Annotated in this window: 223 protein-coding genes, 6 tRNA genes and 1 pseudogene (1 of these 230 running past the window's edge); 113 read left to right on the top strand and 117 right to left on the bottom strand. The window is 57.3% G+C overall.

Annotated elements, in window-relative coordinates:
* From mazG to metH, 7 genes are all read left to right on the top strand, one after another.
* Positions 1-383 carry the final stretch of a nucleoside triphosphate pyrophosphohydrolase gene (gene mazG, locus VN577_02255; protein HWR13624.1) on the top strand. 511 nt of this gene lie to the left of the window's left edge, so only the last 383 of its 894 coding nucleotides appear in the window; its start codon lies beyond the left edge, outside the window; the stop codon is at positions 381-383.
* The gene (locus VN577_02260) at positions 356-1,147 is read left to right on the top strand and encodes a GNAT family N-acetyltransferase (GenBank protein ID HWR13625.1); all 792 of its coding nucleotides are present in this window, start codon (positions 356-358) and stop codon (positions 1,145-1,147) included. Before mazG ends, VN577_02260 begins: the two co-directional genes overlap by 28 nt.
* 12 nt (positions 1,148-1,159) lie before the next feature.
* Positions 1,160-1,522 (top strand): gamma-glutamylcyclotransferase family protein, encoded by a 363-nt coding sequence (locus tag VN577_02265; protein ID HWR13626.1) that lies wholly within the window; start codon positions 1,160-1,162, stop codon positions 1,520-1,522.
* Positions 1,523-1,544: 22 nt separating this feature from the next.
* Entirely contained in the window at positions 1,545-2,669 is a 1,125-nt protein-coding gene (menC, locus tag VN577_02270; GenBank protein ID HWR13627.1) for an o-succinylbenzoate synthase, read from the top strand.
* A 365-nt stretch (positions 2,670-3,034) separates the two neighbouring features.
* On the top strand, positions 3,035-3,538 hold the full coding sequence (locus tag VN577_02275; GenBank protein ID HWR13628.1) for a nitroreductase family protein: 504 nt from the start codon (positions 3,035-3,037) through the stop codon (positions 3,536-3,538).
* A 35-nt stretch (positions 3,539-3,573) separates the two neighbouring features.
* Positions 3,574-4,095 carry an NADH-quinone oxidoreductase subunit NuoI gene (gene nuoI, locus VN577_02280; protein ID HWR13629.1) on the top strand — a complete coding sequence of 174 codons (522 nt, stop codon included), beginning with the start codon at positions 3,574-3,576 and terminating at the stop codon, positions 4,093-4,095.
* Between the two features lie 319 nt (positions 4,096-4,414).
* A complete protein-coding gene (metH, locus tag VN577_02285) occupies positions 4,415-7,897 on the top strand; it encodes a methionine synthase (protein HWR13630.1) in 3,483 nt (1,160 codons plus the stop codon).
* Between the two features lie 5 nt (positions 7,898-7,902).
* Here the strand turns inward: metH and VN577_02290 are convergent, their stop codons facing one another.
* The 3 genes from VN577_02290 to tadA form a co-directional block, all read right to left on the bottom strand.
* Positions 7,903-8,262, bottom strand: a complete 360-nt coding sequence (locus VN577_02290; protein ID HWR13631.1) for a PilZ domain-containing protein — start codon at positions 8,260-8,262, stop codon at positions 7,903-7,905.
* Positions 8,263-8,374: 112 nt separating this feature from the next.
* Positions 8,375-8,464 (bottom strand) — tRNA-Ser (locus VN577_02295).
* Between the two features lie 102 nt (positions 8,465-8,566).
* A complete protein-coding gene (tadA, locus tag VN577_02300; GenBank protein HWR13632.1) occupies positions 8,567-9,034 on the bottom strand; it encodes a tRNA adenosine(34) deaminase TadA in 468 nt (155 codons plus the stop codon).
* Positions 9,035-9,158: 124 nt separating this feature from the next.
* Here tadA and VN577_02305 point away from each other — a divergent pair, with 124 nt between their 5' ends.
* Both VN577_02305 and VN577_02310 read left to right on the top strand, forming a co-directional pair.
* Positions 9,159-10,451, top strand: coding sequence for a hypothetical protein (locus VN577_02305; GenBank protein HWR13633.1), 1,293 nt, complete (start codon positions 9,159-9,161; stop codon positions 10,449-10,451).
* 39 nt (positions 10,452-10,490) lie between these two features.
* Entirely contained in the window at positions 10,491-10,952 is a 462-nt protein-coding gene (locus tag VN577_02310) for an NADH-quinone oxidoreductase subunit I (GenBank protein HWR13634.1), read from the top strand.
* A 2-nt stretch (positions 10,953-10,954) separates the two neighbouring features.
* Here VN577_02310 and VN577_02315 read toward each other — a convergent pair whose 3' ends face one another.
* From VN577_02315 to VN577_02330, 4 genes are all read right to left on the bottom strand, one after another.
* The gene (locus tag VN577_02315; GenBank protein HWR13635.1) at positions 10,955-12,748 is read right to left on the bottom strand and encodes a mechanosensitive ion channel domain-containing protein; all 1,794 of its coding nucleotides are present in this window, start codon (positions 12,746-12,748) and stop codon (positions 10,955-10,957) included.
* A gap of 69 nt (positions 12,749-12,817) precedes the next feature.
* Positions 12,818-13,225, bottom strand: coding sequence for a response regulator (locus VN577_02320; protein HWR13636.1), 408 nt, complete (start codon positions 13,223-13,225; stop codon positions 12,818-12,820).
* Positions 13,225-13,665, bottom strand: coding sequence for a hypothetical protein (locus VN577_02325; GenBank protein HWR13637.1), 441 nt, complete (start codon positions 13,663-13,665; stop codon positions 13,225-13,227). Before VN577_02325 ends, VN577_02320 begins: the two co-directional genes overlap by 1 nt.
* Before the next feature lie 228 nt (positions 13,666-13,893).
* Positions 13,894-14,940 carry a fibronectin type III domain-containing protein gene (locus tag VN577_02330; protein HWR13638.1) on the bottom strand — a complete coding sequence of 349 codons (1,047 nt, stop codon included), beginning with the start codon at positions 14,938-14,940 and terminating at the stop codon, positions 13,894-13,896.
* 134 nt (positions 14,941-15,074) lie between these two features.
* Between VN577_02330 and VN577_02335 the strand changes: the two genes are divergently transcribed.
* Complete coding sequence (locus tag VN577_02335) at positions 15,075-17,123, top strand: carbon starvation CstA family protein (GenBank protein HWR13639.1); 2,049 nt, start codon at positions 15,075-15,077, stop codon at positions 17,121-17,123.
* Complete coding sequence (locus VN577_02340) at positions 17,120-17,287, top strand: hypothetical protein (GenBank protein HWR13640.1); 168 nt, start codon at positions 17,120-17,122, stop codon at positions 17,285-17,287. Before VN577_02335 ends, VN577_02340 begins: the two co-directional genes overlap by 4 nt.
* Before the next feature lie 28 nt (positions 17,288-17,315).
* Here VN577_02340 and VN577_02345 read toward each other — a convergent pair whose 3' ends face one another.
* From VN577_02345 to VN577_02355, 3 genes are all read right to left on the bottom strand, one after another.
* Positions 17,316-17,495: a hypothetical protein gene (locus VN577_02345; protein ID HWR13641.1), complete on the bottom strand. Its 180-nt coding sequence runs from the start codon at positions 17,493-17,495 to the stop codon at positions 17,316-17,318.
* A gap of 86 nt (positions 17,496-17,581) precedes the next feature.
* Positions 17,582-18,262, bottom strand: a complete 681-nt coding sequence (locus VN577_02350) for a response regulator transcription factor (protein ID HWR13642.1) — start codon at positions 18,260-18,262, stop codon at positions 17,582-17,584.
* Positions 18,263-18,276: 14 nt separating this feature from the next.
* On the bottom strand, positions 18,277-19,392 hold the full coding sequence (locus tag VN577_02355; GenBank protein HWR13643.1) for a DUF4118 domain-containing protein: 1,116 nt from the start codon (positions 19,390-19,392) through the stop codon (positions 18,277-18,279).
* A 412-nt stretch (positions 19,393-19,804) separates the two neighbouring features.
* Between VN577_02355 and VN577_02360 the strand changes: the two genes are divergently transcribed.
* From VN577_02360 to VN577_02375, 4 genes are all read left to right on the top strand, one after another.
* Positions 19,805-20,572, top strand: coding sequence for a hypothetical protein (locus VN577_02360; protein HWR13644.1), 768 nt, complete (start codon positions 19,805-19,807; stop codon positions 20,570-20,572).
* 402 nt (positions 20,573-20,974) lie between these two features.
* Positions 20,975-21,622 carry a hypothetical protein gene (locus tag VN577_02365; protein ID HWR13645.1) on the top strand — a complete coding sequence of 216 codons (648 nt, stop codon included), beginning with the start codon at positions 20,975-20,977 and terminating at the stop codon, positions 21,620-21,622.
* 9 nt (positions 21,623-21,631) lie between these two features.
* Positions 21,632-22,135: a crossover junction endodeoxyribonuclease RuvC gene (gene ruvC, locus VN577_02370; GenBank protein HWR13646.1), complete on the top strand. Its 504-nt coding sequence runs from the start codon at positions 21,632-21,634 to the stop codon at positions 22,133-22,135.
* 7 nt (positions 22,136-22,142) lie between these two features.
* Entirely contained in the window at positions 22,143-22,835 is a 693-nt protein-coding gene (locus tag VN577_02375) for a hypothetical protein (protein ID HWR13647.1), read from the top strand.
* A 78-nt stretch (positions 22,836-22,913) separates the two neighbouring features.
* Here the strand turns inward: VN577_02375 and VN577_02380 are convergent, their stop codons facing one another.
* Complete coding sequence (locus VN577_02380; GenBank protein ID HWR13648.1) at positions 22,914-23,258, bottom strand: STAS domain-containing protein; 345 nt, start codon at positions 23,256-23,258, stop codon at positions 22,914-22,916.
* On the bottom strand, positions 23,255-23,701 hold the full coding sequence (locus VN577_02385; protein ID HWR13649.1) for an ATP-binding protein: 447 nt from the start codon (positions 23,699-23,701) through the stop codon (positions 23,255-23,257). Before VN577_02385 ends, VN577_02380 begins: the two co-directional genes overlap by 4 nt.
* 167 nt (positions 23,702-23,868) lie before the next feature.
* Here VN577_02385 and VN577_02390 point away from each other — a divergent pair, with 167 nt between their 5' ends.
* From VN577_02390 to VN577_02445, 12 genes are all read left to right on the top strand, one after another.
* Positions 23,869-25,134 carry a CBS domain-containing protein gene (locus tag VN577_02390; protein HWR13650.1) on the top strand — a complete coding sequence of 422 codons (1,266 nt, stop codon included), beginning with the start codon at positions 23,869-23,871 and terminating at the stop codon, positions 25,132-25,134.
* 52 nt (positions 25,135-25,186) lie between these two features.
* Positions 25,187-25,963 (top strand): hypothetical protein, encoded by a 777-nt coding sequence (locus tag VN577_02395; GenBank protein HWR13651.1) that lies wholly within the window; start codon positions 25,187-25,189, stop codon positions 25,961-25,963.
* A gap of 147 nt (positions 25,964-26,110) precedes the next feature.
* Positions 26,111-26,803: a TetR/AcrR family transcriptional regulator gene (locus VN577_02400; protein ID HWR13652.1), complete on the top strand. Its 693-nt coding sequence runs from the start codon at positions 26,111-26,113 to the stop codon at positions 26,801-26,803.
* 25 nt (positions 26,804-26,828) lie between these two features.
* Positions 26,829-27,635 carry an enoyl-CoA hydratase/isomerase family protein gene (locus tag VN577_02405; GenBank protein ID HWR13653.1) on the top strand — a complete coding sequence of 269 codons (807 nt, stop codon included), beginning with the start codon at positions 26,829-26,831 and terminating at the stop codon, positions 27,633-27,635.
* A gap of 61 nt (positions 27,636-27,696) precedes the next feature.
* Positions 27,697-29,166 carry a betaine-aldehyde dehydrogenase gene (gene betB, locus VN577_02410; GenBank protein HWR13654.1) on the top strand — a complete coding sequence of 490 codons (1,470 nt, stop codon included), beginning with the start codon at positions 27,697-27,699 and terminating at the stop codon, positions 29,164-29,166.
* A gap of 90 nt (positions 29,167-29,256) precedes the next feature.
* Positions 29,257-30,432 (top strand): Phenylacetic acid catabolic protein, encoded by a 1,176-nt coding sequence (locus VN577_02415; GenBank protein ID HWR13655.1) that lies wholly within the window; start codon positions 29,257-29,259, stop codon positions 30,430-30,432.
* Between the two features lie 88 nt (positions 30,433-30,520).
* Positions 30,521-31,297: an enoyl-CoA hydratase/isomerase family protein gene (locus tag VN577_02420; protein HWR13656.1), complete on the top strand. Its 777-nt coding sequence runs from the start codon at positions 30,521-30,523 to the stop codon at positions 31,295-31,297.
* On the top strand, positions 31,282-31,755 hold the full coding sequence (locus VN577_02425) for a hypothetical protein (protein HWR13657.1): 474 nt from the start codon (positions 31,282-31,284) through the stop codon (positions 31,753-31,755). The genes VN577_02420 and VN577_02425 overlap by 16 nt, the downstream gene beginning before the upstream one ends.
* Positions 31,755-32,342, top strand: coding sequence for a hypothetical protein (locus VN577_02430; protein HWR13658.1), 588 nt, complete (start codon positions 31,755-31,757; stop codon positions 32,340-32,342). The genes VN577_02425 and VN577_02430 overlap by 1 nt, the downstream gene beginning before the upstream one ends.
* Positions 32,342-32,791, top strand: coding sequence for a nuclear transport factor 2 family protein (locus VN577_02435; protein HWR13659.1), 450 nt, complete (start codon positions 32,342-32,344; stop codon positions 32,789-32,791). Before VN577_02430 ends, VN577_02435 begins: the two co-directional genes overlap by 1 nt.
* Positions 32,791-33,114 (top strand): rhodanese-like domain-containing protein, encoded by a 324-nt coding sequence (locus VN577_02440; protein HWR13660.1) that lies wholly within the window; start codon positions 32,791-32,793, stop codon positions 33,112-33,114. Before VN577_02435 ends, VN577_02440 begins: the two co-directional genes overlap by 1 nt.
* 6 nt (positions 33,115-33,120) lie before the next feature.
* On the top strand, positions 33,121-33,966 hold the full coding sequence (locus tag VN577_02445) for an amidohydrolase family protein (GenBank protein ID HWR13661.1): 846 nt from the start codon (positions 33,121-33,123) through the stop codon (positions 33,964-33,966).
* A gap of 27 nt (positions 33,967-33,993) precedes the next feature.
* Here the strand turns inward: VN577_02445 and VN577_02450 are convergent, their stop codons facing one another.
* Positions 33,994-34,785, bottom strand: a complete 792-nt coding sequence (locus tag VN577_02450) for a L,D-transpeptidase family protein (GenBank protein ID HWR13662.1) — start codon at positions 34,783-34,785, stop codon at positions 33,994-33,996.
* A 114-nt stretch (positions 34,786-34,899) separates the two neighbouring features.
* A complete protein-coding gene (locus VN577_02455) occupies positions 34,900-37,008 on the bottom strand; it encodes a S46 family peptidase (protein ID HWR13663.1) in 2,109 nt (702 codons plus the stop codon).
* Between the two features lie 319 nt (positions 37,009-37,327).
* Here VN577_02455 and VN577_02460 point away from each other — a divergent pair, with 319 nt between their 5' ends.
* From VN577_02460 to VN577_02475, 4 genes are all read left to right on the top strand, one after another.
* Positions 37,328-38,467: a citrate synthase gene (locus tag VN577_02460; GenBank protein ID HWR13664.1), complete on the top strand. Its 1,140-nt coding sequence runs from the start codon at positions 37,328-37,330 to the stop codon at positions 38,465-38,467.
* Positions 38,468-38,576: 109 nt separating this feature from the next.
* Complete coding sequence (locus tag VN577_02465) at positions 38,577-39,746, top strand: cysteine desulfurase family protein (protein ID HWR13665.1); 1,170 nt, start codon at positions 38,577-38,579, stop codon at positions 39,744-39,746.
* 63 nt (positions 39,747-39,809) lie between these two features.
* A complete protein-coding gene (mnmA, locus tag VN577_02470) occupies positions 39,810-40,919 on the top strand; it encodes a tRNA 2-thiouridine(34) synthase MnmA (protein ID HWR13666.1) in 1,110 nt (369 codons plus the stop codon).
* A 140-nt stretch (positions 40,920-41,059) separates the two neighbouring features.
* On the top strand, positions 41,060-41,881 hold the full coding sequence (locus VN577_02475; protein HWR13667.1) for an alkaline phosphatase family protein: 822 nt from the start codon (positions 41,060-41,062) through the stop codon (positions 41,879-41,881).
* Between the two features lie 57 nt (positions 41,882-41,938).
* On the opposite strand, the gene VN577_02480 is transcribed toward VN577_02475, so the two are convergent.
* The 3 genes from VN577_02480 to VN577_02490 all read right to left on the bottom strand — a co-directional run bounded on the left by VN577_02480 (position 41,939) and on the right by VN577_02490 (position 43,006).
* On the bottom strand, positions 41,939-42,448 hold the full coding sequence (locus VN577_02480) for a hypothetical protein (protein HWR13668.1): 510 nt from the start codon (positions 42,446-42,448) through the stop codon (positions 41,939-41,941).
* 38 nt (positions 42,449-42,486) lie between these two features.
* Complete coding sequence (locus VN577_02485) at positions 42,487-42,795, bottom strand: YtxH domain-containing protein (protein HWR13669.1); 309 nt, start codon at positions 42,793-42,795, stop codon at positions 42,487-42,489.
* Positions 42,796-42,930: 135 nt separating this feature from the next.
* Positions 42,931-43,006 (bottom strand) — tRNA-Lys (locus VN577_02490).
* Between the two features lie 925 nt (positions 43,007-43,931).
* On the opposite strand from VN577_02490, the gene VN577_02495 reads away from it, so the two are divergent.
* Positions 43,932-44,381, top strand: coding sequence for a CBS domain-containing protein (locus VN577_02495; protein ID HWR13670.1), 450 nt, complete (start codon positions 43,932-43,934; stop codon positions 44,379-44,381).
* A 200-nt stretch (positions 44,382-44,581) separates the two neighbouring features.
* Entirely contained in the window at positions 44,582-45,010 is a 429-nt protein-coding gene (locus tag VN577_02500; protein ID HWR13671.1) for a hypothetical protein, read from the top strand.
* A gap of 1 nt (position 45,011) precedes the next feature.
* On the opposite strand, the gene VN577_02505 is transcribed toward VN577_02500, so the two are convergent.
* The 10 genes from VN577_02505 to VN577_02550 all read right to left on the bottom strand — a co-directional run bounded on the left by VN577_02505 (position 45,012) and on the right by VN577_02550 (position 55,017).
* Positions 45,012-45,707, bottom strand: coding sequence for a CPBP family intramembrane glutamic endopeptidase (locus VN577_02505; protein ID HWR13672.1), 696 nt, complete (start codon positions 45,705-45,707; stop codon positions 45,012-45,014).
* A gap of 38 nt (positions 45,708-45,745) precedes the next feature.
* Positions 45,746-46,564: a polysaccharide deacetylase family protein gene (locus VN577_02510; protein ID HWR13673.1), complete on the bottom strand. Its 819-nt coding sequence runs from the start codon at positions 46,562-46,564 to the stop codon at positions 45,746-45,748.
* Between the two features lie 99 nt (positions 46,565-46,663).
* A complete protein-coding gene (gene secG, locus VN577_02515; protein ID HWR13674.1) occupies positions 46,664-47,008 on the bottom strand; it encodes a preprotein translocase subunit SecG in 345 nt (114 codons plus the stop codon).
* 68 nt (positions 47,009-47,076) lie between these two features.
* A tRNA-Leu gene (locus tag VN577_02520) sits at positions 47,077-47,162 on the bottom strand.
* A 96-nt stretch (positions 47,163-47,258) separates the two neighbouring features.
* Positions 47,259-48,203: a M56 family metallopeptidase gene (locus tag VN577_02525; protein HWR13675.1), complete on the bottom strand. Its 945-nt coding sequence runs from the start codon at positions 48,201-48,203 to the stop codon at positions 47,259-47,261.
* Positions 48,200-48,625: a BlaI/MecI/CopY family transcriptional regulator gene (locus VN577_02530; protein ID HWR13676.1), complete on the bottom strand. Its 426-nt coding sequence runs from the start codon at positions 48,623-48,625 to the stop codon at positions 48,200-48,202. The genes VN577_02525 and VN577_02530 overlap by 4 nt, the downstream gene beginning before the upstream one ends.
* Positions 48,626-48,680: 55 nt before the next feature.
* Positions 48,681-51,608 (bottom strand): TonB-dependent receptor, encoded by a 2,928-nt coding sequence (locus VN577_02535; GenBank protein ID HWR13677.1) that lies wholly within the window; start codon positions 51,606-51,608, stop codon positions 48,681-48,683.
* Positions 51,609-51,711: 103 nt separating this feature from the next.
* Complete coding sequence (locus tag VN577_02540; protein HWR13678.1) at positions 51,712-54,099, bottom strand: alkaline phosphatase family protein; 2,388 nt, start codon at positions 54,097-54,099, stop codon at positions 51,712-51,714.
* Between the two features lie 105 nt (positions 54,100-54,204).
* Positions 54,205-54,280 (bottom strand) — tRNA-Ile (locus VN577_02545).
* Positions 54,281-54,309: 29 nt separating this feature from the next.
* Positions 54,310-55,017 (bottom strand): TetR/AcrR family transcriptional regulator, encoded by a 708-nt coding sequence (locus VN577_02550; GenBank protein HWR13679.1) that lies wholly within the window; start codon positions 55,015-55,017, stop codon positions 54,310-54,312.
* Between the two features lie 92 nt (positions 55,018-55,109).
* Between VN577_02550 and VN577_02555 the strand changes: the two genes are divergently transcribed.
* The 5 genes from VN577_02555 (at position 55,110) to VN577_02575 (ending at position 59,529) form a co-directional block, all read left to right on the top strand.
* Positions 55,110-55,508, top strand: coding sequence for a carboxymuconolactone decarboxylase family protein (locus VN577_02555; GenBank protein ID HWR13680.1), 399 nt, complete (start codon positions 55,110-55,112; stop codon positions 55,506-55,508).
* Positions 55,509-55,511: 3 nt separating this feature from the next.
* A complete protein-coding gene (locus tag VN577_02560) occupies positions 55,512-56,369 on the top strand; it encodes an alpha/beta hydrolase (GenBank protein HWR13681.1) in 858 nt (285 codons plus the stop codon).
* 60 nt (positions 56,370-56,429) lie between these two features.
* A complete protein-coding gene (locus tag VN577_02565; protein HWR13682.1) occupies positions 56,430-57,002 on the top strand; it encodes an NADH-quinone oxidoreductase subunit B family protein in 573 nt (190 codons plus the stop codon).
* Positions 57,003-57,115: 113 nt separating this feature from the next.
* Positions 57,116-58,117: a hypothetical protein gene (locus VN577_02570; protein ID HWR13683.1), complete on the top strand. Its 1,002-nt coding sequence runs from the start codon at positions 57,116-57,118 to the stop codon at positions 58,115-58,117.
* 146 nt (positions 58,118-58,263) lie between these two features.
* Positions 58,264-59,529: a pyridoxal-dependent decarboxylase gene (locus tag VN577_02575; GenBank protein ID HWR13684.1), complete on the top strand. Its 1,266-nt coding sequence runs from the start codon at positions 58,264-58,266 to the stop codon at positions 59,527-59,529.
* 7 nt (positions 59,530-59,536) lie between these two features.
* Here the strand turns inward: VN577_02575 and dinB are convergent, their stop codons facing one another.
* Genes dinB through VN577_02590 form a run of 3 tightly spaced genes read right to left on the bottom strand, consistent with a single transcriptional unit; the run spans position 59,537 to position 62,690 of the window.
* Positions 59,537-60,769, bottom strand: a complete 1,233-nt coding sequence (gene dinB / locus VN577_02580) for a DNA polymerase IV (GenBank protein HWR13685.1) — start codon at positions 60,767-60,769, stop codon at positions 59,537-59,539.
* Positions 60,770-60,808: 39 nt separating this feature from the next.
* On the bottom strand, positions 60,809-62,050 hold the full coding sequence (locus VN577_02585; GenBank protein ID HWR13686.1) for a dipeptidase: 1,242 nt from the start codon (positions 62,048-62,050) through the stop codon (positions 60,809-60,811).
* Positions 62,037-62,690, bottom strand: a complete 654-nt coding sequence (locus VN577_02590) for a DUF5715 family protein (protein ID HWR13687.1) — start codon at positions 62,688-62,690, stop codon at positions 62,037-62,039. Before VN577_02590 ends, VN577_02585 begins: the two co-directional genes overlap by 14 nt.
* Before the next feature lie 441 nt (positions 62,691-63,131).
* Between VN577_02590 and VN577_02595 the strand changes: the two genes are divergently transcribed.
* Positions 63,132-64,670 carry a tetratricopeptide repeat protein gene (locus VN577_02595; GenBank protein ID HWR13688.1) on the top strand — a complete coding sequence of 513 codons (1,539 nt, stop codon included), beginning with the start codon at positions 63,132-63,134 and terminating at the stop codon, positions 64,668-64,670.
* Between the two features lie 53 nt (positions 64,671-64,723).
* Here the strand turns inward: VN577_02595 and VN577_02600 are convergent, their stop codons facing one another.
* The 7 genes from VN577_02600 to VN577_02630 all read right to left on the bottom strand — a co-directional run bounded on the left by VN577_02600 (position 64,724) and on the right by VN577_02630 (position 72,105).
* On the bottom strand, positions 64,724-65,497 hold the full coding sequence (locus VN577_02600) for a succinate dehydrogenase/fumarate reductase iron-sulfur subunit (GenBank protein ID HWR13689.1): 774 nt from the start codon (positions 65,495-65,497) through the stop codon (positions 64,724-64,726).
* 2 nt (positions 65,498-65,499) lie between these two features.
* Positions 65,500-67,413, bottom strand: coding sequence for a fumarate reductase/succinate dehydrogenase flavoprotein subunit (locus VN577_02605; protein ID HWR13690.1), 1,914 nt, complete (start codon positions 67,411-67,413; stop codon positions 65,500-65,502).
* A gap of 23 nt (positions 67,414-67,436) precedes the next feature.
* Positions 67,437-68,123, bottom strand: a complete 687-nt coding sequence (locus tag VN577_02610; protein ID HWR13691.1) for a succinate dehydrogenase cytochrome b subunit — start codon at positions 68,121-68,123, stop codon at positions 67,437-67,439.
* 327 nt (positions 68,124-68,450) lie between these two features.
* Positions 68,451-69,068: an RdgB/HAM1 family non-canonical purine NTP pyrophosphatase gene (rdgB, locus tag VN577_02615; protein ID HWR13692.1), complete on the bottom strand. Its 618-nt coding sequence runs from the start codon at positions 69,066-69,068 to the stop codon at positions 68,451-68,453.
* Between the two features lie 28 nt (positions 69,069-69,096).
* On the bottom strand, positions 69,097-69,990 hold the full coding sequence (locus tag VN577_02620; GenBank protein ID HWR13693.1) for a mechanosensitive ion channel family protein: 894 nt from the start codon (positions 69,988-69,990) through the stop codon (positions 69,097-69,099).
* 47 nt (positions 69,991-70,037) lie between these two features.
* On the bottom strand, positions 70,038-70,958 hold the full coding sequence (locus tag VN577_02625; GenBank protein HWR13694.1) for a carbohydrate kinase: 921 nt from the start codon (positions 70,956-70,958) through the stop codon (positions 70,038-70,040).
* Positions 70,945-72,105, bottom strand: a complete 1,161-nt coding sequence (locus tag VN577_02630; protein ID HWR13695.1) for a PP2C family protein-serine/threonine phosphatase — start codon at positions 72,103-72,105, stop codon at positions 70,945-70,947. Before VN577_02630 ends, VN577_02625 begins: the two co-directional genes overlap by 14 nt.
* Before the next feature lie 125 nt (positions 72,106-72,230).
* Here VN577_02630 and VN577_02635 point away from each other — a divergent pair, with 125 nt between their 5' ends.
* Entirely contained in the window at positions 72,231-72,584 is a 354-nt protein-coding gene (locus tag VN577_02635; protein ID HWR13696.1) for a hypothetical protein, read from the top strand.
* Between the two features lie 54 nt (positions 72,585-72,638).
* Here the strand turns inward: VN577_02635 and VN577_02640 are convergent, their stop codons facing one another.
* The 3 genes from VN577_02640 to VN577_02650 all read right to left on the bottom strand — a co-directional run bounded on the left by VN577_02640 (position 72,639) and on the right by VN577_02650 (position 74,860).
* Complete coding sequence (locus VN577_02640) at positions 72,639-74,054, bottom strand: DUF4382 domain-containing protein (GenBank protein ID HWR13697.1); 1,416 nt, start codon at positions 74,052-74,054, stop codon at positions 72,639-72,641.
* 221 nt (positions 74,055-74,275) lie between these two features.
* Positions 74,276-74,352: transfer RNA gene (locus VN577_02645), tRNA-Arg, on the bottom strand.
* Positions 74,353-74,632: 280 nt separating this feature from the next.
* Entirely contained in the window at positions 74,633-74,860 is a 228-nt protein-coding gene (locus VN577_02650) for a hypothetical protein (protein HWR13698.1), read from the bottom strand.
* 134 nt (positions 74,861-74,994) lie between these two features.
* Here VN577_02650 and VN577_02655 point away from each other — a divergent pair, with 134 nt between their 5' ends.
* Entirely contained in the window at positions 74,995-77,622 is a 2,628-nt protein-coding gene (locus tag VN577_02655) for a heavy metal translocating P-type ATPase (protein HWR13699.1), read from the top strand.
* Between the two features lie 40 nt (positions 77,623-77,662).
* Here VN577_02655 and VN577_02660 read toward each other — a convergent pair whose 3' ends face one another.
* Positions 77,663-78,148 (bottom strand): TlpA disulfide reductase family protein, encoded by a 486-nt coding sequence (locus tag VN577_02660; protein ID HWR13700.1) that lies wholly within the window; start codon positions 78,146-78,148, stop codon positions 77,663-77,665.
* 12 nt (positions 78,149-78,160) lie between these two features.
* Here VN577_02660 and VN577_02665 point away from each other — a divergent pair, with 12 nt between their 5' ends.
* From VN577_02665 to VN577_02685, 5 genes are all read left to right on the top strand, one after another.
* Positions 78,161-79,252, top strand: a complete 1,092-nt coding sequence (locus VN577_02665; protein HWR13701.1) for a glycosyltransferase family 2 protein — start codon at positions 78,161-78,163, stop codon at positions 79,250-79,252.
* Entirely contained in the window at positions 79,249-79,674 is a 426-nt protein-coding gene (locus tag VN577_02670; protein ID HWR13702.1) for a 6-carboxytetrahydropterin synthase, read from the top strand. The genes VN577_02665 and VN577_02670 overlap by 4 nt, the downstream gene beginning before the upstream one ends.
* An 8-nt stretch (positions 79,675-79,682) precedes the next feature.
* Positions 79,683-80,093, top strand: a complete 411-nt coding sequence (locus VN577_02675) for a 6-carboxytetrahydropterin synthase (GenBank protein HWR13703.1) — start codon at positions 79,683-79,685, stop codon at positions 80,091-80,093.
* Between the two features lie 14 nt (positions 80,094-80,107).
* Positions 80,108-80,713, top strand: a complete 606-nt coding sequence (folE, locus tag VN577_02680) for a GTP cyclohydrolase I FolE (protein HWR13704.1) — start codon at positions 80,108-80,110, stop codon at positions 80,711-80,713.
* A gap of 70 nt (positions 80,714-80,783) precedes the next feature.
* Entirely contained in the window at positions 80,784-81,491 is a 708-nt protein-coding gene (locus VN577_02685) for an SDR family NAD(P)-dependent oxidoreductase (protein HWR13705.1), read from the top strand.
* On the opposite strand, the gene VN577_02690 is transcribed toward VN577_02685, so the two are convergent.
* Entirely contained in the window at positions 81,488-82,186 is a 699-nt protein-coding gene (locus VN577_02690; protein HWR13706.1) for a rhomboid family intramembrane serine protease, read from the bottom strand. The two genes, VN577_02685 and VN577_02690, sit on opposite strands and share 4 nt — an antisense overlap.
* Positions 82,187-82,267: 81 nt before the next feature.
* Here VN577_02690 and truB point away from each other — a divergent pair, with 81 nt between their 5' ends.
* Positions 82,268-83,176: a tRNA pseudouridine(55) synthase TruB gene (truB, locus tag VN577_02695; protein HWR13707.1), complete on the top strand. Its 909-nt coding sequence runs from the start codon at positions 82,268-82,270 to the stop codon at positions 83,174-83,176.
* 269 nt (positions 83,177-83,445) lie between these two features.
* On the top strand, positions 83,446-84,612 hold the full coding sequence (locus VN577_02700) for an aspartyl protease family protein (protein HWR13708.1): 1,167 nt from the start codon (positions 83,446-83,448) through the stop codon (positions 84,610-84,612).
* Between the two features lie 7 nt (positions 84,613-84,619).
* On the opposite strand, the gene VN577_02705 is transcribed toward VN577_02700, so the two are convergent.
* The 3 genes from VN577_02705 to VN577_02715 form a co-directional block, all read right to left on the bottom strand.
* Entirely contained in the window at positions 84,620-86,656 is a 2,037-nt protein-coding gene (locus VN577_02705) for a glycosyltransferase family 39 protein (GenBank protein HWR13709.1), read from the bottom strand.
* A 73-nt stretch (positions 86,657-86,729) separates the two neighbouring features.
* The gene (locus tag VN577_02710; protein ID HWR13710.1) at positions 86,730-87,209 is read right to left on the bottom strand and encodes a DUF6010 family protein; all 480 of its coding nucleotides are present in this window, start codon (positions 87,207-87,209) and stop codon (positions 86,730-86,732) included.
* A 43-nt stretch (positions 87,210-87,252) separates the two neighbouring features.
* Entirely contained in the window at positions 87,253-87,729 is a 477-nt protein-coding gene (locus tag VN577_02715; GenBank protein HWR13711.1) for a VOC family protein, read from the bottom strand.
* Between the two features lie 347 nt (positions 87,730-88,076).
* Here VN577_02715 and VN577_02720 point away from each other — a divergent pair, with 347 nt between their 5' ends.
* Both VN577_02720 and VN577_02725 read left to right on the top strand, forming a co-directional pair.
* Positions 88,077-88,571 carry a hypothetical protein gene (locus VN577_02720; GenBank protein HWR13712.1) on the top strand — a complete coding sequence of 165 codons (495 nt, stop codon included), beginning with the start codon at positions 88,077-88,079 and terminating at the stop codon, positions 88,569-88,571.
* Positions 88,572-89,109: 538 nt separating this feature from the next.
* Positions 89,110-89,604, top strand: a complete 495-nt coding sequence (locus tag VN577_02725) for a PEP-CTERM sorting domain-containing protein (protein ID HWR13713.1) — start codon at positions 89,110-89,112, stop codon at positions 89,602-89,604.
* Positions 89,605-89,706: 102 nt separating this feature from the next.
* Here the strand turns inward: VN577_02725 and VN577_02730 are convergent, their stop codons facing one another.
* The 3 genes from VN577_02730 to VN577_02740 form a co-directional block, all read right to left on the bottom strand.
* Positions 89,707-90,186, bottom strand: coding sequence for a nuclear transport factor 2 family protein (locus VN577_02730; protein HWR13714.1), 480 nt, complete (start codon positions 90,184-90,186; stop codon positions 89,707-89,709).
* Between the two features lie 44 nt (positions 90,187-90,230).
* Positions 90,231-90,431 (bottom strand): DUF3079 domain-containing protein, encoded by a 201-nt coding sequence (locus tag VN577_02735; protein HWR13715.1) that lies wholly within the window; start codon positions 90,429-90,431, stop codon positions 90,231-90,233.
* Between the two features lie 120 nt (positions 90,432-90,551).
* A complete protein-coding gene (locus VN577_02740; GenBank protein HWR13716.1) occupies positions 90,552-91,283 on the bottom strand; it encodes an SIMPL domain-containing protein in 732 nt (243 codons plus the stop codon).
* Positions 91,284-91,422: 139 nt separating this feature from the next.
* Between VN577_02740 and VN577_02745 the strand changes: the two genes are divergently transcribed.
* Genes VN577_02745 through VN577_02755 form a run of 3 tightly spaced genes read left to right on the top strand, consistent with a single transcriptional unit; the run spans position 91,423 to position 92,537 of the window.
* Positions 91,423-91,797 carry a rhodanese-like domain-containing protein gene (locus tag VN577_02745; GenBank protein HWR13717.1) on the top strand — a complete coding sequence of 125 codons (375 nt, stop codon included), beginning with the start codon at positions 91,423-91,425 and terminating at the stop codon, positions 91,795-91,797.
* Positions 91,798-91,833: 36 nt separating this feature from the next.
* Positions 91,834-92,064, top strand: a complete 231-nt coding sequence (locus tag VN577_02750) for a type II toxin-antitoxin system prevent-host-death family antitoxin (protein ID HWR13718.1) — start codon at positions 91,834-91,836, stop codon at positions 92,062-92,064.
* Complete coding sequence (locus VN577_02755) at positions 92,061-92,537, top strand: type II toxin-antitoxin system VapC family toxin (protein HWR13719.1); 477 nt, start codon at positions 92,061-92,063, stop codon at positions 92,535-92,537. Before VN577_02750 ends, VN577_02755 begins: the two co-directional genes overlap by 4 nt.
* 5 nt (positions 92,538-92,542) lie before the next feature.
* Here the strand turns inward: VN577_02755 and VN577_02760 are convergent, their stop codons facing one another.
* Positions 92,543-92,965, bottom strand: a complete 423-nt coding sequence (locus tag VN577_02760; GenBank protein ID HWR13720.1) for a PaaI family thioesterase — start codon at positions 92,963-92,965, stop codon at positions 92,543-92,545.
* 226 nt (positions 92,966-93,191) lie between these two features.
* Here VN577_02760 and VN577_02765 point away from each other — a divergent pair, with 226 nt between their 5' ends.
* From VN577_02765 to VN577_02785, 5 genes are all read left to right on the top strand, one after another.
* A complete protein-coding gene (locus tag VN577_02765) occupies positions 93,192-95,090 on the top strand; it encodes a S8 family peptidase (GenBank protein HWR13721.1) in 1,899 nt (632 codons plus the stop codon).
* A 32-nt stretch (positions 95,091-95,122) separates the two neighbouring features.
* Positions 95,123-95,851: a hypothetical protein gene (locus VN577_02770; protein HWR13722.1), complete on the top strand. Its 729-nt coding sequence runs from the start codon at positions 95,123-95,125 to the stop codon at positions 95,849-95,851.
* A 170-nt stretch (positions 95,852-96,021) separates the two neighbouring features.
* On the top strand, positions 96,022-97,437 hold the full coding sequence (locus VN577_02775) for a M48 family metallopeptidase (protein HWR13723.1): 1,416 nt from the start codon (positions 96,022-96,024) through the stop codon (positions 97,435-97,437).
* A 9-nt stretch (positions 97,438-97,446) separates the two neighbouring features.
* The gene (locus tag VN577_02780) at positions 97,447-97,935 is read left to right on the top strand and encodes an RNase A-like domain-containing protein (protein HWR13724.1); all 489 of its coding nucleotides are present in this window, start codon (positions 97,447-97,449) and stop codon (positions 97,933-97,935) included.
* Positions 97,932-98,225 carry a hypothetical protein gene (locus VN577_02785; protein HWR13725.1) on the top strand — a complete coding sequence of 98 codons (294 nt, stop codon included), beginning with the start codon at positions 97,932-97,934 and terminating at the stop codon, positions 98,223-98,225. The genes VN577_02780 and VN577_02785 overlap by 4 nt, the downstream gene beginning before the upstream one ends.
* 249 nt (positions 98,226-98,474) lie before the next feature.
* On the opposite strand, the gene nhaR is transcribed toward VN577_02785, so the two are convergent.
* A complete protein-coding gene (gene nhaR, locus VN577_02790) occupies positions 98,475-99,386 on the bottom strand; it encodes a transcriptional activator NhaR (GenBank protein HWR13726.1) in 912 nt (303 codons plus the stop codon).
* 95 nt (positions 99,387-99,481) lie between these two features.
* Between nhaR and VN577_02795 the strand changes: the two genes are divergently transcribed.
* A complete protein-coding gene (locus tag VN577_02795) occupies positions 99,482-100,417 on the top strand; it encodes a TerC family protein (protein ID HWR13727.1) in 936 nt (311 codons plus the stop codon).
* A gap of 7 nt (positions 100,418-100,424) precedes the next feature.
* Here the strand turns inward: VN577_02795 and VN577_02800 are convergent, their stop codons facing one another.
* From VN577_02800 to VN577_02880, 17 genes are all read right to left on the bottom strand, one after another.
* Complete coding sequence (locus tag VN577_02800) at positions 100,425-102,086, bottom strand: SpoIIE family protein phosphatase (GenBank protein ID HWR13728.1); 1,662 nt, start codon at positions 102,084-102,086, stop codon at positions 100,425-100,427.
* 93 nt (positions 102,087-102,179) lie between these two features.
* Positions 102,180-103,379 carry a bifunctional glutamate N-acetyltransferase/amino-acid acetyltransferase ArgJ gene (gene argJ / locus VN577_02805; protein HWR13729.1) on the bottom strand — a complete coding sequence of 400 codons (1,200 nt, stop codon included), beginning with the start codon at positions 103,377-103,379 and terminating at the stop codon, positions 102,180-102,182.
* A gap of 2 nt (positions 103,380-103,381) precedes the next feature.
* Positions 103,382-103,891, bottom strand: coding sequence for an N-acetyltransferase (locus VN577_02810; GenBank protein HWR13730.1), 510 nt, complete (start codon positions 103,889-103,891; stop codon positions 103,382-103,384).
* Positions 103,878-105,275 carry an argininosuccinate lyase gene (argH, locus tag VN577_02815; GenBank protein ID HWR13731.1) on the bottom strand — a complete coding sequence of 466 codons (1,398 nt, stop codon included), beginning with the start codon at positions 105,273-105,275 and terminating at the stop codon, positions 103,878-103,880. The genes VN577_02810 and argH overlap by 14 nt, the downstream gene beginning before the upstream one ends.
* A gap of 2 nt (positions 105,276-105,277) precedes the next feature.
* Positions 105,278-106,519 (bottom strand): argininosuccinate synthase, encoded by a 1,242-nt coding sequence (locus VN577_02820; protein ID HWR13732.1) that lies wholly within the window; start codon positions 106,517-106,519, stop codon positions 105,278-105,280.
* Positions 106,512-107,519, bottom strand: a complete 1,008-nt coding sequence (gene argF / locus VN577_02825) for an ornithine carbamoyltransferase (GenBank protein HWR13733.1) — start codon at positions 107,517-107,519, stop codon at positions 106,512-106,514. Before argF ends, VN577_02820 begins: the two co-directional genes overlap by 8 nt.
* 21 nt (positions 107,520-107,540) lie before the next feature.
* On the bottom strand, positions 107,541-108,323 hold the full coding sequence (argB, locus tag VN577_02830; GenBank protein ID HWR13734.1) for an acetylglutamate kinase: 783 nt from the start codon (positions 108,321-108,323) through the stop codon (positions 107,541-107,543).
* Positions 108,320-109,360 carry an N-acetyl-gamma-glutamyl-phosphate reductase gene (gene argC / locus VN577_02835; protein ID HWR13735.1) on the bottom strand — a complete coding sequence of 347 codons (1,041 nt, stop codon included), beginning with the start codon at positions 109,358-109,360 and terminating at the stop codon, positions 108,320-108,322. The genes argB and argC overlap by 4 nt, the downstream gene beginning before the upstream one ends.
* Before the next feature lie 2 nt (positions 109,361-109,362).
* The gene (gene argR, locus VN577_02840; protein HWR13736.1) at positions 109,363-109,806 is read right to left on the bottom strand and encodes an arginine repressor; all 444 of its coding nucleotides are present in this window, start codon (positions 109,804-109,806) and stop codon (positions 109,363-109,365) included.
* A 98-nt stretch (positions 109,807-109,904) separates the two neighbouring features.
* Complete coding sequence (locus tag VN577_02845; GenBank protein ID HWR13737.1) at positions 109,905-110,300, bottom strand: hypothetical protein; 396 nt, start codon at positions 110,298-110,300, stop codon at positions 109,905-109,907.
* Positions 110,290-110,634: a hypothetical protein gene (locus VN577_02850; GenBank protein ID HWR13738.1), complete on the bottom strand. Its 345-nt coding sequence runs from the start codon at positions 110,632-110,634 to the stop codon at positions 110,290-110,292. Before VN577_02850 ends, VN577_02845 begins: the two co-directional genes overlap by 11 nt.
* Positions 110,635-110,780: 146 nt before the next feature.
* Positions 110,781-111,716: a hypothetical protein gene (locus VN577_02855; protein ID HWR13739.1), complete on the bottom strand. Its 936-nt coding sequence runs from the start codon at positions 111,714-111,716 to the stop codon at positions 110,781-110,783.
* 162 nt (positions 111,717-111,878) lie between these two features.
* Complete coding sequence (gene ftcD / locus VN577_02860) at positions 111,879-113,348, bottom strand: glutamate formimidoyltransferase (GenBank protein ID HWR13740.1); 1,470 nt, start codon at positions 113,346-113,348, stop codon at positions 111,879-111,881.
* An 80-nt stretch (positions 113,349-113,428) separates the two neighbouring features.
* Complete coding sequence (locus VN577_02865; protein ID HWR13741.1) at positions 113,429-114,031, bottom strand: acyloxyacyl hydrolase; 603 nt, start codon at positions 114,029-114,031, stop codon at positions 113,429-113,431.
* A 98-nt stretch (positions 114,032-114,129) separates the two neighbouring features.
* Complete coding sequence (locus tag VN577_02870; GenBank protein HWR13742.1) at positions 114,130-115,014, bottom strand: MBL fold metallo-hydrolase; 885 nt, start codon at positions 115,012-115,014, stop codon at positions 114,130-114,132.
* A 176-nt stretch (positions 115,015-115,190) separates the two neighbouring features.
* Positions 115,191-115,577 (bottom strand): YidB family protein, encoded by a 387-nt coding sequence (locus VN577_02875; GenBank protein HWR13743.1) that lies wholly within the window; start codon positions 115,575-115,577, stop codon positions 115,191-115,193.
* A gap of 126 nt (positions 115,578-115,703) precedes the next feature.
* Complete coding sequence (locus VN577_02880; GenBank protein HWR13744.1) at positions 115,704-116,453, bottom strand: YebC/PmpR family DNA-binding transcriptional regulator; 750 nt, start codon at positions 116,451-116,453, stop codon at positions 115,704-115,706.
* Between the two features lie 252 nt (positions 116,454-116,705).
* Here VN577_02880 and VN577_02885 point away from each other — a divergent pair, with 252 nt between their 5' ends.
* Entirely contained in the window at positions 116,706-117,152 is a 447-nt protein-coding gene (locus VN577_02885; GenBank protein ID HWR13745.1) for a pyridoxamine 5'-phosphate oxidase family protein, read from the top strand.
* 51 nt (positions 117,153-117,203) lie between these two features.
* Here VN577_02885 and VN577_02890 read toward each other — a convergent pair whose 3' ends face one another.
* The 3 genes from VN577_02890 to VN577_02900 form a co-directional block, all read right to left on the bottom strand.
* A complete protein-coding gene (locus VN577_02890; protein ID HWR13746.1) occupies positions 117,204-117,608 on the bottom strand; it encodes a putative toxin-antitoxin system toxin component, PIN family in 405 nt (134 codons plus the stop codon).
* Positions 117,605-117,892, bottom strand: a complete 288-nt coding sequence (locus VN577_02895) for a hypothetical protein (protein ID HWR13747.1) — start codon at positions 117,890-117,892, stop codon at positions 117,605-117,607. The genes VN577_02890 and VN577_02895 overlap by 4 nt, the downstream gene beginning before the upstream one ends.
* A gap of 881 nt (positions 117,893-118,773) precedes the next feature.
* Positions 118,774-119,265, bottom strand: coding sequence for an AI-2E family transporter (locus VN577_02900; GenBank protein ID HWR13748.1), 492 nt, complete (start codon positions 119,263-119,265; stop codon positions 118,774-118,776).
* An 89-nt stretch (positions 119,266-119,354) separates the two neighbouring features.
* Here VN577_02900 and VN577_02905 point away from each other — a divergent pair, with 89 nt between their 5' ends.
* The 4 genes from VN577_02905 to purQ all read left to right on the top strand — a co-directional run bounded on the left by VN577_02905 (position 119,355) and on the right by purQ (position 121,840).
* The gene (locus tag VN577_02905; protein HWR13749.1) at positions 119,355-119,963 is read left to right on the top strand and encodes a sigma-70 family RNA polymerase sigma factor; all 609 of its coding nucleotides are present in this window, start codon (positions 119,355-119,357) and stop codon (positions 119,961-119,963) included.
* Positions 119,950-120,381, top strand: coding sequence for a hypothetical protein (locus tag VN577_02910; GenBank protein ID HWR13750.1), 432 nt, complete (start codon positions 119,950-119,952; stop codon positions 120,379-120,381). The genes VN577_02905 and VN577_02910 overlap by 14 nt, the downstream gene beginning before the upstream one ends.
* Positions 120,371-121,048: a periplasmic heavy metal sensor gene (locus VN577_02915; GenBank protein ID HWR13751.1), complete on the top strand. Its 678-nt coding sequence runs from the start codon at positions 120,371-120,373 to the stop codon at positions 121,046-121,048. The genes VN577_02910 and VN577_02915 overlap by 11 nt, the downstream gene beginning before the upstream one ends.
* 108 nt (positions 121,049-121,156) lie before the next feature.
* The gene (gene purQ / locus VN577_02920; protein ID HWR13752.1) at positions 121,157-121,840 is read left to right on the top strand and encodes a phosphoribosylformylglycinamidine synthase subunit PurQ; all 684 of its coding nucleotides are present in this window, start codon (positions 121,157-121,159) and stop codon (positions 121,838-121,840) included.
* Here purQ and VN577_02925 read toward each other — a convergent pair whose 3' ends face one another.
* Positions 121,841-122,350, bottom strand: coding sequence for a hypothetical protein (locus VN577_02925; protein ID HWR13753.1), 510 nt, complete (start codon positions 122,348-122,350; stop codon positions 121,841-121,843).
* Between the two features lie 74 nt (positions 122,351-122,424).
* Here VN577_02925 and VN577_02930 point away from each other — a divergent pair, with 74 nt between their 5' ends.
* Entirely contained in the window at positions 122,425-122,739 is a 315-nt protein-coding gene (locus tag VN577_02930; protein ID HWR13754.1) for a PilZ domain-containing protein, read from the top strand.
* A gap of 7 nt (positions 122,740-122,746) precedes the next feature.
* On the opposite strand, the gene VN577_02935 is transcribed toward VN577_02930, so the two are convergent.
* On the bottom strand, positions 122,747-123,865 hold the full coding sequence (locus tag VN577_02935) for a D-glycerate dehydrogenase (protein HWR13755.1): 1,119 nt from the start codon (positions 123,863-123,865) through the stop codon (positions 122,747-122,749).
* Positions 123,866-123,915: 50 nt separating this feature from the next.
* Positions 123,916-124,383 (bottom strand): peptide-methionine (S)-S-oxide reductase MsrA, encoded by a 468-nt coding sequence (gene msrA, locus VN577_02940; GenBank protein HWR13756.1) that lies wholly within the window; start codon positions 124,381-124,383, stop codon positions 123,916-123,918.
* 203 nt (positions 124,384-124,586) lie between these two features.
* On the opposite strand from msrA, the gene VN577_02945 reads away from it, so the two are divergent.
* The gene (locus VN577_02945; protein ID HWR13757.1) at positions 124,587-124,841 is read left to right on the top strand and encodes a hypothetical protein; all 255 of its coding nucleotides are present in this window, start codon (positions 124,587-124,589) and stop codon (positions 124,839-124,841) included.
* 167 nt (positions 124,842-125,008) lie between these two features.
* Entirely contained in the window at positions 125,009-125,320 is a 312-nt protein-coding gene (locus tag VN577_02950; protein HWR13758.1) for a hypothetical protein, read from the top strand.
* A 1-nt stretch (position 125,321) separates the two neighbouring features.
* On the opposite strand, the gene lpdA is transcribed toward VN577_02950, so the two are convergent.
* From lpdA to aceE, 3 genes are read right to left on the bottom strand one after another with little or no spacing between them, the layout of a single operon-like run.
* Positions 125,322-126,731 (bottom strand): dihydrolipoyl dehydrogenase, encoded by a 1,410-nt coding sequence (lpdA, locus tag VN577_02955; GenBank protein ID HWR13759.1) that lies wholly within the window; start codon positions 126,729-126,731, stop codon positions 125,322-125,324.
* A 29-nt stretch (positions 126,732-126,760) separates the two neighbouring features.
* Positions 126,761-128,563 carry a 2-oxo acid dehydrogenase subunit E2 gene (locus VN577_02960; protein ID HWR13760.1) on the bottom strand — a complete coding sequence of 601 codons (1,803 nt, stop codon included), beginning with the start codon at positions 128,561-128,563 and terminating at the stop codon, positions 126,761-126,763.
* A 33-nt stretch (positions 128,564-128,596) separates the two neighbouring features.
* Positions 128,597-131,266 (bottom strand): pyruvate dehydrogenase (acetyl-transferring), homodimeric type, encoded by a 2,670-nt coding sequence (aceE, locus tag VN577_02965; GenBank protein ID HWR13761.1) that lies wholly within the window; start codon positions 131,264-131,266, stop codon positions 128,597-128,599.
* 272 nt (positions 131,267-131,538) lie between these two features.
* Between aceE and VN577_02970 the strand changes: the two genes are divergently transcribed.
* Positions 131,539-132,441 carry a VWA domain-containing protein gene (locus tag VN577_02970; GenBank protein HWR13762.1) on the top strand — a complete coding sequence of 301 codons (903 nt, stop codon included), beginning with the start codon at positions 131,539-131,541 and terminating at the stop codon, positions 132,439-132,441.
* Here VN577_02970 and VN577_02975 read toward each other — a convergent pair.
* Positions 132,438-133,784 carry an MFS transporter gene (locus VN577_02975; protein ID HWR13763.1) on the bottom strand — a complete coding sequence of 449 codons (1,347 nt, stop codon included), beginning with the start codon at positions 133,782-133,784 and terminating at the stop codon, positions 132,438-132,440. The genes VN577_02970 and VN577_02975 overlap by 4 nt on opposite strands.
* A 41-nt stretch (positions 133,785-133,825) precedes the next feature.
* Entirely contained in the window at positions 133,826-135,430 is a 1,605-nt protein-coding gene (gene bshC, locus VN577_02980) for a bacillithiol biosynthesis cysteine-adding enzyme BshC (GenBank protein HWR13764.1), read from the bottom strand.
* A gap of 334 nt (positions 135,431-135,764) precedes the next feature.
* Here bshC and VN577_02985 point away from each other — a divergent pair, with 334 nt between their 5' ends.
* The 5 genes from VN577_02985 (at position 135,765) to VN577_03005 (ending at position 142,031) form a co-directional block, all read left to right on the top strand.
* Positions 135,765-136,142: an ATP-binding protein gene (locus VN577_02985; GenBank protein HWR13765.1), complete on the top strand. Its 378-nt coding sequence runs from the start codon at positions 135,765-135,767 to the stop codon at positions 136,140-136,142.
* Between the two features lie 70 nt (positions 136,143-136,212).
* Entirely contained in the window at positions 136,213-138,534 is a 2,322-nt protein-coding gene (locus tag VN577_02990; GenBank protein HWR13766.1) for an LptF/LptG family permease, read from the top strand.
* 54 nt (positions 138,535-138,588) lie between these two features.
* Positions 138,589-140,337: an ABC transporter ATP-binding protein gene (locus VN577_02995; protein ID HWR13767.1), complete on the top strand. Its 1,749-nt coding sequence runs from the start codon at positions 138,589-138,591 to the stop codon at positions 140,335-140,337.
* Between the two features lie 6 nt (positions 140,338-140,343).
* The gene (locus VN577_03000; GenBank protein HWR13768.1) at positions 140,344-141,009 is read left to right on the top strand and encodes a methyltransferase domain-containing protein; all 666 of its coding nucleotides are present in this window, start codon (positions 140,344-140,346) and stop codon (positions 141,007-141,009) included.
* On the top strand, positions 141,000-142,031 hold the full coding sequence (locus tag VN577_03005; protein ID HWR13769.1) for an FAD-dependent oxidoreductase: 1,032 nt from the start codon (positions 141,000-141,002) through the stop codon (positions 142,029-142,031). The genes VN577_03000 and VN577_03005 overlap by 10 nt, the downstream gene beginning before the upstream one ends.
* Here VN577_03005 and VN577_03010 read toward each other — a convergent pair.
* Both VN577_03010 and VN577_03015 read right to left on the bottom strand, forming a co-directional pair.
* Complete coding sequence (locus VN577_03010) at positions 142,028-142,717, bottom strand: hypothetical protein (protein ID HWR13770.1); 690 nt, start codon at positions 142,715-142,717, stop codon at positions 142,028-142,030. The two genes, VN577_03005 and VN577_03010, sit on opposite strands and share 4 nt — an antisense overlap.
* Before the next feature lie 29 nt (positions 142,718-142,746).
* Positions 142,747-143,277: a polymer-forming cytoskeletal protein gene (locus VN577_03015; GenBank protein ID HWR13771.1), complete on the bottom strand. Its 531-nt coding sequence runs from the start codon at positions 143,275-143,277 to the stop codon at positions 142,747-142,749.
* 582 nt (positions 143,278-143,859) lie between these two features.
* On the opposite strand from VN577_03015, the gene VN577_03020 reads away from it, so the two are divergent.
* The 4 genes and pseudogenes from VN577_03020 to VN577_03035 all read left to right on the top strand — a co-directional run bounded on the left by VN577_03020 (position 143,860) and on the right by VN577_03035 (position 148,135).
* Positions 143,860-144,753, top strand: coding sequence for a hypothetical protein (locus VN577_03020; GenBank protein HWR13772.1), 894 nt, complete (start codon positions 143,860-143,862; stop codon positions 144,751-144,753).
* Between the two features lie 78 nt (positions 144,754-144,831).
* Positions 144,832-146,427, top strand: coding sequence for an ATP-binding protein (locus tag VN577_03025; GenBank protein HWR13773.1), 1,596 nt, complete (start codon positions 144,832-144,834; stop codon positions 146,425-146,427).
* A 151-nt stretch (positions 146,428-146,578) separates the two neighbouring features.
* Positions 146,579-148,003 carry a cation:proton antiporter gene (locus tag VN577_03030; protein HWR13774.1) on the top strand — a complete coding sequence of 475 codons (1,425 nt, stop codon included), beginning with the start codon at positions 146,579-146,581 and terminating at the stop codon, positions 148,001-148,003.
* Positions 147,992-148,135: pseudogene (locus VN577_03035) on the top strand (rhodanese-like sulfurtransferase). The gene VN577_03030 and the pseudogene VN577_03035 overlap by 12 nt, the downstream one beginning before the upstream one ends.
* Positions 148,136-148,155: 20 nt before the next feature.
* Here the strand turns inward: VN577_03035 and VN577_03040 are convergent.
* On the bottom strand, positions 148,156-148,668 hold the full coding sequence (locus VN577_03040) for a hypothetical protein (GenBank protein HWR13775.1): 513 nt from the start codon (positions 148,666-148,668) through the stop codon (positions 148,156-148,158).
* A gap of 162 nt (positions 148,669-148,830) precedes the next feature.
* Complete coding sequence (locus tag VN577_03045) at positions 148,831-150,378, bottom strand: UbiD family decarboxylase (GenBank protein HWR13776.1); 1,548 nt, start codon at positions 150,376-150,378, stop codon at positions 148,831-148,833.
* Positions 150,379-150,494: 116 nt separating this feature from the next.
* Between VN577_03045 and VN577_03050 the strand changes: the two genes are divergently transcribed.
* From VN577_03050 to VN577_03065, 4 genes are all read left to right on the top strand, one after another.
* A complete protein-coding gene (locus VN577_03050; GenBank protein ID HWR13777.1) occupies positions 150,495-151,571 on the top strand; it encodes a nucleotidyltransferase family protein in 1,077 nt (358 codons plus the stop codon).
* A gap of 315 nt (positions 151,572-151,886) precedes the next feature.
* Positions 151,887-155,273 carry a TonB-dependent receptor gene (locus VN577_03055; GenBank protein HWR13778.1) on the top strand — a complete coding sequence of 1,129 codons (3,387 nt, stop codon included), beginning with the start codon at positions 151,887-151,889 and terminating at the stop codon, positions 155,271-155,273.
* 65 nt (positions 155,274-155,338) lie between these two features.
* Positions 155,339-156,664, top strand: coding sequence for a glucoamylase family protein (locus VN577_03060; GenBank protein ID HWR13779.1), 1,326 nt, complete (start codon positions 155,339-155,341; stop codon positions 156,662-156,664).
* Between the two features lie 355 nt (positions 156,665-157,019).
* Positions 157,020-157,685, top strand: coding sequence for a hypothetical protein (locus VN577_03065; GenBank protein HWR13780.1), 666 nt, complete (start codon positions 157,020-157,022; stop codon positions 157,683-157,685).
* A gap of 548 nt (positions 157,686-158,233) precedes the next feature.
* On the opposite strand, the gene VN577_03070 is transcribed toward VN577_03065, so the two are convergent.
* Positions 158,234-158,308: transfer RNA gene (locus VN577_03070), tRNA-Gly, on the bottom strand.
* Between the two features lie 143 nt (positions 158,309-158,451).
* Here VN577_03070 and VN577_03075 point away from each other — a divergent pair.
* From VN577_03075 to VN577_03085, 3 genes are all read left to right on the top strand, one after another.
* The gene (locus VN577_03075; GenBank protein ID HWR13781.1) at positions 158,452-159,642 is read left to right on the top strand and encodes a hypothetical protein; all 1,191 of its coding nucleotides are present in this window, start codon (positions 158,452-158,454) and stop codon (positions 159,640-159,642) included.
* Positions 159,643-159,724: 82 nt separating this feature from the next.
* Entirely contained in the window at positions 159,725-160,873 is a 1,149-nt protein-coding gene (locus VN577_03080; GenBank protein ID HWR13782.1) for a tetratricopeptide repeat protein, read from the top strand.
* A gap of 50 nt (positions 160,874-160,923) precedes the next feature.
* Positions 160,924-162,285 carry an L-serine ammonia-lyase gene (locus VN577_03085; GenBank protein ID HWR13783.1) on the top strand — a complete coding sequence of 454 codons (1,362 nt, stop codon included), beginning with the start codon at positions 160,924-160,926 and terminating at the stop codon, positions 162,283-162,285.
* 50 nt (positions 162,286-162,335) lie between these two features.
* On the opposite strand, the gene VN577_03090 is transcribed toward VN577_03085, so the two are convergent.
* A complete protein-coding gene (locus VN577_03090) occupies positions 162,336-163,403 on the bottom strand; it encodes a deoxyhypusine synthase family protein (protein ID HWR13784.1) in 1,068 nt (355 codons plus the stop codon).
* 138 nt (positions 163,404-163,541) lie between these two features.
* On the opposite strand from VN577_03090, the gene VN577_03095 reads away from it, so the two are divergent.
* The 3 genes from VN577_03095 to VN577_03105 are packed head-to-tail and all read left to right on the top strand — an operon-like array spanning position 163,542 to position 166,344.
* Entirely contained in the window at positions 163,542-164,261 is a 720-nt protein-coding gene (locus VN577_03095; protein HWR13785.1) for a hypothetical protein, read from the top strand.
* 50 nt (positions 164,262-164,311) lie between these two features.
* Positions 164,312-165,214, top strand: coding sequence for a carbon-nitrogen hydrolase (locus VN577_03100; GenBank protein HWR13786.1), 903 nt, complete (start codon positions 164,312-164,314; stop codon positions 165,212-165,214).
* Between the two features lie 8 nt (positions 165,215-165,222).
* Positions 165,223-166,344 (top strand): agmatine deiminase family protein, encoded by a 1,122-nt coding sequence (locus VN577_03105; GenBank protein ID HWR13787.1) that lies wholly within the window; start codon positions 165,223-165,225, stop codon positions 166,342-166,344.
* Here the strand turns inward: VN577_03105 and VN577_03110 are convergent.
* Complete coding sequence (locus VN577_03110; GenBank protein HWR13788.1) at positions 166,341-166,694, bottom strand: DUF962 domain-containing protein; 354 nt, start codon at positions 166,692-166,694, stop codon at positions 166,341-166,343. The genes VN577_03105 and VN577_03110 overlap by 4 nt on opposite strands.
* Before the next feature lie 106 nt (positions 166,695-166,800).
* Complete coding sequence (locus VN577_03115; protein HWR13789.1) at positions 166,801-167,670, bottom strand: hypothetical protein; 870 nt, start codon at positions 167,668-167,670, stop codon at positions 166,801-166,803.
* 319 nt (positions 167,671-167,989) lie between these two features.
* On the opposite strand from VN577_03115, the gene hoxE reads away from it, so the two are divergent.
* From hoxE to VN577_03160, 9 genes are all read left to right on the top strand, one after another.
* Positions 167,990-168,496 (top strand): bidirectional hydrogenase complex protein HoxE, encoded by a 507-nt coding sequence (gene hoxE / locus VN577_03120; GenBank protein ID HWR13790.1) that lies wholly within the window; start codon positions 167,990-167,992, stop codon positions 168,494-168,496.
* The gene (locus VN577_03125; GenBank protein ID HWR13791.1) at positions 168,486-170,186 is read left to right on the top strand and encodes a NuoF family protein; all 1,701 of its coding nucleotides are present in this window, start codon (positions 168,486-168,488) and stop codon (positions 170,184-170,186) included. The genes hoxE and VN577_03125 overlap by 11 nt, the downstream gene beginning before the upstream one ends.
* The gene (gene hoxU / locus VN577_03130) at positions 170,183-170,905 is read left to right on the top strand and encodes a bidirectional hydrogenase complex protein HoxU (protein HWR13792.1); all 723 of its coding nucleotides are present in this window, start codon (positions 170,183-170,185) and stop codon (positions 170,903-170,905) included. The genes VN577_03125 and hoxU overlap by 4 nt, the downstream gene beginning before the upstream one ends.
* Positions 170,902-171,435 carry a hypothetical protein gene (locus VN577_03135; GenBank protein HWR13793.1) on the top strand — a complete coding sequence of 178 codons (534 nt, stop codon included), beginning with the start codon at positions 170,902-170,904 and terminating at the stop codon, positions 171,433-171,435. Before hoxU ends, VN577_03135 begins: the two co-directional genes overlap by 4 nt.
* 11 nt (positions 171,436-171,446) lie before the next feature.
* Positions 171,447-172,862 carry a Ni/Fe hydrogenase subunit alpha gene (locus VN577_03140; GenBank protein ID HWR13794.1) on the top strand — a complete coding sequence of 472 codons (1,416 nt, stop codon included), beginning with the start codon at positions 171,447-171,449 and terminating at the stop codon, positions 172,860-172,862.
* Positions 172,863-172,865: 3 nt separating this feature from the next.
* Positions 172,866-173,333 carry a hydrogenase maturation protease gene (locus VN577_03145; GenBank protein HWR13795.1) on the top strand — a complete coding sequence of 156 codons (468 nt, stop codon included), beginning with the start codon at positions 172,866-172,868 and terminating at the stop codon, positions 173,331-173,333.
* Positions 173,334-173,410: 77 nt separating this feature from the next.
* The gene (locus VN577_03150; protein ID HWR13796.1) at positions 173,411-174,241 is read left to right on the top strand and encodes a methyltransferase domain-containing protein; all 831 of its coding nucleotides are present in this window, start codon (positions 173,411-173,413) and stop codon (positions 174,239-174,241) included.
* A gap of 69 nt (positions 174,242-174,310) precedes the next feature.
* Positions 174,311-174,979, top strand: a complete 669-nt coding sequence (locus VN577_03155; protein ID HWR13797.1) for a peptidylprolyl isomerase — start codon at positions 174,311-174,313, stop codon at positions 174,977-174,979.
* A gap of 89 nt (positions 174,980-175,068) precedes the next feature.
* Complete coding sequence (locus VN577_03160; GenBank protein HWR13798.1) at positions 175,069-175,596, top strand: peptidylprolyl isomerase; 528 nt, start codon at positions 175,069-175,071, stop codon at positions 175,594-175,596.
* A gap of 66 nt (positions 175,597-175,662) precedes the next feature.
* Here VN577_03160 and mdh read toward each other — a convergent pair whose 3' ends face one another.
* The 3 genes from mdh to VN577_03175 all read right to left on the bottom strand — a co-directional run bounded on the left by mdh (position 175,663) and on the right by VN577_03175 (position 181,290).
* On the bottom strand, positions 175,663-176,589 hold the full coding sequence (mdh, locus tag VN577_03165) for a malate dehydrogenase (protein HWR13799.1): 927 nt from the start codon (positions 176,587-176,589) through the stop codon (positions 175,663-175,665).
* A 178-nt stretch (positions 176,590-176,767) separates the two neighbouring features.
* Positions 176,768-178,189, bottom strand: a complete 1,422-nt coding sequence (locus VN577_03170; GenBank protein HWR13800.1) for an NADP-dependent isocitrate dehydrogenase — start codon at positions 178,187-178,189, stop codon at positions 176,768-176,770.
* 191 nt (positions 178,190-178,380) lie between these two features.
* On the bottom strand, positions 178,381-181,290 hold the full coding sequence (locus tag VN577_03175; protein ID HWR13801.1) for a hypothetical protein: 2,910 nt from the start codon (positions 181,288-181,290) through the stop codon (positions 178,381-178,383).
* An 89-nt stretch (positions 181,291-181,379) separates the two neighbouring features.
* Here VN577_03175 and VN577_03180 point away from each other — a divergent pair, with 89 nt between their 5' ends.
* Genes VN577_03180 through VN577_03190 form a run of 3 tightly spaced genes read left to right on the top strand, consistent with a single transcriptional unit; the run spans position 181,380 to position 184,748 of the window.
* Positions 181,380-182,171, top strand: a complete 792-nt coding sequence (locus VN577_03180; protein ID HWR13802.1) for a TIGR00282 family metallophosphoesterase — start codon at positions 181,380-181,382, stop codon at positions 182,169-182,171.
* Between the two features lie 5 nt (positions 182,172-182,176).
* Positions 182,177-182,866 (top strand): HAD hydrolase-like protein, encoded by a 690-nt coding sequence (locus tag VN577_03185; protein HWR13803.1) that lies wholly within the window; start codon positions 182,177-182,179, stop codon positions 182,864-182,866.
* Between the two features lie 34 nt (positions 182,867-182,900).
* The gene (locus tag VN577_03190) at positions 182,901-184,748 is read left to right on the top strand and encodes a type II and III secretion system protein (protein HWR13804.1); all 1,848 of its coding nucleotides are present in this window, start codon (positions 182,901-182,903) and stop codon (positions 184,746-184,748) included.
* A 12-nt stretch (positions 184,749-184,760) separates the two neighbouring features.
* On the opposite strand, the gene VN577_03195 is transcribed toward VN577_03190, so the two are convergent.
* The 6 genes from VN577_03195 to VN577_03220 form a co-directional block, all read right to left on the bottom strand.
* Positions 184,761-185,729: a thioredoxin domain-containing protein gene (locus VN577_03195; protein ID HWR13805.1), complete on the bottom strand. Its 969-nt coding sequence runs from the start codon at positions 185,727-185,729 to the stop codon at positions 184,761-184,763.
* A gap of 10 nt (positions 185,730-185,739) precedes the next feature.
* Positions 185,740-187,380 carry an NAD+ synthase gene (locus VN577_03200; GenBank protein ID HWR13806.1) on the bottom strand — a complete coding sequence of 547 codons (1,641 nt, stop codon included), beginning with the start codon at positions 187,378-187,380 and terminating at the stop codon, positions 185,740-185,742.
* Positions 187,381-187,451: 71 nt separating this feature from the next.
* Complete coding sequence (locus VN577_03205; GenBank protein HWR13807.1) at positions 187,452-188,567, bottom strand: hypothetical protein; 1,116 nt, start codon at positions 188,565-188,567, stop codon at positions 187,452-187,454.
* A gap of 25 nt (positions 188,568-188,592) precedes the next feature.
* Positions 188,593-189,570 (bottom strand): type II CAAX endopeptidase family protein, encoded by a 978-nt coding sequence (locus VN577_03210; protein HWR13808.1) that lies wholly within the window; start codon positions 189,568-189,570, stop codon positions 188,593-188,595.
* Positions 189,567-190,616, bottom strand: coding sequence for a hypothetical protein (locus VN577_03215; GenBank protein HWR13809.1), 1,050 nt, complete (start codon positions 190,614-190,616; stop codon positions 189,567-189,569). The genes VN577_03210 and VN577_03215 overlap by 4 nt, the downstream gene beginning before the upstream one ends.
* Positions 190,617-190,673: 57 nt before the next feature.
* Positions 190,674-191,513, bottom strand: coding sequence for a sterol desaturase family protein (locus VN577_03220; GenBank protein ID HWR13810.1), 840 nt, complete (start codon positions 191,511-191,513; stop codon positions 190,674-190,676).
* Between the two features lie 123 nt (positions 191,514-191,636).
* On the opposite strand from VN577_03220, the gene VN577_03225 reads away from it, so the two are divergent.
* Positions 191,637-192,770 (top strand): DUF2891 domain-containing protein, encoded by a 1,134-nt coding sequence (locus tag VN577_03225; GenBank protein HWR13811.1) that lies wholly within the window; start codon positions 191,637-191,639, stop codon positions 192,768-192,770.
* Here VN577_03225 and glnD read toward each other — a convergent pair.
* Genes glnD through VN577_03240 form a run of 3 tightly spaced genes read right to left on the bottom strand, consistent with a single transcriptional unit; the run spans position 192,747 to position 197,039 of the window.
* Complete coding sequence (gene glnD, locus VN577_03230; protein HWR13812.1) at positions 192,747-195,278, bottom strand: [protein-PII] uridylyltransferase; 2,532 nt, start codon at positions 195,276-195,278, stop codon at positions 192,747-192,749. The two genes, VN577_03225 and glnD, sit on opposite strands and share 24 nt — an antisense overlap.
* A gap of 2 nt (positions 195,279-195,280) precedes the next feature.
* Positions 195,281-195,619 carry a P-II family nitrogen regulator gene (locus VN577_03235; GenBank protein ID HWR13813.1) on the bottom strand — a complete coding sequence of 113 codons (339 nt, stop codon included), beginning with the start codon at positions 195,617-195,619 and terminating at the stop codon, positions 195,281-195,283.
* 19 nt (positions 195,620-195,638) lie between these two features.
* Entirely contained in the window at positions 195,639-197,039 is a 1,401-nt protein-coding gene (locus VN577_03240; protein ID HWR13814.1) for an ammonium transporter, read from the bottom strand.
* Positions 197,040-197,443: 404 nt separating this feature from the next.
* Between VN577_03240 and VN577_03245 the strand changes: the two genes are divergently transcribed.
* Together VN577_03245 and VN577_03250 are read left to right on the top strand one after the other, a co-directional pair.
* On the top strand, positions 197,444-197,965 hold the full coding sequence (locus VN577_03245; protein ID HWR13815.1) for a DUF2911 domain-containing protein: 522 nt from the start codon (positions 197,444-197,446) through the stop codon (positions 197,963-197,965).
* Between the two features lie 63 nt (positions 197,966-198,028).
* Positions 198,029-198,550: a DUF2911 domain-containing protein gene (locus VN577_03250; GenBank protein ID HWR13816.1), complete on the top strand. Its 522-nt coding sequence runs from the start codon at positions 198,029-198,031 to the stop codon at positions 198,548-198,550.
* On the opposite strand, the gene VN577_03255 is transcribed toward VN577_03250, so the two are convergent.
* The 3 genes from VN577_03255 to miaB all read right to left on the bottom strand — a co-directional run bounded on the left by VN577_03255 (position 198,547) and on the right by miaB (position 200,856).
* Positions 198,547-198,858, bottom strand: a complete 312-nt coding sequence (locus tag VN577_03255) for a hypothetical protein (GenBank protein HWR13817.1) — start codon at positions 198,856-198,858, stop codon at positions 198,547-198,549. The two genes, VN577_03250 and VN577_03255, sit on opposite strands and share 4 nt — an antisense overlap.
* A 65-nt stretch (positions 198,859-198,923) precedes the next feature.
* Positions 198,924-199,409, bottom strand: a complete 486-nt coding sequence (locus VN577_03260; GenBank protein ID HWR13818.1) for a bifunctional nuclease family protein — start codon at positions 199,407-199,409, stop codon at positions 198,924-198,926.
* Between the two features lie 16 nt (positions 199,410-199,425).
* Positions 199,426-200,856, bottom strand: a complete 1,431-nt coding sequence (gene miaB, locus VN577_03265) for a tRNA (N6-isopentenyl adenosine(37)-C2)-methylthiotransferase MiaB (protein ID HWR13819.1) — start codon at positions 200,854-200,856, stop codon at positions 199,426-199,428.
* A gap of 215 nt (positions 200,857-201,071) precedes the next feature.
* Here miaB and VN577_03270 point away from each other — a divergent pair, with 215 nt between their 5' ends.
* Positions 201,072-202,133: a methyltransferase gene (locus VN577_03270; protein HWR13820.1), complete on the top strand. Its 1,062-nt coding sequence runs from the start codon at positions 201,072-201,074 to the stop codon at positions 202,131-202,133.
* Between the two features lie 116 nt (positions 202,134-202,249).
* Here VN577_03270 and pdxT read toward each other — a convergent pair whose 3' ends face one another.
* On the bottom strand, positions 202,250-202,828 hold the full coding sequence (gene pdxT / locus VN577_03275) for a pyridoxal 5'-phosphate synthase glutaminase subunit PdxT (GenBank protein HWR13821.1): 579 nt from the start codon (positions 202,826-202,828) through the stop codon (positions 202,250-202,252).
* Between the two features lie 94 nt (positions 202,829-202,922).
* Between pdxT and VN577_03280 the strand changes: the two genes are divergently transcribed.
* Entirely contained in the window at positions 202,923-203,873 is a 951-nt protein-coding gene (locus tag VN577_03280; GenBank protein ID HWR13822.1) for an alpha/beta hydrolase, read from the top strand.
* Between the two features lie 76 nt (positions 203,874-203,949).
* Here VN577_03280 and VN577_03285 read toward each other — a convergent pair whose 3' ends face one another.
* The 8 genes from VN577_03285 to VN577_03320 all read right to left on the bottom strand — a co-directional run bounded on the left by VN577_03285 (position 203,950) and on the right by VN577_03320 (position 214,440).
* Positions 203,950-204,312 (bottom strand): hypothetical protein, encoded by a 363-nt coding sequence (locus tag VN577_03285; protein HWR13823.1) that lies wholly within the window; start codon positions 204,310-204,312, stop codon positions 203,950-203,952.
* A 236-nt stretch (positions 204,313-204,548) separates the two neighbouring features.
* Positions 204,549-205,523, bottom strand: a complete 975-nt coding sequence (locus VN577_03290; protein ID HWR13824.1) for an NmrA/HSCARG family protein — start codon at positions 205,521-205,523, stop codon at positions 204,549-204,551.
* 527 nt (positions 205,524-206,050) lie between these two features.
* Entirely contained in the window at positions 206,051-206,215 is a 165-nt protein-coding gene (locus VN577_03295) for a hypothetical protein (GenBank protein ID HWR13825.1), read from the bottom strand.
* 109 nt (positions 206,216-206,324) lie between these two features.
* On the bottom strand, positions 206,325-208,262 hold the full coding sequence (locus VN577_03300; protein ID HWR13826.1) for an ABC-F family ATP-binding cassette domain-containing protein: 1,938 nt from the start codon (positions 208,260-208,262) through the stop codon (positions 206,325-206,327).
* Between the two features lie 11 nt (positions 208,263-208,273).
* On the bottom strand, positions 208,274-209,311 hold the full coding sequence (locus VN577_03305; GenBank protein ID HWR13827.1) for an SDR family oxidoreductase: 1,038 nt from the start codon (positions 209,309-209,311) through the stop codon (positions 208,274-208,276).
* A gap of 49 nt (positions 209,312-209,360) precedes the next feature.
* Positions 209,361-211,880 (bottom strand): ABC transporter permease, encoded by a 2,520-nt coding sequence (locus tag VN577_03310; protein ID HWR13828.1) that lies wholly within the window; start codon positions 211,878-211,880, stop codon positions 209,361-209,363.
* 193 nt (positions 211,881-212,073) lie between these two features.
* Entirely contained in the window at positions 212,074-213,270 is a 1,197-nt protein-coding gene (locus tag VN577_03315) for a pyridoxal phosphate-dependent aminotransferase (protein ID HWR13829.1), read from the bottom strand.
* Between the two features lie 165 nt (positions 213,271-213,435).
* The gene (locus VN577_03320) at positions 213,436-214,440 is read right to left on the bottom strand and encodes a glycosyltransferase family 2 protein (GenBank protein ID HWR13830.1); all 1,005 of its coding nucleotides are present in this window, start codon (positions 214,438-214,440) and stop codon (positions 213,436-213,438) included.
* Positions 214,441-214,673: 233 nt separating this feature from the next.
* On the opposite strand from VN577_03320, the gene VN577_03325 reads away from it, so the two are divergent.
* Positions 214,674-215,108, top strand: a complete 435-nt coding sequence (locus VN577_03325; protein ID HWR13831.1) for a FecR family protein — start codon at positions 214,674-214,676, stop codon at positions 215,106-215,108.
* A 36-nt stretch (positions 215,109-215,144) separates the two neighbouring features.
* Here VN577_03325 and VN577_03330 read toward each other — a convergent pair whose 3' ends face one another.
* Positions 215,145-216,410, bottom strand: a complete 1,266-nt coding sequence (locus VN577_03330; protein ID HWR13832.1) for a hypothetical protein — start codon at positions 216,408-216,410, stop codon at positions 215,145-215,147.
* A 242-nt stretch (positions 216,411-216,652) separates the two neighbouring features.
* Here VN577_03330 and VN577_03335 point away from each other — a divergent pair, with 242 nt between their 5' ends.
* A complete protein-coding gene (locus tag VN577_03335) occupies positions 216,653-218,389 on the top strand; it encodes an OmpA family protein (GenBank protein HWR13833.1) in 1,737 nt (578 codons plus the stop codon).
* A 149-nt stretch (positions 218,390-218,538) separates the two neighbouring features.
* Complete coding sequence (locus VN577_03340) at positions 218,539-219,729, top strand: hypothetical protein (protein ID HWR13834.1); 1,191 nt, start codon at positions 218,539-218,541, stop codon at positions 219,727-219,729.
* Between the two features lie 51 nt (positions 219,730-219,780).
* On the opposite strand, the gene VN577_03345 is transcribed toward VN577_03340, so the two are convergent.
* Both VN577_03345 and VN577_03350 read right to left on the bottom strand, forming a co-directional pair.
* On the bottom strand, positions 219,781-220,644 hold the full coding sequence (locus VN577_03345; GenBank protein HWR13835.1) for a hypothetical protein: 864 nt from the start codon (positions 220,642-220,644) through the stop codon (positions 219,781-219,783).
* A 194-nt stretch (positions 220,645-220,838) separates the two neighbouring features.
* A complete protein-coding gene (locus VN577_03350; GenBank protein ID HWR13836.1) occupies positions 220,839-221,378 on the bottom strand; it encodes a GAF domain-containing protein in 540 nt (179 codons plus the stop codon).
* Positions 221,379-221,556: 178 nt separating this feature from the next.
* Between VN577_03350 and bfr the strand changes: the two genes are divergently transcribed.
* Positions 221,557-222,036, top strand: a complete 480-nt coding sequence (bfr, locus tag VN577_03355; GenBank protein ID HWR13837.1) for a bacterioferritin — start codon at positions 221,557-221,559, stop codon at positions 222,034-222,036.
* Here bfr and VN577_03360 read toward each other — a convergent pair.
* Positions 222,033-222,884 (bottom strand): neutral zinc metallopeptidase, encoded by an 852-nt coding sequence (locus VN577_03360; GenBank protein ID HWR13838.1) that lies wholly within the window; start codon positions 222,882-222,884, stop codon positions 222,033-222,035. The two genes, bfr and VN577_03360, sit on opposite strands and share 4 nt — an antisense overlap.
* Positions 222,885-223,619: 735 nt before the next feature.
* Here VN577_03360 and VN577_03365 point away from each other — a divergent pair.
* Positions 223,620-224,279, top strand: coding sequence for a hypothetical protein (locus VN577_03365; GenBank protein ID HWR13839.1), 660 nt, complete (start codon positions 223,620-223,622; stop codon positions 224,277-224,279).
* Positions 224,276-225,103 (top strand): hypothetical protein, encoded by an 828-nt coding sequence (locus VN577_03370; protein ID HWR13840.1) that lies wholly within the window; start codon positions 224,276-224,278, stop codon positions 225,101-225,103. The genes VN577_03365 and VN577_03370 overlap by 4 nt, the downstream gene beginning before the upstream one ends.
* 213 nt (positions 225,104-225,316) lie before the next feature.
* Here VN577_03370 and glnA read toward each other — a convergent pair whose 3' ends face one another.
* Together glnA and VN577_03380 are read right to left on the bottom strand one after the other, a co-directional pair.
* The gene (gene glnA, locus VN577_03375) at positions 225,317-226,729 is read right to left on the bottom strand and encodes a type I glutamate--ammonia ligase (protein ID HWR13841.1); all 1,413 of its coding nucleotides are present in this window, start codon (positions 226,727-226,729) and stop codon (positions 225,317-225,319) included.
* 97 nt (positions 226,730-226,826) lie between these two features.
* Positions 226,827-227,531 carry an RNA polymerase sigma factor gene (locus VN577_03380; GenBank protein ID HWR13842.1) on the bottom strand — a complete coding sequence of 235 codons (705 nt, stop codon included), beginning with the start codon at positions 227,529-227,531 and terminating at the stop codon, positions 226,827-226,829.
* Positions 227,532-227,635: 104 nt separating this feature from the next.
* Between VN577_03380 and VN577_03385 the strand changes: the two genes are divergently transcribed.
* Positions 227,636-228,076, top strand: a complete 441-nt coding sequence (locus tag VN577_03385) for a hypothetical protein (GenBank protein ID HWR13843.1) — start codon at positions 227,636-227,638, stop codon at positions 228,074-228,076.
* Between the two features lie 15 nt (positions 228,077-228,091).
* A complete protein-coding gene (locus VN577_03390; protein HWR13844.1) occupies positions 228,092-228,424 on the top strand; it encodes a hypothetical protein in 333 nt (110 codons plus the stop codon).
* A gap of 36 nt (positions 228,425-228,460) precedes the next feature.
* Here VN577_03390 and VN577_03395 read toward each other — a convergent pair whose 3' ends face one another.
* The gene (locus tag VN577_03395) at positions 228,461-228,979 is read right to left on the bottom strand and encodes a GNAT family N-acetyltransferase (protein HWR13845.1); all 519 of its coding nucleotides are present in this window, start codon (positions 228,977-228,979) and stop codon (positions 228,461-228,463) included.
* Between the two features lie 231 nt (positions 228,980-229,210).
* Here VN577_03395 and VN577_03400 point away from each other — a divergent pair.
* A partial coding sequence (locus VN577_03400) for a serine/threonine-protein kinase (GenBank protein ID HWR13846.1) occupies positions 229,211-230,405 on the top strand: 1,195 nt, incomplete at its 3' end.

The following is a 230,405-nucleotide window of genomic DNA, read 5'->3' on the forward strand; positions in this document are numbered from 1 at the left end:
TCGGTTTTGAATGGCCGGAAATCAGCGGCCTTTTCGAGAAGCTTCAGGAAGAAACCCGCGAACTCCAGGACGAACTGCGCAAGCTTCCCGATCCGAACCTCAAGCCGCCGCAGCGTGGCGTTGCCAGTTCGGGCAAGCAGCAGATTCCGGATGACCTCCGGGAACGTCTCGAAGACGAAGTGGGCGACCTCTTCTTCGTGATGGTAAACATAGCGCGATATCTGTCGCTCGATCCAGAATCGGCCTTGCGCAAGACAAATCGCAAGTTTCGCAAACGTTTCCAGTGGCTGGAGTCGCGACTGCAAGAGCAGGGCAAACAGACATCAGAGGCTACATTAGACGAGATGGAGGCACTGTGGCAGCAGGCGAAGTCGCTGGAGTAAAAACGGACGGCATCCTGATTCGCGTCTGCGACGACGTGCGCGAGTTCGAAACCTGCGTCGAGATTCAGCGCGAGGTGTGGCAGTTTAACGACGAAGAACTCGTGCCTTCCCGCCTGTTTGTGGTCGCGCGCAAAGTCGGCGGCCAGGTGATCGGGGCATTCGATGGTGATCGAATGGTCGCGTTCGCACTGGGAATTCCGGGCAATCGCAACGGACATCCTTACATGCACTCGCACATGCTGGCCGTTCGTGCGGGATACAGGAACGGCGGACTCGGCCGTCGCGTGAAGCTGTTCCAGCGTGAAGACGCGCTCGCAAAAGGCATCGAGTTAATCGAGTGGACATTCGATCCGCTCGAGATCAAGAACGCCTATCTGAACATCGAGAGGCTTGGCGCGATCACGCGTCGCTACACCATCAATCAATATGGAAGCGTTTCGTCGCCGTTGCAGGGTGGCCTTCCCACTGACCGTCTCACCGCCGAGTGGTGGCTGAAGTCGAAGCGTGTCGAGACCTTGCTGAAGACTCACAAGACCCCGGCGGTTAAGCCTGAGAAGAGCGTCGAGGTTCCGGCTGAAATCTATGAATGGAAGAAGGACCCTGCCCATCGCGAGCAGGCGCTCGCCATCCAGAAACGCAACCGGGAAGCGCTGATGAAGTACTTCGACGCCGGCCTCGCAGTTCTTGGTTACGAGCGTGACGAATCGGGGAATGGGAAGTTCCTGCTCGGCCATTGGGATGAGAAGTGGTCGTATGGCAAATAGGCGCCGCTGAACATGTCAGATCAGAAGTTTGAGGATAGCGACAAGCGACTGGCGGTGTATGGTTCGTTGGCGCCGGGCAAAGAAAACCACTGGGTGCTGGCGTCTATGAATGGATGCTGGGCCCGGGGCGTGGTGCGCGGCCAGTTACATCCGGAAGGATGGGGAGCAACCAGTGGGTTCCCCGCGCTGGTTTTTGACGAGGACGGTCCCGAGGTTCCGGTGTTCGTGTTCGAGTCCGACGAGTTGCCGCAGAACTGGGCGCGACTCGATGAGTTCGAAGGTAAGGACTACCGAAGAACCGTTGTTCCGGTGAAGCTGGACAGCGGTGGCTTTGTGCGATGTTGCGTATATGAGTTGAATCGGCAGGCGAAGTAGTTTCACCGATGGATATTGAAATATGAAGATAGAAGCAATCACACTACGCGAAATTCAGATGCCGCTTGTCCACTTTTTCGAGACAAGCTTTGGCCGCACTACGGGACGCCGGATCATTCTTGTCACCGTTCATGGGGAAGGAGTGGAAGGCTGGGGCGAATGCGTCGCCGGCGAACATCCACATTACAGTGACGAATCCGTCGACACCGCCTGGTACACCTTGGTGAAGTATTTCGCGCCCGCGTTGGTGGGGAAGTCGATTGCGAGCGGCAGGGAAGCGCCTAAGTATTTTTCGCGCATCCGTGGTCATCGCATGGCGAAGGGCGCACTGGAGAACGCCATCTGGGACGCCGAGGCGATTGCGAAAAATATCCCTCTTTGGAAGTTGCTTAGGGGCGTGCAGACGGAACTGAATTGCGGCGTGTCGATTGGGATACAGGACTCGCCCGACAAACTTGTCGAGAAAGTGCGCACCGAACTTAACGCCGGATACCAGCGCATCAAGTTGAAGGTGAAACCCGGCTGGGATGTTGCGATTCTGGAACGCATCCGCCGCGAGTGGCCGGATATTCTCCTCAGCGTGGATGCGAACTCCGCCTATACGACGGACGATTTCGATCACCTTAAGGAGTTCGATCGTTTCAATCTGCTCATGATCGAGCAGCCCTTGTGGAACGACGACTTCTACTTCCACCACAAGCTGCAAAAGCAGATCAAGACAGCCATCTGCCTCGACGAAGTTATCCGCAGCGCACGCGATGCTCAGGCTGCCGCGGAGCTTGGGGCGTGTCGGATTGTGAATGTGAAAGTTGGTCGCGTCGGCGGGTTTACTGAGGCCATCAAGGTTCACGACGTCTGCCGTCAGCACAACATCGCGAACTGGTGCGGAGGCATGCTGGAGGCGGGCATTGGACGCTCGCACAACATTGCGCTGTCCACGCTGCCGAACTTCACGCTTCCAGGAGATGTGTCGGCTTCGAAACGGTATTGGAAGGAAGACATCATTGAGCCGGAAGTGACCGTATCGCCGAAAGGGACAATCACGGTGACCGACAAGCCGGGCCGCGGGTACGACTTGAAGCCCGATCTGATCGAGAAGCTGACGGTGAGGAAGGAAGTTGTGAAGGGAAGTACGGTGGGAGCGTGAACATAAAAGCATTGACCCCCGAAGACCCAAAGGTCGCGTCATGCGACAAGTGCGCTCGTTGTGGGGGTGAGCGTTCCTGTTTTGAGCGGTGTTGATGAAGCACAACTTAGAAAGTGGGCTGATGAGGGCGGTGGTGCGCACGTCCGCACGCAACTGCATGAAGTCAGGGGATTCAATTATGAAGCGAGCAAGATAGTCGTTCATCATCTGCTTTATTGTGTGCCGCCTCCGACAGCAACTTGTCCCTACTGCAATAGAGTTCTGAGAACGAATACAGCCAAGCAATGCCGCTTCTGCCACGCGGATTGGCATTAAGGTGTCCCGCATCACAGACGCAAGCTCATCCCTCCCGCCACACTCATCTCATGGACTTTTTCGAACTCATACAGAAGCGCCAATCCATCCGTAAGTGGCAGTCGCGTCCGGTCGAGCGCGAGAAGTTGCAGTGCATCCTGGAAGCGATCAACCGCGCACCTTCGGCAGGGAACTTCCAGGCATTTGAGGTCTATCGCGTCGGGTCAGCAGAAAAACGCACAGCCATCGCGAACGCCACATGGGATCAGGCGTACATCGGCTCCGCGCCTGAAATGCTCGTGTTTTGCTCCAACCCTGGGCGCTGCCAGTACGGTGGAGAAACCTATCCGCTGGAAGACACTACGATCGCCTGCACCTTCGCCATGCTGGCGGTTACGGCCGTGGGATTGGGAGGAGTGTGGATCGGCGCATTCGATCCCAAGAAGATTGCCGAAACCATGCAACTGCCTTCCGGGCTCATTCCTATTGCGATCTTTCCGTTTGGCTACGAGGACGAAGTGCCGGAACGTACCTCCCGGCGCGAGCTTTCCGACGTTATCCACGAGCTTCGGTAGTCAACGGTGAAGGCGATTTTATATACTGAAGGGTCATGCCGATTCTCAAAGACATAGCGGCAATTGCCAAGGGGATGAGCGTCACGTTCGGCGAGATGTTCAAGCCCACCCAGGTTGAGAACTACCCAGACGGTCCCGGCCCCCTGCGGGGCGCGGTTTTCCAGGAGCGCTACCGTGGCGTTCACGTTTTGCAGCGCGACGAGAACGGACTGGAGAAATGCGTTGCGTGCTTCCTGTGCGCGGCGGCGTGTCCTTCGAATTGCATCTACATCGAAGCCGCCGAGAACACATCCGAGAACCGCATCAGTGGCGCTGAGCGTTACGCGAAGGTCTATAACATCGACTACAACCGCTGCATTTTCTGCGGATACTGTGTCGAGGCCTGCCCCACCGATGCCATCACCCACGGGCACGGGTTCGAGATCGCTACCTTCAACGCGAGCAATCTCGTGTACCGGAAAGAAGCTCTGCTGGCTCCCGTCAACGCGCACCTCGGATCGAACTCGATGTTCAACACCGCGGAACTCGAACAGCAGGGGAAACGCGCCAAGAGTTAACAGTTTCTGAAACGAAGAGTGCCGGTCATCACGACCGGCATTTTTGCATATGGGGGCAAGACTTCGCGTGCGAGGATTCTTAGCAGTCGCTTCTGTATAACCGCTTGCATCAGACACTTTTGAGTCTTCCTGCTTACCGTGCAATCCAAGGTAATGCGCCAGGCATCTGCATTTGTTGGTAATCTATTGGAAACGCGGAGGTTTCGGGGATTGAGTCCGAAACAGTCTGGAATGAGGCGAGTGCCTCGCTTTTCTTTCACAGTAGCTGCATTCTGAGCTTGCATCTGTAACGGGGTCGAAGATAGGGACAATCGGGAAAATGAGCGACTTTTTAAAGGCCGTACAAGAGCGCGTCGTCATTTACGACGGCGCCATGGGGACCTGCATCCAGCAGTTCAATCCCACGCTGGATGATTTCTGGGGCAAAGAGAACTGTAGTGAGATCCTGTGCCTGAGCAGGCCTGATATCGTCCGCGAGATTCATTCCTCGTATTTCGCTGCCGGTGCGGACGTCGTCGAAACGAACACGTTTGGCGGATCGCGAATTGTCCTCCAGGAATTTCAGTTAGAAGACAAGGTCGCCGAAATCAATCACGCCGCGGTCAAGCTTGCGCGTGAAGTCGCGGATGGCTTTTCCACCAGCGGTCGTAAGCGTTACGTCGCCGGATCGGTCGGTCCCACTACCAAGCTCCCATCGCTCGGCCACATCAAGTTCGACGACATGGTTGCCGCTTACGTCGAACAGGCAGTCGCCCTGATCGAAGCAGGAGTTGATGTCCTGCTCGTCGAAACCTGCCAGGACCTGCTGCAAGCAAAGTGCGCCGTCGTTGGCATGCTCGACGCGATGAAGAAGGTGGGCAGGCGAGTTCCGCTTCAGGTTCAAGTCACGCTTGAAGCAACCGGAACCATGTTGCTCGGAACGGAAATCGGCGCGGCGCTCACAGCACTCGAACTTTACGACGTCGACATCATCGGCATGAACTGCGCGACCGGGCCGGTCGAGATGAACGATGCAGTCCGCTATCTCGGCATGAATTCGCCGAAAGAGATCTCGGTTCTACCGAATGCCGGACTCCCCTTCAACGAAGGCGGACGCGCCGTTTACAAGCTGCAACCGCAGGAACTGGCGGATTATCACAAGCACTTCATTGTGGACTACGGCGTTCGCGTCGTCGGCGGATGCTGCGGAACCAATCCTTCGCACATTAAAGCCGTGGTTGAAACTTGCGCGAACCTCACTCCGGCGAAGAGGGAAGTGAAACTCGTTGGCGCGGCTTCGAGCGCCTACAGCATGGTGCCGCTCGACCTCGAACCGAAGCCGCTCATCGTCGCCGAGGAAATGAATACCACCACGCGGAAGGCCGAATTCCGCGACTTCGTTAAGAGCGCCAACTACGACGAGATTCTCGCCATGGCCAAGCGCCTGGTGAACGAAGGCTCGCACATGCTCGACGTGTGCTGCGCCATCGTCGGCGAAGACGAGAACGCATACATGGACGCCGTCATGGAGCGAGTCGCGACCCGCGTTCCTGCGCCGATCCTTGTCGACTCCACCGAAGCACCCGTCATCGAGACGGCGCTGAAGCGTATCCCGGGCAAGGCCGTCATCAACTCCATCAACCTGGAGGATGGCGAGAAGCGCACGTCCAAGGTTCTGCCGATGGCCAAGCGCTACGGTGCCGCAGTCATTGCGCTCACCATCGACGAAGACGGCATGGCGCTCACCGCCGACAAGAAAGTCGCCGTCGCCAAGCGCATCTTCCAATTGGCAACCGAGAAGTACGGCATCCGTCCGGTCGACATTATTTTCGATGCGCTGACTTTGCCGATCTCGACCGGCCAGGAAGATTACCGGACTGCTGGCATCGAAACCCTGAACGCCGTCCGCCGCATCAAGGAAGAACTACCCGAAGTGCGCACGCTTTTGGGCGTCTCGAACATCTCATTCGGGCTTGCCACCTATCCGCGACGTGTTCTGAACTCCGTCTTCATGAACGAAGCGGTCAACAATGGCCTCGATATGGCCATTGTTAACTACAGTAAAATCTATCCGCTATACAAAATTCCTGATGTAGAAGTTGAGCTCGCCAAGAAGCTGATCTACCACGACACCTCCAATGGCGATCCGCTCCAGAACTACATGCAGCACTTCGCCGGACAGGAAAAGAAGACCGACGAAGTCGCCACCGACGTCGAGTCGCTTTCGGTCGAAGACAAGCTGAAGTACCTGATCGTGAACGGCGAAAAGGCGATCGGAGCAGGAGACAAGCGTAAGCCCCTTGAAGCAGTACTTGAAGACGCCCTCGTCAACTACTCGCCGCTCGACCTCATCAATAACGTGCTGCTCGACGGCATGAAGACCGTCGGGGAGCTCTTCGGCGCACGCAAAATGCAGCTTCCTTCCGTACTCGACGCCGCTGGTGTAATGAAGGCTGCCGTCGCCTATCTCGAGCCCAAGATGGAGAAGAAGGAAGGCGCGCAGAAGGGCACGATCGTGCTTGCCACGGTGAAGGGCGACGTTCACGACATCGGCAAGAACCTGGTGGACATCATCCTGAGCAACAACGGCTATAAAGTCGTGAACCTCGGCATTAAGCAGCCGGCGGACACGATCATCCATTCCGCGAAGGAGCACAAGGCCCACGCCATCGGACTCAGCGGCCTGCTCGTGAAATCCACGCTGGAGATGAAGTACGTCATCCAGGACCTCCAACTCCAGCAGCTTGAGTTCCCGGTCATTTGTGGCGGAGCAGCCCTTACTCGCAAGTACGTGGAAGACGACCTGCGTCGCGAGTACTCGAATGCCGTCTTCTACGCCAACGACGCCTTCGACGGCCTGCACGTGATGGACGACCTCACTTCCGAGAACGGCACCCGCGACGCACGCCTGGCGGAAGGGAAGAAGATCGTCGAGAACGCCAAGGCCGCCGCTGCGGCCGCAGCACGTGCGGAAGCGGCTTCCATGCCGGTTTCCACCGAGCGCAGCAGCGCGGTCGGCGCGCCTCCGAACATTCCGAAACCTCCCTTCTACGGCGTTCGGGTTCGGAAAGACTACGACCTGCGCGAAGTCTTCGAATACATCAACGAGACTGCTCTGTTCAAAAATCAATGGCAGTTGAAGACTGCGAAGCAGGATGAGTACATCCGCCTGGTGGATGAGAAGTTCCGTGGCGTTCTCGAAGACCTTCAGGAAGAGATCATCACGAAGGGCTGGTACAAGCCGCAGGCCGTCTATGGATATTTCCCCTGTGTCAGCGAAGGCAACGACGTGATCCTCTACGATCCGGCGGACCTGAAAAAGGAAGCCCTTCGCTTTACCTTCCCGCGTCAGCGTGAAGGGCGCAAACTCTCCATCGCCGACTACTTCCTTCCCAAGTCATCCGGCCAGATGGACGTAATCGGCATGTCGCTGGTGACGATTGGCCCCCGCGCTACGGAAGAGAGCCAGAAGCTGTTCCAATCGGGTGAGTACACGCGCTACCTCTATCATCACGGGCACAGCGTGGAAAGCGCGGAAGCGCTGGCGGAACTCGTCCACAAGCAGATACGCGAAGAGCTCGGCATCGCCGGGGAGGATTCAAAGCGGATTGGCGACCTGTTCCACCAGAAGTACCGCGGATCGCGGTATTCGTTCGGCTACCCCGCGTGTCCGAACCTGGAGGACCAGACGAAGCTGTTCCAGTTGCTGAAACCGGAGGAGAACGTAGGCGTGAAGCTGACGACGGGCTTCCTGCTCGAGCCTGAGCAGAGCACATCAGCGATCGTGGTGCATCATCCGGACGCGAAATATTTCGTCGTATAGAGTCGCTATTCTTCCAGCGACTTCAGCACGTGCAGCACTTCGAACATGCGTTCGACGAGTTTTTTCTGATTTTCGGTAACGTTTCGGAACTCGGCACCATAGCTGTATTCGCCCATTTGCTGCCGGACGACGCCATCCAGTTTCAGCACTTCGGGCATATTCGGGGGCATGAACTCGAGTTCCAGGCGCTCTCCGCAATTAAAGCGCAGGGGCACCGTCAGGAGCATGCCTCCAAAGCTCATGTCCTGCGCTCTCCCGAAAATTACATTCCGTTTTCCGTCGCGCGTATAGAAAATCTTTACCCGGCAATCGATCTCATATCTTGCCCAGCGACGCGAGTTACTGTCAGAACCTGACGAATCCATATATTGTTCCAGTTATTACCCCGAACGGTATCAGAGCAACCGCAGGCTTTCCATTGCACGAATTGGTTCCCGGGCTGCCGGCTATCTTGAATTCAAACTGGGGGAATTTCAATGGCGGAGAGAGAGGGATTCGAACCCCCGATAGAGTTTCCCCTATACACGCTTTCGAGGCGCGCGCCTTCAACCACTCGGCCATCTCTCCGCGCCACGGATTCGCTGGAGTGGCTGCCAGCTATCCGCAACAAAATTTCGCTTACACACAAACGGCGCTGCGAGAGCAGCACCGAATCTCTATGATATCAAATCACTCTGTGGACTTCCGTCGTTCGCGGAAGAATGCCTGCATCAATTCCATGGAACGGCCCGCCAGCACGCCTGAAGTCACCTCTACCGTGTGATTCGATTTCGTGTGATTCAGCACGGAAAGGCCTGACCGCACCGCTCCTGCTTTCGGGTCATCGGCCCCGTAGACGAGCCTTCTGATGCGCGCGTGCGTGATCGCCCCGGCACACATGGCACAGGGCTCAATGGTGACAAAAAGATCGCATTCGCCGAGCCGATAATTGCCGATGTTCTTTCCTGCATCGCGAAGTGCGAGCACTTCGGCGTGAGCGGTTGGATCGGAATCACTGATCGGCCGATTGCATCCACGGCCTACAATTTTGCCGTCGCACACCACCACTGCTCCCACAGGCACTTCACCCAGGGCAGCCGCGCGTTGGGCTTCGCGAAGCGCCTCCTCCATCCAGAGTTCATCAGCCGGCAAATTCATCGTTGGTGAAACCACTCAAGGAAATGCTGCCGCATCGAACGGTGTTAAGGCTTCCGCCGCATACAGGGCATTCAGCAGGAAGTCTAAATCACTGACCCAATTCAGTGTCACTCATGGGGTTTCAATGAAACATCTGCCGAACTTAGTAATCGTATTTGCACTGGCCGTACCGGTAGCTTTCGCCCAACAGGCGACGCCCGGCGCAGCTAACCAGAATTCCAGCGCGCAACAGCCAGGCATGCAGCAGCAGGGCACGTCGTCCACTGCACAGCCCGGCGCCACCGGCCAAACTGGCAACGGCACCAGCGGGACCATGCCGCAGACGGGCGCTTCCGCCGCACCTTCAGCTCAGAACAACGTTTCCGGCTGCCTGCAGCGCGGATTCGCCAGCTATCGCGTCTCCGACCCGGCCACCGGCAAGGTGTACGAGCTTCGCGGTAACGGCGCAAATCTCAGTAACTCCGAAAACCACGTTGTCCAGATTCAAGGTCTTCCGGATCCTTCAGCCAGCCAGGGCAACGCCACCATTCTTTACGTAGAAAAGCTTCAGGACACCGGCCAAGTTTGCGGCGCGTCTGGGCAGCAGGCGGCCGGGAATCAGCCCGTCACCGGTGAGACCGGCAACAAAGGCACGCAGCAGAACGTAACCACCACCGCCACGTCTGGTGTCACACCTGGTGCCGAGACGCCAGCCGGGATGGGGCAGTCCGTAGGGGTCCAAGCAGGACAGGCCGCAACCCCGGGCGCGACGAGCTCTACTTCCAGCGCCAGTAGCAACTCCGGAACGGCACAGGCAGGATCGCAGGCGTCACAGCCGGGTGCGCCTCCTAGTATGCAGAGCCCAGGACAGTCTCCGGCAGAAGCGTCGAACAACGCCGCCGCAGCCAGCCAGACAGAAGTGGGCGCCCCCTCAGGTACGCTGGGCGTAGGGAACAACCAGCCGGCGAACACGCAGCAGGGCGGAACGTCGGGCGCGGCAACCGGTTCCACCACGGCTCAGCCTTCCGGCGGAATGGAAAACAAAGGTACGCCTCAGGCAGGTACGCCAAGCACTCCGGATACGTCTTCCGCGGGAAGTTCAGCGGCAGGATCCTCGACGGGGTCCCAATCTGGATCCATGTCCGGCATGCAAACGGATACCTCGCAGCAGTCCGGTTCACAAACGTCTACATCACAGGGAACCTCAAGCCAGTCCAGTTCGGCCAGCTCTCAGCCTGTCACGCAGATTATGATCGGCTGCGTTGGTGAGGACGCAACTTCCTTTGTGAGCCTGGGGAAGACCTACACGTTGACGGGAAAAACCGACAAGCTTTCGTCGATGAAAAACCATCGTGCGGAAGTGACGGCGGAACAGGAAGGCAACACGTTGAACGTTCAGTCGGCCCGTGACCTTGGTACGAGCTGTAGCGCGAAGTAACCCTTCGCGCTACACTATCCCCAAGTTCGAGTGGGGAACATGCGTATCAAACAGGCAATCAACCGTGTGTTGATGGTGGACCTGCTTAAGGGACTCTTGGTCACGTTCCGGTATCAGGATCCAAAAGAGATTTACACCGAACAGTATCCTCTGGAGAGGCCGCAGGTAGCCGAGCGCTACCGCGGCGCTCCACGCCTGAATGTGAACCCCGATAACCTGGAAACCCTCTGCATCGCGTGTGACCTGTGTGCGGTGGCCTGCCCGGAAAACCTCATCGTGGTCAGCTCCGTGCGCAATGAAAAGACGCGCCGGAAAGAGCTCACCAACTTCACCTACGACACGAGCCGTTGCATGTACTGCGGTCTGTGCGAAGATGCGTGTCCCACGGACGCGCTGGAGCTCACGCAGGACTTTGAGCTGGCGAACTATTCGCGCGAAGGCGCCATCCTGGACCGTAAAGCTCTGGAAGAAGGACCGGACCCCAACCGGTATTCGCGATAGCGCTAGTTGTTCATGGCGGACGCGCGCTGCCTCTGTTGCAAAAGCTCGACGATGCTCTGGTACAGCCGGCTGCGAAGGTCATAACGCTGGTTTGCGCGAGTGATGTATCGCACGTTCAGGATCACGCCCTGGGCGGTGGGTCGCATGTCGATGTTCGGCTCCGCGGAGAACGGCTGTACACCGTAACGATGCGTGACTCGCTGCCACTCGTTCTCTGCCTGACGGGTGCTTTCCGCGGTGGCTTCGATCACGATATTGCGAATCGAGTCCACCACTTCCTGCGGGTCCTGCCCGTTGGGCACCAGCACTTCCAGTGTGTCCCACAGCCACTGGCCAACGGTCGAGAAGTTGAAGAAATGACGCTCGATCGCGAAGCTATTTACGAACGTTACGCGGCGTCCGGTTGGGTGGCCAGGATCGGCGAAGTTACCCGTCTCGAGTAAGACCGTTCGGAACAGTCCGATCTCCGCCACCTCGCCGCTGATCCCGTTGATCTCCACCCAATCACCCACTCGGATGCCGTTGCGGCCCATGATCACGAACCAGCCGAGGAAGGCAATAATGAAGTCCTTAAGCGCGACGGTAAGGCCTGCGGTGGCGAGTCCGATGATCGTCGTGAGTTCTTTGGGTGATCCGAAGATTGCCAGCAGGATCGCCAGAAAACAAACAAACCGCACCGCGAAGCGTGACAGCATCCGCATCGTCACGACTTTGCGCCGGTCCGCTTTCGAACGGCTCAGGTAACGGTCGATGCCGATCTCAGCCAGCACCATCAGGATGACCAGTACCAACAGGTATAAAACGGATTTCAGAATGCCATGCCAAACCGCGACTTGCCGCGCCGACAGAAGATTGATCCAGCTTCCGTATGTCTGCGAGAGCTGCTGCTGGGCGTTCTCACGGCGGTCATAATCCGCAATCAGCGTGCGCTGTTCGGAAATGCGGGCCAGTTCGGCCAGTCTCGCGGCGACCTGTGCCTTGTCTTTAGGATCTGCGCTCCCGAGCTGACCAGGCGCCTGAATTTTCTTGGCTACGTCCTCGCGTCTGGCTTGTAGCGTCTTCGCGGTTGTCGCTGCTGTTTGCTGCGCCGCCTCCAATTGCGACCGCTTACTTCGCAGCGACTTCAGAAGGCGCGTCTGTTCTACAAGGTTTGAGGGCACCGAGAACATCGGAAGACGTCCAGCAGTAACCGGCTGCTCCGCAGCAGCCGTGTGGTAGGAAGCTTTATGCGCTTCCAGCAGACGGCGTACTCGCGTCTCCGGGTCGTCGGAAGCGCGAGCCAAGTCTCGCTTCGCATCCTCGAGTTCTTCAGCGTGAAGCGTCAGTTGGGCGCCCACCAGGTCCATCTCTCGCTGGGTCGCTTCAATGTCTTTGGATTTTCCTGAATTGATATCGGCGCTTAGCTCAATGACGCGCAGGTTTCCTGCTTTAACGTCATCTTCGAGTTGGCGAATGCGCGCGCGAAGTTCCTTGCTTTGCTCGGAAGGAGGTGCCGGGTTGAGTTGCGCTTCACGCAGGGCAGTCGTGTACGCGAGGTCAAGTTCGTCATCGGCGCCCTGGAGGGCTTCGCGCGCCAGGCGTTCTTCGTCGCGCGTCTCTGCCAATCGAGCGAGTTGGCGGGCCGCCTCAAATGATCGCTGACTGGCCCATACCTGCTGTATGGCGGGATTCCTGCTTCGCTGCCATGCAAGAGTCGTGTTCTGGTCCGACTTGGATGTGTACCAAATGCCGGCCGTGACCGCGCCTGCCACGATCAACAGGCCAACCAGAACGAATGTGCGAACTCGACTGTGCATTCGATGCTCCGCCTTAGCGGACTGTGCAAAGCTCATGCTAGCACGCTGAAGGGCAAGGTAATTTGAGGATTACTTGCTCGGCTGGCGGTGTTCCGGCGGTTTCGTGGGATGAGGATGCCGCTGAAGTAGGAGAGCCTTCAAGCGCTCTGCCAGTCGCAGGGATTCGCCGCCCTTCGTGATCAGCGCATCAGCCCCGCTTCGCCGCCATTCAACCGGCGGCACAGGAAAAGCGGTCAGAATTACCCGAAGCGGAATATGCTCGCACCGCCCGGCCGCGCGCACCACTTCGTATCCCGCAAGAGGAGTTTCCATTCGCAGGTCGGTAACGACGACGTCGAACAATTCCTGCCGCAGAACCTTAATCGCTTCCGATGCCGAACTGGCAACACTTACCGAAAAGTCGGCCATTTCCAGCACTGTTTTCAGGAGCCGGAGGATAGGTTCTTCGTCGTCCACCAATAGCACTTGGTACTTCATCAAGCCCCTGTCGTGACCGCTTCGCTCCGGTCAAGACTGTAATCCGTCCTGCCGGAAAGAGCGTCTGCCGTTGCGTCTTTGAGTGCAATGTTGATGCGTTCCACTGCGTCGTTCGCCGTCTTGATTGCTTCAAGATCGCCGACTTTTTGAACTGCAAGGCAAACCGGAAACACGGCATTCCTTACGTGATGATTCAATTCGGCCACAATCGCCGCGCGTTCCATGGCGGTGCGGTAGTGAACTTCTTCCTGCCGGAGTTGGATGGCAAGGCAAACGATGATTGTCGTCAATCCCGCGATCATGTCGCCGATGCCGATATGCAGCAACTGCGCGTTGTCGCGGGGAAGTGTGGCAAGGTGTACAGCTATCGTGATTAGGGAAACAATGAAGCCGCAGGAGACAGCCAGCCGGATTTTGGCGCTATTTCGTGTCTTCGCCATGTAAGGTCACCGCAGGTAACAGGTTACGGGCCAACGTGCAAACGCTCAATGAGAGCTTTCACTTAGCCCATCAAGCCAAGGCTTGCAGTTCCTAAAAAATAAGACATGATACGCGCCGAAGCACGTTACTCAGTGGCGTGCCGTAATCCTATGCGTTTGATCTTCGGGAAGCAACCAAGGTGAGAAAGAAAAGACCGCCGGTATTAACTGCCGGCGGTCGATTTACAACTACCGCTGATCCGCGCTGGCCTGCTGCCCCTGAGCGGCGGTGGTGAAGGGAACTGTCTGCGATTCGGCCTTCTGCCCTGGAGCATTCTTGCCCTGTGCCGACTGGACCTGCACATAGTACTGGGTGCTGGGCTTCAGGTTCTTCAATTCCACGCGATGCGTCGTCGCGCCCCACGGTTCTTGCGCAGTCTGGCTGAGGTTATTCGGATCCGTTCCATACTTCACGATCGTGCTGGACGGACGGTCCGTCGAGAACGCTACAACGGCGCTCGTATCGGCAACGTGCTCAATCACCGGCCCGTTGGTGATGCGGAAGTTCTTGTTACCCGCCGATGCCGACTGATTCCCCCCACGCGTCGTGAACGACTGCGTCTGCGTTTCAGCGCGCTGACCCGGTGCGTTCAGGCCCTGCGCCGACTGGACCTCGAAGTAGTACTGCGTACCCGGCTCCAGGTTGTTCAGCTTCACGCGGTGCGTCGTCGCGCCCCAAGGTTCCTGCGCCGTCTTGTCGAGATTGTTGGCGTCCTTGCCGTACTTCACGATCGAACTGGAAGGACGGTCGGTGGACCATGCAATCATCGCCGAGTGTTCACTCACGCCTTCGATATTCGGACCATTGGTGATCTTGAACTGGTTCTTGTCCTGGTTGGAGGCGTTATTCGAACCGGAATTGCTATTGCTCGCCGATTGGTTCTGAGTGTTGAACTGGCTGATTGCACTCAGCGCACCTGTTCCGGTGCCCGCGCCTTGGCCCGAGGTGACCTGGTAGTAATAGGTCTTGTTCGGTTCCAGGTTCTTCAGCGTGACGCGATGCGTCAATCCGCCCCATGGCGCTTGCGCAGTTTTATCGAGATTGTTACGGTCCGTTCCATACTTCACAACCGTGCTTGCGGAAACGTTAGTGGACCACGCAACGATGGCACTGTCCCCCGACGTGCTTTCCACCGTCGGTCCCTTTGTGATCTTCACGTCCTGGCTCTGGGCCAGGGCGAATGTTGCCATCAGTAGCAGCGTTCCCAACACGATCACTATCTGTCGAGTTTTCATGTTCGGCTCCTTCATGCAAATGCGAAATTCAGATTCCCTCTCGGACTAAGGGCGCGTTTTTCAGATAGATGCGGCTATTTCAGGGCGAGTGGTCGCGAGGGGAATGGTTACAATACGTGACTCAGGTGACGTTCATGGGTCAGAGCCGGATTCTGAAGCTAGTTCTTTGGACGGGAATTGCTTCCCTGGGCGCTTTTGCCTTGGCGACCATCGCGTTACGCCGGGGCGAGCACATCAGTGGCATGTGGTTGGTGGTAGCTGCCCTGTGCAGCTACGCGATCGGGTACCGCTTCTACAGCCGCTTCATTGCCCTCAAGGTGTTGCTGCTCGATCCCCGTCGAGCCACTCCGGCCGAGCGCCTCGAAGACGGCCGCGATTTCGTTCCCACCAACAAGTGGGTAGTTTTCGGACATCATTTCGCCGCCATCGCCGGCCCCGGCCCGCTGCTCGGACCCGTTCTCGCCGCCCAGCTCGGATACCTTCCCGGCACCATCTGGATCCTTGCCGGTGCCGTCCTCGGCGGATGCGTTCAGGATTTCGTCATCCTCGCCTTTTCCGTTCGTCGTGACGGCAAGTCTCTCGGGCAGATGGCGCGGGAAGAGATCGGCACCCTCGGCGGAACTGTCGCCTTCCTTGCTGTGATCAGCATCATCGTCATCCTGTTGGCGGCGTGCGCGCTTGTCGTAGTGAATGCCCTCAAATCCAGCCCGTGGGGATTCTTCACCATCGCGATGACCATGCCCATCGCCATCCTGATGGGCTTCTATCTCCGCCGGATCCGTCCCGGCAAAGTCCTCGAATGTTCGCTGCTCGGCTTCGTCCTGCTGCTGATTTCGATCTGGGCCGGCCAGTGGATTAGCCACTCACCCGTTTGGGGACCGATCTTCACCTTCGGTGGCCCGGCGCTTGCCCTGATGATCATCGCCTACGGCTTCGCCGCTTCGGCGCTTCCTGTATGGCTGCTTCTTGCTCCGCGTGATTACCTCAGCACCTTCGTGAAGCTTGGCACCATCGCTATCCTCGCCATCGGCATCGTCGTCACCCGCCCCACGCTCCAGATGCCCGCACTCACGCGCTTCATCGACGGCACCGGTCCCGTCTTCGCCGGCAGTGTATTCCCGTTCGCGTTTATCACCATTGCCTGCGGCGCGGTCAGCGGATTTCACGCGCTCATCTCCAGCGGAACCACGCCCAAGCTCATCTCCCGCGAAACCGAAACGCGTATGGTCGGATACGGCGGCATGATGGCCGAATCCTTCGTCGCCATTATGGCGATGATCGCCGCGTGCTCACTCCAGCCCGGAACCTATTTCGCCATCAACAGCCCGGCCGGCATCGTTGGTTCGTCCGCCATCGATGCCGCCGCCAAAATCAGCTCCTGGGGATTCCCAGTCACCGCCACCGAACTTGAAGGCCTCGCCAAATCCGTCGGCGAGCAGACGCTCCTCAACCGCACCGGTGGCGCACCGGCATTCGCCGTCGGCATGGCACACATCTTCGCCCGCTCGCTTGGTGGCGACGCCGTCATGGCCCTTTGGTATCACTTCGCGCTGATGTTCGAAGGACTATTCATCCTCACCGTCATCGACGCCGGCACGCGCGTCGGTCGCTTCCTCCTTCAGGACGCCCTCGGTCACGTCTGGAAACCGCTCGGCAAGACCAGCTCCTATCCGAGCATCATCTTCACCAGCGCGCTCGTGGTCGCCATGTGGGGATGGTTCCTCTGGCAGGGAATTCACGACCCGCTCGGCGGTATCAATTCGCTCTGGCCTCTCTTCGGAATCGCCAACCAGTTGCTCGCCACCGTCGCACTCTGTGTCGCCACTACCATCCTCATCAAGAGTGGACGCCTGAAGTACGTCTTCGTCACGTTCGTTCCCATGATCTGGCTGGTCTTGGTTACCTTCACGGCAGGGTTACAGAAGATCTTCCACCCGAATCCGCGTATCGGCTTCCTCTCGCACGCCGAACAATTAAGCTCGCAGCACTTGCCGAACGCGGCGCAACTCATCTTCAATGATCGTCTCGACGCCGCCGTCACCGGTGTCCTGCTCGTGCTCGTCGGACTCATGCTCGCCCAGTCGCTCGTCGAATGGGGGCGCGTCCTCTCCGGACGCAAGCAGGCCGTCACCCGCGAGACGCCGTTTGTCTCCAGTCGCTACGCGGCCGAGGAGGCCCTATGACCACCACGCTCCGATTGTTCTGGGCTGCCTTGCGCGAAATCTTCGACGAAGCCGCCTACGAGCGCTTTCTCCAGCGCACCGGCGAACCGCGCTCGCGCGAATCTTTCGCGGCATTTTTGGAAGCGTCAAAAGCAGGCAGGGAAAGAAAAGTGCGTTGTTGCTGACCCCGCGGCGGGAGGAACACCACGCGCGTTACGCGAAGTGTTCCTTCACCTGCTGAGGCGAGCGGGGGATATCGGACTCAGGTTTACGCTCCGGAAGCAAAACCTTCGCGTCGTCCACGGCCGCCAGGATCACCACTAGCGCAGAGCCGATTATGCCGAAGAGAAACAAGCCCTCCAGCACGTACGCGAATATTTTGATGAGCATCATGCCGCGCCTACCTGAAATCAGCCTAATTGCTTTCGGCCGGCGCAGCGTAAGAGGTTTATAAGGAAACCGTTAAATCATCGTAAAATTCAGAGTTCCGGATTGAACCGGTATCCCACCCACGGTTCCGTCTTGATATATCGCGGATGCGACGGATCCACCTCGATCTTCTTTCGCAACTGTCCCACGAACACTCGCAGATACTCCGGCTGCTCCTGGCTGTTTTCGCCCCACACGGCGCGCAGGATCGACCGGTGCGTGTTCACCTTGCCGCGATTCGCAAGGAAGAAAATAATCAGCTCATACTCCTTCGGAGTCAGTCGAATCTCCTGCCCGCGAACCAGCACCTGCCGCTGGTCCGGATTCACCTCGAAGTCTCCCACCTTGATCGGCTCTCCACTGGGTTCTTCCTCATGCGTGCGCCGCGACAGCGCCCGTATGCGCGCCAGCAGTTCGTCCATCCCAAACGGCTTCGTCACGTAATCGTCGGCGCCGGCGTCGAGCGCTTCCACCTTCGTGGCCTCTTCTCCCTTTACCGAGAGCACCAGGATCGGCAGCTTCGAGTTCTTCCGAACCTCCGTGCAGAGCTGCAATCCGTTCAGGTCCGGCATTCTCAAATCTGTGATCAGCAAGTCCACCTTTGTTGATTTCAGCGTGTCCAGCGCGGCGACGCCGTCCGATGCAGTCGCCACCTCATAGCCTTTATCTTCCAGTCCCCGCCGCAGCACGCGCAGGATCTGGGGCTCGTCATCCACAACCAGTATTTTCATGGGACGTTCCGCAATCATCTTTCAATCCTTACTGGCACCGTGAACCGCACCACGGTACCCCGGTTTTCAGGTGTGGCCTCCATCGTGATCCGGCCACCGTGTGCCTCCACGATTCCTCGCGCAATGGCCAGTCCTAATCCAAAACCCTTGTCTTTCTTCGAAGTTCCTGGGACGCGAAACAACTTCTCGAACACCCGTGTTCGCAGTTCTTCCGGGACCGGCATGCCGTCGTTTTCCACGGCAATCTCCACCGTCGCGTCGCGCTGCACTGCGGAAATCGCGATCCGGCGTGCTGGGCCGCAATACTTCGCCGCATTTTCCACGATCTCGTACAGCGCCTGCGAGATCGTCGCAGCGTCCACCTCCAGCATCGGCAGCGTATCCGGGACCGTGATTTGCACCTGCGCGCCTTGCAGACGTTTGTCTGCCCTCGCCACCGCGTTCGAAATCACCTCTTCCGCCGAAGTCGGTCTCGGATGCAGCAGCAGATGTCCGCCTTCGATCTGCGCCAGCGCCATCATCTCCTCGACGAAGTGATCCAGCCGGTCCGTCTCCTCGTTGATCACCTGCAAGTACTCGCGCTCCGAACTCGCCCCTTCCGCCTGCGTGCTGAGCAGCGACGTCACCGACGCCTTGATCGACGTCAGCGGCGTCTTTAAATCGTGTGTTACCGCGTCCAGCAACGCCGTCTTCAGCTTCTCGCTGCGACGCAACGTTTCCGCCTGGCTCGCCTGCTCGAACGCCTCTTGCAGCGCCTTGTAGAGTTGTTCGGCCTTGGCGCGGTGTCTCTCGGCTTCTTCCGCCCGCTCCCGCGCCGCTGACGAAAGCCATCCCACCGTGATCGCTGCAAAGAGGAAGGCGGCAAACGCAATCCAGTCTTGCGACTCATGGATACGTAGAGTATGTACCGGCGGGATAAAGAAGAAGTTGAACGAAACCAGTACCAGCAGGGAAGCGAGCAGTGCCGGGCCCCGTCCGGCCCACGTCGCGATGATGATCACCACCACCAGCAGCAGGCTCGCGACGGTAGTGAGATCGACGTGTGGGCGTAGCCCGATCAGCAGTGCCATCGACCCCGCACAGATGACAACCGTCAGAGCGTATTTCCAGGAGGGCAGCAGCTTGCCCATATGGGAGCTATTGTAAGCTTCGCGCCGATGAGGATGGGAGCAGGGCGAATCTGCATCACGCAACTGAGCAAAGCAACCAAATAGTATCTTGCTGGCGTTGACCGGACAAATTCTAACTCTACTCAGTTATTTGTTCCTCGCTTTCCCATGACGGTAAAGTGTCGTCGGGGTCTTCGCCTAGGTTTTCAGCTAATCCTCATCTAACGGCACATATAGTCCACATGCAAGCTTCGGTGTAGTATTAGCGCGCCTTAATTCATTCCACTTCTGTAGCAGGGAATATGAACGCCGTACGGGTGTAGCTATCTCCCTTACACGAGAAGAACAAGGTACACGTGTCATGTCTGGAAGGATAAAAAAGGGGAGCAAGTCGGGTGGGCGAAACGTAACGCCACCGATCGCTCTAAGCGGAGTGAAACCTAAATTCGATATTGCTTTGGTTGTGACCTTGGTGTGTTTAACCATAACCATAGTGTTGGGAATTGCAAACCACAAAACACCGCTTTTGTTTTTAGCTATGGTGGTTGCGGCTTATGTGACGACTTTCTATCCGGCGTCTTGGTTGAGCCATAGGTTAGGAGGCAATGGACGGATCTTTGCGCTTATTCTGGTTTTGATAGCTGGCGCTTTCGTGTTCTTTGCAGTTGACCAATGGCCCGCCCCTCCGCCACCACCCAAGATGGAAGTTCTGAACTTCGATTTAACTCTTGTCCCGCAACGCAGTGGCATATTCGTCAAGTATCGGTTCAAAAATATCGGGCAATCAAAAATAGTTGGCTATCGATATGGATCCGGATACTTGTTTAGTCCCAACGAGACGAAGCAAATGGTTGAGCATGGGATGAAGGGCGCATTTCATTACGCGGCCATAGAGCCCGAAAGTAAGACCGAGTTTGAGGCTGGTGTGGAGATGAACTCATCGCTTCCGAGGGCGGTCTTACCATCGTCAGGGTTCGACGATTTTAGAAGCGGCAGGATTCATCTTTACTTGTTTCTAGTGCTTCTCTATCGGGATTCGGAAACGGGAAAAGTGGGAGTTACAGAGCGCTGTGTCCGGTACTCGATGCTTGAACCGGGTTGGTATTCCTGCGAGAACGGACATAACCGAATCTACGAATTATCGGAAGAGATGAAGCAAGAGTATGTCGATAGCGGTGGCATCTACAAGACTGGGCAGTAGACTCGGGGTACCGGAACATTGACAGCGTATCCGCCATGGGGAGATTGGCACCGTGGTTCCATTCCGGGAAAAACGCTGTCAAGGGGGTCCAAGCCTCCGATTTCTCGTAAGTTCTTCATTTAACGGCAAATATAAGTTTCGGATTTGTGGCATGGTGCCCCCGCCAGTTTTGTTAATCTGAAATCAGGATAGAAAGAGGGCGATCGTTAACTCGGTCGCCCTTTTTCTTTGCCGGGTCTGCGCAGGCCGAGGCCGCTTTAACAATTCACTGTAAGTAACTGAAGAATAAATACATTACTCGCAACGCGTGCAGAATCACGAACTTACGCAAAAGTACCCACGTAAGTGGTTGATTCTTAAATACCCGCTGCGATTTTTTTGAGGAGATTCAGGAAGAAGGACATGGCAGCCATCATCAATCGCTGTGAATATATTCGCGACAACAACACTCAATGCGGCAGTCCCGCTCTTCGTGGACGCCACCTCTGTTACTACCACTCGCGCGTCCGTTATGTGCCACGCAGAAACGGCAAGCCCGTTATTCAGCTCACCTCGCTTGAAACTTCGCCTTCCATGCAGATTGCCGCCCTCCACGTCGCACAGGCTGTCCTCACCGGCGATCTCGATCCCGCGCGCGCCAATGCCGCTCTTCGCGCTGTCCAGATCGCCTTTCGCACCCTCAAATCCTATGACAGCAGCGTGTCAACCAAGGAGCACGACCTTCCCGAATCGATGCTGTCAATGATCGAAGACGTCCGTCAACCCGCACAGGCGCAGGCCAGCGCACAATCGGAAGACTCCACTTCGTCCAGCGGCCACGCACCTAACGACGAGTCCGAATACGTCGCCACCCTCAACGATTACCGCACCTATCTCAGGTACGTTTCGAATATGAAAGACGAACGCTCGAAGAAACAATATGCCGACTACTTCGGCATCACCCCCGAACTCGACGCAATCTACGCAGCGCAACTCGCTCAGGACCCCGAACCACCCGTCTCATCCCCACTAGGCGATTCAGCTAAGAGCAATGAGCCGCAGGTGAGCTAAACTGCTTTCGTGCGCGTACTGGGCATCGATTGCGGGACAGAGTTTACCGGCTATGCGGTGGTGGAGCAGCCGCACGACTGCGACCTTGCCTACGTCACCTGCGGCACCATTAAGCTGTCGCCCCGGAAGCCAATGGCCGAGCGCCTGACCCAGGTCTTCGATACGCTGCGTAGCGTCATCGGCGAGTTCCATCCAGACATGGTGGCCATCGAAGAGGTCTTCTACGCAGTCAACGCCAAGTCTGCCCTGAAACTTGGGCAGGTACGCGGCGTCGCCATGCTCGCCGCGTCCTCCTGCGGATTGGCCGTGGCCGAGTACGCCCCGCTCTCCATCAAGTCGGCTGTTGTAGGATACGGAAAGGCGGAGAAGTCGCAGGTCCAGCACATGGTCACCACCTTGCTCAGGCTTTCGGCTCCTCCGGAGTCACCGGACGCGGCCGACGCGCTCGCAATTGCCATCTGTCATCTGCATACCTGGGGGACACTCCAGCGCCAGGCAGCAGCATCGAAATAGTAGGTTCATGCGAAAGTCACTGCTTATTCTCATCGTTGCCCTCTGTCAGGTGCTTGTCGCCCAAATGCCGGCGCCAGTGCCCGGAACCGACAATACCGATACCGCTCCGGAGATCACCTTCACCCTCAATTGGCCCCAGGCGATAACGCCCTACTACAGCATTTCCATCTCGAGTACTGGCAAGGCCTCGTATCAGTCGTCTTCCAAGCCGTCCGGTGAAGGCGACCCGTACATGCTCAAGTTTGTCGCTTCGGAACCAACCCGGACCAAGCTCTTCGACCTCGCCAAGCAGGTCAACTACTTCAAGGGCGACTTCAACTACAAGAAGGGCAAACTTGCCTTCACGGGCGACAAGACCCTCGCTTTCAAGGACAACCACCAGCGGCAGCAGACCTCTTACGTCTGGTCCAGCAACCTCCAGATACAGCAGATCACGTCGATCTTTCAGGGCATCTCCGAGACCATCGAGCGTGGCCGGAGCCTTGCCGAGAAGTATCGGTTCGACAAGTTGGGGGTGGACAGCGAATTGAAGAAGATGGAAGAAGCCGCCGGCGATGGCCGCCTGGAAGAGATCGGTGCTATTCAGCCCATCCTGTCCCGGATCGCCAAGGACACCAGCATGATGAACATCACCCGCCGCCGGGCTGAGGCATTGCTAGCCAAGATCCCCAAACCAAACCAGTCGGCCGGTCAGCCTTAAAAAATTAACCCGAAAAGACAAATGCCCCAGCCACGAGCGCTGGGGCTTTCGTTTTGGGCGCTGGGATTAGCGCCAGAACTACTTGAACGACTGGATCGCGTTCGCCTCGTCGTCCTTAATATCAAAGACGGTATAAAGCTTCGTGATCTGAAGGAGGTCGTGGACCTTCTTGGTCAGGTTCAGGAGCTTCAGCTCGCCGCCGCCATTGCGGACGGTGGTGAAAGCGCTGACCAGTTCTCCGATACCAGAGCTGTCAATGTAGGTGACGTCGCCCAGGTTCAGTAGGATCTTCTTGTTCCCCTTGGCGATTATGTCGCGGACAATGTCGCGTAGCATTGTGCTGCCTTCACCGAGCGTGATACGGCCGCTCAGGTCCACAATGGTCACGCCATCAACCTGCCGGGTGTTGGACTTCATCGTCATTCCGATTTCTCCTTGCCGTCTGCCCCAAGGCCACCGACGTGCTTGATAAGAGTAATTTCAGTTCCAGGTTGTAACTTACGAATACGAACTTCATCCATGAACGAACGGATCAGGAAGATGCCGCGGCCATGAGGCTTCAACAGGTTCTCCGGCGACAGCGGGTCCGGGATGTCATCCTCGGATAATCCTTTGCCTTCATCCGCCACGGTGATGATGATCGACTCGGGCGTACGCTCCAGGGCAAAGGTCATCTTCTTGTTGGGATCGTAGGCATTGCCGTGATAGACGGCATTGACTGCCGCTTCGCGGACAGCCATTTCGATGCGCTGGACCGCTTCCTCGTCCAGGCCCGACTGCGTCGCGAGTTGACTGGCTTTCTGCTCGACTTCGTTGACGCTATCGAGTGTGGAATCCAGCTTGTAGACGACCCGTTTTGCCGTCATGCTCAATGTTTGTCAGTCTCATTCGGCCCCGTGGCTTGCCGGCCGGATTCAGGTACTTTACCTACGAGAATGGCTAGTGTGCCTGTCCAAGTGCATTTGTGTCAATCAAGCAGATGCGTGAAAGAACCGAGAATGCGTGATAACGACGCTGGATTCCCGTCCTCCAAGTGAGTATTCTCGCACTGATGCCGGCCTCGAATCTCACCTTGAGCGAAGTGCTCGGTGCCCCGGTCCTGGACTCGACGGGCGCCGTGGCCGGTCGTGTACGTGAAGTCGCAATCTGTCCGCAGGAAGATCCCGCCCGCATCTCGCTGCTCCTGCTGAAGACGAAACTGGGCACGCGAGCCATCAAGCCATCCCAAATCCAGCAGATCAACAGCTATGTAAAAGCGAAGGTGCCTCTCGCGGATCTGCCGCCTTATTCGGGGCCCGAAGGCTACTTCCTGCTCGATCGCGACCTGTTGGATCAGCAGATCATCGACGTTAACGGCCGCAAGGTCGTTCGCGTCAATGATGTCGAAATCCATGCAGATGCCTCGGCTGACCAGTTGGCGCTCAAGATCGGCGCTGTCGACGTCGGCGTAAGAGGCTTCGTCCGTCGCATCCTTAAGGGGCTTGTGCCCGGCCCGGCACTGCGCGGTCTGACCCGTCAGATTCCGCCACGGCTGATCCCCTGGGAGTTCGTGGACCTCATCGAAACCGATCCGGCGCGGCGCGTGAAGCTCAAGATTTCTCACGACAAACTCGGTCAACTGCATCCGGCCGATATCGCCGACATCGTTGAAGACCTGTCACCGGCCGAACGCGAAGCCATCTTCGAGACGCTTGATGAAGAAGTGGCAGCCGAGGCGCTGGAAGAGGTCGAGCCCAAGTTGCAGCGGTCTATTGTCGAGTCGCTCGACGAGGATCGCGTCGCCGACATCGTTGAAGAGATGGACCCTGACGCCGCCGCCGACCTGCTGGGCGACCTGACGGAAGAGAAGTCCGACGCCATCCTGGAAGAGATGGAGCCCGAGCAGCGCGAAGAAGTGGAGGAACTGCTCGAGCACAAGGAGAACACCGCCGCAGGCCGAATGAACACCGAGTACGTGGCGCTGCATGAGGACGCGACCGCGCAGGATGCCATCGCTGCCTTGCGGATGTTTGAAGGCGATGTGTCGAGCGTGGTGACGGTGTACCTGGTCGACTTGGAATGGAAGCTGATGGGCGCGGTGCCGCTGCAAAACGTCGCACTCGCTGAAGCAGGCACCAAACTCGGAGACATCAAGGCCGAGCCACTGGTCTCGTGCAAGCTACATGCACGTGAAAGCGAGTTCACAGAGCTCTTCGATAAATACAATCTGATGTCGCTGCCGGTAGTAGATGACGATGGCGGACTGGCAGGCGTCATCACTGCCGACGACGTGATAGCCCTGCTGCGACAACAGCAGTAGCTCCTCTTTTGTTAGACTCATCTCCGGGATGGCAATTCGTACGATTTTCACCATGGCAGAAGACTGCGCCGCGGGCGAGAGGCTCGGGTGGCAGGAGTTCGTTCGCGACTACGGGCGCATGACCCGAACTTTGCTTGAGCACTACTTTCCGGTGCTGAAGCCCGAACTGGACCAGCACGTGGTTGGCGTGTTTCAGCGTGCCCGCGCTGACGAGAATGCGTGGTTCAAGGGCATCAAGTTCCAGAACGAGCGCGAGTTCATGATGGCGTTCCGTGAGCTTGTGTTTGCCTATGGCCGCATCGCTGCGCGCGTGCCCGTGCCCGAACTCTCACTCGACCAGTTCCGCGAGATCGTGAAGGACTTGAACGTGGTGGAGCGCGAGGTGATGTGGCTGTATGTGAAGGGCTACGACGCTCCGCAGATCGCGCCGATGATGATGAACGCGGAAGCGACCGCCAAAGCAGTGAAGGGAATTGCCGACCAGCGCCTGAAGGACCTGTTTCCGGCCATGACCGCGGACGCATTCAACGCGTCGGCCCGGTCGCTGATCGAAGCCGCTGAGAAGACTAAAGCCGACGATTGCCTTCCGCTGAAGACCTTCAACAATCTCGTGAATGGCCAGATCAGTTGGCGGGAACGGGACCTCGCGGAACAGCATATCCGTGACTGCTTCTACTGCGTCGATCACTTTACCGGATTCCAGGAAATGATCCGGATGCGAAAAGACACCACTCCGCTTGCCGATGATGAAACGGAGAAGGTTTTGGAGGAGTTGAAGTTGGCTGCGGCAAAGAAGCAGGGCGTACTAGCGAAGCTATTCGGGAAGTAGGGCGGGTTGCGCGGCTAAGGCAGTTGACTTAGAATTCTAACGAACGTTCGAATTGTTCACGAACGCGTGGGGCGTTCGTGATCTGGTCCGGGTCTGGGCTGGTGAGGGTCACAGACGGACGAACGCTCGTCCCAGTACCGTTCAAGTATGGCTACCAGTGTCTTACGTCCGAAAAGAAACGGCGAAGCCGCGCGTCGCGAGACGGAGCGGTTTGAGCAGCGCCTTGGGGAAATTCTCGACCACGCCACCGATGTCTTTTACGAGAAAGGCTACGACGCCGCGTCGATGCGCGACCTATCGCGCGCGACCGGAATGTCGCTGGCGGGGCTGTACTACTACTTCGAATCCAAAGAGCGACTGCTGTACCTGATTCAGAAGCACACGTTTGAAACGGTCGTCCGCAATCTTAAGCAGAAGCTGGAGCTGATCAACGACCCGGAGAAAAAGGTGGAGGTGTTCATTCATAACCACCTCGAATACTTCCTCGCGAACCGAAAGGCGATGACGGTGCTCTCGCATGAAGACGAGACGCTGAAGAACGAATTCGGCACAGAGATACAGGCCATCAAGCGGGAGTATTACCGGATCGGCACACAGATTGTGGAAGAGCTTCGCGCGGAGTATGGCGAGCGGTTTGGCGCAGTGAATACGCGCACGGCGGTGGTGACACTGTTCGGGATGATCAACTGGATTTACACCTGGCACAATCCGCGCGTGGATGGTGACGCAAACGCGCTGACGCAGCAAATGTCACAAATTTTTCTGCGGGGCGTGCTGAATCAAGGGACGCCGATGGGGAATTCGGAATCTAAACCAACCGGACGAAAGCGCCGGGATTAAAGAGCTACGAAAGAAGGAGTTTGTGATGGCCACCACGACTGTTGAAACCAGCAAACTGATTGACTATCGCACGGAAGCAGGCGTCGCCGTGATTACCATGACCGATCCACCGGCGAACACCTACACCTACGAGATGAATCGCCAACTGGATGACGCCATTCTGAAGGCGCGCATGGACAACGATGTCCACGTGATCGTGCTTACGGGCGCGGGCGATAAGTTCTTCTCCGCGGGCGCGAACATCAAAATGCTGGCCAGCGTGGATCCGACGTTCAAGTACTACTTCTGCCTGCACGCGAATGAGACGCTGTTGCGCCTGGAACATACGCCGAAGCTGGTGATCGCGGCCATCAACGGACATTGCGTGGGTGGCGGACTTGAAATCGCCATGGCGGCCGATCTGCGGATCGCACGCCAGGACGCGGGCAAAATCGGACTGCCGGAAGTGAACCTGGGCGTGCTGCCGGGGACCGGCGGAACGCAGCGGTTGTCGCGGTTGGTGGGAAAGTCGAAGGCGATTGAGTTGATGGTGACCGGCAACACCTACACGTTCGAGGAAGCGAAGGAGATGGGCATCGTCAACGACATCTTCGATCGCGACGGCTTCATGGAGAACGTGCTGGAGTATGCGCGCCAGTTCTGTCCGCCGAACAAAGCGGCAAAGGCCGTGGGACACATCAAGCGCTCGGTGCAGACCGGTTGGGAGTTGCCGATGGAAAGCGCCTTGGCGGTTGAGCGCGAACTTCAGGCGCTGCTGTTCAACTCACAGGACGCGAAGGAAGGCCTAAACGCGTACGTCGAGAAGAGGCCGGCGACGTTCACGGCGAAGTAGAGAACAGGGGATAGGGGTTAGGGGATGGAGGCCAGGAAAACCTCCCCACACTTGATCGATCATGCTAACTGCAAGTACGGCAAAAGTTGAACCGGGAAAACTGCTCATCAACGGCGAGTGGACGAACTCGTCGCATCACCAGACGTTTGACTCGATTAACCCGGCGACCGGTGAGGTGATCACGCAAATTGCTTCGGCTGGGCCGGAGGATGTCGATCGGGCGGTGAAGGCGGCGCGGGCTGTCTTTGACGATCCCAACTCAAAGTGGCGGCGGATGTCGGCGAGCGAGCGCGGCAAGGTGCTGTGGCGCATCGCCGAGTTGGTTGACCAGAACATCGAAGAGCTTGCCGAACTCGAAACGCTCGACAACGGCAAGCCGATTTTCGAATCGCGCTACGTGGATATGCCAATGGTGGCCGATGTGTTCCGTTACTACGCGGGGCTGGCGACCAAGATCCACGGCGAAACGGTGAACACCAATGAAAACGCGTTCACTTATACATTGCGAGAGCCCGTGGGAGTTGTGGGCGCAATCATTCCGTGGAATTTTCCGTTGCTGCTGGCGAGTTGGAAGCTGGGTCCGGCGCTGGCATGCGGGAACACGGTAGTCCTGAAACCGGCGGAGCAGACGCCGCTGACGGCGTTGCGCTTCGGACAGCTTGCGTTGGAAGCGGGGCTTCCGGCGGGAGTGCTGAACATCATCACGGGTGGCCCGGAAGCGGGCGCGGCGCTGGTGCGGCATCCGCAGGTGGACAAGATCGCGTTTACCGGATCGACGGCGGTCGGCAAGGAAATCATGAAGTCGGCCAGCGATACGCTAAAGCGGGTAACGCTGGAGTTGGGCGGCAAGTCGCCGAATATCGTGTTCGCCGATTCCGATATCGATAACGCCGTGAAGGGCGCCATCAACGGAATCTTTTACGGCAAAGGTGAAGTCTGCAATGCGGGGTCACGCCTGTTCGTGGAGCGAAGCCTGCACGATCAGTTCGTGGAAAAGCTGATTGAGCGCACAAAGAAGCTGCGGCCGGGGGATCCTTTCGATCCGAAGACGCGGCTGGGAGCGATCGTCAGCGAGAAGCAGATGCAGACGGTGATGAGCTACATCGAGGCTGGCAAGAAAGATGGAGCGCAGGTGCTGGCTGGCGGTAATCGTGTCAGCGTTGGTGACGCCAACGGCTACTTCATCGAGCCAACCATCTTTGGCGGCGTGAAGAACGACATGCGTATCGCACAGGAAGAGATATTCGGTCCGGTGCTGGCAACGCTGACCTTCGATGATGTCGATGAGGTTGCGGCGCTGGCGAACCAGAACGTGTATGGGCTGGCGGCGGCGATCTGGACGAAGGACATCAAACGGGCGCACGCGCTGAGCAAGCGTCTGCGGGCCGGGACGGTGTGGATCAATACCTACGGATTGATGGATGCCGCGCTGCCATTCGGCGGATACAAGCAGTCGGGCTTCGGGCGCGAGCTGGGTATCCATGCGGTGGAGCATTACACGGAATTGAAGACGGTGTGGTTATCGCTTTAAGTGTGTGGGCAAGGCGCCCACACGACAGCCGGCGAGTCGCCGGCGCTACAAGTTCGAGGCCGCGTGGGGCGGCCAAGAAGTGGGGTACATATGCCGGGAAAAGTGATGCGCATTGGCACGTTCAGTGACTGGGAAGGTCTGTTCGAAGAATGGCGTAAAGACATTGGCGTGAATCGGGACGAAATTGCCGGGTTCAAGTTCGACACGCTCTTCGGCCAAATCGAGACCGACGAAATCCAGTTCGGCCACTACAAAGGCAAAAAGAAGTGGGAGAACCTGCGCCAGATCCCGACCCAGCAGATGCGCGACGCGCTGCTGAACATGATCGTGTACCAGGGCGACACGGAATTTGCGAGCGTGGAGCAGCAGCGGTGGTTGTTCGAGACCGCGCCGACGGACTGGGATCGCAAGGCGCTGACGCGCGTGATGATCGAGGAGATGCGTCACGGCTGGCAGATGTGCGCGCTGCTGGTGGAGTTCTTCGGTTACACCGGTAAAGTCGAAGCACAGAAGATGCTGGAGCGGCGGGCGTTTGAAAACAAGCGTCTGCTGGGCGCTTTCAACGTGGACGTGGATAACTGGATGGACTTCTACACGTACACCGATTTCGTGGACCGCGACGGGAAGTTCCAGTTGCAGATGCTGAAGTACTCGGCGTTTGCGCCGCTGGGTCGGTCGATGTCGTACATGCTGCGGGAAGAGGCGTTCCACATGGGCGCGGGAAATGATGGGCTGCGGCGCGTGGTGGAGGCGGGGAAAATTCCGGCATGGCTGATCCAGAAGTATCTGAATAAGTGGATTTCGACTTCGTACGACCTGTTTGGGACCGACCATTCGTCGTCGGCACACTGGGCGTATGTGTGGGGCATCAAGGGACGTTATGACGAGCCGCAGAACCAGGCGGAAGCGGACCTCGATGATCTGAACGACTACAACCGAACGTTGTACCGGAACGAAGTGGCCGGGTTGATCGAGCGCTTCAATAAATGCCTGAAGCCTGGAAATGATCCACTGTACGCGCCGGACATCAAGTTCAACCGTGCGATCGGGAAGTATGCCGGGCAGAAGTTCCACGCGAAGACCGGCGGGCCGCTCGGCGACCGAGAGTACGAGCAGCACTTTCGTGAGGTCACGCCGAACGAGGAAGATAAGAAGCTGCTGCTGGAGATCATCAACAACGACAAGAACTGGATTGTGCCGAAGGCTGGTGCTAAAGACCCGCTGGAGACGATCGCCGAACCCCGGAAGATGGCGATCAATATCTAGTTCTTCAGTTTGTCAGTTCATCAGTTCGTCAGATGCGACTCGCGGAACTTTTGACGAACTGAGATACTGATGCACTGAGAAACTTGAGATGGCCGACCAGAACTATTCCCGCCTTATGGTGGCGATGCAGGCGCCTGTTGCGCGCGTGATCTTCGCCAATCCACCCGTAAACGTAATCGATTTGAAAATGATGGATGAGTTGTTGTCCGTACTCGCGGAAGTGGAGCAGCGGACGGACATCGTGGCCGTGGTGTTTGGCGGCAGCGATCGAGCATTTTCGGCCGGAGTGGACGTGGCGGCGCATATGCCCGAACGGGTGCAGGAAATGCTGACGAAGTTCCACGCGGTGATTCGGGCTGTGATCACGTCGAAGAAAGTCACCGTGGCCGCCGTGAGGGGAACCTGCCTGGGCGGAGGCGCGGAACTGGCGGCCGTCTGCGACATGGTGTTCACAACGGATTCGGCGAACTGGGGATTTCCGGAGATATCGCTGGGATGCTTTCCTCCGGCGGCGTGCGCATTGCTGGGGGCGGTCGTCGGGCAGAAGCACGCGGCGGAGTTGATTTTGACGGGACGTCAGGTATCTGGCGAAGAGGCGATGCGAATCGGACTGGCGAACGAAGCGCTCCCGGAAGACGAACTGGCTGACATCGTGGATGATACGTGCGACAGGATGGGGCAGTTGAGTCCGGCGGCGCTGGCGATCACGAAGAAGGCGCTGTACGCGTGGAATGCCGCGCATTGGGACAAAGGCCTGGATCGGGCGGAGAAGATTTACTTTGACGAACTGATGAAGACGGAAGACGCGGTGGAAGGCGTGAGGGCGTTCATGGAGAAGAGGCCGGCGAGGTGGACGGGACGGTAGGTATGGGACTGTTCAGCCGCTTGTTCAGCCGAAAGAGGCAGATGGCGAATCCGGAAAGGGTTCTAAGACACGGCGCCACAATTCTGAAGCCTATCTTCGATCCGAGTGGCTTCAAGTTCAGGAAGGAATCGAGCGGTAGGAGTTCTGGCGGGGCCTATGCTTCGGGAGCTTTCGTGAAAGGGAATCGAAGGTTTGAATTTCATGTCCGTGATTCGCTAGGGTTGGTCACGTATCGAGTTGGGGGAACTCAGCTCAGTCACACCGATTACATGACACAGTTAGGCGTGAAGCACCTGTATCCAACTTTCGGTGAGGAGTTTCAATCGCAGTTTGAAGCTCTTGCGCACGATGTTGTGACGTTTGCTCAGGACTTTCTGCAGGGTGACGGAGCGGAATTCAAGCGACTGGCGGAAGATCTCGCCGCACATCCGAACAAATTCAAAGGGCTACCATCATAATGGCCAACTACCTCCGCGTACTTGCTGAATCCGATGCCAAAGCGCCGCTGGCGGAATTGCGGACGGTGCTGGGGCCGGAGTTTGAGTTGATCGTGGAAGACGGCGATGAGCAGGCGTGGTCGCAGCTTTTGTTGCGGCACAAGGATGGGCCGGAGATCGCGTTGATCGAGCGCGATCCGGTGGCGCCGGATGAATTGGGTCAGCAGGAACTGGATGAACTGGTGCGCGAGATGGAGAATGCGCGTCCGCTGCGCGCGGTTGAGTGGCTGAAGCACTTCTTCACGCATGTGAAGACGGTTTACGTGCTGCATCCGATGAGCGGGACGAAGGTGCATGATGGATGGCTGGCGGTCGAGCGGGTGCAGGCGTATCTGTGGAAGAAGTTCGGTGGCGTCCTGCAGGCCGACAATGAGGGGTTTTCGAACCGCGAGGGACAGCACATCCTATGGCAGTTTCACGGCGAGCACGAAGGCGACCTCGATGTGGCGGTGATGAACGATCGCGGAGAGTGGGTCCCGTACACGTTGAAGATGTCGGATGCGGAGCAGGTGGAGGCGTTCCGTAGAGGGGACATTCCGGGCCAGTGATGATGCGTATAGCCGCCATGGTCTTGTTGCTGTCGAGTGTGCCTATATTGGGGCACGCGGCATGTGCTGTTCATGATTCGAAGACGAAAGAAGGATTGCTTCGTGCTGAGAATCGCTGGGTGGCTGCGCTCGACAAGACAGATGCGAATTCGCTTGCCTGCATTCTTGCTCCGGAGTTCAAGGATTCGGGCGTTTACGGTGAGTTGCGCGACCGGCAGAAAGTCATGAGTGATCTGCCGCATCGTCGGCCGGCGAAGCAGGAATTGCGTAATGTCGAGGCGGTCCTGCTTGGCGGGACCGGCGTGGTGCGGGGAGTGAACCATCTAACAACGAGTGAGGGCAAGCCACTGGCCGATGTGCGATTCACCGATGTGTTCGTCTATCGCGACCATCGGTGGCAGGCGGTATCTGCGCAGGAAACATTGGTGAAGGAAGAGAACAGGCGCTGATGGAATTTGAAATCACACCGGAAGAACTGAAGCAGAAGCTGGATGGCGGCGCAGAGTTGACTGTGCTCGATGTGCGCGAGCCGTGGGAATACGATGCGGCACGGATCGAGGGCTCGAAGCTGATCCCGATGGACCAGATACCGGCAAGGGTGCACCAGGAGCTTGATCCGGAGGAGCACGTGGTGGTGGTTTGTCACCATGGTGTCCGGTCGGCGAACGTGGCGGCGTGGCTGGCGCAGCAGGGGTTCGAGAAGGTGCAATCGCTGCGCGGGGGCGTCGATCGCTGGTCGCGTGTGATTGATCCGAGTGTGCCGATATACTAGGCGCGCATGCTCATCACCGACTGCCACGTACACATCGAGCCGTACTGGATGATGGATCCGACGGCCGCCTCCATGATGCACAAGAAGCGGCCCAATCACGCTGAAATCGAAGAGTTCAGTCAGAATCCCAAAAAGTTTCTCGCATACATGGATGCCTGCGGCATTGATCGCACGGTGCTGATCAATTACGCAGCTCCCGAGACACTAGGCTTCACCATGGACGTAAACGAGTGGGTGTTGAAGTACTGCGCCACGGATAAGGAACGGTTGCTGCCGTGTGGGGGCGTGCATCCCAAGCTTACGAGCAATCCGGAAGGCGATGTACGGCGATTGATCGACGCCGGCGTGAGATTGTTCAAAGTTCATCCGCCGCACCAGTTGCTGTATCCGAATGACTACCTGAACGGCAACAAGGCCCTGGAAGCGATCTACCGTGTGGCGGAAGAGAGCGGCGTGCCGGTGATGATCCATACGGGGACGTCGGTGTTCCCAAAGGCGCGCAGCAAGTTTGGTGATCCCATCTATGTTGACGATGTCGCGATTGATTTCCCGAAGCTGAAGATACTTGTGGCACACGGAGGGCGTCCGATCTGGATGGATACGGCGTTCTTTCTGGTGCGGCGGCACGCGAATGTGTACCTCGATATCAGCGGCATTCCGCCGCGCACGCTACTGGAGTACTTCCCGCGGCTGCAGGAGATCGCGACGAAGACGCTATTCGGAACGGACTGGCCGGGACCAGGCGTGCCGGACATCAAGCGGAACCTGGAAGACTTCCGCGCGTTGGACATCAGCGAACCGGCGAAGCGGGCGATATTGTCAGAGACCGCGCTGGAGATATGGCCGGAGTAGCGATAGGTCCGGGAGGTCTCGGTTGGGCTACGGAAGCTGCCAGGAGTCCTTTAGCTGTTTGTACAGCGGTGCGGGGAACTGAATGAGCACCGGGCTTTTACTTGCGTCGAGCCAGCGCACAACTTCTTGAAGGTTGCGTTCTTCCATCGCCGTGCAACCGGCGGTGCCTCGGTCCGAACCTTTCCAGATATGCAGGAAGATGCATGAACCTGCACCTGCTACCTTGAGGTGGTTGTAGTCGACAGTCGCGCCTAATTTATATACGTCAATGGTGCGCATCTTTTCGGAGCTGTCCCAGTCGGTGTGGCTCATCTGCTTGACGTCGACGATCTGGTTGTACGAGCGGGAGTTCGGGTCGTCGACACACTCGATGGATTCCGTAAGCTGACGGTAGGGAAGCTTGGTTTCGGGGGTGGTGGGATCGAAGCCAAAGGCTTCTACGATGGGGAAGATACCGGCGGGTGAGCGCCCGTCCCCTTCTTTCTTGATCGGATCGCTAATGGATGCAGGCAGTTCGATCAAGGCGTCCCAACCGAGGCCGCTCTTGCCGACGACGATCGGAACGTTTTCCCCGACCTGTCGCCACTGGTCCCCGACCTTCTCGTAACGAATGAGAGTGCCCGAAACGTTATTCCAACCGGGCGTGGTAACGACAAGAGCCTGCTTGGCGTTGCCGAGCGTTTCCTGGTAAGGCTGTGGAAGTGGCATCGCCACCGCTCTGGTTGGTGCTTTCCCGGTGGGCTTGCGGGTGCGTTTCTGAGCGGAGACGTTCACGGTAATCAGCGAAAACAGGAGCAAGAACACAAGGTAGCGGTTCACGTGAGAATCTTACGAAGTCCCGGGAGTTTCGGAAAGTGGGAAGGCATTCTTTGGTTTCGCTACGGAAAAAGAAAGGCCGGTCGAAACGACCGGCCTACACGGAGTTTGCTGTAGCTACTTTCCTACGTTCGTCTGAACATCGGAGACGATCTTGCCGTTGATCAACTCTTCGGCCAGTGGTTTTGCGTTGTAGATTGCGCGCAGAGACTCCTGAATGCCGCGTGCATCCACGGCGACCGCACGACCCTGTACGCCTTCAAAGTAATAACGCCAGGGAAGTGATTGGATATTGCCGTCGAAGATAATGCCGACGACTTCGGCGTTCTTATCGACCACGGGGCTACCGGAGTTGCCACCAATGATGTCGGCAGTGGAGACGAAGTTCAGCGGAGTACGTGGATTCAACTGCCTGCGTGAAGAGTCCCACGACGCCGGAAGCACGTGGTCGGCCTTTGCCTTGTTGTTCGACGCGTACTCGAATGCCTGACCCATGGTGGTGAAGGGGGCCACTGTCTTGCCGTTCTCCTTGTAGCTCTTCACGGAACCGTAGCTCAGGCGCAAGGTGAAGGTTGCGTCGGGCGGGTTCTTCAGACCTTCCAGCTCGAACTTCAGCTTGGCGATCTTTGCGCCTTCGCGCTTTTCCACGGCATCCACTTCGTCGTCGTAGACTTTGCGGAATTTGCGGGCTTCAGGATCGAGTTCACGCATGAAGGCGATGAGCGTGTCGTCGGAGGCGTCGATGGCGGCCTGTCCGCCTTCGTACAACTTACGGCGATAATCGACATCATCCAGCTTCGTGCCGGCGATCAACTCCTCGGCGCGTTTGTCGGGCGACTTTCCGGCTAGCAGTTTCTCGACGAATGCTGCGTCTGCTCCCGTGACGTGCTCCTTCATCTGCTCGAGGTAGGTAGTCAGCAGTCGAACCTCGAGGGTCTCGTACACCGGTGCGGTGGTGAACAGATCCTGCTCAAGGGAGTCGAGGGCAGAGTCGCGGTACTCGCGAAGACGGTCGGCGTTCGCTTTCGGCTTCTCGGCGGCCAAGCGGACCAGGTCGCGTGCGAAGCTGCCAAGGTCATTGCGGAGACCTCCACGCTTCTCGAAGAAGGTGTATGGCATATAAATCTTCTTGTGAGTCTCCATGGCGCGGGCGATGGCGGACCAGGGGTCGCCAATTTCGACTTCGCGTTTGGAATCCCCAAGAACCAGTTGGCGGAGCTTTTGCTCGTCGGCTGCATAGCGGGCCATTACTTCTTTGTTCTGGAGCCCGACGTTATAGCCCTTCGTTGCCTTGAGCGAGTTTTCGAGGCCGAAGATGGGCTCGCGCGCCAGGCGCCCATTCTCCGCGGATTGCGAACCGAACGCCTTTAGCTTCTCGATGCGGCACTTGTAGGTTTCGAACTTGAAGGGATAGTCGGTGTCGCGCAGGAAGTTGCGCTGTGCTTCGGTGAGCCAGCGTCCCGTGGAACCCGGGTGTCCGGAGACGAAGATAGGATCGCCATCCTTAATGCCGTTGCGGCTCCAGACAAGGTAGTCCTTGATCACCGCGGGCTTGTTGTTCTCATAGGCGCGGAAAAAGGTGATGTCGAGGTCGTAGCGGGGAAAGGTGAAGTTGTCTTCGTCGCCGCCAAAGAAGGCCATCTGGAATTCAGGCGCGAATACCAGGCGCACGTCCGTGTACTTTTTGTAACGATAAAGGTGGTACATGCCGCCGGAGTAGAGAGACACGACGTCGCAGCGGAGGCCGGTGCTGGTGTGGCAGTCCTTCTCGATGGCAGTCATGGCGGCGCGCTGGGCCTTGCTGACATCGGCGCTGCTCATGTTCGGCTGCACAGCGGCGTTCACCTTGGCGGTGACGTCGTCGATGCTTTGCAGCACAATCAGCTCAAGGTTCGGGCATTTCTGCTCGTCGAGTTGGGTTTTGGCGTAGAAGCCGTTCTTCATGTAATCGGCCCCACCGGACTTGGAAAGCTCCTGGACGCAGCGTGCCCCGACGTGATGGTTGGTGAATACCAGACCATCGGCCGATACAAAGGATCCCGAGCCATTGGGGAAGCGGACAGACGAGAGTCGGACGTGGTCGAGCCAAGTGTTGGAGGGCTCGAATCCATAAGCGGCCTTGATCTTGTCCTTGGGAACGGCATTAAACAGCCACATGCCTTCTTCGGCAGGCGATATAGCGACAAATGTGACCAGCAACAGCAAGGGAAGAAGTGCTTTCTTCATCTAAATCTCCGAACGGGATGTCGAGACAGGTAACCGTCCGGACTATAAAGGCTGGCAGACAAAGGAGATGTGACGAGTAGCCGCCCGCACGGTGACAAGCATGGGGTAGGCTGCAAAAGAGCACAGCAGGAGCGGGGTTCGGACGGTCGTCACACGCGGCTGTGACGTATGATGACGCATGAAACCGTTTAAGGTATAAAGATAGGTTGGCTCAAGGGCCGCGCTGTGCCTGTGGGAACGGCCGCCCAATGAGTTTTCGCTGGTGCTCCACCGGGGTCTTCAGCATCACAAAATAGGCACTTCATTTAGCGAGGCTATTATGTCCACCACCACAGCGGCGCCCAAGGGATTAGAAGGAATCGTTGCCGCAAATTCAAGCATTTGCTATATCGACGGCGATGCCGGTGTACTCGCCTATCGCGGGTACGATATTCACGACCTTGCGGTACATTCCACGTTCGAAGAAGTCTGCTACCTGCTCTGGTTTGGCCGGATGCCGAACCGCCAGGAACTGCAGGATCTCTCGATCAGCCTTTGGCGTGAGAGCAAGCTGGATGCAGGCATTATCAGCTTGCTGCGCCAGGCGCCGGGCCACACCCTGCCAATGGACGTGCTCAGGACAGTGGTTTCCGCGCTGGCCTGGTTTGATCCCGAAGAGAAGTGCAACGATCACGGTTGCAATATCCGCAAAGCCATCCGACTGACGGCGCAGATCTCGATGATCGTGGCGTATTACGATCGAGTTCGTAAAGGCCTGCCGCTAATCGAGCCTGACCGGTACCTTTCCCACGCCGGCAACTTCCTGTACATGCTGACCGGCGAGCGTCCGTCGAAGACGGCGGAGCGCGCGTTTGATGTGGCGCTGATTCTGCACGCCGACCATGAATTGAACGCTTCGACATTCGCGGGCCGCGTGATTGCGGCAACGCTCTCGGATATGCACTCGGCTGTGACGGGCGCGATTGGCGCCTTGAAGGGCCCCTTGCACGGTGGAGCAAACGAGGCTGTGTTCCGCATTCTGGAATCGATCGACGAGTCCGGCGCGGATCCGGTGGAATACGTAAAAGGTATGCTGGCCCAAAAGAAGAAGATCCCTGGGTTCGGTCATCGCGTGTACCACACGGAAGATCCGCGTGCGACGCACCTGCGCCGTATGTCGGAAGAACTGGGCACTTCCAGTGGAGTGCCGAAATGGTTTGAGTATTCGAAGAAGATCGAGGAGTTTGTCCGTGGCGACAAGAAGTTGAATGCGAATGTGGACTTCTACTCGGCTTCCACGTACCACACGCTGGGAATCGATATCGACCTGTTCACGCCGATTTTCGCGGTGTCGCGTATTTCGGGATGGGCGGCGCACATCATCGAGCAGTTAGATGACAATCGCCTGATTCGTCCGCGTGCGGAGTACGAAGGACTGATCCCACCGCAGAAGTACGTACCGATCGAGCAGCGAGGATAGAAGTATTTAGTCATAAGGCCCGGGCTTCGGCTCGGGCCTTTTTGTTACCATCGGAGGAAACGCGGAGCGAATCCGCGACCTTAACCGGATCATCTACGATACAGACGACATGATGCGGCGCGCCTACCTGGACAATAACGCGACTACGCCTGTGCTTCTTGAGGTTCTAGAGGTCATGCAGCCCTATTTCCTCGAGCAGTTCGGGAATGCGTCGTCTATCCATCACCATGGGCAGCAAACGCGTGCGGCCGTTGAGCGTGCACGTGAGTCGGTGGCGGACCTGGTTGGGGCGCGTCCAGCGGAGATCGTGTTTACCAGCGGCGGAACTGAAGCCGACAACCTCGCGATCTTCGGACTGGTTCAGTCCGGCGATCACGTCATCACTTCCACGATCGAGCATCACGCGGTGCTGAACGCATGTCATCGACTGGAAGAGATAGGGTGTGAGGTCACGTATGTGCCGGTGGATGGGCAGGCTGTGGTTGATCCCGAAGCGATCAAGGGCGCGTTGCGGCCGAACACGAAGCTGATCTCCATCATGGCGGCGAACAACGAAACGGGCGTGGTGCAGCAGGTATCGGAGATCGGGAAGATCGCTGCCGAAGCTGACGTCTACTTCCATACGGACGCCGTGCAGGCCGCAGGAAAGATCCCAATCGATGTGCTGGAGTGGCAGTGCGATCTGCTGAGCATTTCAGGGCACAAGATTCATGCGCCACAGGGCATCGGCGCGCTGTACGTGCGAAAGGGAACGCTGCTGCAACCGCTGTTCTACGGAGGGCGGCACGAGCGCTCACGTCGTGCGGGCACCGAGAATGTGCCGGGCATTGTAGGGTTGGGAAAGGCTGCGGAGATTGCCAAACGGGGATTCGAAGACGGCAGCGTAGCGAAGATCGCAGAGATGCGCGATCGCGTCGAGAAGACGGTGCTGAGATCGTTTGACCAAGTTGGCGTGAACAGCGGGTCGGTGCCACGCGTCCCGAATACGACGAATGTCCATTTCGACTGTATCGAAGGTGAAGCGCTGGTGATTGCTCTTGATTTGAAGGGCGTGGCGGTTTCGACTGGAGCGGCGTGCTCGTCGGGGGCGATCGAACCATCGCACGTACTTACCGCGATGGGGTTAAGTGCCGACCGTGCCCGGGCGAGCATACGATTCAGCCTGGGGAAGCAGAACACGCCGGAAGACGTGGATTTCCTGCTGGCGGTGCTGCCGGATACCGTGGCGAGGCTCAGGGAGTTAAGTCCGGTTTACAATAAGACAGTGGTCAGAGGTTAGTGGACAGTGGTCAGTTTTCCTGCCTGATTCAAGCTTCCAGCCAATCTGAACTGCACTTTAAAGATGAGCACAAAGACTATCGCGGTAGCCATGTCGGGCGGTGTGGATTCGTCCACCGTCGCGGCCATGCTGCGCGCAGAGGGGCATAACGTCATCGGCTTGACGATGCAGTTGTGGAACCAGCGTCGCCTGGCTGGGTCGCATGGAATGCCCGAAGCGGTGCAGGGTCGTTGCTGCTCGATCGACGACGTGTACGATGCCCGTCATGTCGCGCAGGTGCTCGGGATTCCGTATTACGTTGTGAATCACGAGAAACGGTTTGAGAAGGATGTGGTGCGTCCGTTTGTCGAGGATTACCTGAGTGGGCGCACACCGATCCCATGCAGCTTGTGCAACAACCATCTCAAGTTCGACCAGTTGCTGATTACGGCGCGCCAGATTGGCGCCGATCTGCTTGCAACGGGGCATTACGCGCAGGTGGAGCAGGACCAGCAGAGTGGACGCTGGCTGCTGAAGCGTCCGGTGGATCGGGCGAAGGACCAGACGTACTTCCTGTTTGGGCTGACTCAGGATCAGCTTAGTCGCACGCTGTTTCCGCTCGGCGGAATGAATAAGCCGCAGGTTCGGGAGCTTGCGAAGCAGCACGGACTGGCGCTGGCAGAGAAGCCGGATTCGCAGGAGATATGCTTTGTCCCCAATGGTGACTACAAGGCTTTCATCGACGCCTACCTCGAGGAGCAGGGCGAATCGTTGCCTGATACGTCGGGTGAACTCGTCACCAGCAACGGGGAAGTCGTTGGCACGCATAGTGGGGTTCACAACTTTACCGTGGGCCAACGCAAGGGGTTAGGCGTCGCGACCGGATCACCGCTGTATGTCATTCAATTAAATTGCGAGAAGCACCAGGTTGTGGTGGGCAGCGGCGACGAACTGCTCAGCCGGACCATGAAGGCAAAGCGGCTGAACTGGGTTTCGATTCCAGAAATGACGGAACCGATTCGGGTGACTGCCAAGATACGCCACCGGCACGAAGCTGCCGCAGCAACCGTCGAAGTAGCCGGAACAGATGAGGCGCTCGTAACGTTTGATAATCCGCAGCGCGCGATCACGCCGGGACAAGCCGTGGTGTTCTACCAGGGCGATATTGTCGTCGGTGGCGGCTGGATCGCCTAGGCAAACCACGATGCCGGAGCGGCATCTCCCAATATGTGAAATCTTGTATCCGGTTATTCATTGCCCTTCTACTTAGCATTTTGGCCGGTTGCGGTGGCGGGAGTCCCGGCGAGAATCTGCCGAATACACCGCAAGGAAAAGTGTCGGCGCAGCATGTCATCATCGTCGTGTTCGAGAACCAGAATTTCGACGACATGATTGGCAGTCCCGACATGCCTTACTTCAACACACTGGCCCAGCAGAAGGCGCTGGCGACGCAGTATTACGCCAGTACGCATCCGTCGATCGGCAACTATTTCATGCTGACTGCCGGAACCGTGCTGACGAATGACGGCACATTCCCTGGCACGTTCAATGCGGACAATGTTGCGAGCCGCATTGCGGCGGCAGGCAAGACGTGGAAGATGTATGCGCAATCGTTGCCCGCGGTGGGGTATGTGGGTGGCGATCAGTATCCGTATGTAAAGCATCACAATCCGTTTGCGTACTACGACAACGTGATCAACGATCCGGCGCAGAAGAGACGCATCGTACCGTTTTCGCAATTCCGCGCGGACGTGGACGCAGGCACCTTGCCGAACTATTCGTTCGTGATTCCGAATGAGGTAAACAACGGCCACGATTGCCCGGATGGAACGGACCACATGAACTGTTCGCTTTCGGCGCGGGTGGGAGAGATCGACAACTGGCTGAAGAACAACTTCCAGAGCCTGATCGAGGATGCAAACTTCATGAAAGACACGATTGTGATCCTGACGCTGGATGAGTCAGCGACCGATGATACGCGTGGCGGCGGCAGAATTCCGACGATCTTAATGGGCGCGGGGATCAAGACCAACTTCCAGTCTTCTAATGTGTACCAGCACGACAGCCTGCTTCGGTTCAGCCTGGAGGCGATCGGCGTGAACGGCGCGCCGGGGCAGGGAGCGAATGCACCGGGTATGGGTGAGTTCCTTCAGTAAACGGTTTGCGGAAAGCAAAAGGCAGCGCCTCGGCGCTGCCTTTCTGCATAAGAGGTGCTAGATGAACATCTCGTCGCGCGCTCCGGCGCCGTTTCCGGGCTGACGGCCACGACGTCCGCCGAAGAGCACGTTAATGCCGGTGGAAAATCCGGAGAGCAATCCGGCGAGTTGGCGTACCGGTGATATGACGGTGTGTTGCACGATTTCGGTGGTGGTTTCGACGCGGTCCATCGTACGGCTGACGAGTTCGTCGGCACGGACGACCTGGAGGCGCGTCCGATCCACGATATCGGTGATGGTGCTGTCGAGCTTATCGGCCTGGCTCTTCAACGTGACGCTGGTGTCGGCCAGGTTGCTGATGATGGTTTCCACCTGCGGTTTCGTAGTCTGCAGCAGGGCATTGGTGGCGTCGAGGATCGGCGTGGTGCGCTGATGGAGTTGTTCCGCCAGCGACGTCATCTTATCGCTGGTACGCCGGGCGACCATGAGGATGCCGATCAGCACCGCCGCTTGTACTGCGACAAGAATACCGATCTCGATTAGCAATATCGTGAACCGAGTTTCCATACCGGGTCCTTCCGCCGGAGGCTAAATCCGGCAGTGCGCTATGTAGTGGACTTTCCGGCTTCGCGGGCGGTAGCGTCCTTGTAAGCCTGGCGTCCGGCCTCGACGGCAGAACGGAACTGGTCCTTCTGCGTCTCGATGGCGTGCTTGCCCTTCTCGACGAACTGGTTAGCTTGCTCCCGGGCCTCGCGGGCGCGGTTCTTTACATAGTCGCGGCCTTCCTCGGCACGGCGGAGGAGATCTTCGCGTGTTTCACGTCCGGCCTTGGGCGCGTAGAGCATACCGATCGCGGCGCCAATTCCGAGCCCAGCAAGAAACCAACCGAATCCACTGCCATTATGTTCCGACATAAAAATCCTCCTAAGCCAAGTGTGGCGATGTTAACAAACAAAATTACCCGTTGCTAGTGCGCAGGCGACCGTGAACTATGGGTTAATGGAAATACGGCATAAATGGCGGGTTTCTTGTGATACAGGAAGGTTGAGTGGTGAGCCAGGAAGGATTCGAACCTTCGACCCACGCCTTAAAAGGGCGTTGCTCTGCCAACTGAGCTACTGGCCCACTCGGAGGGGTGAATTCAGTATAGCAAATCATGTATTGAGGTCTTCGGATCGAAGGGATCATGGTTTGGTGAGTGCTTTCTTAACGTGTCGCATTCATTCAGATATCAGAGTTGTCGACGCTAATAGGGCGAATTGATATCGAGACCGCACCATTCCTTGCTGCGGCCTTGTTTTATTCCACCGTTCTTTATACCGTCGTACAGCTCATCAGCGGAAAAGTACTTCGAACTAAGAAGTTCAAGGAGCTTCCCATAAGGGTATTCGCGACAACGAGTATGCTTTTCATAGAAGCTTGTAAGCACGGTCGTGTAGATGCTCACGTCTAGACGTCCATGCTGGTCAAATTTCCTTTCTGAAAACAGTCTCGAGAATTCACCACGATGAGCAAGGCAACGAGTGGATGGCATGTCGGTGCTGTGATCACCATCTCCAAGGGTGTGTGATTTGCCGGTCTCAAATAGAGTGTCAGCTAGGTTGCATGATGTCAGGGTGCCTCCGAGCCATCCGTCGATAAAACCGTAGACATAGCTGTTGCGCTGTTCTGAAGTCCATCCAAGCCACTCATCTCCTCGCCCAACCTTAGATTCCCTATACTGTGCTGAAAAATTGCAGATGGCCAGGAATAGCGTTATGCCGACTAGACTGAGTGTGCGTGGGGTCATGGTGGGATTGTACGGCGATCTGATTAGGGTTGAAATGTCTGTTTGCCACAAGTGCTTGTTCGAAATCGCCCGCTAATAGCGTATTCACAGAACTAGCGTCTCCCCAACTAGAACCGTCTTTTAGGGATCCTCAGGTCGTTCTAGTCGAAATCAACCATACACATGTGAGCGGCGTCACTTCCTTCGTGTGCTTTCACGACGAACATGTCTCAACCTCGCGGCCTGATGTGGGCCGCACAAATTTCCACTAGTGGGTGAGTCATGAGATTGGCAGACACGATCGGGTCAGTTTTGGCGCAAAAGGGTTTCGGCGCATTTCAGACTACGCCGGAAGAGACCGTTTACGACGCCGTGAAGAAGATGGCCGAGCACCAGGTAGGAGGACTGGTGGTCACGTCAAAAGGGAAGTTGGTGGGGATGGTGACGGAACGCGACTACGCGCGCAAGGTCGCGCTGCTGGGCCGGCGTTCGCACGAGGTCCACGTGCGGGACATCATGGTGAGTCCGGCATGGTACGTTGGCCCGGATAACACCGTGGACGAATGCATGGCTCTGATGACGGAGAAACGAATCCGGCACCTGCCGGTACTGCAGAACGATACGATCATGGGCGTGGTATCGATCGGCGATCTGGTGAAGTGGATCATTTCGGCACAAGATGGCGCGATCCGGCATCTGGAGAACTACGTTTCGAGCAGCTATCCGGGGTAAGTCAGCCATCAGCAAGTGAATCAACGCCGCGGCCGATCCTAGGATGATCGCTATGCCTTAGTGTTCTTGAACGCTGCTGCGGGGCTAGTCCCAGAGGAACCTCTTTATAAAACGCTTTGCCATTGACCTTCCACAGGTTTGTTCATCATTATTCAACAAGAACGCGAGTACGACACCAATTGGAAGTTTGGCGGAGTGCTATGCGCAACATCATTCGCTGGTCCCTGACTACCGCAGTACGGGATGCAGATGTCTGGCATCTTTCCGATTCATTGACCTTCCAGCAAGCTTTGGCCGAAGCCCAGCGGGAAAACTTCCCGTATCTTGTGCAGCGGCGGCTTTTAGTTACGCGCGACGGAAGAGTTGCGCGGATTTCACGGAAGTCGATACTGCGCGTGCCGGGCGTGCCATTGCGTGCGCCTTTGAATTACCGCTGGCATGCGGAGTGCCTGCGGTGCGAGTGCCGAGCGCAGTTCCAGAGCCAGATGGACGCGGAGTGGTGGCGAGACATCCACGAGTTCGAGAACTACTCGGACGGACACCTGGTGCGGGTTTTGCTGGAAACGGACAAGTCGCTGATCGACATGGCCGACGTTGCGGACGTGGAGATCGTGAATCGGAAGAGATAGGCTAATCGCAGCCGGCAGGCTGTTCGATTGGCTCCAAGAGGATTTTCTTGTGCTCTTCGCGGTAAAGGATAGTGAAGAGCGCCACGTCGTAAACGGCGTGGATCAGGATAGGGCCGAGCAGGCTTCCGCTCAGCACATACACGATGTGGAAGAGGATGGCGAGGGCTCCCACGCCGATCGCACCGCGCAACCCTTGCGGCAGGTGCGCCAGTACGAATAGCACAACACAAAGAACGAGAGAAGGCCCGTAGCCGATCCACCGCGCAAGCAGTTCGTAGAGGACGGCGCGGTAGGCAATCTCTTCCGCAATGCCGGCGCTGATGCCGCCTACCACTGACCATCCGTATTCTGATGGCGTCGCCGGAGCGTACAGAAGACGGACACGCTCACGTAATTCGGGCGCTGGATTTCGGCGGCGTCCCCGGACGATTCCCGCAATCAGTCCGATGAGGATGGAGACGGCGAGTAGAAGTCCGATGAAGTCGGGATGGAATGAGATCCCGATGGACTGAACGGAAGCGGCCTCGAGCGAGATGAGTGCGGTCACGACGAGCAGGGCAACGGAGATCTGGAAGCGCTCGGTCTTTGGTCCCAGAGTTCGGCCAGCCTTGAGCCTGCGGTAGGAGGTCCACGCCATAAAAGGCATGAACACGACGACCCAGTAAAGGAAAAGTATGGTGGCCGAAGACTCTCGCATCGACAGCAGTGTAAGGTGCGTCGAAACTGTCGAAAAGGTTACTTACGTACGTTCATGGCCACGTGCGTTGGTGACCGCTCGTTGATGGCGCGCATGTATTCCGTGACGGTCACGAAACGGTATCCGCGTGCCTTTAACGCCTTGAGCAGTTCGGGCATGGCCGCCGTGGTGGAAGTAAGCTCGTGGAATGCAAGGATGTGCGTGAACACACCTTTCTTCTCACGGGCGTCGATCTGGCGGAGAACAGACTGGGACAGCGAGGGCGTTGGGCAGTTTTTCGGGTTGCGTCCGGCGCAAAGATAGTCGAGCGAGTTGACGTCCCGCAAAGGAAGCGGATTCAGGTTGGAGATGGTAAGGACCTTGTATCCGCGGCTTTCGAGTTCGCGGCGGGCATCGTCGGGGAGGATCCAGTCGGGCGGACGGATGTAACGAGAGGGCGATCCGGTGACGCTCTGGATGACCTTGGAACCCTGCTCGACGTCGGACACGACCCAGCTCAGTCCTTTTTTTCGTTCGGCGGAACGAAGCTCCACGTGGCTATAGGTGTGATCCTCGAGCTGGTGTCCGCGCTTGAGCATCTCCCGGGCGGCATCGATACAGGTAATGCCGATGTTGGTTTCATAACGTCGGTCGCCCCAGGTCTTGGGGGTCAGACGCCATCCCATTACGAAGAATGTGGCTTTCACTTTGTGCTGATCGAGGACATCGAGCAGTCCCGGCGCGGACGGAGTTTTCGTCCCAAAGAGGACGTAGGGGCGGGGACCGTCGTCGAACGTGAGCGCGATCAGTTTGTCAGAAGAAAAAACAGGAATGCTCAGAAGGAGAAGCAAGCAGAGAACAGCAAATCGGCGGCCCATATGATGTAAGCAGAGTTCCTGGATTCATCATATGCAGAAAACGCGTCCGAACAAGATCGGACGCGTTACGAAGGTATCAGCAAGGTCAATGCCTGCCGCTTACTTCTGCTGCGGAGTAGGCGTGGTCGGGTTCGGCGAAGGCTGATTCGTCGGAGCCGTCTGCTGCTGCGTGGTGCCTTTGTAGTCGTTCAGAACGGAGCCGGAACGCGCGGTCGTGCGCGACGCGAAGATCGACAGGGTGATGGACGTAATCATGAAGATGACGGCCGCCCAGGTGGTCAGCTTGGTCAAGAAGGTCGCGGCGCCGCGAGGGCCGAAAGCTGTCTGGCTGCCCATGCCGCCGAAGGCAGCGGCGATGTCGGCGCTTTTGCCGCTCTGAAGAAGAACTACCAGGATGACAATCAGACAAACCAGAATGTGAATTGCGGTGATGAGATAAATCATTGCCAGCCGATCGGGCGCAAGATTGCGCTAAATTTCGTATGTATTCCTGAGTTTTTCGGGGAAATTTATGGTGCGGAAGGGGGGATTTGAACCCCCACGCCTTTTGGGCGCCACCCCCTCAAGATGGTGTGTCTGCCAGTTCCACCACTTCCGCAAAGCCCGAACTTCAGGTGCATGAAGATTATAGCAAACGGCAGCTCGGATACCCCGCATGGGAACGGCTTCAGAACGAAAAAGTTGGGGAAAACGGTTATCTAACCAGGAACTCAGTAAATTCGTGAATGCCGGCGAGCAGCGAGGGGTAGAGGACGGCGAAGCTTGCGAGAGCGGTTATTAGCAGTCCGAGGCGGGCTTCCATGGCACGCCGGGGTTTATCGGCGGCAGGAATACGCCACGAGAGCAAGCGTTCGATGCGATTGTGCAGGACCTCGGATGGATCAGCGGCGAAGTTCATGGCGAGATCCGGCGTGGGAATGGTGAGCTTTGATGCCTTCACGATGGCAGAGGCGAGGTCGATGGCTTCGCGCTCACTGCGAACGGCGCTGGTATCAGCTGCGACCTCAACCGAGGCGAGCCATGTGCGCTCGATGGTTGAAGAAGGAATACTGCACAGGCGCAGCAAGAGCTTCTTTATGTTGTCGCGGCGGCGAACGTGCTCGCTTTCGTGCGCAATAGCGAGACGCAATTCCTCGGCAGTGAGAACTTGGGCGGCCCTGGCCGATACGAACAGTTGCGGACGAAGCAATCCGGCAACGACTAGCGGCGGGGAATTGGGGCCGGTGCTGATGACGGGAAGTCCTTCGCAGTGTCGATGAGCAACGGCGTTGCGCTGCCACTCGCGAATCAACGTCGAACTTCGCCAGAGTGAACGTATGGCGCGGATCGTGCCAACGCCGAGCAAGGCGATGGTGACTGAACTGAAGATGAAGAGAGGAGCTCCGAGGCCCTCATCGGCATGCATCGGTTCAAAGGCAAGGAACGCCGGAAGGGTTAACACCGTAACCACGCAAGTGGCGGCAACGAAGGGAGCCAACTGAAGCGCGTACAGTGTCGACGGAGAAAGTGACGAGAGGCGACTGGGCATCCGGCGGGACTGAATTGACCAATATGCTGCCACGAGCAGGCGTGTGCCGAGATACACGATCGCAAACTGCGCCAGTGAGACCATGATGGCTCGCAGCAGGTAAAGGGTCATTCGGAGTGGTCTCCGTCGAGGTCGCGACGCTTGCGGTCGATTTCACGCTGAAGTTCGTCGAGGAGATCGCGGTTCTGTTCGGAAAGGGCATCGACAAGATGCGACATTGTGGCGGAGTCGGGTGAACTGAACATCCTCTGAACAGCGTTGCGCACAATGGCGCTGTTGAATTCGTCACGCGTCTGCGCGGGCGAATAGCGGAACGCGCGTCCTTCGGGAATGCGGTTCAGCAACCCCTTTTTGTGAAGGCGGTCGAGGGTGGTCATTAGGGTGGTATAAGCCCCTGCAACATTGCCGGCTTCCAGCAGTTCCCGAACGGTTGCGGTACCGCGCGTCCAGATCAGATTGAGAAGGCGGTTCTCGAGCGGTCCAAGCCCTGGGGCAGATTGCTTCGAAACTTGATCCTGCGGGCGCTGTTTCATCGTGTTAGCCAACCATGGAGACGTGAAAGCATAGCAAAGACCTCCGCCGCTGTCTTTAGAAAGACAGCCGCGCCGAAAACTGGAACGAGCGTGCAGGCAGTTGTGCCGTGAATCCCGTCGCTGGGGTACCGAAACTTGCGGGCGGCGCAGCACCGTTGCCGTACACCGAGTTGTATCCGACGAAGTTCGGGTGGTTGGTGATGTTGAACGCCTCCGCGCGGAGCTTGAGCTCCAGATTTTCAGTGAAGCGGATGGGGCGCTCGACGAACGGCGATAGTTCGAAAATTGCGTCGCCGCGCCCTGAATTGCGACGAAGCACTGAGCCATCGACGATGGGACGATCGGCGGTTGCGCCCGTGTCACCGCTGTTGTTCGTTCCGGTAGTGATGTTGTAGGGCAGGCCGCTGCCGAGCGTCATCACGCCGCCCAAGTTGAACTTAAAAGGTGTTGCGAACACACCACTCAGGACGAAGCGATGGCGCTGGTCGAAGATGGCGTCGGCGTATTCCTCGGAGTCGGTGAAGTTGGGATCGTTGGGATTCTGGCCCGGAATGTCGGGATCAACGTTATCGAGCGCATGCGACCAGGTGTAGGAAGCGAGCACTTCCAGTCGTGTGCTGAAGCGGTGTTTGAGATTCGCCTGAAGTGCGTTGTAGTTCGCGTAGCCGTTGTTTACGTCGGAGGTGATAACGGAATACGGCGGCTGTGGATTCGTGCCGCAGGTGGTGCCGTGCTCGGCATACCAGAGCCTCCATGTTGGACGGGTGCAGTTGGCCGCGGCAGCGGAGCGGGATTGCCCCTGTGCAGTGCGAAGAAAACTTGTGGGTGGATTCACGTCGAGTGGGCGGTTGATGTGCAAAGTGCGCGAGCCGACGTAATCGACGCTCAGGACCCAGTGCTGCACGAGTTCTCGCTCCACACCCAAGGTCCACTGCTGAGAGTAGGGGTTCAGCAGGGAGTCCTGATAGCCCTTCAGCGCAGAAACGGGGATGAACTGGTTGTAATACGCGGCCATGCCGGGGCGGATGTAGAGCGACCGCACCGGTACGGCAGCACCCGAGGGCAATGATGCGTAGGGGACCACATCGACATTCGACGGAAATCCAACCTGGCCTGCGGTTGCCGTGAAGGTAAAGACGCCTTCGGGAGCTGAGAGTACGTGGTTGGCGGCGAGGTTATCGGGAATAGTTGAGTAGTAGATTCCGTATCCGCCACGAAGGGCGGTTTTGCCGTCGCCGAAGAGGTCAGCGGCGAAGCCCACTCGGGGAGCGAAATTCTTTGTCGCGTCGGTGAAGGTCTGGCGCTCGTAACGCAGACCAGCGTTCAGCGTGAGGCGGTTGGTGACGCGAATGTCGTCCTGCGTGAACAACGACCAGAGAGTGTCGTCTACGGTGTAAACGGCGTTGCCGAAGCTCTGGCTGTAGCTCTGAACGTTGGCGATGCTGTTCAGATACGTCGTCTCGCAGGTGACGGTGTCGAGCGTGCACTGCTTGTATACGAGAGTGCCGAGGTAATTGGGGCCGCCGAATTCCTTGCTGTTGCCTCCGTTGTGGGCATGGATGATGTCGGCGCCGAACTTCAGAGTGTGGCGGCCGTTGGTAAGCGAAAGGGTATTTGCTAATTCGAATTGGCGGTTCTGGAGTTTCGCCGCCTGTGACGTGCCGCTGGTAAAGGTTCCGCTTACCGAACTGTTGCTGATCGGAACCTGCACCTGAGTGCTGTAGACGATGGGCTCAAACTCGGTGATCGGCGATCCGAGCGCGAACGACGCCCGGAAGTTGTTGATGAGATTGCTGCTGAGAACGGCGGTTTCACCGATTTCGGCGGTGTAGGTGCGACGTCGGAAAATTCGTCCCGTGGCGGGAAGAGAATTACCTCCCACAGCTCCGCCGGGATTGGTGTCGCGGAAGGAATCGGCGGATAGACGGACAAACGCAGTATTGCTTGAGTTGATCTGGTGATCGAAACGAGCGAAGCCGAGCCATCCGCGATAGTGGCCGACGAAGTTGCCGGGAGCGACCGGCGCCGTGACAGGCGAGGTGCGGTTCTGCCACGTGTACTCGCCGTTGAGCAAAAAATGGGTCTTGCCGCTGGAGCCGATGGGACCGCCGATGTTCGCGGCAAACTGCTTCATGTCGTCAGACCGAACCTGCACTCCGGACGCCGCATTGTTTCCACGCCATAATTGAGCTCCCCAGGCAGCTGGACGATACAGTCCAAGCAGGCTGCCGTGATAACTGTTCCCTCCGGTCCGGGTGACGATGTTCACCACGCTTCCGACGCCTGCTCCGTATTCCGCGGAGAACGCGTTATTCAGGATTGTCATGTCTTGGAGGGAGTCGGCGGGGATGTTCGTCATGATGGTCTGGCGTCCCCAAAGGTCGATTCCGGAGCCGCCATCCACGACGAAGTTGGTCTGCCGACGCCCTGCGCCGTTGGTGGTGTAGAGGTTCTGGTTTGCAAAGGCGTCGCCGGTGTTGATGGCGGGTCGATTGGCGGAATTCAGGAGCGGCAGATAGGTGATGCGCCGGTTGAGGAGCGGCGTTTCGTGGATCTGGAGCGTGCTCAGGTTGGTGCCGATTTGCGGTTGGTCATCGCGAACCTCGCCGGAGGTGCCCCTCACCGTGATCTCAGTCTTCCCGCCAGACGGTCGAAGCTGTATGGCGATGGTGGCGGTCGCGCCTCCGAGAAGGGACACGTGTTCCATCTCAGCGGAAGCAAATCCCGGATGTTCGGCGTGGATGCGGTAGCTTCCAGTCACCGGAAGCCCGGAGAGCGAAAATTCGCCACGGCTGGTGCTGGTAACGAAGCGCTGGAGTCCGGTCAACTGGTTCGAGGCTGTGACGGTCACTCCTGCCACCGCAGCGCCGGAGAAGTCAGTAATGGTTCCCCGTACCGTAGCGGTATCGGGTGTTTGTGCGAAGGCCTGCGCGGAAAATGTGAGCAGGCAGATAGCAGTAAAGGCCAGAAACAGCTTTTGCATTCGTGACGTCCCCACGTCCCGTGTAGGAGCACGAACTTATCGTTAACTCCGCCGCTACTACCAGAGATAGTAGCGGTTCTTTACAGGCCGGGGACGCCGATGCTTAGGGGAGATGATCGTAATAGCAAGGGCCATCGGTTGGTTGCGCCGGCGGTGCAGGCGGCGTGGCCCAGGGCTTATTTACGAAGTCGAAGAATTCTGTCATATCAATCTGTGCGGCGTCGCGTGCTGTCAGGTTCGGCAGGTTATAGCGTTTCTCAATGAATTTGAGAATGGCCGTGAAGTCGGCTGCCGTGTGCGAGACGTAGTGAGCCTTCGCATATGGCGACACGACGATGAGGGGCACACGGAATCCAGTGACGGTGAAGTCGCCCTGAATATCGGTGGAGGCGAGGTCGATCGGCTTAATGCCATCCGGGCTGACGGTCGGTTGTAGTCCGATGTGGTCGTACAGTCCACCGGCTTCGTCGTAGGTGAGGAAGAAGGCAGAGTCGTTCCAATACTGGCTCTGCATCAGTGCGTCGACAACGCGCTTTACGTATGCGGAGCCGGTCTGGATATTGTTGGCCGGATGCTCGTTAAGGTCGCTGGTTTCCAAGGTCACGACCTGTGGCAGCGTTCCGTTCTGGACGTCGGTGAAGTACTGATCGATCGGGACGATGTTGTTCGGATATTTGTTCACCAGCGACGAGAACTGGTTGAAGACGGATTCCTGGAAGCTGGCGGAATATATGCGCCAGGTGATGCCGGCCTCGGACAACAGGTCGAAGATGGTCTTGTGGTCGGAAATTGGGCCGCTCCACGGATATGCATGACCCTCCGAAGTACCCGCGTACAGATAGTGGCGATTCGGATTGGTGGCCGTGGGCGCTGCGCTAAAGAATCGATCAGAGGTCCCGAATTGCGACGCCATGTAGTAGTAGTACGGCAGGTGCGTCCAGTCGTAATAACCCATGGCGCGTAGTCCCTGCGTGTCGTAGTAGCCGCGATCGATCGCAAGCTTCGCGGCGGTGAAGACATAGCCGTCGTTCAAAGATGTTGTCGAACCGGGGTTGAACCGGTTGGCCTGTACGTGAGTCTCGTTCCATGACGGACTCACGTTTTCTGTGCACACTGATGTCATCTTGAACGCGCGCACGGTTCCTGTGTTGGCGTAATTCGGATTGGTGTTCGTAGGCAGGCCGTTAGCGTCCAGGGTGAAGCCGTCGACGTCTTGCGGCAATCCCACCATCGCCCGGTAGGGATTCAGCATTCCGAAGTAGTTATCGAAGCTGCGGTTCTCCTGGAGCATGAAGACGATATGGTTGATCTTGACGAGATCGCCGGGGGATCCGCTGACGGTGACCGTCACGCTCGAGGTCTGAGTGCCACCGTTGCCCGTGGCGGTGAGCGTGTAGGTGGTGGTAGTTGTCGGCGCAACGGTTACGCTTCCGGAGAGCGGGACCGCGCCGATCCCGTTGTCGATGCTGACTTGCGTCGCGCCCGAGGTGGTCCAGCTCAGGGTTGAGCTCTGCGGGTAACTGATAGTCGTCGGGTTCGCCGAGAAGGTGACCGTCGGCAACGAGCCTTGGACGCTGAAACTCACAGACGACTTCACGACCGCGCCGGTGCTATCCCAATACTGCACGACCATATAGTGCTGGCCGGCGGCGATGTTGAGCGTGGTGTCGATGGAGCTGACGTTCTGCTTCCACGCGAGGGTGTTGTCCACGTAGATCGCCATGGCAACGACAGGATTCGTGCTGGCCGGAGTGGCTTGTACTCGGACAGGCGATGTGACTGAGGTTCCCTGCGTCGGCGAACAGATATGGATGGATGGCGCGGTTCCGGCACTGCAGCCGCCACTGCTTGTGCCGACGCTGAAATTCAAACTCGCCTTCGTCACACGACCGAGCGAATCCCATGACTGAACGACGAGGTAATGTGGCCCGTTCGGCAGAGCGATGTTCGTGTTGACTGAGGTGACGTAGTCCTTGTACGCCAACTGGTTATCCACATAAACAGCCATGGCGACAACACCGGCGGAGTTGTTAGATCCGGCAACGACGTTGACAGGCGACGGGACGGTGGAGCCCGCAGTCGGAGAACAGATGCGGACGGCCGGATCTCCGCTGGCGACGCACGTCGACGAACTGGTGCTTACAGTGATGTTGATGGGCGTTTTGAAAACGCGTCCACCTGAATCCCATGCCTGGACCACGACGTAATGCGATCCGGCCGACATGGTGATGGTGGTGTTGACTTCGGAAACGTTCTGCTTCCAGGCGAGATTGTTGTCCACGTAGATCGCCATAGCGATGACGGGATACTCGCGGTCGGTGGTGCCGGCTTCAATAGTGACAGGCGAAGTGACCGTAGCACCGTTCTTCGGATTGCACACGGTAACCGACGGACTGGTGGAACTGAGGGTGCACGAAACGGCTGCTTCGGCAGGCGAGGCGAAGGCGCAGAGAACCAGCAGACCCGAAATCCAGAGAAGCAGCCTAGACATAGGAACCCGAAGCGCGCAACCACTTAGGATGTAGGAAAGCAGTTCCGGGCTGTGCTGGTTGCCGGCTTGGTGAAGAAAAATTAAGGGGTGACTGGACGGGGCTTGTGGTGGGCCCGCAGGGATTTGAACCCCGAACCAAAGGATTATGAGTCCTCTGCTCTAACCGTTGAGCTACGGGCCCGTTCTGAATCTCGTATTAGTGTACCGGAACTATCGCCTGCCCGATGCCTTAGCTTTTGCGCGAGCTACTGACTTCTGTGGCTTCGCCTTCGGTTTCGCTGGCGCCTGGGTAGCAGGCTTAACCGTGACTGACTTCAGACACAGCGCGAAGAGCTTCGGATAGTCGTCGAGCGAGTAGTTGGCAGGGAACTCGCGGCGACGGGCGAGAACCTGGTCGCGCATCATTCCTTCTGCCATTCCCATGATTGCCGAGCGCACGGCTTCCGGAGCGAGGCCCGGGCGAAGGGTGCCGCTGTCGGCCATCTTCTTGAGGATGTCGTCCACCATCTGCACGAAGCGCACATAGCCGGGGCTGAGGATGACCATGCGTCCCTCGCGGCGGATACGGCGTCCTTCGAGCAGGAGGAGTTCCTTCAGGTCCGGATCTTCGTGGAGCGTGTTCAAAACAACATCCAACATGGCTAGCAGCTTTTCCGGTCCGGGGATCATGGACTGCAGGGCAGCAAGCGCGGGTTCCATACTCTTCCAGCCGACATCGAGGATGGCTTCGAGCAGGCCTTCCTTGCTTCCGAAGTGCTTCATCATCTGCGATTCGCTGGTGCCCGCAAGGCGGGCAATGGCCATTGTGCTGGTGGCCTCGTAGCCCTGGCTCGCGAACAAGCGCTTGGCGGCCGCAAGAATGCGGTCGTGGGAAGACGTGACGGGAAGAATTGGCTCGGTGACGGTAAAGTTGCTCATAATTGCGGAATGATGCGCAGATTCTACACCGAATTGACAGTGGTGTGACTGCTGACCGTGATTCGAAATTCCCATTCTGGTAGGCTTCCGTTATGCCGGCAGATCGCAGCGAACCCACCTACGTGCACTCGGAAGAGGAAGTCGCCGCCCGGAGCGCCATCGCGCGGCAGTTCCTGGAAACGCGTTCGCGACTGAACACGATTGTGAACGGCGCTGACAATTATCTGGTAAAGCGCTTTTACAACATCGACCACAACACGTACCTGGAAGGCGCGATTCCGGCGAAGTACAAGGAACTCATGGGCCTGGTGGTGTCGGCTGGTTTGCGGTGCGATGACTGCATCAACTACCACATCATCCAGTCATACAGGCTGGGTGCGAGCCGGGCTGAGCAGGAAGAATCGCTGAATGTGGCGCTGGTGGTCGGCGGAAGCATTGTGATTCCGCATTTGCGGCGGGCATACGCGTTGCTGGCTGAGCTGTACTCCTAAACCATGCTGAAAGAAAAGTCGTTTCAGACGGGCGCAGTCACTCTCAACTACATGGAAGGTCCAGACGCCGGACCTCCGCTACTGCTGCTGCACGGAATCACGCAGCGCTGGCAGGAATTCGTTCAGGTTATACCGTCGCTGACCCAGAGCTACCACCTGTTCGCAATGGACTTCCGCGGACACGGGAGGTCGGGTCGGGCGAAAGGCGGCTACCGTGGCGAGGATTACGCCCAGGACGTAATCGAGTTCATCGATACAGTCATCGGACAAGCGCCTCTCATCTTTGGACATTCGCTCGGCGGGATGGTGTCGCTTTATCTTTCGGCGTTGTACCCGAGCATGGTTCGCGCACAGGCGATAGGGGACAGCATCATCTTCGGGGCCGACTTCGCAGGCACCGTACTGCCGAGCATGTTCACCCAGGTACGCGACTTCGTGAGGGCCAATTCGGACTACGAGGTGCTGCGGCGGAAGTTGCCGGAGATGTGCCTGGAGTCGCCCGTATTCGGGAGCGTCCCAATGAAGATGTTTCCGGGCTGCGACGACGCATATCTCTCGGCATGGGCAAAAAGCTTGTCGCAAATGGATGAGGACGTCCTGAACATGTGCCTGGATGGCCGGGCATTCAGGGGATGGGAACCAGCAGAGTTCATCAAGAAGATTCACTGTCCCACGTTGCTGATCCAGGCCGATCCTAAGATGGCGGGACTAATGACTGACGAAGATGTCCGGCGAATCAAGGAGGCCTGCCCCGGGGTGCAGCACGCGAAATTGCTGGGCTTGGGACACTCGCTGCACATGCTTGAAGCGGCGCCGGTCGTCCGAGCACTTACGAATTTTCTTTGTACTGTGGACATGTAGTTTTGCCGCCTTCAGCAAGTGTTTTGAATCAAACAGTTAGACCATTTAGAATGGATTCCAATGAACGGAATTGGCGAAACTCGATTTGAAAATCTGATGGGCAGCCATCAGCACTCGAAGGTTACAGAGATCCGGGAAGTCGAATGGGGCGAGCGCCCGCCGGAAGGCGTGGTTATGACGTCGCTCGACAACGTGGTGAACTGGATCCGCAAGAATTCTCTTTGGCCAATGACCTTCGGCCTTGCTTGTTGCGCGATTGAAATGATGTCAATGGGCGCTTCGCGCTTCGATATTGCGCGCTTTGGCGCCGAAGTTTTCCGGCCCTCGCCGCGGCAGTCGGACCTCATGATTATTGCGGGACGCGTATCGAACAAGATGGCGCCGGTTATTCGCCACCTTTACGAGCAGATGCCCGAGCCGAAGTGGGTGATCTCGATGGGCGCATGTGCGACCTCGGGTGGCGTCTTCAACAACTACGCCCTTGTTCAAGGTGTGAACCAAGTGATTCCGGTTGACGTGTACGTGCCGGGATGCCCGCCGCGTCCGGAGCAGTTGATCTACGCCATTACGCTGCTTCAGGACAAGATCCAGAAGGAGCGCGGAAGCTTCAAGGAAGCACTCAATATCGGCTAGTAGCTGAATGCTTTTTGACCCCGGCTGACGGCCGGGGTTTTCGTTTTGGTGCCAAATCCAACACCTCTGCTTCGGTTCGCATCCCAAATGACGTGAAGAGGAACTCAGGTCCCGTGCGTCTGTTCAGACTTGCTCTGCTGTGCCTTGTCTTCGCTGCGCCGCTGTACGCAGCCCGTTTGCGACAGGTTGCGATGATTGACCTTCCCGGGCAGCCCGGGTTTAGCGCCGTCGCGATTGCCAATGGGCATCTGCTGATTGCACACTCCGGTGCGGACTCCGTCGATATCTTCAACCTGGCAAAACGCCGCGTGGTCGCGACCGTGAAGCATGTGCAGGGCGCGTCGGGCATCGCCGTCGACGAGCAGGGCGGACGCGTTTTCCTGAGCAGTCCGGATCGTCGAAGCATTGTGACTTTGTCGACCGAGACCTGGGATGTGCAGGGCATGATGCCGGTGCAAAACGAAGTTGAGCACGTTCTATATGTGCCCGGTACGAACAGGTTGTACATGTCCAACGCACGCGATCATTCGGTGGCGTATCTGGATCTGGCGGATCAAAAGACGGTCCACAAGATGGAGGCCGGCGGCATGCCCGATCGACTGGTCTACGATCCAACGAAGAAGTTGATCTACACGACGCTGCAAGACCAACGCGCGGTTGCGGCCTATGACCTGGAACTGAAACCCGTCAGCAAATGGACGCTGAAAGCTTCGCAGCCAACCGGCCTTGTCCTGGACGCGAATGCGCGTCGTTTGTACGTTGCTGTTAGGTATGCGGTCGTAACGCTCGATGCCGATTCGGGGACCGAACTGAGCCGTGTGGGCGCGCCCGCAGGTGTGGACACGCTGTGGCTAGATCAAACGAGCGGAACGCTGTTCGCCACTTCAGGCGGTACCGTTTCTATTTTCAAGACGCGCAGTGGCGGACTGACCCGCGAAGCCGAACTAAACATGGACGTACGAAGTAACTCTCTGGCTTACGATCCGGAGTCGAAGCTGATCTACGTTCCCGGCGCGAGGGAAGGACGCTCGAAATTGCTCATCCTGAAACCGCTGGAAGGAAACGCCGTCGCGTTTACCAGCAGGCATGGAAAAGGCGCTGCAGAAGGGCAATAGCAACGTCGTAAAATACCGGTGTGAACATCACGCCGAAAGAATTTCAATCACTCGCTAACCGCACTACTGAGATCCTTACGCAATTTCTTCGGGAGCTCGATAGCATCCCAGCCTTCCCCAAGACCAGCGGAGAACAATCTGCACAGATGTTCGGCGGACCAGTGCCCGAGCAGGGCATAGGCGCACAGGCGCTCGATGCCATTCCGGACGTGTTTGCTCACTCTCGTCCGCCCAGCCCAAGGTTCTTCGGATACGTACTGGGGTCGGGTGACCCGGTGGCGGCCACCGGCGATTTCATCGCATCCGTCTTGAACCAGAACGTGACCGCTTGGCGATCGGGCCCGGCCGCGATCTCAATCGAACGCACCGTGATTCGGTGGATCGCAGAAGCGATGGGCTGCGGCGGTTTCACGGGGAGCCTCACCGGAGGCGGATCGTCAGCGAACCTGATGGGTTTGGCCATGGCGCGAGAGGCCAAGATGCCTTCGAACGAGGAAGGCGCCAAACCGGCGGTGGTATATGCCTCGACGGAGGTTCACATGTCGATCCCCAAGGCTGTGGCACTGCTCGGACTCGGACGCAACCATGTCCGTTATATTCCGGTGTTGTCGGATTTCCGCATGGACGTGGATGCCCTTAAGAAAGCAGTAGAGGAAGATCGCAAGACCGGCAAGCGCGCCATCGCTGTTGTGGCTAATGGTGGAACCGTTAATGCCGGCTCTATTGACGACTTACAAGCAATAGCTAAAGTAACACATGAGAATGGTTTGTGGTTCCACATTGATGGGGCGTATGGATTACTTGCGGCACTGGCTGCCCCGGAGAAATTCCGGGGCATAGAGCTGGCGGATTCGTTTTCTCTGGATCCTCACAAGTGGCTTTACCAGCCTCTCGACTGCGGCATGTTGTTGTATCGGGATTCCGAAATTGCCCGCAAGACGTTCGCATATTCGGGTGACTACACGAAGGTCCTCAACACTGAGCCGCTTGAGGGTTATGCCTTCTTCGAGGAGTCGATCGAGCTGTCGCGCCGATTCAGGGCGCTGAAGCTGTGGCTATCGTTGCGCTATCACGGTCTAGCGGCATTCCGGAAGGCGATCCAGAAGGACCTTGACCATGCCCAAATGCTTGCCGGACTCGTGGACGATGAACCCAGGCTGGAACGCATGGCATCGGTGACGCTTAGCGCTGTCTGCTTCCGGTGGAAAAACGCGTCGGATGATTTCAACCAAAAATTGATGAAGCGGATTGTGCACCGAGGACGGGTATTCCTGTCGAACGCGACGATCAACGGGCAGTTTGCGCTGCGGTGCTGCTTCGTCAATCACCGAACGACGGAAGCTGACGTCAGGGCGATCATCGAGGAGACGGTTGCAGCCGCCAACGATCTGTTGACGTCCGACCGCACTTGAGGACGGGTTACTTCTTTTTGTCCGGCAGCGCCTCGTGAGTCTTTTCGCGGATATGAGCTTTGAGTCCGGTTCCGAGTGATACGGCGGATTCTCCGAATTTATCTCGCAGTTTATCGGCTGCGGAAAGAGCATCTTTCCAGCGCTTTTGGCGATCGCCATCCAGGAGGTCGAGTTGTCCGGGGTCGTTGGAGAGCGACCCGGCATGCACGCCCAACAGCCGAATCTTCTCGTTTTTCTTCCAGTTGCGGCGGAAGAGTGAGCGCACGGTCTCGAAGATCTCCGTGTCAAGCTGCGTCAGTGTACTCAGCGACTGGGCGCGGGTGATGGTTGTGAAATCGCTGTAGCGCAGCTTCAGTTGGATGGTATGCGCATGAAGCTGATGCTCGCGCAGGCGACGGCCGACCATCTCGGACAGTCGGGCGAGCGTGGATTCGAGGACCTGGCTATCGGCGGTATCGTCGTTGAACGTGTGCTCATGACTGATGGATTTCGGGTCGGAGTCGGTCCCGATTTCTTCGTCGAACCAGCCGCCGGCATCGAGTCCATGCGACTTACCGGCCAGAGCAAGTCCCCACTTCCCAAACCGCTCTTCGAGAAAGTTCTCGTCAAGCTTGGCCAGATCACCCACTTTGCGGATCCCCAAGTCGTGCAGGTTCTTTTCCGTAACCTTGCCGACGCCGGGAATCTTCCGGACCTGTAGCGGCGCTAGAAATCGCGCTTCTTCAGTCGCGGGGATCCAGAGGACGCCATTGGGCTTGGCCTGATCGGAAGCAACTTTGGCGATCAACCGTGAGGTACCGATTCCGATGGAACAGTTGAGTCGTGTTTCGGACTTTACCTGCTGGTGCAGAGCATGCGCGGCCGCGAGCGGAGGCCCGTGAAGGCGCTCGGTGCCGGTCATCTCGAGATAGGCTTCGTCAATGGAAGCCATCTCAACCTGTGGCGAGAACTTCTGGAGAACGCTGCGGACCTTGTGCGACTGCTCGCGGTAGCGCTCCGGATGCCCGTACACGAATACAGCGTGAGGACACAGCTTGTGCGCGGTGCGCAGCGGCATAGCCGAGTGCACACCGAACTTGCGGGCTTCGTAGGATGCGGCCGCCACCACGCCGCGCTCGTCGGCCTTTCCGCCTACGACGACGGCTTTGCCCTTCAGCGACGGATCAAAGAGCTCTTCAACGGAAACGAAGAAGGCGTCCATGTCCACGTGGAAGACCGTACGATGGGCGGCAGTGGACATAGGCCAATTCTAAGGCCACACCCTGTTAAAAACTAAAACTCAGAGAGACTTCGATTCTTTCGCCACTTTCTCTACTTCCCGGAAAACCCGCAGCAGGTTTCCGCCAAGAATCTTCTTGATCTGCTCCTCAGTGTAGCCTCGCTCCACTAGCGCTTCGGTGATTTTTGGCAGATCGGCTACTGAATCAATACCTTGCGGCAGGGAAGTGATGCCGTCGAAGTCGGAGCCGAGGCCGACATGGTCGATGCCTGCGACCTTTGCCACGTGATCAATCTGGTTGATCAGCGAGTCGAATGGCGGGCGCGGAATACGAGCGGCCATTTCTTTTTCGACGTCAAACTGGCCGACTTTGTCCGGATCCTGACCCTGAGCACGCAGGTGATCCTTCATTTCCTGTACGGCCTTCTCACGCTCGGGCTTCTGCGCTTCATAGGCCTTGCGATAGTCCTCATCAATGAAGCCGGAGTAGAAGTTGACCATGACGACGCCATTGTTCTTCGCTACGGCGCGAAGCATGTCGTCGGTCATGTTTCGGAGATGGCTGTTGAGCGCACGAGCCGACGAGTGCGAGGCGATCACAGGGGCTTTCGTCGTTTCAATCACGTCCCAGAATGTCTTATCGGAGACGTGGGAGACGTCCACCATCATGCCGAGCCGGTTCATTTCGCGCACAACTTCGCGGCCAAAGTCGGTGAGGCCGTTGTGGTGCTGGACTTCGGGTTTATCGAGGTCGCCGGAAGAGTCGGCCCATTCGTTCGTATTCGCCCAGGTGAGCGTCATGTAGCGGACGCCGAGTCGATAGAAATTGCGCAGGATGCGAATGTCGTTTTCGATGGCGTGCCCGCCCTCAACGCCCATCAATGACGCGAGGCGCTTGTGAGGGCCGGTGCGTGCCTTCACGATGTCTTCCGCCGAGTATGCCATCACCATCTTGTCCGGATGTAAACGCGCCTGCTCGTAAACGGAGTCGATCATGTCGAGCGCGCGCTTGGCGTAGCCAGTTTTAATCTGCGGGCTTACCCAGATAGAGAAGAACTCAGCGCCGAGATTGCCCTGCTGAACCTTGCCAAAATCGAAGTGCCCCTGGGTGACGGGGGTGTCGGTGGCGAGATCGAAGTTTTCGTCCACGAAGCGCCCGGGAGTGTCCGCGTGCGTGTCAATGACGATGGCGGAGTCGTGGATCGCCCGCGCGTTGGGTTTCCTGGAAGTCTTGGTTTGCGCCGAAGCCAGCGCGCATGCCATGAAAACAGTGAGTAGCAGGTAAGTTTTAATCGGTAGCATCCGTAGCCACTTGTTGTGATTCGCGCCATTCAGTATAGCGGTCGAACACGACAACGTGGAATACGGGTTGACGACGTTCCTCAATCGGGTCGATGAGGCCGAGGTTCTTCAGTGGGAGGAAGTATTCCTCGATCCACTTGTGCTGCTTGCGGCTTAGACCGCGCTTTGAGATATCGAGCGCGATTCCCGTGAGGTGGGTGGAAGCCGTGTCTCCGTCGATCGGGCCGGCATTGCGGTTACGGCGCCGGAGTTTCTTCTGCTGTTCCACCGTGCGGATAGCCGAGTTCACCTGGATGGGCTTCTTAAACTCGTCATAAAAAGCCTGGCTGAAATCTTCGATGAACTTCTTGGTCCAGGGCCGGCAGTAGCGGCGATTTTCCAGAAGGTTCGGAGCGATCCGCAGGGCCGGGCTTTCGTCCAACTGCACGAGTTCTTCGTTGTAAATGATCTGTTCAAGTTCCTCGTCGTCAACGATGCGAGGTAGTTCGAGTTCGTTGATGATCAGGTTCTGCTTGACCAGCATGTCGTGCGAGCCGCGGAACATGGGGTTCCAGCGGAGATGGCGAACGCGGCGGTGTTTGTGACTCGAACGTGTGTTGCGCTTTGCGGCGAACGCATCAGCCGCGAAGACGACGAGCATCAGACAAATGATCCCAGTAGCACGTTTACAACGAGTCACGAATAGCCCTCTGAAGCAACCATTGAATGTGGAACTAAGGCTTGTAGTGTAGCCCAGAGATGCTGAAAACGTACCCCAGAAATTGGCTCATTCGGCGTTTTTGACCGTCTCGAAAGTGATAGGTCCATGGTTACGTACGTTCCGGTCTTTCACCGTCATCCAGAGTAGTTCCGCAGGTAAATACGATGCGGATCAGCGCGTTTCAGTAGCCAGAGATATTGCTGCCAATGGTGTCAGGTGGGGCTTATAATGTGCGGCACTTGTGGGGGTTACCTTCGTACCGGAGGCCGTATGCGTTCGTTGTGTCGAATCCTGCCTGTACTGTGTCTTTTCTGTTCCTTTGCCTTTGCTCAACATGATCAGCATGATCACCCAGCCGGCGATGCTTCAAAGCTCGGAAAAGTGACCTTTGCGAATTCCTGCGCGCCTGCGGTCCAGGAGCAGTTCAATCGTGCCGTCGCGATGCTGCATTCGTTCTGGTACGACGAGGCGAACCGGCAGTTCCGTGCCGTTGCGGATCAAGATCCGAAATGCGCGATCGCGTGGTGGGGCGCTGCGATGACCAACTGGCATCCGCTGTGGGAACCACGTGGACCGAATCCGGCGGACATGAGAACCGGAAGTGAGGCCATCGCGAAGGCGTCGTCAATCGCAGCGTCATCGAAGGTGACACCGCGGGAGAAGCAGTTCATCAAGGCGCTATCCGCGTTCTACGACAACTACGGTACAGTCGATCATCTGGAACGCGTAGTTGCATACGAACGCGAGATGGAGACGTTGCACAAAGACAATCCCAAGGATACGGAATCCACTGTCTTTTACGCCCTCGCTCTCTTGGGAAGCACCAGTTCGCTGCCACCGGACAAGACTCATGCTCGTCCTAGAAAGGCTGGCGCTCTTGTCGAGCCGCTACTAAAGACCGATCCGTCGCATCCCGGTGTGGCACACATGGTGATCCACGCGTATGACTATCCGGATCTTGCGCCGAAGGCGCTGGACGCCGCTCGCCTCTATGCCAAGATCGCGCCGGAGGCTCCACATGCTCTTCATATGCCGTCGCACATCTTTACGCGGCTGGGACTGTGGCAGGAATCAATTTCGTCGAACTTGGATTCAGCGGCGGCGGCTCGCAAGCATGATCTCCCGAAAGACGAGTATCACGCGCTGGACTACCTTGAATTCGCCTACCTGCAAACAGGACAGGACCAGAAAGCGCATGATGTTTTCCAGGGAAAGGGACTCTCGGCAGGAGTGGACGCCCTGTCCTTCCAGGGAATCTTCTCTGTAGCCAGCATGCCCGCTCGGTACGTACTCGAGCGTCGGCAGTGGGGCGAAGCTGCCGCGTTGCCTGATCCGAGCGGCTTCCCAGGCGGACGCTACGCGTGGGCTGACGCATCGATCTATTACGCTCGTGCGCTTGGCGCAGCAAGGACCGGCAAGCTTGACCAGGCTCGGCGCGATATCGAAAGACTTGCTGCCGCGTACCAAACCTTGAAGGGCGTAAAGGAAGACTACTGGGCCGGACAGGTGGACATTCAGAAGACCGCCGCGTCCGCGTGGTTGGCATTTGGGGAGGGCAAGAAAGCTGAGGGCCTCGAACTCATGCGCAAGGCTGTCGCCCTCGATGACGCTGCCGACAAGCATCCGGTGACGCCGGGTTCGATCGTTCCGACCCGTGATCTGCTCGGGCAAATGCTGATCGAGATGAACAAGCCCGAAGAGGCGTTGGCGCAATACGAGCAACTGCTCTCGACCGAACCAAACCGCTTCGCTGCCTTGTACGGTATCGGACACGCGGCTGAATTGGCGGGGAATTCCGAGAAGGCGCGTGAAGCCTACACGAAGCTGTTGGCTATGACGCAAGGTAGTGACCGCGCAGAAGTGCGTGCAGCTAAAAAGTTCGTGGACGAAGGCGGCAAGAAGATGGCTAGCGGGAACTAACGCAAAAAAAAGGCGGCCACTTCGGCCGCCACTCTCTCAACTTCGCTCTCTGGTTATGCCGAGTCGCCCTTCAGCGAGGTCGGGCGATTGGTAAGTGCGCCCTTGATGTAATCGCGGTTCATGCGGACGATTACCTCAAGCTGAATTTCCTTCGGGCAAGCCGCCACACATTCGCCGATATTCGTGCAGTTCGCGAAATCTTCAATTCGCATCTGCTCGACCATCGCCATTGAACGACGATCGCGTTCAGGCTGGCCTTGCGGTAGGTGTCCGAGGTGGGAAATCTTCGCGCCTGTGAAGAGTGCCGCGGCTGCATTCGGGCATGCCGCCACGCACGCTCCGCAACCGATACACGCGGCGGCGTCCATGGCGAGGTCAGATTCCTGCTTCTGTACCGGGATGGCGTTGCCGTCGGGCGCACTGCCGGTAGGGACGGAAATAAATCCCCCGGCTGCGATGATGCGGTCCAACGCTCCGCGGTTCACGGCGAGATCCTTCACGATAGGGAAGGCCTTGGCGCGCCACGGCTCCAGGTAGAGCTCGTCGCCGTCTTTGAAGTGGCGCATGTGAAGCTGGCAGATGGTGGTGCCCTTGTGTCCGCCGTGCGCCTTGCCGTTGACCATCATGCCGCACATGCCGCAGATACCCTCGCGGCAATCGTGGTCGAAAGCAATCGGATCTTCGCCCTTCTCAATCAGGCTTTCATTCAGGACGTCGAGCATTTCCAAAAACGACATATGCTCATTGACGTTGGGCACTTCGTAGCGCACCAAGCGTCCCTTGTCCTGCGCGTTTTTCTGTCTCCAAACATGAAGTGTAAGTTTCATTTTTACTTGTAGCTCCGTTGAGAAGGATGCACGTACTTGAATTCCAAAGGCTCCTTGTTCAGCGCCGGGGACTGGCCGGGGCCCTTGTATTCCCATGCCGCAACGTACGTGTATTTGTCGTCATCGCGCATGGCCTCGCCTTCGGGTGTTTGATATTCCTCGCGGAAGTGGCCGCCGCACGATTCATTGCGGTTTAACGCATCCAGGCACATCAGTTCGGCGAGTTCGAAGAAGTCAGCCACACGGCCCGCTTTCTCGAGCGACTGATTGAATTCCTCGTTCGAGCCGAGCACGCGGACATTCTTCCAGTACTCTTCGCGCAGCGCAGGGATCAATCCCAGCGCCTTCTGGAGTCCGGTTGCGTTACGGCCCATGCCGCAGTATTCCCACACGATCTTGCCCAGCTCGCGGTGGAACGAATCCACGCTGCGCGTTCCCTTGGTGCCGAGAAGACGGTTGGTGATATTGGTGACGTTCGCCAAGGCCTCGCGGACTTCAGGGGCATCGGCGGAAACCGGACCGGGCTTGGCGGTCGCCAGGTAGTTGCCGATGGTGTAGGGAAGAATGAAATATCCGTCTGCCAGGCCTTGCATCAGCGCGCTGGCGCCGAGGCGGTTTGCGCCGTGATCGGAAAAGTTCGCTTCGCCACCCACGAACATCCCCGGGATGGTAGACATCAGGTTGTAATCCACCCAGAGGCCGCCCATGGTGTAGTGACTCGCCGGGTAGATGCGCATCGGAACTTCATACGGATTCTCGCCGGTGATGCGCTCGTACATTTCGAACAGGTTGCCGTAGCGCTCCTCGATCTTGTGCTTGCCGAGACGCTTAATCGCATCGGCGAAGTCGAGGTAAACGCCGAGTCCCGACGGGCCAACGCCACGTCCGGCGTCGCATTCGGCCTTTGCAGCACGCGACGCGATATCGCGCGGCACAAGGTTGCCGAAGCTGGGGTAGCGACGTTCGAGGTAGTAATCACGCTCGTTTTCCGGAATTGAATTCGGTACACGTTTGTCGCCCGCATTCTTCGGAACCCAGATGCGTCCGTCATTACGAAGCGATTCCGACATCAGCGTCAGCTTCGACTGGTATTCACCCGCTACCGGAATGCACGTAGGGTGGATCTGCGTGAAGCACGGATTCGCAAACAGGGCTCCACGCTTATACGCGCGCCAGATCGCTGTTGCATTGCAGCCCTTGGCGTTCGTCGAAAGATAGAAGACGTTCCCATAGCCGCCCGTCGCAAGAATCACGGCGTCAGCAAGGTGAACCTCGATCTTTCCGTCCAGCAGGTTGCGCGTGACAATGCCGCGTGCCTGGCCGTTGATGACGATCAGGTCGAGCATGTCGCGGCGCGAGTACATCTTCACGGTGCCGAGCCCGACCTGGCGCTCAAGCGCCTGGTAGGCGCCAAGCAGAAGCTGTTGGCCGGTCTGTCCGCGTGCGTAGAAGGTACGGGACACCTGCGCGCCGCCGAAGGAGCGGTTGTCGAGATTGCCGCCGTATTCGCGCGCGAACGGAACGCCCTGCGCCACGCACTGGTCGATGATGTTCACGCTGACCTGCGCGAGCCGATAAACGTTGTATTCACGAGCGCGGAAGTCACCGCCCTTTACCGTGTCGTAGAAGAGGCGGTAGATGCTGTCGCCGTCGTTGTGATAGTTCTTGGCGGCGTTGATACCACCCTGCGCAGCGATGGAGTGCGCCCTGCGTGGGCTGTCCTGATAGCAGAAGCACTGGACGTTATAGCCAAGCTCTCCGAGACTGGCGGCCGCAGCGCCACCCGCAAGACCTGAACCCACAACAATGATGTTGTACTTGCGTTTGTTTGCGGGATTGATGAGCTTGAGGTCGAATCTATGTTTGTCCCATGCCTGCTCAATCGGGCCGGTTGGGACATTGGATTTCAATTCCATATTTCAGCGCTCCCTAAACAGGCTCACTTAATAAAGCCGGCCATCACAGCGACCGGGATCGAAATATTGCCGACAGCAATCAGAATGGCGATAACCTTGGCCAGGTTCTGGATCACCGGCGAGTACACCGGATGGCTGAACCCGAGCGTTTGGAACATGCTCCACAATCCGTGGTACAGGTGGTAACAGAGCATGATCATCGCAATGATGTAGAAGACCGATACCGGCCACACCTGGAATCCGGTCACAACATTCTGGTACACCTTGCCGTGCTCGAACGGTCCGCCAGGATGAACCACCCCGAAGGTGAAGTGCAGCAGGTGATAGATGACAAACGCGAGGATGATCGGACCGCTCCAGTACATCGTGCGTGACGCGTAAGTCGAATGCAGGTTTGCTTTCTTTACGTACTGAACGGGGCGGGCTTCCCGATGCAGCAGCCACAACTGGAACGATGACCAGATGTGCAGGATCACCGAGAGAAGCAGCACGATGCGCGTCGCCCAAAGCAGCGGGCCAAGCTTTCGCAGGGTGACGGCATATTGATCGAGCTTCTCTGGTCCCTGGAAGACCTGGAGGTTTCCAAGAAGGTGGCCGACGACGAAGCCGAACAAGATAATGCCGGTGACGGCCATAATGGCTTTCTTTCCGACAGTCGTCTGCCAGAATCGAAAGCTGCCGGGCTGGGCGATGATCGCGCTAGCACTCATGGATCGTTGTCCTTTTTGTCTGCTGTGACAGATCTAAATGGAGGGTCGCATGCAAATGGGCATACGAATAATCGATCGTCAGCAGGCTGGAGACCGATGTTGCGCCTGCCTGGATCGTCTCAAATCTTGCCGTTGTAGCTACGGATGATTCCATAAAGATGGAAGTGTATGAGCAGAACCCTTCATTATTCGCGGCAGTAACGATCGAAGTCAAGAAAGGAAGCGAACTTTCAAGACATGCCGACCTTATCATGACAACACGAACGCTGTGATTTGCCCTGCATTCGCCATCACCGGGAAAGGTGACACGGAACACATTGTCGCTGGTTATCTCGTCTGGTAGAAACGCTCGGCCCAGTCGAGCATTGCGAGCAGCGCGCGTCCGCGATGGCTTACGGTCGCTTTTTCTTCGGGCGTGAGTTCCGCAAAAGTCTTGCCCAATTCGGAGAAGTAGAAGAGCGGATCGTAGCCGAATCCGCCGCTGCCGCGTGGGGAATGTAGCATCACGCCTTCCGCTTCGCCACGGAATGTAGCCAATGTCTTTCCATGTTGCGCAACGGCGATCACGCACACGAAGTGTGCGGTCCGCTTCTCATCAGGGACTCCGGCGAGTTCTTTCAGCAGTTTGGCGTTATTGTCTGTGTCGGTGGCGTTCGGGTGTGCCGGACTGGACGCGAATCGCGCCGAATGGACTCCCGGTGCTCCATTGAGTGCGTCCACTGCAAGGCCTGAATCGTCAGCCAGAACGATTTCACCATCGGAGTATTGGCTGTAGAACTCGGCCTTCTTGCGTGCGTTGCCTTCGAAGGTCGGCTCATCCTCCACTACCGCGGGCAGAGTTGAGAACTCGGGAATGCCGCCAATCTCGATGCCGTGTACGCACGCGGCACCTGCGAAGTCGCGAAGTTTGCCTGGATTCGATGTCGCCACAAGAACTCGACGCATGCTCTCAGTGTAATTGACGTAGTCTCACTCAAGCTGCTCGATCGAGGTTGGTATCTTTCTGGCTTTGATCGAGGCTTCCATGGATGGTCAAGTCCTGGGTAGTCGATCCATACGTGATGTCGTCGCGCTCACGCGTCTCTCTCAGGATGTGTTCCAGCAGGAAGCTTTTCGCGGCGCGGCGCTTCTTCGGATCGACGATATAGCGCATGGTGAGCGTCACGAAATTGCTGTCGAATGAGACGTAGACGTGTGGCTTTAGTTCCACGCTCGGCACCAGGAAGTAATGGTCCATCTGCTTCAACTCGCCTTCGGCTTTGTTCAGGAACTCACGGGTGTACTCTTCGCCGCTGGAAAGCATGATCCGAGTCGCCGTATCGATGTTGCTGCGGTAGGTCATCGGCAACTGAATTTCATCCCATATGTAGCTGAAGTTCTGGGTGTAGTTGTAGACGGGCGTACCAAAGATTTGCGAGTTGCTGAATTGCACAATGCGTCCGGTGGCCTGGTCAGCGGAAATCCAATTTCCGATCTCAAGCATGCGTGTGTAGAAGAACCCGACGTCGATCACATCACCGCCGATCTTGTTGATTTCAATTCGGTCACCCACGGAGTAAATGTGGCCGACGAAGATCGCAACACGTGCAGCAATGCTCAGCAAAGGCTCACGCAGGGCAACCGCAAGCCCGGCGCCAAGGATTCCGAAGAAGGTGCTCTTGTTCTCTATCAGTCGCGCCCAGAGCACCGCAATCGCCGCAGCCCCTAGAACGAGAACAGCCGTATTCAGGTACTGGTGACGGCGGTACCGTTCCTTCCGGTCCTCAATCCTGTCGATCATCTGATCCCCGGCGTACTTCGCTACAAACGCGAGTACCACGACGGCGACCGAGCCCAGGATTGCATACGGATACGGTAGATGACCCATGCAATGTGGGATGCGCCGCACCAGCGCAAGGAAGTAGGGGTATCGGGTCAGAACGATGCAGCGAAGTGCAAAAGATCGTGTTCCGATGGAACTGGAGTCGCTCCGGGCCGGGAAGCGACCCACGATGCTACCCGGTTTGCGAACTCGTTGATAACGTCGAGAGATGCACCCTTTCGAAGCTGGTGCGCCATGGCGGCGGCGAAAGCATCCCCGGACCCGACGGTATCTATAACACCAACCCGGAATCCAGGATGTTCCGATGCACCATCCCTTGTCACCAGCCAACTGCCATGAGCCCCGCGAGTCAAGCAAACGAGTTCCAGTCCGAACTGTTCCAGCAGCAGTCGGCAGTCAGTCACCGGATCGTCAGTCGCAGGTAACCCGAGTGTCTGAAGTACGACAGGTAGCTCATTGTTGTTCAGCTTGGCGACGGTCGCGAGGGCAAAGCCGGTCTTGAGGACGGTCGGACTGAAGAACGCCTGGCGGAGATTGGTGTCGAAGATGCGGAGACAGCCTTCCCGTGACGCACGCAAAAACCGTTCCGTCGTATCCCGGGATACCTGGTTCCTTTGTGCCAAGGAGCCAAAACAAATTACGTCAACCTGTCGTGCGAGTTGTTCCAGGTCTTTATTCCACGTAAGGAAGTCCCACGCGATCTGTTTTGCAATTTCGAAGCTTGGCTGCCCGTGCTCATCGAGCGAGACTTGCACCGTCGAGGAGGGATGGTCGTCGTCAACTTGAATGTAATTGGTATCCAGGCCCAGTTGATCGCAGTACGCGATGGCCTCGCGCCCAAGTTCGTCATCACCCACGGCGCTGACGATAATTCCACGATTTCCAAACAGGCTGCTGATATAGGCAAAATTGCTCGGGGCGCCACCGAGTTGCTTGCCTCCGGGCAGGAGATCCCAGGTCAACTCTCCGATTCCAACCACCAGCGGCGCTCGTTCGGTTTTACCGCTGGACACACCGCACCACCATACAGGTAATGTCGTCGTGCTGAGGAGCCGTGGCAACGAAGGCCTCAATGTTCGTCATCAGGTGTCGAATTGCTTCCTGGGCGCTGGTATTGGGAACCATCTGGAGTACTTTAATCAGGAGTTCTTCACCAAATTCCTGCCCGGCGACGTTCTGTGCCTCTACCACTCCATCGGTATAGATCGCTAGCGTGTCATTTGGTTCGAGGTGAATGCGCCCGGACTGGTACTGCGCATCCGCAAGTATTCCAAGCGGAACGCCTCCTTCGTTGAGTTGCTCCACCCTTGATCCGCGCAACAGCAGGGGAGGGTTGTGTCCCGCGTTCACATACGAGAGAGAGCACGTCGCTGAGTCGTATTCAGCCAGGAACGCAGTTGTGAAGCGCGTGCCCTGGATGCTGTGATCGCAAGCGTAACGGTTCAGTCCCGTGACGAGATCGAGCAGCGACGGAGAAGCAGCAGAGAGTGTTTTCAAACTGGCCTGAAATGTCGCCATCAGCAGCGCGGCGGGCATACTTTTTCCGGCAACGTCGGCGATAGCGATCAAGTATTTGCCGGATTCTGATCGCGGAACCACGTCATAGTAATCCCCGGCAACTGTGTTCGCAGGTCGCGTGAAGAAAGCGATGTCCAGTCCGGGAACGTCCGGCGGCGTGTCGGGCACCAGCCAGTGCTGAATCTCGCGTGCGATCTCCAGATCGCGTTTCATCGTTACGCGATCGGCGGTCTCCAGAATCAGAATCATCAGGATGATCAATCCCCCAATCACCCGAATCCCTTCATTGGAACCGCTCACTCCGCCGTCGGTATTCACCTGCACCACGGGCACGATCAGAAGCAGAAGGCCGATCAGTAGTAGCACCCGCTTCGCCGGGGATAGTTTCATCAGGATGGCCCAGAAGAATTCCCGCGCCGTGTACCACCAGTTGTTGCGGGGAATCACATCGGGCCGTCGTGCGTCCACCTCTTTCGAGTAGAGGCGGTAGCCGGTTCGCGCTTCCGTTTGGAACTGGGACCATAGTTGCTGCAGTTCCAGTCCTTCGGTTACACGGTGCCAGAATCCACGCACGCGCTGAAACAAATCTTTGCGCGGGGGCGGTGGGGAAGGCTGCGCGAAGCCGGGTTGCGTTGTTGCCATCGACCAATTATAGGCACGGGAATTACACAAGTAACAAAGAAGAAATCAGAAACAATCGAAACTCGCCACAATAGAGCGGGTTCAAACCGTCAGCACAGATGGGTTAAGTGCTGAGGGTTTCCAACATGAAGAAGCTTTTCACTGGAGCATTGCTTTCTGCCTTTCTGCTGTCTGGTGTGGCGGCATTTGCTGAACATCGAAACGTACGCGAGGTGCGGCATGACCGCCGTGAAATCCGCCGCGATGTTCGCGACTTGCGTGGCGACCGACGCGACTTCCGCCGTGACGCTCGCGATCTGAGAGCCGACCGCTTTGAGTATGCGCGCGACCGCCGGACGGGCAACTACGGCGACCTGCGACATGATCGCCGCGAGATTCGCCAGGACAAGCGTGAACTTCGTGGAGATCGCCGTGACATTCGGCAGGATCGGCGAGAGATACGCGGCGACCGCCGCGAGCTGTGGCGTGACCGGCAATAGTGGAGTCAAGAAGAAAGGCCTCCGGCGAACCGGAGGCCTTCGTGTTTTACACGCTTACTGGCAGCCCGTGAAGCCGAGCACAGGAGCGTTGGTGGTAGTGCCTGCGGTAACCGCCAGCGGCGCCGCACTCTTCTGCTCAGAGGGAGTGCAGTTCACCGTGTTACCCGAGTTCGGAACGAAGGCAAGCGCATCCAGCAGGTAGGTGGTTGCGCCTGCTGCCTGCGTATAGGTAGTGCCGGCTGTCGCGAACGCACCGATATTCGGATTCAGCGCTGGTACCTGGATGGTGTACGAAACACACTGAGTATTCGCGGGGCACGCGGCATCGGTCTTCGTGGCGAGGCTCAACGTCGCCGATGAAGTGGCCGCCTGCGGTATGGTCACGCTCACGTTGCTTCCGCCGACCGAAACCGTCTGCAATGCAGCCAGGCTGATGTCAGCCGACGTTCCGGCATTGGCAGCGTTCTGCGTGGTTACCTGGCCGGTGATGGTCGCCGGACCAGTACTCGTTCCGGTTTGCGCAATCAGCGGCATGTTGCCAACATTGTTTCCAGGCTGTACGCCGGTGGTTACTGTCGCTGCATAAGCGACACCCTGTCCGTCGATCGCTGTTGCAACCACGTAATAGGTACCGGCCGCAACAGGACAGAAGACGAATCCACCTGTGCCGTCGGGAACGGTTTCCATGATCACTCGTGCGATTCCGTCCGTGCCAACCTGTTCGAGTGCGACCACAACCTTGCCGCCAGAGATCGCCGCCTGGCTGGTTGCGTTGATGATCTTACCTTTAATGCTGGATGCGTCCAGGCTGACCTGTCCCGCATGGAGCACCGGTTTCAAACGATATTGTCCATTGCCCTGAATAACGATCGAGGCGCAGGCATTGAAGTCGATATTCAGGTCACGCGAGGACCCGCCTTCCACCGTGAATTGCCCACCTGCGATTTGGCCAGCAGGAATCTTGATGCCGGTCTGAGATTCACTGGAAAGGTTGAGAGTGTGTTTGCTGCCGTCGCTGCCGAGCACTACGCAGTTCGCAGCATTGTTGTTGCACTTGTTATTAGGGACCTGGTTCGCTTTGCTGTTATCCAGCAGGATCACGCGGATTTGCTGGTAAGAACCGGCTTGAATCTGAATATTGGAGCCGAGGCTGGCCAGCAGGCATGAGGTATTCGCCGTTCCCAGCAAGTCGATTTGCGTTGGAGTCAGGTTCGGCGTTAGGTCGATCCAGCCAGAATCGTTGGCGCCGGCTGTTGAGCTCTGGTGGATTTTAACGTCGGCAATCGTGACATACACATTGCTGTACGGACCCTGCGGTGCCATACAGGTTGCCGGATCGCTGATTGAGAGACTGACTGTTCCCGTAGTTGCGTTGCGCGATGAACTTCCACCACCACTACATGCTGTGAAGATGCTTAAACCCAGGAGAGCAAGGACTGCCGCGAGCACAAAGGCTGTCCGAAAACGCATGAAATACCTCCAAAAACTAACATTGGATTACCGTGCTGTTCGGACGAGGGGGCGCATATTGCGGTAAGAGAATTCTAGCAGCTTCTACTCTGAACGGCAGTTACACAAGTGCATGTCATAGCTATGGAGTGAACATTCAATAGCGCCGATTTCTGCCTTTTCGAGGGAACTTGTAAGAAATATATGGGGAAGAACCGTGTCGCCTAAGGAGGGCAAAATTATGGCGCGCCCTGAGAGATTCGAACTCCCGACCTTCTGATTCGTAGTCAGACGCTCTATCCAGCTGAGCTAAGGGCGCGCTGTGTTTCGATTATAGCAAAGCACCTTTTGAGGAAAGCGTTGTTGGACAACATCACTGAGGAAAACCGCCGCAAATGCAATCGGGGCGCCCCTTAAACTCTCTGGCCGAAAGTCTTCTGGGGAGCGCCCCGTTTGCGCGCCACTTCGTCTGCGGTTATCTATTGCATCCCCTATGCCAACTCGTAGCCGTTGAAAATAAAGGACATTCACCCGATGCAGGTAAAAAATGGCAGGTAGGAAATTCCATGCCCGGGAAATACTTACGAGCGACTGCCGAATCAGGCGAGTTGAAGGCGCTCTTTCAGGTCGACACCGGCACGGCGCAACAAAGCGGCCACCGTATCTTCCTTCATTCGCGAAGCGTCGAATTCCACGCGGACGGTGTTCTCCTTTTCGTTGAACTTCACACTCCGGATACCGTAAACCTCGCGCATTGTATCGATTGCACGCAACTCATCGGCTCCAGGCTGCTGCCCATATCGGAAAACCACGTCTAATGAGGTCATTGCTAGCTCCCGCTCAGTTTCCTGTAATAGTTCGCTCGTCTAAGAATCTAATATAGCTTGAGCGACATCAGCAACTTAGAGGCACTGTAAGGTTTCACATCCTGCTACGTCAGCAGGTGTGAAAGGCAGACTCGATGGAACACAATCACACAAACCTACCGATTCTCACTCCCAAGGCGACAGGCGAAATCGACCCCGTATGCGGGATGACCGTAGACCCCGCCAAGGCTCGCGGTACGGCCGAATACAAAGGGAAGACCTACTACTTCTGTTGCCCCGGATGCGTAACAAAGTTCAACGCTGACCCCGAGAAGTACTTGAAAGGTGCTTCAGCTCCCGCAATGGTCATGCTGGGGTCCATCGGAGCTGCACAGACGAAAACCGTCACCGATCCCGTTTGCGGCATGAAGATCGACCCGGCGAAAGCGGCGGGGAAGTACACCTACAAGGACCAGACCTATCACTTCTGCAATCCGAGTTGCGAGACGAAGTTCAAGGCCGATCCTGAACGTTACCTGAATCCTCAGAAAGCGACGCCTGCTCCTCCTGCTCCGAATGGGACAAAGTACATCTGCCCGATGGACCCGGAAGTGATCTCCGATAAGCCAGGCGCATGTCCCAAGTGCGGCATGGCTCTTGAGCCTGAGCTCTCGTTCGCTCCGGCGCAGACGAAGTGGACATGCCCGATGCATCCCGAGATTATCCGCGACGAACCCGGCGCCTGTCCGAAGTGCGGCATGGCTCTCGAGCCGATGACGGTTTCCGCCGAGGAAGAGAACCCCGAGTTGCGCGACATGAGTCGGCGCTTCTGGATTGGGCTGGTACTTTCTCTTCCGCTCGCCCTCATGATGTTCCCTGGTGTCTGGCATCGGATTCCACACCAGGTCATGCCCTGGATTGAGTTTGCGCTTGCCAGCCCTGTCGTCCTCTGGGCGGGATTGCCATTCTTCCACCGCTTCTGGTCGTCGCTGGTGAATCGCAGTCCGAACATGTTCACCCTGATCGGACTCGGTGTCGGTGCAGCCTATGGCTACAGTGTGGTAGCGACGGTTGCGCCGGGTATTTTTCCTGAGTCACTGCGAGTTGCGCACGGACATCCCGCGGTCTATTACGAATCGGCCGCCGTCATCGTTGTTCTTGTGCTACTCGGGCAGGTGCTTGAACTGAAAGCGCGCAGTCGCACCAGCGCGGCGATTAAAGCTCTACTTGACCTCTCGCCAAAGATGGCGCGTCGCATCGAAGCCGACGGAACGGAGAAAGACGTCGCGCTCGACCAGGTGCATCCCGGAGACCGTCTTCGCATTCGACCTGGCGAGAAGGTTCCCGTCGATGGCGTTGTAGAAGACGGCACCAGTTCGATCGACGAATCCATGATCACCGGCGAATCGTTTCCGGTCGAAAAGAAGAAAGGCGACCGCGTGATTGGCGCGACGGTGAACAGCACCGGGTCGTTGATCATGAAAGCCGAACGCGTCGGCGCGGAAACCATGTTGGCGCAGATCGTAAAAATGGTCGCCGAAGCGCAACGCAGTCGTGCGCCAATCCAGAGACTCGCCGACAAAGTCTCTGCCGTATTCGTTCCGACCGTAGTTACCATCTCGATCGTCACGTTCTTTGTCTGGCTGTTCGTCGGCCCTGAGCCTCGCCTTGCGCACGCAATCGTCAACGCCGTCGCTGTGCTCATCATCGCCTGCCCATGTGCCTTGGGACTCGCCACCCCGATCGCGATCATGGTCGGGAGCGGACGCGGCGCTCAAGCCGGCGTACTCATCAAGAACGCCGAAGCCCTCGAAATCATGCAGAAGGTCGACACCATCGTCGTCGACAAGACCGGTACGCTCACAGAAGGGAAGCCTTCGCTGGAGAGCGTTGTCGCTTCCGGCATCTCTGAAACCGACCTCGTACGGCTGGCGGCAAGCGTCGAGCGCGGAAGCGAACACCCTCTGGCAGCGGCGATAGTCCGCGCGGCGGAAGCAAACGGCATCGCTCTCGCCAATGCCGACAAATTCCGTTATGCCACGGGCATGGGTGTTGCCGGACAGGTTGATGGCCGCAATGTCGCCGTCGGAACGCCTGCTCTCTTAAATCAGTCGGGAATTCAAATCGAGAACGCAAGCATGAACCGTGCCGACCAACTTCGGGCCGAAGGCCAAACGGTGGTATTCGTTGCCGTCGACGGACGCTTTGCCGGCCTGCTCGGTATCGCCGATCCGGTTAAACAATCGACCGCCGAAGCGATCCGCGGACTGCACAGTGAAGGCATTCGAGTGGTAATGCTCACCGGTGACAACCGCACCACAGCCAGCACAGTCGCAAAGAGGTTGGGTATCGACCAGTTCGAAGCCGAAGTTCTCCCGAATCAGAAAGCTGAACTTGTGAAGAAACTTCAGCAACAGGGACACGTGGTCGCGATGGCTGGAGACGGCATCAACGACGCGCCTGCACTCGCGCAGGCAAATGTCGGCGTCGCCATGGGTACTGGCACCGACGTTGCCATGGAAAGCGGCGGCATCACCCTCGTCAAAGGTGACCTCCGCGGCATCTTGCGCGCCCGCCGCCTCTCGCAGGCCACCATGCGCAACATCAAGCAGAACCTGTTCTTCGCGTTTATCTATAACTCGCTGGGTGTGCCGATCGCGGCGGGCATCTTGTATCCGTTCTTCGGATGGCTGCTCAGTCCGATCCTCGCGGCAGCGGCCATGAGCTTCAGTTCGGTCTCGGTGATTACAAATTCACTGCGATTGAGGAAAGTAGAACTCTAGGAAGGATCTGGCTCCTGGTAAAGGCCAGGAGCCAAGGTCTCTACAGACTCGTCAGATACTGCACAATCTCCGGACTCGTCCAGTCCACCGCGCCGATAAACTTCCGCCGCAAAATGCCTTTGCGGTCGATTACGAACGTCTCGGGAAACTTATAGGTCCCGTAGAGCGCATTCGATTTGCCGTCCGGATCCCGGACCGTCAGTAGGTCGACGTTGTGATCCTTGAGGAACTTCTTGTAGGCCGCTCCGTCCACGTCGGTGCTCACGGCCAGAACAACAACGTCCTTGTCCTTTACGCGTCGCTGCAATTCCACCAGCGACGGCATCTCTTCCACGCAAGGCGGGCACCAGGTCGCCCAGAAGTTCAGTACGACAATCTTCCCCTGCAAGTCGTGCAAAGCGACTTTTCGGTCAGAATCCTGGACAACGAAATCGGGCGCGGGGTTACCAATACGCGTTGGTTTGGTGCCGCTGTAACAACCGAACAGGCTTAACAGCAAGGTAATCGTTAGGATTGAGCGGATCACGCTTTTATAATAATGCTACTCACCATGGCCGCCAACTCACTTGGGGACAAGGAGCGACCAAAGCCGATCGTTTCGGTCATCGTGCCCGCACGAAACGAGGAAGTGTGTCTCGGCGAGTGCCTCACCTCGCTGCTCTACCAGCACGGCATTGATTTCGAGATCATCGTGGTGGACGACCACTCCACCGACAAAACCAGACAGATAGCCGAGTCGTACGTCGGAGTGCAGGTCATTCAAGCTGATCCTCTCCCCACTGGATGGACGGGGAAGAACAACGCCGCCCACTGTGGCGCGAAAGTCGCAAAGGGAGACTGGCTTCTATTTACCGATGCGGATACCGTCCACCGCCGTGGGTCCTTGCGGCACGCCGTGAGGGAAGCCGAGGAGCATGATGCCGACCTGCTCTCCTATTCGCCGAAGCAGGACGTGGTGACGTTCTGGGAACGCGCTCTGATGCCGGTCGTCTTCGCCGAACTTCGTAATCAATACCCGCCGGAGAAAGTTCGCGACCCCATGTCCCCCATCGTGGCCGCCAATGGGCAGTACCTGCTCATAAGTCGCGAGGCCTACAACGCCGTTGGAGGTCACGCCGGTGTTGCTGATCGTTTGCTGGAAGATGTGGAACTCGCGCGCAAGGTGAAGGAAGCCGGTGCGATCGTGCGCTTCCGTTACGGCCGCGATGCGGTAAAGACCCGGATGTATCGCAGCCGTCGGCAGATGTTTGAAGGGTGGACGAAGAATCTTGCTTTATTGTTTCCCGCCACGCTCAAGCTTGCGTTGCTTCGGGCCGGTGAATTTCTCGTTTTCCTGACGGGAGTCGGTGTCACGGTCTTCAGCTTCTACCGTTACTCGCTACACCTCTTCCTCATCGGCCTTGCTATCGGAGTGCCTTCGGCATTGAACTTCTTCCTTCGGATTCGTCGGGCGCACTTCGGTTGGATCAATTCCATCCTGGCAACCGCCGGGCTGCCCATGTTTGTGTTACTTTTGCTGCGGTCGCGGAATCAGTACATGCAGAACGATGTAGTCTGGAAGGGACGCCATTACGCTCCCGTGCCGCGGGCCAAAACCCCGCCACGTGAAGAGCCTGTCACTGCGAAATGAGCCAATACGTCTATCTCACGCGGAAATGTGAGTTTTCCGCCTCGCATTACTATCACAACCCGGAATTTTCAGCCGAAGAGAACCGCCGCATCTTTGGCAAGTGCAGCAACCTGAATGGCCATGGCCATAACTACACCCTGGAACTGACCGTGAAAGGGGAAGTCGATCCGAAATCCGGATTCGTCATCAACCTCGTGGACTTAAAGGAAATCTTGAACCGTGAGGTTCTGGATGTCTTTGATCACCGTCACCTGAATAGAGAAGTCTCCGAGTTTGCCACCCGGATTCCCACATCGGAAAATATCGCCATCTCCATTTGGAATCGCGTTGAGCCGAAGTTAAAAAGTCTGAGTGCAACGATCTATCGCGTCCGCCTGTACGAGACGCCCGACCTGTTTGTCGACTTCTACGGTGAACCATGAAGGTGTACTTGAACCGCCGTTACATGTTCTCCGCTTCGCACCGGTTGCATAGCCATACGTTCTCCGAGGCACAGAACCGTGACCTCTACGGCAAATGCAATAATCCGCACGGACACGGGCATAACTACACCATCGAGGTCTCCGTGAGTGGGCAGGTGGATCCGAAAACAGGTATGGTCTGCAATCTGGTCGACATCGACGAATGTGTGAAAGCGCAGGTTTTGGAACGCTACGACCACATGAACCTGAACCTTTTACCGGAGTTCAAGGAACTGGTGCCCACAACCGAGAATCTCTGCGTAAAGATCTACGAAATTTTGAAACGTGAATTCCATGCCGCTCATCTTGAAAAAGTAAGAATCGAAGAAACCATGATGAATTCCTTCGAATACGCGGGCGGCACAGAACCGCGTGGCTGATCGGAAGGGAACTGATGTCCAAGAATATCGTTGAACCTGTGGCGCTGACCGACGCCTCCTTCTCAGAACTCGTACATGAAATGATTGCCCGCCTGGGCGAAGATCCCTCGCGGGAAGGGCTGCGCCGGACTCCCGAACGAGTCGAGAAGGCGTACCAGCACCTTACCAAAGGGTATGGCGAAGATCCTGAGCACCTCTTGAAGAGCGCCCTGTTCACCGTAAATTACGACGAAATGGTGATCGTGAAGGACATCGAGATGTTCTCATTGTGCGAACACCATATGTTGCCGTTCTTCGGCAAAGTGCACGTGGCGTACATCCCGAACGGGAAGGTGATCGGCCTCAGCAAATTGCCACGCCTGGTTGAAATCTTCGCCCGCCGCCTGCAGGTTCAGGAGCGTTTGACGACGCAGATCGCAGAAACCCTGATGAAAGTCGTCCAACCGCAGGGAGTTGGAGTAGTGGTTGAAGCGCGCCATCTCTGCATGATGATGCGGGGAATCGAAAAACAGCACTCTGCAACCGTTACTTCCGCGATGTTCGGCTGCTTCCGCGATGAGAAAGAGACTCGGGAAGAGTTCTTGTCGCTCATTCGAAACCGTATTGGCAATGGCAGCTAGATTTCAACTGGAACTTTAACCCGGTTTGCGGACCGGGTTTTTCTTTGCTTGTATACTTTGGGCCGTGACAATGAACGGCAAAGTTGCAGTCATCACGGGTGGATCGCGCGGCATTGGTTTTGCCATCGCGCAGGCGCTCGTCGGTGAACACTGTTCGGTAGTGATCACTTCGCGCTCGGCCGCGCAGCTCCAGGTAATCGCTAAAACTTTTCAGGCAAGCGATACGACGGTTCTGCCGTGTGAGTGCGACGTTCGGAACGAGAGTCACGTCAAGCGATTGTTTGCGCTCGTCCGTAAGAAATTCGGTGCTCTCGATTTTCTGGTGAACAATGCGGCGATTTACGGACCCGCCAAGCCGCTGGCTGAAGTATCACTTGAAGGTTGGCGCGAGACCCTGGATATCAATCTCACTGGAATGTTCCTCTGCACCAAATACGCGCTGCCGCTCATGAAGGCAGGCTCAGTCATCGTCAACAACCTGTCCGTCGCAGCCTATCAAGTTTTTCAAAACTCAGCGGCCTATATCGCCAGCAAGCAAGGAGCGCTCGGGCTGACGAATGCCACCCGCGAGGAAGTTCGCGAACGCGGCATCCGCGTTGTAGCGCTTGTGCCCGGCGCAACCGACACCGATATGTGGAACCAGTTCTGGCCGGGCGCACCGCGCGAGAAGATGATGTCGCCCGATGATGTGGCAAACGTCGTCGTCAACGCCCTCAAAATGCCGAAAGGCACTTCCGTCGACGAAATCCGGATCATGCCGGCAAGCGGGAAGCTTTAGCGATAGAAATAGCGATAGCGTCGCGGTCGCGTGGGGAACAGCTTAATCAGCGCAATGCCGGAAACGAACCCGCCGACGTGCGCCCAGAAAGCGATTCCGCCGCCGCCGCGCTGGCTGGCCTGAACAATCGAGGATGCGGCGCCGCTCAGGAACTGGCCAACGAACCAGAATCCCAAAACAACCCACGCGGGAAGCCAAACGAAGAAGACGAAGAAGAAGGGAACCAGCGTAAGCACGCGCGCGGATGGGTAAAGAATGAAGTACGCGCCCATGACGCCGGCGATGGCGCCGCTCGCGCCAACGCTTGGCACATTTGAGTTCGGGTTCATGACGATGTGCAGGAACGCCGCGCCAAGGCCGGTCAGCAGATAGAACAACAGGTAGCGGAAGTGGCCGAGATAGTCTTCGATGTTGTCGCCGAAGATATAAAGGCCCCACATGTTAAAGATCAGGTGCAGCCAACCGCCGTGAAGGAACATCGAGGTCAGCACGGGAACGAAGGCGGTTGTTGCTGTTGCGCCGCGAGTGCCATGCAGAAATTCCGTCACCTGCAGCGGACGCATTCCAAAGACGCTGTTGATCGCATTCAGGTCGGTTGTAATCGCAAACAGGAACACGAAGATATTCAACGCCAGTAGAAAGAAGTTGATATATGGCGTGGTGTAACGCGGCGCGTCGTCGCGAATCGGTATCATCGTCGGGCCTGAGTGCTTGCGAACAGGCGTTCAGATGAGACTGATGCCGTTCGAGTTCCCCAAAATTTGACCAAAGGCGCCATGACCGTCCACGATAGCAACGGCATGAACGGAGTCATTGTCATAAACAAACCCGCCGGGCTGACCTCGCACGACGTGGTCAATCGTGTCCGCCGGATCAGCGGCGAGAAGTCTGTCGGACATCTCGGAACGCTCGATCCGATGGCGACTGGAGTGTTGCCACTTGTTGCTGGACGAATGACTCGCCTTGCTCAGTTTTATACCACGTCGAATAAGTGCTACGAGGGCGAAATACGTTTCGGATTTTCCACCGATACGTACGACGCCGAAGGCGAACCCAGCAGCGACTCGTGCAGCGTGAACCTGAGCCTCGACGAAATTCGCAAGGCGGCCAAATTCTTCGTCGGCCGAATCGAGCAAATGCCGCCGCCGTTCTCGGCAAAAAAGATCCAGGGCGTTCCGGCTTACAAACTGGCCCGCAAAAACCGCGACGTCGAACTCAAGGCTGTCGAGGTCGAAGTCCGCGAATTCGAGATCACGACTTTCGAGGGTGACCGCGCTCGATTCACGTCCGATGTTTCCTCGGGGACCTACATCCGTTCGCTTGCCCACGACCTTGGCCGGAAACTCGGCTGCGGTGCGCACCTGTCCGCACTATGCCGCACCCGCAGCGGCGAGTTCGGATTGGAGGACGCCATTACCCTCGAGGCACTGGAGCAGGCCGCTGCCGATGAGACTTTTGCCAGTTTGCTAGTCCATCCGCGTCGGCTGTTGCCGAACTTCCCATGCGTCACCGCCGACGAGGAGAACGTCGCCCGGATCAGCAACGGGCGCTCGGTCAATCTGCCCGACATGTCGAAAGCGAAACTCGTGAAAGTATTCGCCGGCCAGTCTGACCTCATCGCCATTGCATCAAGGGTGGCTGGCACGCTGTTCCACCCGAAGGTAGTCCTGATGCACTTGCAATAACCCCCTCCCCCATGCCTTCAATGGAATCAACAACATAGGTGAAGGGATCTCTCCATTCGCGTTGCAAACAAACGTACTTAGATCAAAAGATCACAGAATTTGTCACTCCCGCGATGATGCGGGACCGAATTCCGTCCCTAGCTCAAGTCTAGCGAAATCAGGTGGGGTACTATGCCAACGATCTGACATTTATATTTGCCGTCGATTGAGGAATTTGCGCTGATTTAGCGGCCCAGACCCACTTGACATGATTTTTCCGCGGAGGACTTTTGCGTAAAATCTTGTGGTTTGTATTCCTGTTTTGGGCCTGCTCGTTGGTTGCCGAGACGAAGCCGACGACCATCGGATTCGAACTCATCGACAACCGAATCTTCGTCGACGTCAAGCTGAACGGCAAGGGTCCATACAGGATGATCTTCGACACGGGAGCCGTCGCAGGACTGGCGACGAACACCGCCCAGGCAGCCGGACTTGCTGTACAAAGCTCGGACGCCGATGTGGTCGGAGTCGGCGAGCAGAAGGTCCAGATGGGGCGGACGATGGTGGATCGCCTTGAGTTCGGGCCGGTCGTGCTTGAGAAGCAGGAGTTCCTGGTGGTTCCGATGGACGACTCGGCGCAGGTGTTTGGCACGAAGCCGATGGAAGGAATCATCGGGCAGCCTGTGTTCGAAAAATGGGTGGTGGCCATCGACTACGACGCGAAGACGCTGACGTTCACCCGGCCCGAGTTGTACCGGGCAAATCCGAAGGCGATCGCCATTCCGTTCACGCGTCCGGACCAGATACCGCTGGTCGAGGCGGAACTGGACGGAATCACGGGCACGTGGGGAGTGGATACCGGTGCGAGAACAGCACTTATAGTCGCCAATAAGTTCGGCGATTCCAACAAGCTAAGGGAGAAATATAAGGCGCAACTGGAAGGTATTACCGGCTGGGGATTAGGCGGCCCGGTGCGTTCGCTGTTAGCTCGCGCAAAGAGCTTCAAGATAGGTACGGCGGAGGTGAACGACATCATCATCCGGCTCTCGACACAGAAAGCAGGCGCACTCGCGAGCGCGAGTTACGCCGGACTGATCGGCCCCGACGTGCTTCGTCAATTCAAGGTCACCTTCGATTACAGCCGCAGCACCATGTACCTGGAGCCGGGCAAGTCGTATGGTATGCGCGACTCGTTCGACCGCAGCGGCATGTGGATGGGCCAGACCGGCGATTACTTCGAAGTCCTGGACGTGATTCCGTCCGGACCCGCCGACGAGTCAGGCATCAAGAAGGGCGACCGAATCACGGTAATCGATGGCGTGCCGACGTCAAAGTTATTGCTGCCGGCCGCGAGAGACCGGATGCGCAAGCTGGCGCCGGGAACGAAAGTTACAGTGAAGATCAAGTCCGGGCAGACAAGCCGAGAGGTAATCCTGGTACTTCGTGATTTAGTTTAGGTCGCACTTATTGTGCGGCCTCTATCTGGGGTGTGCCCAAATCCAGGATCTTCTTCCGCAACCCCTCGACCCAGCCGACCTGAAATTCAGGATGAACTGTCCGGGCTGAATGCAACGCGCGCTCGTATGCTGAGCGGGCTTCCTCATTGCGGTTCAGCGCGATCAGTACATCGCCCAGAACGGCATCCGACTCTACAGCATTCGGTGACAGTTCCACCGCACTTTGAGCTTCGACCAGAGCTTGTTCAGGATCGCCTTGGGCCAGCAAGTCCCATGCTTTCTGCCGATGCCCAATGGACGCAGCGGCTGGGATCTCGAAGTGTCCGTCAAAGACGAAAACACCGTTCTGAATTACGCTGGTCGGCTTGATCGTCTTGAACTGCTCGTAAGGATTCAGTTCGCCGGGGCCGAACTCGAATCCAGAAAGATTCGCGGCGCTGATCAGAATGGTGCCGTCAATCATCGCAGGTGTGTCGTAGAACTTTTCGTTTACCCACATGGCATCGGGCGTAGGCAACGGCTTGCACGGGATTCCGTAATAGCTGGTGTCGATAACGCCTTCGGCAAAATACACGAACCAGCATTGCTTGATGCCGCGAGCGTCCAGGTACCGCTTGGTGGCTTTGAGTTGATGCGCCCAATCGCTGTTGGAATCGCTCAGCAGCCACCATGCGTTCTTTTGTCCGCCCCACGCTTCATTGACATACGAAATGTAACTATCGGGGAATGCTCGCAGTGAAGTCACAACCTGGAACAAGATAAGCGCGGCGAACACGTAAGCCCAGCGACGATGCAGCTTTACCAGCGTCACGGCTGCGCCTCCGATCAGGACGCCGAGGAATGCATAAATTGGCAGGATGTGCCGTACGCCAATATTCATTGGGGAACTCATCGCCACCGCGAGGTACAGCACGACCGGAACGGTGAGAAAGAGGATCTCCCGCCAGCGTGTGAGTTTCCGGCTGGCGATGGCCCATATCGCGATCGCCACCAGAATCAGGAATGCCAGGGTGGACTTTATGACGATGGCGGCAGGGAAGTAAAACCACACGCCATGCGGATACGTTTTGCCAAGCACGAAGCTTCGATAGAAGTCGCCGGTCATGCGCACATCAGCCAACCCATACAGATACGACTCCGGCAGCAAGTGGAACCGGGCCATCGTCGTCAGTACCTTTGCTTCATTCGGACGCGAAAGCTGGGCGATGTATTGCGCCGAGGGCGGGTTTAGTTGCAGTCCCGCGGGGCGGGCGGCGTACCGGAATCCATAGAACGCCCACAGAATCGCAAGCGCCACGACGGCAACTATCGCGAGTGCACCAACGTAATAAAGGACTCCCAGTCGCCGTTCTTCGGTCTCGGAAGCTGAACCCTTGCGGCTCAAGAAGTAGTCGCAGATCGCAAGAACCAGAAGGATCGGAAACACCAGTACGCCGGTGTGCTTGGCCGAGAGCGCGACTCCGGCAACCAATCCGACCAGCACCAATCGCCATATCGAAGGACGCTTCACGTACCGGTAAAACGTATAGACGCTCGCAAAGAGGAAGCAGGTCAGCGCGGTGTCGGTGGTAACGAAGGCTCCATGTGCCACTTGATTTGGATTGAAGACGAGCAGTCCCAGCGCGACGAAACCCGCCACGGTGCCGAACATCTCGCGCCCAGCGAGAAAGACGAAGAGCGCAAGCAACAGCGTGAACGTGGCGACGGCCATCCGGGCCCGCAAGAGCATGGCATCGGCATCGTTTTTGAAGAGAAAGTCTTTGCCGCCGAGAAAGGCTTCGTGCTTGAACTCGCGGTTCTGCAACGCGGGACGCTGAAGCTGCATGTTAAGAATGGGGAAGGCGGCCACCATCTTCACCATCGGCGGATGCTCGGGGTTCAGCCCAAAGTCGCCGGTCTTCCAGGACATGTATCCGGCGTAGAGGTGGTCCTGCTCATCCCACGAGCAGGAACTAGCGCGAACGAAGGACACAACCTGAACAAGAAGAATGGCTAGAAGCCCGATAACCCCAAGCAGGACAGCACGGCGTCGGAATTGGCTCACGTTGAGGACCTTTGGATGTGATTCGCTCCCGCCGATTAGAGCACACGCCTACGTATAGCTGAGAGGATTGACGTCACATTGCTTTGGCTAACCCTGGCGCGAACGCCAATGGGCTTCGGCGCTTATAGATGTAGCCGGCGATGAAAAGGTCGAACGTCACGCAGAAGACGCCATAGGCGAGTGGGATAGCGGTTAACTGTCCCGCCTCACCTGCGGCGTACACACCGTGCGCGTGAAGTTCGTGGATAAGGTCCCAAATACCATGAAAGACATAGCCGGCAACTAGCGCGTAGGGCAGTCGTAGGCCAACCAGTCCTAACACGACAAACACCAATACCGCGATGGTTTCAGCCCGCCAAGCTGTGTCGGCTCCGAAGTAGGCGGCGAAGGCGAGATAAAGTGCAGCGATCATCCAAAGCAACAAGCCGTAGAAAATCCGCTCGGCTTTCGGAGAGAACCTTCTCGTCAGCGTGATCGATCCGATCGCGGCCAGTACACCAAGCACCACATAAAGAACGACGATTACAACGAAACCCACTATGCGCAGTTCCAAATGCTCACCCTCTGCACGGTAGGCGCTATGGCCAGTTGCATCTTCAGCCGCGTCGTGCCGCATCAATCGTGGCGACGTCGATCTTGCTCATTTTCATCATGGCATCGAAGGCGCGTTTTGCCTCAGCGCCGCCGGCGGCCATCGCCTCGGTGAGGGTGCGTGGAGTGAACTGCCACGAGAGGCCCCAGCGATCCTTGCACCAACCGCAAGCGCTTTCCTGGCCGCCGTTGCCGACGACCGCATTCCAATAGCGGTCCGTTTCTTCCTGATCTTCGGTTGCGATCTGGAACGAGAACGCCTCGCTGTGCTTGAAGATCGGGCCGCCATTCAGGCCGAGGCAGGGAATTCCGAACACGCTAAATTCCACCGTAAGCACATCTCCGGCCTTGCCGCTTGGGTGATCGGAAGGCGCCTTGTGGACGGCGGTCACTTCGCTGTTCGGAAACGTGGCGGCATAGAACCGCGCGGCATCAAGCGCGTCCTTGTTAAACCACAAGCAGATGGTGTTCTTTGGCTTCATCTACGAGAGTCTCCTTTTGCTATCTGAGCGAGCCGCTAGCAGAACAGTATGTTGGAAGCAATTGCGGCAGCGACCCCACGTGGTCATCGTAAAACATCATTGGCCGCCTTGTCTGACGAGTCGGTACGAGGCAACAGGGCATGGACGCGGATTGCGCCCGGCGTTGGGGGCTTAGGAGGAAGCTTTGCTTCAGCCCCAAGCTTATGAATAATGTCCGATAACAGATATTATGTAAAGTACGAGATTGGAGCCGATCCCTTTGGGATCACGAAGGCTGGCCGAACCGAACTGATGTAGATGTATTGGTCAGACAGGAATTTGGCTTTGATTCGGCGTAGAGTGATGCCGTGAAATTACTCTTTTCTACGACCCTGCTGATTGGATTACTGGCGCCTTTCTCATACGCGCAACAACAAGCAAAACCACCCACCCTGTTGGTTCACGCTGCACAGTGCCTCCTTACGAAAGACTTTGCCGCTCTTCCCAAAGCTAAAGCTCTAGATTTCGGCTTCGTGCTTGACACGAAATCTTACCCTGGTCAGAAGATGCTCTACGTCGTCAACTACACAGGCCCTGACCGCTCGAACGGCATGATCTTTACCCTGTTCCTTGAGCGGCGCCAAAGACGGCAGGTTTTCAACATTCAGAACAACGGGACGTTCGTGAGATCCAAGAAAGGCGTTGACTTCACTAATTCTCCGTTAGGTGGGATTTGGACACAGGAGCATCTCGTATCAGCCATTAAGCAAATTGAACAAGGGTCACGCTATACGATTCCTGTCAAGGATTTGCGCGCTCCAGCCGTCGAGATCGAGTGCGCGTCTTATGCGGACCGATCGTGAGTCTGACCAGTCGGCAGCAGACAGCATTTATGGCTATTCGTCGGTTCCTGACATGAATTCTGGTTCTTGACTGTCATTCTTTCTCAGTGCCGTCCGGTCGTTTCCTGACAACAATTTTGGCTTCCGACAGAGTTGCCTGGCACCTGCTCGAAGTTGCTGACGGTGCACTCTCGACAGGTTCGGCCATTGCACAGGCGATCATGCGTAAAGACGCTTGGCTGGTACTGTGGCCAGCGAGTTTACTCCTCGCCGTTCTTCTCACATGTCGGAGGTGCGATCTTGGGATTTGTTTCGATGCGCGCGCCATGAGTAAATTGTCTGAAAAAGTATGCAAGTTCTTGCAGCAGGCCCAGCCTTAAGCGCCCCCCTTCGTTTAGGTCAAGTTCAACATTTCATGAAGCTAATTCGAGTCTCCAGAGTGGACTCCTGAATGCTGCATCCATCCCACACTCTTCTACAAGGATGGCAAATGGCACGTAAGACTGGGGTTTTGTGCAGTATTGTGTTCACTCTTCTTGTTTTGTTCGCTTCGAGTGGAGTGGCCCACGCAACGTCTGGGTTGGGGCAGACCTTTGTGGCACCCAATTCTAGCAATTACCTTCAGAGCGTCTACACCGGTAGTTTGTCAGGTGGGACCATCAGCGCACCGTACACGTTTTCCCTTTACGCGTTCGCGGGCAATACCTTGGTCGGCGCGCCGCTGTTTGAAGAATCGCTGAATGGACCCGTATCGTCTGGTCTTACGATCGATATCGGGGAGCAGTTGACGGCCGGGCAACAGTACGTCTTTCTCCTTTTGACTAGTGCTGGAAGTGTTGCCGCGGATGGGGACCAGCATATTGCAGATGGCAACCTCATTTCTTGCACTGGTACGAATTGTTTTGCGCCGCTCGGTAGTACAACTGATGTCCAAGGGTTTGCGCTGAACTTCTCGGATGCACCCAACTCCGTGCCAGAGCCGTCCACGATCGTGTTGCTTGGAAGTGGTGTTCTTGGATTCGCTGGAACGATCCGGCGCAAACTTCTTAGCTAAGAATTGAGCATGTGCTTAAAAAAGAGCCGCCCCAGTGGCGGCTCTTTCTGTCTGCGTCACACCGTGCGAAAGACGTCAGACTTCATCGCGGACGGCGCCAATTTACTCGACTTCTGACACCGGCCGAAGTGCTGCGCTTTTGACCTTCGTCGAATGCAGCAAGGCGAGCTTCCAGGTGTTCCCCGACCGGCGCAGGATCGCACTTTCCAGGTATTTCCGGCTACGCGAGCCATTCTTTTTCTCGGTCGAGTCTGATTTCAGGAAGTAAACGGCGTAGGCTGTGTCACCATGAATCTTGACGGTCCGGAAGTCGAACTCGTCCGTCCGCTTGTACTCGATGTCCGCGGACGGCATCAACGCGATATCGCCGTCGATATCGAGCAATGCACCGTCCTCCAGCAGCAGATAGTCGTCGGTCAGCATCGTCCGGTACTTCTGCTTGTCGAGATCGCTGAACGCGTCGTACGCGCTCCGAATGACCTGCTTGATGGCTTCGGTCTGGTCTGCGGCATTGGCCAGTGGAACCACGGCAGCCCCAAGCACAATCGCTGCGGATCCCTTCAGAACCTCGCGTCGTTTCACGGTTGATCTCCTGTGGGCACGCAAGTATAGCGGGTCGAAGCCGGTTATTTTGCGTCCTGGAGGATCACGAAGTCGCTTTTCGGGCGTTCCTGCTCCCACTCAGCCCAATCTTCGCCAAAGAGTTCGATTGGGTGCTGAGTTCGAATAGTGCCATTGCCGCAGCGGAGCGAATCGGCCGGGCAGTACAGATCGCATCCCCAGCAGATGCGTTCAGGGTTCTTAGGATGTAACGGAATCTTGGCCATACTTCAAGTATCGCTTTAAGCGAAGGTGGTCCTTACCTCTCGATATGTACCTACTGTAGGCCTGTTTGGCGGGTATGGATGTGTCAAAAGTCACACGTGAGTTCAATAAATACCCGATGTCTACTCAACCGCGAAGACCGCGTGCACGGTGGCCGTTTCCTTGATCTTCACGGGGAAAAGTTGAAGCATGGGAACTACTACAGCGCTCGAGACGGCCGCGGTATTCAGGCTGAAGTTTCGTCCTGCATACCGAAGCACATCGGGAGCCCTATTATTCGCGTATACGAGCTCTCCGAGCTTAGTTCCCAGACCCTTCGCCATCTGATCGGCAATCCGGCGGGCTTTAGCCAACGCGGCAGCGCCTGCCTCAGCCTGGAGTGCTGCGTGATCAGAAAGCTCCCAGTCGACGTCCTTAATCCGATTCGCGCCCGACTTCATCACCAAGTCCACGAGTTTTTGTGCCTCCGAAGCCGGTAACTTAACTTTCCATGACTGCTCCGCTTCAAAGACTTGAGTTTTCCGTTGCTCCTGAGTCCATTTCTCTTTGTCGTCTTCCTCAATACGGCGCACGAGGATGTTTTCTGTCTCAATTGCTTCCTTTGGGATGCCACTATCGAGCATGGCCTTGAGCACACGTTCCGATGCACGAATATTGTTCTCGTACGCCTCCTTGCTGGTGGCACCGTAGTTCTCGAAAGCGAACGTGACGGTGGCCATGTCCGGTTCGGCTGTGGCGGAAGCGTCGGCGGTGACGGTGATGGTTTTATTGGCACGGCTAACCTGAACTTCTTGGGCGGAGAGATTGATTGCTGATGCGACAACAAGGAGTATAGCCAGCTTTAAGTAACGCATGAGTTCCCTTTCGACCCAGGATGGCGCTGTTGTACACCACTGGTCCGCTGGCGTAAAGTGCCGGGTTCACACCGTTTTCCGCCACGTGCGCCGCTCCAGTACAATTCCCTGCTGACCAATTCTTAGGGAGGACTGCCCGATGGCGCATAATCATCCGCCGAAATTTCTGGCGATTGTGGACGACGCGAAGAAACGAGTGCGCGAGTGCACCGTGGACGATGTGAAGAAGAAGCTGGAAGCTGGCGAGAAGTTCGTACTGGTGGATGTCCGCGAGGACAACGAGTGGGCGGCCGACCATCTGCCCGGCGCGGTTCACCTTGGCAAAGGCGTGATCGAACGCGATATCGAGAAGGCTATTCCTGATACGGCTACGCCGATGGTCCTCTATTGCGGAGGCGGCTTCCGTTCTGCGCTTGCCGCCGACAACCTCCAGAAGATGGGCTATACCAACGTGATCTCCATGGACGGCGGCATCCGCGAGTGGCGGGAAAAGGGCTACAAACTCGAGAAGTAGATTGACTTAGCTAAGTCTAGCTAAGATAATATCTCCATGTATACAGTGCACCAAACCAAGACGAACTTGTCAAAGATCCTCCGGGAGGTTACTGAGCAACGCAAAGAGGTCGTCATTGCTCGTGGCAATGAGCCGATTGCGAAGATCGTCCCCATCGATAAGAAGGTTCAGCGCAAGGTCGGGACAATGAAGGGCAAGTTGGTGGTGGAGGACTCGTTCTTCGCTCCCTTATCGGATGAGGAACTGAAGGATTGGGGCATCGAGTGATTCTTCTCGATACTCATGTGCTTGTCTGGTTTCTGAACGGCGACCCGCGACTTCCTGATGCGGTCAAGACAATCATTTTGGATGAACCACAGGTGTACGTATCTGATGTATCGTTCTGGGAAATCGGCATCAAGGCGCGCCTGCCGAAACGTGGTTCTGCTTTCCTGCTTAAAGGGCGTCCTATCGAAACCGAAGAAGACGTGAGGAAGATCGTCAACGAATGTGGCGTACAGGGCTTCCTCACCTTGCCCATCACAACTGAAGCAATCCTCCTTGCTCCCTTTTTAGGAGGCGAGCACAAGGACCCGTTTGACCGAATGCTGGCCGCTCAGTCGCTTGTGCCAAGTTTCATGACGCTCGTCAGTGCGGACAAAGTATTCGATACGCTCAGTCCGAATCTCAATCGGTACTGGCCAGGCGAAAGCGGAGACGATGCTGCCAAGCGGAAGAAGCCCAGTAAACGGGCTACCTAGTCGCGCTACCTGCTCGGCATCTTCTCCAGCCGCATATAAGTCACCTGAGCAACTGCCACTTCCCTTCCATTTCTGTCGCGCATCGTGACGTTGATCGGCACCAGCGTGCGTCCGAATTTTATGATCTTGGCTTCCGCCGTAACCTCCGTCAGGCACGGTGCCAGGAAGCGGATGTTCATGTCGGTCGTGGTCATCACCGCATCCGGACCGGTCATAGTCAGCACGGCGACACAGGCCGTGGTATCGGCCAGGGTCATGAGGAGGCCGCCGTGGAGAGAATCGTAGATGCCGTGGAGGTTGGTACGGTTCGGCATGGAAATGGTCGCTTCGCCCGCGCCCAGCGACTGAATGGTCATCTCCAGGCTGCTGGAGATTGGAATGGTGTGGAACTTCTGTCGGACGGCTTCGGCGGCTGCGGAGTCGAGCATTGGCATCATTCCCAATTTAGCACTCGTGAATAGGACAAAATGTCCCATCCATGGGCGAGTAGGACAGTCTGGCCCAATGCGCCCATTCCTTCGACAGGCACACCCAATCTTTTCAGCAACTTACAGTCAAACGAGTTTGGACACTCTCCTGCATTAAGAAGGTCACCGTTGCTGTGCGTACTCCGACGGCGGGCAGGTTTTTGAGCACAGCAGGCAGGAGAAACAGATGCTGACAGGGGTTGGGCAGGTCAAACATAGCGCGACATGGGGCGGCGCGAAGACGGGTCCCTCGCCGGCGGATAAACGCAATGGCGAGAACCAAGCTTCCCGCAAACGCTCCAATGCGAAACGAGCCGCGCAGTTCGTGCTCTGCTTCGGATTGGTGCTGATGTTCTGCGTAAGCGCTTCGGCAAAAAAGTGGGAAAAGAAAGTATCGCCGGAGCTCTACCAGATGATCCTTACTGGCGACAAAGGCCAGACCGTCGACGTGATCGTCCAGTACAAAAGGAACGTACGCAGGAACGACCGCGACGAAGTCAGGAAACGTCATGGCCGGGTCAAGCGCGAATTCGGCAGCATCAAGGGCATGCACGTCACACTGCCTTTGAAGGAAGTCGACAACCTCGCTGAGGACAAGGACGTGCGCTACGTGACGCTCAATCGAGCCGTCACCATGAACATGGACTCCACCACCTACGCCGTGGCGGCCGACCTCGCATGGTCGTACGGTTATGACGGAAGCGGCGTCGGTATCGCGATCATCGACAGTGGCGTTACGCCTCATCGCGATCTGAATATCGGTCCTTCAAACCAGTCGAGAATCGTATACAGCGAAAGCTTCGTGCCTGGCGATGCGAGCACCTACGACGCCTACGGTCACGGCAGTCACGTGGCCGGCACGGCCGCAGGAAACGGCTTCAGCTCACGCTACGGTTATACGTACCAGTTCGACGGCGTGGCGAGGGACGCGAACATCATCAATCTGCGCGTTCTGGATGGAAACGGAGCTGGCTCCGACTCGGCGGTGATTGCGGCCATCGATCGTGCGATCGCACTGAAGAACCTCTACAACATCCGCGTGATGAACCTTTCGTTGGGCCGCAAGGTGTACGAGAGCTTCGCGCTGGATCCGCTGTGCCTTGCGGTTGAGAAGGCCTGGCAGGCTGGCATCGTCGTAGTGGTAGCAGCCGGCAACAACGGCCGCGACAACACCTACGGCACCAACGGCTACGGCATGATCGGCTCGCCCGGCAACGACCCCTACGTGATCACCGTCGGCGCCATCGACACGCAGTCCACCTTCACCACCGGCGACGACAAGATTGCTACCTACAGTTCCAAGGGCCCCACGATGGTCGATCACATCGTGAAGCCAGACATCGTCGCTCCCGGCAATAAAGTCGTGTCGCTGCGTACCGCCAACAGCAAGCTGTCCAACGACAACCCCACCGCATGGGTCACATGCCTGGGTTGCTCGGCGGACGGAGCGAAGTACATCAAGCTAAGCGGCACCAGCATGGCGACCCCAGTGGTCTCAGGCGCCGTTGCCATGATGCTGCAGAAGAACCCGTCGCTGACACCGGACATGGTGAAGGCGCGGTTGATGAAGACCGCGAAGAAGACGCTGCCGATGTACAGCACGGGAGTAAACAGCCTCGGCCAGACCTTCGAGACCCAGTACGACGTCTTCACATACGGCGCCGGCTATCTGAACATCGCGGCAGCTCTTAACAATACGGATATTTCCTCCGGCGTGGCGCTTTCTCCACGCGCGGTTTATGACTCACTCACCGGAAAGGTGACCCTCGATACTTCCAATTGGACTTCGCAGGTATTGGATAAATCCGTCCTTTGGGGCGGCTCAGTGCTGTGGGGAGAATCGGTCCTCTGGGGCGACTCCGTTCTCTGGGGTGACTCAGTGCTGTGGGGCGACTCGGTCCTTTGGGGAGATTCCGTCCTCTGGGGCGACAGTGTGGTATGGGGTAACAGCAACACCGCAGGTTTCAGTGTTCTTTGGGGAGACAGCGTGGTCTGGGGCAGCCGTGACGCAGCCAGCATCGCCTTCAGTGAAGGCCAAGGTGGCGACTGCACGATCGGCGAAACCGGAGCGGTTGTCTGCCAGTAGACAGGAAGCAGGAACAAGCGAGAGAGATAACCATGAAACGCACACCACAATCCGCAAAGATGTTCGTCGGCCTGGTGGCACTCTGCGCGCTTGCCTTTTTGGGCAGCAGCATGATGCGTTGGGAATCCTCGGATCTGGTTCGCTTTGGCTGCTTCGTGCTGGTCTCGATGGCAGCCTCGCGGATGAAGGTTTCCCTGCCCGGTTTGAATGGAAACATGTCGGTGAACGTGCCCTTCATGCTGCTCGCGGCCTTGGAACTCAGCCTGGCTGAGGCCCTGATCGTCGCGCTGGTTTCCACCTTGGTGCAGTGCCTGCCCAAGGGTGGAAAGCGCATGTCGGCCGTTCAGTTCATCTTCAACATTTCTCTGATCGTGAATGCGGTCGGATTTGCTCACATCGTGGCCCGGCAGGCGGCAACATTCGGCACTATGCCGGAGAAGTCGCTGATCCTGGTTCTGGCTGGCTTCACCTTCTTCTTCGCCAATACGGCTCCGGTGGCCATCGTTATGGGCCTCGCCGAAGACGTGAATGTGTTTGCCACCTGGAAAGAAATCGCGCTGCTGACGTTCCCATTCTTTGTCCTTAGCGCCGGGGTTGTCTCGATTGCGGCCACTGCCGAGCCCTTTGTCGGCTGGCAGATCCCGCTCGCGATCTTCCCGGTGATGGTTGTAGTTTTCGCTTCGTACCGGCGCTACTTCGCGCAGGCACGAAAGCTCGAAGTTGTGCCGCAGCGTCATAGCTCCTCTGCGGCAGCCGACTAACTGGTCGGCAAGCATCTCTCTCCAGGCCGGGCAAGATCGCCCGGCCCCCTTTTTTCTCCGGAAGTGATTCGAAATGTCCCGTATTGCTTCTTCCCACCCCTGTTACATCTTCGCGCATCGTATGACGAAGGACTAAGTGTCCGTCCTTAGGTTCAGTTCGGAGGAATTCAATGCGGGTTTCGTTTCCGGTTCAACGTGTGCGAGTTGCGATCCTGACCGTCCTTCTCGCAATCGGAGTGGGATGCGCCACCAAGAACATCGTGCAGCAACCCACCGGGCGCTTCCAGCTTCAGGGTGGCGGCTATAACGCCTTCTCTCCTGAGCAGGAAATCCAGCTCGGACAACAGGCAGCTCAGGAGGCAGCTAAGCAGTTGCCCGTGCTGCCCGAAAACGATCCACTCACTCGATATGTTCAGCAGCTTGGACAATCTCTGGCAGCAAAGGCGCCGGGTGAGGTGAAGTGGCCGTTTTCATTCCACGTGGTGAACCAGAAGGAGATCAACGCGTTTGCGCTTCCCGGCGGACCGATTTTCATCAACGTGGGAACCATTCGCGAAGCCGACGACGAGGGCCAGTTAGCAGGCGTGATCGCGCACGAGATCTCGCACGTCGTGCTTCGCCACGGAACGCAGCAAGCGAGCAAACAGCAGATGGCCCAACTTCCCCTTGCGATCCTTGGAGGTGTATTGCCTCAGGGCGTCGGCGGACAACTGGCACGTCTGGGTTTGTCGTTCGGCGCACAGTCGATCTTCCTGAAATATTCGCGCGATGCCGAAACCGAAGCCGATCTGCTGGGATCGCAGATTCTCTACGACAGTGGCTACAACCCCTACGACATGGTCGAATTCTTCTCCAAGCTCGAGAAAGAAGGAGGAGCGGGCGTGCCGCAGTTCCTGAGCGACCATCCGAATCCCGGCAATCGCGTCGTCAACGTTCGGCAGGCGATCGAAAAATACCCAAGGAAGAAATACCGGAACGACACTCCACAATTTGAGCGTGCCAAGAGCACGGCAATGAAGATGAAGCCGCTCACCGCCGAGGAGATCGCCCAACGTCAGCAGGCTCAGCAGCCGCAGATGGGAAGCCTGGATCCGCAGGCGATCATGCCCAGCGACCAGTTTCAAACCCTCAATCACAATGCGTTCCAGATTGGCTATCCCTCCAACTGGAAGGTCTTCGGAGACGCTAATTCACCGATTACCATTGCGCCGGAAGCTGGTGTCTCGCAAAACGCCGTAGCCTATGGTGTGATCATCAGCGGATTCCGTGGCAGCGATCCGCAGGCGGGTATCGAACGGGCTACCAGCGAATTGGTGCAACAGATGCAGCAGGCTAACCCGCAGCTTCAGGTCGCGCGTAGGCCGCAAGGTGTCCAGGTCGGTGGGACTGAAGGTATCGCTGTCGACATGGTCAGTCCTTCGCCGGTGACTTCACAGGGCCAGACACTTGCCGAGCGCGACATGCTCGTGACTGTCCCACGCGGTGACGGAACCTACTACTACATGATCTTCATTGCGCCACAGGCCCAGTTCCAGGACCTGAGCCCCGCATACGAAGAGATGTTACGCAGCTTCAGAATGCGGTAGCCTATCCGTGTGCGTTTTCGATTCGTGTTCGTGCTGTTGCTCTGTCTGGCAGGTGTGGTCGCTTGCCGCACGGAGCAGTCGGCCGGCAAAAGCGTTCGAGTCAGTCAGAAAGACGTCCGGCGCGATCTTTCAATTGACGAAAACCGGGGCGGCCACACCCTTGCACGTCACGTCGGCAAAACTGACGAGCAGCTTCGAGCACGGTTACGTAAAGAGCCCAACATCTCGGCAGCCTCTACCTATGTAGATCGCGATACCGCAGAGCATGTAATCGGCTCAACACTCTCCGAGAACTCAGGGAAAATTGAACGCTGGCGGGCTCGCGGATCCCGTCGTCCCAACCTCGTTCTCGACTACACCGCGGGCGATGACCCCATTGGCCGCGTCATGTATCGTCGAGCGCAGGGTTCTGTGCCTTGCGAACGTGCTTTAGTCGTGTTGCGGGCTTACGGAGACGATTACTTCGTTTTGACGAGTTACCCGGATTGTCGTCCATGAGCAAAGACGCCAAAGACCGCTTCCCTGTCCTGCGCGACTTCGCCCGCGGATATCTGCATCAGGATGTCGTCCCGGAATATGGGTCACCGCTCAAAGCCGCTTCAGTCTACTTCGCGGATCTCGGAGACGAGGAAAGGCGTCAGCTTTCCAGAGAAGCTTCAAAGATGGAGCGAGCTGCTAAGCCCTGGGACCTAGACACCGTGAATCGCACGCTTGCAGAGATGGGAGCAGCAGTCGTTCTAAGTTCCACCGAAGAGTTCTTTCAGATCCTCAAAGTGTTCCGGCACTGATCACAACACACGCGACTTCATTCCCCCCAGCGCCTCACCCTTTTTATACCATCGTCTTTTTCGAAGTATTGGTTCGAAACTTCCTATTTGTCGAATCACGGCTCGTCCTTTACAAATGTTTCAGGACAGGAGCGCAGGCCGTTTCGCCCCAAGGCTGAGCGCACCACAGTTGTTGGTGACCGACCCACCTTTCCTTCGATCCAGAAACGGTCACCGATTCGGCCCGGTCACCCTCAAGACCGGGCCTTTTTATTTGAATAACTCCGCTCGCGCCGAAGCTGAAATCGCCAGTACCGCAGGATGTTTCAGCCTGCGTTCCACGGATATAGCGTAGAAGCTCTCTTTCACCTCGGGTACACGCCCAATTCGTTTGACTCCGAACTGACGCTCGATCTCCTTTTCGATGACAGTCGGCGCAACGAAAGCGCCCTCTCCCGACTGTCCGAAGGCCGTCATCAGCGCGCTGTCTTCGAATTCCCCGATGATCGCTGGGTGCAGATTCATCGTCTGGAACCACTGGTCAAGGTTGCGCCGCAACGTCGTGTTCTCTGCCGGCCCAAAGAACGGAATCCCGTCGAGCGATTTCGGAAAGCGCCCCTTGCCCACCAACTTCGGCGGCGCAAAGAATGTTATGCCGGACTCCCCCAGGAGATGGCTGAACGCGCGCACATTCACCGTGGGCGGGAGCGGAGCATCGGAGATCACCAGGTCCAGTTCATGGATCGAAAGGGCCGCAATCAACCGGTCCGGCTTCCCTTCCCGGCAAACAATCCGGATGGGTTGATCGAGCTTCATGGCTGGCTTGAGCAGTCGATAGGCGATCAGTTTAGGAACCGCATCGGCCACCCCGACGTTGAAGCGCACCGGCCGGCCCGTTGGCCGGTCACCGATCGTGTCTTGCAGTTCCCTGCCCAGGCGAAAGATTTCCTCCGCGTACCGATACGCCATGCGGCCAACATCAGTCAGTATCAGGTTGCGGCCGGCTTTCTGAAACAGCTTCTCTCCCAGCACGTTCTCCAGTACTCGAAGTTGTCCGCTGATGGTCGGCTGGGCTAGCCGGAGTTCCTTACTGGCTTTGGCAATACTGCCTTCCCGGGCGACCGTCCAGAAATAGTAGAGATGATGGTAGTTGAGCCATTCCATATGCATCGAATCATACATCGGAATTTCCGAATGGTTTCTGGCTAACTTCCTAATAGTCGAAGCCGCGGGTCCGCCCGGATAATGGGCGAGTTGGGGAAGGAGCAAGTCACACTTTGGGAATAGGTTCGTTATGGATGTGGGTCGGCTTCATCGTTTTCGTGTTGGCGATGTTGGCCCTCGACCTCGGAGTGTTCAATCGTAAGGCGCACGTAACCAGCTTTCGCGAGGCGCTGTCGTGGTCTGTCGTCTGGATCGCGCTCGCCATGGTATTCAACGCGGGCATTTGGCACTGGTATGGCGGCGAAGCCGGTCTTCAGTTCCTTACGGGTTATCTCATCGAAAAGGCGCTGTCGGTCGATAACCTCTTCGTTTTCCTGTTGATTTTCGGCTACTTCGCCGTGCCGCGGGAATACCAGCACCGTGTGCTCTTCTGGGGCATCCTGGGTGCGCTGGTAATGCGAGCCATCTTCATTGTTGGCGGCGCTGCCCTGCTTGAGCGCTTCCATTGGATCATCTACATCTTCGGCGCATTGCTGATTTTCACCGGCATCAAGATGCTGAGACGCACCGAAGAAATCCACCCGGAGCGGAATCCGATCGTCCGGTTCGCCCAACGGTTTCTACCGACGACCAGCGAGTACCACGGTTCGAAGTTCATGATCGTCAGGAACGGCAAGCATTTGGTGACGCCGCTGATGATCGTGCTCATCGCCGTGGAGGCGACCGACGTTGTGTTTGCGGTTGATTCGATTCCTGCGATCTTTGCCGTTACCAAGGACCCGTTCATCGTCTTCACGTCGAACATATTCGCCATGCTTGGCCTGCGTTCGCTTTACTTCCTGCTGGCAGGCGTCATGCACCGGTTCAAAGAGTTGAAGGTTGGACTTGCGCTGGTGCTGGGGTTCGTCGGAGGCAAAATGTTGCTTTCGGAGTGGTACAAGATCCCGATCGCCCTGTCGCTTGGCGTAGTGGCAATGTTTATCTTCGGTTCAATCTTGATATCGCTCTGGAGAACTCGCGGCGAGGCAAACCGCGCTGACGGCCATTAGTTAAAGGCTAGCTAGGCCCTCTGTACGTGAGTTGTACGATCGTGCAGTCGTCATTCAACGGAGTGCCTGCGCAGAATGCGGCAAGTGAGGAAAGTACTTCTTCAATGCCGCCGCACCCCGGGAACAGGGATGCCAGGCGCTCCGGTCCAAACATGTCGCCGTCGGCGTTTTCCGCCTCAGTAACGCCGTCCGTCACCATGATCAGTCGGGCTCCAGGTTGCAGGTGCATCGAGCCTGCCTGATAGGAAACGTCGTTGATGAGGCCGATCGGCAGGTTTCCTCCGGCTAACTCTTTGCGGTCGGGTCCGAGCACGGCCAGAGGCACAACGTGTCCGCAATTTACGTATTCCAGTTTCCCGTCGGCAAAAAGCCGGGCAATGAACATGGTTGCGTATTTTTCGCCGGCCACTTTCTCGCAGAGGAAACGGTTGGCGACGTCGACCACATGATCAAGCGGGATATCGTTCGAGAGCTGAGCGTAAAGTAAACCTTGAATAATCGACGCTAATAGCGCAGCAGAAATACCTTTACCGCTTACATCGGTGACGACAACGGTCAGCGAATTCTCCGTCCGGATCACGTCGTAAAAATCGCCCCCGACCTCCTTCGACGAGATGTTGCGGGCCTCGATATTGGCAAATGGCACGTCTGGGATGGTCACTCGCATCAAGCGCTGCTGAATCCCGGACGCAATGTTCATCTCCTGCTCGTAGCGTCGCTTTGCTTCTTCGGCCTGTACCAGGAACGCATTTTCAACCAGCGATGCGGCTTCGGTTGCGATCGCCCGCAGAATGTCGTGGCTTACCGCCGACAGCTTCCCAGATAGGAGCTTGCTGTCCAAGTACAAGACGCCGCGTATATCCGACGCCGTGGTCTTCTCCGCTCCGATCTGCGTCTTCCGCAGCGGGATGCAGATTACCGTGCGCAGGTTATGCGCCACGATGCTCTCGCGGGCGGACATCTTAGCGAAGTCTTCCGTATCGGTCAGCAGGAATTCCGAGGAGTTGCTGACGGCATCCCGCAGAATCGACCGGGAGATGGTGTTGTCGTCCGCGAGCAGTTCTCCCTTTGCGTTCCGTCCAGCCACCAGGGTCAGCGAGCCGTCTTCCTCCCTCAGGAAGACATAGCCGCGTTCCGCCTTAGTGAGCCGAAGGGTTGCATCGATCAGAGTAACCAGCACCTCTTCCAGCACCGTGCTGGTGTTAAGCTTGCGCGCCGCTTCGAGAAACAGCGTGAGGGTTTCAAGGTCGGATGTGGCACTGGCGGGCTTCCAGACTGAAAGTTGACTGAGTAGATTGCTGGAGGGCGATCCCAGCTTGGCAGCATCGGGATCGAAGAGCGCGTAAGCCTCTCCGCGAACCCCGAATTCGATGCGATCATTCCGCTTCAGTTTTTGGCGTTGGATCTGTTGCCCGTTGACGAACGTCCCATGTTTGCTGCCGGGATCAAGAAGGTAGTAGCCGTCTGGCTCTTGTACGATTCGGGCGTGTTCGCGCGACACCCGCGGATCGGAGATGACCAGGTCATTTTCGGTCTTCCGGCCGATCGTGTACGGAAACTTCTTGAGCGTGATTTTGTTCTGCTCGTTCCCCTGCATGAATACCAGGGTGGGCGCAGCACTACCCATCAAAGTTTCTGTTCCGGTCAGACCGAAACCACCCGATGCCATGGATCCCTCTTTAACACCCTCAGACGAAGCTTTTCAGTGAAAAGAGCCTAAACTGCGCAAGCAATGAATGCAACCAGAACTGGAATCAGAGCGTTAGGTGGTGTAATCGGCGTTGATGTGCACATATTCCGTGGTGAGATCGCAGGTAAGAAACGTGATGCTCTCGCGTCCGCGCCCCAACTTGACGGTGATCTCAAAAGCGGGCTGCGAAAGATACGCGTGCGCTTTCTTCTCGTCGAAGCTGGCGGCCTGCCCCTTGCTGCACACCTGGATGCAACCGAAATAAATATTGACCTTCGATGGATCCAGTCGGATTCCGCTGCGGCCAACTGCGGCCAGGATGCGTCCCCAGTTCGGGTCGGCTCCCGCCCATGCCGTTTTCACCAGTGGAGAGTGCGCGATCGTCTTAGCGATCTGTTCGGCTTCAGCTTCGGACTTCGCCTGCTCGATGTTCAGACGCACCACATGCTTCACGCCTTCGCCATCGGTCACGATCTGCTCGGCCAGAGAACTGCATACGGATTCGAAAGCGCCAGCAAAAGCTTTCTGTACGTTCTTAAGCGCAACTCCGGACTTGCCGCTTGCGAGCAGGCAGAGCGTGTCGTTTGTCGAGGTGTCGCCGTCGATGCTAATGCGGTTGAAGGTGCGGTCCGCCGTCCGCTTCAACAGTTTGTTGAGCTCGGACGGTGACGCCTCAATATCCGTGACCACATACGCCAGCATCGTCGCCATGTTCGGATGGATCATCCCCGCGCCCTTGGCGACACCGAGAACACGTACCGTCTTGCCCTTCACCGTGAACTCGGCGGTGGCAATCTTCGGCCTTGTGTCCGTCGTCATAATCGCCTGGGCGAAAGCCTGTGCGTGCTCCGCCGAGCTGCCCGCAGAATCCATTACAGAAGGAATCCCCGCCAGGAGTTTCTCTATCGGGAACGGCACACCGATAACCCCTGTCGACGACGGAAAGATCGACTTCGCTTGAGTTCCAAGTGCTTTCGCGAGCTCTTCGCAGCTTTGTTCCGCGGCGGCAAATCCCTGCTTACCTGTGGCGCAGTTGGCATTACCTGCGTTCACGAGCACCGCGCGTATCTCTCCCTTGGAAGCTTTGAGGTACTCGCGTCCTATGGTCACCGGCGCCGCCACGACAAGGTTGGTCGTGAAAACCGCCGCCGCGGAAGCATATTCCGGAGCCTCTATCATCCCCAGATCCGGATTTCCGCTCGCCTTGATTCCTGCCGTGGTCGCGCCGAAGCGAAACCCGGCCGGTATGTTGCTGTTCTGAATTTCCGCCATTCCTATTGGAACACCCGCAGTGGATTGGAAGCTTCCGCTGGCATTGCGATGGTGACACCTTCCTGGTCCAGCACCATTGCGATTTCGTCGCAGTTGTGGCGGCGAGAGCAGTTAAGGCAGTCTTTGTGAACTTTCTCAGGAAGCGTGTGGTGCGGCACCGTTAGGAAGCCGAGCTTCGCGAAGAAGTCCGGCACGCGCGTAAAGAGAAATACGCGCTCGATTTCGTGCACCTGCGCTTCGCTTAACAAACCTTCTACCAGGTGGCGCCCCGCATTCCGACCCTGCGAAGCCTTGTCCACCGCCACCGAGCGTACCTCGGCCAAGCCGATTCCGTAGATGTGCAACGCCGCGCAAGCGATCACTCGTCCCCGATATTCGACAACGGTGAAGTCACGCACGTTTTCGCAGATCTCCTGCAACGAGCGAGGAAGCAGTGTCCCATCGCCTGTGTATTGTGAAATAAGTTTGAAGATCGCCGGAGCATCCGGAAGAACAGCCTTACGCGTGCGCATAACCCACCTCCCGCAGTGCATGAAGCTTTTCCTTCGCCACGGCAAGCGCATGCTGAACCCGCGCGGGAGCCGTGCCTCCGGCAACATCGTGATTCTCGAGCACCGACTTCAACGTCAGCGCCGTATAGAAATCCTGATCGAACTCAGGACGTATCTTCTTCAACTCCTCGATCGTCAGGCCGTCCAACTCACAGCCTTTGTCCATCGCCGTGCGAACGGCATTTCCAATCGCCTCATGCGCACGGCGGAACGGAACACCCTTGCGAACCAGATAGTTCGCCGCTTCCATCGCGTTCATGAAGCCGGTTGTCGCCGCCTGCTGCATGCGCTCTGTGTGGAAGCCGATCTTCGCCATCAACTTCGTCGCAACAGCTACCGACCCCACCACCGTCTCTGCCGCCTCGAATAACGGCAGTTGCAGTTCCTGCATGTCCTTGTTGTAGGCGAGAGGCAAGCCCTTTATCGTCGCCGACACTTGCGTCGCCAGTCCGACCAGCTTCGCTGCTTTGGCACGCAGCAATTCAGTCGCGTCCGGATTCTTTTTCTGCGGCATCGCGCTCGATCCCGTCGATAGTGAATCCGGCAAGCTGAGGTACCCGAACTCATTTGCCGAGAAGTTCGTAATCTCCTCGGCCAAGCGACTCAGGTGCAAAGCCACCTGCTCCGCACATTGAACGAATTCCAGTTCAAAGTCGCGGTCGCTGGTCGCATCCATGCTGTTCGCCGTGATCCCGTCGAAACCCAGGTCCCGCGCAATCGCTTCACGATCCAGCTTGATCCCCGATCCAGCTATTGCACCCGACCCCAGCGGAAGCACATTCACCCGCTTACGGCAATCCTGCAACCGCTCCGCATCGCGGAAGAACATGTTCACGTACGCCAGCAGCCAATGGGCAGCGAGCACCGGCTCAGCCTTCTGCAAATGCGTATAAGCAGGCATTGCCGTGGTGCCAAGCTCTTCCGCACGAGCAATCAGCGTTTCACACAGTCCCGCCAATGACGCACCTATTGCGTCGATCTTTGTCCTCGCATACAAACGAAGGTCGGTCGCAATCTGCTCGTTCCGGCTGCGGCCTGTGTGCAGCTTGTAAGCCACATCGCCGATCACCGCCGCCAGTCTCATCTCAACAAAATGATGGATGTCCTCTGCGTCCGCCTGGTCCATCACCGCCGGATTCTCAGCGCACTGATGTCCGATCTGCGTCAGACCGGCGACGATCTGCTTCACCTCTGACTCGGTGAGGATGCCTGCCTTGAATAGACCACGGGCCCATGCAGCGCTCGCATCGAGTTCTTCGCCCAACAACCGGCGATCGAACGCGAAGGAACGCTGCCATTGATCGAATTCTGGATCGAGCGGTTCCTTGAACCGCCCCGACCACATCTTCACTTCTTGTCTCCCACGAGCGCCTCGTTCAGCACTCCGCCTTCCATCTGTTGCTTAAGCCATGCTTGCGAACGAGCAGGCAAACCAAGAATACGGATGAATCCTTCCGCGTCTTTCTGGTCGTAGCTGTCGTTCATCGTAAATGAGGCGATATCCGGACGATACAGCGAGTACGGCGACTTTCTCGACAGCGTATTCACGTTGCCTTTGTACAAGCCCAGCTTCACCGTCCCCGTGATGTTCTTCTGCGTGCTTGCCACGAACGCATCCAGCGACTCGCGCAGCGGCGTGAACCACAGCCCGAAGTAGACTAGTTCCGCGTACTTCAATGCCACAGCTTCCTTGAAGTGTTCAAGGTCGCGCTCCAGACACAGCGTTTCCAGATCGCGGTGCGCCGCAAGGATCAACGTTCCACCCGGAGTCTCATATGCTCCGCGCGACTTCATACCGACGAAACGGTTCTCCACCAGATCGACGCGGCCGACACCATTGCGCCCGGCAATCTTGTTCAGCATCTCGACCAGTTGCACCGGCCCCATGCACTTGCCGTTCACGCTGACGGGCACACCAGCTTCGAACCCGATGGTCACCTGTTCTTCCGCATCGGGAGCTTTCTTCGGAGACACCGTCATCTGCCAGGTCGTGTCCAGAGGCGCATTTGCCGGATCTTCCAGTTCCCCACCCTCATGGCTCAGGTGCCATAGGTTCTTGTCGCGGGAATGGATCTTCTCTCTCGACGCCGTGATCGGAATGTTGCGGCTCTCTGCGTACTCGATGCAGTCCTCGCGCGACTTCAAATCCCACTCGCGCCACGGAGCGATCACCTTCAAATGCGGAGCCAATGCCTGATACGCATGCTCAAACCGAACCTGATCGTTGCCCTTTCCGGTGCAACCGTGAGCCACTGCCGTTGCACCTTCCTGCAGCGCAACTTTCACCTGCGCCTTCGCAATCACCGGACGCGCCAGCGAAGTTCCCAGCAGGTATTTGTGCTCGTACACCGCACCCGCCTGCACGGCCTTGAAGACGTAATCGCGCAGGAATTCCTCCCGCAGATCTTCCACCACGACCTTCGACGCGCCGGTCTTCAGCGCCTTATCGGCAACCGCCTGCATGTCTTCGCCCTGGCCCACATCACCGACCACCGCGATCACTTCGCATCCATAGTTTTCGATCAACCATGGAATGATGATCGACGTATCCAACCCACCGCTGTAAGCAAGAACAACTTTGTTAGGCATTCGCACTCCAATGATTCCCCAAGAGGAGAAGCAAGATAGCTTTCTGAACATGCAGGCGGTTTTCCGCCTCATCAAATACGACCGACGCCGGAGAGTCGATCACTTCATCCGTCACTTCATCGCCGCGATGCGCCGGCAGGCAATGCATGAAGAGCGCTCCCGAAGCCGCCTTCTTCATCAGCTCTGAATTCACCTGGAACGGCGAGAAGATTTTCTTCCGCTCGGTCGCTTCCTGCTCCTGGCCCATACTCGCCCACACGTCGGTGTACACGGCATTAGCGCCTTGCAGCGCCTGTTCGATGTCGCTGGTGATCTCGATCTCTGCACCGGTGCTCTGCGCAAACTCGCAAGCCTTAGCCACGATCTCTGCATTCGGCTCGTAGCTCGCCGGAGTCGCAATCGACACCTTGCTGCCCAGCGCAGCGCCTGTCAGCAGAAGTGAATGGGCAACGTTGTTGCCATCGCCGACATATGCGAGCTTCACCTTCTTCAGGTCGCCGAAGTTCTCCTTCAGCGTGAAGAAGTCCGCCAGCGCCTGGCACGGATGCTCAAGATCGCTCAACCCATTGATCACCGGGATCGACGCGTGCTCGGCCATCTCCGTAACCGTCGAGTGCTCGAACGTCCGCAGTACGATCCCGTCCATCCACCGTTCAAGGTTGTGCGCCACATCGGAGAGCTTTTCCCGCTTGCCGATCGGTTCACCCCGCTGGTCCACGAAAAGCGAACTGCCTCCCAGGCTGCGGATACCAACTTCAAACGTCAGGCGCGTACGCAGCGAAGGCTTCTCGAACATCAGCACAATCTGCTTGCCATCGAGAGCGTGCTTGAAGTCCTTGGGACGGGCCTTCACTAAGGCCGTCAGTTCAAGAACGCTTTCGATCTCTTCTGTCGTCAGGTCCTGGATCCCGATCATGTCCGGGTTCCGCAGGCCAATCGGAATCGGCTTCTTGTACGGCTTTTGTGTCATCGGTTTTGCGACCGCAGTCTTTGTCAGCATTCCCACTCTCCCGTTGCGGCCCTATGCCGCGGACACTTCCGTGCCCAGATCAATCTTTTTCATGTAGAAGTCAGCCAGTTCAGCCGCGTTTTGCGCCGGGAAGATGCGAACTCTTCCCACGCCACCGTGTAACGCTGACTGGCACGCTTCCATCTTTGGCAACATTCCACCCGTGATTACCGACGTCTGAATCAATGACTTGATGCCCTTCTGATCCAGGTGTCGAATGGGTAGACCCGTCGAATCCAGCACGCCCGCCACTTCCGTCAGGAAGATCAGCGTCTGTGCATGACACGCAACGGCGCAGGCCGCCGCCATCTGGTCGGCATTTACGTTGTAGTACTCGTTGTCCGTACCCAGCGCGATACTGGACACCACCGGAACGCCGCCGGCCTTCCAGATCGCATCCAGCCAGGTTGTATCCACGGCACAGATGTCACCAACGAACCCAAGATCCGGTCCGCCCTTACGCTTGCGCGCACGGAAAACCGGGCCATCTCCGCCCGACAATCCAATCGCATGGACGCCCGACTTCGTCAGCGCCGCAACCAGCGCCTTGTTCATGAAGCCCGCCAGCACCATCAGGGCAACATCGCGGGTTTCGGCATCGGTAATGCGCAGTCCATTCACGAACTCGCTCTGCTTGCCCAGCTTCTTCAGGGTCCGCGTCAGGGCATTGCCGCCACCATGGACTACCACCAACTGATGTCCGTCTTCGGCAAGGCTCTTAATCGCCCGTACGCACGCCTGTAGCGTCTCTTTGTTCTCGAGAGCAGCTCCGCCAATCTTCAATACCAGTCTCATTGCAGGCCCTCCCTTTCATCGAATCCGTACATTACATTCATGTTCTGCACTGCCTGTCCCGACGCCCCTTTCACCAGGTTGTCAATTGCCGAAAAGAGCGTTAATCGTCGGCCATCTTGCGCCAGCGCAAATCCCAGGTCGCAGTAGTTCGTCTTTACCGACCACGCGATCTCCGGAATCTTCGTCCCAAACACGCGAACAAACGGTGCATCCTTGTAGAACTCTTTCCAAACCTGCTCGATCTTCTCTACGTTCGCTGCCTCGCGCAGTTGCACGTAGATGGTTGAGAACATCCCGCGCGTGATCGGCAGCAGATGTGGCGTGAAGACCAGGTCGTCCGACTCGATCTTCAACTGCTCCAGGATCTCGCCCCGATGCCTGTGGCTCGTCGGGTTGTAGGCCCGGAAGTTGTCCGATACTTCTACGAAGTGCGTGTCTGCCTTCGGAGCCTTACCAGCCCCAGAGACGCCCGACTTCGAATCCGCAATTACGCCGGCCTCAACATCCACCAGTCCAGCAGCCACAAACGGAGCCAGCGCCAGGATGATCGTTGTCGGATAGCATCCCGGGTTCGCCACGAGTTGCGCATGAGCGATAGCGTCCTTGTGCAACTCGGGCAGGCCGTAAGCGGCGGACTCCGTCAACTTCTTAGCCGCATCTGCATCAGCGTCTTTGAATCCGTAAACCGCAACGTTTTGCGGACACTGCAACCGCCACGCGCCACTCAAGTCCACAACACGGAAACCCCGGCTGATTGCTTCCGGCACAAAGTCACGCGAGAACTCATGCGGCGTCGCCAGGAATAGCAGATCCACGCCCGCCTGGTGCGCCTTCGACCACGAGAACGGCTCCAGCGGCAGACTGCCCTTGCCGTTGAGTTGCGGATAAACGTCGCCAATCGTGCCGGTCTTCTCTGCTCCTTCGCGCACGAACAGCAGCGGCGTCTTCACCCGCGAATGCCGAAAAAGGATCTGCAGCAACTCATAACCGGTGTACCCGGTCGGTCCGATCACTGCGGTTTGTAACTGCGCTGACATCTCTACTCGATAATCTCCCGAATTCTTGACGCCACCTTGTGGCAGACCGCCTTCGAAGGCGTAATGATCAAAATCGTGTCGTCGCCGGCAATCGTTCCCACCAGCTCTTCCCAGTCCGACGAATCCAAACCCGCCGCCACTGGTTGCGCGCTGCCCGGCGTCGTCTTCAGTACCAACTGGTTCTCCGCCTCCCGTACATCCACCACGAATTCCCGCAGCAGGTGTTCCAGCGCCGGCATCGGAGCGCCCGCCCCGTCTTCCGCAGCCGGAAGCGCATAGCCGTTTACGGTTTTCACCAGTCCCAACTCACGCAGGTCACGCGAGAGCGTCGCCTGGTTCACATGGATTCCGCTTCTCCGCAGCAGCTTCCGCAGGTCTTCCTGCGTATAAATCGCCTCGTCTGCGATGAGGTCGGTAATCTTCTTGTGCCGTATCAGCTTGCTCATGCATAAACCTGCATAACAGTGCATAATTATGCAACGTTGAGCACGTAATAGTCAAGAAACAATTGCGAGAAGGAAATGTTGCGGTTGTACCACCAGAATTATTGCTGAGAGGAGTTCATGCGCTTCCACACCGCCACGAGCACCGTATACAAGGCGGCCCATACAAACAGCACGTACACCAGATGTTCCGCGATGGCAGCCATCTCCGACTCTGCCACCCAAACCAGGTGAGAGCGGTCGCGGATGACCTCCGTCGAACTCGAATAGCGGTAGCAGCTTTGCTCGTAGTAGCTGATCGAGAGGAATCCGGCGAAGATCGGCAGCACGATCCCCGCCGGAAACATTACCTGCATAAACCTTCGAAAACGGCCGCCGAACCTCAACGCTAGCTCCTGCACCAGCCTCCAGAGCAAAGCCACGACAATTGCCGACACCGCTGCCGCGATCACCCAGCTCAAGGGGAACCAGGCGTACAGGAATTCCCTATTGCTCATGCCCACGCCTCAGCACAGCTACCAGGACGGTAATCAGCCCGAGGAAGACCAGCAATGACACGAAAAGTGGCTCCATGACGTCTTCCACGTTCTCCATCACACGGAACGTTGCGCCCCATGCGTCGTCCGCTTTGTCGATGAGCTGCACGCACCGTCTTAGGGCGATCAGCAAGACCACCAACCCAAGCACACGTGTATAGAAGGCAGTCGCCGCCGGCAGCCCGATCAGACGGTTCAGCAGTTCAGTCAGCGGTTTCTGGAGAAAAGCGAATATGAGAATGGCCAGGCCCATGCACAGCACAACCTGCGCCAGGTTTTGCCAGATGAGGCTCATCAGAACCTCCAAACTCAATGGATACGCGGAGTCTTAACCAACGAGTTCGCACCTGCAACAACAAACCTTCGCCGCAGGCGGGCAAATTCCAAATTGGGAACAATGAAAAAGGGCGGCTCGTGGCCGCCCTCCGGAACAACGATCTTCTACCGCGAAACCGCCTGGAACAGGTCCGACTTCATCAACGCCTGGAACTTCGAGTCGTCGGTCTTGAACCGCAGCTTCAGTACGCCGCTGTCGGAATCCACCGTCGTGCTCTCCAAGGCCATCTTCTCGGCAGGTTCGGCGTTCATCTTACGAAATAGGATGCCCGCCTTGAGCACCGACGACAGCGTCGCAGCCGTCATCGCGTCGGATGTGACCACATCCAGGTTGAAGTTCACGCCCTGGTTGAAGTCCATGGTGTAGCGCGATCCGCGCACCCGCTTCTTCACTGACTCGTAATCCGCCAATTTCGAAGCGTCGCCCAGCGTTGAGCGCAGCAGGTTCTGAGTGCCGAGCGTATCCAGCACGCTCCAGACGGCTCCGTTATCCACCGACTGGATCAGGTCCCCAATCTCGCCATTGCTGTTCAGGCTCTCCGACTCGCCATCGCGAGCATCGAGCGCTGCCTTAATGGCGCTCTGTTCGCCGAACAGCATCGTGTAGTCGTCCAGGAACGACATCTGCACGCCGCCGTTCATCGGATAAAGGACGTTCGTACGATACTTGGTGCCCGTGATCTTCTTGGCTCTCATGCGGGCCAGCAGCTTCTTGGTCGGGAATTGACCCGCCGCCACGCCGATAATCTTCAGTCCGCCCTTCGGCACTCGAAACGACGCAAACGTCAACTGCTCGACGTCCATATCGGGGTTCACCCCAACGCCGCGTAGCGCCGCTTCAAAGTCCTTCAGGTTCTGCGGCAACACCTGGCCTTTAAGTGCAAGCGCCGTCGGAGAATTCCGTAATGCCCGGTAGTCAACCGAGATGATCTGCTGCACGTCCGACGGAATGGCATTGCGCGTCGATGTACCCAGCGCCGCACCGAAAGCTAAACCGCTGCCCAACACCGCCAGGCAGATTGCTGAAACTAAACGCCTCATGGCACCTCTTTAACGTGTCCTGCTGAATAGGATGTCAACTTTGGCTCACCGGTGGCATCAGCAGGAACTTCCATTCTACCCGCTCAGGAACGCTCCCGACCTCAGCAGTCCCACCTAGATCCGTAACGGAAGTACAAACCCGTGCACGTGCCGATTGTGTCGCTACCGGCCTATCTTCTGCACCTTAGAACGCGTCTCTTCTACGAACGTCGGATCCGCCATATCTTGCAGGTTGATCTCCACGTTATCCAGCGCGCCCGCGGTCGCGGCATCCGCCAGAGCCTGCGCCACCTTCAAGTCCGATGCCGCCCTCGGATTCGTTATCGGCCCCAGCTTCACCGCCCACTGCTTCACCTCGGCCGACTTCTGCGCCACCCCCAGCGGAACCAGCGTGGCCCGCTTCATAGCCGGCATGGTGACCGCATTCGGATCCGCCGAGTCCTTCGACGCTTTGAAGGCCTTCATCACGTCATCGAACGCCTTCGCGTCCTCGTCGATCGCCGCCTTTAACTCCTCACGCAACGTCGACAACCGTGCAATCGCCTCGCTCAACTGCGACTCGTATTGCAGATACGCCTTCTTACCCCGCGACATCGCCGCTACCATGTGCGCCAACCCCGCCGCCATCGCGCCCGAGGCAGCCGACGCGCTACCACCACCCGGCGTCGCCGTCGGAGCCGCCAGTTGCTCGATAAACGGCTCTACGCCGGCCCTCAATCCGCCGACAGCCATCTTGCCGCCCATCACCGCTGCCAACCGGTTCTCCAGGATCAGCGACGAGTCGAAGTTCTCCACCTGCAGGAACCACTCCGCCGCATCCTCGAGCGCCTTCTTCGGGATCAGCCCAACAATCTCGCTCGATACCGGCATCACGCCGTACCGTGCCGCTTCCCTCTTCACGTACTCGAACACCCGCGCAATCGGCGTCTGCTCGAAATCCGTCAGGTTCATCGATACCTGTGCCAGTCCGCGGACCGGAAACCCCGCGCCCTTCACGAACCGCAGTCCGCCATTCGAGAACCTCACCGCCTTCGCGACCTTCTTCGCGATGTCCACGTCCGTCGTGCTGAGAAACACGTTGTACGCAATCAGAAACTTTCTCGCGCCCACCACCGTCGCACCCGCCGTCGGATGTACCCTCGCCTCGCCCACATCCGGTTTCCGGGCCGGGTTCGTCGCAATCTCATCGCGGATGCCTTCAAACTGCCCGCGACGGATGTTCTCCAGATTTGTGCGCTCTGGCGACATCGCCGCCGCCTCGTAGTAGTAGATCGGAATCTGGTATCGCTTCCATATCTCCTGCCCCACGTACCGCGCAATCTGCACGCAATCCTCGAGTGACACACCGTCAATCGGGATAAACGGCACCACATCCGAAGCGCCCATTCTCGGATGCGCACCCTGGTGCTTCGTCAGATCGATCAACTCCGCGGCCTTGCCCACGCCGCGAATCGCCGCCTCGGCAATCGCATCCCGATCGCCCACAATTGTAATCACGCACCGGTTATGGTCGCTGTCCATCTCGCGATCGAGCAGGTAAACTCCGCCCACCTTCATTGCCTCGACAATGGCATCCACCTTCGCCTTATCGCGGCCTTCAGAAAAATTCGGTACACATTCAATAAGTGCCATGATGAAGTTCGCATCCAACCTGGACTTGCAGGTCCAAGGGTTTTCAAATTATCCAATTAAAAATTACCGAATTACGAAATTCATTTAAACCACGTATATCCAATCCGGAATTGCATCGTCGCATTGATTCCGGGGTTATGATCCGCCAGGCTCGCGTTCGAGATATGCGTCACGTGCACGGAAAAGTCCCACGCTCTCCTCGGCGACGTAAACCAGTAAATCCCGAATGCCCCGCCTGGAGTGAAGTTAAAGCTCGAGGTATCCGCCTGCGGGATATCCTGCTTGCTGATCAGCATCCCGCCTTCCGCCGCGAAGTACGGTACAACTTTTTTGTTGGCCGTCCAGTTCCACTTCAGCACCACCGGATTCATCGAAAACGCATAGATCCACTTCTGCGGACCCGAATCGTAGAACTCCGACTGGCGCACGTAATAGATGGGCATTACATCCGCCGCCCACTCGAACGTGCCGCGAAACTTGCCATCCCCGATCTCGTGCGTCAGCACTCGCCCGAAGCGTACGCCGGCGTTCACAAACTTAAACTCCGACGCCGCGCCCAACCCCGTGCCGCCGCCCACCCAGGGGCCGATCTCCCACACAGGCTTCTTCAGGGCGTGGCCATCCTGACCCACCACCATCACCGACGCGCACAACACGAACAGCACGAGCCAACGAGCTTTCATTCCAACCTCTTGTTTGGGTGCAACGAAAGAATGTATCAGGCAAGACAAGGCATAGGCGAGTGCTCACCCGGTTCCTGCATGGAAGGTTTGTAGCCTATTTACTTCGCGATCACCCCGGGATGAATCCCCTCACCCAGCACGAACGACGCTCCCACCGCGCCGACCACCGCTGCGTCCCTCGGCAATCCCAGGTCGTCGCGAAGCCGAAATACGGTATTAATCCCCGTGCAGTGTGCTCCGATAAAGTTCTGCACTCCGAGCGGCTTGAGTTTCTCCGCCGTCCAATCCACCTGCTGATCGGTAGCGGCAAACATGTGAAAGCCGCCAATCAGTGCGTGAATCGGCGTCCCCGGATAGCGTTTCTCAGCCGCCGTCGCTGTATTCACAATGCCAGCATGTCCGCACCCGGAGATCACCACCAAGCCCTTAGCCGTGTTGACCACGATCGCCTGGTCTTCCGGGATAATGTCGTCCACCAGTCCTTCCGCCGTTCGCATCTTCGCCCTGCCCGGATAGTTCTTTTCCGGATACTGACGTGGAATCGGCCCCGTTAGCCAAACCCCTGGAGCAAGTTCCGTAAAGCCATCGTGCTCCACGAAACGCCCGCCGCCCTTTTCGAACTCATCGCGGAGCAGCAACGTCGCATTCGACTCCTTCCCATCCCGCCCCGGCCTCGGATAGAAAATCCCCTTTCCCACATGCACCACCGACAAGGCCGCCGGATTCTTCTTTGCATACTCCCGACGCAGCGTCAGCAACCCGCCTGCGTGGTCGCCATGGTTATGCGTTAGGACCACTTCCTTCACATCGCTGAGATCGACCTTCATCTCCCGCGCGTTGATCGACACCGTATCCGGACGCGCGCCCGTATCGATCAGGATTCGACGCCCATCCGCTTCCAGCAGCGCCGCGAATCCCCACTCGCCAATCCCTTCGAAATCCGACAGCATGGTGGAAAGAATCGTCACCTTTAACGATTTCACCTGCGCCTTATCGGCCGTTGGCGTTTGTGCTGACAAAAGGGAGGAAAAGAGTAGGAGTGATGCAACGAGCTTCCACATAGGCGGACATTGTACCGAACCGAACTTGTTCTTAACGGATGATTGTCACAACAAAAAGAAGCCGCCCATCTATGAGCGGCTTCCGTGAACCAACGGAGCTATCCGAACAGCTTCCCCTTCAGCAGTTCCATGCCTTGAGACATCAGGTCGTTGCTTTGCGGCAACTGTCCATTTGGGGTCAACCGGTCCACCACTTGCGGCAGTAGCGACGCCAGGCTTGACTTCGCCTCTTCATGCGAGATGCCCGCCTCATTCGCCACGGCACTGACCTGTTCAGGCCCTAGCGCCTCCGAGACTTGTTCCGCGGAGATCGGCTTGTTCTGGCCGGTGCTGATCCACGACTGCACGATGTCGCCCATGCCTTTTTGCTGAAACGAATTCAGCAAGCCGCCCAAACCGCCTGGCTGGTTTTGGAGGACTTTCAGGATGATCGGCAGCAGGTTTCCCTGCCCGCCACCAAGGCCTTGAAGAATATTCCCGAGCATACCCATGCTGCACCTCAGTATTCAGGATTCCTGTGAGATGCACATCATGAGCCGCATTCGAAGGAATCGCAAACAGAAAAGCCGCCCATCTCTGAGCGGCTCATTTCTTATCGGAATCGCTAGCTGCTATCCCGCTACCTCTTCCAGTTCCTTGATATCCATATCGAAGTTCGACCACACGTGCTGCACGTCGTCCTGGTCATCCAAGGCTTCCAACAGACGCACCATCGTGTTCGCGGCCTGTCCTTCCAGCTTCACATAATTCTGCGGGACCATCGCAATCTCCGCGCTGTCGGGCGTGATACCGGCCTTCTTCACAGCCTCCAGCACCGCCTCGAATGCGCTCGGATCCGTCAGGACTTCCCAGCTTTCGCCATCGTCCTTCAGGTCTTCACCGCCGTTCTCCAGCACCAGGTTCATCAGGTCGTCTTCTTTCGCAGCCGACTTCGGAACCATGATGTCGCCCTTCTTGTGGAACATCCACGCCACGGCGCCCGCTTCGGCCATGTTGCCGCCGTTCTTGCTGAACGCGTGCCGGATTTCGCTGACCGTACGGTTGCGGTTGTCAGTGCTCAACTCCACCAGCACAGCCGCGCCGCCGGGACCGTAGCCCTCGAGCGTGAACTCCTCATACTGCACGCCAGGCAATTCGCCCGTTCCGCGCTGGATCGCGCGCTTGATGTTGTCCGCCGGCATGTTCTCGGCCTTCGCGTCGGCCACGGCCTTGCGTAGACGCGGATTCTTGTCCGGATCACCGCCGCCGTTCTTCGCGGCAATGGTGATTTCCTTGATCAGGCGCGTGAAGATCTTGCCGCGTTTCGCGTCCAACGCGCCCTTTTTATGCTTGATTGTGGCCCATTTTGAATGGCCAGACATAGTGCGACCTCGTTCCTGAGTATGAAGGGTGTTTGCCCTGCGAAGGCTGCCGCCGAGTTGCGTGCGCCCACACGTTTGCCCTCAAACTGCTAAGGGCGAGCTCAGATTATATCACCCGCTTCCAGCCGCAGAACATTGGAATCGTTGGACTTGTCCGCAAAAGCCACTAGCTAAGAGTTGTGGCATAAACTGCTACTCATGTCGTCGAACCATCCAAAGCCAACGAGCCTCCCAGCCCCTACCCGCGTCCACATGCCTGCCGGATACACACCGCCCGGCACGAAGATCGAATTTCTACCTTGGGAGTGGGCCGCCGAACGGCTTGAGCGCAGCCGCAACTACTGGGTTTGCACCACTCGTACCGACGGGCGACCGCACGCCGCTCCCGTCTGGGGACTCTGGCTCGACCAGGCCGTCATCTTCTCCACCGACCCGAATTCATTGAAGGCCCGCAACATCGACGCGCAACCTTCCATAACCGTTCACCTCGAAAGCGGAGACGAAGCCGTCATCGTCGAAGGAACGGCAGAAAGAATTCAGCTCAATCAGGAGATCGACGACGCCTATCACGCCAAATACAAGATCCGCCTGTCGACCTTCCCCAGTCCGGCGGCCGTCTACAAAATCACTCCTGCAAAAGTGATGGCCTGGCGAGAACAGGATTTCGTAAACAGCGCCACAAGATGGAAGTTCGAGTAAGTCAATGTGGCAGACATTCCTGTCTGTGCCGCCGCGCTGGGGCGATCAACGCTAATTCGCACGCCTCTCGAACTCCGCTGGTGTCATGATCCTTACGTTATGTCGCCCCTTCTTTGGCCGGAAGTGTTTCGCATTCCCGGTAATCAACGCATCGGCTAACCCGGCAACGGCAACTTCAAGGAATGGCAGGTCCGCTGCATCCGGCAGTGTCACATCGATCCAATGTCCGCTGCAATACTCCCCAAACTCTTCAACGAAAGCGAGAAATGCCTCCACCTCGGAGCTTGGCAGCCGAAACTTCGGCCTCCGCAGTACCTCTCGGTACTCGCCGAGGATTCGATCGTCGAACAATACCGTGAGGCTTCGCGAGAGGATCGAATCCACGACCCGCCTGGGATTTCCGCTCTCCGTTATCAACCCGGAGACGATCACGTTTGTATCTACGACGCACCTCATCGCGCTTTCCGCTGTGCACGTACGTCCCGGATTTCCTTTTCGATATCTTCCTCGCTCATCTTGTCCAGACCAAGCCCGGCGGCCCGGCGTCGCATGCGCGAGACGGCTAGCAACGCCCTTGCCTGCTTCACAGTTTGCAGGCTTTCTTCGAAATCATCTTCGTCCACTCGCACCATAAGTGCCACCGGTTTGCCATTCGCAGTGAGCACCAGGTCCTCTTTCTGGACCATCTCCTGCACTAGTCCCGGTCGATTCCGCAGATCCCGCGTGCTGATGAATTTCATAAGTGTAGCCCTTTCGTAGCCGATATGGACACAATATCGCTACACCGCCGCGCGGTCAATCGCCCTCTGGGCAGAAAATGTGGCACAGACATTCTGTGCCGCCGCGCCGTGGCGATGTTGCTGTAAGTATTCAGGCGACCGGCAAACTGGACTTCTTGCGCTTCCCTTTCCGTGCAAAAGTTCGTTCTCCTCCGTCCTTTAAAAAGCCTGGTCTGGATTTCGTACGGGATCTGCTTCAAAAATAGCGGCAATACGATGAATGCGATACCCGCAAAGGTGTACCAGACGTGTCCTGCGAAGTACCGATCCGCAGCCCACACCATTGCGACACCTGCTCCCACCATCCCAAATCGAACACACCATCCCTTCCATGTCAGCCGATACTCTCCACTAAACTCGCCCGCTCGGCGAAGCACGATCAGGAGTTTCAGAACCACGACGGCGATGATCGACAATGCGACAAGCCAATTGCTCATAGGGGCATAAAGATTCTAGCGTGGGGGACAACGGTATTTGCCCAGCACTGTATCCACGGCAATGATGGCCCACCATTCCCATTTCCGGAAAACCTTTGTCAAGTGGGTCTAACGCCCAAGTTCTTTGTAACTCGCTGATTTAATTCGGAAAATAAATTCTAGAAACTTGGCATGATGCCTCCAGCCAAATTGTTAGACTTAAATCAGGATAGAAAAAGGGCGGTCCCCAAACGGATCGCCCTTTTCGATTTCAGTGGAGGCTCAAAACCTAAATGCGAAGCGACTTAAAGCATCAGCCGTGCTAACTTCCCTGTTTGCACCACCTTACCGCCAAGTTCTTGAGCTACAGGAACTTAGCACAAAGTCCACAGCTAAACCCTTTGTTTTCACGATGCGCAGAAAAAATCATCGAGGGGGTAGCACAATCGGCTCGTTCCTCCGCTTGTACGCATACACCACTGCCAGCAGCGGCGCAGACAGCAGCACGCCCCAGAACCCCAGCACTAGCCCCATCGCGATCGGCACCACGATCGACGCCCACACCGGCACCTTCGCGGTGCGCTTCATGAAGTACGGCTGCAGTACAAACCCGTCGATTCCCGCGATGACTGCATATGCAATCAGCAGATACACCAGCCGCATCCAGTCGTAATCGCTCTCCAGCAGGCCCTCGATCCCCAGCGCCACCATCGGCGCCACTAGCGTCAGGGCGGCGCCCACGTTCGGCACATACTGAAAAAAGAACGCCAGGATCGCCCACAAGACCGCTCCCGGTACCCGTAGCGCCAGCAGCGCCACCAGCCACAATCCCGCCACGGCGGCCGAATCCTTCGTCTGGGCAATCAACCAGCGCTTCAGTGCCCCGCCCGTTATCTGTAAATGCTCTTGCGCCCGCATGATCCCAATTGGATGCCCAATCTTCTCCGCTCGCCAATTTTCTGTAAACTGCCCTTCACGACCGCCGTCAAAGTTCACAGCAGGAGAGAATGGCAGACTCCATGGTCAGCCTGGCGGCGATACCCAGCTTGCAGACTCAGGCGCTTACCGCCGAAGACTTCGACGAACTGGTCTTTCGGAACCAGAAGCGAATTCTCCGTCTGCTCATGTCCCTGCTGCGCGACGAGGACGCTGCCGACACACTCACTCAGGAATGTTTCCTGAGGGCGTACAAGAAGCGCGACAGCTTCCGCGGCGAGAGTTCGGTGGACACGTGGCTCTTCCGTATCGCCGTCAACCTTGCGCGCGACTATCAGCGCAATAAGCGCCATGGGTTCTGGAAGCGCCTGTTTGCGGATACGCGCGAGAACGAAGACGGCGAGCAGCAATCGGCCGCAGTCGAAACCGTGCCGGATATCCGGGCCACCGCCGAAACTCAGTTGCTCGCTCGCGAGGAAGTGCAGACGGTTTGGCGCACCGTCAAAAGGCTCTCGCAGAATCAGCGCGAAGTCTTCGTGCTCCGGTTCGCCGAAGACATGAGCCTGGAAGAGATCGCCGGCACGCTGGAGATGGAATTGGGAACCGTGAAGTCGCATTTGTCTCGGGCGCTCGCTACCGTCCGAACCAGACTGGAGGAACATCGCAGTGGAACACGATGACAAAAATCTACGGCAGGCGCTCGACGCATGGCGCGACTCGGCGCAAAGGGGAGCTGAGCGGCCAGAATGGTTCTGGGCACGCCAGCGCGCACGGGTGATGTCGGAAATTCGCAAGCCGCGCATCTCGACGCCGTACCTGGCGTGGGCGAGTTTGGCCGCCACTGTCGCGCTGGCACTGGGATTGTTGCTCCCCGGCCGTCCGCAGCAACCGGTTGTTCAGCAGCAGCTTCAGGTGGCGGAACAGCGGGGGCACGTCGAGATCTCCGATCACGACCTGATGGTCGCGCTCGAACGCACCATGAACTCCGGCGTGCCGGCATCGCTTGAACCCGCCACCTTGATCGCCCGGGACATGACACAAGCTCTGAACGAAAAAGATCAGTCGCAGAAAGCGAAGGAGAAGAACTATGAAGACTAAGTTGGGGATACTCGTGCTCGCACTCGTGTCCTCGTTGGGATGGGCACAACAGAATCCGGGGCCTAACACGCGTCCACTCGGACCTGGTGGGAACATGGACCGCAAGGTATTCGTCCAGCGTCATGAACTCGGCGCCTGGTGGAAGAACTCGAAGGTCGCCGAAAAACTCCAGCTCAGCGATAACCAGATCAAGCAACTCGAAGAAACCTTCTACCAGCACCGCTTGAAGCTGATCGACTATAGCGCCGAGATGGAAAAGGCCGACATGAAACTCCAGCAGATGCTGGACGGCGATACCGCCGACGATTCCTCGATCAACTCGCAAGTTGACCAGGTGCTCGCGGCACGCGGCAAAGTCGAGCGCGAGTTCACCATGATGAACCTCGACTTCCGAAAAATCCTCACGCCCGACCAGTGGAAGCAGCTACGTAGCATGCGCGGCGGAATGCAGGACCGCATCTTCTTCCGCCATACGCCCGGCCCTGGCATCGGCGGCCCTGCTGGCCCCGGTCCCGGACCAGGTCCACAGTCCGAGCTTTTTGATGACGACCTTCCTCCACTTCCGATCGAGGGTGGTACGTGCAGCGCCACCGAGAAGAACGGGATGAGAATCGTTCACTGCTCCGACAATGTGGAATTGCAATCCGATCTCGAGCACAAGCTCTAATTGCTGCGCACTCCAAAATGGGCCGGCCACGTGCCGGCCCTTATTCATTCCCGCAATCTCAGCAGCAATCCTCGGTTGCTCTGCTATCCTTGATGCATGAAGTTCGGCGTGATTCAGTTCCCCGGTTCCAACTGCGATCAGGACCCATTCTGGGTACTGGAAACCAAGGCCAAGCAGCAGGTTACCTACCTGTGGCATGAGTCGCACGATCTCGCGAATTGCGACGTGATCATCGTTCCGGGCGGCTTCTCGTACGGCGACTACCTGCGCACGGGCGCCATCGCGCGTTTTTCACCTGTGATGGAATCGGTGAAGAAGTTCGCCGACAATGGCGGCATCGTGCTGGGCATCTGCAATGGCTTCCAGATCCTCTGTGAATCGCACATGCTTCCGGGCGCGCTGATCCGGAACGCCGGACTGAAGTACATCTGCCGCTCTGTGTTCGTGCGCACCGAGAACAACGAAACGCCTTTCACCTCGAACCTGCGCAAAGGTGAAGTGCTCGAAATTCCGGTCGGTCACATGGAAGGCAACTACGTATGTGACCCCGATACCCTGAAACAACTCCAGGACCAGAACCGCATCGTCTTTCGGTACTCCACAAAGGACGGACAAGTCACTGAAACAGCCAACCCGAATGGCTCGGTGGACAACATTGCCGGCATCTGCAATGAAGGACGCAACGTGCTCGGCATGATGCCTCATCCCGAGCGCTCCAGCGAAACAGAGATGGGCTGCACCGACGGGTTCAGGATTTTCGAAGCTGTTCTTGGTTCTCTGGTAGCGAAGTAATTATTGAGAGCTGGATGCCTTCGGCAGCGGCCGTTTGTCATACACGATCCGCTGCTTCGCTTCCATAAGCGCATTCCGAATCGTTCGCTCGATAATCAATTCCTTGCCGTCCGGCGACAGTGACCAACGACTGGTCCACCCTGTCCCAGTGGCCACCTGGATACCGTACTTCCGGCGCTCCCTTGATTCGATTACCAGCGTGTCTCCCGCAAAGTGCGCGCGGGTCCACGTAGCCGTTTCGGAGTTGCTGCTGGTAACTCGCTCCTCGTTGTCGGGGGTCAGATCTACCCGGCTGGTTTCACCATCCTGGGTGAAATTGAAGGAAAGCCTCGATCCAATGTGACGAATTACATACTCGGCCGAATCCGGCGGGGGTTGCGGTCCAAAGTCACTTTTTTCCTTATCCAGCTTCCATATGCCAGAGAAATTAGGCGTCTGCGCATCTAACGAGATGGTTATGCATAACAGAACAGGAATTAGTACATACCAGGTTCTATATCGAAAGTTCATTGGACCATGACTGGCACAGGTGCAACTACCTGCGACATCTCGGCTAAATCATTCGTACCAAAGAGAATCTACTCGTGACGGAACCCAAGCACAAGTCACGCCGCTGGCAGCGGCTCCCCCTCGCGTTTCCCGTTTTTGTTCACAGCACGGGTCTCGATGGTCGTCCCATTCTCGAATTCGGTACCGCGGTGAATGTCAGCGCGGGCGGGATTCTTGTCGCCCTGAAGAAAGTTCCGGAAGAGAAGCACGTTTTGCTGGAGATGCCAGTTCCACCGGGCTTCCCTGCCGAGAACAGCTTCCGCACGATTGAAAGCACCATCGTGCGTACCGTCGCCGGTCCACAACATACCTACGTCGGGATGCAATTCAAAAGCCCGCTTCCGTGCTAAGGGGACTCTAGCCCTTAAACGCCTCTTTGTTCACAACAAACGGCATCTTCGAAATGTCTCCGTTGTAGTTCCCTTCGAGCACGTCCAGCAAACCTTGCGCACAGCGTCCGGCCATTCCTTTATCGGGATCTTCCGAAAGCCGAGTGATTTTCCCTGCGCTGGCAAAGTGGGAGAACAAACGACAGCGATCCTCGATTTCGGGGTCGCGAAGCGGTGAATCGGGCGGTAGCGGTTCCTTCTCAAAGACATCGAGCGCCGCACCGGCAATCAGGTTCTGCTTCAGGGCCTTAGCCAATGCAGCTTCGTCCACCACGGGACCGCGCGAGGTATTCACGAGGAACGCTGTAGGCTTCATCAACTTGAAGGCACGCTCATTGAAAAGGTGAAACGTGGGCATGTCGGTTTCGCCTTCACGCAGCAACGGCACGTGCACGCTAACGAAGTCGGCATGTCTCACTGCTTCTTCGAAGCTTGTGTACTTAATCCATGTTTTTTCGCGCTGCATTCCTCGCTGGTACCGCAGGTCCATTAAGTCCTGCACTGACTTCACGTACTCGTGATTCTGGTACGCGGGATCGAAGCAGCAGATGTTCATGTCGAAACCGGTGCACTTCTTGATCATCGCCAGCCCTATTCGCCCCGTGCCGATGACGGCGATAGTCTTCCCCGTGACTTCGTCTCCCAGAAACGGCAGGTACGGATGCCAGTAGCCCCACTGGTTATCGCGGACCAGGCGTTCGCTGCTCCAAAGCCGGCGGGCGAGAGCTCCCATGATGAAGAAGGCAAACTCCGCAGTGGCTTCGGTTAGGACATCCGGCGTGTGCGTGAACGGGATTCTGTAGCGGTTAGCGTCGGCGCGATTGATATTGTCGAATCCCACGGCAATCTGCGATACGACTTTGAGCTTGCCTTTGCCGGCTTCAAACAGTTCGGCATCGATGGGATCTCGCAGAGTGGTGATGAGACCGTCGATTCCCGACCGCACCTTTTCGAGGATCAAAGCCTTGGGTGGAGCTTCCGGTTTGGGATAAACCTCCAACTCGACTCCATGTTGACGAAGCTTGTTTTCCGCCGGTTCGCCGATGGAACACGTGGCAAAGACACGAAAGCGTTTCTCTGCTGCCATCCTCAGTCAGCCTCCGCTCGCAAGAGCAAACTGGAAAGTATATCGGAGAACTAAATGTGGCAGTTCTTCAGGCCGCGCTTCTCCAGATACTTCTGGTGGTACTCTTCCGCGCGGTAGAAGGTCTGCGCAGGCTCAATCGCCGTCACGATCTTCCCGGTGATCAACTGCTGCATCTCTTGCATGACCTTTTCCGCTGCCGCCTTCTGCTCGGGAGAGTGATAGAAAATCACGGAGCGGTACTGCGTGCCGTAGTCCGGTCCCTGGCGGTTCAACTGGGTAGGATCGTGAAGCTGAAAAAAGAGCCGAACCAGCTCCTCGTAACTTACTTTGGTGGGATCGAAGTCCAGTTCGACCACTTCGGCGTGGCCGGTTTCGTCGGTGCAAACATCTCTGTATGTGGGATTGACCATCTGGCCGCCTTCATAGCCGACTGCGGTCTGAGTTACTCCCGGAACTTCACCGAAACGGGTCTCGACGCCCCAGAAGCATCCTGCTCCAAAAGTAGCTTTCTCAGTCATCCATTCTTCTCCTCGTCCATATGATGCTGTATACGAACGTTCGTTCCAAAATGGGAAATCCGAAAATAAACAAGGCTCAATTCCCTGCCACAGGTTGCAGAATTGGCTTCATACAGATCGCCAGAACCTAAACGGGGGGTGGCCAAATGGTTCTCACAGCGCAGTCTTCCAGAGGATTCTTCTCAAGTCTTTGCGTGCCTTTCATGCTCCTGGTGTTGCTGTTCGTCGCGGTGGCGCCCACGATTTCACAGGATGCTCCTTTGAATCAGAGCGCTTCTGTTGAGGTCATCGGCGATACGCCACAGCAAACCATGCGGGCGCTCTTCGTGTATTTCATCGGGCAGGTTCTGGTGCTTTGGGCCATCATGTTTTCATACCTGACATTCAGCGCTAAAGTACACAAAGAGCGCCAGCCTCAAGTTTCCCATTGGTGGTCGCGTTTGCATTTGCGCCATTGAGGCGAGTTTTCCTCCCAAGACAACCGGCGCACGCCCGTGCGTACTAGTCACCAACGATGTCCCATTTCGGGAATGACCCACGATAATTACGCCTGCCTCCTCTTGAAGAGGAGGACAATGAAATCAGCAGGGCTCGTAGTCGGGACCTCAGGTCGAGGAGGTGAACCATGCTGGCCCGAACTTTCCTCTATCGCGAAATCACATCGCTTCTCATTACAGCCGGAATGATCATGCTGTTGCTTCTTCTTGTTGTGGTTCCGGCTCACTCTCAGGACATGGTGCCCGCTCCCGGATCGTTTGAACTCGTGCAGGAACCCTCAGCCCAGAGTCCCTCCACGGGGATGCTGGTTTTCCTGATTGCGCAATTTCTGTTTCTCGCAGTAGGCATGACTTCTTACCTCTGGTTTGAGGCAAAGAATCATCCCGTGGAGTATCACCAGCATTGGTGGGCCCACGTTCACCTACCCCATCACCGTTAATTCATCCGCGCTTCGGACGATAGATGTGCGTCGAGACGTTGTGGTATGCCTCGGCGACTTCCATGATCGTTTCCGACAGAGTGGGATGCGGGTGAATCGTTAACGACAGGTCGTCGACAACGGCCGACATCTCGACTGCGAGCACGCCTTCGGAGATCATTTCGCCTGCATTCGGCCCGCAGATACCGAGACCCAGAACGCGTTCCGTCTCCGGATCGATAACTAGCTTCGTCACACCCTCGATGCGATCGAGCGTAACCGCTCGGCCTGAGGCTGCCCATGGGAACCGCGAAACTTTGACCGGAATGTTTTTGGCCTGAGCTTCCGTCTCGGTCAGGCCGCACCACGCGATCTCGGGGTCGGTGAAAACGACGGCCGGAATCGCGCGCGGCTCAAACGTGGTCTTCTTGCCTGCGATGGCTTCCACCGCGACACGGCCTTCGTGCGATGCCTTGTGGGCAAGCATAGGCTCGCCGGCGATATCGCCGATGGCGAAGATGACAGGATCTTTCGTCCGGCGCTGAAGGTCGGTTTCAATGAAGCCGCGCTGCACCTTGGTGACGCGCGTCTTGTCGAGCCCTTCGATGTCGGTGTTCGGCTTGCGCCCGACCGAGATGAGCACCTTCTCAAACGTCTGCTCTGGCGCCGCGAGATTCGGTCCATCGAGCCGAACCTTGATACCGTCCGCGGTTTCCTTCATCTCAACCACTTTGGTATTGAGCATGATGGACGAGAACTTCTTCTCAAGCCGCTTGGCCAGTGGGTTCACCAAATCGCGATCAGCGCCGGTCAAAATCTGCGGCAACATTTCGACGACCGTGACCTTCGTCCCAAGCGCCGCATAGACGGTTCCCAGTTCCAGGCCGATGTATCCGCCGCCGATGACGAGGAGCGTCTTGGGAATATCGCGAAGTTCGAGCGCGGCAGTAGAGTCCATGATGCGCTGCGACGGCGGGACGCCGGGGATCATCGCGGGACGCGAGCCTGTCGCCAGAATAATGTTGTCGAACGACAGCTTCTGTTCGCCGCCTTCTGCCATCCGGACATTGAGCGTGTTGGAATTCACGAACCCGGCGCGTCCGCGGACATAGTTAACCTTGCGTTGCTTTGAAAGCTGCCCCAGACCACCGGTCAGCCGATTCACGACTGAGTTCTTGAAGTCGCGGAGCCGATTCAAATCAATATTCGGCTTGCTGAATTCCACGCCCCAGGCCTTCGCGTGCTCGGCTTCGTTGATGAGCGCGGCAACGTGCAACAGAGCTTTTGACGGAATGCAACCGACGTAGAGGCAGACGCCTCCTGGGTTAACGGCTTCGTCGATCAACGTCACCTGCATGCCGAGATCGGCTGCATAGAAGGCGGCGGCGTATCCGCCGGGGCCTCCACCCACCACTGCAATGTTCTTGCTCATGAGTGCTCGATTCTTCCGAAATGATTTGGTTAGCCCTGCAACGACAACAGGAATGGCTGCTCGAACGCCTCGCAGACCCAGCGCAGAAAGCGCGCCGCATCCGCTCCGTCGATAAGCCGGTGATCGTATGAAAGTGATAGTGGCAGCATCAGCCGCGGCTCGAACTTGCCGTCGATGTAAACCGGCTCCATCGCCGAACGCATCATGCCGAGGATCGCAACCTCCGGCGCGTTGATGATCGGCGTGAAACTGGTGCCACCAATGCCGCCCAGATTCGTGATCGTGAACACGCCACCCTGCATGTCGTCCATGCTGAGCTTGCGGTCACGCGCCTTTTGCGCCACCTGCTGGAGTTCAACCGCAAGTTCGATGATGTTTTTGCGGTCAACGTCGCGAATGACAGGAACCAGCAGTCCACGCTCAGTATCCACGGCCACGCCTATGTGCGTGTAACTCTTGTAAACGATCTCTTCCTTGCCGAGATCGATGCTGGCTGCAAATTGCGGGAACTGCTTAATGGCCGCTGCGACGATCTTCAGCGCGATGGCAGTCATCGTGAGCTTCCCGCCAGCCGCTTCCGCCCGCTTCGAATAGCTCTTCCGCAGTTGATCGAGGGCGGTGATATCCGCCTTGTCATTGTTGGTGACGTGCGGAATCGACCAGGCCTGCGCCATGTGCTCGGCGGTCTTTCGACGCACGGCAGCCATTGGCTTGCGCTCGACAGTTCCCCACTTGGCGAAATCCGGCAATGGAGCTGCGGCGACCATACGTCCGCCGGAGACCATGCCGCGCTCATATTCCTGTGCGCTACGACGCGCATGGTCCTTCACGTCCTTCGGCGTGACGCGCCCACGCGGGCCGGAGCCCTTCACTTCCGTGATGTCGACGCCGATCTCACGCGCCAACGCACGAACCGCAGGTCCCGCGGGAACGTCGGCGGGAGACTTGCCCGTGCGCCCGGAGATCTGCTCTGGCACCTCAGGCGCCGGAGGCGGAGCGCTCTCGTCTTCCCAACTGGCTTTCGGAGCGGTTTCCGCACGCGGAATCGGCTGCGGCGCGGGCGTGCGCTCAATGGTTTCCTGAGTTGTCGCGCCGATCGGTTGCTCCTGCGGAAGCTGGCCACCCGTGCCAATTCCCCCGGTATCGGTTTCAGCCGCGACCTCGGCTCCCTGTGGTTCTCCGCCGGCGGATTCCGCCGTAAAGATCGCAGTGCCTACCGTGAGCTTTTGCCCGGGCTTTACGAGTACGCTCGTTACCGTGCCGGCGACAGTCGAAGGAACTTCGATGGTCGCCTTGTCAGTTTCGAGTTCGACGACCGGCTGATTGATCTCCACCTTGTCGCCGACTTTCACCATCACACTGAGCAGGTCGCCAGCGCTAATGTTCTCGCCGAGTTCAGGCAGTTTGAACTCTACCAACTGAGTCTGTGCTGGTTTCGATTCTTTCTTTGGCGGAGGCGTCGGTTGAACCGGGCCAGCACTAACCGCCTTGGATGGAGGCTGCTGGACCTTCTCTTCCGCCGGAGGAGGAGTTGCGCCCTGGGCGACGCCACCTTCAGCCGATTCCCTCGCGGCACCTTTTGCTGCACCGGTGCCGTTCTCCTCGACCGAGAGGATCAACTGGCCGACTTTTACCTTTTCGCCTTCTTTGACGTGAACCTGCTGAACCGTGCCTCCGATAGGCGACGGCACTTCAATGGCCGCCTTATCGGTTTCCAACTCCATGACTGCCTGGTCTTTTTGAATTTTGTCCCCGACCTTCACCAGCAGCTTTAGAAGGTCTCCGGAGGTTACGTTTTCGCCAAGCTCCGGTAGCTTAACCTCAGTGCTCATTCCCGTTCCTTCCGTCTATGTACGCACATCTCGTTAGGAGTGAAGCGGATCGCCTTTGTCCGCCCGGATCCCCAGATCCTTGATCGCCTGCTGAACCACTTCGGGCTTGATCTTCTTCTCTCTCGCAAGTTCGGAAAGCGTGGCAAGCGTGACGAACTTCGCGTCTACCTCGAAGAAGTCGCGGAGGGCCTCACGGCTCTCGCTGCGTCCGAAGCCGTCGGTCCCCAGCGCATGCAGCGGACGCGGGCACCAGCGCGCAATCGACAGCGGCAGCGACTTGATGTAATCGCTGGCTGCGACGAGCACGCCTTCCGTCTTCTCCAGGCATTCGGCGACATAAGGCACCTTCGGCTTGTCGCCCGGATGCAGCATGTTCCAGCGCTCGGTGGAGATCGCGTCCTTGTAAAGCTCCTTATAGCTGGTGACGCTCCACACGTCGGCCGCAACACCGTACTTCTCAAGCAGTTTCTGCGCCTTGATCACTTCGGGCAGGATGGCGCCGCTTCCGAAGAGTTGCGCCTTCAGCTTTGCGTCCTTCAGCCCCGACTGGTTGAAGCGATACATGCCTTTCACGATGCCTTCACGCGAACCCTCGGGCATTGGAGGATGTTCGTAGTTCTGGTTCATCACCGTGATGTAGTAGAAAACGCTCTCGTCGTTGCCGTACATGCGCCGGATGCCGTCCTGGATGATGACGGCGAGTTCGTAGGCGAATGCCGGATCGTAGGCGACGAGGTTCGGCACCGGCATCGCGAGGATGTGGCTGTTGCCGTCCTGGTGCTGGAGTCCTTCACCGGCCAGCGTGGTACGCCCAGCGGTTCCGCCAAGCATGAAGCCCCTTGCGCGGAGATCGCCCGCGGCCCATACAAGGTCGCCGACGCGCTGGAGTCCGAACATCGAGTAATAGATGAAGAATGGAATCGTTGGAATGCCGTGGGTGGCGTAAGCGGTACCGGCGGCGATGAAGTCGCACATCGATCCGGCTTCCGTGATTCCCTCTTCGAGAATCTGGCCGTCCTTGGCTTCCTTGTAATACAGCAGGGTGTCGCGATCGACCGGCTCATAAAGCTGTCCGACGTGCGAGTAGATACCGACCTGCCGGAAGAGTGCTTCCATGCCGAAGGTACGAGCCTCGTCGGGCACGATCGGAACGACCAGATGTCCGAGCTTCTGGTCGCGCAGCAATTTCGCCAACATACGAACAAATACCATCGTCGTCGACGCCTTGCGACTTTCGGTTCCGGAATAGAACTCCTCGAAGATCTCTGGAGCGACATCCTTGATTGGCTTGCTGCGATTGACGCGCTTCGGAATGTACCCGCCGAGCTCCTGGCGACGCCGACGCAGGTACGAAATTTCCGGCGAGTCGTCGGGTGGACGATAGAACGCCAGCTTCTCGATCTCTTCGTCCGACAGCGGAACACCGAAGCGCGAACGAAATGCCTTCAACTCTTCTTCGTTCAGCTTCTTCTGCTGGTGAGTGATGTTCTTGCCTTCACCGCTCTCGCCGAGTCCGTATCCCTTGATCGTGCGGGCAAGAATGACGGTTGGCTGACCTTTGTGTTCAACCGCGGCCTTGAAGGCAGCGTAGACCTTGATCGGGTCGTGTCCGCCAAGACGCAGACGACGAAGCTGATCGTCGCTCAGGTGCTTCACCAATTCGAGCAGCTTCGGATATTTTCCGAAGAAGTGCTGGCGAAGATAAGCACCGCTCTCGATTGAGTACTTCTGCCACTCGCCATCGACCAACTCGCTCATTCGCTGCACGAGCAAACCGTCTTTATCTTTGGCCAGAATGGGATCCCAGTCGGAACCCCAGATGAGCTTAATAACGTTCCATCCCGCGCCGCGGAATGCAGCTTCGAGTTCCTGGATGACGTTGCCGTTGCCGCGTACCGGACCGTCGAGTCGCTGCAGGTTGCAGTTGATTACGAAGATGAGATTGTCGATGCGCTCGCGTGCGGCAAGCGTGATTGCGCCGAGCGCTTCTGGTTCGTCGGTTTCGCCGTCACCGAGGAACGCCCATACTTTGCGGTCGGATGGCGCTTTCAATCCGCGGTCTTCGAGATAGCGATTGAAGCGAGCTTGATAGATGGCCATAATCGGGCCGAGTCCCATCGAGACAGTCGGGAACTCCCAGAAATCGGGCATCAGCCACGGATGAGGATAGGACGACAGTCCGCCGCCGGGCGCAAGTTCTCGGCGGAAGTTCTCCAGTTTCTCTTTCGGGAGACGCCCAAGCAGGAATGCGCGGGCGTAAACACCGGGCGCGGCGTGTCCCTGGAAGTAAACCAGGTCGCCTTCCGTTCCCTCACCCTTGCCGCGGAAGAAATGGTTGAATCCGATTTCGTACAGCGTCGCGGCGGAAGCGTACGTCGAGATGTGCCCGCCAATACCTTCGGAAAGCTTGTTGGCGCGAACGACCATGGCGAGGGCGTTCCAGCGCACGAGGCTCTTGATGCGGCGCTCTAGTTCCTGGCTTCCGGGGAATGGGGGTTGCTGATCGGCGGGAATGGTATTGATGTAAGGCGTGGTGGCAGTGAAAGGCAGTCGCACACCGGACTGCTTCACGTGCAGTTCCAGTCTCTCCAGCAGGCTGACGGCGCGCTCGCGCCCGCGATGGCGGAGAATGTAATCCATCGAATCGAGCCACTCGCGCGTTTCTACTGTTTCCAGGCCGTCCTGTTCGACGTCAACGCTCATAGTTTGAATTTTTCCCTTAATAGACAATTCGGATTGTCCAAATCTTAACAGATGATCAACGCTGCTGCGGGATTCTGAAAGTGCTGCCAAGTCGTGTCACCGATGGTTCGTGATGCGAGACAAAAGCAGCGCACAATTCTCTTGCTGCGGCGCATGTGCAAGTAGCGGAGTCACTGAACCAGTGACATACGTAACGTGACGGCGGTTATCGGCAGAACCTGCATTGGAAACCCGTTTTCGCCGATGTACTTCTCAGGAAACGAGGTGTACGCATGAGAACCGCCGGTTTGGTATTGGTGCTGCTTTTGGCAAATAGCGTGTGGGCCGCAAGTTCCGAGTCCACGGAGATGTCCAGTGTTCCTGTCTTTCGTGTGGAAACCGGCGAAGTACGCGTGACCTTCACGGCCTATGGGGACCGCAATCAGCGCATAACGAATCTCTCGGCGAATGATTTCAAAGTGCTGCGCGATGGAGTAGAAGTTCCGTCCATCACCGCATTCGAGAATGCAAGCGATACTCCCCTTTCGCTTGTGCTGATGTGCGATATCAGCGAGTCGATGAAGCCTGCTCTGCCGCTGGAAGCGTCGTTAAAAGCGTACCTCGCACAAAGTGAACTGGTAGAGACCGATGAAGTGTCCATGGTCGACTTCGGCGCTTACGTGCAGGAGAAAAATTCACGCAAGGTGATTCGAAGACTGACTTCGCTCTACGATTCACTGATCGACCAGATCCGCGCTCAAACCAATGACTTCATGCGAAAGTCGGTTGTGCTTGTCACCGACGGCAACGACAACTACAGCCTGCATAGCATGCGAGATGTCATCGATGCCGCTCAACGTCGCAATATGCCGTTCTACACGATTGCGGTCCAGGCGAAAAAGATAACGAATAAGCAGTCTGTCTTGCGGCAAATGGCGGAACAGACCGGCGGGCGTTTCTTTGTGGTCAGCACGCAGCAGCAGATGTTCACCGCGATGAAGCAGATCGAGAAGGAACTGCGCAGCTCGTTTGTAGTGACCTTCCGTGCCGATCCACGCTCGAAGGGTGTCCATAAGCTCACGATGCAGGCCCATGGTAAGAACCTTCGATTCGTGCATCGCAGTGTGTACTTTCAGCAGGAAGAGAAAGACTTGCCGCCCGTCCAGAACATCTGGCCGGAACTAGCTTCGCATTAATCGTCGCTTTCGGCGGAAAAGGGCGGATGGGCGATCCCGGCGGCGGTAATTTCCTGCGGAGGGTCGCCGCCCGCCAACCCTTGTGCCACCACCATTTGGCGCGCACTGATGCGGAATTTCGGCAGCCTCGACAAGAACACGCCGGCGGCGGCCATGCAGACGATGCCTCCGATCGCGAGAGTCAGAGGCGCTCCGATCTTGTCTGCCACGCCTCCGGCGAAAAGCGAACCAAGTGGCGCCATACCCATGAACATCATCGTGTAAACGGCCAGCACACGTCCGCGTAGTTCATCCGGCACCATCACCTGAATGAGAGTATTGGACGTGGTGGTTTCCAACATCATTCCGTAGCCGACCGGTATAAGCAGTGCGACCGAAAGCCAGAATGACCGCGACAACGAGAACAAGATGAGGCTCGCTCCAAATCCAAACGCGGCATAACCGATCAATCGTCCAAGCCCCCGCGTTCCTGATCGCGCTGCCAGGCTCAGTGCCGCTAACAACGCACCTACACCGGTGGCGCCCATCAGGATGCCTAGTCCTTTCGCTCCTCCGTGAAGGATGCGATCGGCAAAGATGGGCATCAGCACCGCATATGGCATCGCGACGAGGCTGACCACGCCAAGCAGGAGCAGCAAGTCGCGAATCGCAATGGCGCCTCGTACGAACTGGAAGCCTTCAATGATGTGCTTGACTGGCGACGACTGCGCAATCACCCGATGCGGTGTCACCTGCATCATCAGCAGGCCGACGATCACCGCAATGTAGCTCACGCCATTGACGAAGAAACACCAACCTTCTCCAATGGCCGCCACCAGCACACCCGCAATCGCCGGACCGATAATGCGCGCGCCGTTGAACATCGACGAGTTCAGCGCGATGGCGTTCATCAGGTCTTCCTTGCCGACCATCTCCACCATGAACGACTGTCGTGCCGGAATATCGATTCCATTCACGAACCCCAGCAGCGCCGAGAGCACAAAGATGTGCCACAGTTGGATTGTTCCGGTGAGTGTGAGCGCTGCGAGAATCAGCGCCAGCACCATGGAAGAAATCTGCGTCCCGATCACGAGCTTATGGCGGTTGTAGCGATCCGCAATGGTGCCACCAATGGGAGCCGCGATGAATACAGGTATCTGGCTGACGAAGCCAATGCTCCCCAGGGCCAGCGAAGACCCGGTGATCCGGTACACGAGCCAGGCCTGGGCGATGTTCTGCATCCAGGTACCGACAAGCGAGATCAGTTGCCCGCTGAAGAAGAGCTGAAAATTACGGTGACGCAACGCTCGAAAGACGAGCTTAATGCGCGAACCGTTTTGGTCTGGCTGTGTCGGAGAGCCCATTGGAGCTGATGTATGGAACTACTCAGGATATCGCACAGGGCTCAAAGATAAAGCACGCGGTGATCGGGACACTGATCCTGTGCGGCTTTATAGAGATCGTGAAGCAAATCCGTGCCGTATTTCGCAACGTAGTACACGCCTGCGATCTCACGCTCCGGCAGATTCTTGTGTGGGAACAGGTGCGTAACCAGGTTCTCAGCGTGTCTCTCGATGATGCTGTTCCTCAAAATTTCCGCCCTCGCGGCCCGTTTCCCCAAATGGTCTACCTGGTAACGCATCTTGGCTTCCGCTCGATTCGCCGCATTCACCAGTGTCGGATCGAGTTGCTGAAGGTCGGTTCGCACGCGTTCCAGCGCGGCCGCAACAGCACGGTCAGCCGACTCAAGGTGCGACTTCAGGGAATCCGGCAGCACCCGACGAGCCATCGTCTCACGCACTTTTTCCTGGCCGGCGAAGAAGTCCATTAACGCGAGCCCGTATTTTTCCAGAAGCTTCTGCTGCTTCTGCTCGACGATCGTTGCGCTGAACCGTGCCAGAACCGGGGTGCGTCGTCCGAGCAGTTCCTCGTGTACAACTCCGACTTGTGCGAAGTAAGCCACCTCGGCGGGACCGCCAATGTACGCAAGTGTCGGAAGTAGATAATCCTGCATCACCGGACGCAGCAGCACATTGGCGCTGAAGAGTTCCGGATTGTTTTCGATCCGCCCGAGCAATTCCTCTTTGGATGACTTCTGCCCACCCACCTTGAAATGATCGTTGCTGCGCTGGACCACCTGACGCCGTCCCTGCACGATCTCGAACAGCAGCGTGGACGAACTCGTCACCTTCACTTGCTGGTGATATCCCGCAGCCTCAAGTTCTTTGCCTCGCGCCAGGAGCAGGCGGTCGATCTCCGCCGCTTTCGTCGCCGCATCGCGATAGATTGGCTCGGCGATGCGATGAAACTCCGGATCGTACGCGTCGATCAGAATGATGCCGAGCTCGGCAAAAACGCTCGCAAACAACTTTGCGAAAGCATCTCCCATCCTCTCGCCGGGCTTGTACGCCTGCACCAGGGCATCGGCAACTTCAGACGGACCAAGCAATTCCGCCAGGCGCTGAACCGGTTCGACGATCTCATCACCGAAACGAACGTCCCCAACCGGCGAATCTTCCACCGCCTTCGGAGCGACTTCCAACACCGCCAGCGAACCATCGTTCGCGGGCACGGAGACTTTGCTCACTTCGGCAAGATCATGGTCTTCGGTCGCGAGCCAGAAAATCGGAATGCATGGCACGCCCCGCGATTCCGCCTGTGCTGCAACTTCCACAGCCGAGATTGCTTTCAGGATCGAAAACAGCGGCCCGCCGAAAACTCCCACTTGTTGCCCCGAGACGGCTACCGCAGCCCCGTTGCGGAACTTGCGCAGGTTCTCCTCGCCTTTTGCGCTCAGCCCCCAGCGGCGATTCTGACTTTCCAGCAGATCCGCCACAGCCTGTCGTCTCGCTGCGGGATATTCAATGAGCTTCGCTTCGTCAGCCGCCCACTCAGACACACGTGCTGACCGCGGATAGAAAGCTTTTACTTTTTCGGATGATTGAAGGAAATCCAGGAACAGCCGCGAGGTGTGGGGGATGTATGTGAACGGCAGGCACTCGGAATGCACTAGCAATTCTCCTCGGCATCTCGGCAACAAAAAGGCATGGGCTTTGGATGTACCTCGACGATCAACGATGCAAAACCGGTCACACCGACATTCTAATGGTCACCTGCCGTGAATGTCAGTGTCCAATCCCCAAATTGCCCCTGCCTATCGGCCTTCCGTCATGCGGTCGGTAACTGCCGTAATGCACCACATAAAAGGTGTTGCTGTAAATCCAGTGTTCCCGTTTACAATCACAGAAAAGGTGAGCAACGCTTCCAAGCCCAAAATGGTCCCAGATTCCTTGCCCGTCTGTGAATTTGTTCCGGGCCAGATAAAGATTCGCATTGATGTTTCCATGGCCGCCGACGTGGAGTCTATTTCTCCTGTTGTCGCCGGAATTCTAGCCATGGCCGAGCAAATGCAGTGCGCAACCGGCAAGGAACTGGAAATCGAAACCGCGCTTCGCGAGGCCCTCGCCAACGCTATTACCCACGGCTGCCAGAACGACCCCAGCAAGACGATTCAGTGCTGTGTTGCCTGCGACATGGACCACGGCATCTTGATTATCGTTCGAGACCCCGGCAATGGATACGATCCCCTCAGGGTCCCCAGCCCCCTCATGGGCGAAAACATATACTCCAACCATGGGCGTGGAATCTTCCTGATCAACCAGCTCATGGACGAAGTACACATTCGCCGGAATGGCGCTGAAATCGTAATGCGCAAGCGCTAGGCACGATCCGGCAACTAAGGAAATTCAGCAACACCTTCGGACTTCCCTGATAATCTAGCGTTGTTCATCGATGCGGATTCTGACCCGTTACATCTTGCGTGAAGTTTTCTCGCACGCCGTGATCGGCGTCGCGATCTTCACCTTTGTCATCTTTATGCGCGACCTGGCGCGCATTCTGGAACTGGTCGTCCGTAACAGCGCCCCGATTCCAAGCGTCGCGGAACTCTTCTTCCTCACGCTGCCTACTGCCTTCACTGTCACCATGCCCATGGCGGTGCTGGTCGGAATTCTAATCGGGCTCAGCCGCCTTGCCGCCGACAGCGAAGTTACCGCGATGCGCGCCATTGGACTTGGCTCGGGAACCTTCCTGCGCATCATCGCTGTCTTCGCGATCGGAACCTGGCTGGTGGCGCTGGTGAACAATGTGTACATCGCGCCGAAGTCGGCCGCTGCCTTGTCCGACCTTCAGGATCGGCTGAAATCATCGCAGGCTTCATTCGAAGTCCAGCCCCGAGTTTTCTACGAAGATTTCAAGGACTACGTCCTCTACGTCGAAGACGCCACCTCCGGATCGGGCGCTGCGATATGGCGTGGCGTATTCCTGGCGGACCTGAAGAATCCGGCGGCTCCGAAGATCACCATGGCTCGCCTGGGCACGGTCAACGCCGAATCGCCGGACAAGCTCAGGTTGCACCAGGTAGACGGTTCATCACACGAAGTCGTGTCCCGCAGCCCCGAGCAGTATTCGATCTCTACCTTCGCAGAGTCCGATATACCGATCCAGCTTCCCTCCGTGAACGGGCAGAAAAACGAAACCACACCGATGGCCGAGGTTCCGACTCTGTCGCTTATGAGCGAGGCGCGTAAGGCCGAACCTGCACGCGCACGGCTGTATGAAATCGAGTTTCATCGCCGCTTCGCGCTGCCCACGGCTTGCCTTGTCCTGGCGCTCGTTGGTATCCCGCTCGGATTGTCTGCAAAGAAGGGCGGCAAGAGCACCGGCTTTGTACTCACCATCGCGCTAGTCTTTCTGTACTACCTGATTTCTTTGGCTGGGATGTCGATGGCGCGGCAGGGAAAGTTTCCGGTGGGGCCCGCCGTGTGGATGGGCAACATCCTGTTCTTCTTCGCCGGACTCGTACTGCTATGGCGTGTCGACAAGTTCCCCATCGAGATAGGAACCCTCCGCGGCTTTTGGGCGGGACTGCGCGCCCGTCTGGAACGGCGCCCGCAGATCGTTGGCGAGCAGGGCGAAGCCGGAGCGTTCGAACGCGCCGTCGCCCGCAAGCGCGTCTTCAGCACTCGGTTCCCGTTGTTGCTCGACGATTACGTGCTCCGCGATTTCTTCGTCTACTTCGGCATGATCGTCGGCAGCTTCCTGCTGCTGCTGTTGGTGTTCACGTTCTTCGAATTGCTCAAGGACATCGGTCGGGTCCCGATCATCATCGTCGGCCAGTATCTGCTGACAGTGACTCCCTACTTTCTCTACATGACCACGCCCATCAGCATGCTGCTTGCCGTGCTGGTTACGTTTGGTCTATTTGAAAAAGCCAGTGAGATCACGGCTATGAAGGCCACCGGAATCAGCATCTACCGTGTGGTTCTGCCTGTACTGGTGATGGCTGGCGTGGTTGCCGTTGGCCTGTTCTTCTTCGACCAACTGTATCTGCCGCAACTCAATAAGAAACAGGACGCATTGCGCAACCAGATCAAGGGCAAGCCGGCGCAGACCTATTTGCGTCCAGATCGCAAGTGGATCTTCGGCCAGCACTCGAGCATTTACTACTACGAGTTTTTCGATCCCGATCAGAACCGGTTCGGCAGCATTTCGGTATTCGAGTTCGATCCCAAGACGTTCGCGTTGACTCGTCGCATCTACGCAGCGCGCGCTCACTGGTCCGACTCGCTCCAGCGCTGGATATTCGAGAACGGCTGGGCGCGTGACTTCCGTGGACCGGCCATCGAAGACTATCGTCCCTTTGAAGTTTCGACATTTACCGAACTGAACGAGCCGCCCAACTACTTCAAGAAAGAAGTGAAGCAGTCGTCCGAGATGAACTATGAAGAGTTGCGCCGCTACATCAACGACCTGGCGCAAAGCGGCTTTGACGTCGTCCGTCTGCGGGTGCAACTGCACAAGAAGTTTGCCTTCCCGCTCATGACGTTTGTCATGGCCGTGCTGGCGGTTCCCTTCGCGCTGCGAGGAGGGCGTCGCGGTGCGCTCGCCGGGGTAGCTATGGCGGTGGGTATCGCCATCACCTTCTGGGTGAGCATGGGATTCTTTGAGGCCATGGGGAACGCCAGCCAACTTCCTGCCGCCCTGGCGGCGTGGGCGCCCGTGTTGCTGTTCGGACTGGCCGGCGGGTACCTGATTCTCAAAGTTCCGACATAAACGGAACTTCCTGCACCCGAATCACTCTCGTTACAATCTAAGAGACTTACGAGCATGCTCAAGCAACTGCGGCCACTATTCCCGTACCTGGCAAAATACCGGCGTGGGCTCCTGCTGGGAACCCTGTGCGTCTTTGCTAATAACGGAATCTGGATACTATTTCCGCAGGTTCTGAGGTATGCGGTTGACGGACTCACGGCCGGCGTTACTCAGCAGAAACTCGTCACCTACTCGCTGCTCCTTGTCGCCGTGGCCTGCGCGAAGGGATTGTTTCAGTTCCTTACTCGCTGGGTGGTCATTGGTATTTCGCGGGACATTGAATTCGATCTGCGAAACGACCTCTTCCGGCATCTCGAATCGCTCTCGTACTCCTATTATCAGAAGCACCGTACGGGCGACATCATGGCCCGCGCCACCAACGACCTGAACGCCGTCCGCATGCTGCTCGGACCGGCGATCATGTATTCCGCCAACACGTTGGTGTTTACCGCCGGAGCCTTGGCGTTCATGATCGGTATCTCGCCACGGCTTACTCTTTGGGCCTTCCTGCCATTGCCAGTCGTCAGCATCGTGGTTCAGTACTTCGGTCAGCGGATCCACGAGCGTTTCGAGCGAATCCAGGCGATGTTCTCGGACATTTCGGCTCGCGCCCAGGAGAACTTCTCCGGCGCCCGGATCATCCGCGCGTTCTCGCAGGAGAAATCGGAAGTAGCTTTATTTGAGCGGGAAAACCAGGAATACATCAACCGCAGCTTGAAGCTGGTGCGCTTGATGGGCATGCTCTGGCCCACGCTCCAAACCATGCTTGGCCTGGCCGTCGTCCTGGTGCTGTGGCTCGGCGGACGCGAAGTCATTCTTGGTCGCATGACGCCCGGTGAGTTCGTGGCCTTCAACACTTACATGGTTCAGCTCACCTGGCCGATCATCGCTCTCGGCTGGGTTATCAACATCTTCCAGCGCGGCACGGCTTCGATGGGGCGCATCAACGAAATCCTGATTGCGCAATCTGAGATTAAGGACCGTACGGAAACGTTAACTGGTACGCCTACAGAGATCGCCGGCGACATCGAATTCCGCAATCTGAGCTTCTCTTACAACAGCGGCTCGGATGTGCTGGAGAATATCAATTTGAAGGTTCCGGCCGGAACCAGCCTGGCCATCGTCGGCCCCACCGGCTCCGGCAAGACCACTCTGGTGAACCTCATCCCGCGCATCTATGACGCGCCGAACGCCGCAGTACTTATCGACGGCCGCCCAATTCAGGATTACCCGGTAGATCTTCTGCGGCGCAACATTGGCTTCGTTCCGCAGGAGACGTTCCTCTTCAGCGACACCATTCGCGAGAACATCGCCTTTGGCGTCGACAGCGCCACTGACGAACAAATCCACAACGCCGCTGCGGGAGCGAGTATTGCCGCAGACATCGAGTCGTTCCCCGAAGGCTACAACACCGTTGTGGGCGAACGCGGTATCACGCTGTCAGGTGGACAGAAGCAGCGGACTGCCATCGCCCGCGCTCTCATTCGCAATCCGCGAATACTCGTCCTCGACGATGCCCTCTCCAGCGTCGATACCTACACCGAAGAAAAGATTCTCGACCACCTCCGCGAGGTCATGCAGGGACGCACGACGATCTTCATCTCGCACCGTGTTTCGACCGTCCGGAACGCCGACCAGATCGCCGTGCTGCACAACGGAAGCATCGTGGAACTCGGCCGTCACGACGACCTTCTCGAGAAGAACGGCTACTACGCAGATCTCTACAACAAGCAATTGCTGGAAGAAGAACTCGCGACCGTCTGAGGTGCCATGCGCCGTATCGTCCGCCCCGAATTGCTCGACACCGGCCAGGCGACACCAGCGGAAATCCAGGCCTCGCTTCACGACCTTCAGTTCGTCAACCGGTGGTTTGGCGGCGTCAGCACCACCCGACAAATACTCGAGCGAGTCGCTCAACGCACCAACACCAAAGAACTGCGCATTCTGGACGTCGGATCCGCTACCGGGGATGGTCCACTTCAACTGCGGCAGTCATGCCCCAATCTCCGACTCGACGTCACTTTGCTCGACCGCGAACCCTCACGGTTCAACGGGATTGCTCATCCACCTTCCTGCGTAACTGCCGATGCGCTCGCGTTGCCATTCCGCGACAACAGCTTCGACGTCGTCTGCTGTTCCCTCTTTGCACATCACCTTGAGCCCGAACAGATCGCTGCGTTCGCCCGCGAGTCTCTGCGTGTCGCACGCATTGCATTCACCATCAACGACCTTCGTCGTTCATTCGTGCATCTCGCGCTTGTCTACGGGGGCATGCCCCTATACCGCAGTCGTGTCACGCGCCACGATGCACCTGTGTCCATCTGGCGCGCATACACGCCAGATGAAGTTCGGAAGGTCCTTGCAACCGCGACTTCAAAACCCGTGGATGTCTTTAACACCTATCTTTGCCGGATGGGAGCCATCGCGTGGAAGTAACGTACGATCTGGCAGTCATCGGCGGAGGTCCCGCCGGGTGCGCTGCGGCCATCACGGCCGCCCGCAACGGCAAACGCGTTGTGCTCTTCGAACGTGGAAAGTATCCTCGCCACAAAGTGTGCGGGGAGTTCGTCTCGCACGAATCTCATCAGTTGCTGAACAATTTGCTCGGCGATAGTCCAATTCTTCGCAATCCCGCGAGCATCACCAGAGCCCGCATGTTCGCCGACGGACACTGTATCGAGTTTGCCCTTCCAACTGCCGCCTGGAGTATCTCTCGGTTCGATCTTGATGCCGCGCTCTGGGACGCAGCAACTTCCTCCGGGGTAGTTGCCCACCAACAAAGTCAGGCTGAAGGCGTGTCTCGGAATTCTGTTCGAATTGCCGTTACAGAATTTCAAGCGCAAACCGTCATCAACGCCACCGGACGTTGGTCCAACCTCAAGCGACCCATCACACCCACCGGTCCTCGTCTGATCGGACTGAAGGCACACTTCGCCGGAGAAGATGCTCCACCTTCCACCGACATCTACTTCTTCACCGGTGGATACTGTGGCATTCAACCGGTCGGACCAAATCTCGTGAATGCCAGCGCAATGGTGCGCGCCGATGTTGCCACTAGTCTTGAGCACGTCTTTGCCGCCCATCCGGAACTCTGGCTCCGCAGTCGCGCCTGGGAGCAAACTACTGAGACCGTCAGTACCTCGCCGCTGGTCCACGCACCGCCCGAGCCTGTCACCGATGGTGTCTTCAACATCGGCGATGCCGCCGCGTTCATCGACCCCTTTGTTGGTGATGGAATCTCGCTCGCGCTGCGTACCGGAGTCCTGGCAGCAAAATGCGCACCCGACTCAATCCGCTATGAGGCGGAGTACCACCGTCGCTTCGGCAAAGCCTTTCGCACTGCGAGCATTGTGCGAAAACTCGTCGCCGCGCCTGAAGTCGTGCGCCGGGCTGCAATCTTCGCCTTCCAATCTGAAATGTTGAGGAACTACGCTCTGCGTGCGAGCCGCGCTATTTAACGGACAACCAGCACTTCGCGGATATTGTCCCTCGCGAGGAAAAATTTCAACGAAGAGTATTCCCGGAACAGGTTTTCGATGTGCCGGTTATTGAACACTCGTTGCAGTTTCACCAACGATGAACTCCCGCTGCCATTGCGGATCATCACCGGCTGGAGATCCAGCGCGTCTTCGCCCGCAATGTGGTATCGCGAGTACGGTGCATTCGGCCCTGCGTCCTTCGTATGGAAAAACGCCAGCAGCAGGCCGCCGGGCTTCATGGCCATGCATATCCGCTCGATCACCGGCTTCACCAGTTGCTCAGGCAGGTAGTCGGCGATGTCCCAGAAGAACACTGCATCGAACATCTGGCCTTTGAAGACCAGGTTCTCTTTCAGGAAGCGGTCCACGTCGAGCGTCTTGGACCCGTCTTCCGCAACGGTCACGAAGTCGGGATCCGATGCGGCCGTGAGCAAGTCCTCGGTGTGGATCTTTGAACCGCGTTCCGTTAATAGGGAGATATTGGAGGCAGAGGTTGGCCCCAGGTCGAGGAATGACAACTCTTCCTGCTTCCCGACGGCGCGCATGAATTCCTTGAATCCGCTTGAATGGCGTCTCGAACGCACCCCGGTTTCCCGGGGAGCATTCGGATCACCGCTGGAATCCTTCTTACGGAAGAACTTGAATATATCTGTGATCGAAGACATCTCAGCGACACACTGGTTCGAATAGAACGTTATTTCTTCTCAACCAGTGTACCCTGAACAACCGCCCCGGCGCTCGCCGCCGCGGCATATGCTGCAGGTTCTTTTTTGACTTCGGCTTTCGTTTCGCGCTGGATGTCGATTCCACCCTTGAAATAAGCGCCATCTTCGATGACGATCCGCTGGGTCGAGATATCGCCGACGAGCACGGCAGTTCGCTTCAACTCGACTTTATCGGTGCCGCGGATGTTGCCATCCACCTTGCCGTGCACCACCACTTCCCGTGCATTTACGTGGGCGCGAATGCGGCCATTCGGGCCGATGGTCAGCGAATTCTTTTGGAGCTCGATGGTGCCCTCCACTTCGCCGTCCAGGTACAGGTCTTCGCTCCCGGAGAGTTCCCCTTTGATCAGGACCGATTTCCCAATATGTGCTACGTCAGCGCGACTTTCGAACGACTTTGGTATCTCCACTGGGTGGACCTCCTTGGTTACGACGGGGGTATATGTTGGGGTCTGCGATACCGGCTTGTGCGGTTCGTCTTCCTTGCGCGGTTTCCACATACCAGGGCCTCGCGATCCAGGCTACGGAATGTAGCTTTTTCTTGTTGCAGTTAGAAGAATATACTCAACCCGAATCATAGCGGCAATCGGGTTTTTCACCCGACCGCCGGGTACATTCACCTTCGATTGCCTCACACTGCACTCTGCTGCTCAGGGGTGGAACCGCGATGGACACTATTGCTCATTTCGTAACCGCCCTAGCGAACTCATCTTCCTGTATTAACCAGTATGTAAACACTTTTGCCCGGTTTTCTGGGCTTTTCGCCTGACGTTGTTAACTTTTCAGTTCGCCGCAATTTTGGCCACTATGTTGCTACAACGCTGGTGTCGGTGCCGGCCGGTGGTTGCTTCGACGTGTAGACCCGAAAACCAGGGGAACAGCGGATTTGCTCGTCGCGGTGACTTAAAACAATGGGACTGCCTGACCAGCCGGCCCCGATTTGATTTCTCGACCCGTAACTTCACATCCTCCTTCTCTTAAACCAGCGGAAACGCTGGTTTTTTTACACTGTGGGTTACTTTTGAGTCATCCATAGCAACTTCTCTGCCGCCGCCAAGTTCTAATACACAGGCGAAATCTGCGTGCGAAGTCGTACACTCAATTCGATGACCCGGGTCTCTCATTCCCGCTTTGTTCTGCTGGTGGCTCTCGTTTTCGGTGCCACTGCGGCTCTCTTCGCCCAGGATTACAAGACCGACCCACGTTCGCTGGTTCGCCGTGCCATCGAGAATGAAACCCGGGAGCCTGCAAAGAAGGAATACTTCCTGTTCCGCGACAATAAGCGGAACAAGTACGGGCAGCTCCACACGCGGGAGATGGTCCAAACTCCCGATCTGGTATTGGCACGCCTCGTGGCTATCGACGGTAAACCGCTCAACCAGGAGCAACGAACCAAGGAAGACGCTCGCCTCAACCGTCTTATTAACGATCCTGAAGAACTCGCGAAGAAACGCAAGGAGCAGCGCGAAGACGACCAGCGGGTCCGCCGTATGGTGAAGGCGATGCCCGAGGCGTTCAATTACGAATACGTGGGCAACGAACCGACAAAGAACGGTGAACTCGTCGTCCTGAAATTCTCACCCAATCCCAATTGGAATCCGCCGAACCGTGAGTTGGCGGTATTCACCGGTATGGCCGGAACCATGAAGATCGCCCTGCCACAGACGCGATTGGCTCTTATGCAGGCGCAACTCTTCAAGAACGTGGATTTCGGCTGGGGCATTCTCGGGCACCTCGATAAGGGCGGCGACTTCATGATCGAGCAGGGTGAAACCTATCCCGGACACTGGGACCTCACCCGCATGAAGCTCCATTTCACCGGCAAGGTTCTCATTTTCAAGTCGCTCAACATTTTCAGTGACGAGCAGATGTCCAACTTCCACCCCGTCCCCCCTATGAATGTGGCTCAGGCGCTCGACAAACTCAAGCAGGTCGAGACGGAATACGCCCAGAATGCGGCTGGCGGCTCCAAGTAAGCAGCCAGTCCGGCAACACTTTCAAACCTGTCAGCATCCAATTCCGTTGCGCCAGAGTACCAAGCTTTACCCGGGATAATGACAGAGTCCACTTCCGTCACGGCTGCCAAGACTGCTGCCGGCAAAATCGATGAGCTATATCGAGAGATTTTTCGACGATCCATCGACGGCATAGCCATCATCGATGCTGAGGGCCGCTACCTGGACCAGAACCCCGCCCACGAAGAGTTGACCGGGTACACCGATTCCGACCTCAAAAACCAAACACCTGCCATCCATCTAGGTCAGGAAGGCTTTGCCGAAGTCGCAGTCGCATTACAGCGCGATGGCCGTTACCGCGGAATTCTGGAGAGTCGGGGCAAAAACGGCGCCATCAAGAAACTCGACCTCGCCGCGTTTGCCGTCGCCGACGAACAGGGGCAGCCTCTCTATTACGTTGGCATCAAGCGTGACATCACCGAGCACCAGCGGATCGCCGAAGAGCGAGATTCTCGACTTCGTGAACTGGAATCGGTGTATGCCCTCACTCGAGCTTTGAATCATGCGATGGAACCGCAGCAGTTCTATGGCGCGGCCATCGATGCCTTGCTTGCCGCCACTCGCGCCGACCGTGCGTCCGTCCTTCTGTTCGACTCAGATGACAAGATGCATTTCAAGGCCTGGCGCGGGCTCTCAGAGACTTACCGCCAGGCGGTCGACGGGCATTCTCCGTGGCAGCGCAGCGATCGCAATACCGTCTCGATCTTCGTCGACGACGTGCTGGCCGAACCTTCTCTTCAACCGCTGGCTCCTGTTTTCATTGCCGAGGGAATCCGCAGCGTGGCCTTCATTCCCATCGCATCCGAAGGACAACTGCTCGGTAAATTCATGGTGTATTACAACCAGGTGCACACGTTTGCGGCCGAAGAAACCCGCATGGCGGAAGCACTGGCTTCCCACATTGCTTTCGTCATTCAGCGACGCATGGCGGAAGAAGCGCTGCGCCGTTCCGAGAAACTGGCCGCCGCCGGAAAGCTCGCCGCTACCGTGGCGCACGAGATCAATAATCCGCTGGAAGGCGTCATGAATCTGGCCTTCCTGCTTCGACACCAGATTGCCGCTGATCCCATTGCGACCCGCTATCTCGACGACCTCGACAACGAATTGAAGCGCGTGGCCCTTATCACCCGCCGCACCCTGGCCTTCTACCGTGATACCGAACCACCCGGGCGCGTGAACCTCGGACTCGTCATTGACGAACTAGTCCAACTGTTCGGGCCGAAACTCGATAACGCCTCCATCCGGATCCACTTCAGCAACAAGGGCGACTCCTTCGTTTACGGTTCGGCCGGCGAAATCCGTCAGGTGTTCCTCAACCTGCTAACCAATGCCATGGAGGCGATCGGTACTAAAGGCGAGATCGACATATCCGTCGCATCGAATTCCGACGTTGTCACCGTCCTCGTGGCCGACTCAGGCCCTGGTATCGACCCTGCCAAGCTAGTCCATATCTTCGAACCCTTCTTCACCACGAAGTTGAACACCGGCACAGGCTTGGGTCTGTCGCTCTCTCGCGAGATCGTGCAGCGTTACCACGGCACCATCGTCGCATCCAACCGCTCCACCGGTGGCGCCCAGATGACTGTCACCTTCCCGGTCGCTGCCCTGGCACAATCGGCAAAGAAGCGTGCGTAACTACGCAAGCCGCTCCACCGAATCCGCAACCTGATACATTGATTGCTGGGGTTCTGCAACTAATCGCGTTTCTAAATTGAGGTGACGTCTGCCGGCCTTCAGCCCAGAGCTGTTTGCGTTGACCCTTGCCCTCATCGGCCTCGTGATCGTTGTGTCTTCGCTACTGTCGGGATTCGTTGAACGCACTGGCTTGCCGCAGGTGGTTGTCTTTCTCGCCTTAGGAGCCGTCCTCGGCCCCTTCGGCATTGGCCTCGTCGATATTGGTGTCGACTCGCCCATCCTTCGGGTCGTCGCGACGCTCAGCCTTGCCCTCGTGCTGTTCATGGACGCTGTCTCCTTAAACATGTCCGAAGTACGGAAGCACCGGTTGCTCGGATTTCTGGTCCTGGGACCTGGCACGCTGTTATCCGCCGCCCTCGTCGCTGGCGCTTCAGTGTGGCTTCTGCACGTTCCTCTTGGGCTTGCCGCAATTCTCGGCGCAGCGCTGGCTTCCACCGATCCGGTTCTGTTGCGCGGTATCATGCGCAATCCTCAACTCACCTCGCCCGTGCGACAGGCTCTTCGAATTGAGAGCGGACTGAACGATGTAGTCCTTCTCCCGATCGTGATCGTCGGAATCGCCGCCGCTACCACGCACGCCGAACCCGGCGCTGCCGGATGGGCAAAGCTCGCCTTGAATATGGCGATTCTCAGTCCTGCGGCCGGCATCATCGTTGCCTTGTGTGCCATCGGAGCGCTGGAAGTCGTGCGTCGCCGCTCGGGCGTCCGTCGCGACTACGAGTCCATCTATTCGCTTGGTGTTGCGCTCGCGGCTTTCGCGGCGGCAGAGGCCGTCCACGGCAGTGGCTTCATCGCTGCTTTTGCTGCCGGTATCACCATCGCGATGCTCGATGTCGAACTCTGCGACTGCTTTATCGAATACGGCGAAACCACCGCCGAGATGGCGCTGCTCTTCACTTTCGTCCTGTTTGGTGTTTCGTTAATTTGGCAGGGAGTCGCAAAGGCAACACCGCTCACCGTTGTCTTCGCGATTGTCGTGATCCTCATCCGCCCGCTTGCATTTATCCCTTCGCTGACATTGGCAAAGCTCACCTGGCGTGATCGCGCACTTCTCGGATGGTTCGGTCCTCGCGGACTCAGCACATTGCTGTTGATCCTACTGCCCGTGTTCGCCCTTGTACCCGGGAGCGACTTCCTTCTCTCCGTGTGTTGCCTGGTTGTACTTGTCTCGGTATTGCTGCACGGCTTTTCGCCGATGTTCCTTCTGCGCACGCCGCCTCAGCCGCCGACCAAGCTCCCCATACCTCCGACGCAGCAACAGGAATCCTCTGGCTCCGCATCTTCGGAAGCACCCCTCGTTCAGATATCCAGCAACGAGTACATCGAACCTGACCAACTCCGCCGACTTCAGGATGCCGGAAACGTTATCGTCGCCGACGCGCGTTCCATTCGTAGTTTCGACGAAAGCACACAACTGCTGGAAGGCGCAGTTCGCCTGAATCCCGAGCACGCCGTTCGTGATGCACGTGCCCTGAACGTGCCCACAGCTTCGAACATTGCCGTCTTTTGTGCTTGACCAAACGAAGCCACGAGCGCCCGGGTGGCGCAAGAGCTCAGAAAAGCTGGATGGACGCACGCGCGCGCACTCCGCGGCGGATGGGCCGCCCTCGAATCGGGCGGATGGAAGATTGTTCCTAAAGGTGGTTAGTCGTCGGCAAGCTGATGTGGTTAGTCGTCGGCAAGCTGATCAAGAGCCTTCGCCATCGACGGGTTCCCTGGAGCGGGAATGTCACGAGGCGCGCCTTTGCTGACCAGTCCGGCCACACCCGAGTTGCAGGAACCCGAGCCGTCGTCTCGCCATTCCGTGCCGTCCGCGAACACTACTTTCTTCAGGAAGACGTTCACCAGCGGATAGTCACGATGGTAGATCACCTCACTCCAGCTCACTTGCCGCATTTCGCCAGCCTCAAGACTGTCGCGATCTCGCAGGTCGAAGAACAAGGGACGCGTAGTTTTCGCGTCGGCATACATGTCAACGCCCAGGGCAAGCTCGACGACTGCCTTGCCCGACAGATTCTTGTACGCGACATCGATCGTGTGCCCGCAGTGTACAAAGCAAGGCCGCTGGCCGGCATCCACGTAGCGCTCTGCCTTGACAACATCAACCGGGCAGGACTGCCCCGCAAACAGGAATGAGGTAAAAAGAAGGACTAACAGAAGGGGCCCCGTAAACGTACGCACATCGAACCTCGGGCACCGATGGTGACTACTTTGTATTAAGTATATGAAACGAACGAGCCGAGACCACGTGATGAGTGTCACTACACGGTGTGAGATAGCTTGGCCGCTTCATGGCCCGCGGCAATCCAAAACCGCAAATCATTAGATCAAAAATCGTAAATCCTACATCCCCAGTTCTTTCTTCAGCTTCTCCCACTTCCCGTTCACCAGATCCTTCGTCGCACGGTCGCTGTCCACCTCATCCGGCCACGGACGCGTGAATCCTTCCGCCGGCCACTTCCGTGTCGCGTCGATCCCCATCTTCGATCCGAAATCCGGCAGCCGCGACGAGTGGTCCAGCGAATCCACCGGACCGAGCATGAACTGAATGTCCCTCTCCGGATCGATGTTGTTCAACACCTTCCACACCACTTCACCCGTGTTCTGAACGTTGGTGTCTTCGTCCACTACGATGATGCACTTCGTGAACATCGCCTGACCCAGCGACCAGATCGCGTTCATCACCTTGCGGGCCTGTCCCGGATAAGACTTCTTGATCGACACGATCATCAGGTTATGGAACACGCCTTCCACCGGCAGATTCACGTCTACCAGTTCCGGGATCGTCATCTTCATCAGCGGCAGGAAGATGCGCTCGACCGCCTTACCCATATAGGCATCTTCCATCGGAGGCTTGCCGACAATCGTCGTCGCATAAATCGGATCCTTGCGATGCGTCACGCACGTCACGTGGAACACCGGATATAGGTCTTCGAGCGAGTAGAACCCGGTGTGATCGCCAAACGGACCTTCCGTCCGCAACTCCTCCAGATTCACATAGCCTTCCAGCACGATCTCTGCGTTCGCTGGAACTTCCAAATCCACTGTCTCGGCCTTGATCAACTCAACCGGCTTCTCGCGCAGGAAACCGGCAATCATGAACTCTTCCACTTCCGGAGGCGCCGGCACAATCGCCGAAAATGTCAGCGCCGGATCGGTCCCGATCGCCACCGCCACTTCCATCTTTCCGCTGGGCTGACCAGCATCCGCAATCCGTGACCCTCCGCCCGACCGCGCCATGATGTCCACCGCCGCGCCGCCTGCACCCACGGCCGCCGCTCTCATGCGCTCGCGATAATGTTCCGCCGCCACCTTCTGACGCTGCCAGTGCATCCCTGTCGTCTGCCCGTCATAAACCTGCATCCGATACATTCCGACGTTCCGCTTCCCTGTTTTCGGATCGCGCGTGATCACGCACGGTAACGTGATGAACCTTCCGCCATCCTTCGGCCAGCACTTCAGCACTGGAAAGTCTTCGAGTGAGAAGTTCCCGCGTTTGATCACCTCTTTGCACGGAGCCTTGTCCACAGTCTTTGGGAAGAACTTCCCCAGGTCCGCGAGCATCGGCAGCATCTTGATCTTGTCGAGAATGCCCTGTGGCGACTTCACATCCATGAACATGCGGATGCGGTCGCTCACCTCGTCCAGCGCCTTTACCTCCAGCGCCATGTTCATCCGCCGCGCCGACCCAAACTGGTTGATCAGCACCTTTTGCCCGGGATACCCCTTCACGTTCTCGAACAGCAGCGCCGGACCGCCACCCGCACTCTTCGACACGCGGTCGGCAATTTCCGTGATCTCCAGGATCGGATCCGCTTCCGTCCGAATTCTCCGCAACTCGCCGGCACGTTCCAGCGCCGCGATCCACTCGCGCAGGTCTTGATAGGCCAAGATTCCCCCAGGAACAACAATGTCTTGAAACAGCTGATTATAGACGCCTAATCTGCCAACTCCCCACCAGCAACTCCCATCCAATCTCCTGACGCAATTCGTTCCTGAGGTTCCCCATGCCTGTTTCCGAAAAGGACCACATCCGAGCCCTCTCGCAACTGGTTCTCAATCCAGCCCAGGCCGACGATGCCCTTTCTTTCGCCGCCTCGCTCGGTGAAGGCGACCGCGAACAACTGCTCCGCATCGCCGACTCGCACCATGTCACCGTACGTGCCATGTCCGTTCTGCACGAAACCGCCCGGCTGCGCGGAAACGATCTCGTCGCATATTGGGCTCTCCGCACCATCGAACTGGAAACCCAGCGCATTTCGACTGCGGTCGCTCACCTAGCCGAGGTTGTTCAGGAACTGGAATCTCACGGGTGCCCCGTCGTCGTTATGAAGTCGCTCGATCACTGGCCCGACCTCGGCAACGACCTCGATCTCTACTCCACCGCCACCGAGCGTCAGGTGGCCGACGTCTTCACCAACCGTCTGCGTGCCGAAATCGAGCCTCGCAGTTGGGGAGACCGTCTCGCGCAGAAATGGAATTTCAAAATTCCCGGACTTCGCGAATCCGTCGAAGTTCACGTCCAGCGTCTCGGACAAACCGGCGAACACACGCGCATGGCCCAGCGACTCGTTGGCCGTCGCGTCTACCGCGAACTCATGGGGTACAACTTCCCAGTTCCCGCGCCGGAAGAACGCGTCATCGTCGCCACGCTGCAGCGCATGTACCGCCACTTCTACTTCCGTATCTGCGATATCGCCAATACCGCCGCGATGGTCGAGCAGAACGAGATCAACTACCGCGAGCTCGAGCGTGCCGCGCACATCGGCGGCATCTGGCCCGGAGTCTGCACGTACTTGAAGATCGTTTCGGATTACGTCGAGGAATACCGCGGCGAAGCCCTGCTACTCCCGGTTCACGTCGTGGAAACCGCCGTCTGCGGCGGAGAGCAGGTTCACCCCAAGAACCGCTTCCTGCGCGTGCCGATCATGCCGCACGGTGCCCAGCTATATACGAAGCAGGTCACCACGGCCGCGCTCCGCGGAGACGTCGGCGCCACCTTCCGCCTCTCGCTCCTGCCTCCGCTCGCATCCGTCGCAGCGCTGGCCTACAAAGTTACTGGCAGCGACAAAGGGATCTGGTAGCGAACGCTGTCGCTAGCTTCGTCTCAGCATGTGCGGCAGGCCGCGCCCCCACGGTCTGCCGCACTCTGTTCCGCAAGGACTCTCCAAGTCCGATTGCGGAGCGATATTGCACACGGTCCCGCTGTCCTTAAACAGACGCGACCGAAGTTTCCTTCCATGCTCTGCTCTAGTCAAGCTAACTATCCTTAGAGATATGAGACGTGGACCATTTTGGAACAACCTCTTTCCGGCCACTTGACAGGTCATGTCCAGAGAACTACTCTCCGCACTCAATTGGAGTTCTTCTCGGGGTTCCCTCATCTAGCGGAGGTCACCATGAAACGCATATTTCGCTTTGCCCTTTTGGCGGTGATAACACTGGCCATGTGTGGCGGTGCGGTTGCCCAGTTTAACGCGGCTATCCAAGGTACGATCACGGATCAGAGTGGCGCCCTTGTCCCCGGCGCCAAGATAACCGTAACCAACACCGGAACGGGCGTTACTTATAACACCGTATCTACCAATGACGGTTTCTACCGGGTTTCCGGGCTTCCTCCAGCCGTCTACAGCGTCAGCGTCGACGCCGCAAGCTTCCGCAAGGAAGTCCTCAAGGATATTTCCGTCAGTGCCGAAAATGTCCGAGGCGTCAACATACAGTTGAGTGTCGGCGGTACGGAACAACAAGTTGAAGTCACCGCCGAGGCCGCAGCAATTCAAACCGAAAATGCGAACGTGAACCGTGGCATTAGCGCGCGGGAAATCACCGAGATTCCCCAGGTCGGCCGCGATCCTTATGAGCTCTTGCGCCTGACGCCCGGCATTTTCGGCGATGCCGCCCGTAACGGCCAAGGCAGAGCCAACTTCCTCCCGAACGGCGTTGGTCCCGGAGGATCCAGTTCATCCATCTTCCAGACCGAGAATCAGGTCCAGATCTCTGCCAACGGACAACGCGTCTCGGCGAACAGCTTCCAGGTCGACGGCGTAGGCGTGAACAGCCAGACATGGGCCGGCGCAGCCGTCATTACCCCAAATCAGGAATCGGTGAGTGAAGTCAGCGTGACGGCCGGAAGCTACTCTGCCGAAGACGGTCGCACTTCCGGCGCTCAAGTGAAGGTCGTCTCCAAGAGCGGCACCAATAACCTGCATGGAAGCGGCTTCTTCAAGTACGACGAACCCGGACTGAACGCCTACAACAAGTACGCAGACGGATGGGGGACAACAACTCGCACGCGTGTCGGCAACAAGCTTAGACAGTTCGGTGGCAGCCTCGGCGGCCCAGTGATCAAAGAGAAAGCCTTCTGGTTCTTCTCCTACGAGGGCGTCCGCCAATTCAATCAATTATTTGGGACCGGTTGGGTAACCACTCAGGACTATCGCCAGCGTGTTGCACAAGCGCGGGCAAACACGAATACGGCTACAGTTCTCGGCGCTACCGGTATTGAACCGCGCATCGTTGCCGTATCCGCTCCGAGTTGTGCCATATGGAACAATCCCGCGCTCTGTCAGGTGGTCAGCGGCGGAGTGGATGTTGGTTCCATGACGGGTGCCTACGGTCAATACGTCCCGCTCGGTACTCCCACCGGCGGCGGCTTTGATGGCCACCCTGATCTGAACTTCGTTCAGTACATGTTGCCATCAACCATTTCCGGCAACCAGTTCAACGGACGCTTCGATGTCCACCTGGGCCGAAATCAGTTCACCGCAAGTACGTACGTGACGCTCTACGACGAGATTGGCGCGAACGATGGTGCTGCTGGTGCTCCTGTGGCTGACGTGCGGAAGAAACCCGTTAACGGCGCTTACATGCTGTCGTGGCTGCGGACAATCTCCAACACCATGCTGAACGAAGCGCGCTTCAACATGACACGGTTCTCCTACAACCAGCTCTTGGACTCGGGGACAACTAACTTCGGCATCCCGCGTATCGAGGTGGAAGGTATGCCGATCCCAAGGCCAAAACTTGGTCCCGATTGGTCGGAGACAACCCCGGGCATCTTTGCCGAGAACACTTTCGAATTCCGCGACACCCTCACCAAGGTCTGGAATAACCACGCCTTCAAATTCGGATTCCAGGTTACGAAGGAACAGAACAACAACAATTTGGATGGTGGCGCACGCCCCCTCTACTCGTTCTCAGGACTGTGGAACCTAGCCAATGGCACGCCGATCTACGAACAGATCAACGCGGACCCACGGACCGGCGGAGTTCCCGACGCGCAGCGCTATTTCCGCAGCACCTACTACGCCGGATTCGTTCAGGACGACTGGAAAATCCGTCCGAACCTGACCTTGAATCTCGGCATTCGCTACGATTTCTTCAGCCCGCTTACGGAAAAGAACAACCGGATCAGCAATTTGATCTACGGATCCGACGGCCTCCTTGTGAATGCCGTTGTAAAGCCGATCGAGGGTGGCCTTTTCGGAGCTGACCACAATAACTTTGCCCCGCGCATCGGATTCGCCTGGAGTCCCTCCATCTTCGGCGACAAGGGCGTGATTCGCGGCGGGTACGGGCTTGCTTACAATCGGTTCCCCTTGCAGTTGTTCCAGAACACACGCGGCAACGTCCCCTTCTTTGCGCGTTATAACCTTTGCTGCGGAACTTCCGCGGCTGACTGGGGAAGTCCCTTTGCCGGCGGAAAGATCACGTACGTAGTCGGTAGCTCTAACTCTCCGTTTAGTTATCCTGCGAATCCGGCCTTAGCGCAAGGTATCGATCCGACTTACGGCAATGCTCTAGGTGGAAACGTGGAAATCTACGGGTCTCCGCAGAACATGCCGAATGCCTACGTCCAGAACTACTCTCTCGAAGTCCAATACGAACTGCCGCAAAGCATGACCATGGTGCTCGGCTACCAGGGAAGCGCCGGTCGCAAGCTGATTCGCTTGGTGAACCAGAACTTCCTGCAGCCTCCCGCGGGCGATCGCTGGTACGCGGTGTACTTCCCCACCCCGGACATCAACTCTTCTTACAACTCGCTCAATGCACAACTCAGTCGCCATTTCACAAATGGGATGCAGTTCCAGATGTTGTACACCTGGAGCAAGAGCATCGACTTCCTGTCGAATGAAGGGCCGGGATCGAGCACCAACCAAACCGATCCAGCACGTCTATACAACGAGCGTGGTCCTTCTGACTACGATCGCACCCACAACATGGTGATCTCGGGCATCTATGAACTGCCCTGGTACAAGACTCAGCAGGGTGCTGTTGGGCACGTCCTCGGCGGATGGCAGATCAGTGCCATCTTCAGCGCTCACTCCGGCTTTCCCTGGACGCCAGTGACTGGCACGCAGAGTTCCGTACCCATAACGGGTGCGTGGACCATCAATCCAACACGCCCAGTGGGTTATCTCGGCGGAAACCTGTTCGACACCGGTGATGACGCCTTCACCCGTCAGGGCGGAAACTTCCCTGGCGGCGGCACCAAGTACTTTGACATCAGCCATCCCGGTCCTCCGGGGATCGGCCGTAACTCTTTCCGTGGCCCTCGCTATTCGGCGCTCGACATGACGTTCGGCAAGGATACGAAAGTCCCGTTTATCGGTGAAGGAGCTGTGATGCAGTTCCGCGCCAACATCTTCAACATTTTCAATTCGCTCAATCTTCAGCCGTTCGGATTTGCGACCGGCAGCACCAAGATCGAAGATCCGCACTTCGGCATGGCAGAAAAGGCGTTGGCTGGCCGTGTTGTTGAACTCCAGGCTCGATTTACGTTTTAGCCTTTACACTCGTTCGATTGGCGGTGGGTGATCCCCACCGCCTTTTTACAATTGGACATACCGGAATGGAACGTAAGCAAACACGCCGGCAGTGGATCACGAACGCCGCGAAAGCTGCACTCGCCTATCCGATATTCAACATGGGAATCCTCGCCCTCTCGTGCGGAGGAGGAAACAAACCGACGCAGGTTCCCGCGCCCAATCCCGGATACACCGGATCCGACGACCAGTTAATGGATGAGATCGAGCGGACAGCATTCGATTTTTTCTGGACTGAAGCTAGCCCAACCACGGGTCAAGTTCGTGATCGCGCACTCGCCGTCGGTGGTGATACCCGCAAGTTCAGCAGCATCGCTTCCACTGGATTCGGTTTGACTGCATTGTGCATCGGGGACAAGCGCGGATATGGGAATTCAGCGCAGATCAAAGCCCGAGTGCTTACGACACTCGACTTCCTCGCCAATCAGATGCCGCACGAGCACGGCTTCTTCTACCACTTCGTGAATCTTGATACGGGCGCACGGTTTTCCAGCGACGTGGAAATCTCCACCATCGATACTTCCATCCTGCTCTGCGGAGTGCTGTTCGCGCGCGAGCATTACAAGGACGCGCAGATCACTGCGGCGGCAAACGCCATCTACGAGCGCATGGATTGGCCCTGGTTCCTGAACGGAGGCACAACCCTCTCCATGGGCTGGAAGCCCGAGAGCGGATTCCTGACTGCGCGTTGGGATCATTATTGCGAATTGATGATGATCTACCTGCTCGGCATCGCCTCCCCTACCCATCCACTATCACCCAGCACCTGGGAGGCTTGGACCCGTCCGCCCATTTCGTATCAGGGGTTGAACTATATCTATGGCGACTCGCCCCTGTTCGTGCACCAGTTCTCGCATGCATGGTTCGACTTCCGAAGCAAGCGCGACAAATTTGCCAACTACTTCCAGAATTCAATCGACGCCACGAAAGCACACAAGCTCTTCTGCCTCTCGCTTAGAAACCAGTTTGCGAGCTACTCCGAGAATCTGTGGGGCATTACGTCTTCAGACTCAATGAACGGCTACACCGCATGGGGCGGCCCTCCAGCGAAGGGCCCGATCGACGGCACCATCGTTCCCGGTGCATCTGCTGGTTCGTTGCCATTTTTGTTCGGCGATTGCATCGCGGTCCTCCGAAACATACGAAGCACTTACGGCCAGCTGGCCTGGAAGCGATATGGCTTCGTGGATGCCTTTAACCCGTTGACGAATTGGTTCAACCCCGATGTCATCGGCATCGATCAAGGCATCTCGATGCTCATGGCCGAAAACCAGCGCTCAGGATTCGTGTGGCAAGTATTCAGCTCAGCGCCAGAAGTACAAAGCGCCATGAAAGCCGTAGGATTCAGCTAGCCTTGCTGACAAATACGAGGCGTACCGTTTTGGGACAGGTTCTCCGTCCCTTCATAAAATCTACTTGGCAGTACCCGAGTTCGGGCCAATAATCCTGAAGGTTAACCCTAGGTTGAGCCCTCGCAGCTTTCTCCTGTAGTCGACAGATTGTTAATCAACCAACTTTGCACGGACGCCCGTCCTGAGTTACGCAAAGCCTTCCTACAGAATCGAGGATTCCATGTCGAGCGACAAGACCAGAAGTTACATCGCAAGTCTTGATGTAGGCCCCGCTCCTTTGAGGTTTGAAATTCCGAAGGGAGCGGAGATTCCGAAAATAGAAAATCTACCAGATGCCCTAATTGACGGTTCGTCAATGATCCAATTTCCGCCAGAAGCAACGCCCGAAATAAGGGAGAGCGTTGCCCTTTCACTATTAGCTGCTCAGCGGGTGGCGAGCTACGACAAAAGCATCCTGACTCCGGAACAATGGATCGAGCGGCACAAGGAGGTCTTGCAAAACCTGAACTGGACGGTTGAGGGGGGCGGTACTGTACGCCAGGAATTTAAAGACATCGATGTCGCGGTACACAAAGCGATCATCCCATTCTTGACTGCTGCATTTGCAGGATTGGCGTGGACCCTGATTTCGACCGCGCTCACTCAATTGCAGGAGATGGACAAGGACTCGCCCTGGATCACCCTCTATAACGCAAAGAGCCAGCGTTTTCAGATCACCGAGTATCAATTCTCGACTGTCAAAGTTGAAGGCAATCAGGTACACATGCGCATGGCATCAGCGCGCTTCGACGCTGAGTACGGCACCATCCAAGTCTTATTCGTGCGCGTGAAGAAAGAGCACGCCAAATTCGATTCCGTTGTCAGTAAATTGAATGCTCAAGCCGACTTGCTGATCGGTATGAATGCCGAACTAAAGAAGAAACTGGCCGAGATCACGAAGGAATACATCCAGAGCATCCCGGACGAGTTCTGGAAACCTGAGAAACTGCGGAAGCCCAAAGCCACGCGCACAGCCGCCTGACGTTGATGTCATACTGGCAACTGTTGGCGACCCACATCTGCCTGTCATTGGCAGATGTGGGACTTCCGCAAACTCCCATTTGGCACTCTCAGTTGTCTTACGGGACCGTTTTCCCGTTTTGAAAAAAGTGATGTCAAGGGGGTCAACGCCTTCCTTTTCGCCTAAGTTCCTGATTTAACGGCAAATATAAATTCCAAAATGCTGGCATGTTACCCCCAGCCAAATTGCTATCCTGAAAATGTAGGTGGAGAAACGATTTCATCTCTTCGTTTTTTCCATCGAAAGACGCCCCACGTGCGGTCGGCTCTTGAAGGGCTGGATACTTTAGATATTGCTTGTAAGTTGATGAAGAATAAATACATTACCCGCTGCGCCTACGCGCTCAAGACTTTACGCGAAAGTACCCACGTAAGTTGTTGATTCTTAAAGGCCGCTGCGGATTTTTTAAGTCCCCAGTCGATCACAGCGAGGGCTGACGCGGTGATTTTTCGGAACTAAAAAGGAAGGACTCACAAAAAAAGGCGCTCCTATGAGCGCCTTTTTGAACTTGGAGCGGGAGACGGGGATCGAACCCGCGACATCCGGCTTGGGAAGCCGACGTTCTACCGCTGAACTACTCCCGCTTGCGCTCCAAGTATAGCGCAATCGTCAAATGTAAACATTTTGCTAACTCGTCCCAGAGACACCCCGGGGGATGCCCACTCCGTCTAAAAAGGCGGTACCATGCTATAACCGCTAGACGACGGCGCCCAGCGTGGGGGATTCAATGCGCTACCAGAAAGCTCCTCTCCTACTCCTTCTCTCTTTGTCAGTCACTTTTGCGCAAGCCCAGACCGGCGGAAGTTCCGGCGGTAAAGGAGGCGGCTCAACTGGAGGATCCACCGGTGGCAGCGTCGGGACTCCAAGTTCTGGCAGTCGCACGCCTCGCCAGATACCACCACTCCCTGGCAGCGAGATCAATCGCCCCATTTACATCAGCGGCAACGTGGTCATGGAACAAGGCGGCCCCATTCCCGAACCTGTTGCCATCCAGCGCACCTGTGGCACCCAGGTCCGTCGCGAAGCCTACACCGATTCCAAGGGAGGCTTCAGCTTCATGTTCGGTGATAACATGGGCATTCTTCCGGACGCCTCCGAGAACGTTCCCATTCGCCCCAGCAGCTCTTTCACACGCGTCACGACCGCACAACTGTGGAACTGCGAATTGCGCGCCGTTCTGCCGGGCTACATCTCCAACGTTATCTCCCTCGCAGGACGCCAACTCACCGACATAGGCGATGTTGGCACCTTCGTCCTTCACAAGACCAGCACCGGCGAAGGCGACAGCATCAGCGTCATCAGCCTCCAGGCGCCTGACAACGCCCGCAAGGCTTACCAGAAGGCGCGCGAAGCCTACGACAAGAACAAGTTGCAGGACGTCGAGAAACAGACCACTAAAGCCATCGAGATCTACCCTAAGTACGCCGCCGCCCTCGACTTACGAGGCCGTGCCATGGAAAAGCTGAATCGGCGCGATGACGCCGCCCGCGATTACCAGTCTGCCATCGACGCCGACAAGAAGTTCGTACTACCCTACCTGCGCCTCGCGACTCTGCTGGCTTTCAAGAACGACTGGCCTCAAGTCCTGAAGCTGACCGATGAAGCAGTGCGACTCGATCCCGGTGGCTATCCGTTCGCCTACTACCTGCAGGCCGCAGCGAACTTGAATACCGGCAATATCAACGAAGCCGAGCGCGGCGCACTGAAAGCCGTAAGCCTCGACAAAGATCATCGCTATCCTCGCACCGAACTCCTCGCCGGCATCGTGCTCCAAACCAAAGGCGAGCATGCGAAAGCGGTACCCCACTTCCAAAACTTCCTAAAGATGGCGCCGAATTCAGCCGAGGCCCCGGACATCAGGAAATATCTGGTGCAACAGAACGCTGCCGTCACTCCCCCGGAGGTTCCCAAGCACTAGCCGGCACCAAGGCGTTATTTGGTTTCCAGACGTGCTGCTTTGCACGTAAGATTAGGGTCCCAAAACAGTCCGGAGGTGTCCCATGCGCTTCCAGCAGCGCGCCTTACTGGTGCTACTTATCGCCCTGCCCTGCCATCAACTCATGCACTCCCAGTCACGAGGATCTAATCCGAATAATGACCCGAACGCGCCGGCCTCGTCCGTGGCGAGAGAAATGCCGACCATGCCGTCGAGTCGCGTCGTTCAGTTGACGGGAAGGGTTGTCCTGGACCAGGGCGGCAGTCCACTGCCCGAGCGCATCGCCATCCAGCGCGTCTGCGGAGACAAGATCGTTCGCGAAACCTACACCGACAGCAAGGGCCATTTCAACTTCCAAATCGGCCAGAATCGCATGGAATTTCAGGAAGCTTCGGAAAGTGGCCCAGGCCGCGCAACAGAGCAATCCACCGGTGCTGCGGCCCGTGAACTTTGGAATTGCGAACTTCGGGCTTACCTTCCGGGCTACGTTTCATCGTCGGTTTCGTTGGCTGGACGCGACAGCAGCATGTTCGGCGACCTTGGCGTTATCACCCTGAAGAAAGTCAATCAGGGCACAGGCGAGACCGTTAGCTCCACCAGCTTAAGCGCGCCGGGCGATGCGAAGAAGGCTTTTGAAAAGTCACGGGAAGCCTTCGAAAAGAAGAAACTCGAAGAGGCGGACAAGCAAAGTGCTAGAGCCGTGGAAATCTATCCCCAATACGCCGCGGCCTGGGACCTTCGCGGCATGATCCTCGAACGTCTGGGTAAGAACGACGAAGCACGCAAGTGTTACGAATCTGCCATCGCTGCCGACAGCAAGTACGTCTTACCCTACGTAAAGCTAGCGTCGCTTCATGCCGCCAAGCCTGATTGGCCGGCCGTCTTGCAGGTCACCGAGACAGCCATCGGTCTTGATCCGGTCAGTTTCCCAATGCTGCACTACTTGCGCGGCGCGGCATTCTTGAGTACTGGCAAACTTGCGGAAGCCGAACAGTCGGCGCTCCGAGCAGTTGAACTAGACCGAGAAAGGCGTTTTCCACGCACCGAGTTCCTGGCTGGCATCATTCTCCAGACCAAAGGTGACCACGCAAATGCGGTGCCGCATTTTAAGAACTATCTCCGAATGGTTCCCGACAGTGCTGAGGCTCCCAAAATCAAGCAATATCTCGCCGAGCAACATTCATCTGCGGCTACGCCAGCCCAAGCCAAGTAATCCCGAGGGCTGTCTTACAATGAAGGCAGCCCTTTCTTTTGGATTACGAATTGAAAACCAGCATCTTCGAAATTTTTAAGATCGGTATTGGACCCTCCAGTTCTCACACCGTTGGACCGATGCGCGCGGCACGTGACTTCGCAGCGCGAGTCGATGAGAGCGGTAAGCTCCACCAAGTCGAGCGCATCTCAGTGGAGCTCTACGGCTCACTGGCACTGACCGGAAAAGGACACGCTACTGATCGAGCGGTAATTCTTGGGCTGATTGGCGAAGTTCCCGACCTGGTAGATCCCGCGACAATCGATAGCAAGGTCCAGTTGGTGCATGAAACCGAGTCCCTAAACCTCCTCGGCAAGAAACGCATACCGTTCAACGAAAGCGGTGACATCGTCTTCTTAAAGAAAGAAACGATGCCCGGCCACTCGAACACGGTCCGCTTCACCGCGTTCGGATCACACGGCCAAGTGCTGGACACGCAGACGTACTATTCGATCGGTGGCGGATTCATTCAGCGCGAAGGTGAACCGGAATCTGCCGGAGAGAGAGCGCCTGTACCGTACCCGTTCCGCAGCGCAAGCGATCTGCTTGAGATCGGAAATTCCACGGGCCTCGCGGTATGGCAGATCGCACTAGCGAACGAGAAGGCTTGGCACACGGAAGCCGAAATCCGTTCTTACCTTGAACGGGTGTGGCACACGATGGAAGCTTGCGTCCAGCGCGGCTTACAGACGGAAGGCATTCTGCCGGGAGGACTGAAGGTGCGGCGCCGTGCCCCTGCGCTCGCCCGTAAGCTCGCGGCTCGCAATAGCACTGATCCTCTCGCTCCCATCGATTGGGTCAACGCCTTTGCGATGGCCGTGAACGAAGAGAACGCGGCCGGTGGACGCGTTGTGACCGCTCCCACCAACGGCGCTGCCGGAATTATTCCGGCGGTCGGTCATTACTATCGTCGATTCGTTTCGGGTGCGAACTTCGAAGGCATTCTCCGCTACCTGCTGACGGCCGGGGCGATCGGGATTCTCTACAAGGAGAATGCATCCATTTCCGGCGCCGAGGTGGGATGCCAGGGCGAGGTCGGCGTTGCATGTTCCATGGCCGCAGGAGGACTTGTCGCAGCCGAAGGCGGCACTAATCTTCAGGTGGAATATGCGGCTGAGATCGGAATGGAACACAACCTCGGCATGACCTGTGACCCGATCGGCGGCCTGGTACAGATTCCCTGTATCGAGCGGAACGCGATGGGTTCGGTAAAAGCCATCAACGCTGCCCGCATGTCGATGCAGGAGACCGGCGATCACAAGGTGTCGCTCGACCAGGTGATCAAGACGATGTATCAGACCGGGCTGGATATGCAGTCGCGCTACAAAGAAACCTCGTTGGCGGGATTGGCCCTGAACGTCATCGAGTGCTGAGACAAAGAAATAAGGCCGCACATGGCGGCCTTTTATTCCAAGCCTTGAAGCTACTTCTTCTTCAGTCTCTCCAGAGCAGCGCCAACAATCAACGGCAGTCCCACCGTGGCATCGAGAAGAACTTCGGCGAATCTGCCGCCTTCTTCTTCCGGCACGAACTTGCCCCACGAGACCGCTTCCCTGTATGGAGATCCTGACAACCCGCCCCAGTTCACCGGCTCCGGACAAATCCGCAGTCCATAGTGATACCGCTTCAGTTCCACGTCTTCGCCGCCACGGCGCACGCGCAGTTCGCAGTATGGTCCGAACTGCTGCGACCAGTTGCGAGGCACACCGCCACCAATTGTGAAGATGCCTAGGCGCTTTTGTGCGAGGAGTGTCTCGGCAAAATGATTGAGATCATAGAAAGGATCAAAGGAAATTAGCTGGCGTCCCTCTTTTGCACGTTTGCGGTTGTGGAGGGCAAAGTCCAGTCCAAGTTCGGAATCTGAGAACGCGGGAACGAATACCGGAACGCCCTTTTCATAGGCGGACTTCAAGATGCCGCGGTCCTTCACGTTCTCGCTCAAATACTTCCCGATCTCGCGGTTCACCTTCCACGAGCACATCGTCTCCTTGGCGTCCCACTTTTCGAAGATCTGGGCAACGATGCCTTCCACGAAGTTCAGGTTCGTCTCCGGTTCAAGGGTGTCGTAGACACGGTTGTACCCCGCTTCGTATAGCTCGACGTCGTCCATCTTCGGGTCGTAGCGGAAGTGCGACTTCCCCGCTGCTTCCACGAGGCCATGCGCCATCAGCGCGCCGGTGGAAACTAATGCCTTGACGATGCCGGCGTCGATCAGGTCGGCGATCACCAGTCCCTGCTTTGCGACCGTCATTGCGCCGGAAAGGGTCATGACGACAAAGCAGTCTTTATCGCGAGCCATCGCTTCGAGCACGTCAGCGCCATTGCCGATTTCGCGTGCTCCAAATGCGGTATTCCCCATTGCGGTGACGAGGTCATTCACACTCTTGATCTTTGAGAGATCGAGCGGCGCCAGGGGAATCAGTTTGTCGGAAACCGGATCGTGCAGCTTGCGGTCGATACCCGCGCCTTCCTGTTGATGCTTATCGTGCATGGGCTCCTCAGAATGAATCAGATGATGATGTCCAATCCATCAAAGTAAATGCCGAGAGGGCGACCGTCAATGTCAACACGGAAAGAACGGCTGCAACGACAAACTAGGCTATAATCCACAGCCTCAAAGGAGCTCCCAATGCTCTTGCGGCACCACGTTTTGCATTCGACCTTATTACTTGGAGTGATGTCGGCCCAGATTGTCCTCGGATTAGCAATCCAGCAAGGACTTGACGGTTCCGACGGCTTTGGGTCAAACGATGTCGTGCTGAATGCACCGGTGTGTGCCAGCTTAACGTCGACCCGCGACCAATCACTCCCCGACGGCAATCGCATAACGAAAACATATTCTGTCCGGATTTGCCGAGATTCTCGGGGTCGAACATCGCAGATGTTCGATGAACCGAATGCCCCTGAATTTCGTCCCGACGTAATACAGAACCCTGCAGTCAACGAGCGCATCATTCTAGATCCAGTTCGCAGAATCGCGGCGAAGCACGTCATGCGATTCGACATAACACGAGGTTTCTCCCCGTACGCCGCGGGGTCGTCTGACATCGTGATTGAGGACCTGGGTGACGCTTGGATTGACGGCATCTTCACTCGCAAGTCGAAAATTACGCGCACTATTCCCGTCGGCAGAATGGGCAATGAGCACGAGATGAAGATTGTGGTGGAACGCTGGTACTCTCCGGATCTGAAGATCGTCGTCCTGCAAAAGCAACGCGATTCGATGGGATCTTCGGTTACCGAAGTAAAGAATGTCGTCCCCGGCGAACCCGAGTACTCTTTGTTCGAAATCCCCCCGGATTACACAGTGGACACCACTTACATGCAGCGCGAGCCAAACCTGAAATAGAGCGCTGTTATATTGTAGGAAGTTCGAATGTTGCGTTGGAGGCGTGTGTCTTGGCGAGTGAGCGTTTCACTGTCGGATTAGTCCAGATGAAGTGCGGCCCTGAGCCCGAGCAGAACCTCGCCCATGCCATCGAGATGACCCGCGAGGCTGCCGGAAAAGGCGCGCAAGTCGTGTGCCTGCCCGAGTTGTTCATGACGCAGTACTTCTGCCAGCGCGAGGACCATGCGCTCTTCGACCTTGCCGAACCGATCCCCGGACCGACCACGCAGAAACTGGCGGAAGTTGCCAAGCAGAATAAGATCGCGCTCATCGCTTCGTTGTTCGAGAAGCGTGCGCCTGGTGTCTATCACAACACCGCCGCCATCTTCGATTCCGACGGATCGATGAAGGGCATGTATCGCAAGATGCATATTCCCGACGATCCTCTCTATTACGAGAAGTTCTACTTCACGCCCGGTGATCTCGGGTACCAGGCGTTTAACACCGCACCGGGCAAGATCGGCACGCTCGTCTGCTGGGACCAGTGGTATCCGGAAGGCGCACGTCTGACGGCGCTCAAGGGCGCGAACATCATCTTCTACCCGACGGCGATCGGTTGGCATCCGGCGGAGAAGGCCGAGTGGGGCGACGCCCAGTACGATGCGTGGCGCACGATCCAGCGCGCACACTCGATCGCGAACGGAGTGTTTGTCGGCGTGGTGAATCGCGTCGGGCATGAAACTGGCAACGTTCGCGGCAACGAAGTCAAAGGCGCAGGCCTCGACTTCTGGGGTGGATCCTTCATCAGCGACCCCTTCGGACGCGTGATCGCCCAAGCTTCGCACGATAAGGAAGAAATCCTGATTGGCGAAGTGAACACGAAGCTCATGGAGGAGATCCGCCGCAACTGGCCCTTCCTTCGCGATCGCCGGATTGACTCGTACTCGCAGATTACGCACCGCTTCCTGGACTAAAGAACAACTTGGCAAAGAACCCACAATTCCGCATGCCCGCCGAATGGGCGCCGCACGCCGCCACGTGGCTCGCGTGGCCGCACAACAAGTCCGACTGGCCAGGTAAGTTTCAGCCGATCCCGTGGGTGATCGCCGAGATCGTGCGGTATCTCGCGCGCAACGAACGCGTTGAGCTCATCGTCCAGAACGAGGCCGAAGAGAAACAGGCACGCAGCGTATTGAAACGTGCGGAAGGGCTGATTGAGCCCAACAAGATCACGTTGACCGATCAAGGGCGCGGCGTGCGCTTTCATCGTTGGCCCACAGACCGCATCTGGACGCGTGATTCCGGGGCCATCTTCGTCACCAAGCCGGGTGCAAGAGATTCCGGCGACATTGAAGATCGCGAACTCATTCGTCCGGTCAATTTCCGCTTCAACGCCTGGGCCAAGTACGACGACTGGAAGCACGACAACCAGGTTCCGCTTCGGATGGCGAAGGTCCTCAAGCTCGACGCGATTAACGCTGAACTACCGAACGGAAGCAAGCCTCGTCACTTCGTGCTTGAGGGTGGATCGATCGACACGAACGGCAATGGCGTATTGCTCACAACCGAAGAGTGCCTGCTCTCGCCAATTCAGCAGCGCAATCCCGGCCTCACTCGCGAGCAGGTTGAACAGGCGCTGTGCGATTTCCTTGGGCTGGAGAAGATTCTCTGGCTGGAAAGTGGCATCGTCGGTGACGACACGCACGGGCACGTCGATGACATCACCCGGTTCGTTGCGAAAGACACGATCCTCACCGTTGTCGAACCGAACACGAGCGATCCGAATCACCAGATCCTTGCTGAAAACATGAAGCGGCTGAAAAAGATGACCGACCAGAACGGACGCCGCTTCCAGATCCTCGAGCTACCCATGCCAGATCCGGTCATCTTCCGCGGACAGCGCCTCCCTGCCTCGTATGCGAACTTCTACATCGCGAATGGAGTTGTGCTGGTGCCGGTGTTCAACGATCCGAAGGATCGGGTCGCGCTTAATATCCTCGCCGATCTGTTCCCGAAGCGCGACGTGGTTGGAATCTACTGCCGCGATCTGGTGTGGGGACTCGGCACGATCCACTGTATGACCCAGCAGCAACCGGCGATCTAAGCCGAACGCGCGTGCGTCTGAGCGGCATCGGCTTTCGCCATCCACTTGCCGAGTTGGCCTGTGAAGATCAGGTACACCATGCGAAAGTCGCTGATGAACGACCACCACGGATGGCCGAACGTTGCGGGTCTGTTTCCTTCAACGACAAAGTGTCCGAACCACGCGAAGCCGTAACCGATCACCGGCCACAGTAGCGCGTACCAGGGATGGCCGCTTGCGAACGCCCACACCGCCACCGCGAGCCCTAATAAAGTCCCGCAGCAGTGCAGGGTGCGATTTCCCGGGTGGCTGTGCGCGCGCAGGTAAAAGGCGAAGAAGTCGTCGTAGTCGCGGAATTCAGTCTTGCTCATATGCCCCACGTTGACGATTACTCTGCGCCGAATCGACCGTTTTGGCAAGTGATGGCAAATGAAAAGGCCGGAACCGAAGTCCCGGCCTTGGCTGCACAAGGAAGTCTTACTTCTTGTAATAAGCTCTCCAAACGCCAACGCCTACCGTGCCGAGTCCGAGCAACCCAAGCAGGGGCAGTTCAGATCCGGTCTGCGGAAGTGCGCCGCTCTCGGAAGAGTTGGAACCTGCGCTCTGGTCAGCCGCGGTTCCGGAGGCGTTCGGGTCGGTTGCGTTCGAACGCGGAGTCGTGTCGGTCGAGGTCGAGCCAGCCGTACCGGTCTGGTTCATGTCCGTCGAAGTGCTGCCGGCGGTGCCGGTCGTGTCGGTAGCGGACGTACCGCTGCCTACCGAGCCTGCCGCTGCGCCGCTCTGATTCGTGGTCGATCCAGCGGTGCTGCCGGTCTGATCATTGGTCGTCGCCGCACCAGTGGTGCCGCCCGTGGTGGTACCCGCTGCTGCGCCGCTCTGAGTGCTGGTGGTACCTACGCCAGTCGTATCTGTCTGGCTGCTGACGCCAGGAGAAGTCGTGGTGCCCGTTCCTGCCGCATCATTGGTGGTAGAAGTTGCGGAGCCTGAAGTCGTTCCAGTGGTACCGATAGTTGCGCCAGTCGTATTGGCCGTTCCTGACTGATCCGTGGTGGACGGAGTTGTTGCCGCCGCGCCGGACTGATCCGTGGTGGACGTTGCGCTTCCGGTGCCAGTCTGGTCCATCGTGCCCGTGGAAGTCGTGCCCGTGGTGGTGCTGGTAGTACCGGTCTGATCCGTGGCCGTTCCGGTCGTGCTGGTCGAAGTACCCGGTGTGGTTGTAGCCGGCTGGCTTTGTGTCATCGAGGGATCGCTCGTCGTGCCTGTTGTCGACCCAGTGGTGCCTGTAGTTTGGGCGGATGCTACTCCAAGGCAGAGCAGCAACGCCGCCGTCATCCCCAGTGCTTTCATGCTGTGTTCCTCCCGCTAGACTGCTGCGCAGTCTTGAGTTCATCTCGAAATTCACGAAGTGGCGTCTGCAATGGGATGGGGTCGAACCCCATGAAGTTGTCAAGTATTCGAGAGTTGCTCACTTTAGCGTTAAGCCGCTCTGGCCAGAATTGGTGATCCGGGTCTCTGGGGTGGCACGAAACGTAACATCACTTCTCGCCGCAACTCACGACGAAGCGTGACCAGCAACACGACATTCAGGGCCCCCCGCATTGCACACTGTACGTGGCGCTTTTCGTCTTGTGGAGGACAACAGGCGCACACACTTTGTGGAGGACGAATGCAGCTGAAACCTGGTGCAGTCCCGCCACCCAATGAGGACAAACGTTGGCGCATCGTGGAAGGAACAATGCGCCGTCACGGCCACCAATCCCACGCACTCATAGAAGTTCTACATACAGTTCAGGAATGTTTTGGGTATCTCGACGACGTTGCCCTGCGGTGGGTCGCACGAAACCTGCGACTTCCCTACAGCAAGGTGTATGGCGTCGCGACCTTCTATCACTTTTTTACCCTGAAGCCACAAGGCAAACACACGTGCGTCGTGTGTACCGGCACGGCCTGCTACATCAAGGGTTCTACAGCACTCATAAACGCCGTTACCGCAAAAGCGAAAATCACACCCGGAGAAACTTCGGATAACAAGCAGGTCTCGCTGCTGACGGCGCGCTGCGTAGGCTCGTGCGGCTTGGCGCCAGCCGTTGTGTTTGACGGCGAGGTCGCGGGCAAAGTCACACCCGAACAGATTTCCAAGCGGGTAGAAGGGTGGATGCGAAATGACGCTTGATGAACTTCGCGAACTGGCCGAGACGGAGCGCGAGAAGCAGACGCAGGTGAAACACGAAATTCATGTGTGCACTGCAGCGGCGTGTCTCTCTCAACGAAGCGATCAGGTGAAAGCTTCGCTCGAAGCCGAGATCAAGGCCCACGGCAAGGAAGATTGCTGCAAGGTGAAGGGTGTCGGCTGTATGGGCCTATGCGCCGCCGGCCCGCTGGTTTCGGACGAGTCCAACGGACGGCTATACCAGAACGTTCGCCCGGCGGATGAGAACACCGATACGAAGGAGATCGTTGCTTCTCTGGAGAGCGAACCCGTCGAGAGGCTGTCGCTCTCGCCTGAGCTTCCCTTCTTCAAAGAGCAGAAGAAGATCGTTCTCGAAAACTCCGGCAAGATCGATCCCGAAAGAATTGAAGACTACATCTGCGCTGGCGGCTACGAAGCCCTGCTTACCGCGTTGACAGAGATGCGGCCTCTGGAAGTGATTGAGCAGATCACCAAGAGCGGACTTCGCGGTCGAGGTGGAGCTGGATACCCGACAGGGTTGAAATGGTCGACGGTTGCGAAGGCGTCTCCGCATAACGGAGCGAAGTACGTCATCTGCAACGGGGACGAAGGCGATCCCGGGGCCTTCATGGACCGTAGCGTTCTCGAGAGCGACCCGCAACGGGTGCTCGAGGGCATGGCCATCGCTGCATACGCCGTAGGAGCGAATCGTGGATTCATTTACGTTCGCGCCGAATATCCGTTGGCGATCAAGCGGCTGAAGATCGCCATCAAGCAGGCAGAAACGATGGGGCTGCTCGGCGCCAACATAGCCGATACAACCTTCAGTTTCAAGATCGAGCTTCGTCTCGGAGCAGGAGCATTCGTCTGCGGCGAAGAGACCGCGCTGATTGCATCGGTCGAAGGCAAGCGTGGAAATCCTCGTCCCCGGCCGCCTTATCCGGCACAGGAAGGCCTGTGGAATGCTCCCACGCTCATCAACAACGTGGAGACATTCGCCAACGTTGCGCCCATCATCCGCAACGGAGGCGCGTGGTACGCCGCCATCGGCACCGAAAAGAGCAAAGGCACAAAGGTCTTCGCTCTTGCGGGACGAGTCGCCAATACCGGCTTGATTGAGATTCCCATGGGCATGCCGCTTCGGCATGTGATTTATCAACTCGGCGGAGGCATTCCGGATAACCGCAGATTCAAAGCGGCGCAAACTGGAGGCCCCTCGGGGGGCTGTATCCCCGAAGAGTATCTCGATATGCCGGTCGACTACGAGTCACTCGCCAGCGTGGGGTCCATCATGGGATCGGGAGGACTGATCGTCATGGACGAGACCTCCTGCATGCCCGATGTAGCGAAGTACTTCATGGACTTCTGCTGCACCGAGTCTTGCGGCAAATGTATTCCGTGTCGTGTGGGCACGGTCCACATGCATAACCTGCTGAGTCGGATTACGGCAGGAGAGGCGACACCGGAAGATCTCGCTCTGCTGGAACGGCTCTGCGATGTGGTGCGTAACACCTCGCTGTGCGGACTCGGCCAAAGCGCGCCGAACCCGGTTGCCACCACCCTCAAATACTTCCGGAAGGAATACATAGACCATATACACCACAAGCGATGTACCGCAGGCGTCTGCGAAGGACTGGCACGCCCGGGCAAAGACGATAAGCCCAAAGGCAAACCGGCGGAGGTGACCGCATGAAGCCCAACACCGCCCAGATCACCACACTCAAGATTGACGGGCACGATTGCGGCGCGCGCTCCGACGAAACCATCCTCGATGTCGCGCAGGAGAACAACATTTTCATCCCGACGCTCTGCCACATTGACGGACTCCAGGACATCGGAGCGTGCCGTCTCTGCCTGGTCGAGATCAAGGGCAGCAACAAGTTGCTTCCGGCTTGCGTCACCCGTGTGCAGGAAGGCATGGAGGTGACCACCAACTCCCCGCGCCTCCAGCACTATCGCAAGGCAATTCTGGAAATGCTTTTCTCTGAGCGAAATCACATCTGCTCGGTATGTGTGTCGAACGGCCACTGCGAACTGCAATGGCTGGCCGAACAGCTTGGACTCACTCACATCTCGGTTCCCTACCTGCACCCGAAGCTGGAAGTGGATGCCTCCAACCGTCGCTTCGTAGCCGACCACAATCGCTGCATTCTCTGCACTCGCTGTGTTCGCGTCTGCGACGAAATTGAAGGAGCGCATACCTGGGATCTGTACGGACGCGGCGTTGACACCCGGGTTGTCAGCGACCTGAAACAGCCTTGGGGCGAATCGGAAAGCTGCACTGGTTGCGGCAAATGCGTACACGTGTGTCCCACCGGGGCACTTGTCGAGAAAGGCAGATCGGCCGGAGAAATGACCAAGCGAGGACAATTCCTTCCCTATCTCACTCTCATGCGGGAGGAACGCCAATGACCAAGGCCCGTGTCGCCACCGTGTGGATGGACGGCTGCTCCGGCTGTCACATGTCGTTCCTCGATATGGACGAACGCCTGCTCGATCTCGCCGATCGGATGGACCTCGTTTATTCACCTCTTGTTGATCTAAAGGAATTTCCGCTGGAAGTAGATGTCGCCATCATTGAAGGCTCCGTCTCCAGCGAAGAGGACCTTGAGAAGCTGTATCACGTCCGATCCAGGACAAAAGTGCTCGTCTCCCTCGGGGACTGCGCTGTCACCGCCAACGTTCCCTCCATGCGCAATCCGTTCGACCTGGATTGCGTACTGCGCCGAGGCTACGAAGAGAATGCCGACGTCAATCGACAGGTGCCAGTGGAGAACGTGCCGCGGCTCCTGCCGCGTGCTCGCCCGCTACACGAGTTCGTGAAAGTTGACGTATTCGTTCCCGGATGTCCACCCAGTGCCGACCTGATTCACTTTGTCGTCTCAGAGCTGCTGGAAGGACGTACACCCGAACTCGCCGGCCAATGCCGGTTTGGCGCATAGCGGAGGAGCCGATGCCAACCATCACCATTGACCCGATCACCCGAATCGAAGGGCACTCACGCGTCAGCATCCATCTCGACAAGAGCGGCATGGTGCAGGACGCCCAACTTCACGTCACCCAGTTCCGCGGATTCGAAAAGCTGTGCCAGGGCCGCCCGTTCTACGAAATGCCAGCCCTCATGGCCCGCATCTGCGGCATTTGTCCCGTGTCGCATCTCATCGCTTCGGCCAAAGCCTGCGACGCTCTGCTTGCGGTCCGCATCCCTGAAACCGCTGAACGCCTGCGCCGCATCATGCATCTGGCGCAGATCATCCAGTCGCACGCGCTGAGTTTCTTCTATCTCTGCTCGCCCGACTTCCTGCTCGGCATGGACTCCGATCCAGCGCACCGGAACCTCTTCGGCGTCGCTGCGCACTCGCCGCAACTCGCGCGCGACGGCGTCCAGTTGCGCAAGTTCGGACAGGAGATCATCCGTATTCTCGGCGGGAAGCGTATCCACCCCGCGTGGATCGTCCCCGGCGGCGTCAGCAATCCGCTGAAGGCCGAAGACCGCGACGCCATCCTAAAGATGGTTCCAGAAGCTCTGGAGATCGCGCAACGAACCCTCACCTGGTTTAAGCGGCAGCTCGAGAACTTCCGGGAGGAGATCCGCGTCTTCGCCAACTTCCCTTCACACTTTCTTGCTCTCGCAAAAGACGACGGCGGTCTTGCCTTCTACAAAGGCTGGATCCGCATCGTCGATGCCGACGGCGAGATCGTGAACAACTTCGAGGCTCGCGACTACCAGGAGTACATCGGCGAGGCCGTCGAGCCGAACTCATACCTGAAGTCTCCGTTTTACAAGCCGCTCGGATATCCACAAGGCATGTATCGGGTTGGACCGCTGGCCCGCCTGAACATGGCGCGCCATTGCGGCACGCCGCTCGCCGACCAGGAACTCGCCGAATTCCGCGAACTCGAGCGCCGATTCGTGCTCTCGTCGTTCTATTACCACTACGCGCGTCTCATCGAAATCCTGTTCTCGATTGAGCGTATCGAGTGGCTGTTGAACTCCGAAGGCATTCTCTCCGATCACGTTCGCGCCTACGCCGGCCCCAACGAATACGAAGGTGTTGGTGTCGCCGAAGCGCCCCGTGGCACGTTGATCCATCACTACAAGATCAACCCGAATGGCCTTATCCAGACCGCGAACCTCATCATCGCCACATCACACAACAATCTGGCCATGAATCGCGGCCTCACGCAGGTTGCCAAGCACTTCATCAAAGGGCGTGTTGTCCCCGAAGGAGCGCTCAACCGCGTGGAAGCTGTGATTCGTGCTTTCGATCCATGTTTAAGTTGCTCTACGCATGCCGATGGGCGCATGATGCTTAATGTTCAGGTATTCAGCTCCGACGGCGAACTAATCAACGAGGTCAACAGGTAATCCATGGCAGACGTGCTCGTAATCGGTTACGGCAATCCGCTCCGCGGCGATGATGGCGTTGGTCCGGTCATCGCCGAAGAGATCGCGAAGAAGATATGCGATCCACAGTCGAAGGTGCAGGTGGTCGCGTGCCACCAGCTCAATCCGGAACTGGCAGAAGCCGTAGCCGATACGCGCGAAGTCATCTTTGTGGACGCCTCCGTGGAACTCAAACCCGGGGACGTCCGCATTAGCTCCGTCAAGCCGGACCAGTTCTCGCCGGCCGGATTCACCCACAGCATGAAGCCCTCTGCCCTGCTTGCTACCGCGTCCGAACTCTTCGGACAGGCTCCACCGGCAAAGGCCGTGGCGATCGGAGCAGCTTCCTTCGATATCGGCATGACGTTGACGCCAGAAGTGCGCGCAGCCGTGCGACTTGCTACAGAAGTCATCGAGAAAGAAATCGCGCGTTGCCTGAGAAGCAACGCCTGATACCTCCTCGAACCGGATCTCGGAGTTCCCTCAGGTGACGTGCAACTCCGGCAGCACACTTTTGAATCCATCCGTGGGTGCCGGTAAACCAGCTCGAAACTGAAACCAGCCTTGCCCCGCCCTCGTCCTCCAGCAAGGACAAGCGCCAGCTTTTGCGCGTGCTTCGCAATTACGTCCAACGTGCGGGGATCCAGCGTTCCGATTCGATCCTGGTCGTGGGCGGTGGTGAGGACGATATCCAGATGCTCACCGCTCTCGGGCTGACCAACTTCGTGATTTCGAACCTGGCCGAATCGGGCGCCGATCTCGACGCCGAAAACATCGCTCTTCCCGACAACTCCTACGACGTAGTTTTCGCGCACGCCGTTCTCCATCACTGCCGGTCACCGCACAAGGCGGTGGGCGAAATGTTGCGTGTCGCTCGCAAAAACGTCATGTTCGTCGAACCGAATGATTCCCTCTTTATGCGCACGCTGGTCCGGTCAGGTTTCAGTTTTCCTTATGAAGTCGCAGCCGTGATGGCGAACGAGTATATCCGCGGCGGCGTGCGAGACACCTGCATCCCGAATTACCTCTACCGATGGAATCTTCCGGAACTGCAAAAGACTGCGGCATCCGCCATGCCGGAACACAGGCTCTTCTGCTACGGCTCGGGATATTGGGACTTCTACGTGAATGAGCGCGAACTGGGCTATCGCAAAGGGACTCGCATCGGGAAGATCACCAACCTCATCGGCGCACGAAACTTCATCCGGTTACTCCACTTCAGCCAGCGAATGCTGAACGTTTTCCCGCCAATCCGCCACCAGGGAAACAAGTTCTTCGGCGGAATCCAGAAGTCACCGGACCTTCAGCCATGGCTCGTACGTGAAGAGGACAGGGTCAGGTTCAATAGAAACTGGAGTTAACGCCCTACTTGCGATTTCGGAAAACCTGACGCGCCTGATTTATACTTCTTCCGTTTCACAGGAGCACACATGCGTAAACTCTTTGTTCTTGCCTGCATCTTCGCCTTGAGCCTTGGTGCGTTTGCTCAGGCAGCACCCGCAAAAGCTGCACCCCAAACGCTTCGCGCAATCATAGACACTACTTCCGGCAAAATTACCTGCGAACTGTTCCCCGACAAGGCTCCCATGACCGTGGAGAACTTCGTCGGCCTGGCCACGGGCACGAAAGAATGGATCAATCCGGCGTCGAAGGCCAAGAAGAAAAACACGCCTCTTTATGACGGCACTATCTTCCACCGTGTGATCCCCGGCTTCATGATCCAGGCCGGCGACCCGCTAGGTAATGGCGCAGGAGATCCCGGTTACAGCTTCAAAGACGAGTTCAGCGACCTCCGTTTCGATCGTCCCGGCCGCCTGGCGATGGCGAACTCCGGCCCAAATACGAACGGGTCACAGTTCTTCATCACCGAAGTGGCGACGCCTCACCTGAATCGCCGACACACGATCTTCGGCCAGTGCGGACCTATGTCGGTGATTTCGGCCATCGCCCGTACGCCTCGCGACCCGAACGACAAGCCGTTCCGGAACATCAAGATCAATCACATCACTATCCTGAAACCCGGCGAGACGGAAGCGTCGGCGAAGGCCGCACAAAAGCCGGCCACGCCCGCAAAGCCTGCGACGCCGGCCAAGAAATAACGTTCAGCTACACTTTAGATATCTCTCGTAAATAACTGCGGCCCAGCAACTTGGGCCGCGTATGCTTGACTCAACCTGAAAGGACACTTATGGCACGCACCCCCGGACTTTACGCCACCTTCGACACCAATCAAGGCCAGATCGTTTGCCGGCTTTTCGAACAGGAAGCCCCCAAAACCGTGAAGAACTTCGTCGATCTGGCGGAAGGAAAACGCGAATGGACGCATCCCGCGACGAAGAAGAAATCTTCGGACCCGCTTTATAACGGAACCATCTTCCACCGCGTTATACCGCAATTCATGATCCAGGGCGGCGATCCGATGGGCACAGGATTTGGCGGCCCCGGTTACCAGTTCGAAGACGAGACGAAAGGCTCTCCGCACAAGTTCGACAAAGCCGGAAAGCTGGCGATGGCGAATTCAGGTCCGAACACCAACGGCTCGCAGTTCTTCATCACCGTCGCCCCGACGCCGTGGCTGACAGGTAATCACACCATCTTCGGTGAAGTGATTGAAGGTCAGGACGTGGCCGACAAGATTTCGAACGCTCCTCGTAACCGCCAGGACCGTCCGAATAGCGACGTGACCATTACGGCCATTAAGATCGAACGCGTTTAGGAAATCTTAAGCAAAACAAAAGCCCGGCTCTCGAAAAGCCGGGCTTTGTCACGTAAGAATCAGTAACTACACGCCGATAACGGCAACCAGTTCCTTCACTGCGCCGGCGCTGCGCTGCAGTTGGGATTGCTCGTCGGCAGTGAGCTTGATCTCGATGATCTGCTCCACGCCCTTGGCTCCGAGCTTCACCGGAACGCCGACGAAGAGGCCGTCGATTCCGTACTCGCCCTGGAGATACACCGCGCAAGGCAGGATCTTCTTCTTGTCCTTCAGGATGGCTTCCACCATCTCGGTGAACGCCGAAGAGGGCGCGTAATACGCGCTGCCCGTCTTAAGGTACTTCACGATTTCGGCGCCGCCGTCGCGGGTGCGCTGAATGAGCGACTCCAGCCGCTTCGGTTCGATCAGCTCCGTGATGGGGATTCCGGCAACGGTCGAGTAACGGGCCAGAGGAACCATGGTGTCGCCGTGTCCGCCGAGCACGAAAGCGGTCACGTTCTCCACGCTGACTTTCAATTCCTCCGCGATAAACGTGCGGAAGCGGGCGGAATCGAGCACACCGGCCATGCCGATGACGCGCTCGCGCGGCAGACCGCTCAGTTTGTAGGCTGCCTGCGCCATTGCGTCGAGCGGGTTCGACACAATGATCAGGATGCAATTTGGCGAGTACTTCATCACCTTGGCCACGACGTCCGACATGATCCTGTGGTTGGTGTTGAGCAGGTCGTCGCGGCTCATGCCGGGTTTACGCGGGATTCCGGCGGTAATCACAACGATGTCGGAGTTTGCCGTATCGGCGTAATCGTTGGTGCCAATCACGTGGCAATCGCGTTTTTCGATCGGCATGGCTTCGAGCAAATCGAGCGCCTTGCCCTGTGGCACGCCTTCCAGGATGTCAATCAGTACAACGTCGGCTAGTTCCTTGCTGGCAATCCAGTGTGCGCCGGTTGCGCCTACATTACCGGAGCCGACAACAGTCACCTTTTTCCGCATGACACGCATTCCTTTCGATGTATAGCTGTCCGGCTAACGAGGGTCGTGCCGGCTGGAAGAGAACTCATTATTATATCGTGACACGCAAAAGCGACACGATCTCAATCGATCTACTGCGAGAGGCGCGGCTTGTGGTCAGACTAAATCCACAAGCCGCAACCACCCCCGCAAGGATCCGTTAGCGAACAGCAGCGATGCTCGCGTCCATGTACTTGATCACGTAGTCGCCGAATTCGCTGGTCTTTACCTTGGTCGCGCCCTCCATCATGCGATGGAAGTCGTAGGTCACCTTCGTGTTTTCGATGGCCTTGATGATTCCCTGCTCAACCAGCTTCGCGGCTTCTTTCCAGCCGAGGAAGTCGAGCATCATCACGCCGGAAAGCATGACCGAACCCGGATTGATGACATCGAGGTCGGCGTACTTCGGCGCCGTACCGTGGGTGGCTTCAAAAACAGCGTAGCCATCGCCGATATTCGCGCCTGGCGCGATACCCAGTCCGCCAACCTGTGCCGCGCAGGCGTCGGAAATGTAGTCGCCGTTCAGGTTCGGAGTCGCCAGCACGCTGTACTCCTCCGGACGCGTAACCACCTGCTGGAAGATCGAGTCGGCGATGCGGTCGTTGATCATCAGCTTCGATTTCCACTGGCCGTTGCCGTGCGTCGCATAGAGTTTGTCGAGCACACTCTTTACTTCGGCTTCAACGGAGGCCCGGAATTCGGCAGGAGCGTATTCCATGCCGGGTTCAACCAGGTTGGCATTCTCGGCGACGGTGAGGTTGGGGTTCTTGTCTTTATTGTCGAGAATCCAGCTTTCGCGCTCGGTAACTACCTGATCGCGGAATTCTGCCGTGGCGAGTTCGTATCCCCACTCGCGGAATGCCCCTTCCGTGAATTTCTGGATGTTCCCTTTGTGAACCAGGGTGACGGACTTCAGCTTGTTCTCAAGCGCAAAGAGAATCGCTTTGCGAACCAGGCGCTTGGTTCCGGTGACCGAGATGGGCTTGATGCCGACGCCGGAGTCTTGACGGATGCGCTTCTTGGTGCCGGCCAACATGGTGTTATTCAGGAAGTCAATCAGCTTGGCTGCTTCTGGCGTTCCCTCCTTCCACTCGATTCCGGCATAAACGTCTTCGGTGTTCTCGCGGAAAATGACGATGTTGAGCTTGTCGGGGCGCTTCACGGGCGAGGGCGCACCGTACCACTTGACCGGACGGACACACGCATAGAGGTCCATGATCTGGCGCAAGGCAACGTTCAGGGAACGAATTCCGCCGCCGACCGGCGTGGTGAGGGGGCCTTTGATTCCAACGCGAAATTCCTTGAAGGCTTCGACGGTGTCGTCAGGAAGCCAATTGTCGAACTTTTGCTTCGCCTTCTCACCGGCGAAGACTTCGAACCACGCGATTTTGCGCTTGCCGCCATATGCCTTCTCCACTGCGGCATCAAAAACCCGTACCGACGCTTTCCAGATGTCGCGCCCGGTTCCGTCGCCTTCGATGAAGGGGATGATCGGATTATCCGGAACGTTATAAGAGCCGTTTTGATAAGTGATCTTTGTGCCGTTAGCGGGCACGGCGATTCCGTTGTAAGACGCAGGCATTCAGCCTCCTGAATTAGTGCTCGTTGGAAGTTTTATGGAATTATAGCCGCCGGTGTTCACACATCCGCGTGACGCACATCACAAGGAGAAGTGGCACCCAGAGGCGGGACTCACAGCAGGTCTGCAACGAGCAATCCCTATAGCAACCATGATAGACCCGTGGCTTTTGTTCTGGCTATAAGGCGGCGCTTTCAGACCACCAGCCGGTCGAATAGGGCCCTGACTTCCGTTCTGGTTAAGGCGAGCAGGGAGTCCAATTCATCCGTGATCTTCAGCCTGCGCATCACGAGGTGTATGACTGAATCACGGGCGAAATCGGATGGGGGAAGCGACTTCAAGTTCCTCCCTGTTACCAGCCGCGTCACATGCTCAACCGTTCGGTAGAATTCGGCTGCTCGAGAAAGGCGCTGCGCATCGCTGCCCGGGAGCGCGCCCATTCGTTCGAGTTGTTGCAGGCGTGCGAGCGTGTTCCCTTCCGGCAGTTTCACGCTGTGCTTGATGGAAAGAAAGGAGATCAGGAAATCTACGTCGTAGAAACCACCCGGCGCCGTCCGTAGGTTCTGTCCGTCATCGCTCGCCTCCAGCCTGGCCCTCATGCTCCGGACGTCTTCCGCAAAACTGGCAGAGGCGGCAAAACGGCGAAACAGACCTGGCACAGCGAGGGCGCTGCTCATTGCGGCATCGGCATCTCCCGCAACGAACCGGAACTTGGTGTACGTCAGCGCCTCCCACGGCTGCGCTTCCTGCGCGAAGTACGACGCAAGTTGATCCGACGTGAACGTCAGTTCGCCTTCCCCTCCGTGCGGTCGAAGACGCAAATCAACTGGCATCAACGCGCCATCACTGGTGTAAACCGACAGAACCTGGACAACATCTTCGGCGGCCTTACGAGCATCTTCGGGGTCGATATCGTCTCGACGAATGAAGATCAGATCGGCGTCTGACAGGCAGTCGAACTCCAATGTGCCGAGACGTCCCAAGGCGACAACGGCGATTTTCGCACGTGCGTTGGCGATGGTTACGGCACTCCGTATCGCGGCATCTGCCGCTTGAGTGTTCTCGCGGAGGGCGTCAAATACGGACCGGTCTTGCAGAATGTCCTGCGCGCCAGACAGCAGTAATGCCTGCCGGTAATTTCGACGAACAAATGCGATCTTGTCGGCCGATGGGATCCCGGGACCCGCGAGGTAGTCAGGTGCAGAACTGCTTTGGGGAGCGGTTGGCGCTCCAACAAACAGCTTTGACTGGTTGTTGTCAGAAGCCATCTGAAGACGGCGCAGAATGGTGACATCCTCTGGATGGCGCACCAGCAGATCGGTGAGAAACTCGCTGCGCTCAAACAGTTCCAGTGCGCTTTCCACGCAGTCAGCCGCATTGGCAACAGCATGAAACCGCTCGGCGCTGGTAAGCGAGCTACTGAGAAACCGGAACAGATTTCGCCGGGTATGCGCTGCGAGTTGCTGCGAAGCTATTGCGTGCAATTTTTCGTTGTCAGTCGCAAGCCGTTGCAGCACCTGGTGGTCGGACTGAACTCGGCCGAAACTGAGATCGAGCGTCCGCAGCGCGAATTCCTCTTGCGCCTGCTCTTCGGTCGTCTGCTGCTGATGATGCACGACGCGTTCGTATATCTCCGAGACTGCCGCCATGTGGTCGGAAATCTGGGCGACAATATCCTCCGATTCCATGGACCGCTGAAGTATCTGTAGCTCGTCTCCGTCAGGCGGGACCCGATGGGTTTGCTGTCCGCGACGCAGTTGGAGAAGATGTTCCACACGACGAAGGAATTCGTATGACGTGGTCAGTTGATGAAAGTCGTGGCCGGTGATGTGCTGCTTATCGTGCAGTTTCTGCAGTGAGAATAGGGTACCCCCCGATCGGAGCCAGCGTTCCTTTCCCCCGTACACGCGTTGCAGGCACTGAACCAGGAACTCGATATCACGAATGCCACCCCGATCGAGTTTGACGTCGATTCCCTTCTCACGGCCAAGTCCGTAATTCCTGCGGCTGTGAATCCGGTCGCGCGTCTCAAGAGCAGTTTCGATAGCGCTGAAATTTATGTCCGGCTTGTAGACGTACTCCTGGACTTTGCGGATGAACTGCCGAGCCAGCGCGAGGTCTCCTGCACAGTGGCGGACCTTGATCAGCGCCTGGCGTTCCCAGTCATGCGCAATATCGAAGTAGTACTGAAGGGCACGCGAAAGCGACACGGCGGGTTCGCCCTCGTGTCCCTGTGGGCGGAGACGCAGATCAATGCGAAACACCACCCCTTCCTTCGTGACGCGCGACAGCACATCCGTGATCGCCTGCGAAAGGCGGATGAAGTACTCGCGGTTGGATATCGTGGCATCTTCGGGGGCTTCTCCTTCGGCATAAAGGAACAACAGATCGACATCGGAGCTGTAATTCAGCTCACTGCCTCCAAGTTTGCCGAGGGCCAGAACGGTGAAAGGCGTCTCGACGATTTTGCCGTTTCGATCGAGGTGCTGTGGCGGACCGAATCTGGACTTCATGGCCGCTTCGCATTCGCGAGTCGCTTCATCGATGAGCACGTCTGATAGCGAGGAGATTTCGGCCGTTGTCTCGGCGAGCGCCGCGAGGCCAAGTACATCGCGCAGCATAATGCGCACATATTCCCGCCGCTTGAACCGGGCAAGCAGTTGGGCGAGATCGGTATCGAAAGAGCGCGAACGAAAACGGGCGAAGGCTTCTTTGAACTCCTCGGGCGAATGGGACCGGTCAAGCACTTCTTCGCGCGGCAATCCTTGCAGAAGATCGGTATTCAGAAGCAGAGTTTCGCCGAGGTACTGGGAGAATCCAAAAACCGTCAGGGCGTAGTGGGTCAGGCTTTGGCGCTTCTCGAAAAGACGCAGGACTTCGGGGCCGGCATTCTCTACGAGCCGGTCGAACAGGGTGAGCGCGCCATCGGGATCGGGAAGCTCGTGAAGCAACGACAGGACCGTATCCGAGATTGCGGGATGCACTCGTGAGGCGATCCGCCCAAAGGTCTGCCGTGCCCGGTCCAAGTCGAAGACTTTGGCGGCTTTTAGCGCCTGATCAAGGTCAACCGGTGGTTTGCTCCGCTCTGGGCTTGGTTTCGGCAAGCGGACTCAGGATATAGCGAATCGCTCCGCAACTGAATACGTGGGTGAGGCATGCCGCCGTGCTAGTATCAAAAGTTTGCTGATTGCTCATGAAGATACTCTTTATAGGTGACATTTTCGGGCGTCCCGGCCGCACCATCGTCAAGCACCGGCTGACGGAGATCGTGGCGCAGAACGGCGTTGACCTGGTCATCGCCAATGCCGAGAACTCGGCTGCCGGCTTCGGTGTGACGCCGCAGATCGCCGAAGAGCTGTTTGAACTCGGGATCAGCGTGCTGACGACCGGTAACCACATCTGGGACAAGCGCGAGATTATCGAGTACATGAATAACACCGACGGGCACCAGTCCCGCCGGCTGCTTCGTCCTGCAAACTATCCCTCCGGCACCCCGGGTCACGGCTGGTACGAAGGCCAGACGCGCACGGGTGTGAAATACGCCGTCATCAACCTGCAAGGCCGCGTCTTCATGGCCAGCAATGACGATCCCTTCCGGATCGCGGACGACATCCTGAAGAAAGTAACCGCCAAAGTCATCCTGGTCGATGTTCACGCCGAGGCCACATCCGAAAAGATGGCGCTTGGCTGGTATCTCGACGGCCGCGTCACCGCCGTGCTTGGCACGCATACCCACATCCCGACCGCCGACGAACGGGTCCTCCCCGGCGGCACTGCCTACCAGACTGACGTCGGAATGACTGGCCCGTACGACAGCATCATTGGCGTGCAGAAGGAACTGGTGATTCAGCGGTTCCTCACCAACCTGCCGGCCCGATGGGAACCCGCTACGGGCGACACCCGGCTTGCGGCGGTCGTGATCGAGTGCGACGAAACCACCGGGAAGGCGTCGTCGATTCGCCGACTTCTATTGAACGACGAGTAGTGAGAATGGCTTTCGATTTCTTTGCGGCTGACGCTTACCTCTTCGATATCGACGGCACGCTGCTGAATACCCGCGATGCGATCCACTATTACGCCTTTCGCAATGCGTTGCGCGAGGTGTTCCGCTTTGACGCAACCATCGACGGCGTCCCAGTTCACGGAAATACCGATATCGGGATTCTCAGGGCGGTATGCCGCTTACAGGGCATTTCGGACGCCGATTTCGACCGGGAACTGCCGAAAATCGTTTCCATGATGTCCGACGAAGTGCACCGCCGGATCGGCGAAATGACGGCCGACCTGTGCCCCTCCATCCTGGAATTGCTGACTCGGCTCAAAGATGAAGGCAAGCTGATCGGAGTAGTGACGGGAAACTTTGAGGCCATCGGCTGGGCAAAACTTTCTGCCGGAGGATTGCGCAAGTTCTTCGACTTCGGAGCGTTCAGTAATCATGCTGAGCGCCGGGCCGACATCTTCAGAAATGGACTGGCCGAGGTCCACAGAAGGCTCGGACCGGGCGCAAAGGTATTCATCGTCGGAGACACCCCGTCGGATATCCACGCCGCGAAGGAAGTGGGAGTTCCCATTATTTCGGTTTCCACCGGAATTTTCCCAAAGGCTCAGCTTGAAGCGCTCGGCCCCGACGTCAGCGTCTCGTGCTGTACCGACCTTCTGGGCCTGCAACCGGCGCAATAGACAATCTGGCCTGCAATTCAGCACAATAGTGGCGATGCGGATCGTCCTATGCCTGGCAGCATCACTGATATTGTGCGCACCCGCGCCTGCCCAGACGGATTGCCGGGCGAATCCGTCCACCTGCGCCGCAAAAACTCCCAGCAAAAAGGATCTCGGGAAGGCTAAAAAGCTATTCGAAGAAGCCCAGAAGCTTCAGCGTGAGCAGAAGCTCGATCAAGCGCTCCAGAAACTGGACCAGGCCGTTTCCCTGGCGCCCACCGTCCCCGAGTACGCTACTCAGCGGGAGCTTACGCGGCAGGCGCTGGTCAGCAGGTATCTCGCGAGCGGCAATGCCCTGATGAGTGCGGGCAAGCAGGTGGAAGCCACAGCGGAATTCCGGCGTGCCGTGGCACTGGACCCTGAGAACGAGTTTGCCCGGCAGCGACTGAATGACAGTATCCCAGCACCGAACAACATCGCCGCTCCCGCCTTGTCACCGGCATTAGAAATCGTCTCTCAGTCGCAGCCGATTGTGTTGTCCCCAGCTGCTGGCAAGCATGATTTCCACTTCAAAGGATTCAGCCGGAATCTTCTGGAACAGATCGCCAGCACGTATGGAATGAAGGCCATCTTTGACGAATCCGTCACCAGCCGACCGGTTCGGTTCGACATCGAGGCCGTCGACTTCTTTGAAGCACTGCGCGAGGCCTCGACGCTCTCCAAGGTGTTTTGGATACCGATCAGCCCGAAGCAGGTGATTTTCGTCAACGACACGCAGGCATTGCGGCGTCAACTCGAACACATGGTGACGCGCACGTTCTACGTAAGTGATGCCACATCGCCGCAGGAGTTGAACGATGTCGTCAACCTGATGCGGACGATCTTCGATATCCGCTTCGTGGTCGCTCAGCCCTCGAACAACAGCCTCGTGGTTCGCGCACCGGCCGCCACGCTCGATGCCGCAGCGAAAGTCGTCGAGACGTTTCTCTCCAGACGTCCCCAGATCAACCTCGATGTACAGGTATTTCAGATCAGCCGCCGGATGACACAGCAGATGGGCGTCTCCATCCCATCCACATTCCAGGCCATCAACATCGGTTCGTCGTTATCGCTCCTGGGACAGACCAACATCCAGGACTTGATCAACCAACTGATTGCGTCCGGCGGAATCAACCAGGCGAATAGCGAGGCTATTCAGGCACTTCTGGCGCAACTGCAGAGCCAGCAGACCTCGACCATTGCTCAACTGCTGAAGACTCCATTTGCGACATTCGGCGGCGGGAAAACCATGTTTGCAGTGACGATCCCGCCGGCAACCGCGTCGTTCCAACTAAACGATTCCGACGTGCGCTCGCTTTCCCGGATGGTGCTGCGGACATCGCACAACAACCCGGCGACGATGAAGATCGGTGAACGCTATCCGATCATGAATGTCAGCTTCTCACCCGTTTTCAACACGCCGGCAATTGCTCAAGCCATCCAGAACGGATCGTATATGGCGCCCTTCCCGTCCTTCACATACGAGGACCTCGGTATCACGATGAAGGCCACGCCGCAGGTATTGGGAGACCAGTCGGTAAGTCTCAAGCTGGAATTGCAGATCAAATCGCTGACCGGGCAAAGCTTCAACGGCGTCCCGGTCATCTCGAACCGCGAATACACGGCAACGATGTCCGTGAAAAACGCCGAACCCGCGGCTGTTGTTGGCATGATCAGCCAGTCGGAGCAGAAAAGCCTGACAGGATTGCCAGGCATTGGTTACATCCCCGGCTTGCGGGACCTCACCAGCGTTCGCTCGAACCAGAATGAGGACGATCAGCTTCTCGTCGTGGTGACGCCTTACATTACAAGTCCGCTGCGATCGATCGAGTCCTCTCCCGAAGTCTGGTTGCCCGGCATTTAGTTCACTGAAACTCTACTTGTTCTGGGCCTGGAACTCCGCGATCGCCTTCAGTGTCGCCGGCGGAATTCCACTTACGTTGCCGATCTTCCGCCCGCCCACAAAGAGCGTCGGGGTGCCCGTAACTTCCAACTCACGCGCCAGGGCCGATGATGCTTCGATCTGCGCCGCGATTGCCGGATCCTTCGTGCACTGTTCCGCCTGATCGGCATTGACGCCCGCTTCGCCTGCATATTGCTTAAGGCGAGCCGCGGCTTGCGGTTCAGTCATCTGCTGCATCTCGTCCTGATGCTGGTACACGCTGTCCACGAACTTCCAGTGCGCATCGTTGTTCTGCTTCGCGACGCAGAGCGCGTATTTCGCGGCAGTCATCGCCCAGGGATGGATCTGCGTCAGCGGAAATTGCTGAAACACAAAACGGGCATTGGGCACCTCTTTGAGTAGTTGTTCGACAACCGGCTGCGCGCGCTTGCACGCCGGGCATTGAAGGTCACCGAACTCCACGATCGTCAGCGGAGCATTGGCCGGCCCGCGCGAAGGGCCATTCATCTTCTGCTGGAGGGTATTTCGTGCTTCCGCAAACGGATCCGCACCGAACGGGATCAGGTCGCCCATGGCGGCGAACTTGTGATTCGGGGTCACCATCAGTTTGAGACCTTGCTGCCCTTCCGGAGTGTTCACAACCACCGTGACTTCCGTCAATGAGGGATCGTCCGCGGGTTTGATTTCGGCGACGCGCCACTTCAGGTTTGGATCGTGTCCGAACGAGTGCCGCATGAACTCGTTCACCACCTGTTCCGTGACGCCCGAGGCCGGTTGAGCGGACGCTGTAGAGGACGGGCTCGTTGCCGCCTGACTCTTCGGAGCAGCGGTGCTCTGTGCCGGCTTCTTTGTGGCTGTTGCGTTCTTTTTTGCGCCGGGCTGCTGGCCTACAGCGAACAGGCTCATCGATACCATCAATAATGCCGCGAAGAATACCCGCATCGGTTCTCCTCTAATCAATGCTTTTCGCCGCGATCGGCATACGCCGTCCCACACCGAAAGCCTTCTCGGAAATTTTCAGTCCTACGGCCGCCTGCTGCCGTTTGTACTCCGCACGATCCACCATGCGGATTACACGCTTGACCAGTTCAATGTCGAAACCGTGGGTCGCAGCGATCTCCTCGGCAGCCTTGTAGCATTCCACGTAGTCTTCCAGAATCGCGTCGAGAACGTCGTAAGGCGGCAACGTGTCCTGATCCGTCTGGTTCGGACGCAGTTCCGCCGACGGAGCTTTCTCCATCGTGGAGCGCGGGATGATCTCACCCTTCCGGTTCACGTATTCGGAGATGCGATAGACCATCGTCTTCGGCACATCCGAAATAACCGCCAAGCCGCCAACCATGTCGCCGTAAAGGGTGCAGTATCCCACGCCGAGTTCCGACTTGTTGCCGGTACTCAGCACCAGGGCCGAAAACTTATTCGACAGCGCCATCAGGATCGCGCCACGAATTCGCGATTGAATATTCTCTTCCGTTACGTCCTCTGGCATATTGCCGAAAACCGGCTTCAGAGTATTTCGATAAGCGTCGAAGACATCGCTGATTCGGATCAGCTCAAAGCGGATTCCCAGATTCGCCGCCAGCGCACGCGCGTCATCAATGCTGCCTCGCGATGAATACGGTCCCGGCATGCCCACGCCTATGACGTTCTCCGCTCCCAGCGCCTCGGCAGCGATGGCAGCAGTGAGCGCCGAATCGATGCCGCCACTCAGACCCACGATCACTCGCTGAAAGCCGCACTTGCGCACATAGTCGCGTGTGCCCAACGCGAGCGCCGCAAAGGCGGTAGCCTCATCGCCGCTTAGCTGTTCGTGCACATCGCCGCTAAGTGATTCCGTATCGAAGTAGATCAAATCTTCCTCGAACGACTTCCCTTGCGCAATCACGCGTCCGTCGGGTGCAATCACGACGCTCGATCCATCGAAGATAATGCTGTCGTTTCCGCCTACCAGGTTCACCATCGCGACCGGCACGTTGTCACTCTTCGCAATGGCGGCAAGCATATTGCATCGCAGTTCAGTCTTGCCGACAAAGAATGGCGACGCCGAAATATTCAAGACGATGTCGCCACCATCTTTTAAAAGTGCTTCTACGGGATCAAACTGGTAGAGCCTGCGGTTCCAGAAATGCTTGTCATTCCAAGCATCTTCGCAGATAGTCAGCGCAGCGCTGCGGCTATTGAGCGGTAGTAGTTTCTGAGATTCGGCGGGAGCAAAATTCCGTAACTCGTCGAAGACGTCATAGGTAGGCAGGAGCATCTTCGACTGGAGCATCTTCAACTCACCGCCTTCGACCACCGCGGCGGAGTTCATTACCGACTTCCCTGTTGCCGCTTGCGCCTTCGTCACCAAGCCGCAAATAACTGTGATGCCCAGTCCCGCACTCTTAATATGCTCCAGGGCTTCCGTGTTCTTCGCTACGAACGATGGTTTCTCCACCAGATCGCGTGGCGGATATCCGCAAATTGCGAGTTCGGGAAACAGGATAACTTCCGCACCCGCCGCCTGAGCACGCCGCGAGTAGTCGATAATCTTGGCTGTATTGCCAGAAAAATCCCCAATGGTGGTGTTGATCTGTCCTAGCGCGATCTTCACAGGGCTAGTGTATCAAGCAGGGATAGATTCGCCGTTGCGTTCGAGAAGGATGCACCTCAACCGCAAACCTTCTATTTCGGCGCGTCGTTAGGGTTGGGGTTGGGGTCGGGACCACCGACTGGGCCGCGCGAACCGGGAGGCGGAGGTATCGCCGGCGTGGGTTGATTCACGTCTTCTCCCGGACGCTTCAACGAAGGTTTCCCTTGGGGTCCCTGATCGGCCGGATTTGAAGCCGTTTGAGCCGGTGGGGTGGCTGCCCCCGGAGTCTGGCCGGACGCCACTTCGGGCTTGTCCGTCTCCAGGTTCACCTCGCGGTCGGTACGGACGACTTTCGTACCATCCACCTTCATCAGCTTCACCTGGGTAACTTCGTCACCGACAAAGCGAACGAACTCCACGTCCTGCGGAGGAGTGCCGTAAATCCACTCTTCATACTCGGTCTCGCCATCGCGCTCGCGGGTCTTTTGCGGCGGCCTACCCTTGGCGTACACCACCATTTCGCGATTCATCCCGACGAGGACCTTGTGATCGCGAATTGCTTCCTTGGCGATCGGAGGAATGGTGTCGAGGTAGGCTTCTGTCGCTGACTTCGCACTGAAGTTCAGCAGTGGATCGAGAATCTGTTTCACCTGCTCCGGCGTTACGGCAGGAATGAATTTGTCGAAGACAATTTCAACGGTTGACCCGCGCAGGTTGGTGTCGTCGGTAGGCTGCCCGGGTTGGTAAACGCCGCCTGCGCCGCCGACCTGGATGTGTTCGAACCACTTCTTCTTTTTCTCGGCGCCACCGTTCAAGTCGAGGAGGATGCTCTTGCCCTTGAATTTCACCTCGGTGATTCGCGTGCGATCACCGACGCGAATATTCGGACCGAAACCGCCGATCATCGTCATGACTTCCTGCTCGGTCGGTGTTGTCTCGCCGGTCTTGGCGTCCAGCTTGATTCCCTTCTTTCCAAAAGGAAAGGGCTTGCGGGCATATCCAAGTTCCGCATTCAACCCGCGGATCAACTCCATCTTGCCTTCGTCCGTGATCTTCTTGTCGGGTATAACGAGGGGAGCTTTCTTCTTCTCGGTCTTCACTTCCATCTGACCCACCGGCTTTTGCGAGGAGACCGGCGCCTGGCTAAACAAAGGGAGAGTGGAAAACGCGAGCGCAATGGCGAAGGAGATGGTGCGCTGCCTGTTCATGGGTATATCCGGCTGCCTGGACTGATTATAAATCCGCAGCAGTGCCGCTGCTTGGTTGGATGCTTCCGGGCGGAATCTCGGCCACAGATGTTTCTGGCTTGACCACCTCAGTCGCGGGAGCATGAACGTACTTCAACACATAAACCAGGCCGAGCGTAATGATGACTGTCCCTAAGAAACCGCCTTCCAGCCCATAATTCCCTCCTACCAGCCATTGTGGCCCGTAAGCACGGCTGCGGACCATCACGGAAAAATCGCTCATGCCGCTGACCGGAAGGCCAAAGAACAGGCCAAGACTCGCGTTCCATCCAAAATGGAGCCCGAACGGAAACCACAGGGCCCGCGTGCGCAGGTAAGAGATGGCCAGCACCACTCCGACATAAAGCGTGTTTGAGAAGGCGAAGAACTGGACAGCGCGACTGTCGGCAATGTGAGGGTTTTGCAGATGCACAGCTCCGAACAATGCCGACAAGACCAGGATGGCGCCCACTGGCCCCATGCCCTCAACCAGTCGCTGGAATGGGTAACCGCGGAACGCGAGTTCTTCCACCATGGCCGCGCAAAGAATCACCACCAGGACGACGCAACTCACAAAAAACGTGTGAGAGTTCACGCGAAGGCTGACTATGGACACCTTAAAAAACGAGGCAATGAACGCGACGCCCAGCCCCACCATAACGAAGCCTAGAAGCGCCCCGATCGCAGTGTCACGCAACCAGCGTTCGCGTTGCAGTCCGTTGTAACGCCAAACGGAGGTCTGCGGGCGGTCGAAAGTTGAAGTGAGAAAGAAGAAACCAGCCAGCTCCAGGACCATCAAGATAGGCCGAAAAATGGCTTCCAATAGGCGGCTTCGCTCGCCGCCCACAATCCCCAACGCGATGGTGCCGGCGAGGAAATTACACGCAATCACCAGTACTACGGAAATAGCGAATCGCCATCCGCTGCGAAGACGGCCGTCGTCTCTGTAAATCAGCTTCGTCAGGGGATGGCTTTCGTCATTCATGCTCTTGCGGCTTTGGAAGCGGCCTGGGTCTTTACGACCAAGCCTTCGGGAGACATCTTACAGGGCAGCACTTCTCCGCCGTTGATGCGTAACGCTTCGATCACGCGGTCCTTGGCGCCGTCTTTCACCATGAACAGAACGCAGCCGCCACCACCCGCTCCGCAGACCTTCGCCGCGCGTCCGCCCGACTTCGAGGCCACGGCCACCAGTCGATCGATCAGCGGAGTCGAAATGCCATCGTAATTACTGCGCCGTAGTTTCCACTCTTCGCGTAACAGGTGCGCAACTTCGTCCCAGTCGGACTTCCCCAGCGCCCGGTGCATTCCCTGGGCAATCGACGAGATGTTCTCGAAGTTCTTTACGACCTTTTTATCGCCGTTGATGTGCGATTTAAAAACTTCCCAATTGTTGATCCCCGACTGACGTGGGGCGCCCGTGTACACGACGATGAAACGGGAGTCGATCTCTTCCTCTGAAACAGCGATCTTTTCACGCCGAATGCCCGATGGATCCAGATGAATCGAGTTGGCTCCGCCGTACAGCGCCGGATAGTAGTCCTGGCACCCGGTCGGAACCTGGATCAATTGTGCTTCCACGTTTTGCGCGATCGTACGCATTTCTTCCAGACTCAACTTGCGTCCGGTGAATCGCGCCAGCGCTGCCGTGGCGGCAATCATCAGCGCCGAACTGCCGGAAATTCCAGCGCCCGCTGGTGATTCGGAATCGGTCTCCAGCAGGAAACCACCCTCCGGCGCGAAGTACTTCACCAGTTGCACTCCCAGGCAATGTTTCGGTTGCTTCGCCCGGTTCAATTCTTCGAGCGAGGCATAGTGCTCTTCCTTCTTCGTGTCGAGTGAACGAAGTGTAATGCCCGAACCGGAACGGGGAGTGATCCGGCAGGTGGTCATGATGTTTAGAGCGAAATTTACCGTCACAGCACCGGGATGAAACAGATATAGCGGCCAGAGATCGAGCGTTCCTCCGGCCAAGTCGGCCCGGCAGGGTGCCTGCGCGACAATGGTTTTGGAATCCGCAGATGATTGCATGCTGACTTTTGTATCACGGCGGAGGCCAATTTTGGGCAAGGGGAATACCCGAAGTCTCTACTTTGGGACCGCGGCGGCAGCCGCCCGCTCGTATTTCCAGCCGGGACGGCCGAAAACCAGATGCCACCGTTCCGGCCAGGACGACGCCAGCCTAAGGTCTCGGACGATATCTACCCACTCGTGGAACGCGATCCGGATGGGGTTGTAGGTCCGGATATTGGTCGTCAGGCCGTACACGACGGCTTCCTCTTCTCGCGCGAAGGTTCCAAAAAGACGATCCCAAACGATCAGTGTCCCACCGTGGTTCTTATCGAGGTACGCCTGATTCGACCCGTGATGCACTCGATGATGCGATGGCGTGTTCAACACCCATTCCAGCGGCCCCATGCGGTTCACCAGTTCGGTATGGATCCAGAACTGGTACAGCAAGCTACAGGCCTGCATGGTCAGGATCATCATCGGCGGGAATCCCACGATCGGCATCCACATCCAGAAGACGAAGGAATACAGGGAGCCCGTCCACGTCTGCCTGAGCGCCGTACCCAGGTTGTACCGCTGCGACGAGTGATGCACTACGTGGGACGCCCACCACAACCGGCATTCGTGGCTGGTTCTGTGGAAGACGTAGTAGCTGATTTCGTCGGCAAAGAAGGCCAGCACCCACGCCCACCACGCATATCCGATTTCGAAGATGGCGAACTTGTGCAGGAAGGTGAACAGCCCGAAAACCATTGCCTTCGAGAAAAGACCCACGATCACATTACCGATGCCCATCGTCAGGCTCGCAGCCGTGTCTTTTATCGCGTAGAGATCGCGACGCAGAATCGCCGCCGCGATTGCCTCCAGTATCAGGAGAAGCAGGAATCCGGGGATTGCGTAGATGATGATTCTGGACATACGCCCACACCGAAGCTTCCCGATAGTGTACGGCGTTTCCGCATTTCACGCCTGTCGCAAAGAACCAAGCCGAGACCAGCCGGCAGCCGCCCGATCGCAATCCCCCTCGAAGTCACTCACCGGATGAAATCCTCTGCCTCCTTTGCTACCCTTTGCGCGATGCATCGCATAGTGCTTTTCCTCTTGATCGCTCTACCGGGAGTCGCGCAATCCTTTGACGCGAAAGCTGCCGATCGCTTCGCGAAGCTGGCGCTCACCTGTGCCCATCAGGAATATCCCAACAAAATCGCGCACGTAATGAGCGACGACGACGATGTCGCACCCCCGCGCAAACTCACGCCTGCGTTCTACGGGTGTTACGACTGGCACTCGTCGGTTCATGGCCACTGGCTGCTCGCGCGCTTAGCGAGGTTCTTTCCAGATGCTCCGTTCGCCGCTCCAGCCCGCGACGCTCTCCAGCAGAGCCTCACTCCCGAACGCATCAAGGCCGAGGTCGCTTACCTGAATGGGCAGGGTCGCTCCAGTTTCGAACGACCGTACGGACTTGCCTGGCTCATGCAACTGGCACAAGAACTTCGTGACTGGGATGATCCCATCGCCCGTGTTCTCTCCGCCAACCTCAAGCCTCTGGAAGATGCCGCTCGCATCCGTCTCACCGAATATCTACCGAAGCTCACGCACCCCATTCGCATCGGCGAACACAACCAGTCTGCTTTCTCGCTCGGCTTGATGCTCGACGCCGCACGCGGTGCCGGCGATAAGGAGTTCGAAGCTCTCCTCACGAAGAAGATCCGGGACTTTTACCTCCAGGATCGCAACTGCCCGCTCGCCTACGAACCTTCCGGCGAAGACTTCCTCTCGCCTTGCCTGGGCGAAGCCGATGTCGTTCGCCGCGTCCTGCCTCCTCAGCAATACCAGAAATGGCTCACCAGATTTCTACCGCAAATACCGCAAACCGAAACCGTGTTCATGAAGCCCGCCATCGTCACGGATCCGAGCGATCCCAAACTCGCTCACCTCGACGGACTGAACCTCAGCCGTGCGTGGATGCTGGAAGGAATCGCCTCCGGACTACCTCCTCAAGATCCACGCCAGAAGTCGCTTCGTGCCACTGCGGCTGCGCATCGCGACAAGGGGCTGGAAGCCGTCACCGGCACGCATTATGAAGGCGGACACTGGCTCGGAAGCTTCGCTGTTTACCTCACCACAAAGCGCGGCATCAATTCGCCGACTTCAGGAAAGCTCGGCAAGGAGTGATTTCTTCAGTGATTTCGAGGTGAGAACAGACAGCTTCTTGTGATTTCGCGTGATGTAGAACACGTCGATTGCCGCCTGGCCTTCCGTATCGATCAGCGCCAGCTCGATGTTGCATCCTTCTTCCGAAATCGACGATGCAATCCGGTACAGCAAACCCGGTTTGTCTTGCGCATTCACCTCAAGCACGGAGCTGTGGGACGACGCTTCGTTGTCGAGCATGACCTTCGGTTGCACCAATACCTTGGTTTGTGCGGTCGCATCGCTGCTGCGGCGATCCAGAAGTTGCTGCAACTCTGATTTTCCCGACACCACATCGGTCACGCTTCGCTTGAACCGTTCCCGCTCAGTGGGGTTGAGCTCAAGCGTTCGAAAGCGGTCTTTGAAGTAGAACGAATCCACCGCCACACCCGCGGCATTCGAGAACGCGTTCGCTTTAACAATGTTCATTCCCCACGCTGCAAGCGCTCCGGCTATCCGCGCGAATAGGAATGGTCTGTCACTTGAAACGACACTCAACTCATACAGGTCTGGCGACATCTTCAGCGCAACAGCAATGGGCTCTCTCACCATCCCCAACGACAAGTTGAAGTGAACTGCGATTTGATCGGTCGTATGCGAAAGCAGGTATCGCCGCGGCAGCCCTTCCAGGAACCCCTGCAACTGCCGCGTCCGGTTCGGAATCAGCTTCTCCAGCCTCCGCAGTTGTTCGTTTCCCGCCTCGGCATGAAACAGATCGTCATCCACCCCGCGGTTGAGTTGATTGCTCGCCGCAACATACAACCGCCACAAGTTCTCGGCCTTCCATGGCGTCAGAGCATCCGGATTCACTGCCCTGATATCCGCGTACGTCAGCAGGCACAACTGCCGCAACCGTTCTGCCGTGCCCACCTTTCCCACAAAAGCGCGCACGTTCTCCGGATCGAAAATATCCCGTCTCATCGCCGCCGACATTTCCAGATGGGCCCCGATCAGGTACAGAACCTCTTCCTGTATCTCCTCGGCAATACCAAGCCTCCCCATCGCCGGACGCGCGAGCTCAACGCTTGCCGACATGTGATTCGGCGTCGCCATCCCCTTCCCGAGGTCATGAAGCAGCATCGCAAGGTACAACACCTCGGGCCGCTCCAATTGATTCAGCAGCTCCAGGAAGCGCTTCTCCCACTCGTTCTCGCGCTGCGGCAAGCGATGCAGATTGTCGATCGCAGTGAACGTGTGCTCATCCACCGTGTACCGGTGATAGAAATCGCGCACCACAAGCGCGTCCACCAACTGGAATTCAGGAATGATCTGTCCAAGCAATCCCAGCGCGTGCATGGAGCGCAGACTATGAGCGGCGTAAGGGGACTTTAAAATCGACACCAGTGAGCTTCCGACCTGCTCCCGCCACGGCAGTCCAGCGACCAGATTCGGCATCACTCGCGCGATCCGTGCTTCTGCGTCGCTGCTCAACTGGAACCCGTGCTGCGCCACAAATTCAAACGCTCGCAACACCATCGCGGCGTCGCCTGCGGAAGAAGGATTCTGGAAATAGACACGCCCATCAACGACTGAAAAATCCGCGTTCGACACCCGCGAACGCCAGCGCTGAAACTGACGGTAAATCGTCGATTTTTGTGTTGGAACATCGTGTAGCAGATTCAGCGTTACGCGCTCAATCGCTCTGGCATTTCGAAAGTACACACGCATCCACGACGTTGCCGACGTCGTTTCTTGCGATGGCATTCCAATGCCTTTAGCCGCGGCTTTGTCCTGCGCCTCCCAACTCAGGGTGTTGTCATCGCGGCCTGCGCAGTAGTGAAGAAATGTTCTCGCCGCACTAAGAAACCGGATCGCCTCCCCCAAATCCTCCGAACCCGCGCCCACCTCCGCCAATTGTCTGAGCCAGCACGCAACGTTATAGTCACGAATCCCTCCCGGCACCTCCTTCAGGTTCGGTTCCAGATGGAAGATGGTTCGCCCATACTTCTCATGACGTATCCGCGTTCGCTCCACCAGTAGCCGCACCAGCGTCTGCATCTCGCGTTTCAACAACGCCGGAATCAACTGCCGCTTCAGCCTGAGAAAAAGCTCCTCATTACCCGAGATGAATCGAGCGTCCATCAGCGCAATGGTGAACTCGACATTCTCCGGATCGATCCTGTCGCACTCGGAGATGGTTCTCGTCGTCGGACTCAACTTCAATCGCAGGTCCCACAAGCCCTGGGAGGCGGTCCGAATTCCGTCACGATGAGCTTGTTTTGCCGCTTCCGATTGACAGAGGAACATCAGGTCAACATCGGAGTGAGGAAACAACATTTGTCGTCCGTAACCGCCGAGCGCAACCAGTGCCACCGGATCCTTTCCCGATGACACTGGTTCGCCGCAGGCAATTACGTTTCGATCCACCAATTCACTGCGGCCGTGGGCAGCGGCTATGCCATCTCCGTTCTTGTCGAACTCCGAACGGATTTGTGCCATCTCCGCAAGGTATTGCTCACGGAGTGAGCCCAAGGAACCCGCGGCAGCCATAATCAGAGCGCTGCTGCGCCCCGTTCGTCGTTGCGAATTCGAATGGCCTGGTCGATCTTCGTCAGGAAGATCTTTCCGTCGCCAATCTTTCCCGATCGCGCAGTCACCACGATCGCCTGCACCGCCTTGTCGACCAGTTCATCCGGCATCACGATCTCCAGTTTGATCTTCGGCAGAAGGTCCACCGTGTACTCGTGCCCGCGGTAGAACTCCGTATGTCCCTTCTGGCGTCCGTGACCGCGGACCTCCAGCACCGTCATGCCGTCTACGCCGATTTCGATCAGTGCGTCTTTTACTGCTTCCAGTTTCGATGGCTGAATCACTGCTTCTAATTTCGTCATCAGATATCCCTTATCAGTTCTAAACAGCCGAAGCATCCCACGAATAGCCTTCTTCGCCGTGCTGTGTCAGGTCCAGGCCCTGAACCTCGTGCTCGGCCGTCACGCGAAGACCGATCACCATGTCCACGATCTTCAGGATGATGAGCGTCCCCACGATCGCCAGCACCCATGCGATAACCACCCCGATGAGTTGGTTCAGCAGTTGTCGCGGATTTCCTTCCAGCAATCCCAGCGCAATCGAGTTCCCCTGCGCATCATGCAACAGCGGATTGATGCTGCTGACTGCGAAGACGCCCGTCAGCAGAGCGCCAATGGTGCCGCCCGCACCGTGTACACCAAAGGCATCCAGCGAATCGTCATACGCCAGTTTCGCCTTCACTTTTGCCACCATGTAATAGCAGAACACCCCGGCGATCAATCCGATCAGCAATGCCGGCATCGGCTTCACGAAACCTGCCGCAGGCGTAATCGCCACCAAGCCAGCCACCGCTCCGGAAATCCCGCCGAGGGCGCTGGGTTTGCCATTTCGAATCCATTCCGCAGCGCCCCATCCAATCGCCGCAGAAGCCGCTGCGAAATGCGTTGCCACGAATGCACTCGTAGCCAGGCCGCCCGAACCGAGGGCCGAACCCGCATTGAATCCAAACCAACCCACCCACAGCAGGCACGCGCCAATAAAGCTCAGCACAACGCTGTGCGGGGGCATTGGCTCATGCGGATACCCAATTCGCTTCCCCAGGTACCACGCACATACCAGCGCCGACACGCCCGACGTGATGTGCACCACAGTTCCGCCGGCAAAATCCAACGTCGGGAACCGTCCCCCCAGCGCCGCATTCAGCAACCCACCCTTCCCCCAGACCATGTGCGCCATCGGGGCATAAACGAAGATCGACCACAGGATCATGAACAGCGCCATGGCGCTGAACTTCATTCGCTCGGCGAATGCCCCCGTGATCAATGCGGGAGTGATGATCGCAAACATCAACTGGTACACCATGAAAGTCTGCTGCGGCAGGGTGGTCGAATAGTCCGTGTTCGGCTCAACACCAACGCCGCGCAGGAAGACGTGCTCAAATCCGCCGATGAAGCTACTTCCTCCTCCGAAGCACAGGCTGTAGCCGATCACTGCCCACAGCACCGTCACAATCGCCATCATCGCGAAGCTTTGCATCATCGTGGCGAGTACGTTCTTCTTCCGCACCAGGCCGCCATAGAACAGCGCCAGCCCCGGACCGGTCATCAGTAGCACCAATGCGGAGCACACGAGGATCCATGCGTTGTCCGCCGCGCTACGTGCGTCCCCAATCTGCTTCTCCAGTTCCGCGATCTTCGTCGCGTCTCCGGCCTGCGCACATAACGGCGCCACGCATAGGAACAAAAATGCAACCATCAGAAACACAACTCCGGCTTTCTTCATCACGCTCCGCCAAACTTAGTGTCACGGTCGATCCGTGCGGACTTGCCTCTCGATGGTTCATCTTTACCTGCTGCTCCCAATCTACGGAAATCGAAAGTTTTTATTTGGAACATCAAACGCGGTTATCTGCGGAGCACAGAAGGAGCGGTTGCGCTGCTGGACCCGATCATGATCAGAGTTCTGAACTGCAGCATCTAGAAAAACGAGATACCGCGGGAACAGAGCATCCATAGATCGCCTTTCCGTTCTGGGATTTCGAACCTCCCATCCTCCGGAATCGCTTTACTTCTCTGTAATCTGGCGATACGTTTACAGCGCAACCCGGAAGTTACTGACTTCGGGCATCGGGATGAATACAATGCGTGTGTCTGTCCAGAGTGTTGCGAACTGATAGTGGAGGGATTGTGAAAACGCGAATCGTACTGGTAGTTGTTTCGTTCGTCCTAATATCTGCATTTTCGCTTGTGGCCCAGGAACAACAGAAGACGGAACCTGAACCGCAATCCACGACCGTCATTTGCACTTACCCCGACGATAAGGAAATCAGTGTTCGCTTCCACTCCGTCGAGTACAACAAGAAGAACGAACCGCCCATCGGCAAGCCGTGGACTCCCGAAGGAGTGCCCGTTTTCCTTTTCACTCCCACCGAATTGATGGTCGGCAACAGCACCATTCCCACCGGAGCATATAGCCTCTACACCATTAAGAACAAAGCGAGTTGGACTCTGATCATCAGCCGGAATGTCACCCAGGGTACGCCCTACGACGAAAAACAGGATGTGGCTCGCGTCACCATGGAGACCGGCAAACTGCCTTCCGCCAATAAACCGTACGTCGTCAGCCTTGGCCATATCGCTCCCAAGGTTTGCAGCCTTCAAATTGTGTACGGCGACACCGGCGTTTGGGCGGAGTTTAAGCAAAAGTAACTTTCAAACAAATATCGTATTACGATATACTTGGTTTGCCTTAACCCTCCAAGGAGGCATGCCATGTATCGCAATTGCACGCTTTCGCTCCTCGCAATTACGGTGTCGTTCTGTCTTGTATTCCCTTCCCGCGGCGCCGCCGAAGATTCTTCCACCACCGCCTGCACTTTCGGATCTGGCGATCAGGTCAGCGTACGCTATGTAAGTACTCCCATCCCCAAGAAGCAGAACATTCCCGAAGGCGAACCGTGGACGCCCGGCGACAAACCCCTTTTCCTCTTCACTCAGGCCCCGCTCACAATCGGTGACTTGAATGTTCCCGCCGGCGCATTCAGTCTCTATACGGTGAAGGATGTGGAGAAGAAGAAGGAAACCTGGAGTCTCGTGGTCAGCCGCAATGTCGAGCAACCCGAGTCCTACGACAAGAGCAAAGATCTGGGTAGAGTTCCCATCGAGACAGGCCACCTTATGTCAGACAGCGATGAGTTTCGTGCATATATGGGACGCCTGGGGCCTTCCACCTGCACCTTGCGCCTCGACATCGGCCAGACTCGCGCCTTCGTGGATATAAAAGACAAACGCTAAGCTGTCGGCGTGAGGAGTTCCTTCAGGTCACTCCGGAACTGTTCCAGTTGGCCCAGTCGTTCTGGAGTGGCCTCCACGATCTGGTCTTTGTTCTGGAACACCTTGCGCCCGTCCTTTTCGACGAGCACGCCGATCACTTCCCCCACCCGCCAACCCGGCGTACCGATCATTTGCAGGCCCTGCGGCGTGGGCAGCATCAAGGCAATGCATTCGCCGCGGATCACTCCCACGGAGTTCGGAAATCTCTCGAATGTCTGGAACTCAAATCCGGCGAGGTAAAGCCGTTGCAGTTGCTCAGCAGGATCCATAAGGATTGTTAGCAGTTGTTGTTCGCACCAATCGCCAAGACTAAATACCGATGACTGAAAGCCAATTACATCTTGTACCGGCCCAAATCCTCTTCGCCCAGGTTCTCCAGCCATTTCCGAAGTTCTTCGCTCGATACCTTGTCTGAGATCGCGCTCGACAGCTTCGACGTCTTCAGCACCTCTTCTTCAACGAAGATCGGGCAATCCGCCCTCAACGCCAGTGCCAGCGCATCCGACGGCCGCGAGTCGATCGAAATATTCTGGCCTTCTTTTTCCAGCCAGATCACCGCAAAGAACGTATCGTCCCTCAGATCGTTCACGACCACCTTTTGCACCTGCGCGTCCAAACCAATCAGCAGGTTTTTCAGCAGATCGTGCGTCATCGGCCGAGGCGTTGAAACCTTTTCCATCTCCAGTGCGATCGCATTTGCTTCGTAGATCCCAACCCAGATCGGCAATACTGAATCCGCCTCCACTCCCTTCAGAATCACCACGGGCATGTTTGTCACCGGATCCATCATCAGCCCGCGAATCTTCATTTCGACTTCCATGGGGTTCTCCTGATGGTTAGACGCCAGAACTCGCTTCCGAGGCCATAGGCCCCGCAATTTGGACCAAGCCTGACGCAACCGGCGCTTCAACCACTTTTCGAGCTTCCGGTACGTAGGTGGTGGCGGAGTATTCTCCGACCAGACTGTTGGGGTGAGATTGAGTAACTCTGACGCTGGCATACATTCCGGGCTCGAGCGAAATATGGGGAGGCGCTGTGAAGTTTAGCACTTTATTTTGCGATGTGCGCCCAATCCATTGCTTTCTTTGTTCGTTCCGTCCCTCAATCATCGCCTCAAGGGTTTGGCCGATATGCCTCTTCTGGTTTTCGATCTGGATCTCGCGAATACGGTCCATCAAAATCGAAAGCCGCAGAGACTTTTCTTCTTCCGCGATCACGTCCGGCAGGCCCAGCGCTGCCGTATTCGGACGCGGCGAGTACTTAAACGTAAACGCCCCGTCGTACCGGACCTCGTGCACCAGCGAAATTGTCTCCTCGAAATCCTGTCGAGTCTCTCCCGGGAAGCCGACAATGATGTCCGTCGTGATCGAAATGTCCCTCTTTGAGGCCTTCATCCAGCCAATCCGCTCCAGATACTGCTCCCGGGTATACAAACGCTGCATCGCGTCCAAAACTCTCGTCGACCCGCTCTGCACCGGCAAGTGCACGTGGTTACACAACCCCGAGTACGCCTCGATGGCCTCTACGATGTCCTTTGTGAAATCCCTCGGATGCGAAGTCGTGAACCACACCCTCTGAATTCCGGGCACTTCCGAAACCGCAACCAGTAGCTCTGCAAAGCTTTTCTTTCCAACAGGATCGCGATAAGAGTTCACGTTCTGCCCGAGCAGTTGGATGGACGTATACCCCATCTCCGCCATCCGCTTCGCCTCTTCCACCACCGAATGCGAAGTGCGGCTCCGCTCTTTCCCTCGGGTGAAGGGCACCACGCAATACGCGCAGAACTTGTCGCAGCCCTCGATGATGGTGATGTACCCGCGATGCTCGTCCGACCGGGCCGTCAGTTCGGTGTCGAACGTCTCGGTAGTATTCCGGTCGTCCAAACCGGTCACTCTTCCGCCGTCCGTCTCAAGTTGCACCAGCATCGAACCCAGGTTCCGGTACGAAGCCGACCCACACACCAGCGAGACATGCGGCGCGCGGTCGAAGATCTTCTCCCCCTCTTGCTGGGCGACACACCCGAGCACACCGAACTTCTTTCCCTGTGCCTGCAACTTCTTGAAATCATTCAGCCGATGAAAAACTTTCTGCTCCGCCTTATCGCGGATCGAGCAGGTGTTGTAGAGGACGAGCCCGGCCTCTTCCACGGTGTTTACCTGCTGGTATCCCTGCGCGAGCAGCGTCCCGACCACTTTCTCCGAGTCGTGGACGTTCATCTGGCACCCGAAGGTCTCTAAGTAGAACGTTTTGTTGGAGCTATCCGGCATACAGAACTGACCTCAGTATAACCCAGTATTCACAGCCATTCCCGCTACCCAAGACCCTCCACCTCGGCTAAACTGAACCCGCATCAGGGCCACGCAATGGTCCGATCCAGGTGTTGTGGGGCACCGGATCGATATTAGAACCATGCGCTCTCAAGCACTCGAGAATCCTCCAGCACTCGTGTCGCACCGCCCTGAACTCACATTGTGGGGTTTACATGGCAACTGCACGCGCGGACCAATTGTCCGAGCAACCGCTTCCTTCTCAACCGCCCGATCCATCACAGCTACTTATGCAACTCGGCAGCGGATTCATGGCTGCTGCCGCACTCTATCCTGTAACCAAGCTTGGCGTCGCCGAACTGCTCGCCGAAGGGCCCAAGCCCATCAGCAAGATCGCCCAGGACACCGGCGCCAATGAAGACGGTCTCTACCGCGTCATGCGGGCACTTTCCAGCATCGGAGTTTTTGCCGAGATCTCGCCGCGTACCTTCGGCCTTACTCCTGCCGCCAGCCTCTTGCGCGCGGACGTCGCCGGCAACATGCGTGACCTCATCCTCTGGATGACGAATCACTTCCACCTCAACTCCTGGGGCGGAATGATGCACTCCGTGCTCACCGGTCAACCCGCCGTCGAAAAGCTTTACGGAAAGCACTGCTTTGATATCTTCCGTGACTTTCCTGAAGTCGACGTCGAGTTCAACAACGCCATGACCAACATCAGTGCGATGACGATCCCCGCCATCCTTGAGGGTTACGACTTTTCAGGCATTGGCACTCTGGTCGATATCGCCGGTGGACACGGCCTGCTCATCAGCCAGATCCTGAAACACAATCCCGACATGAAGGGCATTCTCTTCGACGTCCCTCATGTCATCGAAGGCGCGAAGTCGCGCATAGCGCGTCTCGGACTCGAATCACGCCTGCAGACTGCCACCGGCGACTTCTTCCAATCGATTCCCGTCGGCGGCGACGCTTACATGATGCAGCACATCATCCACGACTGGGACGATGCAAAGGCTCATACGATCCTGAAAAACATCCGCAAAGCGCTCGAAGGACGCAAGAACGGAAAGCTTCTCATCTTCGACGCTTTGATCAGCGACGGCAACGGTTCCGATTTCTCCAAGTGGATGGATCTCGAAATGATGCTCATGCCCGGCGGACGCGAGCGCACCGAGAACGAATTCCGCTCGCTGCTCGAAGGAGCCGGATTCAAGCTGAACCGCATCATCCCAATTCCGTCCATGGTCAGCATCCTGGAAGCAGTGCCCGTCTAGTTCCACTAAACAAGAAGGCCATCCACCCGGATGGCCTTTTTCTTTGTCATCTTTGATGACTCTCGTTACTTTCCCTCGCCCTGCTTCAGGCCCATACTCCTGCCATGCGGAGACTGTTACTGCCCGTTCCTCACGAGCCCAAGGAAATAAGCATGAACCCGGCTATCTTCGGAGAGTTCGGGATGAAAGGTGGCTGCCATCGTCCGGCCCTGTCGAACGAGTACGGCATCTTCGCCGTGTCGAGCGAGGACTTCCACACCTGCTCCGTATCGTTCGATTTTGGGAGCTCGGATAAAGACCATTTCTAGCGGTCCCTTCCCCTGCTCCAGTTCAGGCGCCGCCGGCGCGGGCTCGATGAAGCTATCGATCTGCCGCCCGTAGGCATTCCGCCGCACCGTGATGTCCATAGCCCCCAGGCCTTCCTGCTTCGGGTTCTCAACTTCTTTAGCCAGCATGATGCACCCGGCGCACGTACCAAACGTCGGCTTCGATGTAACGAACTCTTTTAACTTCCGCAGAAACTCTTCGCCTAACAATTTCAGAAACGTCGTAGACTCACCGCCCGGAATCACCAATCCCTCAACTTCATCCAGTTGCTCGGCCTTGCGCACCAATACCACCTCGGCCCCAAGCTCCTCGAGCCTGCGCCGATGCGCGTCGAAATCTCCCTGCAGTGCTAGAACACCAATCTTCATAGGTCTTTATAAGAGATTAGCAGAACGCCTCATACATCTCATGACCATCAGCTTTGTTACTATTTCCTGCGCAAGTTAGAACGAGGTTCTCATCATGCTTAAATTCCGTAATGCAGTCCTCGTGTTTCTATGCGCCCTCTTGATCTCATCCGCCTGGGCTCAAGTTTCCGCCCCAACTCAGCAGCCGACCTCTGTCTCCGAATGGACCGATCTCGCCTATAGCTCCTTCGAAACCATCCCGAACATCACCTATCGTCGCGCTAATAACACGGACCTCAAACTCGATCTCTATCTGCCTCATGAGCGCACTCAGCCCGTTCCACTCCTGATTCTCATTCACGGTGGAGGCTGGGTTGCCGGAAACAGGGAAAGCATCGTTCTTCAGACCCTGCCATACCTCCAGATGGGTTTCGCGGTAGCTAACGTCCAGTATCGACTTGCCTCGAACACGCCGGCGCCAGCCGCGGTAGAGGATTGCCGTTGCGCCCTGAGTTGGCTCTTCCACAACGCAGCTCGTTACAACTTCGACGTAAACCGTATCGTTACAACAGGCGGTTCTGCCGGCGGACACCTTGCCCTCACCACCGGCCTTCTCAACGCCGAAGCCGGCTTCGACCGCGGTTGCACTCCGCCTGACGACATGCGCTGGGACAAAGCCCCCACTACTCAACCCAGGGTCGCCGCCATCATCAACTGGTTTGGCATCACCGATGTCGCCGATCTCTTCTCCGGACCCAACGCGAAGGGTTACGCCATCGAATGGTTTGGGAGCATCGATAATCGCGACCAACTCGCTCGCCGCCTCTCGCCTGCATACATCGTCAGCAAAACTTCACCGCCGGTGCTCACGATTCATGGCGACAAGGACACGCTCGTCCCCTACGCTCACGCCCAGAAGTTGCATGAAGCGCTCACCCGTGCCGGAGTACGCAATCAACTGATCACCATTCCCAATGGCGGACACGGCGGCTTTTCTCTCGACGAGATGCGCAAGACCATGACTGCCATCCGCGCGTTCCTTCGCGACAACAAGATCGTTCAATAGTTTTCTACTAAGCCGCCGGCCCCGCTTCGTGCGGGGCTTTTTCTTGCCTGGATCACATCACTCGCTCGCCGTAGTCTCACCCAGCCACTGCGCACAACTTCGCCGTGAGTACCTTCAGAACCTCAGGAGCAAGTTTGTCTTCCGCTTTCTCCAGCGCAAGATGCGAGTCCGCCTGGATGGTGTAATCGCTCTTGTCAGAACACACCACCACCACGGCACATCCTGACTCCCACGCTTTGATTGCGAGCTCTTCCTTGGCGAATCGCACCAGTCCCGGACCGATCACCACCGCCTGGTAGTTCTCCTTTGTAAAGTCTCGTTCAGCTTCCAGCGCGCAGTCTGCTTCCGTAATCTGGTAACCAGCGTCAGAAAGCTTCGGGATACTTTTCGCGCCGAAGGCCTTGTCGTTGTATACGCAAAGAATATGCAAGCCTGGCATAGGCACCTCGCTTCCCTTGCAGAAGCAAAAGTCTTGTTTGCGGTCACACCGGATAACGGTCTGTCACCGTGAGCATGCCAGGCCGGGATCCGGCCCTCGTAATCTGCTCCCATCTTGCGCTCTTTTACGACGACGGTAGCCGCAATTCGTAGAATCTCATTTTTCGCTTTCCCAATTCGGAACAAAAGAAAAAGGCCGCCGGCAATCCACCGGCGGCCTCGCCTGACGCTGTGAAATTATGCTGTCGCTTCGGTCTGCTTCAGTTCCAGCGGAATCTGCTGTTTGTGTTTTGCCAACCACTGCTCAAAGGAAAGCAGCTCCGGATTCAGCCTGCGCGAGAACTCCACGCTGCGCGGCCTGCTGAACTCCTCGTTGAAATCGTGCTTGTATTGGAACATGTTCCCCAGGTCGTCCGCCCCCGGAAACCCGAAGCTCCGGTATACATCCGGCGATACAGCGTTGTAGCGTACCGGCACTCCGAGTGCCTTGCTCAAGCCAGCCGCCATCTGCTCGCCCGTGAGATGCTCCCCGGCAATGCCCACCGTTTTACCCACAAACTCCTGGCCGCGTTTGAATATCCCATATGCGCACTTGCCGATATCTTCCGCCGCGATGCCTGGCAGCGGCGTGGAACCCATCGGCAGCGTAATCGCCTGTTTGCCATCCGGGCCCGGCTTCGGACCTAGTCCAAAGTAAATGAAGTTGTCCCAGTAAAACGAAGTCAGCAGGAAGGTCGTCGGCACTCCGGCATCAGTAAAGAAATGATCGGACCCGCCTTTCGAATCGAAATGCGGCACTTTGTAATTGCCCATGAGCGTGGGCATCCGGTTGTCCGAGAGCGGCACCAGCTTTCGCGTGTCCTCCAGCGTGGACCAAATCGCGTGCTTCACTCCCGCCGCTTTCGCCGCCTTCGCCAGGTTCTCGACCTGCGAAATCTCCTTCTCCGGAGAGAAATGCTCCCAGTAATTCGTCAGGCAGAACACGCCATGAGCGCCGCTGAATGCTCTGGTCAGGCTGTCTACGTTATCCAGATCGGCGCTGACTATCTCGGCGCCCAGTTTTGCCAGTTCCTTGGCTTTATCCGACCCCGGATTTCTTGTTATCGCTCGCACCGCAAATTCGCCATTCTTGTCCTTCAGGATGGCCCGCACCAATCCGCCACCCTGCGCACCCGTGGCGCCGGTTACAGCAATAGTCTTTTTATCTGACATCTCAGTTCTCCTTCACAGTCTTCATAGAGGGACTGTACTCAGATTCCCGAACTGCTCGTGAAGATTCACTGTGTAGAAATCTCGCCCTGCAAATCGAAGACCTGCAGCCCGTGTCTTTCAAGCCCTTGTCACATGTCAAGTACCACCGCCGTCACAAATCTGGCCTAAACTATTCAGAACACGCCAAATATATTTCTGGAAAAGTTGGCATGTTACCCCCGCCGAAATTGCTATTCTCTAAACAGTAGCTGGTCCTGACGGCATCTCCGTTAGCGCCAGCTTTTTGTTTTTGCGCTCGAAATGGAAGGCGGCAATGTTAATCAGAAGGTAAACACCATTTCCGCTAACCGGTTCAGCAGCAATACTTTGACTCTAAACCGTTTGAAATCTTTGGTCGGACTAGAAGTCCACATGCAAGTTCCTGATTCTATTGACTCGAAAATAGATCAGGGGGAGGGGTAGGTATTTAAATGGCAAAATTCCGAACTTGTGAACATATTAGGCAAACTGACAACAACCGGTGCGGCTCACCCGCGCTGCGCGGCAAACATTACTGCTACTACCACGAGCGCGTCCATAAAGGCGAAGCAATTGGCGCGGATCATACTTGCCGCATCTTCCCGCTCCTGAACAGTGAGCGTGAAATCAAGATTGCGGCCACCCAGATACTTCATCAGCTCCACCTTCATCACATCAGTCCCGAGGAGGCCAGACTCATGCTTTACGCCGTCCGGCTCGCCAGCAACATCCTCACGCAGCCATTCGATCTCGACGGATATCTCAACTCCAGAAACTGAGAGGCTACACGCTCGCTTCGATCGTCGACGAGACCTCTTCCCACTCTGCCATGGCCTGCTCGAGTTCCTGCTTCATTGACTCTTGCTGCGCCATCAGGCGTTTGGTCTCGTCGGCGCTTACGAACGTCAGGAGCGCGGTTTCGCATTCGGCGATTCCCTGCTCCAGCCTGGAGATGTCGTCTTCCAGTTCCTGCGCCCGGTCCTGCATCTGCTTGAGCTTGATCGGATTGATCCGCTTGGGAGGTGTGGGTGCCCCATCCTTTAGGCCCTCTGTTGGCCGTAAGGGTGGGGTGCGGGAATCCAATTCCGTTAGAAGGTCTCTTGGTGGTGGGCTGTCCACATTTTGTTTCCGCCACATGAAGTCTTCGTACTCGCCCGGGAATACGTCCACCCGGCCGTCGATGACTTCGAAAACTTTCGTCGCCAGGTTATCGATGAAGTATCGATCGTGCGACACAAAGATCACCGTGCCCGTGAACTCCTTCAGCGCGTTCAACAGCACGTCTTTCGCTCGGAGGTCCAGGTGATTCGTAGGCTCGTCCAGCAGCAGGAAGTTCGAGGGGTGCAGCAGCATTCGCGCCAGCGCATAGCGGTTGCGCTCGCCGCCCGACAGCACTCCGATCGGCTTGAACACGTCGTCGCCGCTGAACAGGAAACATCCGAGCAGGTTGCGCAGCTCGGTCGTGCTCGCCAGCGGCGCAACCGTTTCCAGGTCTTCGAGCACGCGACTGGAAGTATTGAGTTCCTTGTACTGGTCCTGCGCGAAGTAGTCGGGCTCCACGTTGTGCCCAAGTTGCAGTGTTCCGCTCGTTGGCCGCTCAACGCCCGACAACAGCTTGATCAGCGTGGATTTTCCGGCGCCGTTCACACCCACAAGTGCGATGCGGTCTCCGCGCTCGATCGTAAAGTTCACACCGCTGAAGACGTGCTTTTCTCCATAGCTCTTCGCGACATCTTCGAACTGCGCCACCAGTCTTCCACTCGGCTGCGGCTGCGGAAACTTGAAGTGGATCGCCTCTTCTTCGTTCGGGATTTCGATCCGCTCGATCTTCTCGAGTTCCTTGATTCGGCTCTGAACTTGCTTCGCTTTCGAAGCCTTGTAGCGGAAGCGATTGATGAACGATTCGAGATGCTCGATGTGCTCGCGCTGGTTCTTGTACGCCGCGAGCAATTGGTCGCGCCGTTCTGTCTTCTGCTTCAGGAACTGATCGTAGTTGCCCGGATAGAAATGAACGCCCTTGTTCCATATCTCGACGATCTTCTTCACCGTGACATCGAGGAAATAGCGGTCGTGCGAGATCAGGACGTACGCGCCCGGATACTCGGTAAGATATCCTTCCAGCCAGTTGCGCGACTCCAGATCCAGGTGGTTCGTCGGTTCGTCCAGCAGCAGCAGGTTCGGCTTCTGAAGCAGCAGTTTCGCCAATGCGATGCGCATCTGCCAGCCGCCGCTGAACTCCTCTGTCCGTCTAGCCCAGTCTTCTTTGCGGAAGCCAAGGCCTTGCAGGACCGCTCCGACCTGCGACTCGATCGCGTACCCATCGCGTGCCTGAAATTGGTTCTCCAGTTGATGGAACCGCTCCGCAACCTGCGTGTAGTCGTCGCTCTCATGGTCCAACTCCGACATTCGATGCGTGAGCGCTTCCATCTCTTCTTCCATCGCCTTCACGTCGTCGAACACGGACATGCACTCGGCGAACACCGAACGACCGGAAAGCGTCAGCCCATCTTGCGGAAGATATCCTGCGGAAGTTCCCTTCGTGATCGCCATCGAGCCGTAGTCGAGCGACTCGATTCCAGCCAGCACCTTCAGCAAAGTGGATTTGCCGGTACCATTCGCGCCGACCAACCCCACGCGGTCGCGCGACGTGATCAGCCAGTCCAGGCCGTCAAACAGCAATTTGGGGCCGAACCGCTTGCCGGCCGCGGAAAGTTGGATCATGCACTCCTATTTTACGCGGCCTTGCGGGTCCATTCCCTCACCATCTCCTGGCGTAGCTTTGCCCTCCTCCATCCAAGCGCCAACGCAGTCGCTCCAATTGCTCCGCCGATCAACCAGTCGCGGTTCATGTCCACCCACAACTGCAGACTCCACTTCGCCGACCGCTGTCCAAACGTCCCATGCCAGCCGTGATCCTGCTTGTCATCCAATGGTTCCCAGACATTATTCGGACGTCCCGGATCTTCTGGCTGGTCCAGTTGTTGCGACTCGTATCCTGTCTTCCCTAGATACTTGTCCAACGCTCCCGGAATGAACTTCTGTCCAATGATCGCCTCGACCGTCGAATGGCCGACCCACACTTCGCGACGCCGGTGATGCGCGGCCCAACACACCGCCTTCGCGGCAACTTCGGGCTGGTAAATAGGCGGAACCGGTTGCGCCTTTCGTTGCAGGCGGCTCTTCACCCATCCGAACTGAGTGGTGTTCATCGCCGGAAGATGGACCGCGGTCACGTGGACATTGCTCTTGTCGTGGATGAGTTCGCAGCGCAGCGAGTCCGTGAATCCGGAGATGGCATGCTTCGCGGCGCAGTAAGCGGATTGCAGTGGAATACTTCGATATGCCAGCGCCGAACCAACCTGCACGATCGTTCCGTGGTCGCGCGACAGCATGGTCTTGAGAGCCGCCAGCGTGCCGTAAACGTAGCCCAAATAAGTGACATTGGTGACGCGCTGGTAGTCATCCGGTGTCATCTCTTTGATCGGCGAGAACACCGACGCCATTGCGACATTCACCCAAACGTCAATCGGGCCGAACTTCTCCTCTACCTTCTTCGCGGCGTCGAACACCTGCTTCGGGTCGGCAACGTCCGTCGGTATCGCGATCGCCTTCCCACCCAACCGTTCGACTTCGCGCTTCGCGCCGGCAAGTCCCGCGCGGCCGCGCGCCACCAAGCCGATGCAAGCACCACGCTTCGCAAACTCGTGCGCCACAGCCCTTCCCACCCCGGCGGACGCACCTGTCACTACCACAACTTCCTGACCCATCATTGGCTCCTGCTGATTACGATGCAGGCTGCCAACGATAGGAAGTCAGCGGCTACTCGTAGCGAAGCACGTCGGCAGGATCAACCCTGATGGCGTTCATCGCAGGCAGCAGGCTAGCCATCACCGCCACACTCGCCAGGATCAGCATCGACCCGATGAGCGACAGCGGATCTCCCGCACCAACCTCGTACAAGACGGTCTTCATCGCGTGCCCGCTGAGCAACGCAATGGGCACTCCGATCGCCACACCGGTCATGGCCAGAATCATCGCCCGCTTGACGATCCCCCCAAGAATCTGGGACCGCTGCGCACCTAAAGCCAGTCGGATGCCAATCTCCTTGGTTCGCTGCACCACCATGTACGACATCAAGCCATACAGTCCGACCGCCGCCAGCACCAGCGCCAGCACGCCGAACATACCCGAAAGCCTTGCCAGCATCGACTCCTTGAACACCTCGCGGCTCGCGAGTTCATCGATCGTCTGCACTCCAACGACTGGCAGCCCGGGCGCGATTTCCTTCATGCGTTGCCGAACAGCGTCCGTAACCGCGCTCGGATCTCCGACGGTGCGAATCTCAAAGTTCAATATGGATATCGGGCTAATATTGTTGACCGCCATCGGCAAGTAGAACCGTCGCTCCACTTTGTCGCGAACGCTGTGGTCGCGTACATCCTTCACCACGCCCACAATTTCAAAAACGCGCTTAGTGCCGTCGTCTGCGGGAACGGTGATCTTGTGACCGATCGGATTCCTATTCCGGAAATAGAAGTTGGCGAAGGATTCATTCACGATCGTCACAGGCGTTTTGCCTTCGTTATCGCGCTCATCGAAATCCCTGCCGAGTAGAAAACGTGCTCCGATCGTCTTGAAATAGCCAGCGCCAATGTTGTCGAAAGCGGCCTGCCGATCCGCATCTCCGTTCGCGGCAAACCCTTCGGCATCCATGGAAGTTCCAGATTCAGTTCCACTGAAGAGACCGTTCTCGGAAACGGCAGCCTGCTCTACGCCCGGAATCAACTTAATTGCCTGCGGAAGATCCTTGGCCATCTGTTTCAGACGGTCCTGGTCGTATCCCACGACCATTGGGTCGGTCTTCATCACAATCAGACGCTCACGTGGATAGCCGAGATCAACGTCCTGCAGGTTGTAGAGGCTGCGAACGAGCAGGCCTGCCGCTGTGATCACCAGCATCGACACCGCGAACTGCGCGGCGATCAGTAGATTGCCCACGGTGAAGACGCCTCTGGATCCGTGAGCGGCGGACACGCGATTTGTCTGCCCGAGGATTTGCGTCAACTCGATTTTCGATGCCCGCAATGCCGGCACCAATCCAAACAGGAGTCCGGTGATGAGGCAAAGGGCTGCGGCGAACGCGAGCACATATCCATCTGGAGCGGTGTCGATGGCGATGCTGCTGAATCGCTGCGTCACCCATCGCAGCAAGAGGCGCGTTCCCCACTGGGCTACGGCAAGCCCGGCAAGACCGCCGATAAATGCCAGGAGTACGCTCTCGGTAATCAGTTGGCGGATTACACGCCAGGGCTTCGCGCCAATCGCTACCCGCAACGCAATCTCCCGCGTCCGTGACGATGATCTCGCCAGCAGCATGTTTGAGATATTCGTGCAGGCCATGACGAGCACCAGGCCGACAATGATCATCAGTAGCACCATCGGCCGCATCAACGCACTGCGCGAGGCCGAGAACCCTCGAAGCCCACTCTCCACCCTGATGTTTTCCTTCGGGATGTCGTCGAGATCCTGCTTCGAGAGCTTCGCAGCGTAATCACCCTTAAGCATCTGCCGGAATTTCACATTGACGGCTGCCGCAGCCTGTTCGCGTGAAACACCCGGCTTCAGACGTGCCATTACCTGGAGCCACGAGATTCTGGGATCCTTCGTCCAGTCCGTGCCAGACACCAGTTGCGGTTGCATGCTCATCGGTATCCAGACGTCTTGCGATTCGGCTGAGATTTCGCCATCGAATCCTTCGCGAGCCACACCGATGATCGTCACCGGATAGTTGCTCATGCGCACGGTTCTCCCGACAACCGAAGGATCTCCCGCGAACTGTCGAAGCCAGTAGTTGTGGCTGATGACCGCCACCGGAGTGGGATTGTTCATGTCTGCTTCAGCGTCGCCGAAGAAGCGCCCAATCGCCGGAGTCACACCGAGAGTCGAGAAATACTTGCCAGTTACGAAGCGACCGCGCGCGGGTTTTCCGGGATCGTTGGACTCGGTGGCCACCGTCAACCGGCGGATATCGCCCGCCGCATAGGCGCTGGAAAATACCTCCGGAACATCGGACAAACCGGCATACAGCAGGTACGAGAAAACTTCGACACGCGGAGTGCCCGCGCTTCGGCCGTGCACATGGTTGGGGTCACCAAGGATGACAAGCGATTGAGGATCGGATACCGGCATCGGCCGCAGGAGGACGGCGTTGACGATCGTAAAAATGGCGGTGTTCGCGCCAATGGCAAGCGCCAAGGTGACGACCGCTACAATCGTGAACCCCTTGTTCTTCAACAAGGTCCGAAATCCGAACTTCAGGTCTTGCCGCAACGTGTCCATGAATTCTCCCGTTCGTAGTCTACCCACAAACTTAGCAATCGGAAGACACTTGCCGGGCCTTGTAAGCGATTGAAAAATCGTGGTGTAGCACCCAAAGTGGCTCGCGTTTTGTGCGTTGATGGGACTAAGTGTTCGGAATCGAACACGAAAAAAGCGCCGGTTCGGAACCGGCGCTTGGGACAACGGCAGAGTACTACAAGTTCTTGTTCACCCACTCCTCGACGCGATCCAGAGCCTTATTGATGTTCTCCATCGAGTTGGCAATCGAGAAGCGCAGGTATCCTTCGCCAAATGCGCCGAAGGCAGTGCCGGACAGCGCTGCGACTCCGGCTTGATCGAGCAGTGCGTCAGCCAGTTTCTTCGACGGCCACCCGGTTTTCTGGATGTTCGGGAACATGTAGAAGGCGCCCTTCGGCTTTAAGCAGGAGAAGCCCTTGATCCGGTTGATGCGCTCATGGAACGCATCGCGGCGGCGCATGAACTCCTTATTCATCTTGTCGACCGAAGACTGATCGCCTTTCAGCGCTTCGATGCCCGCGACTTGAGTGAAACTCGCGGTGCAGGAGTTCGAGTTCGTCATCAGTCGCGAGATGTGCTGGGCAAGGTCGGTGCGCATGACGCCATAGCCCATGCGCCATCCCGTCATCGCGTACGTCTTGGAGAAGCCATCAAGCAGGATGGTCCGCTCCTTCCAATCCGGCAGCGACATGATCGAATGATGTTCGCCTTCAAACAGCAAACGGCTGTAGATCTCGTCGGCGAGCACCATGATGTCGCGGTCGCCTATGGCGTCGGCAATCGCCTTGATGTCCTGCTTCTCAAGGACACCGCCGGTCGGATTCTGCGGCGAGTTGATAATGATGAGCTTCGTTTTGTCGGTAATGAGCGACTTCAGCTCATTCACGTCTAGCCGGAACTGGAGTTCTTCTCTCAACTGAATCGGCACGGCCTTGGCACCGACGAAGTTGATCATCGACTCGTAAATCGGGAATCCGGGATTCGGATAGATAACCTCGTCGCCGACATCGGCGAGAGCGAGGATGGAGTAGAAGATGATCGGCTTCCCACCGGGAACCACGACCACTTCGTCGGCAGTCGCCTTCACCCTGCGCGTGTCACTGACGTAGTTCGCGATCGTCTCGCGAAGGTCCGGCAGGCCGGCGGACGGCCCGTAGTGGGTCCATCCGCTGTGCAGTGCTTTGCTGGCGGCTTCAATGATGTTGGCTGGGGTGTCGAAGTCAGGCTCACCGATTTCAAGGTGAACGATGTCACGGCCCTGGCGCTCGAGGGCGCGGGCGCGGACCAGTACTTCGAACGCGGTCTCTGTACCCAGGCGCGACATCCGCTGGGCGAGGTGTAGTTCGTGCGTCACTTTTTCCATAAGAGGCATTTTGAAGCCCGCCTATTATAAGCATTTGCGCATAGGCGCATAAGTTCAGCTTTGAGTCTGAACTGCCATGTCAACAAATGCTGTGACGCAAATCACGCGAGTTTTGCTGGTGTTAGGGCGATTTTCCCAGGTTGGACCCGAAACCCGAAGATGGCCCAAGCGACGTTATTCCGTAACGTTCTCTTCGTGCTTGGCCCTGAACACGCGTTCCACTGAGTACGACGCCTGGGGCACCACCTGGTGGTAGTGCCGGACGTGCATTTCCCCGAGCAAGCCGATTGCGAGTAACTGAACTCCGGCGATGATCATCACGCCCGCAAACAGCATCAACGGCCCGTGTGCCTGGACGACGTCGAACTGGAAGTTGAGGATCTTACGAGCGGCCAGCCACAGTCCTATGCCGCCACCGAGCAGGATTCCGAGAACGCCGATTCGCCCGAAGAAGTGCAACGGACGTTGAAGATACTTCAGCAGGAACCGAATGGTGATGAGATCGAAGAACACCCGGATCGTGCGACCGATTCCGTAATGCGAAGCTCCCTTTTCACGGTTGACGTTCTTGATCGGGATCTCGCAGATCGATGCCCCGACTGAAGATGCCAGCGCCGGAATGAACCGGTGCATCTCGCCGTAAAGAGGAACCTGCGACAGCACGTCGCGGCGATAGGCTTTGAACGTGGTACCGAAGTCGTGAATATCCACGCCGCTAAGCTTGGCCATCGCCCAGTTCGCAGCCCTCGACGGGATGCGGCGCAACCAGAGATTATCGATGCGGACCTTGCGCCAACCGCTGACCACGTCGTAGCCCTCGTGGATCTTCTCAACGAAGAGCGGAATGTCAGCCGGATCATGCTGAAGGTCGCCATCCATCGCGATGACGTATTCGCCCCTGGCGTGATCGAATCCGGCGGCGAGCGCCGATGTCTGGCCGAAATTACGGCGAAGCTTCACCAGCGTGACGCGGCTGTCTACCAGCGCAATCTGGCTCAGCAACTCGAACGTATGATCCTTGCTGCCGTCATCAACAAACACCAGTTCGAACGATTCCCCGGTGCCCTCCATGACGGCCTTCAGGCGGTCGTAGAGCTCGGTGACACTATCTTCTTCGTTGTGGAAAGGGACTACGATGGAGTACTTCAGCACCAGATGATTATAAACGCGCGAGCACATCTTGCTCTAAGCGCTTCCCAGTAACCCTGAACATTCGATATAGTTTGGGCACTATAAGGCATGTGGGGTGCCCGTTGGGTCAATTGAGTTTTCTGTCGCTGGTTTGCTGTGTATTTCTGTCTTCCACTGCTTTGCTTGCCGAGACGCCCGTGGGTGCCGTGAAATCGGTTCGCTTGAACGCCTTTGTGGAACGCGGTTCGAACGAAACACCGGTTGAATGGCGACACCAGTTTGTGTCTGGTGACACAATCCGAACCGATGCGAATGGGCGGATGAGTCTGACGGTTGGCAACTCCACCGTCTCACTGGGAGAGTCGACCGAACTGCGGATACTGGGCTCCGATCGACTTCAACTGCTCCGTGGCAGCATGCGGATGTCGACAGGCCCGAAGGTGGAAGTGGAAACGACACACGGCATCGTTTCGGCCGAGAAGGCCGATGTTGCCGTTCAGGTCAGCGAGACGGGAACACAGGTCGTCTGCATCGAAGGCCTCGCGGCATTGCGGAACTCAACCGGGCAGACGGAGTCGTGCCTGTCAGGTGAGTTGCTTGTAATGCGGCCCGGTACGGCTCCACGCCAGGCACAGTTGGCGGATTTCAGAACAGTCGCGCTTTGGAAGAACATCACCGATCCGGATCAAGCCCCCGAGTTTCAGCCATTCCCGTAAGAAGATGGGGCGTTTAAGCAAACGCCCCTGCATGCTTCAGAATTGGACCATCGCCGGGTCTTCCAGAGCGGTCGACACACCGGTTGATCCCACGTTCGTCAGCTTCCCTGACGAAGCATCACGTCTCAACACGGTGACGCTCCCCTGCACCGAACTCACGGTGTTGTTCACCACGAACACGTAGTCGCTCTGAACAAGTGGCCGATTGCCGCGCACGTCGGAAGGCATATCGAGGACCTGCACCTGGGTGAGTGTTCCGTCGCTTCCGAGCGAGTAGACGATCACGCTCTCCTGGTTTGGCACGGCTTCTTCATTCGTCAGCAGGTACAGGAACTTCCCTGAAGGATCGAAGTCCATGTACTTGGCGGTGCGGTTCTCGGTGGAAGCAGGCAAACCCACTGAGGTTAGCGTTCCACCAGAGCCGATCGCATACAAGTTGATCACGCTGTTGTTCATGCCTGCGGTGGCAGCAAGAAACTTGCCCGAGGGATCCGCCGCAAGCGCGGAGGGGATGTTCGCACCCGTGAGCGTAATGGCATCTGCAGGCGTACCGAGCGAGCCATCAGCCGCCAGCGGAATGCGCCTGATGATCGGCGTTTGAAATCCGTCCTTCGGATTTCCGTTCTGGACTCCAACGAAGGCGAAGTTTCCGGCCAAAGCAAAGCCGAAGACTACGTCTCCCACTAACTGGGAATTCAGCAACGAAGGATTGCCGTTGTTCGTCGCAATGGCGTACACGGAACTCTGAGAAACGACGTAGAGGGTCTGACCGGAGGGAGACGTCTTCATCATCCGAACGTCGGTGGCTGCGGTGCCGCCGCTCCCTAGAACCGCCGAACCCGATTTTGTCAGGTTCCCAGTCCCCTGGTCGGCGCGGTAGGCAAGTACCTGTGTATCGCTCGAACTCGGAGTATTGGTCGAGTAGACAACACTGCCTTGCGACGCGAGGACACCGCTGAGCGCTGTACCTGCCACAAGCGAAGAGTCCGAAATCTTCGTCAGCGATCCTGACGTCGGATCAAAACGGAAACCAAAAATGCTGCCTTGATCGATGTATGCCCCGACGTACAGGTATCTCGAGGAGGAACTTGATCCACCACCGGAACCGCCGCTGCCACCGGAGTTTCCTCCGTTGCCTCCAGAGTTTCCGTTATTCGAGCCGCCCGGATTCGGATTTCCGGTGTTTGCACCTGTGTTGTTGGAATTGTTGCTGCCGCCGCAACCGATGAAATTCAGTATCGCGAGTAGCGCAAGGAACGCGAGAACCGGTCGCAACCGGAGATGACGCATGATCATAGCCAAACCTCACTCCCCAACGGGGTGCTGCTCTCTACGATGTGCAGATACTCGCGGCGGTTCGCTCCGGCTTCCCACACTTTCAGACTGGGATGAATTTCAAAGGAAGTTGCCCGTGGGCACCTATCGACGGAGTTCATTGAATCAAGTCATGTGCTTACGAATACGGGTCAACCCTAACTCCTTTCGGGCTATCTACTAGGAGGTACGGCGCATAACTTAATCGTTTAAAGAACAAAGGTGCCCCAATGCTGAAGCAGCGGATGCTTGCTCCCGTCTTCGCGCTGGCGCTCACGCTGCCCGTGTGCGCTCAGGACGTAAACAATAACCAGACACCTCAACCCGTCAACGATGCTCCTCTCGTGTATCGGGTGAACGTGGTGGAACGCGCGGCTCGGGCCGTCGATTACCGGCACCGAGGGAATGTTGACCTGCGGATTCTCGGAACTGACCTCATGCCGGATGCGGTGGGCTCGGCCGAAGTAAGGCCGCAGGCTGGGCGTATCAAGATCAATGCCAAGTTCGATCGTCTGAAGCCGCCCAGCACATTCGGTCCGCAATACCTGACCTACGTGCTTTGGGCGCTTACGCCCGAAGGCCGTCCGGTGAACCTCGGCGAAGTCGTACTCGACGGCAAAGATGACCATGACGCGAAGCTACAGGTCACCACGAACCTGCAGGCCTTCGGAATGATTGTTACCGCCGAACCGTACTACTCGGTTACTCGGCCCAGCAATGTGGTCGTGATGGAGAACCTGGTCGGCAAAGATAATGACGTGAATATCGAGCCGATCACGACTCACTACGAGGCCCTGGACCGCGCGGAATACATTTCCGATATCAAGCCGGCAGAGCTTCCCTCTGCCAAAGCAGATCCTGATGTTCCTCAGAACTTGCTTCAGGCCCGAAATGCCGTGGCGATTGCCAAGGCAGCCGGCGCCGAACGGTACGCCGCGAGCGCAATGCAAAGCGCAGAGGATCTGTTGAACGGTGCTGAAAACGACTACCGTCGCGACCACGACAGCAAGGACATTGCTACTCAGTCGCGCATGGCTGCCCAGCGCGCCGAGGACGCCAGGGTTATCGCTATCCGGACGAGGCTGCGGGAACAAGCCGCCGCAGAGCGTGCGGAGACTTTGCGCCGGGAACAGCAAGCCCGCGAAGAGGCGAAAGCCGAACAACTCCGCGCGCAGGAAGCTCAGCTCCAGGCACAGCGTGAGCAGGAACAGCGCCGCCAGGCTGAGCAGGAACGCTTGGCTGCGGAGCGTGCTCGATCTGAAGCAGAGTTGGCAGCGCAGCGAGCCGCGACGGAGCGTCAGCAGGCCGAACAGGCCCGTCAGGAAGCTCTGCAGCAACAGCAACTCTTAGCGCAGCAGGCGGAGCAGGCTCGACTTCAGGCGCAGCAGGCGGAGGATGCCCGTCGGCAGGCCGAGCTTCAGGCGCAGCAAACCCGCGAACGCCTGATGACACAGCTCAATTCCGTGCTGCAGACGCGTGAAACTGCGCGCGGTCTGATCGTGAATATGTCGGACGTCCTGTTCGACCTGGACAAGGCCACTCTGAAACCTGGTGCTCGCGAGCGACTGGCCAAGGTGGCGGGCATCGTGATGGCCTACCCCGATCTCAAGCTGGACGTAGGTGGCTTCACCGACAGCACCGGAACCGACAGCTATAACCAGAAGCTGTCGGAAGATCGCGCTAACACCGTACGAGCATTCCTGGTCAGCCAGGGGGTTCCTGCGGAGAACATCACCTCGCAGGGATTTGGTGAATCGCAGCCGATCGCCTCGAACGATAACGCCGCGGGACGCCAGCTTAACCGTCGCGTGGAACTGTTGGTTTCCGGCGAGGCAATCGGAAGGACGAATCAGCAACAGCCGTTCAACGGCAACACTGAACCAGCGGCTTCGACTTCCGGCACAACTCCGACGCCCAGCACTCAGCCACAACAACCCGCGATTGCCTCGCCTTCGACCCCACGCTAGAAGCGAAGACAATCCGCGAACGCTAAGGCCGGTCTCGGCATGAGATCGGCCTTTTTTTTTACCTAAGTAAAGAATGCGCCGAGTCTCTGCCCAACCTGGACCAAGCCCATTTCATCCATTGTTAAGCAAGCTAAAAAGTTGAGGGCCCGATGTTCACGGGACGCGTTCCGCTCCTATCGTTTCTCTTTCTCACAACTCTTCTTCTCGTTTCGTGCGGCGGAAACGGCAATTCCTCAACTGGCTCGAACGGATCTCCAGTCAGTCCCGGCACTTCGAATCCAGGCGGATCAAACGACGGAGGATCGGATTCTGGCGGCACTGCCGTCTCGGCACCGGAACACACTGCGTTTCTCTACGGAACTTCGGGCGAGACGATTCTGGGAGCGAAGGTCGATGGCGCGGGACGCATCACCGCAGTCGATATGCCGTTCGATTCCGTTTCCGGCAATACCGGATGGTTTCCGGGTACCGGCGGATTGATCTCTTCCATCGCCACTGACCCGCAAGGCCGGTTTGTCTACGCGCTCTCGGTACAGACTTCTTCGTTTGGAATGCCGATCGGTCAGAACGGTCTCAGTGAATTTACGGTGGACCGCAACTCCGGTGCGCTCACGCTCGTAGGCTCGCCGTATAGCTTGCAAAATCGTGGTGGTGAAATCGCTATCACCGCCGATGGGCTCAAACTGTTGCTACTCGTGAATGACACGATGTCCGTGTACAGCATTGACCAATCTTCTGGCGCGCTGAACCTGCTGAAGACGAATGCCGCTTTGAGCGGGCATCTACGCACAAGTTGGACCGGTCAGTTCGCCTTCGTAGATACAGACAGTGGTCCGCTGGTCGCTTACCGTATTGAGGCAGATGGCAGCACCAGTGAAGTCAGCCGTGTCGAAGTGCAGAACCGCGGCCAACTCTTCGTCAGCTACTCCGGCAAGTATGTCTACTCTTCCGGGGACGAGGGAATCACCGTTGTCGCCGTCGATTCGAATGGATATCTCAACATCACTCAACCGAACTTCTCCGGGTTCCACATGGTCGCAACCACCCGCGATGACCGTTTTGCGTATCTTGGCACCAGCGACTTTCAAACCGGCACCGGACGTATGCTGGCCTTTACGCTTGACCCCGCCAGTGGCGCTATCGAAAACACCGTTGGTGCTCCGGTTCTCTGGCAAGCGGGAGCATTTCCCTTCGAAGTGCTAACCGACTTCGACGGCAAGAACCTTTACGTTGCCAGCGCCGGCAGCGACTTCCAAACCTTCACAGTGAATTCGGACGGCTCGCTCGGCACTCCGGATGTCGAGAACTTCAGAGTTCAGTTCTTCGAAATGCTGCCGTAAAAGAAAAAGCCATCCTGTTCGGAATGGCCTCTTCGCTAAGCGAAATTTCGATTACTTGTTGTTGATCGTCAGCGGCTGTTCGAGACGGAACTCCAGCAGCGTTTCGCTGGGGACGTTCACCTTGTCGCCCTTCGTCATCACCTGGATGGTCGTTCCGGCTCCCGCGCCCACGCCCGCACCGATCGCGGCACCTTTACCACCGCCTGCGATGGCACCGATAATCGCGCCGAGTGCCGCTCCACCAGCAGCCTTCTTCGCCGTGCCCGCGGTCCGTGAGTCGCCTTTCAGCTCATATTCGCCGGTCACGAGCGGAATCCGCTGCTGATTCAGAACCATCTCTACCAACTCAAGCCGCAATTCCGGCGTGCCGCTGAGCTTGCCGGCATCTTTGGCTTGGCTCAGGCGTCCATAAACGTCTGTGCCGCGAGGAGCAATTACAACGCCGTCGAGCATAAGCGGTTCCTGCAAGGTCGCCTGGAAGCGGTCGCCAATCTGGTTCTTCTCGCTATCGATGGCGTCGATGGTTCGGACATTCAGATAGGTTCCAGCCGGAATAGTTACAAACCGTGTCGAGGCTGCTGATTTCAGCGATGCCTGTTCAACGGCGCCGGAAGTATCCGAAGGCTCAGGGGTGAGCTTAATGCGCGTTGGCGTGGCCGGAGGTTTGGCGACGGGAGCCGCAGTGGCAGGCGCAACTTTGGCCACCGGAACAGGAAGGGGCTCGAATGTCAGCATCTTGATATCGGCGACGTTGTATCTCTGGGTGGAAGTCCCTACCTGAAAGGTAACAGTAGTCTCGTCGCCTCCCATGTATTTGCCTTTGATGAGGCTGCCGTTCTTCAACTCCAGTGAGTCCGCCCAGGCGGCCGATGCCACCAGCAATCCCATGGTCATCAGAGCTAACGGTTTACGCATGAATCCTCCTATGAATGTACTCGCCGTGGCGCGGACGAACGAATGCCTTACAGTTCCCTTACATTCTTAAACCAGAATAGCCCGATAGAGTTGCGGTGGGTAGTTGCGCTGGCAGGATCAGCTGTGGATTTCCCGACGACAAGACACGCCTCTCCCCTTCGCCCTCAGTGCACTTCAAACTGGAAAATTGGAGGCTAGCTGCTTCTCGCGCCGTTGGCGGTCGCGGTTGCCGACTGGTTGGTGCCACGCGCGAGCGCAAAAGCAATCAGCTTCGCGAACACCGATTGCCTCTCGAGGTCGTAAACCGTCGGGCTGAAGCGATGCTGGAAATGCGAGGCCAGCGATCCCAGGCACTTGCCGTTTGCGTCGAGTACCGGAACGGAGAACGCCGATCTCATGCCGGCGTTCTGTGCCGCCTCCCGGCAATCGACAAAGAGGGGGTCAGTCCACATGTCCTGTACGATCCAGGGGATCTTGTGCAATGCGGCGCGACCACAACACTGGGTTCCAATGGGAACTTCGGAGCATCCGGAAAGATAGTCTTCGGGAAGGTTGTGAAGCACGAAGGGAGTCAGGACTCCGCGTGTGTCGTCGAGCAGATAAAGAGAACCCATGTTCGTCCCAACGCTGGACGACGCCGCTTCCACCAGGCCCCGAATCACTGCATTCACATCGGCCGAATTTGCCACATGCTGCATGCCGGCCAGAAGAAACTTCGTATCTTGAGACTGCACAAACTCACTATAGCTGAGTTCCTTGCCTTAAACACTGGTGTTAAGAAACAAATTTTGTAACTTAACTCCAAAGGTACCATTTTTACGCAGAGTTGTTACGAATTGAACCGTGATGGAGGCCCTTTCACGGAAACAGCCGCTCATTTATCCTGCTTTGCTGTCTTCAACTGGAGAATTCATGAGAGGCAATCAGAACGTCATCAACGAACTCAACGCCGCCCTTAGCTCTGAGTTAAGCGCAATCGCCCAGTACATGGTCCAGGCCGAGATGTGCGCCAACTGGGGTTACGGACGCCTCGCCGCCCTCACCAAGAAGCGCGCTATCGAAGAGATGCATCACGCAGAACACCTGATCGAGCGCATTCTCTTCCTCGATGGCATGCCCGGTGTGGACGTCACGCTGAAACCCAAGATTGGCACCAGTGTGCAGGAGCACCTGCAACTCGATCTCGAAGACGAACTCGATGCAGCGCGCCAGTACAACAACGCTGTCAACATTTGCAAGGAAGCGAACGACGCCGGCACGCGCGAGTTGTTCGAGCACATGATCGAGGACGAGGAGCGCCACGCCGATTTCCTGGAAGCCCAGTTACACGACATCAAGGAAATGGGCATTGCCAACTACCTCAGCCAACAGATGGCGGGCGAGGGGTCCTAGCGCGAAGAGTTGAACGTATCGCAGGCTTCCAGGCGCCCGCTCTGGAAGCCTTGCTTGAACCAGTACGCACGCTGCTCGGAACTGCCGTGGGTGAACGAATCGGGAGAAACGCCACGCCCGGACATCTTCTGGATCCGGTCGTCGCCGATCGCGGCCGCGGCATTCAATGCTTCATCCACGTCACCCGCCTCAAGGATGTTCCGCTGCTCCGTCGAGTGTCCCCAGATTCCCGCGAAACAATCGGCCTGTAATTCCATGCGGACCGACAGCGCGTTTCTCGACGAAGGGTTCTGCTGCATCGCAGCCCTGACCTTCCGCTCGATCCCCAGCACGTTCTGCACGTGATGCCCGATCTCATGCGCCAGCACATAAGCTTGCGCGAAGTCACCCGACGCATCGAAGCGCTGTTTCAGTTCGTCGTAAAAGCTCAGGTCGATGTAAGCCTTCTGGTCACCCGGACAATAGAACGGGCCGCTCGCCGACTCGGCAACGCCGCACGCCGACTGAACAGCGTCACGAAACAGCACCAGCTTCGCCCGCGGATAGTCCACTCCTCGTTCGGCGAGGATGCCAGTCCAGGTCTTCTGCGCGTCATCGAGCACGAACGATACGAATTGCACCTGCGGTTCTTCAGCAGGATCGTCGACGGGGTTTGACTGGGTTGTGGGCGCCCCCGCCTGATCGGTGCTCAGTAGCGTGAAAAAGTTCTTTTTGAAGACGAAACTGAGCAGCAGCAAAATGACGATGCCGCCCAACCCTAGGCCTCCGCCCATGCGGAGTCCGCCCATACCGCCACCGCCCCGGCGGTCCTCGATGTCAGAACTGCGTCCACCCGGTGACCATCGCATGACGTGCTTAGATGCCTCCCTGGAAATGCGGGAAACAGTGTAGCGCCGGAAGGGCAGGACAAGAAGTCGCGTCTTCGCGGGAACCTTACTCCGCTTTTGGTGTCTGATCTGGTATGAAGTCGGTGCTCTTCGCCTGCGTTTTCGCTCTGGCTGAATTGCACGGACAGACAGGGTTCAATTAGGCGAAAGTATGCCAAAATCGTGGGACTACGGAATGAAACTAGGGAAAAAGTTCAGCGCGATAAAAGAAGGAACCTGCCAGCAGGAGTGCGATATCTGCCGCTCCACCTGTGCCGCCAAGCCTAGTCCTTGCGCACGCTGGATCAACCACCCGCCAAACGGGCACGTGTGCCTCAATCATGCACAACATCTTATCCAAGTCGATGGTGAAAAACTGTAGCTTTAATGCGGTATCTTGTACGTGCCAGCTGCGCTATTGAACACCTCACAAATGCTCTAGCAGCCTCATGACGGTCACCTGCTTCCTCTCATCGATAGACTGCCATGCCAAGCGTCGGACCCAAACGGAATGTGTCCTCTTCAACAATGGGCGCAACTGACGAGCGTCATTACAGCACAAACGAAATTGCAGAAATGTGAAATTACAGAGGACAGTGATTCGGACAACTCAATTCCCAATTCGGAACAGGCACCGAAGAAAACCGAAAATAGCCGTTTGTCTATTACAATTGCGGCGCCATCAGCTATACACAGCGTTAATCATGGAGGCCATTTGTGAACATTGACGAATTCAAAGCTCAGGTTAAAGACATCGCGGAGTTGTCGGCAACTGTTCCCGAACCTTTTCGGGAGAAATGCTTCGAAGTTTTATTGCAGCATCTGATTCGGCAAGCTGATTCTGATTGGGATTCTGCTCGGGGATCACGTGAGGTGAAGAAACGGGTTGAAACCGCCGAAGAAGATGCTGGCAACGAATCGGGGGGAAACGCAGAAACACCCGATGCTTCTGAACCAGTTAGTTCCGAGGCTGTGCTGAGGCTTAACTCAGCATTGAGAGTGTTTATGAGACGCACTAAGGTGACGCAGGCTGATATTGAAAAGGTCGTGATGGTCGAAGGAAACCAAGTCTATTTCTTGAAAGAACCGACAACGAGCAAAGTGGCGCAAGGCCAACTCGAGTGGTCGCTTTTAACGGCTCTTAAGAATGGAATCTTGAGAGGATCGTTCACGGCCGACGCAGAGGAAATTCGCTCGATTTGCCAAGAGAAAGGATTCTACGATCAAGGCAATTTTGCAGCCATCTTCAAAAGAGACAGGATGAAAGGGCTTTTCAAAGCTCCACTTGAAAAGCAAGGAGACCCGCAACCGCTAACCAACGACGGCCTCGATGCACTTGGAAATTTGCTTAAGGAACTTGGCGGAAGTTCTGAATGAAAACCGAACTAATAGAGAAATTGAATGTATTTGAACGAGACCTGCGCAGGCTGAGGAAACTCGTACAGGAACAACCAGGGACTCAAGTCAGCAGACAGGCTCCGCGAGCGTTGGCAGAGCACATCGCCGACTTCTGGGTGGAGGAACTCCGAAGTCCTCTGGAGCACAGGATCAAACTACCTGCCGAGGTTATTGAAAGCACTTCCCTCTCAATGAAACGGTTGCACGTCCTAAGTCGTCCCAACAACGCCAAGAAGTCCTACGAAGATACCGTCCGAGCCGTCCTAAAAGACTTTAAGAACAAGTTTGTTCTACCTATTCAACAGCTAAGCACAAACATCAATGCAAAACCTGATTTATCAAAACTTGTTAAGACTCTCATCAACCCAGAAGAATCCGCATATTTAAAGGAAGGAGTCGACTGTGCAAACGCAGGATTTAATCGAGCTGCTATTGTTTTGGGCTGGTGTTCAGCTATCGACCGAGTTCGCCGAAAGATTCAACTTGAAGGGTTCGCAAAGTTCAATTCCACGTCGACCTCCATCAAGAATCAAACCTCCGGGAAGAGAAAACGGTGGAATAAGGAATTTAAGATCGCTAGCACAGCTGAACTCCAGACCGTTTTCGATGAAGATCTAATCATAGTTTCGGAGGGGATGGGACTCTTGGACGGAAATCAGGCTGATCGGCTAATCGAAGTAGATTTCCAATACAGGAATCACAGTGCACATCCAGGGGATGCCCCAATTGAAGATCCGCATGTAGTCGCATTCTTCACGGATGTTTGCACGATCATTCTTAACAATCCCAAGTTCAAAGTGTAATTCGGAGGAACTATGGCACGAATCCAGATCGAAAAGGTAGTAGACCATCTCAGAACTGACATTCGGCCACTCTTTGGTCGCGGCAGTTAAGGAGAGACCCCCAACGCCGACATCGACGCCTATTCTCTATACCGTGCGTTCCATCGTGCTGTACGCAGGAAGTGCAGGCAGTGGGAAGCAGTTCCCGATCATTTGGAGATATTTAGTTAGGGGTCAAATGTCGTAGTACAGGGCGAACTCGTACGGGTGCGGTCTCTGCCGCATGGCGTTCACTTCCTTGTCGCGCTTGTAGTCGATGTACGTCCGCAGTAACTCCTCCGTGAACACGTCGCCTTTCAGCAGGAATAAGTGATCACGCTCGAGTTCGTCTAGAGCATCTTCAAGCGATCCGGGCATCGACGGAACCTTCGCCAGTTCCTCCGGGCCGAGATCATAGATGTCCTTATCGAGCGGCTGCCCCGGATCGATCTTGTTCTCCACGCCATCCAGTCCGGCCATCATCATGGCTGCAAACGCCAGGTAGGGATTACAGCTGGGGTCCGGCGGACGGAACTCCACACGCTTCGACTTCGGCGAGGCTGAATACATCGGGATACGGCATGCGGCCGAACGGTTCCGGCGCGAATAGGCCAGGTTCACCGGAGCCTCAAACCCCGGTACGAGCCGCTTGTAGCTGTTCGTGGTTGGAGCGATCAGCGCCGACAATGCCGGCCCGTGCTTGATCAGTCCGCCGATGTAGTAGAGCGCCAACTGCGACAGCCCGGCGTATCCGTCACCCGCAAAGAGGGGCTTGCCGCCCTTCCATAGCGATTGGTGACAGTGCATCCCGGAACCATTGTCTTGGAACAAGGGCTTCGGCATGAAAGTCACTGTCTTTCCATGACGATACGCGACATTCCTCACGATGTACTTGTAGAGCATCATGTGGTCTGCCGCCGTGCCCATCTTGTCGAACTTCAGGTCGATTTCGGCCTGTCCGCCGGTCGCAACCTCGTGGTGATGGCACTCCACCTCAAGCCCGCAGCGCTCCATCGTCAGCGCCATCTCGGTGCGGAGGTCCTGGTAGTGGTCGGTCGGAGGAACCGGGAAATAGCCTTCCTTGTAGCGCGGCCGATACCCCAAGTTCCCTTCCTTCCGGCCTGAGTTCCAGCGGCCCTCCTCGGCGTCAATGAAGTAAAAGCCGTGGTTCTCGCGCTGGTCGAAACGAATGTTATCGAAGATGAAGAACTCGGCCTCTGCCCCGAAGTACACCGTGTCGGCGATGCCGGTGGAGGCCAGGTACATTTCGGCCTTCTTCACAATGTAGCGAGGATCCCGGTCGTACTTTTGCTTCGTCACCGGATCGATCACGTCGGCGATCATCACCAGCGTGGGGACTTCGGTGAAAGGATCCATCATGTACCACGCCGGGTCTGGCATCAGGAGCATGTCCGACTCATGGATCGCAGCCCAACCGCGGATCGAAGAGCCGTCCATACCGAAGCCGTCCTCGAATGAGGATTCGTCAAACTGGTCGATGGGATACGAAACGTGATGCCAAAGTCCGGGAAGATCGGTGAAACGCAGGTCGAGTAACTTCGCGCCGTTCTTTTTCGCAAACTCCAGGACGGTCTTTGGATCGGCCATGATGCTCCTATCAATGCAGGGTTGGGCTACATTGCACGATAGAAGCCGGGCGGCGCGAGTGGAAATTGAATGTTTTTATCGGGGGTATAGCCAGTCTTTATTCCCGAACTGAACCTGCCGGCTCCGGTTGCGAAATACGCGCCAGCACGGCGGCGGCAACACGATCGCAGCGCGGAGCGAGGAACTGGAAGGCCGAGGCACTGGTAGCACCCACGCGCGTAAACAGCTCTTTGCGCAACATCCCCCGCGCACGATGCAGCCTGACTTTCACCACGTCCTCCGTCAATCCCAGCGCCGAGGCCGCTTCCGCTGTGGTCATCTCCTCCACATCACGCAACATAAGAACTGTTCTGTAAGGATAGGGCATGGACAGGATAGCCTGTTCGAGCAGCGCTCGCGTTTCAGTGGACGACATATTCTCCTCGGGGTTCGCCTGCGCGGAACTGAATGCAGGTAAATATTGGCGGTCCTCTTCGACTTCATCCAGGGGTTCCGTGCGATTGGCTTTCTCCAGCCTGGCGAGCGCCTCATGAATGGCAATCTTCGTCACCCACGTTCGGAAAGAGGCCCTGTGTTCGAACTTGCCGAGGCTGCGGAATGCCCGGACGTAGGCTTCCTGCATTACGTCTTCGGCGTCGGTGTCCTGACGCAGGACGGCCCGAACCGCCCTGTAAACGCGCTGGTTGTAGCGCCGCATCAGCAACTCGTAGAGCGCGGTTTCGCCCGCCAGCACTCGCTCGATTACCTGATCGTCGGTAAGTTCTGCCGCTTCAGCGTTCTTTGTTGCCACTGAGTCCGTCATATCTCTTTCCACCCATTATGGAGCCCACAACGGCGGAAAAGGTTACAGGAAATCGGGGTGTAACCAATCGGCTGGCTGGGGGCTCAATAGGTTGGAGGAGAGATATGAGTTTCGATCCGCGTTTGAACCATGCCTGGTGGGTACTCAAGATCGGCCTTGGACTGGCCCCGATCCTCGCCGGACTCGACAAGTTCACCAATATTCTCGCGAACTGGGAGATGTACCTGAACCCACTCGCGCCGCGTATTCTCCACGTTCAGCCGACGACCTTTATGCACGTGGTCGGTGTCATTGAGATCGTGGCCGGCATCATCGTGCTAAGCCAGTTCACCCGCTACGGTGCCTACCTCGTGATGGCCTGGCTTATCGGCATTGCCCTGAATTTAGTCACCCAGGGGATGTTTTTCGACATCGCAGTTCGCGACATAGAAATGTCGCTTGGCGCCTTCGCCCTTGCCAAACTGACAGAAGCACGCGAAGCTGTCTCATACCTTTCGGGGACCAGGACCACCCCGCGCCCGGTGGAGACCCGTTCCATCGCATAGATGTGGAGGACAAAAATGAAGAAACTGCTTCTCGTTGCGGTCGTGCTTTTCACCACTGCCGCGTTCTGTTCCACGTGGTCCAACGTGACTCTCGTGGACACCATGTGCGCAAAGAAGGTGGCGGCCAATCCTGACGCTCACGCCCGCGATTGCGCTATGGGTTGCGGCGGCAAGTCCGGATTCGGCATCGTCACCAGCGACCAGAAATTCCTGAAGTTCGACGACAGCGGCAACCAGCAGGCCATGGCGCTATTGAAGTCGAGCGACAAGAAGGACCACCTGCGCGTCACCGTCGATGGCGAAGAGAAAGACGGCACGATCCAGGTGAAATCGGTGAAGTTCGACTAACTTCTGTGCGCAGCTCTGGTCGACAGGGCTGCGCCTTTACCTCACCCCCACCTTCTCGCTTCTCCGCTCCACCAGCACCGTGTCTCGCCACAACCCATTCAGCTTCGCGATGTGCTTTCTTCTTCCTACTTGGCGGAATCCGCACGCCTCGCACATCTTCAGGCTTTGATGATTCTCCGGAAACAAGCTGCCTTGTAATGTCCAGATGCCCGCCTCTTCCGATACGCGGATCGTTTCGCGCAGCAGCGTTCTGCCGATTCCCTGCCGTTGCGCCGAGCCAGCCACGTACACACTCACTTCGGCCACGCCGCGATAGCACTCGCGCGGAGACACCGGCCTCAACGCCGCCCATCCGAGCACGCCTTCTTCGCCGCGAGCCACGAGTCGCCCGAGCTTAAGGTGTGCCGCGCCCCACTCTTCCCACGAGGGCGCGTCCATCTCAAACGTGGAGTTTCCGCCGTGAATTTCTTCCAGGTAAATCGACCTGACTGCCAGCCAGTCGTTCGCCGACATCGTGTCAACCTTCAACATCGCTTTCAAGGCCGTCGCCGCCATGGCGAAAGCTTATTCCGATTGCCCGCAAAAATGTGATGGATAGTATCTATGGTCGCGATAACCCCTCTTTATCACTACGCTTCATCTGCGCCGTCCCACGCTTGACCCGTCCGGAACCGGAGTACATAATTTCGCAGCTTGGGAGCCGCTGACATTCGTGTCGGCTGTCCGCGTCTGGTCGGGTGCGCGGAAAAAATCGAACCATCCAATTTCATCGTCCAGGAGCAATTCATGACCGAGAACACCCCAACCACAATGGGAGACTATGCAGTTCTGGGAGTGCTGGGCGCCGGCGGCATGGGTCGCGTGTACAAGGTTCGTAACGTCATCACCGATCGTGTAGAAGCCATCAAGGTCCTGCTGCCCGATCTTCAGGGTCACGAAGAAGTCGCCGCCCGCTTCCTGCGCGAAATCAAGCTGGTTGCCGGGTTGACGCATCCCAACATCGCCGGACTCCATACCGCGCTCACTATCAACAACCAGTTGGTGATGGTGATGGAGTACGTGGAAGGCGAGCCGCTCTCGGCCCGGTTGGCGGCAGGTGCCCTTCCCGTCCCTGACGCACTGAACTACATCGAGCAGGTCCTGAACGCCCTGAGCTACGCGCACGAAAAGAAGATCATCCATCGCGACATCAAGCCCGCGAACATGATGCTCACACCCCAGGGAATCATAAAGCTGATGGATTTCGGCATCGCGCGTACCGACAGCGAACCGGCCAAGCTCACTGCCACCGGCACCACACTCGGTTCCATCAATTACATGTCACCTGAGCAGGTGAAGGGATCTCCCGTTGATGAGCGCTCCGATATCTACTCGGTCGGAATCTCGCTTTACGAGATGGTCACTGGCGAAAAGCCCTTCCACGGCGACAGCAATTTCTCGATCATGGCGGCCCATATCAACCAGGCGCCCACTCCGCCCATCGACCTTCATCCGGATCTGCCTCCCGGATTGAACGAGATCATCCTGACGGCTATCGCCAAAGCTCCGGAGGAGCGGTTCCAGTCGGCGGAGGCCTTTTCCAACGCGATTCGCAGTGTTCTCAATTCCGTGCAGGACTCGCGGACCATGGTGCAGGGATCCATGAATACGGTCATTGCCGATACGGCTGCGCGTGCGCAACTTGCACCCACGGCACCCATCACCGCGCGATCCACGATTCCCGTTGCCAGGCCCATGCCAGTCGCAGTCGCTCCTATGCCCGCAGCACAGCCGAGCAGCCACCGTGGTCTATACATCTCGCTAGGTGCCCTCATCGTCTTAGTCGCGCTGCTCGCGGCGGGACTCTACATGCCGTCACGGAAGAAAACTTCCGCGGCCGGAGAACCCTCCTCCCAGCCTCCGGCACAAGTTGCCCAGCCTGTTACGCCCACGAGCGAGGCGCCGGTTGCCGCTGCCCCAGTCGAAACCACGCCTCCTGTCG

The sequence above is a fragment of the Terriglobales bacterium genome (assembly GCA_035561515.1).
GTDB lineage: Bacteria > Acidobacteriota > Terriglobia > Terriglobales > Acidobacteriaceae > DATMXP01.

What these genes read in the sequence shown, in the direction of transcription:
- VN577_02265 (HWR13626.1), top strand. Translation starts at nt 1,160, where the DNA reads ATGTCAGATCAGAAGTTTGAGGATAGCGACAAGCGACTGGCGGTGTAT.
- menC (HWR13627.1), top strand. Translation starts at nt 1,545, where the DNA reads ATGAAGATAGAAGCAATCACACTACGCGAAATTCAGATGCCGCTTGTC.
- VN577_02275 (HWR13628.1), top strand. Translation starts at nt 3,035, where the DNA reads ATGGACTTTTTCGAACTCATACAGAAGCGCCAATCCATCCGTAAGTGG.
- nuoI (HWR13629.1), top strand. Translation starts at nt 3,574, where the DNA reads ATGCCGATTCTCAAAGACATAGCGGCAATTGCCAAGGGGATGAGCGTC.
- metH (HWR13630.1), top strand. Translation starts at nt 4,415, where the DNA reads ATGAGCGACTTTTTAAAGGCCGTACAAGAGCGCGTCGTCATTTACGAC.
- VN577_02290 (HWR13631.1), bottom strand. Translation starts at nt 8,262, where the DNA reads ATGGATTCGTCAGGTTCTGACAGTAACTCGCGTCGCTGGGCAAGATAT.
- tadA (HWR13632.1), bottom strand. Translation starts at nt 9,034, where the DNA reads ATGAATTTGCCGGCTGATGAACTCTGGATGGAGGAGGCGCTTCGCGAA.
- VN577_02305 (HWR13633.1), top strand. Translation starts at nt 9,159, where the DNA reads ATGAAACATCTGCCGAACTTAGTAATCGTATTTGCACTGGCCGTACCG.
- VN577_02310 (HWR13634.1), top strand. Translation starts at nt 10,491, where the DNA reads ATGCGTATCAAACAGGCAATCAACCGTGTGTTGATGGTGGACCTGCTT.
- VN577_02315 (HWR13635.1), bottom strand. Translation starts at nt 12,748, where the DNA reads ATGCACAGTCGAGTTCGCACATTCGTTCTGGTTGGCCTGTTGATCGTG.
- VN577_02320 (HWR13636.1), bottom strand. Translation starts at nt 13,225, where the DNA reads ATGAAGTACCAAGTGCTATTGGTGGACGACGAAGAACCTATCCTCCGG.
- VN577_02325 (HWR13637.1), bottom strand. Translation starts at nt 13,665, where the DNA reads ATGGCGAAGACACGAAATAGCGCCAAAATCCGGCTGGCTGTCTCCTGC.
- VN577_02330 (HWR13638.1), bottom strand. Translation starts at nt 14,940, where the DNA reads ATGAAAACTCGACAGATAGTGATCGTGTTGGGAACGCTGCTACTGATG.
- VN577_02335 (HWR13639.1), top strand. Translation starts at nt 15,075, where the DNA reads ATGGGTCAGAGCCGGATTCTGAAGCTAGTTCTTTGGACGGGAATTGCT.
- VN577_02340 (HWR13640.1), top strand. Translation starts at nt 17,120, where the DNA reads ATGACCACCACGCTCCGATTGTTCTGGGCTGCCTTGCGCGAAATCTTC.
- VN577_02345 (HWR13641.1), bottom strand. Translation starts at nt 17,495, where the DNA reads ATGATGCTCATCAAAATATTCGCGTACGTGCTGGAGGGCTTGTTTCTC.
- VN577_02350 (HWR13642.1), bottom strand. Translation starts at nt 18,262, where the DNA reads ATGAAAATACTGGTTGTGGATGACGAGCCCCAGATCCTGCGCGTGCTG.
- VN577_02355 (HWR13643.1), bottom strand. Translation starts at nt 19,392, where the DNA reads ATGGGCAAGCTGCTGCCCTCCTGGAAATACGCTCTGACGGTTGTCATC.
- VN577_02365 (HWR13645.1), top strand. Translation starts at nt 20,975, where the DNA reads ATGGCAGCCATCATCAATCGCTGTGAATATATTCGCGACAACAACACT.
- VN577_02375 (HWR13647.1), top strand. Translation starts at nt 22,143, where the DNA reads ATGCGAAAGTCACTGCTTATTCTCATCGTTGCCCTCTGTCAGGTGCTT.
- VN577_02380 (HWR13648.1), bottom strand. Translation starts at nt 23,258, where the DNA reads ATGACGATGAAGTCCAACACCCGGCAGGTTGATGGCGTGACCATTGTG.
- VN577_02385 (HWR13649.1), bottom strand. Translation starts at nt 23,701, where the DNA reads ATGACGGCAAAACGGGTCGTCTACAAGCTGGATTCCACACTCGATAGC.
- VN577_02395 (HWR13651.1), top strand. Translation starts at nt 25,187, where the DNA reads ATGGCAGAAGACTGCGCCGCGGGCGAGAGGCTCGGGTGGCAGGAGTTC.
- VN577_02400 (HWR13652.1), top strand. Translation starts at nt 26,111, where the DNA reads ATGGCTACCAGTGTCTTACGTCCGAAAAGAAACGGCGAAGCCGCGCGT.
- VN577_02405 (HWR13653.1), top strand. Translation starts at nt 26,829, where the DNA reads ATGGCCACCACGACTGTTGAAACCAGCAAACTGATTGACTATCGCACG.
- betB (HWR13654.1), top strand. Translation starts at nt 27,697, where the DNA reads ATGCTAACTGCAAGTACGGCAAAAGTTGAACCGGGAAAACTGCTCATC.
- VN577_02415 (HWR13655.1), top strand. Translation starts at nt 29,257, where the DNA reads ATGCCGGGAAAAGTGATGCGCATTGGCACGTTCAGTGACTGGGAAGGT.
- VN577_02420 (HWR13656.1), top strand. Translation starts at nt 30,521, where the DNA reads ATGGCCGACCAGAACTATTCCCGCCTTATGGTGGCGATGCAGGCGCCT.
- VN577_02430 (HWR13658.1), top strand. Translation starts at nt 31,755, where the DNA reads ATGGCCAACTACCTCCGCGTACTTGCTGAATCCGATGCCAAAGCGCCG.
- VN577_02435 (HWR13659.1), top strand. Translation starts at nt 32,342, where the DNA reads ATGATGCGTATAGCCGCCATGGTCTTGTTGCTGTCGAGTGTGCCTATA.
- VN577_02440 (HWR13660.1), top strand. Translation starts at nt 32,791, where the DNA reads ATGGAATTTGAAATCACACCGGAAGAACTGAAGCAGAAGCTGGATGGC.
- VN577_02445 (HWR13661.1), top strand. Translation starts at nt 33,121, where the DNA reads ATGCTCATCACCGACTGCCACGTACACATCGAGCCGTACTGGATGATG.
- VN577_02455 (HWR13663.1), bottom strand. Translation starts at nt 37,008, where the DNA reads ATGAAGAAAGCACTTCTTCCCTTGCTGTTGCTGGTCACATTTGTCGCT.
- VN577_02460 (HWR13664.1), top strand. Translation starts at nt 37,328, where the DNA reads ATGTCCACCACCACAGCGGCGCCCAAGGGATTAGAAGGAATCGTTGCC.
- VN577_02465 (HWR13665.1), top strand. Translation starts at nt 38,577, where the DNA reads ATGATGCGGCGCGCCTACCTGGACAATAACGCGACTACGCCTGTGCTT.
- mnmA (HWR13666.1), top strand. Translation starts at nt 39,810, where the DNA reads ATGAGCACAAAGACTATCGCGGTAGCCATGTCGGGCGGTGTGGATTCG.
- VN577_02480 (HWR13668.1), bottom strand. Translation starts at nt 42,448, where the DNA reads ATGGAAACTCGGTTCACGATATTGCTAATCGAGATCGGTATTCTTGTC.
- VN577_02485 (HWR13669.1), bottom strand. Translation starts at nt 42,795, where the DNA reads ATGTCGGAACATAATGGCAGTGGATTCGGTTGGTTTCTTGCTGGGCTC.
- VN577_02495 (HWR13670.1), top strand. Translation starts at nt 43,932, where the DNA reads ATGAGATTGGCAGACACGATCGGGTCAGTTTTGGCGCAAAAGGGTTTC.
- VN577_02500 (HWR13671.1), top strand. Translation starts at nt 44,582, where the DNA reads ATGCGCAACATCATTCGCTGGTCCCTGACTACCGCAGTACGGGATGCA.
- VN577_02505 (HWR13672.1), bottom strand. Translation starts at nt 45,707, where the DNA reads ATGCGAGAGTCTTCGGCCACCATACTTTTCCTTTACTGGGTCGTCGTG.
- VN577_02510 (HWR13673.1), bottom strand. Translation starts at nt 46,564, where the DNA reads ATGGGCCGCCGATTTGCTGTTCTCTGCTTGCTTCTCCTTCTGAGCATT.
- secG (HWR13674.1), bottom strand. Translation starts at nt 47,008, where the DNA reads ATGATTTATCTCATCACCGCAATTCACATTCTGGTTTGTCTGATTGTC.
- VN577_02525 (HWR13675.1), bottom strand. Translation starts at nt 48,203, where the DNA reads ATGACCCTTTACCTGCTGCGAGCCATCATGGTCTCACTGGCGCAGTTT.
- VN577_02530 (HWR13676.1), bottom strand. Translation starts at nt 48,625, where the DNA reads ATGAAACAGCGCCCGCAGGATCAAGTTTCGAAGCAATCTGCCCCAGGG.
- VN577_02535 (HWR13677.1), bottom strand. Translation starts at nt 51,608, where the DNA reads ATGCAAAAGCTGTTTCTGGCCTTTACTGCTATCTGCCTGCTCACATTT.
- VN577_02540 (HWR13678.1), bottom strand. Translation starts at nt 54,099, where the DNA reads ATGTCTAGGCTGCTTCTCTGGATTTCGGGTCTGCTGGTTCTCTGCGCC.
- VN577_02550 (HWR13679.1), bottom strand. Translation starts at nt 55,017, where the DNA reads ATGAGCAACTTTACCGTCACCGAGCCAATTCTTCCCGTCACGTCTTCC.
- VN577_02555 (HWR13680.1), top strand. Translation starts at nt 55,110, where the DNA reads ATGCCGGCAGATCGCAGCGAACCCACCTACGTGCACTCGGAAGAGGAA.
- VN577_02560 (HWR13681.1), top strand. Translation starts at nt 55,512, where the DNA reads ATGCTGAAAGAAAAGTCGTTTCAGACGGGCGCAGTCACTCTCAACTAC.
- VN577_02565 (HWR13682.1), top strand. Translation starts at nt 56,430, where the DNA reads ATGAACGGAATTGGCGAAACTCGATTTGAAAATCTGATGGGCAGCCAT.
- VN577_02575 (HWR13684.1), top strand. Translation starts at nt 58,264, where the DNA reads ATGTTCGGCGGACCAGTGCCCGAGCAGGGCATAGGCGCACAGGCGCTC.
- dinB (HWR13685.1), bottom strand. Translation starts at nt 60,769, where the DNA reads ATGTCCACTGCCGCCCATCGTACGGTCTTCCACGTGGACATGGACGCC.
- VN577_02585 (HWR13686.1), bottom strand. Translation starts at nt 62,050, where the DNA reads ATGCTACCGATTAAAACTTACCTGCTACTCACTGTTTTCATGGCATGC.
- VN577_02590 (HWR13687.1), bottom strand. Translation starts at nt 62,690, where the DNA reads ATGCTCGTCGTCTTCGCGGCTGATGCGTTCGCCGCAAAGCGCAACACA.
- VN577_02600 (HWR13689.1), bottom strand. Translation starts at nt 65,497, where the DNA reads ATGAAACTTACACTTCATGTTTGGAGACAGAAAAACGCGCAGGACAAG.
- VN577_02605 (HWR13690.1), bottom strand. Translation starts at nt 67,413, where the DNA reads ATGGAATTGAAATCCAATGTCCCAACCGGCCCGATTGAGCAGGCATGG.
- VN577_02610 (HWR13691.1), bottom strand. Translation starts at nt 68,123, where the DNA reads ATGAGTGCTAGCGCGATCATCGCCCAGCCCGGCAGCTTTCGATTCTGG.
- rdgB (HWR13692.1), bottom strand. Translation starts at nt 69,068, where the DNA reads ATGCGTCGAGTTCTTGTGGCGACATCGAATCCAGGCAAACTTCGCGAC.
- VN577_02620 (HWR13693.1), bottom strand. Translation starts at nt 69,990, where the DNA reads ATGGGTCATCTACCGTATCCGTATGCAATCCTGGGCTCGGTCGCCGTC.
- VN577_02630 (HWR13695.1), bottom strand. Translation starts at nt 72,105, where the DNA reads ATGGCAACAACGCAACCCGGCTTCGCGCAGCCTTCCCCACCGCCCCCG.
- VN577_02635 (HWR13696.1), top strand. Translation starts at nt 72,231, where the DNA reads ATGAAGAAGCTTTTCACTGGAGCATTGCTTTCTGCCTTTCTGCTGTCT.
- VN577_02640 (HWR13697.1), bottom strand. Translation starts at nt 74,054, where the DNA reads ATGCGTTTTCGGACAGCCTTTGTGCTCGCGGCAGTCCTTGCTCTCCTG.
- VN577_02650 (HWR13698.1), bottom strand. Translation starts at nt 74,860, where the DNA reads ATGACCTCATTAGACGTGGTTTTCCGATATGGGCAGCAGCCTGGAGCC.
- VN577_02655 (HWR13699.1), top strand. Translation starts at nt 74,995, where the DNA reads ATGGAACACAATCACACAAACCTACCGATTCTCACTCCCAAGGCGACA.
- VN577_02665 (HWR13701.1), top strand. Translation starts at nt 78,161, where the DNA reads ATGCTACTCACCATGGCCGCCAACTCACTTGGGGACAAGGAGCGACCA.
- VN577_02670 (HWR13702.1), top strand. Translation starts at nt 79,249, where the DNA reads ATGAGCCAATACGTCTATCTCACGCGGAAATGTGAGTTTTCCGCCTCG.
- folE (HWR13704.1), top strand. Translation starts at nt 80,108, where the DNA reads ATGTCCAAGAATATCGTTGAACCTGTGGCGCTGACCGACGCCTCCTTC.
- VN577_02685 (HWR13705.1), top strand. Translation starts at nt 80,784, where the DNA reads ATGAACGGCAAAGTTGCAGTCATCACGGGTGGATCGCGCGGCATTGGT.
- VN577_02690 (HWR13706.1), bottom strand. Translation starts at nt 82,186, where the DNA reads ATGATACCGATTCGCGACGACGCGCCGCGTTACACCACGCCATATATC.
- truB (HWR13707.1), top strand. Translation starts at nt 82,268, where the DNA reads ATGACCGTCCACGATAGCAACGGCATGAACGGAGTCATTGTCATAAAC.
- VN577_02715 (HWR13711.1), bottom strand. Translation starts at nt 87,729, where the DNA reads ATGAAGCCAAAGAACACCATCTGCTTGTGGTTTAACAAGGACGCGCTT.
- VN577_02735 (HWR13715.1), bottom strand. Translation starts at nt 90,431, where the DNA reads ATGGCCAAGATTCCGTTACATCCTAAGAACCCTGAACGCATCTGCTGG.
- VN577_02740 (HWR13716.1), bottom strand. Translation starts at nt 91,283, where the DNA reads ATGCGTTACTTAAAGCTGGCTATACTCCTTGTTGTCGCATCAGCAATC.
- VN577_02745 (HWR13717.1), top strand. Translation starts at nt 91,423, where the DNA reads ATGGCGCATAATCATCCGCCGAAATTTCTGGCGATTGTGGACGACGCG.
- VN577_02750 (HWR13718.1), top strand. Translation starts at nt 91,834, where the DNA reads ATGTATACAGTGCACCAAACCAAGACGAACTTGTCAAAGATCCTCCGG.
- VN577_02760 (HWR13720.1), bottom strand. Translation starts at nt 92,965, where the DNA reads ATGCTCGACTCCGCAGCCGCCGAAGCCGTCCGACAGAAGTTCCACACC.
- VN577_02765 (HWR13721.1), top strand. Translation starts at nt 93,192, where the DNA reads ATGCTGACAGGGGTTGGGCAGGTCAAACATAGCGCGACATGGGGCGGC.
- VN577_02770 (HWR13722.1), top strand. Translation starts at nt 95,123, where the DNA reads ATGAAACGCACACCACAATCCGCAAAGATGTTCGTCGGCCTGGTGGCA.
- VN577_02775 (HWR13723.1), top strand. Translation starts at nt 96,022, where the DNA reads ATGCGGGTTTCGTTTCCGGTTCAACGTGTGCGAGTTGCGATCCTGACC.
- VN577_02785 (HWR13725.1), top strand. Translation starts at nt 97,932, where the DNA reads ATGAGCAAAGACGCCAAAGACCGCTTCCCTGTCCTGCGCGACTTCGCC.
- nhaR (HWR13726.1), bottom strand. Translation starts at nt 99,386, where the DNA reads ATGTATGATTCGATGCATATGGAATGGCTCAACTACCATCATCTCTAC.
- VN577_02800 (HWR13728.1), bottom strand. Translation starts at nt 102,086, where the DNA reads ATGGCATCGGGTGGTTTCGGTCTGACCGGAACAGAAACTTTGATGGGT.
- argJ (HWR13729.1), bottom strand. Translation starts at nt 103,379, where the DNA reads ATGGCGGAAATTCAGAACAGCAACATACCGGCCGGGTTTCGCTTCGGC.
- VN577_02810 (HWR13730.1), bottom strand. Translation starts at nt 103,891, where the DNA reads ATGCGCACGCGTAAGGCTGTTCTTCCGGATGCTCCGGCGATCTTCAAA.
- argH (HWR13731.1), bottom strand. Translation starts at nt 105,275, where the DNA reads ATGTGGTCGGGGCGGTTCAAGGAACCGCTCGATCCAGAATTCGATCAA.
- VN577_02820 (HWR13732.1), bottom strand. Translation starts at nt 106,519, where the DNA reads ATGCCTAACAAAGTTGTTCTTGCTTACAGCGGTGGGTTGGATACGTCG.
- argF (HWR13733.1), bottom strand. Translation starts at nt 107,519, where the DNA reads ATGCTGACAAAGACTGCGGTCGCAAAACCGATGACACAAAAGCCGTAC.
- argB (HWR13734.1), bottom strand. Translation starts at nt 108,323, where the DNA reads ATGAGACTGGTATTGAAGATTGGCGGAGCTGCTCTCGAGAACAAAGAG.
- argC (HWR13735.1), bottom strand. Translation starts at nt 109,360, where the DNA reads ATGTCAGCGCAGTTACAAACCGCAGTGATCGGACCGACCGGGTACACC.
- argR (HWR13736.1), bottom strand. Translation starts at nt 109,806, where the DNA reads ATGAGCAAGCTGATACGGCACAAGAAGATTACCGACCTCATCGCAGAC.
- VN577_02845 (HWR13737.1), bottom strand. Translation starts at nt 110,300, where the DNA reads ATGAGCAATAGGGAATTCCTGTACGCCTGGTTCCCCTTGAGCTGGGTG.
- VN577_02850 (HWR13738.1), bottom strand. Translation starts at nt 110,634, where the DNA reads ATGAGCCTCATCTGGCAAAACCTGGCGCAGGTTGTGCTGTGCATGGGC.
- VN577_02855 (HWR13739.1), bottom strand. Translation starts at nt 111,716, where the DNA reads ATGAGGCGTTTAGTTTCAGCAATCTGCCTGGCGGTGTTGGGCAGCGGT.
- ftcD (HWR13740.1), bottom strand. Translation starts at nt 113,348, where the DNA reads ATGGCACTTATTGAATGTGTACCGAATTTTTCTGAAGGCCGCGATAAG.
- VN577_02865 (HWR13741.1), bottom strand. Translation starts at nt 114,031, where the DNA reads ATGAAAGCTCGTTGGCTCGTGCTGTTCGTGTTGTGCGCGTCGGTGATG.
- VN577_02875 (HWR13743.1), bottom strand. Translation starts at nt 115,577, where the DNA reads ATGCTCGGGAATATTCTTCAAGGCCTTGGTGGCGGGCAGGGAAACCTG.
- VN577_02880 (HWR13744.1), bottom strand. Translation starts at nt 116,453, where the DNA reads ATGTCTGGCCATTCAAAATGGGCCACAATCAAGCATAAAAAGGGCGCG.
- VN577_02885 (HWR13745.1), top strand. Translation starts at nt 116,706, where the DNA reads ATGCCTGCCGGATACACACCGCCCGGCACGAAGATCGAATTTCTACCT.
- VN577_02890 (HWR13746.1), bottom strand. Translation starts at nt 117,608, where the DNA reads ATGAGGTGCGTCGTAGATACAAACGTGATCGTCTCCGGGTTGATAACG.
- VN577_02895 (HWR13747.1), bottom strand. Translation starts at nt 117,892, where the DNA reads ATGAAATTCATCAGCACGCGGGATCTGCGGAATCGACCGGGACTAGTG.
- VN577_02900 (HWR13748.1), bottom strand. Translation starts at nt 119,265, where the DNA reads ATGCGGGCGCAAGAGCATTTACAGATAACGGGCGGGGCACTGAAGCGC.
- VN577_02905 (HWR13749.1), top strand. Translation starts at nt 119,355, where the DNA reads ATGGCAGACTCCATGGTCAGCCTGGCGGCGATACCCAGCTTGCAGACT.
- VN577_02915 (HWR13751.1), top strand. Translation starts at nt 120,371, where the DNA reads ATGAAGACTAAGTTGGGGATACTCGTGCTCGCACTCGTGTCCTCGTTG.
- VN577_02925 (HWR13753.1), bottom strand. Translation starts at nt 122,350, where the DNA reads ATGAACTTTCGATATAGAACCTGGTATGTACTAATTCCTGTTCTGTTA.
- VN577_02935 (HWR13755.1), bottom strand. Translation starts at nt 123,865, where the DNA reads ATGGCAGCAGAGAAACGCTTTCGTGTCTTTGCCACGTGTTCCATCGGC.
- msrA (HWR13756.1), bottom strand. Translation starts at nt 124,383, where the DNA reads ATGACTGAGAAAGCTACTTTTGGAGCAGGATGCTTCTGGGGCGTCGAG.
- VN577_02945 (HWR13757.1), top strand. Translation starts at nt 124,587, where the DNA reads ATGCTCCTGGTGTTGCTGTTCGTCGCGGTGGCGCCCACGATTTCACAG.
- VN577_02950 (HWR13758.1), top strand. Translation starts at nt 125,009, where the DNA reads ATGCTGGCCCGAACTTTCCTCTATCGCGAAATCACATCGCTTCTCATT.
- lpdA (HWR13759.1), bottom strand. Translation starts at nt 126,731, where the DNA reads ATGAGCAAGAACATTGCAGTGGTGGGTGGAGGCCCCGGCGGATACGCC.
- VN577_02960 (HWR13760.1), bottom strand. Translation starts at nt 128,563, where the DNA reads ATGAGCACTGAGGTTAAGCTACCGGAGCTTGGCGAAAACGTAACCTCC.
- aceE (HWR13761.1), bottom strand. Translation starts at nt 131,266, where the DNA reads ATGAGCGTTGACGTCGAACAGGACGGCCTGGAAACAGTAGAAACGCGC.
- VN577_02970 (HWR13762.1), top strand. Translation starts at nt 131,539, where the DNA reads ATGAGAACCGCCGGTTTGGTATTGGTGCTGCTTTTGGCAAATAGCGTG.
- VN577_02975 (HWR13763.1), bottom strand. Translation starts at nt 133,784, where the DNA reads ATGGGCTCTCCGACACAGCCAGACCAAAACGGTTCGCGCATTAAGCTC.
- VN577_02985 (HWR13765.1), top strand. Translation starts at nt 135,765, where the DNA reads ATGGCCGCCGACGTGGAGTCTATTTCTCCTGTTGTCGCCGGAATTCTA.
- VN577_02990 (HWR13766.1), top strand. Translation starts at nt 136,213, where the DNA reads ATGCGGATTCTGACCCGTTACATCTTGCGTGAAGTTTTCTCGCACGCC.
- VN577_02995 (HWR13767.1), top strand. Translation starts at nt 138,589, where the DNA reads ATGCTCAAGCAACTGCGGCCACTATTCCCGTACCTGGCAAAATACCGG.
- VN577_03000 (HWR13768.1), top strand. Translation starts at nt 140,344, where the DNA reads ATGCGCCGTATCGTCCGCCCCGAATTGCTCGACACCGGCCAGGCGACA.
- VN577_03010 (HWR13770.1), bottom strand. Translation starts at nt 142,717, where the DNA reads ATGTCTTCGATCACAGATATATTCAAGTTCTTCCGTAAGAAGGATTCC.
- VN577_03015 (HWR13771.1), bottom strand. Translation starts at nt 143,277, where the DNA reads ATGTGGAAACCGCGCAAGGAAGACGAACCGCACAAGCCGGTATCGCAG.
- VN577_03025 (HWR13773.1), top strand. Translation starts at nt 144,832, where the DNA reads ATGACAGAGTCCACTTCCGTCACGGCTGCCAAGACTGCTGCCGGCAAA.
- VN577_03050 (HWR13777.1), top strand. Translation starts at nt 150,495, where the DNA reads ATGCCTGTTTCCGAAAAGGACCACATCCGAGCCCTCTCGCAACTGGTT.
- VN577_03055 (HWR13778.1), top strand. Translation starts at nt 151,887, where the DNA reads ATGAAACGCATATTTCGCTTTGCCCTTTTGGCGGTGATAACACTGGCC.
- VN577_03060 (HWR13779.1), top strand. Translation starts at nt 155,339, where the DNA reads ATGGAACGTAAGCAAACACGCCGGCAGTGGATCACGAACGCCGCGAAA.
- VN577_03065 (HWR13780.1), top strand. Translation starts at nt 157,020, where the DNA reads ATGATCCAATTTCCGCCAGAAGCAACGCCCGAAATAAGGGAGAGCGTT.
- VN577_03075 (HWR13781.1), top strand. Translation starts at nt 158,452, where the DNA reads ATGCGCTACCAGAAAGCTCCTCTCCTACTCCTTCTCTCTTTGTCAGTC.
- VN577_03080 (HWR13782.1), top strand. Translation starts at nt 159,725, where the DNA reads ATGCGCTTCCAGCAGCGCGCCTTACTGGTGCTACTTATCGCCCTGCCC.
- VN577_03090 (HWR13784.1), bottom strand. Translation starts at nt 163,403, where the DNA reads ATGCACGATAAGCATCAACAGGAAGGCGCGGGTATCGACCGCAAGCTG.
- VN577_03095 (HWR13785.1), top strand. Translation starts at nt 163,542, where the DNA reads ATGCTCTTGCGGCACCACGTTTTGCATTCGACCTTATTACTTGGAGTG.
- VN577_03110 (HWR13788.1), bottom strand. Translation starts at nt 166,694, where the DNA reads ATGAGCAAGACTGAATTCCGCGACTACGACGACTTCTTCGCCTTTTAC.
- VN577_03115 (HWR13789.1), bottom strand. Translation starts at nt 167,670, where the DNA reads ATGAAAGCACTGGGGATGACGGCGGCGTTGCTGCTCTGCCTTGGAGTA.
- hoxE (HWR13790.1), top strand. Translation starts at nt 167,990, where the DNA reads ATGCAGCTGAAACCTGGTGCAGTCCCGCCACCCAATGAGGACAAACGT.
- VN577_03125 (HWR13791.1), top strand. Translation starts at nt 168,486, where the DNA reads ATGACGCTTGATGAACTTCGCGAACTGGCCGAGACGGAGCGCGAGAAG.
- hoxU (HWR13792.1), top strand. Translation starts at nt 170,183, where the DNA reads ATGAAGCCCAACACCGCCCAGATCACCACACTCAAGATTGACGGGCAC.
- VN577_03135 (HWR13793.1), top strand. Translation starts at nt 170,902, where the DNA reads ATGACCAAGGCCCGTGTCGCCACCGTGTGGATGGACGGCTGCTCCGGC.
- VN577_03140 (HWR13794.1), top strand. Translation starts at nt 171,447, where the DNA reads ATGCCAACCATCACCATTGACCCGATCACCCGAATCGAAGGGCACTCA.
- VN577_03145 (HWR13795.1), top strand. Translation starts at nt 172,866, where the DNA reads ATGGCAGACGTGCTCGTAATCGGTTACGGCAATCCGCTCCGCGGCGAT.
- VN577_03155 (HWR13797.1), top strand. Translation starts at nt 174,311, where the DNA reads ATGCGTAAACTCTTTGTTCTTGCCTGCATCTTCGCCTTGAGCCTTGGT.
- VN577_03160 (HWR13798.1), top strand. Translation starts at nt 175,069, where the DNA reads ATGGCACGCACCCCCGGACTTTACGCCACCTTCGACACCAATCAAGGC.
- mdh (HWR13799.1), bottom strand. Translation starts at nt 176,589, where the DNA reads ATGCGGAAAAAGGTGACTGTTGTCGGCTCCGGTAATGTAGGCGCAACC.
- VN577_03170 (HWR13800.1), bottom strand. Translation starts at nt 178,189, where the DNA reads ATGCCTGCGTCTTACAACGGAATCGCCGTGCCCGCTAACGGCACAAAG.
- VN577_03180 (HWR13802.1), top strand. Translation starts at nt 181,380, where the DNA reads ATGAAGATACTCTTTATAGGTGACATTTTCGGGCGTCCCGGCCGCACC.
- VN577_03185 (HWR13803.1), top strand. Translation starts at nt 182,177, where the DNA reads ATGGCTTTCGATTTCTTTGCGGCTGACGCTTACCTCTTCGATATCGAC.
- VN577_03190 (HWR13804.1), top strand. Translation starts at nt 182,901, where the DNA reads ATGCGGATCGTCCTATGCCTGGCAGCATCACTGATATTGTGCGCACCC.
- VN577_03195 (HWR13805.1), bottom strand. Translation starts at nt 185,729, where the DNA reads ATGCGGGTATTCTTCGCGGCATTATTGATGGTATCGATGAGCCTGTTC.
- VN577_03205 (HWR13807.1), bottom strand. Translation starts at nt 188,567, where the DNA reads ATGAACAGGCAGCGCACCATCTCCTTCGCCATTGCGCTCGCGTTTTCC.
- VN577_03210 (HWR13808.1), bottom strand. Translation starts at nt 189,570, where the DNA reads ATGAATGACGAAAGCCATCCCCTGACGAAGCTGATTTACAGAGACGAC.
- VN577_03215 (HWR13809.1), bottom strand. Translation starts at nt 190,616, where the DNA reads ATGCAATCATCTGCGGATTCCAAAACCATTGTCGCGCAGGCACCCTGC.
- VN577_03220 (HWR13810.1), bottom strand. Translation starts at nt 191,513, where the DNA reads ATGTCCAGAATCATCATCTACGCAATCCCCGGATTCCTGCTTCTCCTG.
- VN577_03225 (HWR13811.1), top strand. Translation starts at nt 191,637, where the DNA reads ATGAAATCCTCTGCCTCCTTTGCTACCCTTTGCGCGATGCATCGCATA.
- glnD (HWR13812.1), bottom strand. Translation starts at nt 195,278, where the DNA reads ATGGCTGCCGCGGGTTCCTTGGGCTCACTCCGTGAGCAATACCTTGCG.
- VN577_03235 (HWR13813.1), bottom strand. Translation starts at nt 195,619, where the DNA reads ATGACGAAATTAGAAGCAGTGATTCAGCCATCGAAACTGGAAGCAGTA.
- VN577_03240 (HWR13814.1), bottom strand. Translation starts at nt 197,039, where the DNA reads ATGAAGAAAGCCGGAGTTGTGTTTCTGATGGTTGCATTTTTGTTCCTA.
- VN577_03250 (HWR13816.1), top strand. Translation starts at nt 198,029, where the DNA reads ATGTATCGCAATTGCACGCTTTCGCTCCTCGCAATTACGGTGTCGTTC.
- VN577_03255 (HWR13817.1), bottom strand. Translation starts at nt 198,858, where the DNA reads ATGGATCCTGCTGAGCAACTGCAACGGCTTTACCTCGCCGGATTTGAG.
- VN577_03260 (HWR13818.1), bottom strand. Translation starts at nt 199,409, where the DNA reads ATGGAAGTCGAAATGAAGATTCGCGGGCTGATGATGGATCCGGTGACA.
- miaB (HWR13819.1), bottom strand. Translation starts at nt 200,856, where the DNA reads ATGCCGGATAGCTCCAACAAAACGTTCTACTTAGAGACCTTCGGGTGC.
- VN577_03270 (HWR13820.1), top strand. Translation starts at nt 201,072, where the DNA reads ATGGCAACTGCACGCGCGGACCAATTGTCCGAGCAACCGCTTCCTTCT.
- pdxT (HWR13821.1), bottom strand. Translation starts at nt 202,828, where the DNA reads ATGAAGATTGGTGTTCTAGCACTGCAGGGAGATTTCGACGCGCATCGG.
- VN577_03280 (HWR13822.1), top strand. Translation starts at nt 202,923, where the DNA reads ATGCTTAAATTCCGTAATGCAGTCCTCGTGTTTCTATGCGCCCTCTTG.
- VN577_03285 (HWR13823.1), bottom strand. Translation starts at nt 204,312, where the DNA reads ATGCCAGGCTTGCATATTCTTTGCGTATACAACGACAAGGCCTTCGGC.
- VN577_03290 (HWR13824.1), bottom strand. Translation starts at nt 205,523, where the DNA reads ATGTCAGATAAAAAGACTATTGCTGTAACCGGCGCCACGGGTGCGCAG.
- VN577_03300 (HWR13826.1), bottom strand. Translation starts at nt 208,262, where the DNA reads ATGATCCAACTTTCCGCGGCCGGCAAGCGGTTCGGCCCCAAATTGCTG.
- VN577_03305 (HWR13827.1), bottom strand. Translation starts at nt 209,311, where the DNA reads ATGATGGGTCAGGAAGTTGTGGTAGTGACAGGTGCGTCCGCCGGGGTG.
- VN577_03310 (HWR13828.1), bottom strand. Translation starts at nt 211,880, where the DNA reads ATGGACACGTTGCGGCAAGACCTGAAGTTCGGATTTCGGACCTTGTTG.
- VN577_03315 (HWR13829.1), bottom strand. Translation starts at nt 213,270, where the DNA reads ATGCCTCTTATGGAAAAAGTGACGCACGAACTACACCTCGCCCAGCGG.
- VN577_03320 (HWR13830.1), bottom strand. Translation starts at nt 214,440, where the DNA reads ATGTGCTCGCGCGTTTATAATCATCTGGTGCTGAAGTACTCCATCGTA.
- VN577_03335 (HWR13833.1), top strand. Translation starts at nt 216,653, where the DNA reads ATGCTGAAGCAGCGGATGCTTGCTCCCGTCTTCGCGCTGGCGCTCACG.
- VN577_03340 (HWR13834.1), top strand. Translation starts at nt 218,539, where the DNA reads ATGTTCACGGGACGCGTTCCGCTCCTATCGTTTCTCTTTCTCACAACT.
- VN577_03345 (HWR13835.1), bottom strand. Translation starts at nt 220,644, where the DNA reads ATGCGTAAACCGTTAGCTCTGATGACCATGGGATTGCTGGTGGCATCG.
- bfr (HWR13837.1), top strand. Translation starts at nt 221,557, where the DNA reads ATGAGAGGCAATCAGAACGTCATCAACGAACTCAACGCCGCCCTTAGC.
- VN577_03360 (HWR13838.1), bottom strand. Translation starts at nt 222,884, where the DNA reads ATGCGATGGTCACCGGGTGGACGCAGTTCTGACATCGAGGACCGCCGG.
- VN577_03370 (HWR13840.1), top strand. Translation starts at nt 224,276, where the DNA reads ATGAAAACCGAACTAATAGAGAAATTGAATGTATTTGAACGAGACCTG.
- glnA (HWR13841.1), bottom strand. Translation starts at nt 226,729, where the DNA reads ATGGCCGATCCAAAGACCGTCCTGGAGTTTGCGAAAAAGAACGGCGCG.
- VN577_03380 (HWR13842.1), bottom strand. Translation starts at nt 227,531, where the DNA reads ATGACGGACTCAGTGGCAACAAAGAACGCTGAAGCGGCAGAACTTACC.
- VN577_03385 (HWR13843.1), top strand. Translation starts at nt 227,636, where the DNA reads ATGAGTTTCGATCCGCGTTTGAACCATGCCTGGTGGGTACTCAAGATC.
- VN577_03390 (HWR13844.1), top strand. Translation starts at nt 228,092, where the DNA reads ATGAAGAAACTGCTTCTCGTTGCGGTCGTGCTTTTCACCACTGCCGCG.
- VN577_03395 (HWR13845.1), bottom strand. Translation starts at nt 228,979, where the DNA reads ATGGCGGCGACGGCCTTGAAAGCGATGTTGAAGGTTGACACGATGTCG.